This window comes from Flavobacterium sp. RSB2_4_14 (assembly GCF_051547085.1).
Lineage (GTDB): Bacteria > Bacteroidota > Bacteroidia > Flavobacteriales > Flavobacteriaceae > Flavobacterium.
Genome location: NZ_JBPTTL010000001.1, coordinates 115,344 through 346,029, shown reverse-complemented (window position 1 = coordinate 346,029; position 230,686 = coordinate 115,344). Strand labels below are relative to the sequence as shown.

The window sequence follows — 230,686 nt, the reverse complement described above, 5'->3', positions numbered from 1 at the left end:
ATGCTTGTGTCTTATTCAAAAAATTAGAAGCTTAAAATTAGATGAAAATTCTAAAAAATATATTTAAAAATTCCCGTTCAACTGAGGACGGGATTTTTTTTGACGAAATTCAAAAAGTTATCGGATTTAAACCTGGAACCATAATTTATTACCAAAAAGCATTTACGCATCGCTCTACCAATAGAATGGATTTGAAAGGAAATCCAATGAATTATGAACGATTAGAATTTCTAGGTGATGCGATGTTGAGTTCAGTTATTGCGGCCTATTTATACAACGAAGCACCAGCAGGTGATGAAGGTTATTTGACCAAAATGCGGTCTAAAATAGTGAGTCGTGAGCATTTAAACGAATTAGGAAGGGATTTAAATCTCATCCGATTTGTTGAGAGTAAAGTACCTATGAGTCATTTTGGAGAAAATATTCATGGTAACATTTTTGAAGCTTTAGTTGGCGCTATTTTTCTAGACAAAGGATATGATTACTGTCAAAAATTTATTCAAAGAAGTGTCATTGTTCCCTATGTTGATATTGCCAAATTAGAAGGAAAAGTAATCAGTTATAAAAGTTTGCTGATAGAGTGGTGCCAAAAAGAAAAAAAATCCTTTAACTATGATGTTTTTGATGATGATGGGATTGATGGGCAAAAATATTTTGGCGTAAAATTGAGTATAGACAATAAAGTAATTGCCAAAGCCAGAGCCACTTCAAAAAAGAAAGCAGAGGAAAAAGCATCACAACGTGCCTATTTTGTGTTTCAAGAAAAAATTAACAATAAACTATAAATATTCCTAAAACTATAACGTTTTCGTTCACAAAATAACGTTAACACACTATCGGTTTAGTAAAAATATAGGACAGATATAGTATATTTACAACTTATTTTAGAGTGAAATGATTGTTCATAAAATGAGTTTGGATGAAATGGAAAAAGCTATTTATCAATTAGTAGCCATCCATACTTCCTTGGAAGATTATCGATTAGCCTATTTCATTAATCAAAATCTGCCTATAAATTTGAAAAAGTGTCATAGCAATATTCAAATTAGGAGCAAAGAAGGAGAAGCCCAATTGTCACGATTTGAATATGAAGATGAAAAGAAAAATGTTTTATGGAATTTAGTTCAAAATAAAAGTAGTATAACAAACCTACCAGAAAGTAATAGTCAAGATTTATTTGCCAATAGCAACAGTAAATTTTCCTCAAAAATTTATTTGCTGCCCGAATTTAAAAAAGTCGATTACTTTTTGAAAATAGAAAATGAGGAAGACGATGTAGATATTACAACAATAACCAACCTCATTAATAAAATTGAAAGAGTAAGTATCGTTTATAACATAGAATTACAAACAATAAAATCAAAAAATAATTTAATTTTTTAAGTATAATGCCAACAAGAAAAAAAACTAAAATTGTAGCCACACTTGGTCCTGCTTGCAGTTCCAAAGAGGTTATAAAAAAGATGATAGATGCTGGAGTAAATGTGTTTCGTATTAATTTTTCACATGCTGATTACGCTGATGTAAAAGAGCGAATAGACATTATCAGAGAATTAAATGAAGAATTTGGATACACCACAGCTATTTTAGGAGATTTACAAGGTCCAAAATTGCGTGTTGGAGTGATGAAAGAAGATGTAGTCGTAAATCCAGGCGATTTGATAACTTTTCAAACTGCCGAAGATGTTCCTGGAACAGCCGAAAGAGTTTACATGAACTACAAAGAATTTCCAAGAGATGTAAATCCGGGAGAAAAAATATTACTCGACGACGGAAAATTGATGTTTGAAGCATTGGAAACTAACAGAACCACAGAAGTGTTGTGTAAAGTAATTCAAGGCGGACCATTAAAGTCAAAAAAAGGGGTAAACCTGCCGAATACTAAGGTTTCTCTACCTGCTTTAACTAAAAAAGATATTAAAGATGCGCTATTTGCTATTGAGCAAAAAGTGGATTGGATTGCCCTTTCATTTGTTAGAACACCAGCAGATTTAGAAGAATTACAAGATTTGATTGCAAAACATTCCGAATATAAAATTCCGATTGTAGCTAAAATTGAAAAGCCAGAAGCGGTAGAAAACATAGATAAAATTGTAGCGTTCTGCGACGGTTTAATGGTTGCTCGTGGCGATCTTGGAGTGGAAATTCCAGCACATGAAGTGCCATTAATTCAAAAGAAATTAATCCACAGAGCCAAAACAGCTCGTATCCCAGTTATTGTGGCCACACAAATGATGGAAACCATGATTACTAGTTTAACACCAACTCGTGCTGAGGTGAATGACGTAGCCAATTCTGTGATGGATGGTGCTGATGCTGTAATGCTTTCGGGTGAAACATCGGTTGGAAATTATCCAGTGGAAGTTATCCAAAAAATGACCCAAATTATTGAAGCGGTTGAAGACTCTCCACTAATTAATGTGCCACAAAATCCACCTCACGTTAGAACAAAACGTTACATCACAAAATCTATTTGTTATCACGCAGCTACTATGGCAAATGATATCAAAGCCAAAGCCATTTCTACATTAACAAACAGTGGCTATACTGCTTTTCAAATTTCGGCGTGGCGACCAAAAGCACATATTTTAGTATATACTTCCAACAAGAAAATTCTAACGCAATTGAGTTTGCTTTGGGGTGTAAATACATTTTTTTATGATAAATTTGTCAGTACAGACGATACGGTTGATGATATCAATCAAATCGCCAAAACAAAAGGATATGTAAAAAAAGGAGATATGTTAATCAATCTAGCTGCAATGCCTGTGGCTGATAAAGGAATGGTAAACACCTTGAGAATATCTGAAATAGAATAGTTTTTTATTTTTTAAAATTAAATAATATGAATTCAAACAATCCATTTTTTAAAACAAAATCGTTTAAAGAAAATAACGAGGTAACACACAATGCTACTGTCATTGATTACAATGATACTATGACTGTTTCGGGAACTATAAACAAGAGTTTCCTAATGTTGATTTTGTTAGTTGCCAGCGCAGCCATTACTTGGATTATGACTACTAATGGACAAAATCCAATGGCTCTAACTATTGGTGGTGCTATTGTTGGATTTGTACTCGTTCTTATTGCCACTTTCAAACCTCAATATTCTACTTTTTTAGCGCCAGGTTATGCTATTTTTGAAGGATTATTTATTGGTGGTATTTCAGCTATTTTTGAAGTGATGTATCCAGGAATTGTGATACAAGCCGTGAGTTGCACTTTTGTGACTTTTATGGTTTGCTTCGGACTTTATAAATACGAAATAGTAAAAGTTAACGAAAAATTTCGATCGGTAGTTATTGCTGCTACATTAGCTATTGCTACTTATTATTTAATTTCTTGGTTATTGACTTTATTTACAAGCTTTCAACCAGTGCATTATGGAAATTCCTTAATGAGCATTGGAATTAGCGTTATTGTGATTGTGGTTGCAGCACTAAATTTATTTCTAGATTTTGACCAAATAGAAAAAGGAGTTGCCCAAAAAATGCCAAAATACATGGAATGGTATGGTGCAATGGGATTAATGATAACCCTAGTTTGGTTATACATCGAATTCCTAAGATTACTTTCTAAAATTTCGAGTAGAGATTAATTTTTAGATAAATAGTTAGTAATAAAAAAAGCGTTTCAAAATTTTTGAAACGCTTTTTATTTTTATCAGTAAAAATACTTATGCTGCAATTTTTTCAAAAGCTATAAAGTTTGTCAATTTCCCTTTTTTGTCAAAAACAGGGTAACCTTTAATGTGGCATTTATACAACGAACCGTCTTTACAATAATTAAAAATAGTTTGACTGAATGGTTTTTGTTCTTTAACCGCAATGCTTATTGCTTTTGACACCTTCGGATCAGTAAGTTTTCCTTGGAACATTTTTGGGGAATTACCAATAACTTCAATTGGTTTATAACCGTTCATGGCTATAATATTTTGAGAAGCAAAAACAATTTTCAATTTAGTGTCAGTAACTACAATAACATTTTCATCTAACAGTTCGTTTTGAAAATTCCAATTTTCATTCCATTTATTGACTTTTGAAATTTTTGTAAGACTTGCAACATCGGGAAGTGAAATTCTATATTTATCAAAAGCAGATAGAAAAAATTCCCAACTAATTAAAGGATACTGTTTGATAGACATTGTTTTGTGATATTTGTCAACAGCTATTTCATATTCTTTAAATTCAAGCATTTTATGATTTTTTTGACAAAAATACTTTTTTTGTTTAAAATTTAGCAATCAATATGAAGTTTAACTTTTGTTGAACTATAATTAAAACTCAAACTTCAACTGCACTACAACCGTCTTTTTGATTTCGGTATTCAAATTATTTAAAGAAATCCCAAGCAACCGAACCGATTCTTTCATGCGTTCTTGATACAAGAGTTCTTTTGCCGTTTCCAAGAGCAATCCTCTATCGGAAATGAAGTAAGGCAAGGTTTTGCTTCGTGTTTGTGTTGTAAAATCGCTGTATTTTATTTTTAAGGTTACGGTTTTTCCTGAAATATTATATTTTTTTAAACGCTTTTCTAGTTCGTTGGCAATTCGCTCAAGTTTTTCAAGCATAAAAATTTCTGAAGTCAAATTTTTATTAAAAGTATGTTCAGCTGCGACTGATTTTGTAATTCTATTGGGTTTGACTTCGCTGTTGTGAATGCCACGCACAATGTTGTAGAAATGCAAACCGCTTTTGCTAAAATGTTCTTCAAGAAATTCCCTCGATTTTGATTTTAAATCTTTTCCGGTAAAAATTCCTAGATGATACATTCTGTCTCGTGTGACTTTCCCAATGCCATAGAATTTTTTGATGTCTAAGTTTTCTAAAAACGACTCCACTTCTTCTGGATTAACTGTTTTTTGTCCATTGGGTTTGTTATAATCACTGGCAATTTTGGCCACAAATTTATTCACCGAAATTCCAGCGGAAGCTGTAAGCCCAACCTCTTCAAATATCCGTTTTCTAATTTCTTGTGCAATGAGTGAAGCACTAGGATTTCCTTTTTTATTTTGGGTAACATCAAGATAAGCTTCATCAAGAGACAACGGTTCTACCAAATCAGTGTAGTCATTGAAAATTTTTCTAATCTGTTTGGAAATTTCTTTGTAGCGTTCAAATCGAGGTCGTACAAATAGCAAATCAGGACAATTTTTTTTGGCTTGAATACCACTCATCGCACTTCTCACACCAAATTTTCTCGCTTCATAACTAGCAGCAGAAACTACACCACGAATTTCGCTTCCGCCAACAGCCAATGGCTTTCCCTTCAATTCAGGATTGTCCATTTGCTCTACTGAAGCGTAGAAAGCATCCATGTCAACGTGAATAATTTTTCGCAAAGAAATCGGTTCAGCCATATCACAAATTTATAGTATCTTTCGATAAAATTTGTGTCTAATGATAGAAATAGAACGAAAGTTTTTAGTCCTTTCCAATGCTTTTATAGACGAAGCATTTGAAAAAAAAAGAATTGTTCAGGGATATATTAGTACGGTTCCAGAACGGACTGTTCGTGTTCGCATTAAAGCTGACAAAGGCTATATCACCATCAAAGGAGAAAGTACTAACAACGGAACGACACGATTGGAATGGGAAAGAGAAATAAGCTTAGCCGATGCTGAGGCGTTACTTTCAATTTGCGAAAGCGGAACAATTGATAAAATTCGCCACGAAGTGAAAGTGGGAAATCATATTTACGAAGTGGATGTTTTTTCAGGAGAAAATGAAGGATTGATTATGGCTGAAATAGAATTACAATCGGAAAACGAAGCTTTTGAAAAACCACATTGGCTAGGTAAAGAAGTAACCAACGATGAACGATTTTACAATGCTTATTTGAGTAAAAATCCTTTTAAAACTTGGAAAGATTAATTAACGATTTCTAATTTCACTATAACAACTCCAGAATTTTTGTTGGAAGTAATATCCATAAAAGCTCTTCTGCTTAAATCGATTTCTCGAACTTTTGAAAATGGTCCGCGATCTGTAATTTCAACAATTACAGATTTGCCGTTTGCTTCGTTAGTTACTCTTACTTTCGTTCCAAAAGGTAATTTTTTATGAGCTGCAGTGTATTTATTATTGTCAAATCTTTTTCCGCTAGCGGTTCTTTTCCCATTGAATTTATTGTGATAGTAGGAAGCGTGAGCATTTTTTTTGATTTGTTTTACAACACCATTTTGAAATAATAGTTCAAGCGAATCTTGTTCTGTTAATGGAAATTCAGGAGCAAGAGAGTCTTTTTTAATAATAGTAAAAGTTGCATTCTCTTTTGATTCTACAACCTTCGGCTTTTCTGTTTTTTTTTCTTGAGCTTTATCTTTTTGTTGCCCATAGGCAAATGAAAAACAGGAAGACAAGATCGTAATTACAGTGGCTAAAAAGAGAATTGTTATTTTATTATTCATTTTGAATTTTTTAAAACATAAACAGATTTGCAAAAATCATACCTAGATAAAAAAAGCCCTTTTCAGGACTTAAATTTTATTTTTTTAACCACAAACTCCAAGGAATCCTGCTCAAGATTAAGAGTAAACCAATACCATAAAAAACAGCAATTGATTTAAATTTAGCCGTATTGGTTTCTGCTTTTTTATGTTTGGACCAACCAATGGTTATTAAAATTATAGCAATTATATTGGTTAAAGGATGTTCTAGTGAAGTAAGTCTTAAGGCCGCATCTTTCATTAATCCAAATGCCTCAGAACCTAATGGAGAAACAAAATAAAGAATCAATCCTACTACTAATTGAATGTGCGTAGCTATTAATCCAAATAGAGCAATTTTTCTGTCTTTGGCGGTGAATTCTCTTTTTGATGTCATTCCCATAAAGGAATTTGCAACAGCAAAAACCAATAATAATAATGCTAAATAAGCCCAACCTGAATGGAATTTTTGGATAAAATGATACATTGTTTTCTTTTTATAAAAACAAATATAACGAAAAACTCATAAAAAAACGGCAAACCGAGTTGCCGTTTTAACATTTATTTAGTACTTAAATAATATTCCAGCAGCTTGTTTGTGGAACTGTCATGGGGATTTATTTTTTTTGAATTTATTTCATCCAATATCGAATTGGCTAATTGTTTTCCCAATTCAACACCCCATTGATCATAACTAAAAATGTTCCAAATGACACCTTGTACAAAAATTTTGTGTTCGTATAAAGCGACTAATGAACCAAGTGTTTTTGGGGTTAATTTTTGAATTAAAAAAGTGTTTGTGGGTTTGTTCCCTTCAAAAACTTTAAAAGGCAATAAGAAAGCAGCTTTTTCAGACGAAACGCCTTGTTTGTCAAATTCGGCTTGAACTTGCGCTGCTGTTTTACCATTTAGCAAAGCTTCCGTTTGTGCAAAAAAGTTGGACATCAATTTGTCATGATGATCATGGTTGCCATATAAAGGTTGAACAAAACCAATAAAATCGGTAGGAATTAATTTTGTTCCTTGATGAATTAGTTGAAAAAAAGCATGTTGTGAGTTGGTTCCAGGTTCACCCCAAATAATAGTTCCCGTTTGATAATTTACAGGTTTTCCATCACGACTAATGCTTTTTCCGTTGCTCTCCATGATGCCTTGTTGCAAGTAAGGCGCGAGTTTTTGTAAATATTGGGTGTAAGGAATTAACGCTTCGCTTTCGGCACCAAAAAAGTTATTGTACCAAATGCTTAATAATGCTAAAACAACAGGGATATTTTGGTCAAAAGATTCATTTTTGAAATGTTCATCCATTTCGTTTGCGCCTTTCAATAAATCATCAAAATTTTCGAAACCAACGGCTAAACAAATAGATAAACCAACGGCACTCCAAAGTGAAAAACGTCCACCAACCCAATCCCACATCGGGAAAATATTGTCTGGATTGATGCCAAATTCGGTTACTTTTTGAATGTTAGTAGAAACGGCTACGAAATGTTTTGCAACATCATTTTGCGAAGCAGATTTTAAAAACCATTCACGAATTGTTTCAGCGTTTGAAAGTGTTTCTTGTGTGGTGAAAGTTTTTGAAGCAATCACAAAAAGTGTCGTTTCAGGATGTATTTTTTTTATTACTTCGTTTACATGATCACCATCAACATTGGAAACAAAATGAACATTTAAATGATTTTTATAGAATTGTAACCCTTCGACAACCATAGCTGGGCCAAGGTCTGAACCACCAATTCCGATATTGACAACATCAGTAAAAGGTTTTCCTTTATATCCTTTTCTTATTCCTGAAATAACTTCGTTGGAGAAGTTTTTCATTTTGTTTTTTACTTCAAAAATTTCAGGGATTACGTTTTTTCCATCTACCAAAACCGTAGCGTTTTCTGGAGCACGCAAAGCCGTGTGAAGCACTGCTCTATTTTCGGTTTGATTGATGTTTTCGCCATCGAAATAACTGGCTATAGCTTGTTTTAAATTTAACTCTTTTGCTAAATCTTGAAGCAAACCAAACGTTTCTTGATTGATACAATTTTTAGAATAATCAATTAAGAAATCTTGCCATTGAATAGAAAATTTTTCAGCTCTTGAAGTATCATTGGCAAACATTTCTTTGGTGGAAACAGTTGCCATTTGAGTGTAATGTTGTTTTAATTTTTTCCAAGCTTCTGTGCTTGTCGGATTTACAGTTGCTAACGCCATGCTTTTGAATTTGAAAAGCAAATTTACAACTATTGATGGGAAAAAGTAAAAGAATAATTTACGCTAACGTTGTAGTGAGAAAATATTTTTTTAAAAGTTAGTTTTTGAACTTCAAGGAAGCCGTGCTGTCTAATACTTTTTTAAGTGGGGTAATTTCTGCTAGGAATTTTTGCTTGTATTTGGAATCCATAGGAGTTGATGTTGGTAATTTTAAACGTAACGCATCTACTTGTACACCATTTTTCCAAAAACGATAACAAACGTGTGGACCAGTTGCCAAACCTGTACTTCCTACTTTGCCGATAACTTGTCCTTGTGTCACTCTTTGTCCACGGCGAACTAATATTTTGGACATGTGAAGGTATTGCGTTGCATACATTCTGTCGTGTTTTACTTTTACAAAATTTCCATTTCCTGTGGTATAACCTGCTTGTTCCACAACGCCTGCAGCAGTAGTCATAATGGGCGTTCCTGTTGGCGCTGCATAATCGGTACCATTATGCGCTTTCCATCTTTTTTGTACTGGGTGAAATCGGTTTTTGGTATATCGCGAAGTGATGTTTATAAATTTCAAAGGAGCTTTTAGGAAAAAGTTTTTAAGCGTTTTTCCTTCTTCGTCATAGTATTGCTGTTTGCCAGAACTTCCGTCTGGAGTGAAAGGGAAAGCGTAAATATTTTTCCCTTTATATTCAAAAAAAGCGGCTTTCAAACTATCAACGCCATCGTAAATAGTATCATTGATGTAGCGTTCGGTAAAGGTTAATCCAAACTTATCTCCTTTTTGTAGTTTAAAAAAGTCAATAGACCAAGCATATATTTTCGCGATTTTTGAAGCTAAAGCTGGATCGACTTTCTCGTTCGCCAATGTTTCGGAAAGTGAACCATTCAAAGCGCCAGCAATGGTTCGTGTTTTATATTTTAAAGGGCGTGTTTTTTTATTGGCTACAATTGAGTCTCTAAAATCAATGACGTAATAATTTAGTTTATCAGGTTGATATACAAAAACTTGAATTTTGTTGGTTTTGTCTTTGCTACGAAGAATGGTATAGGGTTTCCCTTTGCGAATGGTTCTTACATCAAAAGTGTCTTTTACTTTGGCAACAATGTCGTAAACTTCCTTTCCGTTTAGATTTTGCTTTTCTATCAAACTACCAAAAGTATCTCCAGATTTTATGGTATCATTGACCACATTAAAATCATGTAGATTGAATCCAAATTCCACCAATTTTGGTTTCGGTTTTGGAACTATTATTTCTATTTCTTCGGTTTTATTACAAGAGAATAAGACGAAAGTAAGAAGAAAAAATAAGGAAATTTTTTGGCGGATTTTTGACATTGTTCAACGCTATAATCCTTCTCCCCAATTTTTTAACTCTTCTTCACTCCACAAATCTGGGAAAAATATCCTTCTTTGGTATTTTGGATGCATGTATTTTTTCCAATCGCTTCCGCCAGTTGCTTCACCAGAACCTTGTCCGCTTTCAATGTATTTTTTGGCAGCATTTAAATGTCCCATTACCCAAGTAATATTTACAGTGTAATCATAATGACGCATAGCATTGACTAAAGCTTCATTTTTTTGATCTTCAAGAGGTAATTGCTTGAATTTTTGCCAAATGTTTATGGTGTTATATTCCTCCATGTAACGGAGAAATTCTTCTTTATACTTTTTTTCAAAATTTATTAAAAGCGCGCTTTTTTCTCCAGTATTATAATCTTTTCCCGCAGCTTGCCAATATAAATGTTCAAAAGCATGAGAATAAGGAGTGTTTCTGTCGATTGATGCTCTAAATCGATAATCGATAAGGTTGATTAAATCGGTAGATGAAAATTCAATAAGTCTGTATTGTGCACTTTGAAATCCACTTGCTGGCGTCAAAGTATTTCTAAACTTCATGTACTGCGCTACTTCCATTCCGTCGCCCATGATGTCAAATGAAGTAGTCAACATATCAAAATAACGACTAATTCTTCTCAATTTTTCAGTAAAGAAATCAGTTTTTGGATTTTCTGTATGACACAATTGGTCAATTTCCCAAAGTATCATTTTAAACAATAATTCATTGACTTGATGGTACATAATAAAAACCATTTCGTCTGGCAGAACGGTTCTTTGTGTTTGAAGATTCAGTAAAGCATCTGTTTGTATATAATCCCAGTATGTAATTGGTTTTGACCAAAGCAATCCTTCAAGATGGGTTTCTGTTTTTTGATTGATAGCTTCAAATTTTTGTTCTAAAGCATCTAGTGTTGTGTTGTAGTTTGTTGTGTTGACGTTCATTATTATTATTTTTTAACCATAAATGGATTTTTTAATCCTTTGAAATTTTCTAAGTCAGCTTTTATAGAACCGACCACTAAGTCAGCTTTTATTCGAAGCGGAATTTTATTTTCATCATCTGAAATCCATACCATTAGACTTTCCTGTTCTTTAAAAACTCTACCAGATTGAACAAGCGGTCTAAAAATCATGGTTGGAGCAGTACCAAATTTAGTTTTTATATTCTCTCTACCTATAAATTTTAACTTAAACTTAAAAACTTCATCATCAAAAAACATATCAACTACTATTGACTCTCCAACGTTTAATTTATCAATATTGGGATGATTTCTCAAGTAGTAAAAAGCTGAAATGATATCCTGAACATTTTCTGTAACAGAAAAAGTGTTTTCGGTTTTGCTTTTATAATTTTTCACCAAGACTTTATTCGTAGCTTGATTAAAAAATCCTTCTTGGTCTTTTGTATAACCACCTTCGTCAATTTTTCTAACAAATTGATAAGGCTTGTTTGTTACTTTGTCAAAATAACTTTCATAATTATCATCTACTTTAAAAAAGAAACGGGACATTCCCACAGTGTATCCTTTTCCAATAGCGTGATATACTTTTTTATTATTTTTTACGGCATCTTGAATTTCGAGTGTTGCATAGCCCGCATTTATAAAACCATAATGAATTCTGAATTTAAACCATTCACCAGAGTCATAGGCTTCTGGTTTTTGATAATCAAAACTCACCGTCATAAAAAGCAATAGGAGGAAGAAATATTTTTTCACAGTATTATTTGTTTTTTATGAGCATGTGCAATATTCGTTCCAAATGTATTAAAACAAAAAAACTCAGTCAAATTAAAGACCGAGTTTTTATGCTATTAACCAACCAAAAAACTATAAATTATGAAAATTTATCCAAAAAGTTGAGGAAACCACTCCTCGTTTTTGAGAGGACAAATATAATTCATGCTGTTGCATTATTACAAGCAAAAAATCGACTTTAACACAAATTTAATAAACATAAGGTCTTTTAGTGGTCTTTTTTTAAATTATTAGCAACAAATAATAAAATTTACAAAGTTCCTCTCAAAGCTTGTTCACGTTCAATAGACTCAAATAAGGCTTTAAAATTCCCTGCGCCAAATCCTTTTGCACCCATTCTTTGAATGATTTCAAAAAACAAGGTTGGTCTGTCTTCCACAGGTTTTGTAAAAATTTGTAGTAAATACCCATCTTCATCTGCATCAACTAAAATGGAAAGTCTTTGCAATTCTTTGATGTCTTCTTTCATCATGTCTTTATGTACTCCTAAACGCGCTGGGATTTCATCATAATAGGCTTGTGGTGGTGGTGGAAGAAACTCTACACCACGAGCTTTCAATCCAGAAACAGTTTTGATAATATCATCTGTTGCAACCGCTAAATGTTGTACACCTGAACCTTCATAAAAATCAAGGTATTCTTCAATTTGTGACTTTTTATTTCCTTTGGCAGGTTCGTTTATCGGGAATTTAATTCTTCCGTTTCCATTACTCATTACTTTACTCATCAATGCTGAATATTCAGTATGAATTTGAGTGTCATCAAAAGACAAAAAGTTTTCAAATCCCATAACATCTTCATACCATTTTACCCATTGGTTCATTTCGCCCCAACCTACATTTCCTACCATATGATCTACATATTTTAGTCCAAGCGGTTCTGGGTTATATTCCGATTTCCATTCCACAAATCCTGGTAAAAAGATGCCGTTATAATTTTTTCGTTCTACAAATATGTGCACGGTTTCACCATAAGTATATATTCCAGAACGAACTACTTCACCGTGTTCGTCTTTTTCAACTGTTGGTTCCATAAAAGGTTTTGCACCACGTTTTGTGGTTTCTTCAAATGCGGAAGTTGCATCTTCTACCCAAAGAGCAATCACTTTTACACCATCACCATGTTTTTTTAAATGTTCATTGATAGGCGAACTACTATTTAAAGGAGTTGTAAGCACTAAACGGATTTTGTCTTGTTTTAAAACATAACTCACAGAATCTCTTGAGCCAGTTTCTAAACCTCTATAGGCATGGGATTGAAAACCAAATGCGGTTTTGTAAAAATGGGCTGATTGTTTTGCATTTCCAACATAAAATTCTACATAATCTGTTCCTAAAAGTGGCAAGAAATCTTGTGCGCCACTAAATATTTTTTCTAGTCCGTATTCAACGGATTTTACTTCTTTACTCATTTTTTTAGTATTAAAATAAAAGTATTAAGAATTAAGACAAAGCTTTTTCAAAAATAACTTTTAATGATTTTATTAATTTTAATTTTTACTCCAACCAAGATTGGAAATATTTGTCGTCAGCTATTTTCATAGCGTCTTCTGTAACCATAAGAGGTTTGAAAGTATCTACCATTACTGCCAATTCTAATGTTTCTTTTTTACCAATACTTCTCTCTGCCGCACCTGGATGTGGACCATGAGGAATTCCTGCTGGATGCAATGAAATATTTCCTGGCGCTACATCATTTCGGCTCATAAAATCACCATCAACATAATACAACACTTCATCAGCATCAATATTACTATGATTATAAGGCGCTGGTATTGCTAATGGATGGTAATCATAAAGACGTGGTACAAAAGAACAAACTACAAAAGCAGTTGTTTCAAATGTTTGGTGAACTGGAGGCGGTAAGTGAATTCTACCTGTTAACGGTTCAAAATCATGGATAGAAAAGGCATAAGGATAGTTGTAACCATCATAACCAATCACATCAAAAGGGTGAGTGGCATAAACCATTTCGAAAATTTCGTCTTTCTTTTTTAATTTGATAATGAATTCTCCTTTTTCATTGTTAGTTTCTAATTCATAAGGACGACGTATATCTCTTTCACAAAATGGGGAATGCTCTAGTAATTGCCCGAACCAATTGCGATATTGTTTTGGAGTATAAATTGGCGCATGTGATTCTACTATGAACAAACGATTGTCCTCAGTATCAAAATCAATTTTGTATATAATTCCACGAGGAATAATGAGATAATCACCATATTTGAAATCAAGATTGCCATAGATTGTTCTTAATTTACCCGAACCTTTATGAATGAATATCATTTCATCAGAGTCGGTATTTTTATAAAAATAATCTGTGGTAGATTTTCTTGGTGCTGCAAGTACGATATGTAAATCGGAATTGGTTAAAACTATTTTTCTACTTTCTAAGAAATCGTCTTGTGGTGCTACATCAAATCCTTTTAATTTATATGATTGAATGTTATTTGTTTTAGCAATTTTTGGTGCTACGCTATATTGAGAACGTATTTCTTTTACTTGCGTTGGACGGTGTTCGTGATACGAATTAGTTGACATTCCGTCAAAACCAACTGTACCAAAAAGTTGTTCATAGTACAAATCTCCGTTTGGTTTTCGGAATTGTGTATGACGTTTTGGGGGAATATTTCCAAGTTTATGATAAAAAGGCATAAAATTTTTGAATTAAGATTTTTGAATTAAGATTTTTAATTTCAACAAACAAAAATACCTTCACTCAGGATTTCTCTTGATGAGGAATTTTAAATGAATTAATAAGTCATCCCATTTTTTCACCTAACAAATATCGGTAAAATATAAATTCTGTAAATGATTATTATTAAATTTTTAATAAACAAAAAGGCATTAAAAAATTGATTTTGCAATTCTTTAATGCCTTTTTTGTATTTTATTATTGTTTTCTATCTCGCTTTTTTGAAGCTGTAGGCATAAATCAATGCGTGTAATGCTGCAAACATTAAAGAAAAATAGAACAAGAATGAATCTTCAATATTTGGATCTGCATGGTGAACGAAGGCAATTACAATTAACGCTATGACCATTCCTTGTCCAGAACCAGCAACAGTTTTGTAACTTTTTAAACTGAAATTTCCTTTGTTTAATACACTATTTTTCATTCCATAAAACAAATACAAATCAAAACCAATCATCATCCACACAATTAGACGAATCCAAGTGTCTAATGGTAAAAACACCATCATAAATAAACAAACCAAAACACCTGCAATAGGCACGAAAGGAACAAATGGAGTCCTGAATGCTCTAGGCGCTTCGGGCATTTTCTTTCTCATTATTAATACTCCAATACAAACTAAGATAAATGCAAACAAAGTTCCAATACTAGTCATTTCACCAACTACTCTTGCAGGAACAAACGCAGCGAATAGACTTACTATAATCATAAATAGTAAATTATTTTTTGCTGGTGTTCTGAATTTTTTATGAACTTCAGAAAATACTTTTGGCATTAATCCGTCTTTACTCATAGAGAAAAACACTCTGCTTTGTCCCATCAACATCACTAAAATTACCGAAGCATAACCACCTAATATTGCTAGTAATATGGCGGTATTTAGCCAAGGATATGCTGGCGTAATCATTCCGTCTGGACCAGCAGTTCCCATTGCTTCCACAGCAATTGCAACTGGTGCAATACCATCTTTCCCTGCAAATGCTTGATAATTCACAACACCTGTCATAACGTGTGCAAATAGAATATAAAGAATAGTACAAATAGCTAATGATAAAAGTATTCCTATTGGCATATCTCTTTTTGGATTTTTTGCTTCTTGTGCTGCCGTTGACACAGCATCAAAACCTATGTAAGCGAAAAACACTATTGCCGCAGCTCTAATGATTCCTGAGAATCCAAATTCCCCAAAAGTACCTGTGTTTTCTGGAATGTATGGAGTGTAATTTTCGGGTCTGATGTATTGCCATCCAACAGCAATGAAAACAAGAACTACGGTAACTTTTAATAAAACAATTATTGCATTTATAAAGGCAGATTCTCTAGTTCCACGAATCAATATCAATGACATTACCATTACAATAAATACGGCTGGCATATTGATTATACCTCCTTCAAAAGGAGAAAGCATGTAAGCATCATCAATATGAATTCCATAACCACCTAAAAACTTCCCTAAATATCTCGACCAACTAATGGAAACTGTTGCTGCTCCAACTGCATATTCTAACACCAAATCCCAACCAATAATCCAAGCAATAAATTCACCCATCGTGGCAAAGGAATAGGTATATGCACTTCCTGCCACTGGAATCATCGATGAAAATTCAGCATAGCATAATCCGGCAAAAATACAACCGAATGCAGCAACCAAAAAAGAAATTGTAATTGCTGGACCAGCATTCATTGATGCCGCCAAGCCTGTTATTGAAAATAATCCTGCACCAATAATGGCTCCAATTCCCAAGGCTACTAATCCAGGCGCTGTTAGTGTTTTTTTTAGCCCTTTTTCAGATTCAGATGCTTCATTTAAAAGTTGAGTTAGCGGTTTTCTTTTCCAAATAGACATAAATGATAAGTTTAATTAATAGTTTTCAAATATAGTTTTTTATGTTTCACGAAGCACAAATATATAGTATTTGCATTTCAATATATAAGTTAAAATAAAAATCCAACACTAATAAAAGTAAAACCTTTACTAAGTTCAGGCGACCAAGTATATTTTACCTCAATAGGGCCAATTATTGACTCTAAAGCATAGCCAATGGCGTAACCAGTGTATTTTGGTTGAGAAAGCCAATTTCCGCTTACAAATAAATCATCTTCAACATTGGCGTAATTAGCGGCAAAATTGATGTGGTTCTTTTTATAAAATTCATAATCCAATGTAAAGCATGATTTAATGTAACTATCTGCAGAGATACTTAGAAAATCATAACCGTAAAAATATTTGAAATTATTAATAGTATTATAACCATAACCACCAAGAACAAAATCAAAAAAGTGAACACTGTCTTTTCCAATGGCAAATCCAGCTTCTTCATCAATTTTTAAGGTAACTTTATTAAAAAAGGTTTTTACAAATGCAATTTCCCCTTTTGCAATTGAAAAACGATTAAACTCATTTGTATAATCTGTTGAATACAAAAACGATTGAAAGTCACCGGTGAAAAACCACCCTTTTTTTGGAAATAATTTATTGTCATAAGAGTCGTATTTTAAATATCCAAAAATGCTGGTATAGGTGCTATTTTCAAATGTGGGATTTACCTCCCCAAGATTTTCAGAATTAATTTTCAGATTTTTTAATTCCAATCCTGCTCCAATTAAAAATTTTTGAATAAAAACAGTTTGTAAATAGGCTTGATTGGTAAAGTCGGCGTAATTAATGTTTAAGGTGTTTAAACCAAGTTGGTCCAAAATTTCACCGTTATTAAAATCAGTTGAGACATTTTTGTTAAATTGATTGTATCTTGATTTTAAACCGAAACTCCAATAAAACCCGTTGTCAATATAGTAGTCAAAATTATATCTAATGTTATCACCAAGTCCAACATCTAAAGAAATCACATCATTTTTGAAAAGCGAATTTTTTCTTGTCAGGTTTACTAATAGTGCACTTTTATAAAGTCCATCATAATGCAATCCAAATTTTAAATACGTTTTAATGGAATTTTCACCTAAGTTTAATTTTAATTCATCGCCACCTTGATAACTCTCAAGTGTATAATTTATTCTGCTGAAATTTTGGGTTGCGTTGATGTTATTTATCCCAGTTTTTAAATCGTCGTAACTTATTTTTTTGCTGCTTTTAATCCCCAATTTACCCATCACATAAGCTCTGGTATAATTGTCTAATCGGTTTAAACTTATGCTTTTTATTAACAAGGTGTCTTTTTGAACTTTTAGATTATTAGGTTGGTAATCTTTTATAGCGTCTCCTAATTTTTTTAGTTTTTCAAAATTTAATCTTGCACCTTCTTCCCCTTTTTTTATAATCTCTCTTCCTTGATTAAAGGATATTACACCAAAATCCGCTACATCCGGTTTGATATAAATGTCGGTAATTTTGATTTTCTCTTCCATTTTTTTAATCATGTCCAAATTGGTAATTTGAACCAAAATCCGAGTAGCGTCTTTAAGCGCAGTTCTATCTTTTAAATTATCTTGAACATCCACGCCAATAATAATATCAGCACCCATTTTTCGTAATTCTTCAACCGGATAATTATTGATAACACCACCATCTACCAATAGTTTGCCATCAATTTCAACAGGGGAAAATAAAGATGGAAAGGCAGAACTGGCTAGCATGGCTTGTGCTAAATAGCCACTATTCAGAATAACCTCTTCTCCTTTTTCTATATCGGTAGCAATACAGACAAACGGAATAGGAAGTTTGTTGAAATCTCGAACATGTCTTACCTTGTGTGTGAGTTTTGACAGCAAACTATAATTATACATTCCTTTGGAAAGTGCTATAGGAATGCCAATTTTGAATTTATGGAACGGCAACGAAACGGCGTACATTTCATTATTCTTTTTTTCATAAAAACTTTTGGAAGAACGAGGAATATAATCTTGTAATAACTCGTCAAAATCAGTATTGTAAAATATAGAATCTATTTGTGTAGCGCTATAACCAGAAGCATATAAACCACCAACAACTGCGCCCATACTGGTTCCGCCAATAAAATCTATTTTTACGCCAGCTTCTTCAAGAACTTTTAAAACACCAATATGCGCAAATCCTTTTGCACCGCCACCACTCAATACTAATCCAATTTTTGGTCTGGTTTTTTTAATAGTGTCCTGTGCAGTCGCAACCTGAAGAAAAAGAAGACTAATAAAAACAAGTAATGTTTTTTTCATAAAAGGTGTTACGATTTACTTATTGCGTAAAATTCGGAAATTTTTTTGGCTTTTGATGCACCTACAACCTCAGATATTTCATTTTCAGTGGCATTTGCAATTCTTTTAACACTTTTAAAATGTTTAATAAGCGTTAACATTGTTTTTTCGCCTATGCCAGGAATGGTTTCAATGCTGGTTTGTAATGCCGATTTGCTTCTTTTATCGCGATGATGTGTAATACCAAAACGGTGCGCTTCATTTCGAAGATGCTGAATAATTTTGAGTGTTTCGCTCTTTTTGTCCAAATACAAGGGCACGGAATCGCCCGGATAAAATAGCTCTTCTAGTCTTTTGGCAATACCAATAATGGCAATTTTTCCTCGCAACCCTAAATCGTCTAAACTTTTTAAAGCCGAAGATAATTGTCCTTTTCCGCCATCAATAATGATGAGCTGAGGCAAGGATTGATTTTCGTCGAGCATGCGTTTGTATCTTCGGTACACTACTTCTTCCATAGAAGCGAAATCATTTGGTCCTTCCACGGTTTTAATATTGAAATGACGGTAATCCTTTTTGCTTGGTTTGCCATCTCTAAACACTACACAAGCCGAAACGGGATTCGTTCCTTGAATGTTTGAATTATCAAAACATTCTATATGTCGTGGCTCAACTGAAAGTCGTAAATCTTTCTGCATTTGTGCCATAATTCGGTTTGTGTGGCGTTCTGGATCAACAATTTGGATTTGTTTCAATTGTTCCAAACGCTGGTATTTGGCATTGCGTTGCGATAGTTCTAAGATTTGTTTTTTGTCGCCGAGTTGTGGCACAGTGACTTTTATTTTATCGCCAAAATCCAAATCGAAAGGTAAAATTATTTCTTTTGAAGTTAAATGGAAACGCTCTCTTAATTCCACAACGGCCAATTCTAGCAAGGCTGAATCGGTTTCATCCAATTTTTTTTTCAGTTCCAAAGTATAAGAACGAATAATAGCACCATGTGAGATTTGCAAAAAATTGACATATGCCATCGTTTCATCGGAAATGATTGAAAAGACATCAACATTGGATATTTTTGGATTTAAAATCGTGGAGCGCGATTGATAATTCTCTAAGACTTCTATTTTTTCTTTTATTTTTTGGGCAGCTTCAAAATGCATTTCGGCAGCCAAATCCTGCATCATTTTTTTGAAATCGCGCAAACTGTCTTTGAAATTGCCTTTCAGAATTTCACGAATAGCATCGACTTGTTTTTGATAATTTTCTAAAGATTCATAACCTTCACACGGACCTTTGCAATTGCCGATATGGTATTCTAAACATACTTTGTATTTACCTGTTTTAATATTGCTCTCGCTTAAATCATAGTTGCAAGTGCGCAATGGATATAATGCTGCGATTAAATCCAAAATGGTATTTACTGTTTTGAAATTGGTATAGGGTCCAAAATATTCCGAGCCGTCTTTGATCATTCTTCGCGTTGGAAAAATGCGTGAAAAGGGTTCTTTTTTGATGCAAATCCATGGGTAGGTTTTGTCATCTTTCAGCATTACATTATAGCGCGGTTGCAATTTTTTGATGAGGTTGTTCTCGAGCAATAAAGCATCGGCTTCTGATGAAACTACTATGTGTTGTATGGTAACAATTTTTTTGACCAATACGTTTGTTTTGGCGTTATCGTGTAATTTATTAAAATAGGAAGAAACCCTTTTTTTTAGATTCTTGGCTTTGCCTACGTATAAAATTTTCCCTTCTTTATCATAATATTGATAGACACCCGGATTGCTGGGTAAAGATTGTATTTGAAGTTCAAGAGACGGATTGTTCATGAAAACAAAGTTAATTGAAATCTATAGAAATACAAGGGTTGAAAAGGCTAACATTTATCATGTTTTCAAATTAATAAATGTTTTAGTTTTGACAAAAATTGAAGCATGAAGTACTGGAAAAAACTCTCTCAAGATGAACGTAAAGAACGAATAGAAAAAGCATTACACGATAATGTAAATTTTTCAAAAGACATTTCGTTAGGCTATCCTGCCTCAAAACTTGATAGTAAAGTTTTCAATGATGATGCGCCTTTTTTGAAAGATGCACCTATATTACAAACTTATGTTGCTAACCCTAATAATATAGGATGTCATACATATGGTTCTTCTGAAAAAGCTTTTGATGGTACGCATGAAATTGAACGAGAAGTGTTGAACGTTTTGGCGGTAGACGTTTTCAAGGCCGAACCCAATTCGTTTGATGGGTATATTTCTCCTGGCGGAACAGAAGCAAACATTCAGGCCATTTGGATGTTTCGTAATTATTTCATTAATAATTTTGATGCTCAAAGTACTGAAATTGCCATTTTAGCCTCGGAAGACACTCATTATTCTATCCCAAAAGCGGCTAACTTAATGCAACTCGATTGGTTAAAAATTCCAGTAGCATTTAAGAGCAGAATTATAGATAAAAATCAATTGGAAACGATTGTTCAAAAGGCGCAACAAGCTGGGAAAAAATATTTTATTGTGGTTTCAAATTTGGCTACAACAATGTTTGGATCTGTTGATAATCCAGAAGATTATATAGAAGTATTGGAAAAATATAATTTGGTATATAAACTTCATATCGATGGTGCTTATGGCGGATTTGTATATCCATTCAGTAACCAACAATCCAAAATCAATTTTAGTAATCCAAAAATTAGTTCCATTACTATTGATGCCCACAAAATGCTTCAAGCGCCATATGGAACTGGAGTTTTCATTTGCCGAAAAGGATACATAGAAAGTGTGTTGACCAAAGAAGCAGAATATGTGGAAGGAATGGATTTAACGCTTTGTGGCAGTAGAAGTGGAGCCAATGCTGTGGCGGTTTGGATGATTTTATTTACCTATGGACCAAATGGTTGGTTTGAAAAAGTGAGTATTTTGCAAATGCGCACTGAATTTTTATGTAAAGAATTGGACAAGTTAAAAATCGAGTATTTTCGCGAACCGTATATGAATATTGTAACTATTAAAGCAGTATTTATTCCAGAAAAGATAGCTGTGAAATATGATTTAATTCCTCAACAACATAGTGCAGAGAATAAATGGTATAAAATTGTGATAATGGATCATGTAGAAGTAGAACATTTAACTACTTTTATAGAAGATTTGAAAGCTAGCGTTTATGCTTAAAAAAGAGTTACGAAAAAAGTATAAAGACCTTCGTCAGTCATTGACAGAGGAACAAATTGAAGATAAAAGTTTGGCAATAGCCAATAGAATATTGCAATTAGCTATTTGGGACAAAACTTATTTTCATTTATTTCTAACTATTGAAGAACAAAAAGAAGTTGATACCGAATTTATTCTTCAAATTTTAGCTGGAAAAGACAAAGAAATTGTAGTTTCTAAATGTAATTTTGATACTTTAGAAATGACCCATTATTTGTTGACAGACAACACCAAATTCCAAAAAAACGAATACAATATTTTTGAACCTGTTGATGGTTTGGAAGTGCCAACATCAAAAATTGATGTAGTTTTTGTACCACTGTTGGCCTATGATAAAAAAGGGAATAGAGTAGGTTATGGTAAGGGTTTTTATGATATTTTCCTTTCGAAATGTAGAGAAGATGTAATTAAAATAGGAGTTTCTTTCTTTGAACCCGAAAATGCTATTGTTGATGTTTCCGAAAGTGATATTCGTTTGGATTATTGTGTTACACCAACAACAATTAATACGTTCCGAGAGATGTTTTCTTAGCGAAAGCTTTATGGTTAAATACAATTAGAATTCCGACACCAGTTGAAATAGCCATGTCGGCAATATTGAAAATAGCATTAAAAAACTTGAAAGGTTGTCCACCCCAAATTGGCAACCAACTAGGAAGCGTTCCTTCCCAAATAGGGAAATATAGCATATCTACTACTTTACCATGAAACCAAGATCCATATGGATTTTCAGAGAACATGGTTGATAAATGGCCATAGCTATCGTCAAAGATAACGCCATAAAAAACAGAGTCAATGATATTGCCTAAAGCGCCAGCAAAAATTAAAGAAATGGCAACCATTAAATAATTAGAACTGTGTTTTGTACTAGCATCATACAACCAATATCCAATTCCAAAAACGGCTAAAATTCTAAAAGTGGTTAAAAATAATTTGCCATATTCACCTGGAATTTTAGTTCCCCAAGCCATTCCTTCGTTTTCAATAAAATATATCTTGAACCATTCAAAAACATGAACAGTTTCTCCTAATACAAAATTAGTTTTGATGTAAATTTTCGAAAATTGATCTACTAAAAGTATAATAGTTATAATTAAAACGGAATTTCGTAAAGACATTTTTAGAATTTTAATGCGGCAAAAATAGTAATATTATTATTCATAAAACACAATATTTTTCAGTTAAAAATCTCATTTAGCACATTTTACTAATCATAACTAAAATAATTATTAATTTTACTATCCGAAGCAACCAATTTTGTTTTTTTGAATCTCATGAAAACAATACTAACTAAATCATTTTTATGAAAAAAATTTATTTACTATCCGTTTTTGTTCTTTCTATTTTCGCAATATCATGTGATAATGATGATAATTCTGAACAAGCAAAATTTGCCGTTCCTACTATAAAATCTTTGGCAAATATTAGAAGTAGCGTTTCTGTTGGCTCGGCTAGGCAAACCCATTCTGATGGGAAAATTTATGTTACTGAAAACTATCTTTTCTATATTGCCCAAGAGGAAGGTGTTCATATTTTTAATAATTTAAATCCAGCAGCACCAGTGAATATTGCTTTTATGAATTTAGAAGGTGTACATGATATTTCGGTAAAAGGGAACTATCTTTTTGCAGATAATTTTGTGGATTTATTGGTTTTTGATATTTCAGATATCCAAAATATTACGTTGGTACGAACGGTCGAAAATGCTATTGCTTTTAGCCCAACTTATCCTGAAGATGCAGAATATTATGATTACATTGTTTGGCCTAGTGAAGGCGAAATAATCACAGGTTTTACTGTTGAAAATAGAGCGCGACCACAAGGAGAAGAATTAGTTATGGCCAATGATGCTTTGGCAGGATTTGAAAGTTCAAGCAGTAATTCAATAGGAACTGGAGGTTCTTATGCTAGTTTTCAAATTAATGACAATGCGCTTTACACCATTGATGCCTTTAAACTGAATGTATTCAATATAGCAAATCCAGTAACTACTTTTTTTGATAAAGAAGTTTACATGACGCAATGGTTTGGTGGTGGTGTTTTTGAAACCTTATTTATACAGAAAGACATTTTATTTGTTGGTTCAACCACAGGAATGTATACTGTAAATGCTACGGATGAATTTAATCCTTATTTTGTTTCTGGTTTTGCTCATGCCACAGCTTGTGATCCTGTAGTTGTCTTTGGAAATACTGCTTATATAACAGTAAGAGGTGGTTCCACTTGTGGTGCAATTGAGGATCAAATTAATGTTATTGATGTCACAGATATTTCTAATCCCACATTACTTTCAACCTATCTACTCAATCAACCTTATGGTTTAGGAATTAAAAATAACGTATTATATGTAGGTTGTGGAACTAATGGCTTGAAAATTTTTAATGCTGCGAATAGCGCTAATCTTACTCTTCAAAATAGCTATCCAGTAAATGTTAAAGATATTATTCCGTTAGATAGCCATTTGATTGTAGTTGGTAATAATAAAATAACACAATACACCTATGGTCCTAATTTTACTCTGATACCTATGAGTGAAATTAATTTATAACAAAAAAAATTCCCGAGTTATCGGGAATTTTTTTGTTATGAATGTACATTATCTCTGCAAATTTTTTGCTTCGATACTCATTGTTGCATGAGGAACAATTTTCAATCGTTCTTTTGAAATTAACTTTCCAGTTACTTTACAAACTCCATAAGTTTTGTTCTCCACACGGAAAAGTGCATTTTTTAAATCGCGAATAAATTTCTCTTGACGAATGGCCAATTGAGAGTTTGCTTCTTTAGACATCGTTTCGCTTCCTTCTTCAAATGCTTTGAACGTAGGTGATGTGTCATCAGTCCCATTGTTTAAGTCATTCATATAGGCGCTTTTGATCAATTCTAAATCGGCCTTAGCTTTGTCTATTTTGTTTACAATAATTTCTTTGAACTCTGCTAAATCAGCATCTGAGTATCTCAATTTTTCTTCTACCATAATCTTTCTTAATTATTTAGAAATTAATATTCGTGTTTTTATCTCATCAAACTCTATTTCAGAACCATTTGTTACTTCATTTTCTAAAACTAATGTTTCGGTTAATGTTTCTGATTTTATGTAATTTTCGTTTTCTTGTATCGCTTTCGCGAGTATTTCATTGTATTGTATGTGAACTTTAATTTTATCGGTTACTTCAAATCCACTGTCTTTTCTAAGGTTTTGAATTCTGTTGACCAACTCTCTTGCAATTCCTTCATTTTTCAATTCGGGTGTTAAAGTAATATCTAATGCAACAGTTATGCCATTTGCATTGGCTACTAACCAACCCGGAATATCTTGTGAAGAAATCTCCACATCTTCTAGTGATAAAATTATACTTTTTCCTGAAATAACAAGCGATAGCTCACCTTTGGTGTCTAATTCGTTGATTTGTTCCGGAGTAAAATTTTGTATTTCTTTGGAAATCAATCCCATATCTTTTCCAAAACGTGGTCCAAGCGCTTTAAAATTCGGTTTAATTTGCTTCACTAAAACACCCGATGCATCGTCCAAAAGTTCGATTTCTTTGACGTTTACTTCGGCTTTTATTAGGTCGGAAACAGCCTCAATTTCAGCTCTTTGATTCTCGTCAAGTATTGGTATCATTACTTTTTGCAATGGTTGACGCACTTTTATCATTTCCTTTTTTCGGAGTGATAAAACGAGTGATGAAATGGTCTGTGCTTTCATCATTTTGCTCTCCAACGATTTATCAACAAAGTTTTCAACTGAATTTGGAAATTTTGCCAAATGTACAGACTCAAATTTCTCCGAATGTGTTGCCTGCGTTAAATCTCTGTAAAGATTGTCCATAAAGAATGGCGCAATTGGTGCAGACAATTTTGCCACATTCAATAAACAGGTGTAAAGTGTTTGATAAGCCGCAATTTTATCGGTTCCATATTCGCCTTTCCAGAAACGTCTTCGGCACAAACGAACATACCAATTACTCAAATTCTCCTGAACAAAATCAGAAATTGCTCTAGCAGCTTTTGTTGGTTCGTAATCAGCGTAAGCTTCGTCAACTGTTTTTATCAAAGTGTGTAATTCTGATAAAATCCAACGATCAATTTCTGGTCTTTCGTTTAGTGGAATTTCGGTTTCAGCATAATTAAAATTATCTATATTGGCATATAAACTAAAGAAGGAATAGGTATTGTATAAAGTTCCGAAGAATTTTCTACGCACTTCGGCAACTCCTTCAATATCAAATTTCAAATTATCCCAAGGATTAGCATTGGATATCATGTACCAACGCGTTGCATCTGGACCATATTCAGCCAAAGTGGTAAATGGATCAACGGCGTTTCCTAAACGTTTCGACATTTTTTGTCCGTTTTTGTCTAGAACTAATCCGTTTGAAACTACATTTTTATACGCAATTTTGTCAAAAACTAAAGTTCCGATGGCATGTAACGTATAAAACCAACCACGAGTTTGATCCACACCTTCGGCAATAAAATCGGCAGGAAATGCTTTGTTTTCGTCAATTAAAGCTGCGTTTTCAAATGGATAATGCCATTGAGCATAAGGCATTGCACCAGAATCAAACCAAACGTCAATTAAGTCACTTTCGCGCTTCATCAATTTTCCTGATGGCGAAACCAAAACGATATTGTCCACTACATTTTTATGTAAATCAACCAAATCATAATTTTCCTCACTCATATTCCCAACCTCAAAACCTTTGAATGGATTTGCTGATTGGAAACCAGCTTCAATAGATTTTTCAATTTCAGTATACAATTCTTCTACTGAACCTATTAGCATTTCTTCCGTTCCATCTTCGGTTCTCCAAATTGGCAATGGAATTCCCCAATATCTTGAACGTGACAAGTTCCAATCGTTGGCATTTTTTAACCAATTTCCGAAACGACCTTCACCTGTTGCTTTTGGCTTCCAGTTGATGGTTTCGTTCAAATCGAACATTCTGTCTTTGATTTCAGTTACTTTAATGAACCAAGAATCTAACGGATAATATAAAATGGGTTTGTCTGTTCTCCAACAATGAGGATAACTGTGCACGTATTTCTCGACTTTGAAAGCCTTGTTTTCTTCTTTTAATTGAATAGCAATCTCCACATCGGCTGAGCGTTCTGGAGCTTCACCATCGTTGTAATATTCATTCTTAACGTATTTTCCAGAATAATTTCCTAAACCTTGAATGAATTTACCCTGTAAATCAACCAAAGGAACAGGATTTTCGTTTTCATCAAGAACCAACATTGGTGGAACTTCTGGCGTTGCTTCTTTGGCAACTTTTGCATCATCTGCTCCAAAAGTTGGCGCTGTGTGAACAATTCCAGTTCCGTCTTCAGTTGTAACAAAATCACCCGAAATCACTCTAAAAGCATTTTCAGGATTTTGGTATGGCAAAGCCAATTTCATCAATTGTTCGTAACGAATTCCAACTAAATCAGCACCTTTACATTCAGCTAGAATTTGGTATGGAATATTTTTATCGCCTTCTTTGAAATTTTCAAAATCAGAAGGTTCTGATGAAGCAAAAAATCCTTTTCCGAATTGTTTTCCGACAAGGTTTTTAGCCAAAATGACTTTAGTTGGACGATATGTGTATTGATTGAAAGTTTCCACCAAAACATAATCGATTTTTGGACCAACCGTTAAAGCAGTGTTTGAAGGTAAAGTCCAAGGAGTTGTGGTCCAAGCCAAGAAAAAAGCCCCATCTAAATCTTCCCCAAAAGGGAAGACTTCCAAAGATTGCTCAGAAAGGGGTTTTATTTTAAACTGGGCTACAACAGTTGTATCCGTAACATCTCTATAACTTCCTGGTTGATTCACTTCGTGGGAAGATAATCCGGTTCCAGCTTTTGGAGAATAGGGTTGAATGGTGTACCCTTTGTATAATAAGTCTTTGTTGTAAATTTGTTTTAGTAACCACCAAACGCTTTCCATGTATTTGGATTTGTAGGTCACATACGGATTTTCCATATCTACCCAATATCCCATTTTTTCGGTCAAATCGTTCCATACGTCAGTATAACGCATGACTGTTTTTTTACACGCTTCGTTGTATTCTTCGATGGAAATGGTTTTCCCGATATCTTCTTTGGTAATTCCTAATTCTTTTTCAGTTCCCAATTCTACTGGCAAACCATGTGTATCCCAACCTGCTTTACGTTTTACTTGAAAACCTTTTTGAGTTTTATAACGACAAAAAATATCTTTAATCGCGCGCGCCATTACGTGATGAATTCCAGGTAAACCGTTAGCACTTGGTGGACCTTCAAAAAACACATAAGGAGTGGCACCTTCGCGTGAAGTGACGCTTTGCTCAAAGACGTTATTTTTTTTCCAAAAATCAAGAACTTCCGATGCCACAGTAGGCAAGTCAAGTCCTTTGTATTCAGTAAACTTAGTACTCATTTTTGTCGTTTTCTTAAATCAGTTTGCGAAAGTAAGGAATTTTGATAAAAGAGAATAGAAAATAGAGAAAAGAGAATAGACTTTTGCCAAAAATTAAGAAAGACTTATGATTTTTTGATTTTTTATGCAAAAACTTCTTTTAAAACCTCCAAAGATTTTGGTTTTCTGAATCCGGCAAGATGTATGGTGTAATAGTCAAGTAGTATTTTGAGTAATATTTGGCGTTCGACTCCAGCAAATACTTTTTGGTCGCTATCAAATTTTAAATTGATAAGTTTTTTAAACAGATGTGTTTCGTGTTCAGTAAGGCAACTTGTTCCTATAAATGGAATGAAATAACCTTCTTTCATATCAAAATAGTTATAGTTTATTTCAGAAATATCAGGGTAAAAACCAAGGAATTTGGTCACTTCTAGCATTAGAATTAAGTGGAAATTAGAAGTTTCTTCATGGTTATCGAGCCATAACAAAGCAGATTCTAAGAAAAGGAATAAGTTTTCGTTTTTTTCTTCTTCTTGAATGCTATGATGCAAAATTTCGGACAGAAAGATAACGATAGTGCTTTTAATAATATCGGTGTTTAAAGAATGATATGCCGAAGCTAATTTTATTTCTTTGAAATGTTCGAGTGTGCCTTTATTCTTGTGATTGGCTTCAATTTCAAGAATGGTTAAAGGTTGGAAATAGGCAATTTTTTGGTTGGATTTACGACTAGAAAAAGCACTTTGTACAAAATAACTTTTCAAACCATCGCTTAACGTAAAGCACTTTACTATCAAGCTTTTTTCCTGATATTTGAGTGATGAAATAACGATGGCTTTGGTTTTTATCAGCATCTTACAAAGTATGATTTACGAATTATTAAGTACGAAGATTATCGAACAATCATTACTTTTTTGACGGCGGTTTCAGAGGCATCTTCGGCGGCAATAAAAATCATATAAACACCTGAAGCTACTTTGTGTTTTCCAAAAGCGGTAGTATCCCATTCAATGGTTCCGCCTTCTGATGTGGTTTCGTAAACTAAGTTCCCTTCGATGTCTGTAATTTTTACATTGGCTTTTGAAATTAATCCAGCGATTTTTACTGTTCCCACAAATTCTGGACGAACAGGATTAGGATAAACATATACGTTTTGTAAATTCTCTGCAGGTTTTGTAGATGTGCCTTGAAAGGAAACCATTCCTTTATCGGTAGCAAAGAAAACTTCGCCTGTAGTAGCATTTATATGAACGTCGTTGACTACATTGCTTGGAAGAGGAGAGTTGTCTTTGGTGAAATGATATATTGTTTCTTGCCCATCTGATGAAAAAAGGAAAACGCCAGAGTCGGCAGTGGCAATCCATTTTTGATTAGAACCATTTACCGCAATATCAGTAATGAACTGTTCGTATAAAAGTTCTTGTGCTAATCCATTTTCCAGAATAATAATAGGATTGGCTTTCATTTGATCTGTACCATTATAACTTCCTGTGCTTGGCAATACTCTCAAACCTTTGTTAGTTCCTATCCAAACTTGGTTTCGGTTGTCAATAGCAATTGCTCTTACATCTCTTGAAGGAAGATTTCCTAAATCAACACCTTCTGTAATTTTCTTAAAAATATTCGCATTTTCATTGAATGCAATGACACCATCAAGGTAAGTCGCAATCCATTTTGTGCCACTTCTGTCTATCACAATTTTATTTAAATGACTAGAAGCAAAATTGTCTAAAATATTTTCCATATTGAAAGACTGCCACTGACCACTAGTTTTTAATACTTTAAGTTCATTTTTGATATTGGAATTGGTTACCCAAAGATTTCCACTTCTGTCAAATACAGTTCCATTTATTCTTATACCGTTATCGGGTGAGCCAGATAACGACTCTAATCCGCTATTGGTTTGGTTGAAAAGAGTTGTGGGTATGTCATTCACAATTTTTAATAAACCGCTGTCGTAAGAACTGATGTATACTTGAGTTTCGTCATTAGGATTTATGGTTACTTTAGTTAATGATTTGGCGTTTAAAATATCTGAATAGGGAATGTTTAGCCAGCCATTTTCGTTGTATTTACTTATTCCAAAAGTTGTTAAATTGAATTCATAAAAAAGAAATGGGTTATAAAACACATCATAACCACCATAAACTGCCCAAAGATTAGAAGAAGAACCGTCTATGGCAAATATGTAATTTCTTGTTGGACCATCGGGCATAATGAATTCAAAAGAGGTTGGTGAGCTTATAGATGATGACAGAAGGCCGTTTTCATTAGTACCAATAAAAATGGTTTCATTACTGACTGTTGCGCAGGAGAAAGTTACTGGAATTGAAGTTACTTGAGAGCTTTGAATAGTTATTATTTGACTTAAAGATGTATTGTAAATTAAAACCTTATTTAAAGAGGTAACAATTAAATAGTTTGTTGTTGCTCGAATGTCTATACCAGCTTCTCCTAAAGCCCCAATTTGTTCAAAAAAACTTCCGTTGTGTTTATAAATATTATTATTGGCATTCATGCCTACAAGTTGGTTATTGAAATTAACTAATCCGCTCCAAAAACCACTATCGAATACTTGCCATTGTGAAAAATCAATCAAGTTAGGATTGTTTATTGCGGCTTTTTTAATACCATTATATTGCGTCACCGCATAAATGTCATTGTTGAAAATAGTGGTTTGATATACTATTATCTCTTGACCACTTGGGCCTATAAAATAGGTATCGCCAAACTCTAGTGTTGCCAGTTTGTATTGTACAATTCCAAAATCACAGGAAACATAAACAACACCGTTATATTCCATGAAATGGTTTATTTTCTTGATGTTTGATGGGATATTTTTATTAATTATATCAACCACGTTTAACATGGAACCATCAATTTCGTTGATGACGATCATTAAACCATTTTCATAACCCACGATTGTTTTGTTGAAAGTGTCACTGTGGTATAGCGCCGAAATAGTTTGACCAGATAAACCATCAATGGTGTTAATGGTTTGAATTTCACTAGAGGAAATATTTTTGGTAAATAATGCATTCTCTGCAGCGGTATATATTTTACTACTTCCTTCCGAAATGTCTTTGATTTGATTGTATGAAAAATAGCCTTTCCAATTTTGGTTTTCTTGTGCAAAACCAAAATTAAAAATGAATAGTAAGAACCAAATAAACCAATTTTTCATCTGAAAATAATTAGATACAAATATAGTACAAACGTAAAAAATATTGGTTTGGTATTTTGGCATAAAAAAATGCCCTCATTTCTGAAGACATTTTTATTGGTTTAGGTTGGTTGTATTTTAAATTATACTATTCCTTGTGCTAGCATTGCATCGGCTACTTTTACGAAACCAGCTATGTTAGCTCCTTTTACATAATCAGTAAAACCATTTTCATCAGTTCCATATTTCACACATGCAGCATGAATGTTTGCCATAATGTCTTTTAATCGTTGATCTACTTCTTCTGAAGTCCAGCTTAAACGCAAAGAGTTTTGTGACATTTCAAGACCAGAAGTAGCTACTCCACCAGCATTAGACGCTTTTCCTGGAGCGAAAAGTATTTTTGCTTCTAAAAATGCCGTGATTGCTTCTGGAGTGGAAGGCATGTTTGCACCTTCAGCCACACAAATACATCCGTTTGCAATAAGTGTTTTAGCTTCGTCACCATTTAATTCGTTTTGAGTAGCACAAGGCAATGCAATATCACATTTTACTTCCCATGGACGTTTTCCTGCTACAAATTTTGCGTTTGGATATTTGGTCACATAATCTGAAATTCTTCCGTAGTTTACATTTTTGATTTCCATGATGTATGCTAATTTTTCAGCATTGATTCCGTCAGCATCATGAATATATCCTGAAGAGTCAGAAGCTGTAACAACTTTTCCGCCAAGTTCAGTTGCTTTTTGAACAGCATATTGAGCTACGTTTCCAGAACCCGAAACGACAACTGTTTTACCAGTGAAACTATCACCTTTTGTTGCCAACATGTTTTGAGCAAAATATACATCGCCATAACCTGTTGCTTCTGGACGGATTAATGAACCTCCAAATGCAATTCCTTTTCCTGTTAAAACTCCTGTGAATTCATTTCTTAATCTTTTGTATTGACCAAACATGTAACCCACTTCTCTTCCTCCAACACCAATATCACCTGCAGGAACGTCTGTATCAGCTCCAATATGTTTGGATAATTCGGTCATGAATGCTTGACAGAATTTCATAATTTCGATATCTGATTTTCCTTTTGGATCAAAATCAGCACCACCTTTACCACCACCCATTGGTAATGTTGTTAAACTGTTTTTGAATGTTTGCTCAAAAGCTAAGAATTTCAAAATACTTAAATTTACAGAAGGATGAAAACGAATACCACCTTTGTATGGACCAATGGCAGAGTTCATTTGAATTCTGTAGCCACGGTTTACTTGAGTATTTCCAGCATCGTCAATCCAAGTTACACGGAACATGATAACTCGTTCTGGTTCAACCATTCTTTCCAAAAGCATTTTGTTTTGGTATTTTTTATTTTGTTCAATAAAAGGAATTACTGTTTCAGCAACTTCCATAACTGCTTGCATAAATTCAGGCTCGTTAGCATTTCTTTTAGCAACCAATTCGATAAATTCGTTAATACTTTGTGACATAAATTACACTATTTATTTTTTAAGAAAACGTTTTCGTAAAATCGCACAAATATACATTTTATTAAAAATGTGGGTGTAAATTTTTTAAAATTCTCGAAATTTTTATTTTAATGGCAAAAAAAATTAAAGAAGATTGTATAATATGCTGTCTTTTAAAAGTTTCTTTGCTTTTTTGCCTATTAATTCAACTATTTTTTTATTTTATTTTACAACTGATTGATGTTTTTATATATTTGTCGCTAATTGAACTTATTAGTATGCAAATGCCCAAAATTTTTATCATAACCTTACTTGTATTATTTGGTGTTTCAAATAGTGCAAATGCTCAGTTTGGTTTTTCACATGAAATTGGTGTTATTGTTGGACCTGTTGCTTTTCAATCGGATTATGGAGAACGACACGATTTTTCTACAAATGCTGGAAATACGGGTTATGGTATAGGGATTATACATTATTTAAATTTTTCCTATAAAGCAGATTGTAATTGTTACACTCCCGAAACGTATTTTAATGATCACTTTAAGTTGAGAAGTGAATTGTCATACAACAAAACAGAGTTACAACATTTTGGTAAATGGGTTGATGATAGTAGAACTTCTTTGTTTGCTGATCAATTAAGAGCGATGAGAGGAAGTACTGCGGTTACAAACATAGGGATGCAACTAGAATTTTTTCCACTAAGTATTAGAGATTTTACGGCAACGCTAGGTTCATGGGCACCTTTTATAAGCTTAGGTGGACAATTTAGTTTTTACGATCCTGAAGCGTATTCGTTACTTGGACCAATGAATTCACCTATTTCAACTCCAATTAAATATTACAATGCTACTACTAATCAAGGAGGAACTGTTTGGTCTATTGTTGGAAGTGTTGGAACCCGTTATAAATTAACTGAGCTTTCTGATTTAATGATTGATTTGCGTTTTCAATATTATTTTTCAAATTGGGTAGATGGTTTAAATCCTGATCCAACTATTTATACTGAAAATAAAGCCAATGATTGGAATGTATGGTTGAATTTTGGTTATATCTATTATTTGCAGTAGTAACTTGTATTTATTCTTCTACAGCATCTTTGTAGTCAGGATATAAAAATTTGTTATAAGGAAAACGAGTTACGTGAATTTCTCTTACTGTCTCATAAACTTTTTCTCTGAATTCCTCAAAATTTTCTTTGTTAGTTGCAGAAATGAATAGTGCATTTTTTTCGCCTACTTTACTAATCCAAGTTGTTTTTAATTCTGTTAACGTAAAATGTTTGGATGTTTTTTCGGTAATTAAATCATCAGAATCAATAACCAAGTGTTTGTAAGCATCAATTTTATTAAAAACCATTATTACTGGTTTGTTATTACTTTTTATGTCTTGTAAAATCTGATTAACAGAATTAATGTGTTCTTCAAAGTCAGGGTGTGATATATCCACCACATGTAGCAATAAATCGGCTTCGCGAACTTCATCAAGTGTGCTTTTGAAAGATTCAATAAGCTGAGTAGGTAATTTTCTAATAAAACCAACAGTGTCAGATAGTAAAAAAGGTAGATTTTTAATTACCACTTTACGAACGGTCGTGTCCAAAGTTGCAAATAATTTATTTTCTACAAAAACTTCACTTTTACTGATTACATTCATTAAAGTGGATTTCCCAACATTGGTATAACCAACTAAAGCCACCCGAACCATAGCGCCACGATTGCCTCTTTGGACAGACATTTGTTTATCGATGGTTTTTATTTTTTCTTTTAGTAAAGCAATTCTATCTCTAACAATTCTTCTGTCGGTTTCGATTTCAGTTTCACCCGGACCACGAAGTCCAATTCCTCCTTTTTGACGTTCTAAGTGAGTCCACATTCCCGAAAGTCTTGGAAGTAAATATTGGCATTGTGCTAACTCAACTTGAGTTCTAGCATACGAAGTTTCTGCCCTTTGTGCAAAAATATCAAGAATTAAATTGGTTCTATCTAAGATTTTACAATCCAAAATTTTTGAAATATTCTTCTGTTGAGAAGGAGATAATTCATCATCAAAAATTACGGTTGAAATATCTTTTTCTTTGATATAAACACCAATTTCGTCCATTTTACCTGTACCAAGGAATGTTTTTGGATTAGGTCGTTCAAGTTTTTGAGAAAATCTTTTAATAACTTGTCCACCGGCAGTATAGGTTAGGAATTCTAATTCATCCAGATATTCATTTAATTTTTCCTCGCTTTGATTCTGAGTGATTATTCCAACAATTACTGTCCTTTCGAAATTTATGACTTCTTTTTCTAACATTTCATTTTATTAAGCAACAAAAATACGGATTTGTTAATTAAGTAGAATAATATTTTTTTTACATATAATATTTTTAAAATTTAATTTTTGAAACAAAAAAATGTTAATGCTTTCTTAATTCAGAATTTTTACTAAATTTGGAATTCAAAATCCTAAAAAATACAATCAAAACAATTAAAATTTTCATTACATGAAAAAAATTACACTATTATTGTTATTCATTTTCTTTTCAATAACTGGTTATTCTCAGTTAACAGAAGGATTTGAAAACACAACAGGACCAGATGCTTTGCCATCTACCAATTGGACTCTTGGGTCTGGAAATTGGGCTGTATTTGATAATGCTGTAGGTACAGCACAACGTTGGGGTAATGCTCCTGTTGCAACTCCTTCAAACGCCTATCAAGGTGATAATGCAGCGTACATAAATAGGGAAAATTTGGGGACAGAAGGACTGATATCTCAGGACTATTTGGCTACTCCACTTGTTACAATTCCAGCAAATGGACAACTTCGTTTTTTTGCAAGAAGTTTTACAAGTGGTAATCAAGGAACTTTGTACCAAATTAGAGTAGCGCCAGCAACTGCATCTCAGACTAATCCTGCCGCATATACTCTGGTTCAACAATGGGATGAAACCACATTGAATACTACATTTAATGTTTACGAAGAAAAAATTGTTGATTTAACTGCATATGCCACACAGCAGGTTTATGTTTCATTTGTTAGAGTTCATACTCAACTTCCTGGAGGTATTAATGGTGCAGGTGATAGATGGTTAGTTGATAACGTTAACATAGTTCAACGATGTTTAGATCCGACAACTTTAACTTTCTCTGCTGTAACACAAAATGGAGCCACGCTAAATTGGGCTAACCCGAGTGGAGCAACTTCATGGGAAATAGAAGTTATTTTAGCTACAGCAACTCCAACAGGAACAGGGGTTATTTATAACGGAACTTTACCTTATGTGGTTACGGGATTACTTGCTAATACTGCTTATAAATTTTATGTTAGAGCTATTTGTAATACTGGGTATAGTAGCCAATGGTCTGTTGCTTCTGCAACTTTCACAACAGGAACAGCACCACCAGAATGTGGTGGAAACTTTGTAGATGCTGGAGGCACAACAGCCAATTATCCTAATAATTCAAATTCAACAACAACAATTTGTCCAACAGTTCCTGGAGATAAAGTTACCGTAACTTTTACAGCATTTAATACTGAAGCAAGTTTTGATGGATTATATGTTTACAATGGCAATGGAGTTGTTCCAGCCAATTTAATTGCTAGTGCAAACCCTGCAGCAAACGTTCCGGGTGGTTTAGCTGGTTCGTATTGGGGAACTACAATTCCTGGACCATTTTCATCTTCAGCGGCTGATGGCTGTTTAACTTTTGTATTCAGAAGTGATGGTTCTGTTAACAATCCAGGTTGGATTGCTAATATAACTTGTGCGCCACCACCAGTGTGTCAACAACCAACAACATTAGTATCGAGTGCGGTAACTTCTAATTCAGCCACACTGGCTTGGACTAATGTTGGAGTAGCAACTACATGGGAAGTTATTGCTTTACCGTGTACTGCACCAGCACCTAACGAAACTACAACTGGTTTTATAACAACAAGCACAAATCCGTATACATTTACTGGATTGTCATCGGCTACATGTTATAATTTGTACGTAAGAGGAAATTGTAGTTCTACATCTAATGGAGTGAGTTTATGGTCGGGACCAAGATCGGTAACTACACAAGTAGCACCACCAGAGTGTGGAGGAAACTTTGTAGATGCTGGAGGACCAACTGCCAATTATCCTAATAATTCAAATACAACAACAACAATTTGCCCAACAGTTTCTGGAGATAAAGTTACCGTAACTTTTACCTCGTTTAATACAGAAGCTAATTGGGATGGATTATACGTTTATAATGGTAACGGAGTTGTCCCTGCCAATTTAATTGCCAGTGCAAACCCTGCAGCAAACGTTCCGGGTGGTTTAGCTGGTTCGTATTGGGGAACCACAATTCCTGGACCATTTACATCTTCTGCTGCCGATGGATGTTTAACCTTTGTATTTAGAAGTGATGGTTCTGTTAACAACCCGGGTTGGGTTGCAAATGTTACTTGTGCACCACCACCAGTTTGTCAACAACCAACAACATTAGTTTCTAGTGCTGTAACTTCTAATTCAGCCACTTTGGCTTGGACTAATGTTGGAGTGGCAACTACATGGGAAGTTATTGCTTTACCTTGTACTGCACCAGCACCAGATGCTTCTACTACTGGTTTTATAGCGACAAGTACAAATCCATATACATTTACTGGATTGGTACCTGCCACCTGTTATAATTTATACGTTAGAGGTAATTGTAGTTCAACATCTAATGGAGTAAGTTTATGGTCGGGACCAAGAACAATTACAACATTAGTTGCCCCACCAGAGTGTGGAGGAAACTTTGTAGATGCTGGTGGACCAACTGCCAATTATCCTAATAATTCAAATACAACAACAATAATTTGTCCAACTAATCCTGGTGAAATTGTTACAGTAACTTTCACTTCTTTTAACACAGAAGCAAATTGGGATGGATTGTATGTATATGATGGTAACGGAGTTGTTCCTGCAAATCAAATTGCTAGTGCAAACCCTGCAGCAAACGTTCCTGGTGGTTTAGCAGGATCGTATTGGGGGACAACAATTCCTGGACCATTTACATCAACAGCTGCAGATGGGTGTTTAACATTTGTCTTCAGAAGTGACGGTTCAGTAAACAATCCAGGTTGGGTTTCAAATATTACTTGTTCACCAGCACCAACATGTGCACGACCTACATTAGTTACGGCAACAAACGTTACACAAACTTCTGCAATACTAAATTGGACACAACCTCTAAATCCAAATGGAAGCTTAGCAACTGCATGGGAAGTATTGATATTACCAGCAGGTTCACCAGTACCAACAACTAACGGAATCCCTGCAACAAGTCCATATACAGCTTCAGGTTTATCTGCTGGAACTGCTTATGTTTTTTATGTACGAGCAATATGTTCAAGTACCGATTCTAGTGTTTGGTCAGCATTAAATTTTGCAGCATTACCAGTAAATGATGAATGTTCTAATGCTACTTTTGCGATTGTTAATCAAAATCTTAATTGTGTTCAAACAACACCGGGAACTTTATCTGGTGCTACTGCTTCATTACCGACAACCACTTGTCCAGGAGTTGCAAATGATGATGTTTGGTTTACATTTACCGCAACAGCAGTAACTCATGTTATTTCATTCAATAATGTTTCATTACCTGCTCCGACACTGAACTATGCTATATTTTCAGGATCTGATTGTGGCGCATTAACCCAAGTAGGATGTAATTCCGGGGCAAACTTAATACCTGGAACAACCTATTTTATAAGAGTATATTCTGCAACTGCTGTTCCACAATTTACAACGTTTAATTTATGTATCGGAACTCTTCCTTGTACAGAAGCACCAGCATTTTGTACAGGTCAGACTGTGACGTATGCTAATGCAACAAACGTTCCTAGTTTAGGACAGATAGGATGTTTATTTACTTCGCCAAATCCTGCTTTTTTCTTTTTACAAGTAAACCAAGCGGGACCTTTGAGTTATTTAATTTCACAAGTTGACAATAATGGTGTGCCAAGAGATGTTGATTATGTGGCATGGGGACCATTTACAGATTTAAATGCTGCTTGTTCTGGAGTTCCTGCTAATCCACTTCCAGCCGCTAATCCAATTCCAACTCCTACTACAGGATGTCCAGGAACGATTCACGCTTGTAGTTACTCTATTGCTCCTCAAGAAATCATGTGTATTCCGAATGCTCAATTGTGTCAGGTATACGTAATTATGATAACTAATTTCTCAAATCAAGCAGGGACAGTTACTTTTACACAAACCAACACGGGCGGTGGAACTACAGAATGTTTCCCTATTAATACTTTCAATTATCCGCAAACCTATTATTGTCAAAACGGTGGTGCAAATCCAACGCCTGTTTTAGCTCCTGGAGCAGCGGCAGGGACTTATACTTCAACTGCAGGATTAGTAATTGATCCAGTTACAGGGGTTATAGATTTAGCAGCAAGTACACCTGGAGCTTATATTGTGACAAGTACTACTCTAACAAGTACTGCAGGAGTTTGTACTAACATACCTTCAATTATAACTACTAGAACAGTTATCATTACTGGTGCAGCTAATGCTACAATTGCCTATGCTTCACCAACCTATTGTAATAGCTCAACTTCATTTGAAAATCCGACACAAACTGGAACAACAGGAGGAGTTTATACCGCTTCACCAGCGGGATTATTAATTAATCAAGTAACTGGAGGAATTTTGCCTATCGCAAGTACTCCTGGAATTTACACGATTACTTACACCATTCCAGCGTTTGGAGGATGTGCTGCTTTTACAACTACTACACAAGTTGAAATTTTAGCATCACCTGTCATAGTTCAACCAGCGCCCGTTTCTGTTTGTAATTCTTATACACTTCCAGCTTTAACAGTAGGAAATTACTACTCACAATCTGGAGGAGTTGGAACGCCATTGGATATAAATGTGCCAATCACTAGTTCTCAAACAGTTTACATTTATGCTAATAGCAATGGATGTTCCAATGAGAAATCATTTAATGTATCAATAGGTATAGCACCAACACCAACATTGAACGTTACACAAACAACTTGTAGTGTTCAAACAGGAACAATAGAGGTAACTGCTCCACTGGGAACAGGAGGAGGTTTACCATCTAACTTATTTATTTCTGAGGTGACGGATGAGGACGTTGGTTCATTAACCTATATTGAGATTTTCAATGGAACTGGAGCTGCTGTAGATTTAAGCAATTACAAACTAAAAGTTTATAACAATGGTAACTCAACAGCTTCTTGTGATAATCAATTAACTGGAATACTAAACAACAATAGTACATTTGTTGTAGCAGTTGGAAGTGTGACAAATCAAGGTGGAGTTGTTCCAAATCAAGTTTTTGCTTCATGTGGAGGCGTAAATACAGATGATAACATAAGACTTACAACAAGTACTGATGTAGAAATTGATAATTGGGGAAGAACTGATGGCGTTGCTTTCACTCCAAGTAATCAACCTGGATATACTTACAGAAGAAATAATACAGCAACAGTTCCGAGTTTAACTTGGAATACATCAGATTGGACAGCTATTGATCCACAAGATTATACTAATGTTGGTAGTTATACTCCACTTGTAACAGGTTATCAGTATAGTTTAGATAATGGAACTTATCAGTCAGGCACTATTTTCAATAATGTGCTTCCTGGTGATCATACCGTTACTGTTCTTGATTTAGCTAGTGGATGTCTATCTGTACCAGTAACTGTTACCATAAATCCAGTTCCTGTTACACCAACAGTTTTAACGTTTAGTTACACAACACCAGTTTGTAAAAATGCAACTACTAATCCTACACCAATTACAGTTTCAGGATTTACTCCAAATGGGGTTTATTCCTCAACAACAGGATTATCAATAGATGCTTCTACGGGTTTAATTAATCTTGCAAATTCTACACCTGGAACATATACTGTAACATACACTGTAGCGCCTATTCCATCAATATGTTTAGTTGGAGGAAGTTCTACTGCTGAAATCACAATTAATCCTGTGATTACGCCAGTAACAACTTTTAGTTATTCTTCTCCCATATGCTCATTTTATGCCGATAATTTGGCACAACCTATTTTAAGTACAGGATTTACTTTAGGAGGAGTGTTTTCATCAACAGCAGGATTGTCTATCAATCCTGATACAGGTGTAATTACTGTTTCAGGAAGTAGTCCGGGGAATTATACTATAACTTATTTTATTGCGGCTAATCCATCACTTTGTCAATTAGAAGCCACTAGTACAGCTCAGGTTACCATTACTGCTCCATTTGAAATTAGTGTAGAATCAGGTTGTCAGAGTGTTAATTATGTATTAACTGCTTTACCAGTAGCTAACTCATTCAATCCAGAAACCGTAACTTATTCATGGCAAAATGCTAATGGACTTATTATTGGAAATACGCAAAGTATTACTGTAACTGAAACTGGTAGCTATTTTGTATCCATTACAAGTGATGGTTGTTCTAGCAATTCTTTACCAGTATCAGTAGATTCAGTTGCTTGTGTAATACAAAAAGGAATTTCTGTAAATAACGATGGTAAAAATGACACTTTTGACTTAACAGGATTTAATGTCAAGAACTTAAGTATCTTCAATAGATATGGAGAAAAGGTTTATAGTTATAAAAATTATACGAACCAATGGGGAGGACAATCTGATAAAGGAGATGAACTTCCGGATGGAACTTATTATTACGTCATTAATCGCGATAATGGTGAGACCAAGACAGGTTGGATATACATCAATAGAGCACAATAATAAATTTCATTCCAATTAAAATTAAATAAAAATGAAGAATATATATATCATTGCCATATTAGCTTTATCGTTGTTTACTGAGGTACAAGCACAGCAAGATCCACACTACACACAGTATATGTATAATATGAGTGTTATAAATCCGGCGTATGCTGGTTCCAAAGAAGGTCTTTCGGGTGGAGTTTTATACAGAAAACAATGGGTTGAGATAGAAGATGCACCTACCACAGGAACTTTTTTCCTTCACAGTCCAGTAGGTAAAAACGTTGGATTAGGACTTTCTGTTATTTCTGATAAGATTGGACCTGTAGAGGAGAATAATTTTTATGGAGACTTCTCTTATACATTAAATTTAGGAGGCGAACACCGATTAGCTTTTGGTTTGAAAGCAGGATTAACGATGCACAAAATCGACTTCAACACCATTTATCCAACATTACCAGATTTGGGCGATGATGTTTTTGGTCAAGGTAATCCAAACGAAACATTCTTTAATTTAGGAACAGGATTGTTTTATTATACTAACAAGTATTACATCGCTTTTTCTATGCCAAATATGCTAAAATCAAATTATTTAGATTTTGATGGCAGACAATACGGAACAGAAGAGTTGCATTATTTTTTAACAGGAGGTTATGTATTTGATTTAAATCCAAACTTAAAATTCAAGCCATTTGCTATGGTTAAATCTTCTGTAAATGCACCACTTTCCCTTGATGTATCAACTAATTTTATGATTTATGATAAGTTAGAATTAGGAGCAACCTATAGATTAGAGGATTCTTTTGGAGCCATGGTGAATTTTGCTGTCACTCCAAGTTTGAGAATAGGATATGCCTATGATCATATCGTTTCCGATTTAAATGTGGTGACGCCTGCTTCACATGAGGTAATGCTTTTATTTGATATCAATTTCTCGAAAAAAGTATCCCAGTCACCTAGATATTTCTAACCCATAAAGCAATCTAAAAAATGAAAAATCTATATATAACATTAAGTTTTGTAGCCCTAACCATTACAGTTTCGGCACAAAATGCATCCACCAAAACAGCCGATAAATTGTACAACAGACTCGAGTATGTTGATGCAGCAAAAGAATACTTAAAACTTGTTGAAAACGATAAGGCAGATGGTTATGTTTACAAACAATTAGCCGATACGTACTACAACATGTTCAATACTACTGAAGCGGTTAAATGGTATGCCAAAGCTACAGAAACTCCTCAAGATGCAGAAACCTATTATCGTTATGCACAAATGTTGAAAGGTAATGGCAAATATGAAGAGGCAAACAAGCAAATGCAAAAATTTGCTTCAGCAGCACCAAATGATGACCGAGCCAAAGCTTTTAAAGCAAATCCTAATTACATTCCGAGTTTATTGGACAAAGCTAAAATGTATAATGTAAATTCATTAGACGTTAGTGGTGATAAATCAGATTTTGGAGCCGTTCTTTATGATAACAGTTTATATTTTACAAGCGCTAGAAACACTGCTAGAAAAAGCTATGGTTGGACAGACGAGCCTTTTTTAGACATTTACAAAGCCGATTATAATGCTGATGGGACAATTACAAATGTTGTTGGAGTTAGTGCATTAAATTCAAAATATCATGACGGTTCTTTAACGATGAGTGCTGATGGCAATACGGTTTACTTTTCTAGTGAAAGTTTTAGAGAAAGCTCCTTTAAAAAGGATAAAGCCAACAATTTGAAATTAGGAAGAAATAGTCTTTTCAAAGCGACAAAGAATGGAGATTCATGGGGAGATATTACTTCTTTGCCATTTAATAGTAAAGAATTTTCAACGAGTAATCCAAGTTTGAGCAGAGATGGAAAAACATTATATTTTTCTTCAGACAGACCAGGAAGTATAGGTGGAATAGATATCTGGAAAGTTGCTGTGAATGCTGATGGAACTTATGGTGAGCCACAAAATTTAGGTAACAAAGTAAATACAGAAGGTAACGAGAGTTTTCCATTTATTGCAGATGATAATAAAACCTTATTCTTTGCTTCAAGCGGAAGACCTGGTTTAGGTGGTTTGGATGTTTTTCAAATTGATTTGACTAGTGGTGAAGCTAGTAATTTAGGGAAACCTGTGAATTCTGAAAAAGATGATTTCGCATTCACATTCAATGAAAGTAAAAAAGTTGGATTTGTTTCTAGTAATCGAAATGGGAATGATGATATCTATGGTGCTATCCCAGTTTGTGGCGTAGATGTTTTAACGGTTGTTACCGATGCCAAAACGGGTGCGATTTTGTCTAATGCAAGTGTATCAATTCTTGATGACAAGAGAAATGTAATTGCTACAGAAATGTCGAATGCAAAAGGAGAAGTAAAATACAGAGTAGAATGTGACAAACCATACGTGGTTCAAGCGTCAAAAGATGGTTATGAAGGTAATACTTTTGCCGTTGCAAAAAGCAAAGGGCCAACTGCGAAAGTGGATGCCGCTTTACAACCAATAGATGTTATCGTTACTGAAAACGAAATTGTGTTGAAACCGATCTATTTTGAATACGATAAGAGCAATATTACTCAAGAAGGTGCTTTTGAGTTAGACAAATTAGTTCAAGTGATGAAAAGCAACGACAAAATGGTTGTTATGGCTAAATCTCATACAGACAATAGAGGAAGTGATAAATACAACCTAAGATTATCAGACAGAAGAGCGAAATCAACCGTGCAATACATTATTTCTAAAGGAATTGATGCTAGCAGAATTTCTGGAAAAGGAATGGGTGAGTTAGAGCCAAAAGTAGATTGTGGCAAAGATTGTTCAGAAGAACAACATGCCCAAAACAGACGTTCTGAATTCCTGATAGTGAAATAAAATTGTAAAACTTATAGTAAAAGCCCCGAACCATTGGTTTGGGGCTTTTTTTTTAATTTTCAGAGGTATTTTTTTTTACACTGTTATTTTTTCCCTCCACACCGCATTTTTTTGGTACGATGAGGTTTTTTTTGGTTTGTACTTCTCTTTTTAAAGTTGTAACCCGATAACTCGTATTTGCAACCTGAGGATTATTATTTAAATGGTTAGAAACTATGCTGGTTTAGACGTTATTTTGTTAGATTTGTTTTGAAGTTCATTGTGGGCACGGATTGCAAATCCGTGTTATCGGGGTTAACATCTGGAGAAATCTCGAAGAATCCAAATATTAGTGTTTCTAGTGATGCTCCAGAATATATTGCAGCCCATACTATTGCTCAAAAAGCAGAGGATAAAGTAAATGTAAATACAAGAATTATAAATGTAGGTAATACAGACTCCTTTATTGAGAAAGATGGGACAAATACCACTCAAACCTATAATAGTACTCCTGATGGAGGATATTTTATTACTAAAACACGTAAATAATACCAAATGAAAAATTTAATTTATTTCATATTTATATTACTTTTTGGATGTGCTTCAAAACAAAGTTCAAAATGTATAGAAAATCTAAAATTTAAAGATGAGTTTTTTAAAAATATTTCTATAGTTGAAAACTTAACCTATGGCACAGGGGATGGAAATCTTAGAGAATCTTTAAATTTTTTATCTAAATATGTCCCTGTATCCTATGGAAAGCTTCTAAATTATAAGTTTGGTTATGATTCCGAAACTTTTAAATGGGACAAAACTACATGGTTAAAATGGTATGAAGAAAATAAATGTAGCAATATCCAGTTCAAATAAGTATAATGTTCCAAAGTTTGTGATGAACAAAAATCAACCATTTAATCAATTGTGAGTCAATTCAACAAAAATTTAAGTATTCATAACAAACAGTTTGTCTTGTCCTAAAATAGGTTTACACTTTTGTGTAAACCTATTTTAGGACAAGACAGTATGCAAAATATTTTTAACTTTATCGAAATTTGTAATTGATTAGCTTAAAGTCTAGAGACTTTGCAGCGTTGCAAAAGGAACACTTTCAGTAGCAGAAGTAAAATCAATAAAAAAACCACTCCTTTAGAGAGTGGTTTTTAAACTATTTTGAATAAACGTTATTCTTTAATAAATCGTTTAGTAGTTGTAGCTGTTCCGTCTGTTACTTCAATTAAGTAAGCGCCAGTTTTTAATGCACCTACAAAAACAGCATTGTTTTCAATTTTTCCTTTTCCTAATTCTTGTCCCATCATGTTGAATATTCTATAGTTTGATGTCATTTCAAGGTTTGAAATGTTTAAGAAATCACCTTTAACAGGGTTTGGGTATAGATTGAAAGATATAGTGGTATTGTTTTCTTCTATTCTTGCTGTAGCAGTAATATTTACCGTATAATCTTCAACTTCACCATAAGAGAAAGTCTCACAGGAAGTTGGTGAAGCATTATATTTCATAGAAACTCGCATTCTTGTTTGTCCAATTAATGCTGTTGTAGGAACGGTAAAACTTCCTGAAATAGGTGTTGCCGTAGTTCTGTTTCTATTGAATACTTGTTCTCCAGTGTCAAGAAAATCACCATCTTGATTGTAATCAATCCAAACTCTGTATGCTTCGCTATAAGTTGTTGCAGTCCATCCAGGTGTAATGATAATAGAATTGCTAGTGTTACGAACTAAATTTGTAGTTAATGAAGTGAAATTTCCATAACCTCCATTATTTCCAGATAAGTTATTTATCGTTCCTAATTGTACTCTGTTTATAAACTCATCGGCAGTACTGTTCCCTTTTGATACGCAATAAGTAACTGATGGAATGGCTAAGGTTGTAACAGTAACAGTATTACTATTTAAAGAGACATTACCCGCAGCATCTTTTGCTGTCACATAAAATGTATAAGCAGTTGCAGCGGTTAAACCAGTAACTGCAAAAGTTGTGGTAGCTGTTGAACCTATTAACGTTGTGCCTCTAAACACATCATACCCTGTTACACCTACATTGTCTGTAGCGCCAGACCAAGATAAGTTGGTTGTGGTTGTAGTGGTACCCGATGCACTTAATGTTGGCGCAGTTGGCGCTGTTGTATCAAGAACTGGAGTTAAAGTTGTTACACTTACAATATTACTATCTAAAGATACATTTCCAGCGGCATCTTTGGCTCTTACAGTAAATGAATACGTAGTTGAAGCAACTAATCCTGTTACTGCAAAGTTTGTTGAAGCAGTTGTTCCTAGCAATGTTGTTCCTCTATACACATCATAAGCGGTTACTGCAACATTATCTGTAGCTCCAGACCATGATAAATTGGTAGAAGTTTGTGTAGTTCCAGAAGCCGTTAAAGTGGGAGCTGTTGGGGCTATTGTATCAGTTGAACCTGCTGTAATAGTGAAGTTAGTATTAGAAACATCAAAGAAAATGTGATTGGTTCCTTTTACCATTATTCTGTTAGTTGTTCCAGGTGTGTTTGGAATAGTTACAGCTTCAGTTCCATCATTTGGTGTAGCTGCTAATAAAGTTGACCAAGTTGTTCCTCCATTAGTAGATAATAATATATCAACATTCGCACAGTTTACACCGTTTGCTGTTGTTCCTGCTACTGACCATGTTATTGTTTGAGCACTTCCTCCTGCATAAGACACAGCAGTGTTTGGAGAGTTTACTGTAAATGGACCAGCAGTAGCATTAACGGTTACAATCATATCATCACTATTGTTTGCTGGACCACCAGCTCTATTGTCACGAACAGTCAAACGGAAGTTTAGTGTTCTTGCAACCGAAGGTAATGCTTCTACTGTTAGTTCACTTCCAGCCGTTGTGGTTGCTCCAGTTAAAACAGAAGACATTCTAGGGAAATATCTCGTTGGTGAAGTCGTAGGATTGTAGGATCTAAAGTTTACCCCAGTGGTTTTTGTAGCACTTGGCGCTGTGGTTGTAGTTTGTGAGTCAAATTGTTCCCAAGAATAAGTCAACGCATCACCATTAGCATCGGTGCCAGCACCAGTTAACATAAAAGGAGTACTTTTAGGTACGGTATAATCTAAACCTGCACTTGCTGTAGGGATAGCATTTCCAGTTGCGATATTTACCGAACATGTTTTGCCTTTGATATTATTAGTAACTTGTTGAATACTGATAGCGTGAAAATAAGCATCGGAATGTGGCTGAACATCGGCAGAAGTTATTCCTGCATATCCCATAATCGTTGAACCTGAACCTGGTTCCATATGAACTCCTGTTCCTTCGTTACTAATCGTAAAAGTGTGATTAGCACCCATTTGGTGTCCAATTTCGTGAGCAACATAATCGATGTCAAAGTTATCTCCCATCGGAATACCATCTGCAGGAGAAGTGATGCCACTTCCTTTTGATCCGTTTACACAGATACAACCAATACATCCCGCGTTTCCACCACCACCAGTAGCGCCAAATAAATGACCAATATCATAATTTGCTTCACCAATAACGGAGGTTAAAGTAGATTGTAATTGTGCATTCCATTGAGACATACTTGATGCAGCAGCATAAGGATCAGTGGATGCATTTGTATAAATTACTAAATCCGTATTGGCTATAATAAGTAATCGAGCACCAAAATCCATTTCAAAAACACCATTACATCTTGTAATAGAATTGTTAATCGCGGCTAATGCTAGTGCTTTTGTACCTCCAAAATAAGTTGTGTATTCTCCAGTACAAGACATGGCTAAACGAAAAGTTCTCAATACTGCATCATCAGCATTTGGTCTTAATAAAGCAGCATCAGTTACTTTTGGTGCCACTTCGTTTATAACAGCACATTCAAAACGTGATAATGATGGCGCTTTATCTGATTTTCTATAAACAGTGTAAGTTGTTAAATCTCTAGAAATTGGCTCGATAAAAACTGTAGTTCTATCAGCATTAATAGTCATTGATTTGAAACCTAACGGCGTAACACTAAAATAAGATACTGCCGTTGGATTATCAATTCCAACACCTATATATGATTTAATTTCTGGATAGCGAGCTGCTAATGCGGGATCGAAAACAGAGTTTTCAAAAACTTTAAAATTTTCCAACTGACCATTTTGATTTGGAATTGCAAGAATTGTGCTTGAGTTTTTTAAGTCAGCTGTTCTTTTTGGGGCATTTGCTAAAACAGTTTTTACCTGTTCAAGATTTAAAGTAAATAGATTTTTTTCTGGCAAAATCATTCTACTTTCGAGTGGAATCATGTCACTTTTTTTTGTGGTTGAATTCCATGGAGAACTTTTAGTTTGTGAAAAAGTTACACTACTGATTATCAGCAAAGCGAACGAGAGTAATTTGTACTTCATAAGTCAATTAATTTGGTTAATTTAGGTTATAAAATTATAAATATTTTTTAGAAAAAAGCAAAACAACGCTTAATTCTATTACTATAATGCTAAATAATATTAGAAAAAGATAAATTATACTTAATAAATAAGATAAAACCTTATAATAATCATAAAACAGTATTTTTGTTTTGCAGGATAATCAAGAAAAAAGCTATTTTTAAAAAAAATTAAAGATGAACTTAAGTTATTGGGAACTTAAAAATTGGTTTACTAATGTAGATTTCACCATCGTTGGTAGCGGAATTGTTGGTTTGCATTGTGCTTTGGCTTTACGAGAAAAATATCCTAACAGTAAAGTTTTAGTTCTAGAAAAAGGAATATTGCCTCAAGGAGCTAGTACCAAAAATGCCGGTTTTGCTTGTTTTGGAAGCATGTCTGAAATTTTAGATGATTTGAAATCACACAGTGAAGAAGAGGTCATTCAACTAATTCAAAAAAGATGGCAAGGTTTACAATTGCTTCGCAAAAATCTCGGCGATACAACAATCGATTTCAAACCTTATGGTGGTTATGAACTGTTTTTAAAAGAAGACGAAAGCAGTTATCATGAATGTTTGCAAAAATTTTCTTTTATTAATGAAATACTGAAACCCATTTTCAGAAATGATGTTTTTATAAAAGAGGTTGATCGATTTGATTTCAAAGGCATTCAAGACTATTTGATTTTTAATCCTTACGAAGCTCAAATCGATACTGGAAAAATGATGCATGCTTTATTGCAAAAAGCAATAACCAATACTATTATGATTTTAAATCAAACTGAGGTTAAAGCTTTTCATGATAAAAAATCTAGCGTAGAAATTACTCTCGGGGATTTTAGTTTCAATTCAAAAAAACTATTATTTGCTACCAATGGTTTTGCGTCAAAACTAACAAATAATCAAGTAAAACCGGCCAGAGCTCAAGTCTTGATTACTGAACCAATTTCAAATCTTGACATCAAAGGAACATTTCATTTGGATAAAGGGTATTATTATTTTAGAAACATTGATGATAGAATTCTAATAGGTGGAGGAAGAAATCTAGACTTCGAAGGTGAAACTACTACCGAATTAGGTCAAACAGAATTAATTCAAAATCGTTTGGAGGAATTGTTAAAAGAAGTAATTTTACCAAACACCGATTTCAAAATCTCCCATAGATGGAGTGGCATAATGGGATTGGGGTCAAGTAAAAATCCAATTGTAGAGCAACTTTCCGAAAATGTATATTGTGGCGTGAGACTAGGTGGAATGGGAGTTGCTATAGGAAGTTTAATAGGTCAAGAATTAGCCGATTTAGTAAAATAAGATATGATAAAAAAAATTTCTCGTTGGATTTGGAAAGTGATGCTTTGGTTTTTTGGACTTTCTATTTTGTCAGTCATTATTTTTAAATGGGTTCCAGTTCCGTTTACACCTTTGATGGTAACCAGAATTATAGAATTTAAATTAGACAATCAAGATGCAATTTATAGTCATGATTGGGTTCCGTTAGAAGAGATATCGCCCAATCTTCAAAAAGCCGTTATTGCCAGCGAAGATGGTAATTTTTTAAAACATAGTGGCTTTGATTTTGAAGCCATGCAAAAAGCTTTTAAGAACAATAAAAAAGGGAAAAAACTAAAAGGCGGAAGCACCATCTCACAACAAACGGCTAAAAATGTTTTCTTGTGGCAAGGAAGAAGTTATGTTCGCAAAGGATTGGAAGCTTATTTCACAGTCTTGATTGAACTTATTTGGGGTAAAGAACGCATCATGGAAGTGTACTTGAATAGCATTGAAATGGGAAATGGCGTTTATGGCGCACAAGAAGCTGCCAGACATTGGTATCGTACCGATGCAAAAAATTTAACTAAGCGTGAAGCTGCTGGCATTGCCGCTATTCTTCCTAATCCAAGAAAATATAAAGCCACAAATTCTAGTTCCTACATCGAACGAAGAAAAGATAGAATTATGCGCGTCATGCGACATGTTGGAAAAATAGAATATTAAAAAAAGCCGTCTCAAAAAATTGAGACGGCTTTAAAATTATCGAGTGTTTCTTTAATAAAATAAAGGTTTGTATTGTTGCCAATGTTTGAAAATTAAAATCGAGTTAAATACCACAATTACTAGTGCTATTGACAATCCTGGGATATCTAAAAACAAATGGAAAAGCAAAATATTAATGGATATTGGTGCTAACAATATCAAGGCGAAAGCAATCCATTTTTTAAACAAAAGCATGGCTCCAATAATAACTTCTAAAACTCCCACAACCGGAAATATATAACCTGTTGCGCCAAGCGAATTCATAAATTGTCCTGCAGGAGTATTTAAATCGGGTGCATCCATCGGGATGAAGTGCAAAAACTTGTTTGCCCCAAAAACTACAAGCATTAAACCTAATAATATTCTAACTATTTTAGTAAACATTGAATTCATAAGCGAAGATTTTGAATTAGTAATATGGTAAAAATAGAATTAAATATTTACATAAAAAATACTTTATTGCCTAAAATTTTACACTAATTATAAACATTCACTAAATATAGATAGAAAACAACAATTTTAAATCATGAAGTTAATTCCTAAAACAATATTTCTACCAATGTTTGGAATTCCATCCGTTTTCAATCGGGAAAGATGCGAAACATAGGTTTTATCCAATACATTATTAGCATTTAAGTTGAGATTAAATATAGTTTTATTAATATTAATTTTTCCGCCAAAACCCAGATTAATCAATGTATAATCATTTGTTTTTGTTTCAAATTCACTAATGTTATTTTGAGCAAAAGTGCTTTCTACATTCAAAGTCGCAAAACCTTCCGATAACCAATTTTTAATTTCAAATTCAGTTCTAAGTGTATTATTCCACTTATTAGCTGGAATTAATGGCAAATAATCTCCATTATCTTTTTCGCCTACCACAGTTTCAAAACTACTTGTGAAATGTAACCAATCCAAAGGATGTGGATGGAAGTGAATTCCTGTTTCGCCACCATATAATTTAGCATTAGATTGAACATAGTCATAAACATCATTGCCATCAATGACAGCACCGTTAGGCGAAATATAGATGTAATTGTTAATATGATTATAAAAACCATTTACAAATAACTCAAAATGAGTGCTTCTATACTCCAAATTTAAATCCGTTTGAAAATTTTGTTCATTTGTCAGTTCTGAGTTTCCAATTTCATAACGATTACTACCTTCGTGAACACCATTCGAAGTTAATTCGGCTAAATTTGGGGCACGAAAACCTGAGGCAAAATTCAATCTCATGGTGAAATTTGAAGTCAAATTAGTTTTATAACCCAGAGAAGCGTTGAAACTATTGAAAGATTTGTTTATTGCTTCAAAATAACCTTCTTCTCCTTCAACACCATGGGTTTCAGTAGCCACATTTCTAGTGTCAAAACGAATTCCAGCTTGTAGCACGTTGTTTTTCCACTCATAATTTGAAGTTGTAAAAATTCCAAAATCATTGGTAATCGCATCAGGAATTAATAATTCTTCACCCGAATTAGTGTTAGTTTGATACATGCCTTGTGTTCCGATAATGGTTTCAATCTTTCCCGTTTTTGGTAAATAATATTTCACATCATAATTAAAAGTTCTCAATTTCATGTGCAAAACAGCCACATCACTATCTTCAAATTCGCTTCGATCATTAAAAATATAACCCAAATCAGCATCTAATTTTGAGTTTTTGAAAAATAAAGTATTGTGTAAACTCAAAATATGATTATTTACACCTTGACTTGGGTATTGAGTATTTTTACTCGTTGATTGTTCGGCTATACCATTTTCGGGAATACCTAAATCTAGTTTGTTGAAATTATATCTCAAAACACTCGAAAAGCTGGAGTTGTTATAGCCGACTCCAGCTTTGAAATCGGTTTCATTGTAACGTGTGTTGGTCACTCTGTCTCCATCAGCAATTTGGTAATCGGAATGTGTGTTGTAACTACCACGCGCTAAAAATTTCCATTGGTCAGTAGAAGTTTTCACACCAATTGAAGTATTACTACCCAAAGTATTTGAGAACAAACGCTGACTAAAATCAGTTTTAAATTCATTGATTTTAGCAAATTTTTCAGGATTAAAATATAAAACACCACCAAGTGCATCTGAACCATAGAGCAAAGAAGCTGGACCTTTGATGACTTCCACACTTTCTACACCAGCATCATTTAGACCCAAACCGTGTTCTTCACCAAACTGTTGATTTTCCAAACGAACGCCTTGAGAATAAACCAAAACGCGGTTGCCGCTTAAACCTCTAATAACAGGTTTTCCAATAGAAGTTCCTGTAGAAATTTGAGAAACTCCCGGAATGGTTGCTAGTCCTTCAATTAATGTAGCAGTTCCTTTTTGTTGTAATGATTTTAGGGTTTCGTGTTCAACCTTCATTACATTTTGTGATTGTAATTTATTGAAAACAGTAGAAACAATTACTTCATCCATGTGAATAATGCTTTCATCTAATGCAATGTCTAAAACAATTGCTGAATCCGAAAGAGCTGTTGTGACGGTTTGAGTTGTATAACCAACCAATGAAAAAACGATTTTAAAATTGCCTTTAGGTAAATTAGTTAAAACATATTTTCCGTTTTCATCAGAAATGGTTTCTTTGTGAATTTCTTGAATAGAGACAATTACATTGGGTAAAATTTTATTGTTTTTGTCTAGAATGGTTCCGCTAATTTTATTTTGTGCCGTAGCAAATAATGAAAACCCTATGAATAGAGTAATGTATAATGATTTCATGAATGTATGTTTTATTGATAAATATTAATTTGACCAAATCTATTTTGGTCTTCAAAATGACTATTTAAACAATAAAACTGGGTGGTGCTCGAAGTGAAAAGAGTGAACCTTTAAATTTTTGAGTAATTTCTTTGGAGTAGAAAAAAGTATAGGAAGTTGGAACTTCCTTTATTCTAAATTCAAAAGATTTTACAGGAGATGAAGTATAACTACTAAAAGCAAATTCACATACAAAACATTTTTCAAGTCCATCGTGACCATGATTAACTTCTGTTTTGTGATTGTGATAAACATGATGACATTTTTTCTCGGAAAATTTTTTTGCCAAATGCTCCAAAGAGTGAAAAGATTGATAGAATATTGCGAACAATATCATCAAACCCATCAAAGCATTGCCTGTAAGTAATTTTCTCTTCATCGACGCAAATGTAGTTATGAAAAAAAGAAATTCCGTTTGATTTTAACAAATTTTAGGATTTGTAAAATCAAACGGAAATCTATATTTATAATTTTCAAAAAAGCGAAAAATCTATTATACTAATTTATTTGCTACTAAATACTCGGCAATTTGAATCGTATTGGTCGCAGCTCCTTTTCTTAAATTATCGGCAACAATCCACATGTTTAATGTGTTTTCTTGACTTTCGTCACGACGAATTCTACCTACAAACACATCGTCTTTTCCTTGCGCAAATAATGGCATCGGATAAGTAAACGTGTCAGTATTGTCTTGAACAACAACGCCATCGGTGTGGTGTAAAATATTCCTAACTTCGTTAACATCGAAATCATGACTGAACTCTACGTTAATGGCTTCGCTATGTCCGCCAACAATTGGCACACGAACCGCAGTAGCAGTAACTTTGATGTTGTTGTCGCCCATTATTTTTTTGGTCTCGCGAACCAATTTCATCTCTTCTTTGGTATAACCGTTTTCTTCAAAACTGTCACATTGTGGAATAGCATTGCGGTGAATAGGATATTTATAAGCCATTTCGCCTTTTATTCCCGCGTATTCATTTTCCAATTGTTGTACTGCTTTTACTCCAGTTCCAGTAATGGATTGGTAGGTAGAAACAATCACACGTTTGATATTGTATTTTTTGTGTAACGGTGCTAAAACCAAAACCATTTGAATAGTAGAACAGTTTGGGTTCGCGATAATTTTATCGTCTTTGGTTAGTTCACCAGCATTGATTTCGGGAACAATTAATTTTTTTGTTGAATCCATTCTCCAAGCCGATGAATTGTCGATTACGGTTGTGCCTGCTGCAGCGAATTTTGGCGCCCATTCTAATGAAGTTTCTCCACCAGCCGAAAATAAAGCAATATCTGCTTTCATGTCAACGGCAGTTTGCATGCCAACTACTTTATATGATTTTCCTTTAAATTCAATTTCTTTACCAACAGATTTCTCAGAAGCAACAGGAATTAATTCCGTCACCGGAAAATTTCTTTCTGCTAAAACTTGAAGCATAACTTCACCAACCATACCGGTTACACCAACAACAGCAACTTTCATATTCTTTTATTTTGAGATTATTTTTTGAAAGTGCAAAAATAGACAGAAAATCAATAAAATAACAACTTTGTAAAAAAGAAAAACCGTCTCAATTAAGAAACGGTTTAGTTAAGAATATATAATGTAGCGGTATTATTTTTTTAATAAATCTCTAATTTGTGTAAGCAATTCTTCTTGTGATGGTCCAGCAGGAGCAGCAGGAGCAGCAGGTTCTTCTTTTTTCTTCATGCTGTTTATTGCTTTTACCATAATGAAAATAACAAAGGCAATAACTAGAAAACTTATCACGGCTGCAAGGAATTTTCCATATAGAATTCCTCCATCTGTTTTTAAATCGGCTAAATTTTCAACTTGTGCCGCTTTCAAGGCTGGATTTAATAATGCTGGAGTAATAACATCTGATACTAATGAATTTACAATAGCGCCAAATGCTGCTCCAATAATAACTCCAACAGCTAAATCCATTGCGTTACCTTTTGCAATAAAATCTTTAAATTCTGAAATCATTCCCATATTTGTTTTGTTTTATTGGTTAATTGAAATCTAAATTAATTAAAATTTTAACATTTAAAAAATAAAATGAATTATTCTCTAAAAAACTCTCTTTTCACTCTTTGCGAAATGCTTGTTAAAATTTCATAAGGAATGGTATTCAATTGCTTTGCCATAAAATTTACCGTTGGATTTTCGCCAAAAATAATCACGGTTTGACCTTCTTTACAATCAATATCGGTGACATTAACCATTAACATATCCATACAAATACTGCCTACAATTTTTGCTTGTTTGTTGTTAATAACAACATAGCCAACACCTTGACCCCAACTTCTTCTAATGCCATCTGCATAACCTATAGGAATGGTAGCGATTTTAGTTTCCTTTTCGGCTATGAATCGTCGTCCATAACCTACGCTTTCACCAGCATCAATAGTTCTGATTTGGGAAATAATAGATTTTAAAGTGCCTACATTTTCCAATTGTTTTTGCTCTTCTTCATCGTTGGAAATTCCATATAAACCAATACCTAAACGAACCATATCATATTGAGCTTCGGGATAATTGGTAATTCCAGAGGTGTTCAAAATATGACGAATCGGTTTGATATTCAACTCTTTTTGCAATTTAGAAGATAATTTTTCAAACAAGGCTATTTGTGAATTGGCAAAAACAGCGTGTTTGAAATCGTCACTCGTTGCCATGTGCGACAAAATACTTTTGATTTGCACGGTTTCATTTCCTTTTAGAATTTGAATGAGTTCTTCTAAATTTTCTTCTTCAAAACCTAAACGGTGCATTCCAGTATCTATTTTGACATGAATAGGAAAGTGTTTCAGTTTTTTGAGTTCAGCAATTTTTAAAAATGCTTTTAATCCTTTAATCGAATAAATTTCGGGTTCTAAATGATGCTGTATTATCGCAGAAAAACTCGCAGTTTCCGGATTTAAAACCATTATTGGCACATTTATCCCAGCATTTTTCAACGAAATTCCTTCATCGGCAAAAGCCACACCAAGATAATCTACTTTATGATGTTCCAATAATTTTGCTATTTCAAATCCGCCATTTCCATAGCCAAATGCTTTGACCATAACCATCATTTTGGTTTTTGGTTCCAGTTTTGATTTAAAAAAATTATAATTATGACTTATAGCGTTGAGATTAATTTCCAAAACGGTTTCATGCGTTTTTTCTACCAGCATCGAAACAATTTCTTCAAAATGAAAATCTCTCGCACCTTTGATAAGTATGGTCTCGTTTTCGAAGTTTAAACTGTCAAAAGCATTAGTAAATTCGGCTACATTTTTAAAAGTAATTCCATTGATAAATTTATTTTTATACTGTGAAATCGTTTCACCAATGCCAATTACTCTGTTGATTTTGTTAGAAATAATTAATTGTGAAACCTGAGAATATAGCTCTTCATTATTCAAACCGCTTTGAAAAATATCCGATAAAATGATAGTTTTCTTTTTGTGCTGCTTTTGATTCTCCAAAAAGTCCAAAGCTATTTTCAACGATTGAAAATCGGAACTATAACTGTCATCGATTAATGTGCAATTGTAAATTCCATTTTTTACTTTCAAACGCATTTCTACTGGATACAATTGCGCCATTCGGGTTTGTATCACTTTTTGATTATAACCAAAATAAAGCATCACCATCATACAATGAATAGCATTTTCAACCGAAGCTTGGTCTTGAAAAGGAATGGTTATAGGAAAAGTATCTTCTTTGTAAGTAACTTGTAATATAGTGAGTTCATCACTATTTTTTTTAGTAATAAAAACATCGGCACTTTTATCGTCAGAGCACCAAGAGAAGGTTTTTATTTTGGGGTTTAAAAAAGCACTTATGGTTTTGTTTTTATTCAAAATCAAAACATTTACCGAGCTGAAAAGTTTTAGTTTTTCTTTTATTTTTTCGGCAACGCTAGGAAATCCTTCATCGTGCGCCGAGCCAATGTTGGATAAAATTCCAATAGTGGGTTGAATAATTTTTTGAAGTTTTTCCATTTCGTTTATGGTGGAAATTCCGGCTTCAAATATTCCTAAGTTGTGTTTTTCTTTGATTCCCAAAATAGAAAGTGGCACACCAACTTGTGAATTGTAACTTTTTGGACTTCGAATAATGTTATAATCGGGACTTAATAAAAAATTCAACCATTCTTTAATGATGGTTTTTCCGTTGCTTCCTGTAATTCCAATGATAGGAAAATCAAATAAACTTCTGTAATAAGCCGCAAATTTTTGTAATGCTTCAAGCGTATTTTCAACTACCAAAAAATTTGCTTTTCCTGCGACATCTTCTGGAATTCTAGTCACTACAAAATGCTGAACACCTTTGTCTATAAGTTCTTCAATATATTGATGACCATCGTGATTGGGTCCAGAAAGTGCAAAAAACAAAGTACTTTCATCATTTTGCAAAGATCGGCTATCAATAGAAATAGTATCAATAACGGCTACATCATTTTTACCAATCCAATTGGCTTTAATGATGGGAATAATATTTCGGATAGTTAGTGTCAATTGCTTTTGAATTATTACTGCGTCAGTTCGCTGCGCTCGGGTCTTCTTTAGACAAATGTTCAGGATCTTTTACTTCCATATTTTCTCGCATCGCTTTGTAATATGCAGCACGGCTCAAAGGTTCATATTCTTCGGTTTCGCCTAATAAAACCAATTTATCACTATCTGTTTTTCTAAAACTATAATGAGCCAAGTTTCCTGTTCGAGTGCATACAGCGTGAACTTTAGTAACATATTCGGCAGTTGCCATCAAAGCTGGCATTGGCCCAAAAGGATTTCCTTTAAAATCCATATCCAATCCGGCTACAATCACTCGAATACCTGAATTAGCTAAATCATTACAAACCGATATAATTTCGTCATCAAAAAACTGCGCTTCGTCAATACCCACAACATCACAACCTTGCGCTAAAATCCTAATATTGGCAGCCGCAGGAACTGGAGTGGAACGGATTTCATTTGAATCATGAGAAACAACCATTTCATCATGATAACGAGTATCGATGGCAGGTTTAAAAATTTCCACTTTTTGTTTGGCAAATTGAGCTCTTTTCAATCGGCGAATTAGTTCTTCGGTTTTACCCGAAAACATCGATCCGCAGATGACTTCAATCCAACCAAATTGTTCTTTATGATTTACGGTATTTTCGAGAAACATTTTGTAATTTTCTTGCGCTAAAAATGAATAGTTTTTATTACTTTGTAACGATAACAAACCGACATAAAATTTTTCTATTTTTACGTCGTTTCAAATGTAGAAAATTTTTAATTAAGGTTACTTCTTCCTTAGGTTAAATAAAAGGCAAGAAGGAAATTTAGTAAAGAGAAGCACAGTATTTCAAATAATTTCAAAACTCATGAAAAAAAGATTAGAATCTGAATTAATCAGTATTGCACACCGAATTTTAAAATTAAAAAATAAATCGGAGGTTGATCAACTGTATAAAGAAACTCAAAAATTATACGAAACACTGTCAGTTTTAAAGTTTTATCAAGACAATTTCGAATCGGTTAAAGGAGATGTTTCTTTACCTGTTTTAGAAGAAAAAATAGAACAACAGCAAGAAGCGGAATCTATTCCAGAACCTTTTGCTGAAGTTAAAGAAGAAGTTTCTGAGCCAATTGTAGTGGAAGAAACAGAGTCAGAAACAGAAGAAAACACAATTGTTCCTGAAGAAATAGTAGAAACGCCCGAAACTGCTGTTGAAGAAGATGAAACTTTGGATGAAGAAACGGTTGAAGAGCCAGTATTCAAACCTATTTTTGAATTGGAAGTAGAAGAAGAAATAGAAGAAGAATCGGAAGAAGAAATAGAACCAGCAGACACGAGCAATAGCGAACTGGCGAAGCAAACAGCTTCGGAAGTGAAACCAGAAACTAAACAAGTTTCTTTGGATGAATTATTGGGCGAAAACTATGTTGACCCAATTTTTGTAAAACCAAGTGAAGTTTCTTTGTTTTCTGATGATTCCAGCTCAAGTGAGCAATCAAATCAGGCAGAAGTAGAACCTGAAAAGAAACAAACCACTTTTAATAATACTTTTTCAAAATCAATAGAAATTGGATTGAATGATAGAATTGCATTTGTCAATAATTTATTTGGCGAAAGCAATGAAGATTTTAACCGTGTGATTTCTCAATTAAATACTTTTGACACATTTGAAGAAGCCAAAAACTTTATTAATGAAATGGTAATTCCTGATTATAACTATTGGGTTGGAAAAGAGGAATATTTGGAACGTTTCATGGAAATTGTGGAGAAAAAATTCAATTAAATGTCCAAACTCTACATAGTTCCTACGCCAATTGGAAATTTGGAAGACATGACTTTCAGAGCTATAAAAGTTTTGAAAGAAGCCGATTTGATTTTGGCTGAAGACACGCGAACCAGCGGAAAATTACTCAAACATTTTGAAATTTCCACGCACATGCATAGTCATCACATGCATAACGAACACAAAACTGTGGAAAATTTAATCAAACGATTACAAGCTGGTGAAACCATTGCGCTTATTTCTGATGCAGGAACGCCAGCCATTTCTGATCCAGGATTTTTGTTAACGCGTGCTTGTGTCGAAAATAATATAGAAGTCGATTGTTTACCTGGCGCAACGGCTTTTGTCCCAGCGTTAGTGAATAGTGGTTTGCCTAATGACCGATTTATTTTTGAAGGTTTCTTACCCGAAAAGAAAGGAAGACAAACCCGATTTTTGCAATTGGCCGAAGAAACACGAACTATGATTTTTTATGTTTCGCCACACAAATTAGTAAAAACATTAGCGGAGTTTGTGCAATATTTTGGAGCTGACAGACCAGTTTCCGTTTCCAGAGAATTATCCAAACTACACGAAGAAACCATTCGCGGAACAGCAGAAGAAGTGTTGAAACATTTTGAAGTGAAGGCACCAAAAGGGGAAATTGTTGTGGTTGTTGGAGGAAAAATAAACCCTAAAGAAAATAAAAAACAAGCAGAATAATATAATATAAAATGAGCATAATTTCTTTTTTAGAAAAATTACAACAAACTCCAAATTCCATTGCATTTCCTGAAACCATTGCCGTGATTGAGGAAAATTATGATTTTACTCCTACAAGTTTTACTAATGGAACACAGCATAATGCTGAAGGAGAAAATTCAGGTTCTTGCAAATTATTTGCTTTTGCAAAATTGCAAAACTTATCACAAGCAGAAACGCTAGCTTGTTTTGGAGCTTTTTATTTTGAAGAAGTTTTAGGTAATCCTGAAGGGACAAATCACCAAAACATCCGTAATTTTATAAAAACGGGTTGGGATGGAATTCAATTTGAAGGAGAAGCTTTGACTTTGAAAGGGTAATAATTACTTCTTAAAGAACTTCCAAATCTGTAAACGCAAACTGTTTTCCACTAAACAAACCTTTATCCGATAATTTCAAATCAGGAATTACTAGTAACGCCATGAATGACAAAGTCATAAACGGTGCTTTTAACGAGCTTCCGAGTTCTTTTGCCATAGCGTCAATTTCTTGATACAATTTCCCAGTTTCCCAACCATCTTTATCACTCATAATTCCGGCAACTGGTAATGCTAATGATTTTTTGATGTCGCCATTCACGGCACAAATTCCACCAGTATTTTCAATAATTAAATTAACGGCTTTTAAAATTTCTTCATCAGAAGTACCAACAACTACTATGTTATGGCAATCATGTGCAACAGAACTAGCAATCGCACCTTTTTTCAAACCAAAGTTTTTGATAAATGCTACAGCAGGTTGAGTATTTGAATAACGATTAACAACAGCCATTTTCAATATATCATTTTCCACATCGGAAACTAAATTACCATCAACAATTTTTGGCGTACAATGAATTTCATTTGTAATCAATTGTCCTTCCAAAGCTTCAATTACTCGAATGGTTTTTGCCGAACCTTCTACTTTAAAATCAGGTAAAAATTTAGCCGAAGTATTGAAATTGTTAGGTTTTTCGAAGTCGATATGTTGTACAAATGATTTCCCGTTTTCGGCAACCAATTCGCCATTGATAAACGTTTGCTTCACTTTGAAGTTTGTCAAATCTTCCACCACAATAAAATCAGCATTATCATTTTCTTTAAGTAAACCAACATCCATTTTATAATGTTTCACTGGATTGACACAAGCTACTTGTAACACTTTGAAAATGTCAAAACCTTTTGCAATTGCTCGTGTGCAAAGTTGGTTAATATGACCAACAATCAAATCATCGGGATGTTTATCATCAGAACAAAACATCATGTTTTCAAAGTTTTCCGGTAGCAAATCAATCAGTGCCTCAAAATTTTTAGCTGCACTTCCTTCACGAATGAGTACTTTCATGCCGAGAGATAATTTCTCAGCTGCTTCATCATAGGTAAAACATTCATGATCAGTTGAAATTCCGGCCGAAATATATTTTTTCACTTGTTCGCCACGCAATCCTGGTGCATGACCATCTATAGGTTTGCCAAAATGTTTTGCCCAAGCTATTTTCTTCAACACTTCTTCATCGTCAAACAAAACACCTGGATAATTCATCATTTCGGATAAATAATAAATATCAGGTAATGCCATTAATTCCTTGATTTGTTCTGAATCTATTATTGCACCAGCCGTTTCAAAAAAAGTAGCAGGAACGCACGATGGCGCACCAAAGTGAAACTTCAACGGTACTTTTTTTCCGTTGTCAATCATGTAATACACACCGGCTACGCCTAAAACATTTGCAATTTCGTGTGGATCAGAAATCGTTGCAACTGTTCCGTGAAGCACAGCAATCTTAGCAAATTCAGATGGAACTAACATCGAACTTTCTATGTGAATGTGGGAATCGATAAATCCCGGAAGAATATAATTTTTGAGATTGTGATTTACCTCTTTTATGGAAACAATTTTTCCTTTAGCCACAGTAATTTCACCCGAATATATTCTTTTGTTTTCGATATCGACAATTTGACCTTGAATTTGCATTTTATAAGTTTAATTATTCAAAAGTAACGAATATTGTTTCATTAGCTATCATTGATATTTCTTTTAGGAAATAAAGTAATATTGATTTTTTTTGAATGTTTTTTATATACAATATAATCTTTAAAGGTCATATCTTTAAAAATTCTTTTCAAGAAAAAAGCTGTCAAAATTTCACTTATTCTGTTCCAGCAGCCAACAATGATTAAAAATAAATATCCCATTTTAAAGTAGTTTAAATTAACTTCTATATTTATAAAACGAAAAACTTTAAAAGTTTTACATTTTTTTTATTTCAAATTAACTTTTCAAAAGTAAATGTTACTGATTTTAAAAAATAGGACAATAAAATATAGAGTTAACTAGATTATTTCCAGAAGTTTAATCTTTTTCAAAACAATAATATTTCGCCAAAACAACGGTTTTATTGACTTTATAGTAGGACAGTTTAAACAAAATATTTTTCAGGTATTTTGTTAAGTGTTGATTTTATTATTGTTTCAAGAGGAAAATAAAATAATTAATTTGCTAAAAGTCAACATTAGTATAATAACAACACTATAATAGTAAATTATTTTTCTTACTTTTATAACTTTAATTTCGTAATTCGTACTTTAAAATGCGTTGGACACTTAAACCAAAACCTTCTCCCGAAAAAGTAAAACATTTAGCAAACGAACTCAAAGTTGATGAGTTGATTGCTACTCTTTTGGTGCAACGTGGTATTGAAACGTTTGACGAGGCACGACAATTTTTTCGTCCAAGTTTAGATGATTTGCATGATCCGTATTTGATGAAAGATATGGATAAAGCTGTTTCTCGAATTGAAACCGCCATTGAAAATGGAGAGAATATTTTGGTTTTTGGCGATTATGATGTTGATGGAACAACGGCTGTATCATTGATGTCGAGTTATTTAAAAAGTTTTTATCCCAATGTTGCCACTTATATTCCAGACCGTTACGATGAAGGTTATGGGATTTCCTATAAAGGAATTGACTTTGCCGAAGACAATGAATTCACACTTATAATTGCACTAGATTGTGGTATTAAATCGGTTGATCATATTGCTTACGCCAATGACAGAAATATTGATTTTATCATTTGTGATCACCATCGTCCAGGAGATATGTTGCCCGAAGCGGTTGCAGTACTCGATCCAAAACGCGAGGATTGCAGTTATCCTTATGATGAACTTTGCGGTTGTGGTGTTGGTTTCAAATTGGTACAAGCCTTGGCACAAAATAGAAATCAAACCATTGAAGATTTAATTCCTTATTTGGATTTGGTTGCTACCGCAATTGCGGCAGATATTGTTCCGATTACGGGTGAAAATCGTGTATTGGCAAAATTTGGTTTGGAAGTTATCAATTCTAATCCGCGTCCAGGAATTAAAGCATTAATTCAGAATTTGAAGAAAAAAGTTTTAACAATCACCGATGTTGTTTTCATCATTGCACCACGAATTAACGCTGCAGGAAGAATAAAACACGGTAACGAAGCGGTTGCTTTACTCACCGAATATGATTTAGACCAAGCCGAAATATTTGCTTCAGAAATTGAACAATACAATTCGGATAGAAAGGATTTAGACAAACAAATTACAGTTGAAGCACTTTCGCAAATTGAAGAGAATAACGAAAAACAAAAATTTACAACTGTTGTTTATCAAGAGAATTGGCACAAAGGTGTAATTGGTATTGTAGCTTCTAGATTAACAGAAACCTATTATCGACCAACGATTGTCTTTACCAAAAGTGGCGATAAATTGGCTGCTTCGGCACGTTCGGTAAAAGATTTTGATGTTTATAATGCATTGGAAGCTTGTGCTGAACATCTCGAGCAATTTGGCGGACATATGTATGCAGCAGGAATGACGTTGAAAGAAGAAAATTACTTCGCCTTCAAAGAAGCTTTTGAAAACGAAGTCGAAAAAACCATTCATCCTGATTTATTAACACCCGAAATCTCTGTTGATGCTGAAATTGAGTTATCCGATATTAACGAAAGATTAATTAGAATTTTAAACCAGTTTGAACCTTTTGGACCACAAAATATGACTCCAGTTTTTCTAACTAAAAAAGTGAAAGACACAGGTTATGCCAAAGCGATTGGTCAAAATGAAGAACACTTGAAACTCTTCGTAAAACAAAATGGAAGCGAAGGTTTTGGCGCTATTGGTTTTGGACTTGGCGATAAATTAGAATTAGTTAAAAATCAAAATCCCTTTGATGCTGTTTATTGTATAGATGAAAATGAATTCAACGGAAATGTAACTGTGCAGTTAAGGTTGAAGGATATGAGAAGTTAATTATTATAGTCTTCATTAAACTCAGAAATCATTAAATCTGGCATTGACTTTGAATATTTTATGGTAACGCTATCTCCTTCTTTAAAAATAAACTTCTCATCATAACCATCGATTTCTTCATAAATTTTCCCATCAACAATATACCTTATATGAATTGAATTACCTTTATAACTATGCTTTCCCGTAATTATTCCTTTTGTAATTTTGTAATTCGATTTTATAAATTCTATATTTTTTAACCTCTCTTTTCTTAAACTTGTTGCAAGAAAATAAATGACAGTTAAGATTACTGAAATTGCTAAAATAGAACAAACCTTTTGTATAAATGATTTAGAAAACATTTTCATACTCCTTCAACTCAAAACTTTCCCCATCAAAAACGCCATAAGTAAAATACCCAATCCAGTCACCAAGGTTCACATATTTTGAGTTTTCGCCAATAGGAATAATCATCGGCAAATGGCGGTGACCAAAAACTAGGTAGTCATAATGTTTGCTTTCCAATTTTCGTTTGGAATATTGAACTAGCCATTCGTTTTCTTCGCCAAGGAATTTTACATCAGCATCGCCCGAAATCAATTTGTTTTTCACCGAAAGATAGTGTCCAAGTTTCACTCCTAAATCAGGATGCAACCAGCGAAATAACCATTTTGAAAACGGATTGGTGAAGACTTTTTTCATGCGTTTGTAACCTTTGTCGCCTGGACCTTTTCCATCGCCATGACCAATCAAAAAGGTTTTATTATTAAAAGTATATTCCTGATTATCGCGATATATGGGAATATTTAGTTCTTTTTCAAAATAATTGTTCATCCACAAATCGTGGTTGCCTACAAAAAAATAAATAGGAATTCCGCTGTCACGAATTTCGGCTAGTTTGCCTAAAACTCTGATGAAACCTTTGGGAACAACGGTTTTGTATTCAAACCAAAAATCAAATAAATCGCCTAACAAGAAAATGCACTCGGCATCTTGCTTTACTTCATCGAGCCAAGCCACAAATTTTTGTTCGCGTGGAAAACTCGCCTCAGCAGTTGGCGCACCAAAATGCTGGTCGGAAGCAAAGTATATTTTTTTGTTGGGTGAAATTGTCATCAAAAGTAATTGTTATTCATTATCTGAAGCATACCATTCGGCAAACGAAGTTTCGGTTTCTTGCAATTTTAAAGAGTGTAATTGAATATCAGCAGGCAAGCGATTTTTTATTTTTTGGGCAAAATCAACTACCATTTTTTCACTTGTAGGTTGGTAATCTACTAAAATAACGTGATGACCACGATTTTTTAATTCGTTAGCCAATTCAATATGTGGTGTATTTTGATTGAAAACCGTGGCATGATCAAACAAATCAACAATTTCTTCTCTTACAATTTTTTTTAAATCAGAAAAGTCAATGACCATTCCAAACTTGACATTTGTATTATCGGTTATTGGTTTTCCAATTACGGTTACTGAAAGTTTATAACTATGTCCGTGAACGTTTTTGCATTTACCATCATAGCCATAAAGCGCATGTCCGGTTTCGAAAGAAAATTGTTTTGTAATTCTGATGTTACTCATGGAGGAAGTTTTATGCTGCAAATTTAGTAAAATAAAACTACTGGTCGTTTTGTCTTTTTTTGGCACGATAATATAGCAACCAAGCTAGTCCAGCTAAGACTGCGAAGGGTAAAATATAGCCAATCCAAACGCCAATTACATAACCGCTATCTGGAGCTTGTTTTATTTTTTCATCAATATTTACTTGTTGAATAAGCGAAATAAGTGTCATCATTTTTACTTTTTAAATTCGTTTAAAGCAGTTGAAGTAAAATCAGAAAGGACTAATTTACCCGAAATAGCGGCACGTTCATATAAAAGTTCATCCCAATTTTCGGTTCCTTCCCAAAACACTTTTTTCATTTCTGTTAATGCTTCGGGATTATACGCTGCTAATTTTTTGGCAAAAGTCAAAGTCTCCTCATTCAAATCGGCTAAACTATCAAAAATATCAGCATACAATCCTTTTTCTACAGCCCAATCAGCCGATTGCCATGTGTTAGGTTGCAAAGTCAATTGTGTCATGGCTGTTTTCCCGATTTTTCTGGAAACGGCAGGTTCAATAACAAAAGGACCAATACCAATGGCTATTTCAGAAAGTTTGATACTTGCTTCAGTATAGGCAAAAGCAAAATCGCAAGCTGATGCTAATCCAACACCGCCGCCAACAGCTTTCCCTTGAATTTTTCCAATGATTAATTTGGAACAAGTACGCATGGCATTAATGACATCAGCAAAGCCAGAAAAGAATTTTTTACCCGTTTCAAAATCGGTGATGGAGAGCAATTCATCAAAAGAAGCACCTGCACAAAAAGTTTTGCCTTCGCTTTGCAAAATGATAATATTGACAGTACTATTTGAGCTCAGGGCATTTAATTCTGCTGTGAGTTTTTGCAAAAGTTCGCTAGGAAAAGAATTACTGGCAGGATGACCAAAGGTAATCGTAGCGATGTTGTTTTCGATTTGTATTTCTAGAAATCCATTTGAATTTTCGGCAGACATAATATGATATTTGATGTAAATTTATAACAAATCTTAAAAAGTTGGTTTTTGAATTGCTTTTTGTTTTTATAAAATGATATATTTGCTCACAGAATTTTTGGGGATGTAGCTCAGCTGGTTAGAGTGCTTGCCTGGCAGGCAAGAAGTCGTGGGTTCGAGTCCCATCTTCTCCACAAAAAAGCCAAAATCAATTTGATTTTGGCTTTTTTTGAATTCAATCGTTTCAAGAATCCAAGAACTTGGGGATTAGTAAGTCCATAACTTTCGTTTAAATACTGAAAATAAAAAATTCAAAAAAACTTTAATTAAGCCCTAAAACTCCAATTTATTAAAAATGTTGCTAGCAGTTGTACAAACGCTTTATTATTAACATACTTCCATAATATGATGTACACAAACAAATTATGAAATTTGCGTATTGAATTATATTTTCCAAGTTGGTCGATTTTCCAGACTCTTCGTCTTTGAGTTGCCACATTGTCAAGTAATACATATTTCTGCCTTTCTTTTTGAGTATGAAATTGTCTGATATTTTATAAAGTAAAAGGTATAAAATTCCATAAATTGGATACAACAAATTTTGCCTTTCTAGACAATCAAAACTGTTATCAAACTGTAATAATAATCCAATAAGTAATAAAACTATTGAAATTATTAGAGCCCTTTTGTACATTCTTGGAAGTCTAAAAATTCTCAATGTATGTGGTAAAGCAAATCCCATTATCATTACAATCCCAAAAATAAAAACTCCACAAATCCAATATAAATTTTTAATTATTTCCAAAATATTGTCTTTTTTTTAACGTTGTTTTTCGGTATAGTTTTTAACTTTATTATTGGTTTATAATGTTTTTATTTTCCGCTCTTTAATTCTACGGCTACTTTTTCTAATTCCATATACCAATCTTCACCAAACTTTCTAATCAATGCTTCTTTGACAAATTTATAAACAGGAACTTCTAGTTCTTTTCCCAAAGAACATGCTGGATTACAAATATCCCAACGGTCATAATTGACAGCCGAAAATTCTGAAAATTCTTTTACTCGAATTGGGTATAAATGACACGAAACTGGTTTTTTCCAGTTAATTATTCCCTGATTATAGGCTTGTTCAATGCCGCAAAGCGCTGTTTTTCCATCAAAAATGACGTAAGCACAATCTTTATTGTCGATTAATGGTGTTTCTAAATCTTGATCCGTACCTACAACCCAAGTTCCCAATCGCTCGATGGCTTCAATGCCTTCTTTTCTTAAAAAAGGTTTTACTTTAGGATAGATTTCTTCTAAAATTTTGGTTTCTTCTTTGCTCAAAGGCGCGCCAGCATCGCCATCAACGCAACATGCACCGTGACAAGCCGATAGGTTGCACACAAAATCTTTTTCGAGGATATCTTCTGAAACTATGGTTTTTCCTAATTGAAACATGTTACTTTTTTAATGACGACAAAAGTACAAATCAAAATTGGCTTGTGAGTAGTATTAAAAACCTAATTTTGCAAAAAAACAAAGGGTATGAATTTAGACATTAGAGAAATTGCAACAACAACAATGGTGCTTTTTGCCGTGATTGACATTGTGGGAAGCATTCCTGTAATTATTGATTTGAGGTCTAAGTTTGGCCATATTCAATCGGGAAAAGCTAGTTTGGTTTCTGCTGGAATTATGATTGCTTTTCTTTTTGTGGGAGAAGAAATCCTCAAATTAATTGGAATAGATGCCAATTCGTTTGCAGTGGCAGGTTCGTTTGTGTTATTCTTTTTAGCATTAGAAATGATACTCGGTATCCGATTGTATAGAGATGAAAAAGCGACTTCGGCTTCAATTGTTCCCATTGCTTTTCCACTTATTGCTGGTGCAGGAACGATGACTACATTACTTTCACTACGAGCAGAATTTCAATCTATTAATATTATTGTAGCTATACTTTTGAATATTATTTTGGTGTATTTGGTTTTAAAATCATCTTCCAAAATTGAAAAAATGTTAGGAGAAAATGGCTTAAGCGTCATCAGGAAAGTATTTGGGGTTGTACTTTTAGCCATTGCTGTTAAATTATTTGCTGCTAATGTTAAAGGACTATTTGCATAACTCTAAAAATTAGTATTTTTGCATTATAAATTTATTTTATGAAAATTTTTACCAACATACTTATTTTTCTTGCTGTTGCACTTATAATAGTAAATGTTTTTCTAATTGACTTCAACAAACCATTAGAAGGAAACAGTATGATTGCTCTCATTGGGATTGTGGCTTCATTTTGTGCCATTTTAATTCTTTTGATTTTTAGAATGTCAAAAAAAATCGAAGAAAAATTAAGAAACTAATTCCATGTTTGACGTTTTAATAATTGGCGGTGGTGTTTCGGGTATGTCATGCGCTTTGATTTTAGGGTCAGGTTTAAGTAAGCCTTTCGCTGCTGACAAAAAAATCGGAATTATTACACATCAAAAAGCTTCCTCGCTACAAGATGCATTGTTCAATAACGCCTACGGAATTCCGGCAGGGAAATTAGGTTCAGCCCTTTTAACAGAAAGCATTAACCAACTTCAAGAATTATATCCTCAAGTAGTCCAAATTCCTAATGAAAAAGTAATGAGAATTGAAGGTGTGGCTGGAAATTTTACTGTTATTACCAATAAAAATTCTTATCCAACGCAACTAGTTGTTATCAGTATAGGTGCAGGAAATCCTTTTACTATAGATGGTTTGGAAGAGTTTGTAATGCCACATCAAAAAGTAATTGTAGAAAAAAATAGAATTCAATTAAAAAACATTGACCATAAAGTTACTGATGGCATTTATGTTACGGGAACTTTGGCTGGTTGGCGAAGTCAATTAGCTATTGCAGCCGGAAGTGGTGCAGCTGTAGCTACTGATATTCTTACGCTTTGGAACAATGGAATTCATGTTCAAGTACATGATAGTGTAAAGAAGTAAGATTTATTTCAATATAGCTTTCAACATCGCATCATCTTTCAACAGAATTTGATAATATTGGTTTTCACCAAAAAGTTGTCGGGCAAATTCAGCTGTAATGAATTTTTTTACCAAAGCTTTATTATTTGACAAAGTCATGTCCAGGCCAGAGTCTTTCAAGTAACTTTCGAATTTAAAAACATAAAGATTATCGTGTTGTATTTTAGATAGTAAATCTGGCTGTTTTAATCCTTTAAAATTATTTCGGTTTTTATCTAATTGTTCGAAAACAAAATGACTCACCAAACCAGAATTTAAAATATAAGCCAAACTTTCCTCTCCTTTTTTTACTTCTAATGGTACAAAAACATCAGGAACGATTCCGCCACCACCATAAACAATTCGTCCTTTTTTGGTTTTAAACTTTAACGAATCGGCTATTTTCATTTTGTCTTTACTATACAATTCTCCACTTTCAAAACGAGTTTCAAAATCATGACTGTATTTTTCTCCTTCACCTTTCACATAAGGTTTTTGGATAGAGCGACCACTTGGTGTGTAATATCTAGAAGTAGTCAATCTTACCGCTGAACCATCATCAAAATCCATTTCGCGTTGCACTAATCCTTTCCCAAAAGAACGTCTTCCCACAATAGTTCCTCTATCGTTATCTTGAATGGCACCAGCCAAAATTTCGCTAGCCGATGCGGAGTTTTCATCAATCAAAACATATACTCTTCCCGTTTCAAAAATGCCTTCTTCGGTGGCAAATGTTTTTGTAATGTTTCCTTTTCTGTTTTTGGTGAAGACAATTAACTCTTTATTTTTCAATAATTCGTCGGCAACTTCTACTGCTTTTTCCAAATAACCGCCACCATTATCGCGCAAATCAATGACCAAAGTAGTCATGCCTTGTTTTTTCAATTCTTCCAAACCTAACCGGAATTCATCATAGGTATTTTCGGAAAAACGATTGATTTTAATATAGCCTGAGGTTTTGTTCAACATCAAATAAGCATCTACACTTTTTATTGGAACTACTTCGCGAACAACAGGAATTTTCAATTTTTTATTAGAACTTTTTCTATAAATGGTAAGCAAAACATTGGAACCTTCTTCTCCTTTTAATTTGCTGAATAAACTATCTGTTGGTAATTTTCGTCCAAAAAGTTTGGATTTATCTGCATATAAAATTCTGTCGCCCGATTTAATTCCCGCTTTGGCTGCTGGACCATTTTCTAGAGGTTTTACAACAGTTACAGTGTCATTGTACATAAAAAAATTAACACCAATTCCCACGAAATCACCTCTCATAATTTCGGCTTCTGATGATTGTTCACTTGGCGGAATGTAAACAGAATGAGGATCGAGATTGGCCAAAATACTGTTCACTGTTAAATCTACAATAGAATCAGAATTGACATCGTCTACATATTCGTCATTAATAAAATCAATGAGTCGCTCTAGTTTTATTTTACGCGCATTTTGTTTGGAAATTTTTCTTTCTGGAAAATTCAACATACCACCAATGATTATTCCTAGCGCAACGCACGAGAAAAGTAATATAGGTAAGTAGTTGTTTTTTGATTTCATTATTCTAAATTTTCAATTTGATGTACTTCAACACCTGCTTTTTGAAGAAATTCTAAACCAGAAGTGTCTCGATAGCCATGTTGAAACACCACACGTTTTATCCCTGATTGATGTATCAACTTACTGCATTCTTTGCATGGTGACAGCGTAATATATAAAGTAGCATTTTCACAGGTTTGTGTTGAACGAGCTACTTTGGAAATAGCATTTGCCTCAGCATGAAGTACATACCATTGTGTTAGTCCTTCTTCATCTTCACAGCAATTTTCAAAACCCGAAGGTGTTCCATTATATCCATCAGAAATAATCATTCGGTCACGAACAATAATGGCACCAACTTGTTTGCGTTTGCAATAGGATAATTTACTCCATTCGGCAGCAATTCTTAAGTAAGCGGTATCGTATTTTTTTTGTTTTATTTCTTTCATTACAAAAATCAAAAAAGGGTTGCATTAAGTCATTTTTCCTTAAGATAATAACCTGAATAAGGATAGCAAATATACCGAAAGGTTTGGCTTCAAATAAGAATTATTTATACCAAATTTCATTTTGAACAATAATTGGTATAATTACTCCGACAGTGAAAGCAGATACAATTAATATCCAATCTCGTTTAGAATATTTGAATAAATTTTGAACGACATAAGCCAAAAGTAACGCACCAATTACCACAATAATTTGTGCTACTTCAATACCAAGCGCAAATTCAAAAAGTGGTAATAATTTATCAGTTGGTTTTCCTGAAAGGATGCTGTTAAAATAATTAGAAAAGCCTAAACCGTGAATAATTCCAAAGAAAATGGTAACAAACCCAACAAAGGTGATGTTCTCCTTTTTACTGCTTTTCCCAGCCATAATGATGTTGTATAAAGCTGTAATCAGTATGGTTATGGGTATTAAAAGCTCAACAATGTCAGGCTTTATAGAAACGATATTAAAAACGGAAAGAAACAAAGCTAACGTGTGTCCTAAAGTAAAAAAGGAGACTAAAATTAGGATATTCTTCCATGATTTAAATTCATAAGGAACAGTTAGAGCCAAAAGAAATAAGATGTGGTCGTATGCAAAAATACTGAGCACATGTTTTAATCCAATAGTGAAATATATCCAAAAATCTGACATGGTGATTTGGTGGTTTTGGAACGTAAACTTACAATTTATTTTAATTGACCATCATAATTTATTCCTAAAATCGATGTAAAACATTTTTACAAATCGTTTTCTAAAAAAAGGAAATTGCCTTACCTTTGTAGTATTAAAAACCAATAGTATTATGTCAATAGCAGATTTATTTGATAGTGAATTTAAAAGCAGAATGAAAGGACGTTTTTCAGCAGTAGCACGGGTATTGTATGCCGATGGTGCTTTTGATGAAGACGAGAAAATGTTTTTGGACAAGTTAGCTTTAAAATTAGATATTTCGAAACAGGAATATGATGAAATTTTAGAAAACCCTTTAAAATATGAGTTAAATCCACCTTATCTATATATAGAAAGATTGGAGAGTTTGTACCATATTGCAAAAGTGGTTCACCATGACCATCACTTGGGTGATAAACAAGAAAGATTGTTAAGAAAATTTGCAATAGCACTTGGTTTTAGTACAAGTAACGTGGAATATATTGTCAAAAAAGCGCTTGTTCTAGTAGATAAAAAAGTAGACTTAGACACTTTCATTTTTGAAATGCAAAATATGAACAGATAAAAAAAATTCCCGATTTAATCGGGAATTTTTTTTAACTATATTTAGCCATAAACTCTTCTGCTTTTGCTACCATATTATAACTTCCGCAGAAAAAGGGAACGCGTTGATGCAGTTCTGTAGGTTGAATTTCCATAATTCTACCAAATCCGTCAGTTGCTTTTCCACCAGCTTGTTCGGCAATAAACGCCATCGGATTGCATTCATATAACAAACGGAGTTTCCCATTGGGAGATTTTGAACTTGTTGGATAAATATAAATACCGCCTTTAATCATGTTGCGGTGAATATCCGAAACCAAACTTCCAATATATCTTGAAGTGTAAGGTCTGTCACCTTCTTCCAACTGGCAATATTTTAAATAATCTTTTACACCTTGCGGGAAATGAACATAATTTCCTTCATTGATGGAGTAAATAGTTCCGTCTTTGGAAAACTTCATGTTAGGATGCGATAAATAAAATGTCCCAATGGCTGGATTTAATGTGAAACCATTCACGCCGTGACCTGTAGTGTAAACTAACATTGTTGAAGTTCCATAAATCACATAACCTGCAGCTACTTGCTGTGTTCCTGGTTGAAGAAAATCTTCACTAGTAACAGGTGTTCCAATGGGTGTTCTTCTTCTGAAAACTGAAAAAATGGTTCCTACAGAAACATTGACATCAATGTTTGAAGAACCATCCAAAGGATCCATCAAAACCACATATTTATTGCTATGTGAATTATCTGAACCAGAAACGGTAATAAAATCATCGTTCTCTTCTGAAGCGATACCACAAACAATTTCGCGGTTGATTAATGTTTGAATAAACACCTCATTAGCATAAACATCTAATTTTTGTTGATCTTCTCCTTGAATATTTTGTTCGCCAGCAGCGCCAACAATATCAACCAATCCAGCTTTATTTACTTTGTAGTTTACGACCTTGGCCGCTAATCGAATTGAGTTGATAATTCGAGATAATTCTCCCGAGGAATATTGAAAAGCATTTTGATTTTCAATGATAAATTCTCCTAAGGTTTTGTTGCGTTCTTCCATTACGAAATCGTTGTAGTTGTGGCTGCAAATATCGTTATTTTTGTCAAAGAAAAAATCTATTTCAACAAGAAATTATTAATTGTATTTTTGCACCAAATTTTTCCAAAATGATTATCAGAAAAGGCGAAAAAAAAGACATGAAAGCGGTGCTTGAACTCATTCAAGAATTAGCCACTTTCGAGAAAGAACCTGATGCAGTTGTTGTAACAGTTTCTGATTTGGAACGAGATGGCTTTGGAGACAATCCATTGTTTTATACTTTTGTTGCAGAGCTTGATGGAGAAGTCGTTGGGATAGCTTTATATTATTATCGCTATTCGACTTGGAAAGGAAGAACCATTCATTTGGAAGATTTAATTGTGAAAGAAAAAATGCGTGGATCAGGTTTGGGATTTGCATTATATTCAGAAATTATTGCTCAAGGCAAAAGAGATAATGTTCGACGAATAGAATGGAATGTTCTCGATTGGAACACACCAGCTATTGATTTTTATATAAAATCAGGTGCAAAAGTGTTAGACGATTGGCGTGTAGCACAAATGGATGAAAACGGAATTAATGAATTTTTAAATAAATTGTAATGAGAATATTCAAATTTGGTGGCGCTTCAGTAAAAGATGCCGATAGCATAAAAAATGTATATAGTGTTTTGGAAAATGTGGGACATGAAGACACACTTTTAGTAATTTCCGCTATGGGAAAAACCACGAATGCTTTGGAGATAGTGATTAAAAATTACTTTGATAAATCGCCTGAATTGCATTCTTCATTACAAGATGTAAAAAAGTACCACTATCAAATTTTACTTGACCTTTTTGATGATGAAGAGCATGATGTCTATTTTGCCGTGAATAGTCATTTTGCTGATTTAGAGTATTTTTTACGCAGTAATAAATCACCAAATTATAATTTTGTGTACGATCAAATTGTGAGTTACGGAGAAATTATTTCTACTACAATTGTAAGTCATTATTTCAATCATGTAGGTATGAAAAACAATTGGATTGATGTTAGAAATTTCATTAAAACCGATAACAATTATCGTGATGCAAGTGTTGATTGGGAAAGAACTCAACAGTTTATTTCAAAAGGAGTAAAGAAAAAAGCGCTCAATATTACGCAAGGATTTTTAGGTTCTGATGATAATAATTTCACCACTACATTAGGTCGTGAAGGTTCCGATTACACCGCAGCAATTTTTGCTTATTGTTTGAATGCTGAAAGTGTAACTATTTGGAAAGATGTTCCTGGCGTTATGAATGCAGATCCAAGATATTTTGAAAATGCCTTGTTGTTAAATCAAATTTCCTATCGTGAAGCAATTGAGTTGGCATTTTATGGCGCCACTGTTATTCACCCAAAAACATTGCAACCACTACAAAAGAAAGAAATTCCATTGTTTGTAAAATCGTTTATCAATCCTTTATTACCAGGAACAAGTGTTTCTAAAGGGAAAGATTTAGAACCTCAAACACCATGTTTCATCATAAAAAGAGACCAATTATTACTCTCGTTGTCGTCAATCGATTTTTCATTTATCATGGAAGAAAACATTAGCGAGATTTTTGCTTTGTTTCACCTATTTAAGATGAAAGTGAGTTTAATTCAAAATTCAGCCATTAGTTTTTCGGTGTGTATTGAAGATAAATTTGGCAATTTCAATGAGTTGAAAACTATTTTGTCCAAAAAATTCAAAGTATCTTACAACGAAAATGTATCTTTATACACTATCAGACATTTCACTGCAGCAGCAGCTGAAATTGTAGAAAAAGATAAAACAGTTTTGTTAAAACAAATTTCTAGAGAAACAATGCAAGTGGTCACAAAGGAGTAAATTAGTCTTGCATTTAATAATGTAATTATACACAAAACAGCTTTTTTACGTTTTTTATTATGTATGCTAAAAAAATTGCTGATATTGTTTGTATTCTTTGCTTTTTCTAAGCTTTCGGCTCAGGAAATCAAATCGCTTTATCAAACAAAAAAAGTGGCTGTTTCGACTGATACTATTGCCATTGAAAAAGTAAGTATCAGCCCAAGTTTTTTTAAGTTATTGACTTCCAATGGAAAAGAAATCGACACTCTTTATTATAAAATGGATTTCAAAACTGGAAAACTCTTTTTCAAAAATGGGTTTACTGCAAACGATAGCATCACCATTCGGTATTTTAAATTTCCCGAACATTTAACCAAAACCTACAGTATTTACGACCAAGATAAAGTGGTTCCAAACGAAGCTGGAAATCTTTATAAAGTCAATCGTTCTGTAAAAAAGTTTGTTCCGTTTGACGGATTGAATACTTCGGGAAGTATTTCTCGTGGCGTAACTATTGGTAACAATCAAAACGCGACGGTCAACTCTAATCTCGATTTGCAAATTACAGGTAGAATATCCGATAAAGTTTCGCTTCGCGCTTCTATTCAAGACAGTAATATTCCGCTACAAGACGGAGGTTATTCCCAAAAACTAGATGAGTTTGACGAAATTTTCATTGAACTTTTTACCGATAATTGGACTATTCGTGCTGGTGATTTATTTCTGGAAAATAGACAGTCACGATTTCTGAATTTTAATAAAAAAGTACAAGGACTTTCCACGCATTTTACTTTGGGTGGCGAAGAAAACAAGACGGACATTTTTGCTTCTGCAGCTTTGGTTCGCGGACAATATGCTAAAAGTTCGTTTACAGGACAAGAAGGAAATCAAGGACCTTATAAATTGCGTGGTAACAATGGCGAGTTATATGTTTTAGTAATTTCGGGTTCAGAAAGAGTTTTTGTCAACGGAATTTTGAAAAACCGTGGCGATAATAATGACTATATAATTGATTACAACGCTGGAGAAATAACGTTTACCTCACTTTTTCCCATTACTTCCGAAATGAGAATCGTAATTGAATATCAATATTCCGAGAGAAATTATACGCGTTTTGTTACTTATGGCGGAGCAAATCATGAAGCAAAAACATGGAGTTTGGGCGGTTATTTGTATTCTGAAAATGATGTTAAAAACCAACCATTACAACAAAATTTAACAACAGAACAAGTCGAGATTCTTAAAAATGCTGGAGATGATACTAATTTAATGATTTCACCATCGGCTTATTTGGATACTTATTCAGATAACAAGATATTGTATAAAAAAGTAACGGTAAATAGTGTGGAGGTTTTTGAATATTCCAACAATCCCAACGATGTTCTGTATAACGTTACGTTTTCCTTGGTAGGAACAAATCTTGGTAATTATATTTTATTGAATTCATCAGCAATTGGTAAAATTTACCAATATGTAGAACCTCTAAACGGTATTCCACAAGGAAGTTATGAACCCATTACGAGATTGGTTGCGCCAACAAAAATCCAAATAGCTACTGTTTTAGGGAAATACAATCCGAGTGAAAAGACATTTGTTGATTTTGAACTTGGTGTTAGCAATAATGATTTGAATTTATTTTCATCCATTGATGATAACAATAATAAAGGTGTTGCTGGGAAATTAAATTTCAAACAAAGATTATATTCTAAAAAATGGCAAGTAGATGCCTTTGGAAATTATCAATTTGTGCAAGAAGATTTTAAAACCATAGAGCGATTATTTAATATAGAATTCAATCGCGATTGGAATTTAACCACTTTTGAAGGCAATCAAAGTTTGCTTGTTTCGGGATTGGATTTCATTTTGCCCGAAAAAGGGAAGTTGAGGTATCAGTTTGAAAAGTTAGATTTTTCCAAAAGTTTTTCAGGAAATCGTCACCTTATTAATGGGTTGTTTGTACTAAAAAATTGGAATATTCTACAAAATTCTAGTGTGTTGAATAGTGATGGTAGCTATTCGAAAACCAAATTTTTAAGAAATGACAGTCAAGTGAAGTATCATTTTAAGAAAAATTGGGTTGGCAGTAGTTTTCGGATGGAAGATAACAATGAGCAATTAGTAGCAACGGGTCAATTATCTGCTTTAAGTCAAAAATTTTCAGAATTTGGCGCATTTGTGGGTCGTGGCGACAGCACCAAAGTTTTTGTAGAATTAGGATATCTTCATCGCGTTAATGATAGTTTACAAAACGGCTTATTACAAAAAGTAAATACCTCACAATCCTATTATTTGAAATCCAAGCTACTACAAACTAAAAAAAGTGACTTAACCCTTTTTGTCAATTATAGAAATTTGAAATATGAAGACAATACTCGTCAAGACGAACCATCATTAAATTCCCGATTATTGTATAATGACCAATATTTCAATCAATTCATGCAAGTTACAACGGCTTATGAAAACACCTCTGGAAGTATTGCTCAACAAGAATTTACCTATTTAGAAGTAGAACCCGGACAAGGAATTTATACTTGGAATGATTATAACGGTAATGGAATTCAGGAATTAGAAGAGTTTGAAGTGGCACCATTTATTGACCAAGCAAAATATGTTCGGGTCTATTTACCTAATCAGATTTTTATTAAAACACACCAAAACAAATTTTCACAATCTTTGACTTTAAATCCAACAAAATGGCAAAATGAGAATGGGTTTAAAAAGGTTTTGTCTCATTTCTATAACCAAACATCCTATTTAGTAGAAAGAAAAACAGAGCAAAATGGTGATAATTTTTATTTTAATCCGTTCACGGCTTCCGAAGAAAATTTATTGGGATTAAATTCCAGTTTCCGAAATAGTTTGTTTTATAATCGTGGAAAACAAAACCATTCAGTAACCTATACTTTTATTCAAAATCGATTAAAAAGTTTACTCTCTGTTGGTTATCAAGAAAGTAAAAATGCCTCACACCAATTACAATATCTTCATTTACTCCAAAAAACATGGCTCTTTTCATTGGCTTCAAAATCGATAGAAACAAGTTTCGTTTCAGAGAATTATTCGACACGAAACTTCACTATTTTGGGTTATCAGTTCAATCCAAAAATCTCTTATTTGTTTAATAAAAATGCGAGTTGGGATGTTTTTTATGAATACCAAAACAAAGAAAACCAAATTGGAGATTTCGAAAAACTGTTGCAAAGCAGATTTGGAACATCATTTTCTTATGCCAATCAAAATAAAATTACGATGAACGGAGAATTTTCGTTCTATCAAAATAAATTTCAAGGCGATGCATTATCTCCGGTAGCTTTTCAAATGCTGGAAGGATTGCAACCCGGAAAAAACATGACGTGGCGACTACTTTTACAAAAGAATTTGACGCAGTTTTTAGATATTAACCTCAATTATCAAGGAAGAAAATCGGAGACGAGTCAAACGGTTCATACTGGAAATGTGCAACTTCGCGCTTATTTTTAAGACACAATTTAGTAATGAATTGTATTTTTGTTTACTTTTAATCACCTAATTTCTAAAACAAAATAGTATGAAAAAATTATTTTTAGTATCGTTTCTTTCAGTTTTCGTCTGGTATTCGAATGCTCAAGAGAAAAAAACAGAAAAACCAAAAACCACCACAGAAAAATCTTCTCAAACCAAAAAAACAACCAAATCTAGTGTTCCTTTGAAAAAGGATGGAACTCCGGACAAAAGATATACTTCTTCTAAAAGTCAAAATGTTCCATTAAAAAAAGACGGAACTCCAGACAAACGATATACTGCTTCGAAAGAAAAAACAAAAAAAGAAAAGCCATCTAACGAAAAAGCACCCAAAAAGAAAGATAAAGCAACCGGAAAATATAAAGGAAAAACAGTTTACACTGGTCCAAAAGGTGGTGAATATTATATCAATTCTAACGGAAATAAGACCTATATTTCTGATTAAAACGGAACAAAACTATGATTTTATTAAAAGTGATTTTTTCGAAAAGAAAAATCACTTTTTTTTATGCTTTGGAAGCAAATTGAAGGCAACAATAAATGTTAAAATTTCACAGAAAGAAAATTCTTAACTTCCTTTGTTTTAGGGCTTTTTTTGATTTTCATTTTTCATAAAATACTGAAAAGCAAATAGTTATATTTTTTGCAAAACCCTACTTAAAAGGCGTGTTTTGTTAAAAACTAGACCCGATTGTGAATAAGTTTGACTTTCTTTTTACGTTTCATTTGACAATCTTTGTAACATACAGATTTACACAAAATAAACCCAAATAGTAAAAAAAAATCAAAATGGCTACTATCGAACCAATTTTAAAAGAAAACAAAGATCGCTTTGTAATTTTTCCAATCAAGCACCAAGACATTTGGGAATGGTATAAAAAAATGGAAGCTAGTTTTTGGACAGCCGAAGAAATTGACCTGCATCAAGATTTATCCGATTGGAACAACAAGTTAAATGACGATGAAAAATATTTTGTCAAACATATTTTAGCTTTTTTTGCTGCTTCAGATGGAATTGTAAACGAAAATTTGGCCGAAAATTTTGTTAATGAAGTGCAATATCCAGAAGCCAAATTCTTCTATGGCTTTCAAATCATGATGGAAAACATTCATAGCGAAACCTATTCGCTATTGATAGATACTTATGTTAAAGACGATGCAGAGAAAAACCAACTTTTTCACGCTATCGATGTATTTCCTGCTGTGAAGAAAAAAGCGGATTGGGCTTTAAAATGGATATCATCTGATTCCTTTGCGGAAAGATTAATTGCTTTTGCAGCTGTTGAAGGAATCTTTTTCTCAGGTGCATTTTGTTCTATCTATTGGTTGAAAAAACGTGGTTTGATGCCAGGATTAACATTTTCCAATGAGTTGATTTCTCGTGACGAAGGTGTTCACTGTGATTTTGCTGTGCATTTACACAACCATCACTTGGTCCACAAAGTGTCCAAAGCTAGAATTACCGAAATCATCACTGATGCTTTAAATATTGAAAGAGAATTTATTACCGAATCACTTCCAGTGAGTTTGATAGGAATGAACGCAACTTTGATGACACAGTATTTAGAATTTGTTGCCGATAGATTATTGGTGGAATTAGGTTGCAAACGAGTGTATAACTCTAGTAATCCATTTGATTTTATGGACATGATTTCGTTGCAAGGAAAAACAAATTTCTTCGAAAAACGTGTAGCCGAATACCAAAAAGCAGGTGTAATGAACACCGACTCAGAAGCAAGTAAAATTAGTTTCGACGCTGATTTTTAATCTGAACTCGTTTCAGATTCTTTTATAAATAAAACAAAACAATTACAAATAACCCGAAATAGAGAAGGGATTTTCTATTTCACAAAAAAAGAAAAATTATGTACGTAGTAAAGAGAGACGGCCACAAAGAGCCAGTAATGTTCGACAAAATCACAGATAGAATTAAAAAACTATGTTATGGTTTAAACGATTTGGTAGATGCCGTGAAGGTGGCAATGAGAGTAATTGAAGGATTATATGATGGTGTTACTACTTCAGAATTAGATAATCTTGCTGCAGAAACTGCTGCTTCTATGACCATTGCGCATCCGGATTATGCTCAGTTAGCCGCGAGAATTGCCATTTCTAACTTACATAAAAACACCAACAAATCATTCTCGGAAACTATGAATGAAATGTTTCATTATGTAAATCCAAGAACAAATCAAGCAGCGCCTTTACTTTCCGAAGAAGTACATAAAGTAATTCAAGAAAATGCTGAATTTTTAAATTCACACATTATATACAACCGTGATTTCAACTATGATTACTTTGGTTTCAAAACTTTGGAGCGTTCGTATTTGTTGAAACTAAACGGAAAAATTGTAGAACGTCCACAACACATGTTGATGCGTGTTGCTGTTGGAATTCACTTAAACGATTTGGATGCTGTAATAGAAACTTATGACTTAATGTCGAAAAAATTCTTTACACATGCTACGCCAACATTATTCAATGCTGGAACACCAAAACCACAAATGTCATCTTGTTTCTTATTATCAATGAAAGACGATAGCATTGATGGAATTTATGACACGTTGAAATCAACTGCAAAAATTTCGCAATCTGCTGGTGGAATTGGATTGTCAATTCACAATGTTCGTGCAACCGGTTCTTATATTCGTGGTACAAACGGAACGTCAAACGGAATTGTTCCGATGTTGCGTGTGTTCAATGACACAGCACGTTATGTAGATCAAGGTGGCGGAAAACGCAAAGGAAGTTTTGCTATTTATTTAGAAACTTGGCATGCGGATATCTTCGAATTTTTGGATTTGAAAAAGAACACCGGAAAAGAAGAAATGCGTGCGCGTGATTTGTTTTTTGCAATGTGGACTTCCGATTTATTCATGAAACGCGTTCAAGAAGATACCATTTGGACTTTGATGTGTCCAAATGAATGTCCAGGATTATATGATGTTTATGGAGATGAATTTGAAGCATTATATACTTCCTATGAAGCACAAGGAAAAGGAAGAAAAACGATTAAAGCCCGTGAACTTTGGGAGAAAATTTTAGAATCTCAAATTGAAACAGGAACACCATACATGTTGTATAAAGATGCAGCGAACAGAAAATCTAACCAAAAGAATTTAGGAACTATTCGTTCGTCAAACTTGTGTACAGAAATCATGGAGTACACTTCGGAAGATGAAATTGCAGTATGTAATTTAGCTTCCATTTCGTTGCCAATGTTTGTGGATAAAGGACAATTTAACCACGAATTATTATTCAATGTTACAAAACGCGTAACGAGAAACTTAAACAAAGTAATCGACAGAAATTACTATCCAGTAAAAGAAGCCGAAAACTCAAATATGCGTCATCGTCCTGTTGGATTAGGCGTTCAAGGTTTGGCAGATGCATTTATTTTGTTGCGCATGCCTTTTACCAGTGATGAAGCAAAAAAATTAAACCAAGAAATATTCGAAACCTTATACTTTGCTGCGCTAACCGCTTCTATGGAAATGGCCAAAGAAGAAGGACCATATTCAAGTTTTAAAGGTTCGCCAATTTCAGAAGGATTATTCCAACACAACCTTTGGAACATCAAGGATGAAGAATTATCAGGAAGATGGGATTGGGCAGCTTTGAGAAAAGAAGTGGTAAAACACGGTGTGAGAAACTCATTATTAGTGGCGCCAATGCCAACAGCTTCTACTTCACAAATTCTTGGAAACAACGAAGCTTTTGAACCATATACATCTAATATTTACACACGTCGTGTATTGTCTGGAGAGTTTATTGTGGTAAACAAACATTTGCTAGAAGACTTGGTAAATCGCGGTTTGTGGACAGAAACTTTGAAACAAGAATTGATGCGAAATAACGGTTCGGTTCAAGCATTGAATATTCCAGATGATTTGAAAGAATTGTACAAAACGGTTTGGGAAATGTCTATGAAAGATATCATTGATATGTCACGACACAGAGGTTATTTTATTGATCAATCACAGTCGTTGAACTTGTTTATGCAAGATGCTAATTATGCAAAACTGACGTCAATGCATTTCTACGCTTGGCAAAGTGGCTTGAAAACAGGAATGTATTATTTGAGAACCAAAGCGGCAGTTGACGCTATCAAGTTTACCTTGAACAACGATAAAAAAGCAGAACCAATTGCAGACAAACCTCAAGCAGTAGCCGTTGAAGTTGTTGCACCAGTAGAAAATGGAGAAATGACTGCTGAAGATTTTGCTGCTATGGTCGAACAAGCAAGAAATGCTGCAGGAAATGGTGGTGACGATTGTGAGATGTGTGGAAGTTAATTTTAGAATAAATTAAAGAACGAAGAAAAACAGCTATCAACTTGATGGCTGTTTTTGTTTTACTTTTGTCAAAGTATGGAAAATAAATATAAAATTCCTAAATATGTTTTAGCATCAAAGAACAGTAGAGTAATTAATTTCATAATTGATATACTTTGTTTCAAGTTATTGTTAAATTTATTTTTTATAGTAATTGATAATATAACTGGGCGATATTTATTATCATCTTGGTATAATTCTCTTGATGGTTATGAGTTATATCTTTTTAGTTCGGCTGTTATGTTCTTTTACTATTTTATAACGGAGAAGTTTTTTTCTCGTTCATTTTCTAAATTTATAACCAATACATTAGTGGTAAAAGAAGATGGGACAAAACCCAATACAATTGATATATTAGCTAGAAGTGTTTTGCGCATTATTCCTTTTGAGTATTTAACTTTTTTGAGAGGAAGAAAACCTGGTATTCATGATGAATATTCTAATACCTTTGTGGTTCAAAAAAATAAATTTTTGCAAAGCATCAAAGAATATGATGAATTACAAAAACTAAAAAATTAATCATGTCAAAAGAAAAAGGAGTTTACACCGGAATTATTGAAAAAGACAAAGACGGCAACTATTTCTGTGGAGAATATTTGTTGGATTATAAATATACCGAAGCCAGTTTCAAGCTCGGTGACGAAATCAATATCAAATCTGTGATTGCTAATCCTAGTGATAAAAGTTATAATCAGTATCCAAAGAAGTCGCGAAATTTCTTTTTAGCCAATCAAAAAGAATAGTGAAAATGCAGGCAAACAATCGAAAGCAATTTCAAGTTTCATCAGAAATTTTTGCTTCACATGGACAACGTTTTACTAATTTATTGGTGGATACCATCATGCAACTTATCTTATTTTTTATTGTGTTGGTTTTCATGTCCGCCAATGCGCAAGCTAACGGAGACAAAGCATTTATTGCTAATTTAGAGAAAAACACCATTTTGCAATACACCATTACCATGGTCATATCCTTGTTTTATTACAATGTCTTTGAAATAGCTTCAGCAAGAACGGTAGGTAAATATATTACCCAAACCATTGTTGTCGATGAAAATGGCGAAAAGCCTAATTCAGAGACAATTTTAGTCCGTTCCTTGTGTCGTTTAATCCCTTTTAATGCGTTTTCCTTTTTAGGAATTTCTGGAAGAGGTTGGCATGATACCATTTCAAAAACCTATGTCGTAAATAAAAAATTATTAGCAGAAAAGAAACGTTTGTTCGATGTTTTAGAACAAAATCAAAATGAAGCAGAACATGATTGAACTCATCAGAACCACTTCGGATAATGAAGACTTTGAAAAACTAGTCATTTTGCTCGATGCTTATTTAAGAGTACTTGATGGTGACGATCACGCTTTTTATGCGCAGTTTAATAAAAGTAGCTTATTGAAGAATGCTATGGTGTGTTATGAAAATGGCATTCCTGTTGGCATTGGTGCTTACAAAGAATTTGAACCCAACGTAGCCGAAATCAAACGCATGTTTACTTTGCCAGAATACAGAGGAAAAGGAATCGCCAAAGCCATCCTCACCAAATTAGAAAACTGGGCAAAAGAAGAAAACTATACTACTTCAATCCTTGAAACGGGTTATTTGCAAGATGATGCCATTGGATTGTATCAAAAATTGGGTTATTCCATCATTGAAAACTTCGGGCAATATATTGGAGTTGCTAATAGTATTTGCATGAAAAAAAATTTAAAATAAATGTATCTTTGGTTTAGCAACCATAAACTATAAACCACAAACCGTTATGACCTGGGAACAACTTTTATCTTTAAAACGCCAAGGCGACACTAGTAAAAGATTACGCATTGAGCAAGACGACACACGTCTCGGATTTGAAGTGGATTATGATCGCATTATTTTTTCGTCAGCATTCCGGAGTTTACAAGATAAAACGCAAGTGATTCCACTTTCCAAAACTGATTTTGTACACACTCGTTTGACGCATAGTTTGGAAGTTTCCGTAGTTGGTCGTTCTATTGGTCGATTAGTGGGTAAAAAAATCATTGAAAAATATCCACATCTTTCAGCAGTTCATGGTTATCACATGAATGATTTTGGTGCGATTGTGGCAGCAGCATCTTTAGCTCACGATATTGGAAATCCACCTTTTGGACATTCTGGTGAGAAAGCCATTGGCGAATATTTCTCCATTGGAAATGGGCAACAATACAAAGATAAATTGACACCCAAACAATGGCAGGATTTAATCGATTTTGAAGGCAATGCTAATGGGTTTTCGGTTTTGACAAGTTCAAGACCAGGAATTGAAGGCAGTTTACGATTGTCCTATGCAACTCTTGGGGCATTTACTAAATATCCTAAAGAAAGTTTACCCAAAAAACCAACGAAAAATATTGCCGATAAAAAATATGGTTTCTTCCAATCGGATAAGGATTTTTTCAAAGAAGTAGCCGAAGAGCTTGGAATGATTTCTAATAAAACCGGAGATGATATTGGTTATGAACGTCATCCTTTGGCTTTTTTAGTAGAAGCAGCCGATGATATTTGCTATACTATTATTGATTTTGAAGATGGTATCAATCTCGGATTAGTTTCCGAAGATTTTGCTTTAGAATATTTAATCAAATTAGTCAAAGACACTATTGATACAGCTAAATACCAAACTTTAACAACCAAAGAAGATAGAATTAGTTATTTGCGAGCTTTAGCCATTGGCAATTTAATCAATGATGCTGTGAAGGTTTTTATCGAAAATGAAGAATCTATTTTACAAGGCAAATTCCATTTTGCTTTGACAGATAAAAGCAAGTACAAAGCTCAAATGGATGATATTATTAAACTGAGCGTGAAGAACATTTATCAAAGCAGAGAAGTTATTGAAAAAGAACTTTCGGGTTATCAAATCATCAATAATTTGCTAGATAAATTTATAACCGCTTATAATAATAATTATGAAGGCAAAGCCACGAATTACGACAAATTATTATTGAAAATCCTGCCCGAAAAACATCATTTGGAAAAAGAAAAACTATATGATAGACTTCTTCATATTTGTCATTTTGTTTCTATGCTAACCGATGGAAAAGCGGTGCAGTTGAATAAAATTGTGACTGCTTAAAGTAAATCTAACAGAAGAATTTTTAGCGCATCAACATCAATGTTGCACAATTGTTGAAGTTCATCAACAGTGCCATGTTCAATAAATTTATCGGGAATGCCACAAAGGAAGATTTCATTAACATAATCATTTTTGGCTGCGAATTCTAAAACAGCACTTCCAAATCCACCCGTTATTACGCCATCTTCAACAGTAATAATAGAGGCAAACTTATTGCAAATTTTATGTAATACTTTTTCATCCAAAGGCTTTACAAATCCAAAATCATAGTGCGCGATTTTATCCGAATCGTCTACTTCTTGGATAGCCAATGATACATTGTGAGCCATTGTTCCTGTTGATAAAATGGCTATTTTTTTCCCTTTTTTAAGTTTGTGTGCTTTCCCAATTTCAATTTTTTGAAAATTTGTTGGCGTTTTCCAATCTGCATTTTTGCCTCGACCACGAGGATAACGAATTGCAATAGGATGTTTTAAACCTAAAGACGCGGTGTATAAAATGTTCTGTAAATCGATTTCATCTTTTGGCGCATAGAGTATCATTTTTGGAATACAACGTAAATAAGCAATGTCAAAAACACCATGATGTGTTGCGCCATCTTCACCAACTAAACCTGCTCTGTCCAAACAAAAAATCACAGGTAAGTTTTGCAAAGCCACATCGTGTATCACTTGATCATAAGCACGTTGCAAGAATGTGGAGTAAATGTTACAGAAAACCACCATGCCTTGTGTTGCCATTCCGGCGGCAAGCGTTACAGCATGTTGTTCAGCAATACCAACGTCAAAAGCTCTTTCTGGAAAGGATTCCATCATAAATTTCATCGAACTTCCGCTTGGCATGGCAGGTGTAATTCCTATGATTTTAGGATTATTTTTTGCCAATTCTACTAAAGTTAGTCCAAAAACATCTTGATACTTTGGTGGTAAATTTTCCTCTGATTTTTTATGGATTTCTCCAGTTGTGGCATCAAACTTTCCTGGCGCATGATATTTTACTTGGTCTTCCTCGGCTTGTAGTAAACCTTTTCCTTTGGTAGTGATGATGTGTAAAAACTTCGGGCCTTTTACTTTTTTTAGTCGTTCCAATTCTTTGATTAATGTAGGCAAATCATGCCCGTCAATTGGTCCTGAATAATCGAAATTCAAGGACTTAATCATGTTGTTCTGCTTTGGGTTTTTACCTTCTTTAACTGCTGTCAAATAATTTTTCAACGCACCAACGCTTGGGTCAATACCAATAGCATTATCATTCAGTATCACTAGCAAATTCGAATCAGTAACTCCAGCGTGATTTAGGCCTTCAAATGCCATTCCACTAGCGATAGATGCATCACCAATAACCGCAATATGATGTTTGTTTTCTCCTTTTAATTGAGAAGCAATTGCCATTCCCAAAGCAGCCGAAATAGAAGTGGAAGAATGCCCAACACCAAAAGTATCATACACACTTTCGCTTCTCTTCGGGAAACCCGAAATACCGCCAAGCTGTCGATTGGTGTCAAATTTTGTTCTTCGTTCGGTTAAAATTTTATGTCCATACGCTTGATGACCAACATCCCAAACCAACAAATCATTGGGTGTGTCAAAAACATAATGCAACGCAATAGTTAATTCCACTACACCTAAACTTGCTCCAAGATGACCTTCTTTTACCGACACGATGTCAATAATAAAATCGCGTAATTCCTTTGCCAATTCAGGTAATTGGGAAACGTCTAATTTTCGTAAATCAGTTGGGTTGTTGATTGATTTTAGAAGTGTACTTTTCATTTCACAAAAATAGAATAATTTAGTCAGTAAATGATTTTAAGAATTTGGTATTAAACCTAAACTTCTCAAAGTCTTATTATTGAATTTATTTTTTATAAATTTGATTAAAATTTTAAAGTCATGAATGTAGAAACGCAACGCAAAAATATCGTTCACAGAATATTAGCTATTCAAAATGAACAATTGTTAAGTCAAATAGAAGCTTTACTTGATAACGACGTTTATACTTATACTACTTCTGGAAAACCACTTTCTACAGCGGCATACAAAAACCACTTAACAGAAATAATGAATGTTTCTGAAGCTGGTGAAATAGGATACACTACTGAAGAAGCTAGGAAAAAAATTAATAGAAAATGAAGCCAGTTATTTGGTCTCCTAATGCAATTGCATCTATTCAAGAAATCTACGATTATATTTATACACAAAGCCCTCAAAACGCCAATCTGGTTATAGATACATTATTCGATTTAGGCGATAAACTTAATATCTTTCCACAAAAAAATCCAATAGAGCCATTATTTGATTCTGAAGAAATTCGATTTTTTCCGAAATGGAATTTTAAAATAGTATACAAAATTGAGCAAAATAGAATTTACATACTTGACATTTTTTCAACATTACAAAATCCTTCAAACTTCAAATTATAATTTTTTTTTAAAATTAATAGCATTAGCTTACTAACAATTAGTAATCATTTGTGCCAAATAATAAACATGGAAAACCCTTTCACCGACGAATATTTTATGAAAAAAGCTTTGCAAGAAGCCGAAATGGCTTTTGATAAAGGTGAAATTCCTGTTGGAGCTGTTATTGTAATAGACAACAAAGTTATTGCTCGAAGTCATAATCTTACTGAAATGCTTAACGATGTAACAGCTCATGCAGAGATGCAAGCCATAACTTCCGCAGCGAATTTCATTGGCGGAAAATATTTAAAAGGTTGCGCACTCTATGTCACACTCGAACCATGTCAAATGTGTGCTGGCGCTTTATACTGGAGTCAAATTTCAAAAATAGTTTTTGGTGCTTCAGATGAGAAACGAGGCTTTGAAACATTAGGTACAAAATTGCATCCAAAGACTGAAGTGGTTAAAGGCATATTTGCACAAGAAGCATCTGATTTAATGGTGCGCTTTTTTGCTTTAAAAAGAGGATAATTAATTTTAGCACAATAATTTGTGATAACTTACGTTGTTTAATAAACAAAACTATTTCAACTATGGAAAAAATCAAATCATCAATAATTATAGGTGTTGCTATAATTATTACTGCATGGATTTTGGGTAATTCATTTCAAAACAGAAACGAAAATTTAGACTCAATTTCAGTAATTGGATTAGGAACAAAAGATTTTGTATCTGATGAAATTCTATGGTCAGGAAGTTTCACCACTAGTAGCATGGATATTAAAACGGCCTACAACAAAATCGTTTCGGACCAAAAAATTGTTTCTAATTTCTTTATAAACAAAGGTTTCAAACCCAATGAATTCAGTTTTGGAGCCGTTAATTTTCAAAAAAAGTTTAGAGAAGTGCGAAGTGAAAATAGCGATAATCAAACCCGTTACGAACAAGTCTTTGACGGTTATGAAGCCACACAAACCATTTCGTTTTCTGCTAAGAAAAACCCAAGTTTGATGAAGCGCATAGAAGATGTTTCCAGTAAAACATCAGAATTAGTGAATTCGGGGATTGAATTATCTTCCAATTCGATACAATATACGTTTTCTGGCTTGCCAAGTTTAAAACAAAGTTTGATAGAAAATGCAACAAAAGATGCAAACGAAAGAGCTTCAAAAATAGTTAAAACAGCAGATGGTAGCATCGGAAAATTAAAAAGAGCTAGCATGGGTGTTTTCCAAATAACTGGACAAGGTTCTACAGAAGAAGATAGTTATGGCGGAATAAATGACACGTATAGCAAAAATAAAACAGCTCGAATTACGGTTCGATTAGAATACGAGTTAGATTAATTATCCTTGTAAATTATTCCTTTCTTTCACAACAACCCATAAAAAAACCGTCTCGTTATAAACGAGACGGTCTTTAATTTATTCCTTAATCTCATTCCCTTGGTTGTCAAAGAAATGATATTCAAGATACGTGTAAGCGTCACGAGGTATGATTTTCACCCACTTTTTATGCTCAAAAAACCATTTTGAACGTAATGATGGAAAACCTTTTTTAAGGTATGCTGCCACAAAAGGATGCACGTTAAGCACAACTTTATTGTGGTCTTTGATAATTTTTTCAAGAGAAAAGGCAATCTTATCAATGATTTGAATTGGAGCATCTACATCACCACTCAAATTATTTGGATTTTCTTCCCTTGTTTCAATATTTACTTCTGGTCTTACTCTTTGTCTTGTAATTTGAACTAATCCAAATTTACTAGGCGGTAAGATTTTATGTTTTGCTTTATCATCACTCATTTCCTCTCTCAAGAAATTGAATAACGTTTGACGATTGTCTGGATTTTGTAAATCGATAAAATCGACAACAATAATACCACCCATATCTCGAAGACGCAATTGTCTAGCGATTTCGGCAGCAGCAATCATATTAACTTCCATTGCAGTGTCTTCTTGGTTGTTGGCTTTGTTAGAACGATTTCCGCTGTTCACGTCAATAACGTGTAAAGCTTCGGTGTGTTCTATAATCAAATAAGCGCCTTTGCTCATTGATACTGTTCTGCCAAAAGAAGTCTTTATTTGTCGTTCAATATGATATTTTTCAAACAATGGCGTGTCTTTGGATTGATAAAACTTGACAATTTTTTGTTTCTCAGGAGCTATTTCGGCTAAATAGTCCTTTGTTTCTTGGTACAACTCTTCATCATCAATTTGAATACTAGTGAAAGTATCATTGAAAACATCTCTTAAAATGGACGATGCTTTATTAAGCTCTCCCAAAATTTTGGATGGATGATGAGCAGTTGGTAATTTTTTACTCATTGCAAACCACCTAGCGAGTAGGTTTTGCAAATCTTTTTCTAATTCGGCTATGTTTTTGCCTTCTGCTACTGTTCTCACAATAACACCAAAACCCCTTGGTTTGATTGATTGCATTAGTTTTTTTAGTCGGTCTTTTTCTTCTTTAGATTCTATTTTTTGAGAAATAGAAACTCTATCCGAAAAAGGAACCAAAACTACAAATCGTCCAGCGAATGAAAGCTCTGCGCTTATTCTTGGACCTTTGGTAGAAATAGGTTCTTTGACCACTTGTACTAATACCGATTGATTGGCACTCAGAATATCTGATATTGAACCATCTTTATCAATCTCTTTTTCAAACTGGAAGTTTTTTAGGGAGAAATCTTTTAATTTACCTGCGCTTACAAGTTTTATGAATTTCACATAAGAAGCTAAGTTAGGACCTAAATCATGATAATGTAAAAAGGCATCTTTTTCGTAGCCAACATTTACAAAAGCAGCATTTAAGCCAGCAACTGGTTTTCTGATTTTGGCAATAAAAATATCGCCGACCTGAAAGTTGCTTGTCTCTTCTTGTTTGTGTAATTCAATTAGTTTTCCATCTTTTAATAAGGCAAAATCTACAGCATCGTCACCACTACGGATGATTAATTCTTTATTCATGTTGTAAATTTTTATCTGTATTTTGTGTTTGTAGTTTACAGTTTGTAGTTTATAGTTAAGAACCATAAAACCCTAAACCCTAAACCCTAAAACTTTTAGTACAGATGGATTAAACATTTTAAACAGGTATTGTTTACCCGGCGAAACCTTTCGGTTTCAATTTCAATGAACGATTTTTTAAAAACAAGAAAAAGTAGTTAGGAACTACTTTTTCTTTTTGTGACGGTTAGCTCTCGCTCTTTTTTTACGCTTGTGAGTCGCTACCTTATGTCTCTTTCTTTTTTTACCACTTGGCATAGGTTGGTGTTTTTTGATATTAATAAATAAGTTTATACTGCTACTTCAGTATTAGTTTTTATCGCTTCTACAAATACTTTAGCAGGTTTAAATGCTGGAATATTGTGTGCAGGGATTTTGATTGTTGTATTTTTAGAAATGTTTCTTCCTGTTTTTTCAGCTCTTGTTTTGATAATAAAGCTACCAAAACCTCTTAAATAAACATTGTCTCCTGATTCTAAAGAAGTTTTTACTTCTTCCATAAATGCTTCAACTGTTGCTTGAACATCTCCTTTTTCAAGACCTAATTTTTCTGAAATCTTTGCTACGATATCTGCTTTCGTCATTTTCTTTCGTATTTAATATTATGAGTAATTTTTTGAGGTTGCAAATATATGAATTAAAAAAACAATATTTCAAGCATAATCTATTAAAATTTAATCACATAAAGAATTATTTTTACCAACCTAATTTTAACTATGAAATTCTCTAAAACATTAATTCAATGGTATTTACAAAATAAACGTGATTTACCATGGCGAAATAACACAAATCCCTACACTATTTGGCTTTCAGAAATAATGCTTCAGCAAACAAGAGTAGCACAAGGATTGCCCTATTTTCTTCGATTTACCGATGCATTTCCTACAGTTTTTGATTTGGCAAATGCCAGCGAAGAAGAAGTGTTAAAACTGTGGCAAGGTTTGGGTTATTATTCTCGTGCTCGAAATTTGCATAAAACAGCAAAGCAAATTGCGTACGAACTGAATGGTGAATTTCCTAAAACTTATAAAGATTTATTACATTTAAAAGGTGTTGGTGAATATACAGCCGCAGCGATTGCCTCATTTTCTTATAATGAAGATGTGCCTGTTGTGGACGGAAATGTTTTTAGAGTTTTGTCACGCTATTTTGATATTGAAACCGATATTGCTTCTGCTGGTGCTAAAAAAGAATTTTCACAACTGGCTCATGAATTATTGCCCAAAGGAAAAGCGAATGAGTTCAATCAAGCGATTATGGAGTTTGGTGCTTTGCAGTGTGTTCCCAAAAATCCCGATTGTCAAAATTGTATTTTCAATGATAGTTGCCTCGCTTTACAAAAGAAAAAAGTAGCTCAACTTCCTGTGAAATCAAAAAAATTGAAAGTTAGACACAGATTCTTTAATTATTTAGTTTTTTCTGATGAAGAAAGTGATACTCTAATTCATAAACGAACGCAAAAAGGAATTTGGCACAATTTATATGAGTTTCCATTATTAGAAACTGAGACTAATGAAACCGAAGATGACATTCTTGTTTTAATTCAAAATCAAAAATTTATAAGGAACACCATTCAAACCATTCAACTTTACAATCCTGAAATTATTGTTCACAAACTTTCGCACCAACATTTGAATATCAATTTTTGGAAAATTAAAGTTGATGGTAAAATTGAGAACGGAATTGATTGGGAATCAGTAAAAAAAATGCCTTTCCCGATTGTTATTTTTAATTTTATTTCCAATCAATAGTTTTAGATTTCAAAAAAAGTAGTAAATTTGAGGGAAACAAATACATAAAAAATGAACGGTACATTAAATAAAGTCATGTTAATTGGACATCTTGGAGACGAGGTGAAAATGCATTACTTTGAAGGAGGAAATTGCATTGGTCGTTTCCCTTTAGCTACCAATGAAGTCTACATAAATAAGCAAACTAACGAAAAAATTACTTCTACGGAATGGCATAATTTAGTAGTGCGAAATAAAGCTGCTGAAATATGTGAAAAGTATTTGTCAAAAGGAGATAAAATATTTGTAGAAGGTAGAATTAAATCGCGTCAATGGCAAGCAGAAGATGGAACTACAAAGTATACAACGGAAATTCAAGTTACCGAGTTTACCTTTTTGACCACTAAAAAAGAAGTTGAAGGCGTAAAACCTGCTCAAAATTTGGAACCTAAAAACACCAATTTTGAAACTCCAAACCCGTCAAATCCAGAAAACGATTTACCCTTTTAATATTGTTTAACTAACCCTTTCCGCATTGGACTCTGAGCCCAGTTTAAATTTATTTGCTAACATTGATACACACTTGCTTTTTGGAAGTATAGGAATTATTTTTCTGTTGTTTTGTTCTGCTATGGTTTCTGCCGCAGAAATCGCTCTTTTTTCACTTACTCAAAAAGATTTAAAAGTATTATATGCGGAAGACTCTTCAAAAGCCAATTTAATATCCGATTTACTCTCACGTCCAAAAAAATTATTAGCCACAATATTAGTTGCCAATAATTTCAGTCATATTGGGGTTGTCATTATTTTTTCATTTGTTGGAAACACCATTTTCGAAGCCATTGCATCACCATTACTAAAATTTGTGGTGGAAGTTATCCTGATAACGTTTCTTATTTTATTGTTTGGTGAAGTATTACCCAAAGTGTATGCTAGTAGAAATAATATAAAATTCGCAAAATTTATTGCCAATCCACTTGCCATTCTTGATAAGTTACTTTCGCCTATCAGTTTGCCAATGCGAGCTGTGACTGTTTTTTTACACGAAAAATTAGCAAAACAAAAATCAAATATCTCTGTTGACCAGTTATCACAAGCATTAGAGCTTACTTCATCAGATGATACTTCATCAGATGAACAGAAAATTCTGGAAGGCATTGTGTCATTTGGAAACACAGATACTAAGCAAGTGATGAGTCCTAGGATTGATATTTTTGCAATAGAAATAGAAGAAACTTTTGCCGAAATTTATGCTAAAATTATTGACAAAGGATATTCTAGAATTCCTGTTTACAGGGAAAGTATCGATCATATCGAAGGCGTTTTATTCGTCAAAGATTTAATTCCTCACATTCACAAAAAGGAGTTTGACTGGAATAAATTAATGCGTGAGCCGTTTTTCGTTCCCGAAAATAAAAAGTTGGATGACTTATTAAAAGATTTCCAAAGGTTAAAAAGTCATTTGGCGATTGTAGTTGATGAATATGGAGGAACATCTGGTTTGGTTTCACTTGAAGATGTAATCGAAGAAATTGTTGGTGATATTTCAGACGAGTTTGATGATGAAAATTTGAATTATTCTCAAATTGACGATAGAAACTTTTTGTTTGAAGGCAAAATAAATTTAAAAGATTTCTACCGAATTGTAGATGTTGACGAAGAAGCTTTTGAAAATCGAAAGGGAGAAGCCGAAACTTTGGCTGGATTTATTTTGGAAATTTTAGGTAACTTTCCCAAAAAAGGACAAAAAATTCATTTTTCAAATGTATATTTCACCATCGAATCGGTGGATAAAAAAAGAATAAAACAACTCAAAGTAACTTTAGAATAATAAATAATGGTAAAAAAAATAATTGGTGTTTTGTCTATTCTTCTGCTACTGTTATTTGTGGTTAGTTGTAAAGATGATGTTTTGCCAAAACCAGCAAGCCAACTGCGATTGGATTATCCCGAAGCACGTTATGCGTATTTCAGTAATCATTGTCCGTTTGAATTTGAAATGAATGAAGATGCCGTGATAAAAGAAGATAAAAACTGTGGTTTTTCAATTCATTATCCTAAAATGAAAGCGACTATTTATCTCACGTATAAAACAGTAAACAACGACATCAGTTCTTTATTGAGAGATGCACAAAATTTGACGTACAAACTGCATACCCAAAAAGCGGATGAAATTATGGAACAACCCTTTATAAACCCTGATAAAAAAGTGTATGGAATGTTGTATAATGTTACGGGAAACGCGGCTACAAACTCATTGTTTTATGCCACAGATAGCATCAAACATTTTGTAACGGGTTCGGTATATTTTTATGCAAAGCCCAATTTTGATTCCATTTTACCAGCCGAAAGTTATGTGAAAAATGACATGCAACGGTTAATGGAAACTTTAAAGTGGAAATAAAACTATTCAAATTGAGCTAAAATTTTCCGGTATAAAATAGATACTAATGAAAAATGCCCCAAAAAGTGAAATACTCTTTGGGGCATTTTTATAAAAATAGAGATTACAGAGCTCTTTTATCTCGTAACCAATACTTAGTTCTTTTGACTAAGTAAAACATCACTGGAACCATAACCAAAGTCAGTACGGTGGCATAAGTCAGACCAAATATAATAGTCCAAGCTAAAGGCGACCAGAATATTACGTTATCACCACCCATATATAAGTGTGGATTTAAATCGGTTATTAATCCAAAGAAGTCAAAGTTCAATCCGATAGCTAGTGGAATTAATCCCAAAACTGCTGTTAAAGCGGTTAACAATACTGGTCGTAAACGTGATTTTCCACTTTCGATAATTACTTCTTTTATTTCAAGTAGTGTCAAATCATCATGACTTTCAACATCTTTTTCGGCTACTTTTTTATCCAAAAGTAAGACGAAGAAATCCATTAATACAATTCCGTTTTTCACCACAATTCCGGCTAAGGAAATAATTCCCATCATCGTCATTAAGATTACAAAATCCATATTAGCAATGACGTAGCCATAAAACACACCACTGAAACTTAGTAAAACCGTAAACAAAATCACAATTGTTTTTGAAACCGAGTTAAACTGCAATACAATAATAATGGTAATTCCAGCCATGGCAAGGAACAAAGCATACATCAAGAAACTTTGGTTTTTTCCTTGCTCTTCTTGAACACCCGAGAAAGAATAGGAAATTCCTTTTGGCAACTGATACGATTTTAATTCTGTTCCTATTTGTTTGGTAATTTCGTCACCGTTATAACCAGTCAATACATTGGAATAAATTGTCATTATTCGTTTGTAGTTCTTTCTTTTAATTTGGTTATACGTTTTACTTTTCTCCGTTGATGAAACTGCCGAAATAGGCACTTGCATCATTTGACCATTCGTCTGATTTCTGAAAGTTAACGCTTGATTGAAAAGAACATTTTCATTTTTACGTTGGTCTTCTTGCATACGAACAACAATATTGTAATCGTCGTCACCTTCTTTAAAAGTAGATATTTCTTGACCATAAACAGAACGACGTAAGTTATAACCCAATTGTCCTGTTGAAACACCCAAACTTCCTGCATTTACTCGATCCACTTTCACTTCCAATTCTGGGCTTTCTTTATTGACATCTACATTTAATTTTTCGATACCAGGAATTTTTTTAGAGTCGATAAAAGCAATCATTTTGTCTGCTTCTTTTAGCATTACATCATAATCAGCACCAGCAGCACCAGTCAATTGAATACTTACAGGATAACCCGCTGGTGGACCATTGGCGTCTTTTTCGACCGTTACTGTTGCTCCGGCAATTCCTTTTACTCGAGCTCTAATTTCATCTAAAACATCAGAAGTATTGACTCCTTTTCTAAATTTAAATTCGGAGAAATTTACTGTTACTTTTCCTTTAAAAGGAGTTTCATTGGCCGAACCAGCATCCACATTTGGATTCCCTGCACCAACACCCACTTGGGAAATGATACTTTCAGCCAAATAGTTTTCATCCGTTTTAGGATCAATGTATTTTTTCATAATTCCGATGACTTGTTTTTCAACGAATAATGTGGCTTTATTTGTTTTCTCAATATCGGTTCCTTGAGGATATTCTATATAAGTAATAACTTGTTTGGGAATATTTTCGGGGAAGAACAATACTTTTCTTGGGAAAAGACCCAATAAGAAAATGGATAAAAACAGCATTGCTATTATTCCGCCAAGCGCAATCCAAGAGTTTCTTCCAGATAATAGTTTGTTCAAAAAACCTTTGTATTTTTCTTCTAATCTTGGAAAGAAACTGTGTTGGAAATCTTGCGTCCATTGATACATTTTCCATTTGTAAAACCACATCAATCCTAGTGAAATTAAAGCAAAGTGCCCAATTCCTCTAGCAAATTTGGAGTCGTTTACATTTCCAATAATCACGAACAGAATACCAATAACTCCCAAAATAATAGTATACTGTTTAGCAGATTTATTAGTAACATTTTTATCTTCAATATCCATCGAACCACCAGTCATAGCGGCATTTACAACCATCGCTACAAATAGTGACGCTGTCAAAGTTACGGTCAGTGTTATTGGGAAATAAATCATGAATTTACCCATTGTTCCTGGCCAAAGTGCAAATGGCAAGAACGCCATCAAAGTTGTTGCTGTTGATGAAATTACTGGCCAAGCAATTTCGCCAATACCTACTTTTGAAGCTTGGACTCTTGGCATTCCTTTTTTCATATTGGCAAAAACGTTATCAACTACCACAATTCCGTCGTCAACTAATAAACCCAATCCCATTACCAATCCGAATAGCACCATCGTGTTTAATGTCAACCCGAAAGCCGCTAAAATTGTAAAGGCAATCATCATCGAAAGAGGAATGGCTGCTCCAACGAATAAGGAGTTTCTTAATCCCATGGTAAACATCAATACAATCATTACTAACACAATTCCAAAAATGATGTGATTTGATAATTCATCCACTTGGTGTTCTACACGAGAAGATTGGTCGTTGGTCAATTCAACGGTTAAATCTTTTGGCAAATAATCTTGATGAGCCAATTCGAGTTTTTCTTTGACTTGTTCAATTGCCGAAATCATGTTTTGACCCGAACGTTTTTTCACGTTAAGCATCACCACTTCTTTGCCTTTTTCACGAGCATACGTAGTTTTTTCTTTTTCTTTGAATGAAACTACAGCTACATCTTTTAGATAAACGGTTCCGCCATTGTGTTTCACAACAATATTTTCTAACTCTTTTGGGTCTTTAATTTCTCCGATAATTCTAATATTGTTTCTAGAACCTTGTGAAATTAAATTTCCGCCCGAAAGTGTCATGTTTTCATACTTAACCGCATTTTGAATATCGTCAAAGGATACTTGTGCCGCAGTCATTTTGAACATATCAACCGCAATTTCCACTTCTTTGTCGTCAACGCCAAGAATATCCACTTTCTTTACTTCGGGAATTTCTTCAATATCGTCTTGTAATTTCTCGCCATACTTTTTCAGCTGTTGTGTCGTGTAATTACCTTTTAAATTGATATTTAAAATAGGCACTTCTTCTGAAATGTTTAACTCAAAAACACTCGGTTCCACTTTACTACCGTTATCCAAATTTGGCCAATCGGTGTCGGCTTTTACAATATCAACCTTATCTTTGATTTTGGTTTTGGCATCTTCTATTGAAACTTTATCACTAAACTCGGCGATAATCATTCCATAATCTTGGAATGAACTTGCCGTTACTTTTTCAACACCACTAATGTTTTTGATTTCTTTTTCGAGTGGTTTGATGATTAATTTCTCCACATCTTCTGCAGAATTTCCTGGAAAAATAGAAGAGATATATACTTTGTTTTCAATGATTTCTGGGAAATCCTCACGTGGCATGGTTACATAAGCAGTCAAACCAGTAACTACAATGAGCAAAGTGAAAATGTAAACCGTTACTCGGTTTTCAATTGCCCAACTTGATATTCCAAATTCTTTATTTTTGTGTGACATATTTTTTAGTTTAAAGTTGTTTAATTTAGTTTAAAGGTTTAGTACGACTGTCTTTTTTAAACAATCTTAAACCTTAAACAATCTTAAACTATTTTTAAAAGTTTAGTTTCATTCCTTCTGAAATATTGTTCACACCTTCGGTTACAATAATATCATTTTCGGTTAATCCGCTCAAAATTTCAGTAACATTATCAGATGATTTTCCAACTTCAACTACTACTTTTTTTGCAGTACCTGTTTTGCCATTGCTTCCTTCAACAGTGTAAATAAATTTATTTCCTTCGCCATCTTCTTGCACGATATTTGTTGGCACTACAATAGCGGTTTTATTGGTGTAATCAATTATTTTTAGTTTAGCCACTTGATTTGGGCGCAACATATTATCAGGATTTGGAATACTTACTTCTATGCCAAAACTTCTATTATTTGGATTGATAAAATTACCCACTTGTCTTACTTTACCAACATATGTTTTTCCTAGCGATGTTAAAAAAACATCTACTTCGGTGCCTACTTTTAGTTTTCCAATATAAGTTTCAGGGACAGAAGTTGAGACAAACATATTTCCAAGATTTACAATACGCATTAATCCTTGTGCACTTGGGCCAACGACTTGTCCTTTTTCAACAAAAACCTCATCAATAGTTCCCGAAAAAGGTGCGCGAATTACGGTTTTTGCCAGTTGCGCTTTGATTTGAGCTACGCCTTTTTGTGCAGAAACCATTTGTGTTTGTGCTTGTAAATATTGTATTTCGGAACCAATTTTTTTGTCCCAAAGATTTTTTTGTCTTTCGTAAGTTGTTTTTGCTAAAGCATATTGATTTTCGGCATTGGCTAATTGTTGACTCATTCCTGCATCGTCCACTCTTCCTAAAATTTGTCCTTTTGTAACCCGTTGTCCTGCAGTAACAGTCAATGAAGTTAAAAGTCCACTGTATTCTGGTTGTACTAATATATTTTCTTTAGTATCAACACTTCCTTGGATTTCTAGATAGTGATTAAACAAAGTGTCTTTTACAGTGGCAACATCCACCAAAGCTTCTTCTTTTTTTACGTCCAATGTGGCTAGCGCTTCTTCAATTTTGGTAATGTCAGCTTGAAGTATTGCTTTTCTTTCTTGTAAAGCTTTTACATTCTTGGAACTTATTAATTGGTCAATATTATTTGAATTTTCTTTGTTTGCACAAGAAAGGATTGACAGAGATAAAATGGCGATTACTATTATTTTTTTACTCATGACTTTTATATTGTTTTTTTGGAATTGTTTCACCAGTTCGCTGGCATTCGTGTAGTGATTTTTCGATTTCATTTTGATGATGGATTAGTTTTTATTTACTATTTTTTCTAACGCTGCTTTTTTGTTGATAATATCAACCATGGATTGAAGATAGGCTTGTTGTTTTGAATATAATTGTTGTTGGGCTTCTGTAAAATCAAAACTTGAAGAAAGTCCTTCTCTAAATTTTATTTGTTGTTTGTTTTCTATTCGTTCCGCCAAGCTCAAGTTGTTTTTTGATGTGGCATACTGTTCTATGCTATATTCATACTCGCTTTTTGCTTTTTCGTATTGCAATTTCAATTTTTGTTCTGTTTCTGTTAGTTGTGTTTTAGCTTGGTCCAAAGCTATTTTTGCTTGTTGTGTTCTAGAACTTCTTGCCAAACTGCTAAATATTGGAATATTTAAACCAATTCCCATATTGGAATAATTAAACCAATTTTGATTGTTTTCAAAAAAAGAAAACTCATCTCTAAACGCATTATAGCCATAATTAAAATTAGCTGATAAAGTTGGTAGTGCTTTACTTCTTTCTAGTTTATATTCAAGTTGTCTTTGTTCTTGAAAGTTAAGAGCCATTTGATAATTGATGTTTTCAGCAGGAACAAATTCATTTTTAGAAAATGCTAAGTCTAAATTTGAGGTAGAAAGATTGTCTAGTTTATCTGTCAATTTTAATTCGGCATCAATATTTATTCCTAGGTTTATTTTCAACATTTTATATGCTAGTTCCAACAATCTTTTGTTATAATTCAAAGTACTGTTTATAGAGGTAAGTGTGATTTGAAGTTGCTCTACATTTTCTTCTTCTATTAATCCGTTTTTGAAAGTTTCCCTTGTATCAAACAATGTTTTTTCTAATGTTGCCTTGTTTTTTTCAAGAATAGCAATGCTTTCTTCCGCCAACAAAACGTTTCCGTAGGAATTAATTACCATTTCCTTGATTTCGCTATCGGTATTTAATTTGGCATTTTGATAGTATTTCAAATACGTTTTAGAGGCTTGTAGTGCAACAATATAAGAACCATCAAATATCAATTGGCTCAAAGTTGCACTTGCCACCATATTGTGTTTTGTCCCAAAAGCCACTGTGGCATATTCTCCTGGTGTTCCACCAAAAAATTCTGCGGGAATAACTGATTTTTGTAAAACAAAATTATTTTGATAGTTGACACCAGCATTAATTTGAGGCAAACCCATTGCAGTTGTTTCCCATTTTTTTTCTTTTGAGGCTTCGATATCTCTTCCTGCGTTTATGGCAGCGTAATTGTTTTTTAAAGCGTGATCAATAGCTTGTTGTAAACTAAATGAATAGCTTTGCGGTTTTTCCTGTGCTTGTAAAACGCTTACAATCAATAGAAAGGTTAGTGCTATTTTGTTTTTCATATCCATGATTATTAATTATTTTTTTTAATTATTTGTTCTAAAATTGCCACTCCTTTTTCAGTAGCAATACCTCGTAAATGATACTCTAGATAAGTTTCCTGTACGTCTTTTGTGCTAAATTGGATGGGATTAAAAAGTTCAGCATCTTTAATACTCGTCATGCCAGCAAAATAAAAACGACCAATTAATTCTAGATTAATGTCATTTCTGAATAATCCTTGTTCAATTCCTTTCTTTAAATTATCAATGACACAATCATCCATTTTTTCAAATTGGCGTGTCATTAATGTTTTGTGAATTTGTGGATAATATTTCTGCAGTTGATAGATAGGTGATGTGCTTTCGTTTTTTAAGTTTTTCATCACAAAATCTTTGATAATATAAAGTTCTTCTATGGGATTTTTATCCAAAGTCATTATATCATCAATTCCACACGAAATAGTTTCGAATAAATGCAAGGTTACAGCTTCTACCAAATCATTTTTATTTTCAAAATGATGGTAAATTGTCTTTTTAGAAATTCCCATTTCCGAAGCAATATCATCCATGGTAACACTTTTGAAACCCAGTGTTAGGTACATTTCTGTTGCTTTCTCTATGATTTTATTTTCCATTGTCATTATAAATCTGGTGCAAAGATACCTTGGAAACTTTTAACACAAAAATAGTTTCCAAAGTTTTTACATTTTTTTAACATTCTCTTCATATGTAAAAAACTACTAATTGAATTACTTTAGCAAAAATTTTTTTATGCACACAATATCTCATTATCAAGAATTAGTTTCAGCACATTTCAAAGCCTTATCTTTTGATAAAGAACCAAAGAATTTGTATGAACCAATCCAATATATATTGTCATTGGGCGGAAAAAGATTGCGTCCAGTTTTGACTTTAATGGCAACGGAGGTTTTCGATGCTGATTGCAAAAAAGCGTTGTCAGCTGCCACTGCCGTTGAGGTTTTTCATAATTTTTCTTTGATACACGATGATATTATGGATGATGCGCCACTGCGAAGAGGAAATGAAACGGTGCATGAAAAGTGGAACATCAACACCGGAATTCTTTCGGGTGATGCCATGCTTATTTTGGCGTATCAGTTTTTTGAGAATTATGAACCAAAAGTTTTTCGTGAATTAGCTAAATTATTTAGTAAAACGGCTTTAGAAGTTTGTGAAGGACAACAATATGATGTCGATTTTGAAACGCGTGATGATGTTACCATTGCAGAATATTTGAAAATGATTGAATATAAAACGGCAGTTTTAGTTGGTGCAGCCATGAAAATGGGTGCAATTGTTGCTGAAACTTCCGAAGAACATGCCAATTTAATTTATGATTTTGGTTTAAATCTTGGTTTGGCATTTCAATTACAGGACGATTATTTAGATGCTTTTGGAAATCCAGAAACCTTTGGGAAACAAGTTGGCGGTGATATTATAGAAAACAAGAAAACCTATTTATACCTCAAAGCACTAGAATTTGCATCTGCCGACAAAAAAGAACAATTACTCCATCTGTTTTCCATTCAACCGAACGACAATAGAGATAAAATAGCTTCGGTAAAAGAAATCTTTAATCAAACTGGAGCTTCAAAAGCAACACAAACGGCTATTGCAGAATTTACTTCAAAAGCATTCGCAAAGTTGGAAAAAATGCAAATAGGTGACGATAAAAAAGAGATTCTGAAAGCTTTTGGAGAGAATTTAATGAATAGAAACGTTTAGATTGTTGATAGAAGATTGAGAAATGATGTTTTCAGAAGGGTATAAAATCAAAACCAACTACATAATTTCACATCAAAAATCAAAAATCGTTAATCTTAAATCTTAAATCAACTTGTTTATAGCGCCAATAAATACTGACCTTTTACTTTCCGAAGCGGAGAAAGAAAACTTGTATTCCAAACTCATTGAACAACTCAATAAGGATTTTAATTTTGCCAACGAACCTATAGATTTTCCACAAAGTACTTCGCCACACGAACTGAAAGTGCAACTTCACGAAAAAATCTATCGCTTAATTCAATATAAATTTGCTGAATATTTAAACCTGCTTTACATTATTGATGTTCCAGAGGAAACTGTGAAACAACTAGATGGTTCTGATTTGGTAGAACTATCAGAACAAGTTGCTTTTTTGATTTTAAAAAGGGAATGGATGAAGGTTTGGTTTCGCAATAAATATTAGAGTTTTTGGATTAAAAAGTTTAACGCTCCAATTCCTAAAGCACTTTTAAAATCAGATGAACCACTTGGATTAAACGAGTCAACTTTTTGACCATTAAAATAATTCAATGTTTTAGTATTACTCATATAATATTGATTTCCCAAAATAAAATAATTATCATTAAAGGTTGTGTTTTGATTGTAAATACTCAAATAATTGGGGTTTAAAAACGCCTTATTTTGAAAAATATTTAGGTTTCCCAAAGCAGATTTGAAACTTGCATTATTTTTCGTCGATAAAAAAAGATGTGTGGCAGTATTATTCTGCGCAGTTGTTGTAAAACCAATCAGCAAAAAAACCAAATAAAATAATTTTTTCATAGATTAAAAATAAGCTCTAACAAAAGGCATAAATGCTTGTCCATACAAATCAATATCTTGATCAAAGAGCAAATTATATCGGAAACCTATAGTCACATTATTAGTGCGATATCCTGCTCCAACATACAATCCGGTGTACCAAAAATTATCTTTATAATCTTCACCAAAATCTTGATAGGTATTACTAACATTAACTTCTTCAAGCTCTAAAGAAAGCTGTATTTGTGGAAGCGGGTTGAATAATCCAATTAAACTTCCTCCAAAAACATTAGATTTATAGAAGTTTTCTTGATCTATATAACTGTATTGTAAAGCTGTTCCAAAAGCAAATTTCTCGTTGAAGTTATATACAGCACTAGGCGCAACAGTAATGTTGGTATAATCACTTCCAAGTGCTAAACCAAAACCACCTCCAAATTGCACATGATTCCAAAAATCACTTTTAGGTTTTGGTGAAGGGTTAACTTGTGATAAAACTAAGGACGGAGTTGTACTAAAAACAAGTACTAAAAAAACCTTTGTTAAAGTTTTGAAAGTAATCTTTCTCATAGAAATATATATATTTAATTAGCGTTATAAATGTATTAAAAACATTGATAGATAATTACAAATATCATACTTTTGCACTTAATTTTATAATACAAAGATCATTTACTCATACAGCTATGGACAGGTTTTCCTTTTTAAATGCAGCACATACCGAATTTTTCGCCGATTTATACGAACAATACCTTCAAAATCCTGATAGTGTAGAACCAAGTTGGAGAGCCTTTTTTCAAGGATTTGATTTTGGTATGACCACTTATAATGAAGAAAACGCTGTATTGGAATTAGCCAATTATGCTGCGAATGTTCCTCAAAACGGACAAGTTTCAGATAAATTACAAAAAGAGTTCAACGTTTTGAAATTAATTGATGCCTATAGAACACGTGGACATCTTTTTACCGAAACTAATCCTGTTCGCGACCGAAGATCGTATGCTCCAACTTTGGATATTGAAAACTTCGGATTGACCACTGCCGATTTGGACACCGTTTTTGATGCTGCCAAAATATTAGGACACAAGCCAGCTACGCTTAAAGAAATACTCAATCATCTGAAAAATGTGTATTGCCAACACATTGGAATAGAATATATGTACATGCGAAACCCTGAAATTATTCAGTGGATTCAAGAGAAATTAAATATCAATGATAATCTTCCGAACTTCGATAACGACCAAAAGAAACATATCTTAGGAAAATTAAACGAAGCGGTTTCTTTTGAAAACTTTTTGCATACCAAATATGTTGGTCAAAAACGTTTTTCTCTTGAAGGTGGTGAAAGTATCATTCCAGCGCTTGATGCTTTGATTGAAACTGCTGCCGAGAAAGGTGTAGAACATTTCGTTATGGGAATGGCACACAGAGGAAGGCTGAATATATTAGCCAATATTTTTGGCAAATCTACACAAGATATTTTCTCCGAATTTGACGGAAAAGATTACGATAAAGAATATTTTGACGGCGATGTGAAATACCATTTAGGTTTAACTTCTGAAAGAAAAACAAAATCGGGTAAAAAAATCAACATTAATTTAGCACCAAATCCATCGCATTTGGAAACGGTTGGTGCCGTTATTGAAGGAATTACTCGTGCCAAACAAGACAAATATTTCCCAGACGATTTTTCTAAAGTATTGCCTATTGCCGTTCATGGTGATGCGGCTGTTGCCGGACAAGGAATTGTTTATGAAATTGTGCAAATGGCGCAACTCGATGGGTATAAAACGGGTGGAACTATTCATATTGTTATCAATAACCAAGTTGGTTTTACCACCAATTATCTAGATGCGCGTTCCTCAACGTATTGTACTGATGTGGCCAAAGTGACTTTGTCGCCTGTACTTCATGTCAATTCAGACGATGCGGAAGCTGTAGTTCACGCGATGCTTTTTGCATTAGATTTCAGAATGCAGTTTGGACGCGATGTGTTTATCGATTTATTAGGGTACAGAAAATATGGTCATAACGAAGGAGATGAACCACGTTTTACACAACCCGTTTTATATAAAATAATTGCTCGTCATAAAAATCCGAGAGATATTTATGCCGAAAAGTTAATGATATCTGGTATTATTGATGCTACTTATGTTAACAAATTAGAAAACGATTACAAAGAAAAATTAGATGAAAATCTTCAAGCTTCACGTAAAAAAGATTTAACGATAATTAAGCCTTTTTTACAAGATGAATGGCAAGGATTTGTTCAGGTTTCTGAGGATGAAATGTTGAAAAAAGTAGATACTACTTTCGATAAAAAGAAACTCGATGCTATTTTAGAAGCCGTTTCCACTTTACCAACAGATAAAAAGTTTATTAGTAAAATTTCTAAAATTGTAACCGATAGAAAAACCATGTATGACAATGATGTCGTTGATTGGGGAACAGCAGAAACACTTGCTTATGGCTCGTTGTTGACAGAAGGTTATGATGTTCGTGTTTCAGGACAAGACGTAGAAAGAGGAACATTTTCGCACCGACATGCCGTAGTAAAAGTAGAAGACAGTGAAGAGGAAGTAATTCTTTTGAATACACTAAAAGATAAAAAAGGGAAGTTCAATATTTTCAATTCTCTGCTTTCAGAATATGGTGTTTTAGGATTTGATTATGGTTATGCTTTAGCTAATCCAAATGCATTAACAATTTGGGAAGCGCAGTTTGGTGACTTCTCAAATGGTGCACAAATCATGATTGACCAGTACATTTCGTGTGGAGAAGACAAATGGAACAATCAAAATGGAATTGTGATGTTGTTACCTCACGGTTATGAAGGTCAAGGCGCAGAACATTCTTCGGCACGCATGGAACGATATTTACAACTTTGTGCTCGTCACAATATGTTTATTGCCGATTGTACCACGCCAGCGAATTTCTTTCACTTGTTACGTCGTCAAATGAAAACTAAGTATCGCAAACCGTTGGTTGTGTTTACACCAAAAAGCTTGTTACGCCACCCGTTGTGTGTTTCTACTCGAGAAGAATTGTATAAAGGCAGTTTCCAAGAAGTAATAGATGATACATCTATCGACAAGAAAAAAGTTAATACGGTTGTTTTCTGTACCGGAAAATTCTATTATGATATTCTAGCCGAAAGACAAAATTTGGAGAGAAATGATGTAGCTTTGGTTCGCATTGAGCAATTATTTCCATTACCAGTGGAACAATTGAAGGCCGTGATTGCTAGTTATCCAAACGCTGATGATTTCGTTTGGGCACAGGAAGAACCAAAAAACATGGGAGCATACAGTTATATGTTGATGAATTTCAACTTAGTGCCATGGCGATTAGCTTCGCTTAAAGCGTATGCAGCTCCAGCAGCAGGAAGCCATACAAGAGATAGAAGAAGACATGCTGATGCCATTAGAATGGTTTTTGATAAAAATTTATTTAGATAATAATAAACAACACTATAAAATTACAAACGATGATTTTAGAAATGAAAGTCCCATCACCGGGAGAATCGATAAAGGAAGTAGAAATTGCCACTTGGTTAGTAAAAGACGGCGATTATGTAGAAAAAGACCAAGCGATTGCTGAGGTTGACTCTGATAAAGCCACGTTGGAATTGCCAGCTGAAGCCAGCGGAATTATTACACTAAAAGCATCAGAAGGCGATGCCGTTGCTGTTGGCGCTGTTGTATGTTTGATTGATACTGATGGAGCAAAACCAAGCGGAACTCCAGTTACTGAAGCAAAAGCAGAAGCGCCAAAAGCGGAAGAGAAGAAAGTAGAAGCACCAAAAGCAGCGCCAGTTACCGCTACAACGTATGCAACACAAGCGCCATCACCAGCTGCTAGAAAAATATTAGACGAAAAAAACATCCAACCTACTGATATCGTGGGAACAGGAAAAGGTGGAAGAATAACTAAAGATGATGCAGTAAACGCTGTGCCATCAATGGGAACACCAACAGGTGGAACTCGTGGTTCTGAAAGAACAAAATTATCCATGTTGCGTCGTAAAGTAGCCGAAAGATTAGTGTCTGCAAAAAACGAAACAGCGATGTTAACTACGTTCAACGAAGTTGACATGACGGCAATTTATGCTTTGAGAGAAGAATATAAAGAAGTTTTCAAAGTTAAACATGGTTTAGGCTTAGGATTTATGTCATTTTTTACAAAAGCAGTAACAAGAGCATTGCAATTATATCCAGATGTGAACTCTATGATTGACGGTCAAGAAAAAATTTCTTTTGATTTTTGTGATATTTCAGTAGCCGTTTCTGGACCAAAAGGATTAATGGTTCCTGTAATGAGAAGTGCGGAAACATTATCTTTCCGTGGTGTTGAAGCCGAAATCAAAAGACTAGCTATTCGTGCTCGTGATGGACAAATCACCGTAGACGAAATGACAGGTGGAACGTTTACTATTTCTAATGGAGGTGTTTTCGGAAGTATGTTATCTACACCAATTATCAATCCGCCACAATCAGGAATTTTAGGTATGCACAATGTAGTAGATAGAGCTATTGTGAAAAACGGACAAATCGTGATTGCGCCAGTAATGTTTGTAGCACTTTCCTATGATCATAGAATTATTGATGGTCGTGAGTCGGTTGGTTTCCTTGTTGCAGTAAAAGAAGCTTTGGAAAACCCAGTAGAAATATTAATGGGAGGAAATGCAAAGAAAGCTTTGGAATTATAACCTTCAAAAAATATATTTTTAAGAGGCTATCTGAAAAGATAGCCTCTTGCTTTTTAAAGCTTTTATTAAAGATGCTTTTTAAAATATAATAAAATTACGTACATTTATTAAGTCCTTTTTAATAGAAGTTTTCAAGCCTAATTTCAATCAAATCAAAATTTTTTTTTCATTTTGTGCTATTTAAATTTAAAAGGTTAAAAGGAATATTCTATAAGAAGTAGTAATAAAAACCATTACAATGAGAGCATTTTTCACTACAATTTTACTCTATTGTTCAGTAATTTTATCTGCTCAAATAAATTATGAAATCAATACAAGGCTTTTATTGGCTGATAATGGTATTTCTAATACTTCTATTGATGCTGTTTTTTATAATAACAACTCACATGTTGAAATTGATAGCATCCAACAAAAATCTTTAAATTATAAAAGTTGGTACAAGTTTTCTTTATTTGAGTTAGGTTATGGAGGTTCTTCGATGAAATTGGACTCAATGAATAACAAAATTTTATATGGTGGATATACAAAAACTTCTGTTGGAAGTTTCGAAATAGGTTTTAATAGTCTAAATGGATTAGGATTCGGAACTAAAATAGGTGAATTTTTTAATATTCAAAATGACATAGGAATTAATTCATATTTTCCTCTTTATACCTATTATCCTATTTATATATCTAAAAAAACAAAGCCAGGGAGAGAAGGTAAATTCAATAAAATACCTTCTATGATAAATCTATATGCTGGCGGATCTTTATGGTGCAGTACTTCGGATACATTCCGTTATTATAAAGATATTATCTTAGCTAGTAAATACTGCCATATCGGTCTCGATTATATGTTTTATAATTACACCATTGATGCTGGTTTTTTGGGTAATGGAAATTTTTCATTAGATGCTGGAATGATTTTCTATGAAAGTAAGGATACAAACCTCAAAAATGTCTTCTATGTTGGTTTAATATGGGCATTTGGAGGTTGGGTAATTAAACCATTATAACTATAAAAAAAGTAAAAAAAACTTTTTAAAAAAAGGAATACTTATATGCTTAGTTATTATCATGGTTCCTAATGTCATAATTGGTTTTCTAAGCGGGATTTTTCGTTTATTTGTCTTTCATTTTTAAGCTATGAAGCAAAACAAAAAACAAGCAGCAATAGGATTTATTTTTATCACCATGCTTATTGATATTACCGGTTGGGGAATTATTATTCCGGTAATACCAAAATTAATTGCTGAATTAATTCATGGAGATATCAGTGATGCAGCAAAGTATGGTGGTTGGATAACTTTTGCGTATGCTATAACCCAGTTTGTTTGTGCGCCATTGATTGGAAATTTAAGTGATAAATTTGGAAGACGACCTATCATTTTGATTTCCCTTTTTGCTTTTGCCTTGGATTATTTATTATTGGCTTTTTCTCCAACGATTGTTTGGCTTTTCGTGGGAAGAATTATAGCAGGAATTACAGGTGCCAGTATAACTACAGCTTCAGCCTATATTGCCGATGTGAGTACTCCTGAAAACAGAGCCAAAAACTTTGGAATGATTGGTGCGGCTTTTGGTTTAGGATTTATCATTGGACCAGTTATAGGTGGATTGTTAGGGCAATATGGTTCGCGAGTTCCTTTTTATGCAGCTGCCATTTTATGTATGCTCAATTTTTTGTATGGCTATTTTATTTTACCTGAATCGTTATCCAAAGAAAACCGTCGTGCTTTTGAATGGAAACGGGCCAATCCTATTTCGGCTTTAATTAATTTGAAAAAATACCCTTCATTAATCGGATTAATCATTGCCATTTTTCTGTTGTATGTAGGTTCACATGCCGTACATAGTAATTGGAGTTTTTATACGATGTATCGTTTCCATTGGGATGAAAAAATGGTGGGAATTTCACTTGGTGTCGTTGGTCTTTTAGTTGGGATAGTACAAGGTGGATTAATTCGATGGACAAGTCCAAGATTGGGGAATGAAAAGAGTATTTACATTGGGTTGTCTCTCTATACAGTAGGAATGTTACTTTTTGCTTTTGCTACGGAGAGTTGGATGATGTTTGTGTTTTTAATTCCCTATTGTCTTGGAGGAATTGCTGGGCCAGCATTGCAAGCTACTGTTTCCTCAAAAGTTCCAGCAAATGAACAAGGAGAAATTCAAGGAACCTTAGCCAGTTTGATGAGTGCTTCAGCTATAGTTGGACCTGTTATGATGACCAATACTTTTTATTTTTTCACTCACAAAGAAGCACCATTTCAGTTACCTGGAGCACCATTTATTTTGGGAAGTTTTTTGATGTTATTGAGTACTGTTTTGGCTTATTTTTCGTTGAAAAAGCACTTTATTTCAAATACAAACAGTGATTAAAATAATCAATAATCGCTTTCCCTTCCAATAAAATATCGGCGCCAATAATACCATGAACAGGTTTGGCTTTGTATTGTTGTAGCGCTTCGTTGACATGTGTCATATCAAAAATAATCAAATGAAAATCAGCAGTTTTCCAACGACCAATTTTCAACGAGTTGTTTTTCGCTAATTGGGTTGCCATTCCTGTAGCGCCAGCACCAGAAGCTTTGGTTTTTGACTTTCCTGCAATCAAATTAAAGTAGTCAACACTTTCAAAACCTACACAACTATTGGAAGCACCAGTATCAAGAATAAAATTTCCAGTAATACCATTGATACTTGCTTTAATGAGCAAATGTTGCGTTTTTGAAACTTTAAATTTTAGTTTTTTGTAATTGGATTTTTTGAGAATATCATGTAGATTTTTCATAGTTGTAGCACAAAGTATCACAAAGGTTTTGCACAAAGATACACTAAGTTTTCTTTGGGTGACTTTGTGCTTTCTTAGTGAAACTTCGTGTAATAGTTCTTAAAATCGTAATTTTGCAAAGTTTAACTCGAAACCTTAAACTCGAAACCTTAAACTCGAAACCCGCAACTCAAAATGATTTTAACCGATACACATACCCATTTAAATTCCGAAGAATTTGAAAATGACAGAATCGAAATGATTCAGCGTGCTATTGATGCTGGTGTTTCTCGTTTTTTTGTTCCTTCCATCGATTCAAGTTATACCCAAAAAATGTATGATTTGGAAACTCAATTCCCAGAGAATATTTTTTTAATGATGGGTTTACATCCTACTTACGTTAAGGAAAATTATTTGGAAGAATTGGTACATGTGGAAACAGAATTATCCAAAAGAAAGTTTTATGCTGTTGGGGAAATTGGGATAGATTTGTTTTGGGATAAGTCTTTTTTAAAGCAACAACAACACGCTTTTCAACATCAAATTCAATTGGCAAAAAAATATAAATTAGCCATTAATATCCACTGTCGTGACGCTTTTGACGAAGTTTTTGAAGTATTAGAAGGTGAAAAAGCAACCGATTTATTTGGCATTTTTCATTGTTTCACTGGAGATTTCCAACAAGCTCAAAGAGCAATTTCACTTGGAATGAAATTAGGAATAGGTGGCGTTGCTACTTTCAAGAACGGAAAGATTGATCAGTTTCTTCACGAAATAGATTTAGAACATATTGTACTTGAAACCGACTCTCCTTATCTGGCTCCAGTTCCATATCGAGGTAAACGCAATGAAAGTAGTTATACGAAGCTTGTTGCTGAAAAATTGGCCACAATATACCAACTTCCCATTGAGGAAATTGCTCGAATTACCACCGAAAATTCTAAAGCTATTTTTGGAATTTAATACTGAAATCCTCAAAAAATTGAGTTTTTTTTTGTTCATTTGTTCATCAAAAATTGAGAAATCACATGCAAAGATTTGATTCTATTCGTCCGTTTTATGACGCTGAAGTAAATGAAGCTATACAATCAGCGGTGAATCATCCGATGATGAAAGCATTAATGGGTTTTACTTTCCCCGATGTGGATGAAGAAGTTTGGAAAAACCAACTAAAAAAAACACATTCTATACGTGATTTTCAGTGTAATTTCATTTACCAATCGGTTCAAAAGGTATTAGAAAAAAGCTCAGAAGGATTAACAACTTCGGGTTTTGAAAAACTAGAACCTAATACTTCCTATCTTTTTATTTCCAATCATAGAGATATAATTTTAGATACATCGCTTTTGAATGTGGCTTTGTTTGACCATGGTTTGGTGATGACAGCTTCGGCTATTGGGGATAATTTAGTAAAAAAATCGTTTCTGAAAACCTTGTCAAAACTCAATAGAAACTTCTTAGTACAACGTGGTTTGTCACCAAGAGAATTATTGGAAAGTTCAAAATTGTTGTCTGAATACATAGGGCAATTATTATTGCGTGAAAACCGTTCGGTATGGATTGCACAGCGAGAAGGAAGAACAAAAGACGGAAATGATGCTACACATTCGGGCGTTTTAAAAATGCTGGCTATGGGTTCTGACGAGTCAAAAATGCTTGACTATTTCAAGAAAATTAAAATTGTGCCCGTTTCCATTTCCTATGAATATGACCCAACCGATGCGTTGAAAATGCCTCAACTTATTGCGGAAGCCAAAAATGAAATTTATATCAAAGAAAAGAATGAAGATTTTGTCACACTTTTAAGTGGAATCATTGGTCAAAAGAAACGTATTCATATTCATGTTGGCGATGTGTTGGACAAAGAATTGGACGTTATTGCTCAAGAATATGACAATAACAACAAGCAAATTCAGGCTTTGGCACAAGCTATTGATGATTCTATTTTACAGAGTTATAAATTGTGGCCAACCAATTATATTGCCTACGATTTACTACATAAAACCGACAAGTATAAAGCGAATTATATTGAAAACGAAAAGTCACTTTTTGAACGAAGATTGGAGATGAAAATTGATGAAAACAATCCTCAAATGGTGGAAAGTTTCTTAGCTATGTATGCTAATCCTGTCGTGAATAAATCAAAATACGAGAATGCAATCTAAACCAAACATCCTTTTGATTTATACTGGTGGAACCATCGGTATGATGAAAGATTTTGAAACGGGTGCTTTGAAGGCATTCAACTTTAAAAAGTTGTTGCAAAAAATTCCTGAACTGCAACAATTGGATTGTGATATTGAAACTATTTCCTTTGAAAAGCCTATTGATTCTTCAAATATTAGTCCTGATAAATGGATTACAATCGCCACAATCATTGAAGACAATTATGTTAAATTTGATGGATTTGTAGTGCTTCACGGTTCAGATACGATGTCGTATTCTGCATCAGCTTTGAGTTTTTTGTTGGAAAATTTGAATAAGCCAGTGATTTTTACGGGATCACAATTACCAATAGGCGATTTACGTACGGATGCCAAAGAGAACTTGATTACAGCTATCCAAATTGCTTCCTTACATCAAAAAGGGAAACCTGCGGTTCAAGAAGTTTGTCTTTATTTTGAATACAAATTATATCGTGGTAATCGAACCACAAAAATAAATGCGGAACATTTTAACGCATTTTCATCACCTAATTTTCCTCCTTTGGCAGAATCGGGAGTACATTTGAAAATCAATTCCAATATTGTTTTACAAAAAAAAGGGCATAAAAAATTAGTGGTACACAAACAGCTGAATGACGATGTTGTTGTGGTCAAAATGTTTCCAGGAATTAACGAATTGGTTTTGTCTTCTATTATTGCAATTCCTAATTTGAAAGGAATCATTTTAGAAACCTATGGCTCTGGAAATGCGCCAAATGAAGATTGGTTTATCAACACCTTGAAAAAAGCGATAAAAAGCGGATTGCATATCATCAACGTAACCCAATGTTCAGGTGGAAGTGTAAACATGGGTCAATATGAAACGAGCACACAGTTGAAGAAAATTGGAATTATTTCTGGGAAAGATATCACGACTGAAGCAGCGATTACCAAGTTAATGTATTTGTTGGGTCAAAACGTGGCACCTTCAGTTTTCAAAACTATTTTTGAAACATCCTTGCGTGGAGAAATGCAATAACAAATTGTGTTACTAGCTTTTTTTACTGAAAAAATTTGTTGTTCTTTGCATCACAATTAGAGAGGTGTCCGAGTGGTTGAAGGAGCAAGCCTGGAAAGTTTGTATATGGGTAACTGTATCGTGGGTTCGAATCCCATCCTCTCTGCTTTTTTCTTCATAGAAATAGTTTTATGCGAATCTATCTTTTCATCTTAACTTTTTTTACCTCCTTGAGCGTATTGGCCCAGAAAGATGAGATAGATTTTGATGCCATAGATTCCTTGTACCGCGAAGACCAATTTTACATCAATTTCACTTATAATAGTCTTAAAAAAACACCAGACGGTTTTAGTCAAAATAAATTTTCTACTGGACTTGCTTTTGGGTTTCTTAGAGACATGCCTATAAACAAGGATAGAACTATTGCTATTGCTGCCGGATTGGGTTATACATTTTCGGCATACAATCAAAATTTAGTGATAAATACGGTTGATGGAAATAATTTTTATTCAATTATAGGTACTGATGTTGTCTATTCTAAAGACAAACTGACATTGCATTTTGTGGATTTGCCTATTGAATTCAGATGGCGTACTTCTACACCAGAGAGTCATAAATTTTGGAGAATATATACAGGAATTAAACTGAGTTATTTATTTTATGATACTTATAAATTTGAATCCACTACTGCCAATATAAAAAGTTCGGGGAATACTGATTTGAATGCATTTCATTATGGTGCTTATGCTTCAGTAGGATGGAATACTTGGAATATTTACATGTATTATGGTTTTAATCCGTTGTTTAAATCTTCAGCAAAAATTGATGATAAATCCATTGAAATGAGTACGCTGAATATTGGGTTGATGTTTTATATTCTATAACCAAAAATAGAATAATCCCAATTGAGGTAACGTACCACAAACAAAACCAATCAACAATTCTTTGTTAGTATGCGCTTTCATTACTAGTCTTGATGAAGCTACAAGACCATTCACAATTACAAAAAATGCTACTAAGTGAATAGTATTCACTTCATTTATAATACTCAAACCGATTATAAAAACGGTCAATGCACTAATGCCAATCATGTGAATACTAGCTTTTATTTTGGCAAATAACAATAAAAAGGCAATAGCAGCACTCACAATTCCTCCCAAGAAAAAGGTAAATAATAAAGGAAATTTATCTATAGTTATACTTTTTGTTATTAAAACAGAAAGCAGTAGAATATGAAGCAACAAAGGAATTTTGCGATGTGAAATTTCCGAAAGCATTATGGTATCAATTTTCCCTAAAGTTCTTAGCAAGTAAAAAAAAGCCATCGGTAAAAGGAACGTTATGATGAAAATTTGCAAAAACAGCAATATATATTGTGGTAGCGTTAAATAGCTATTGTCCAACAAAACATAAAAAAACGTTCCTAAAAGTGGGATGAAAATAGGATGGAAGACATAGGAAAAAAAGGGAAGGTATTTTTTCAAAGTAAAAGGTATAATTAAATTTTCTTCCGCATTCTTGCCACAGGAATATCTAGTAATTCTCTGTATTTTGCAATAGTTCTTCGGGCAATTGGGTATCCTTTTTCACCCAGAATTTCGGCTAATTGATCGTCAGGCAGAGGTTTGCTTTTATCTTCTTCCTCGATAATAGTTTTCAATATTTTTTTGATTTCCAAGGTAGAAACATCTTCGCCTTGGTCGTTTTTCATTGATTCTGAAAAGAATTCTTTTATCAATTTAGTGCCATAAGGAGTATCAACATATTTGCTATTGGCTACACGAGAAACCGTTGAAATATCTAAACCTACCATATCGGCAATGTCTTTTAGAATCATAGGTTTCAACTTAGTTTCTTCGCCATCAAGGAAGTACTCTTGCTGAAAATGCATTATAGCATTCATAGTTACAAAAAGGGTTTCTTGACGCTGACGAATAGCATCGATAAACCATTTGGCCGAATCTAGTTTTTGTTTGATAAACTGCACAGCATCTTTTTGGGAATGCGATTTATCTCGCGACTCTTTATAGGTCTGCAGCATTTCCTGATAATCTTTGGAAACGTGTAAGGTTGGTGCATTTCTACCATTTAAAGTCAATTCTAATTCACCATCTACAATTCTAATAGCAAAATCAGGAACAATTTGTTCCACAACTCGACTGCTGCTATCAAAAGAACCACCAGGTTTTGGGTTTAATTTCTCGATTTCTTCAATCGCTTTTTTCAATCGCTCTTGAGTAATCTCGTATTTTTGAAGTAGTTTTTCGTAATGTTTTTTTGTGAAAGCGTCAAATTGATTTTCAATGATGTCAATGGCCAATTCAACATATTCTGTTGGCGTTTTGTGCTTCAACTGCAATAGTAAACACTCTTGCAAATCTCTTGCACCAACACCAGAAGGTTCTAATTCGTGAACGATGTGCAATATTTTTTCAACGGTTTTCTCATCGGTATAAATCCCTTGAGTAAACGCCATATCATCCACAATATCTTGCATGTTTCTTCGTAAATACCCATCATCATCTATACTTCCCACCAAAAATTCGGCAATACTGCGTTGTTCTTCGGTGAGGATAAAAGTATTCAATTGGTTGATCAAATCTTGATGAAAACCAACAGATTCTGCAAGTGGTGACTCACGGTCATCATCGTCATCACTGTAATTATTGGCTTGTAGTTTGTAATCAGGCGTTTCGTCGTTGCTTAAATATTCGTCTATGTTGATTTCGGTTTCAATGTTTTCACTTCCTTCGTAATCATCATAGTCGTCATTGTTATCAAACTCGTCTTTTTCATATAGTTCTTCCTCTTCTTTGCCACTTTCCAATGCCGGATTTTCAATCATTTCCTCTTTGAGTCGTTGTTCAAATGCTTGCGTAGGCAATTGAATTAACTTCATCAACTGAATTTGCTGAGGAGATAATTTTTGTGATAATTTAAGATTTAGAAATTGCTTTAACATAATACAAGTTTGCCACAAAGGCGCTAAGACACAAATTTATTTTAATTTTTTTCTTTTTAAAAAGAACTTTTGATGCTGATTATTTAGAATTTATAAATCTCTTTATTCCATTTTTAATCAAAGGAACATTAAAATTAATAAGAAATCCTAACGAACCATTTGTCAATTTTAAATGACTTATAATTTGAGCTTGCCAAACTGGATTTGATTGTTCAACAGCTTTTATTTCAATTATTACATAATCTTCTACAAGCAAATCTAATCGAAGTCCTTCTTCAAATTCAATCCCATCATAAACAATTGGAATTTCAACTTGTCGTTTAACATCTAATCCTGCTTTTTTAATTTCATGAGCCAAACAAACTTCGTAAACTCTTTCTAGTAAACCTGGTCCGATTTCTTTGTGAACTTTATAAGCAGCATTAACAATGATTCTGCCAATTTCTTCTGTTCTGTCTGAAAGCATTTTTATTTATTTGATTTTAAGGAGTAATTTTTTTTAATAAATCATTAAACAAACTTCGCGACTTTGTGTCTTCGTGGCAAAACTAAAATTCTGCATTCATTGGTGTTCTTGGAAAAGGAATTACGTCTCTAATGTTAGTCATTCCAGTTACAAAAAGTACCAGCCTTTCAAATCCTAATCCAAAACCTGAGTGCACTGCTGAACCAAATCGGCGTGTGTCTAAATACCACCACAATTCTTCTTCATCAATGCCGAGTGCTTTCATTTTTTCTACCAAAACATCATAACGTTCTTCTCTTTGTGAACCACCAACGATTTCGCCAATGGCTGGAAATAAAATATCCATAGCGCGAACGGTTTCTCTTCCAGGTTCAGTATTGTCATTCAAACGCATATAGAAAGCTTTAATTTTTGCCGGATAATCATATAAAATCACGGGACATTTAAAATGCTTTTCTACCAAGAAACGTTCGTGTTCACTTTGTAAATCTGCACCCCATTCTTCGATTACATATTGGAATTTTTTCTTTTTATTTGGCGTAGATTCTTTTAAAATTTCAATCGCTTCGGTATAAGAAACGCGTTTGAAATTGTTTTCTAAAACAAAGTTTAACTTTTCTAATAAAGCCATTTCACTGCGTTCCGCTTGTGGTTTTTGCTTTTCTTCGTCTAATAATCTTCCTTCTAAGAATTTCAAATCATCGGCACATTTATCAACAGTATATTTAATCACATATTTGATAAAATCTTCCGCCAAATCCATGTTGTCGTTCAAATCATTGAAAGCCACTTCGGGTTCAATCATCCAAAATTCTGCCAAGTGACGTGATGTATTCGAGTTTTCGGCTCTAAATGTTGGTCCAAAAGTATAAATCTGACCCAAAGCCATAGCGAAAGTTTCTCCTTCTAATTGTCCCGAAACCGTAAGGTTGGTTTCTTTTCCGAAGAAGTCTTCTTTGTAATTTACTTTTCCATCTTCAGTTCTTGGTGTATTGTCAAAAGGTAAAGCGGTTACTTTGAACATTTCGCCTGCACCTTCAGCATCTGAACCAGTGATAATTGGAGTGTTTACATAGAAAAATCCTTTTTCTTGAAAATAAGAATGAACCGCAAATGACAATACCGAACGCACTCTCATAATGGCGCCAAAAGCATTGGTGCGAACTCTTAAATGCGCATTTTCTCTAAGGAATTCTAAGGAATGTTTCTTAGGTTGCATTGGGAATTTCTCCGCATCACAGTCACCTAAAATTTCTAATTTAGAAACTTGTATTTCATATTTTTGACCTGCACCTTTACTTTCCACTAGATTTCCTGTTAAGGCAATAGCGGTTCCTGTATTAATTCTTTTTAAAGTTACTTCGGATGTGTTTTCAAAATCGACAACACATTGCAAATTATGAATGGTTGAACCATCGTTTAAGGCAATAAATTGATTATTTCTAAAAGTTCTTACCCAACCTTTTACGGTTACTTCATAGTTTGATTTGGTACTGTTCAGTAAGTCTTTAACTTTTACGTGTTTCATTTTGTTATTTTTTTTCTAATGCAAATATAATTTAAATCGAGATTATTTCTCGTTTTCTTCGTCTTCGTATTTATTGTCTAGAATATCAATTTTAGGCTCATGAAATTCCTGTTCATTTGCCAATGACTTATTTAGTGTTAACACCAAACAAGGTAATAACATCAAATTAGATAACATTCCAAACATGAGTGTTACCGCAATCAATCCACCCAAAGCTACTGTTCCTCCAAAACTTGACAGTAAAAAAACCGAAAACCCCGAAAACAAAACTACTGAAGTATAAAACATACTTACGCCAGCTTCTTTTAAAGTAGCAAAAACCGATTTTTTAATTTTCCAATTGTGATTTTTCAACTCTTGCCTATATTGTGCCAAGAAGTGAATCGTATCATCTACCGAAAGTCCAAAAGCAATACTAAAAACCAAAATCGTGGAGGGTTTTAATGGAATTCCAAAATAACCCATCAAACCTGCCGTTATCATTAATGGCAATAAATTTGGAATTAGCGAAACAACCACCATTTTGAAGGAGCGAAACATGAAAACCATCAACATCGAAATTAAGAAAATGGCAAAAAGTAATGACGAAACCAGATTGTCTAAAAGGTATTTTGTTCCTTTCTCAAAAACTAGTGCTTTCCCCGTTAAAGTAACTTTATAACGATCAGGAGGAAATATAACATTGATTTTTTTCAAAAGCTTGTTTTCAACAATCTCCATATTTCCAGTGCCAATGTCTTTCATGAAAGTTGTTATTCTAGCGACACTTCCATCTTTGCTGACATAGCTTTTCATGATGTCTTTTTGAGTGTTTTTTGTAGAATTTTTGGCGTAATTCAAGATAAAAGCTTGTTCTTGAGACGTTGGCAAATCATAATATTCAGGGTTGCCATTATAAAAGGCTTGTTTGGAATATTTAACCAAATTAACTATCGAAATAGGTTTTGAAAGCTCTGGAATTTCTTCAATGGTTTTTTGAAGTTCATCCATTTTTTTCAAAGTCGATAATTTCATAACCCCTTTTTTTCTTTTGGTGTCAATAGTTATTTCTAAAGGCATCACACCATCAAATTCTTTTTCAAAGAAAACAATATCCCTAAAAAAATCGGTATTTTTCGGCATGTCTTCAGTTAAACTGCCTGAGGTTTTTATTTGTAATGCGCCAAAAATACTCACGAAGAAAAGCAAAATAGCAACTGCGTAAACGTATCGTCGGTTGTATTTTACAGTTCTTTCAATCCATTCCATGAATTTTAGGGTATAATTTCTATTCAAATGTTCCAAATGTTTGGCTTTTGGAACAGGCTGATAACTGTAGTAAATAGGAATTATGATTAAGCATAAAACGAATAGTGCAACTATATTCACGGCAGCAACCAAACCAAATTCTTTCAACAATTCACTATTGGTAATCATAAAAGTGGCAAAACCAGCTGCAGTAGTCAAGTTGGTCATCAAAGTAGCGGTTCCAACTCGAGTGATAACTCTTTGTAATGCTTTGGCTTTATTACCATGATTGGAATATTCCTGTTGGTACTTATTGGTCAAGAAAATACAATTTGGAATACCAATTACAATCACCAATGATGGAATTAAACCCGTTAAAATAGTAATTTCATATCCAAAAAGGCCAATGAAACCAAACGTCCACATTACCCCAATAATTACAATTAAAACCGAAATTAATGTAGCTCGATGCGACCTAAAGAAGAAAAAGAAAATGAAGGAAGTGATAAAAAGTGCCGCGCCAATAAACAAACTGATTTCGCCTAAAATACTTTTAGCATTCAAGGTTCGGATGTAGGGCATGCCCGAAACTCTTAAATCGATATCTGTTGCTTTTTCAAAAGCTTCGACTTTTGGAATAAAATAATTTATTATGAATTCTTTACGTTGTGGTGTATTGACAATTTTTTTATCTAGATAAATGGCCGAGCGTATTGTTTTATCTTTTTTGTTAAAAAGCAACCCTTCATAAAAAGGAGTTTTTGTAAAAAGTTCTGTTTGAGTTTGCTTTAAATATTGGGCATCACCCACTTTTTTTGGATCGAAAAATGGCTTTAATTCAAAGGTTTCTAAACTATCATTTTTTTGTAATTTTTTGATATCATCTACTGAAACAACCAAATCAACTTCGGGTTGTTTTTTCAAGTCTTCCATCAATTTTGTCCATGCTGCAAAAACCTTTGGAGTAAATAATTGTTGGTTTTTTGAACCAATTACAATTAGATTTCCTTCTTCTCCAAATTCTTTTAAAAAAGCATTGTATTCTTTATTTATCTCATGGTCATCGGGCAATAAATTTGCTTCAGAGTAGGTAAAATGAATGTATTTCCATTGTGTTGCTAGAAGAATAGTAATAATTCCAATAAAAACAAGAATTGTTTTTCTATTTCTAAGTACTACTCGGGCAATATATTCCCAAAAACCTAGCGTTAATTTATTTTTCATAGATAATTTTAAACGGTTGCAAAGGTAATCAAATGGTAAAATAAAGTTTCTATTTTTAGTAAACTTTTGCTTAATATATAAGCAAATAGCAGTTGAAATTTAAATAATTGTTAATGCCTAAAAAAAATTAAAAAAAATAGGAACCTTTTTAGCATCTTTGTGAGGAATAGCATTTACCAACTGCATGAGAAATTTAAAAAACACTTTATTTTATTTACTAGTTACAGGTGGATTTGGTTACCTGATGTATTGGATACTCGTTCAAGGAAAATTTCTTGAAGTGGGAAGAACAATTGTTTCGCCTACTTCTACAGACAGCCAATGGATTCAGTTTTTAAGTTCGCTTTTTCACAATCTTCAACATCCACTTGCGCTGTTGTTGCTGCAAATAATTACCATAATTCTTGTTGCCCGAATTTTTGGCTGGATTTTTAGGAAAATCGGTCAACCTACAGTAATCGGGGAAATTATTGCTGGGATTGTTCTTGGCCCATCGCTTTTTGGACTTTATTTTCCCGATATGAAAGAAGCTTTATTTCCTGTAGCTTCATTGGGAAATCTTCAAGTATTGAGTCAAGTAGGTTTAATTCTGTTTATGTTCGTCATAGGCATGGAATTAGATTTAAAGGTTCTTAAAAATAAAGCAAACGAAGCTGTTGTTATCAGTCACGCTAGTATTGTAATTCCATTTGCTTTGGGAGTTGGATTATCTTATTTTATATATCATCAATTTGCACCAGAAGGTGTTGAGTTTTTGTCTTTTAGTTTATTCATGGGAATCGCAATGAGTATCACCGCTTTTCCAGTTTTAGCCAGAATTGTTCAGGAACGTGGCATTCACAAAACTAGATTAGGAACTATTGTAATTACGTGTGCTGCGGCAGATGATATCACGGCTTGGTGTTTATTGGCTGCAGTAATAGCGATTGTAAAAGCGGGAAGTTTTGTAAGTTCAATATACATTATTGGATTAGCATTCTCTTATGTTTTATTGATGCTTTTGGTTGTGAAACCATTCCTAAAACGAGTTGGAGATTTATATGCCAAAAAAGACAGTGTTAAGAAATCAGTAGTCGCAATTTTCTTTTTAACACTTATTATTTCTTCCTATTTGACGGAAATTATTGGAATCCATGCGTTGTTTGGAGCTTTTGTAGCAGGAGCAATAATGCCAGATATCACTAAATTTAGAAATATTTTTATCGAAAAAGTCGAAGATATTTCAATTATTTTATTGTTGCCTTTGTTCTTTGTTTTTACGGGTTTGAGAACTGAAATAGGATTGATAAACGAACCCTATTTGTGGAAGGTAACAGGTGTTATTATTTTGGTGGCAGTGGTAGGAAAGTTTTTTGGAAGTGCGTTGGCAGCCAAATTTGTAGGTCAAAATTGGCGTGATAGTCTTACTATTGGTGCTCTTATGAATACAAGAGGTTTAATGGAATTGGTGGTTCTAAATATAGGTTATGAACTTGGAGTGCTTTCGCCAAAAATATTTACCATGATGGTAATTATGGCATTAGTGACCACGTTTATGACTGGTCCAGCATTGGATTTAATTAATTTTATATTCAAAACAAAAGACGTTATTATTCCATCGGAAATTAAAAGAAATTCTAAATTTAAAATTTTAATCTCGTTTGGAAATAATGAAAAAGGCAAGTCCTTATTGAGATTAGCGAATAGTTTAGTCCGAAACCAAAAAGAACACTCCAATGTAACAGCAATGCACTTAACCATGAGTGACGATATGCATGCTTATAATTTGGAAGAATATGAAGAATCTACATTTGAACCTATTGTAAAAGAGTCGGTTAAACTAAATCAAGAAATCACCACTATTTTTAAAGCAACGGGTGATATTGAAACGGATATTGCTGACATTGCCAATGAAGGTCAATACGATTTGGTTTTAGTGGGTGTGGGAAAATCTATTTATGAAGGAACTTTACTGGGGAAAGTTCTTGGTTTTACCTCACGAATTATAAATCCAGACAGATTATTAGATAAATTCACTGGGAAAGAAGGACTTTTTGAAAACTCTCCATTTGATGACAGAACTCGATTGATTATCTCTAAAACAAAAAAACCATTGGGAATATTAATCGATAAAGATTTACAAAAAATCAATAATGTTTTTATTGGAATATATAGTATTGGTGACGTTTTTCTTATTGATTATGCACAAAAATTAATATACAATAACGATTCTCATGTGACCATTTTGGATAATAACGAGCACACCAAAAACAATTTTATTATTCAAAATTCGTTAGTAGCACTCGAAGAAAAGCACACCGATAATTTTGATGTTTTTCAACCCAATCAAATTAATAAACCATTTTTATTGCAGCAAGACTTAGCGGTTTTCAGTTTAGAAACTTGGAAAAAACTAATTGAAGATGAAGTTTCTTGGTTGGCCGATATTCCTTCGGTTTTGATTGTGAAACCATAAATATTTATAAATACAAAATCAAAAAACCGTCTTGACATATTAAATTGGCAAGACGGTTTTTTTGGTATTTAGTGTAAAAACTACACTTTCATAATCTCTGCTTCTTTAGTCGCTAAATGCTCATCTACTTTTTTAATAAACGCATCGGTAAGTTTTTGAACATCGTCTTCGGCACTTTTACAAATATCTTCTGAAGCACCTTCTTTTTCTAATTTTTTGATTTCGGTATTAGCATCTTTTCGAGCATTTCTGATACCTATTTTGGCATCTTCGGCTTCGGCTTTGGCTTGCTTTACTAAATCTCGTCTTCTTTCTTCAGTTAAAGCGGGCACATTGATAATGATATTTTCACCATTATTCATGGGGTTAAAGCCTAGATTGGCAATCATAATCGCTTTTTCAATCGTATGCAACATGCTTTTTTCATACGGTTGAATGGTAATAGTTCTTGCATCGGGAACATTCACATTCGAAACTTGCGAAAGAGGTGTTTGAGAACCATAATAGTCAACAAAAACACTTCCCAACATTTGTGGTGATGCTTTTCCGGCACGAATGTTTAAAAATTCTTTTTCTAAATGAGCAATCGAACCAATCATTGATTCTTCTGTGCTGTCTAAAATAAAATCGATTTCTTCCATTGTTTAATTTTTTGTGGTTTGTAGATTATGGTTTGTAGTTAACATTAAACAACAAACTATAAACTCTAAACTAAATTTTAACTACAGTTCCAATATTTTCGCCGTTACAAATTTTCAATAAATTTCCTTTAGTATTCATGTCAAAAACAACTATTGGCAATGCATTTTCTTGACTTAATGTGAAAGCCGTAGAGTCCATTACATTCAATCCTTTTTTGATAACATCATCAAAAGTGATGCTATCAAATTTTACTGCATTCGCATTTTTTTCAGGATCCGAATCATAAATTCCATCCACGCGTGTTCCTTTTAAAATAACATCAGCGTGAACTTCTACGCCACGAAGTACGGCAGCAGTATCGGTTGTGAAATAAGGATTGCCAGTTCCAGCACCAAAAATTACTATTCTTCCTTTTTCAAGGTGACGTACCGCTCTTCTTTTGATATAAGGTTCAGCAATAGCTTCAATTTTTAAAGCCGTTTGCAATCGGGTTAACATTCCTTTGTCTTCTAGCGCACCTTGCAATGCCATTCCGTTGATAACTGTGGCTAGCATTCCCATATAATCTCCTTGCACTCTGTCCATTCCATTGCTCGCTCCAGCAATTCCTCTAAAAATATTTCCACCACCAATAACAATAGCAATTTCAACGCCTTTGTCGTGAATGGCTTTGATTTCATCTGCATATTCGGCCAAGCGTTTTGGGTCAATTCCATATTGTCTTTCGCCCATCAAAGCTTCGCCACTTAGTTTTAGAAGAATTCTTTTGTATTTCATCTTGTGTTGTATTGTTCAATTTAGTGATGCAAATATAAACATATTATGGTTTTATGTTATAGCATAAAAAAAGAATATTAAGTAACATTTATTACCTTTTATAGCTTTTTGGTTTTGTAGCTTTGCCCAATAAAAATAGATGTTATGCTAACCATTATCAAAGAAAGTTTATCCAAAAGCCATTCATATTCTGAATACAGAACTATAGTTTCATCCTTATTAAAAGAAGGGAAATCATCAGGAAACGAACAATCCGAAGCATTGACACATTATTCGGAATTGAATGAAGTGAGAATGAATCGCTTAGATAAAACCATTTCAGTAAGTGAAGTAAATCAGAAAAAGTTACAAAACCTAAAAAGAGATTACGTTTGGTTAGTGATTTCTGAAGGTTGGTGTGGTGATGCTGCACAAATTCTGCCTGTGTTTCATAAAATGGCTGACCTTTCAGAAAAAATTGAATTAAGAATTGTTTTCAGGGATGAAAACGAAGCATTAATGAATTTGTTTTTAACCAATGGAACAAAGTCCATTCCTAAATTAATTATTTTAGACAAAAACACCTTAGAAGTTTTAGCCGATTTTGGACCAAGACCAAAAGGAGCGATTCAATTGATTTCGGATTATAAAGCACAGCATGGTGTGGTCGATGAAATTGCCAAATCGGAATTACAAATGTGGTATTTTCACGACAAAGGACTTTCTGTGCAAAAAGAGATTTTGGATTTAATGAAGTAAAATTTAGATTTTTACTTTTCTAACTAGTTTGATGATTTTTGGAGAACGACTTCCGTGAAAAGCTCTTAAAACTTCAATTCTATTGGCGTTAATCCTATAAATAATTAGATAGGAACCGAGAATAATATTCCGATAAATTTTTGTTTTAGTTTCAAGGTGGCGACATTCGGGATTGACTAAATAATTCGTCTCTAAGTCACGCACAATTAATTTGAGGTCTTCATAAAATATAAGTGCTAATCTTATTCCAAATGTTGCTTCACCGTATTCATAGATATCTTGAATATCTTTTAAATAAAAAGTAGAAAGGACTACTTCTTTCTTTGCAATCTCCATTCGTTGAATCTTTTTTCAAATTCTTTTTCTGACAAAAATTCACTTTCTTCAGCTTCTTTTATTAAAGCAACAAACTCATCTTGTGACATTGGTTTGCCTGGAGTTGCCAAATTTTTAGATTTTTTATTAGACGTTTTCATGAGTAACGAATTTGAAAGAATAGTAAAAGTATGAATTAATTGAATTCAAAAAATAAATTACAACAAAGATTTTTCAAATGCTTCTGGCGAAATAGCATTTTCAACGGAGTATTCTCCGATTCTTGTTCGTCGCAAAACCGATAAATAAGCACCAGAATGTAAGGCGTAGCCAAAGTCAAAAGCAAGCGAACGTATATAAGTTCCTTTGCTGCAAACGACTCTAAAATCAACCTCGGGCAACGCTATTCTTGTAATTTCAAATTCATGAATAGTAGTTTTTCTAGAAGCAATTTCCACTTCCAAACCAGCACGTGCGTGTTCGTATAAACGAATACCTTCTTTTTTTATGGCTGAAAAAACAGGCGGTTTTTGGTCAATTTCACCAAGAAACTGTTTTGTGGTTTCTAGAATTAAAGCCGAAGTGATGTGTTCTGTTGGAAAAGTTTCAGTGACTTCGGTTTCCAAATCATAAGAAGGAGTTGTGCCACCGATAGTAAAAGTTCCGGTATATTCTTTGGCTTGAGCTTGTATTTCAGTAATTCTTTTGGTGAATTTACCAGTACAAACAATTAATAAGCCTGTTGCCAATGGATCTAAAGTACCAGCATGACCAATTTTGAATTTTTTAGGAAGATCGTATTTGCGTTTTAAAATATACTTCAATTTATTCACCGCTTGAAATGAAGTCCAAGTAAGCGGTTTATCAATCAGCAGAATCTGACCTTCTAAAATAGCTTCGGCAGTCATTAAATAACAGTTAATTTCATGACAAAGAAATGGATAATCAAGATAGCTAAACCAGCAATTATTCTATAATATCCAAACATTTTAAATCCATGTTTTGATAAGTAACCAATGAAAGATTTTATGGCCAACATGGCCACAATAAAACCAACGATGTTTCCAATTATCAACAAATTAATTTGGTCATCAGAAAGTACAAATCCGTCTTTGTAGTAATCATAACATTTTTTAACAGTTGCACCAAGCATTGTTGGGACAGCAAGAAAAAAGGAGAATTCCGCTGCAGTAGTTCTTGATAGTTTTTGGGACATTCCTCCAATAATGCTTGCACCACTTCGAGAAACTCCAGGAATCATAGCTAAACATTGAAATAAACCAATTTTGAAAGCCGTAAAATATGTTATTTGTTCGGTTGATTGCGTCTCTTCTTTATTGGTAAACCAATCATCAACTTTCAGTAAAATGAAACCGCCAAGCACTAATGAAACTGCAACTGTAATTGGATTTTCTAACAAGGCATCAATTTTTTTGCTAAAAAGCAATCCGAAAATCACAGCAGGAATAAAAGCCACCAAAAGTTTAAAGTAAAAATCAAAGGTTTGGAAAAACCGTTTGAAATATAAAACAACTACCGAAAGTATAGCGCCAAGTTGAATGACAACCGTAAATAATTTAGTGAAATCTTCTTGTGCAATCCCAAAAAATGACGAGGCAATAATCATATGTCCTGTTGAAGAAATGGGTAAGAACTCAGTAATTCCTTCAATAATGGCAAGTATAATTGCCTGAAAATAATCCATCGTTAAGATTTAGATTTTTTAAAAATCGAATAAATTGTAATTCCGAAACCAATCAAAACAACGGTTGGCGCCAAACGAATTCTTCTAAAGCTAAAAACATCTTCGCTAAAAACTTTTGGGTCATCACTGCCGCCACCACTCATCAGAATAAATCCTAAGGCAATGACTGCAAGTCCAATTAATAATATTTTGTAATTTACTTTATCAAAAAGGAAATCAGGTTTTTGCTCGTTGTTTTTCATAATGTCTATAATCTATTTTCTTTTCTCTAATACAAATCATCAGTTCTCAAATTCAAAAAGCGTTGTGTGGCGAAATAAGTGCTCAACCATGTAATCAAAACACTTAAAACCATTACGCCCAAAAGTACAATGCCGATAGCTAATTTATTTTCCAAAATGCCCAAATTAGGGAAATTGGTTTCAATATAAATAACTACGCCAATTAAAGCTACAATTGCTAAAGACGCACCTATCAAGCCGAGAATAATACTGGTTTTGATAAATGGTTTTCTAATAAACGATTTGGTAGCACCGACCATTTGCATGGTTTTGATGATAAATCTATTAGCGAAAATGGCAAGTCGCAACGAACTATTAATGAGTAATACAGATACAAAAGCGAATAAACCACTTATGATTAAAATCCACATACTAATGTTTTTGATATTGTCATTTACTAAAGTTACCAATTGCTTATCATATACAATATCGGCAATCATAGGGTTTTTATTTAAGCGATTTTGAATTTTAGCAATCTCAACATTGGTTACATAATCGGCTTTCAAATGAATATCAAAAGAATTTTGAAGTGGATTTATCCCTAAGAATTGCATAAAATCTTCTCCAATTACTTTTTTATGCTCCTGAGCTGCTTTTTCTTTAGAAACATATTCAAAACTCTTGGCAAATTTTGCGGTTTTTAATTCACTAGTAAATGCTTTAATCACAGTGTCATTGGCTTCATTTTTCAAAAAAACTGTCATTACAATTTCTTCTTTAAAATTATCCGATAATCGCTTGGAATTGATGACGAAAAGCCCCAATATTCCCAATAAAAACAACACTAAAAAGATACTCAACACTACCGAAAAATAGGAGGTAATTACTCTTCGTTTTTGAAACTTTTCATATGATGATGACATAAACAATGATTTAAGGTGTAAAAATAATAAAGAAAATTGTTTTTATCCTTTATAACGTACAAAGTTTTAACTTTATTATAATAAACGTAAATTTGCCCCTTAAATTATATATCGCACTATACCTGACAGGTTTTTTAAAACCTGTCAGGTATAGAAAAAATAGCTACGAAGAATGAAATATTTCCACGAAAAAGTTGAAGCCAAATGGCAAAAATACTGGGCAGAAAATCAAACATTTGCTGCTAGCAATAACTCTGACAAACCAAAATATTACGTACTTGACATGTTTCCTTATCCTTCAGGAGCAGGATTGCATGTTGGACATCCACTAGGTTACATTGCTTCTGATATTGTGGCGCGATTTAAACGTCATAAAGGGTTTAATGTGTTGCATCCACAAGGTTATGATTCTTTTGGTTTACCTGCTGAACAGTATGCTATTCAAACAGGACAACATCCAGAAAAAACTACTCGTGAAAACATTGCTCGCTATCGTGAGCAATTAGATAAAATTGGTTTTTCATTCGATTGGAGTAGAGAAGTACGCACTTCTAATGCTGATTATTACAAATGGACACAATGGATTTTTATCCAATTATATAATTCTTGGTATTGCAAATCAGCGAATAGAGCTTTTGATATTTCCGAATTAGTGGAGATTTTCCGAACAGAAGGAAATACTAATGTTGATATGGTCTGCGATGATGGTGTTGAACTTTTTACTGCTGCCGAATGGAATGCCTTTTCGGAAGAAAAGAAACAACAACTTTTACTTCAATACAGATTAACCTATTTGGCAGAAACTGAAGTAAATTGGTGTCCGGCATTGGGCACTGTTTTAGCCAATGACGAAATTGTAAATGGAGTTTCTGAACGTGGCGGTCATCCTGTTATTCGTAAAAAAATGACGCAATGGTCCATGCGAATTTCTGCTTATGCTGAAAGATTATTGCAAGGATTAGAAACTATCGATTGGAGTGAGTCAATAAAAGAATCGCAACGCAACTGGATTGGAAAATCAGTTGGTGCAATGGTGAAGTTTAAATTGGTCAACTCTCATGAAGAAATTCGTGGTTCAGAAAAATATATTGAAGTTTTTACAACTCGTCCAGATACTATTTTTGGGGTAACTTTTATGACTTTAGCTCCAGAACATGAATTGGTGGCTCAAATTACTACAGCAAAACAAAAAGCAGCTGTTGAAGCCTATGTAGAAGCCACCGCCAAACGTTCCGAACGAGAAAGAATGGCAGATGTCAAAACCATTTCAGGTGTTTTCACTGGTGCTTATGCTGAACATCCTTTTACGGCAGCATTAATTCCAGTTTGGATTGGCGATTATGTATTAGCTGGTTACGGAACTGGAGCTGTGATGGCGGTTCCATGTGGTGACGAGAGAGATTATGCTTTTGCCAATTTCTTCAAAGGGGAAAACGGAATGCCCGAAATAAAGAACATCTTCAATCAAGATATTTCTGAAGTAGCGTATGCTAGCAAAGAAGGCTTTCAATTGGTAAAATCCGATTTCTTAAACGGATTGGGTTATAAAGAAGCCACCAAAAAAGTCATTGAAGCTCTAGAAAACATTAAACAAGGTAAAGGCAAAACCAATTACCGTTTGCGCGATGCAGTTTTCTCTCGTCAACGCTATTGGGGAGAACCATTTCCAGTGTATTATGTGAATGGTTTACCGCAGATGATTGATGTGAAACATTTACCAATTGTATTGCCAGAAGTGGAAAAATATCTCCCAACCGAAGACGGACAACCGCCATTGGGCAATGCTACGGATTGGGCTTGGGACACTGTGAATAATAAAGTTGTAAGCAATGATTTGATTGATAACAAGACCATTTTTCCTTTAGAATTAAATACTATGCCAGGTTGGGCAGGAAGTTCATGGTATTGGATGCGTTATATGGATGCTCACAATGAGAACGAATTTGCCTCAGCAGATGCCTTGAAATATTGGGAAAACGTAGATTTATATATTGGCGGAAGCGAACATGCCACCGGACATTTATTGTACTCTCGATTTTGGAATAAATTCCTAAAAGACAAAGGTTATGCGCCAACCGAAGAACCATTCAAAAAATTGATTAATCAAGGAATGATTTTGGGTGAAAGCGCTTTTGTATATGTTTTACAAACTAAATTAGGTGATGAAAATGCTCCGGATCAAGTTTTACTAAATCTTGATACATATAAGAACTTTATTAATGGGGGTTCAATAGATATTTTACCTAATAATTTATTTCAATTTTTAGATGAAAGATTATCTTTATTTGAAAGTTCAAATAAAAGATTAGAAGGTTTAGAAAGAAATTTTGTCTGTTTTAAATCTGCAATTGATGTGAGTTATGTCAATTTGAAAAATGAAATTAATTTAACTAGTCTTTCAAAAGATGAAAGATATAAACTATTGTTAAATGCATCATACTTTAATGGAAATGAAGTTATTGATACTGATGAAATAATAGTTATTCGAGAAGTTGAAAAAATGTCAAAATCAAAGTATAACGTAGTTAATCCAGATGAAATATGTAATGATTATGGCGCAGATACTTTACGTTTGTACGAAATGTTTTTGGGTCCATTGGAACAAGCCAAACCATGGAATACTGCTGGTATCACCGGAGTTTCAGGTTTCTTAAAAAAACTGTGGCGTTTGTATTTTGATGAAAATACTGGTTTGAATGTTACTAACGACGAACCAACACCAGAGATGTACAAATCATTACACAAAACCATCAAAAAAGTAACCGAAGATATTGAGAATTTCTCGTTCAATACGTCGGTGTCACAGTTTATGATTTGCGTCAACGAATTGGCAACTCTAAAATGCAATCACCGAAAAATATTGGAACCATTAGCCATAACCATTTCGCCTTATGCACCACATATTGCGGAGGAATTATGGTCGCAATTAGGACATTCTGGATCTATTGCTACTGTTGATTTTCCAATCGTAAACGAGAAATACTTAGTAGAATCTGAAAAAGAATATCCCGTTTCGTTCAACGGAAAGATGCGTTTCACGATAAAATTATCTTTGGATTTATCGGTAGCGCAAATACAAGAAATTGTAATGGCAGATGAAAGAACCATCAAACAACTAGAAGGAAGAACGCCTAATAAAGTCATCATCGTTCCCGGAAAAGTGATTAACTTGGTTGGTTAGCAAAAATGCTCACATAGTATATTTTCATGTTAATAAACATCTTTAGAATTTTGTTTCTAAAGGTGTTTTCTTTTTTGATTAACATATCATTTTTTTAATAGAAACTAAATTTATTATTTATACCATATAAAAAATAGGGTATAAATAATATTATGATAATAATTATAAAATTTAACCCCAATAATTTTATAGTATCAAATAAAATTACAACTTTTGATTGCTTAAAGTGTGTAATTATGAAAATTGGTGTTCCAAAAGAAATTAAAAACAATGAAAGCCGCGTTGGAATGACTCCTGCAGGTGTATTTGAGCTAACAAAAAACAATCATATTGTTTTTGTTCAATCTACTGCTGGTGATGGAAGTGGTTTTTTTGATGAAGATTATCGAAACGTTGGTGCAATAATCGTAAAATCAATCGAAGAAGTTTATAGTTTGAGCGAGATGATTATTAAAGTTAAAGAACCTATCGCCGAAGAATATCCTTTAATAAAACCGAATCATATTTTGTTTACCTATTTTCACTTTGCCTCTAGCGAAGAATTGACTTTTGCCATGCTAAGAAGTAATGCAGTTTGTATTGCCTATGAAACAGTTGAAGACTCCGATGGAAGTTTACCGCTGCTAACACCAATGTCTGAAGTGGCAGGACGAATGGCGATTCAGCAAGGAGCAAAATATTTAGAAAAACCAATTAAAGGTCGTGGTGTTTTGCTTGGTGGTGTTCCAGGTGTTCCGCCGGGAAGAGTTTTGATTCTTGGTGCAGGAGTTGTTGGTGTTCAAGCTGCGAAAATGGCTGCAGGTTTGGGCGCTCACGTTACTATTTTGGACACTAATATGAAACGGCTTCGTTATGTGAATGATGTTATGCCATCACATGTTGTAACCGAGTTTTCTAGTGAATATAATATTAGACGACATATTAAAGATCACGATTTAATTATTGGTGGTGTTTTGATAAAAGGTTCTAAAGCTCCAAAATTAATTACCAAAGAAATGCTTAAAGAAATGCGTCCAGGAACAGTTATCGTAGATGTAGCTGTTGACCAAGGCGGTTGTTTTGAAACTACAGTTCCAACTACCCATGAAAATCCTACTTATATTATTGATGATGTAATTCATTATTGTGTAGCCAATATGCCTGGAGCCGTTCCTTATACTTCCACAATGGCGCTGACCAATGTTACCTTGCCTTATGTGCTTTTGTTAGCTAATTTGGGCTGGGAAAAAGCATGCGAAAAAGAAGCATCCCTTGCCAAAGGGTTAAATATCGTTCATGGTAAATGTGTTTATAAAGAAATCATAGATGCGTTTGACTGGAAAGAAAATCATAGAGTGAACGAGTCCACAATAGTCTAAGCCATTTTTTTGAAACAATATTCAAAATCCCTAATTGGAAACTGTTCGGGATTTTTTTGTAGTTATAATTTAGGAGTAATAAAACCTAACTTCGAAAGACAAGATGCTGAAATTTAATAGCGGTTTTGTAACCTTTCTATTTTTTTACGTATAACTAGAAAAAATAATTATGAAAAAATTTGAAGTACACACGATTGTTGAAAAAGCAGGTTTTAGTAGTATGAAAGAAAAACTAACCGAAAGGGTAGAATTATTTCTAAATGAAAAAGCCAATGCGGGTTATGAAATTATTAGCGTCAATTTTACATATTATGAAGCTGCCGAATTATTGGCTTTTATAACAATTTGTAGATAAGTGACAGCTTGTCATTTATATAAAAGGGTAGAAAAATTGGCGTACATTTTGATAATAAATTAGAAACTAAAAATTAAGAAATCATGTTTGGATACTATATTTTAATAGGGTTAATTGCTTTAGTAAGTTGGCTAGTAAGTTCAAAACTAAAGAGCAAATTTGAAGAATACTCAAAAGTTCATTTACGAAATGGTCTTTCAGGTGCCGAAATTGCCCAACAAATGCTTAATGACCATGGCATTTATGATGTAAAAGTCATTTCCACGCCAGGACAATTAACAGACCATTATAATCCGTTGGACAAAACCGTCAACTTGAGCGAATCTGTTTACAACCAAAGAAATGCTTCAGCAGCAGCAGTTGCTGCTCACGAATGTGGTCATGCTGTGCAACACGCCACGGCATATAACATGTTACAATTACGTTCGCAATTAGTTCCTTTAGTGAATATTTCATCAACACTTTCCCAATGGTTAATTTTTGGTGGATTGATTTTGGGTGCAGCCGCAGGTTTAGGTTTGGGATTTTACATCGCAGTAATCGGATTAATTCTTATGGCGGTTGCAACTGCCTTTAGTTTCATCACGTTGCCAGTTGAATATGACGCGAGTAACAGAGCTTTGGCTTGGCTTAAAAATAAAAATATGTTGAGCCAACAAGAATATGCTGGTGCCGAAGATGCCTTGAAATGGGCAGCACGAACCTATGTGGTTGCAGCAATTGGTGCTTTAGCATCATTACTATATTGGGCTTTACAAGTTTTTGGAAGTAGAGATTAAGGTTGATAAAATCAATATAGTAAACCCTGTCAGAGTTCTAAACTCTGATAGGGTTAATTTTTATAGTTGTATTTGTCTCTCAATTTGTTGTTCCAAAGAAATATAAGTTTCCGTTCTTGAAACGCCATCAATGGGCTGGATTTTTTTATTCAAGAGTTGCATCAAATGTTCGTTATCACGACAAATAATTTTGATAAGAATACTCCAATTTCCTGTGGTGTAATGACATTCCAACACTTCAGGAATTTTTTTCAATTCTCGTACCGCATCAGCATTACTAGAAGCTTTATCCAAATAAATGCCAATAAACGCCATGGTTTTATAGCCCAAAACCTTGTTGTCAACAATCAATTTAGAAGCAGCAATCACGCCAGCATCTTCTAGTTTTCTAAGTCTTTGATGAATAGCTGCTCCTGATATTCCTATTTTGTTGGCAATTTGAAGTATAGGTTTTCGGGCATCTTCCATCAAGTCGCGGAGGATTTCTTTATCGATGCCATCAATTTCTATTTGTAGTTGATTTATTTTCATATTCAATTAATTTTAAAGTAAAAGTAACGATTTGGTTTCTATTTATAAACAAAAAACCAAAATCGGTTATGATTTTGGTTTTTTGTATGCTATTTTAATTGTTTTTAATTCCCCAACAACTTATCAGGATTATAACCCACATAAGGCATTTCGGTTTCTTTGAAAATCACACCAAATTCTTCGAGCTCTTTTAATATGGGTTCATACACTTCTTTACGAATGGGTAATTGCACACCTGGCGTTTTTATTTTCCCGTTTAATATTTGAATAGCAGCCATGGCTATAGGTAAACCTACCGTTTTTGCCATAGCTGTATAAGTTTGGTCATCGCCAATACAAACCATTTTTGAATCGATTTGTTTTCTTTCACCGTTGATTTCATATCCAAATTTGTGGTACATCACAATCATGTCTTTGTCTTCGGGTTGTAATTTCCAACAGTCATTTAAGATGTGTTCCAAAATTTGTGCTGGGGTTGCATTTTTTAGTCCCACTATTTTATTAGGATTGAATAAGTCGAGTTCCAATAATTTGTCCCACATGATGTCGTCTTGCTCAATGCCCAATTGAATTCGGGTTTTGATTTCCACAGAGTCCGTTGGAGAATAAGGTAAAAACGAATTGATATAATCGCGGTAACTCATGGTTTCTGAGTTTTCCATTGGATAGGTATCATCTGTCATGCCCAATTGCACAAACATATTCCATGCTTTTGAAAAACCAACTCTGCGAATGGTTCCACGATACAAAGTTAGGATGTCATCTAATCCGTAAACACTTCGGTATTTTAACGAATCGCGATTGCTATAACCTTCAAATTTTCCGTAACCTTCAACTTCTAAAAACTCTGTTCTGCGGAATAATTTGTGATAGGGAATGTATTTGTATTTTCCTTCTTGGATAAACTTGGCTGCGCCACCTTGACCTGCCAAAACCACATTTCGTGGTGCCCAAGTGAATTTATAATTCCAAAGATTGTTGTCACTTTCTGGAGCTACTAATCCACCACAAAACGATTCGAATAAAATCATTTTACCGCCTTTGGCTTTAATTTCATCAATCACTTTCATGGCACTCATATGGTCAATTCCTGGGTCAAGACCAATTTCGTTCATAAAAACCAAACCACTTGCTTTAACTTCAGCATCCAAACTTTGCATAGCTTCTGAAACATAGGAAGCCGTAACCATATTTTTTTTGAAAGTTACACAGTCTTTTGCAACCTCAATATGCATGTGTGCTGGCAACATCGAAATCACAATATCCGCTTTTTGTATTTCACTTTGGCGTTGTTCAACGTTGTTAATATCTAAAGCAATCGGAGTTGCATTAGGATGATTATTGATTTTGCGTTGGGCTAATTCTAAAGACAAGTCGCCGATAGTCAAGTGAAGATTTTCTTGAACCGATTTGTTTAAAAGGTATTGTATGAGTGACGATGCTGAACGACCAGCACCAATGATTAAAATATTTCTCATTCGATATTTTGTTGTTGGTAGCAAATGTATGAATTTGATTGTAACAAAAAAGCTCATCTTTTCAGAGGAGCTTTTGTTTTTGATTTATTCTAAACCTTCAATTTCTTCAAGTTCTTTTTTGGCTTCTTCTTTAGTTTCGATTTTTTGCAGTTCAAATTTTTGATCTACTTCGACTTTATCTTTTATAAAAAGTGTTTTTCCAAGAACAAAAACTGAACACAATGCACATATAAAAAGTAACGATTTTGGGAATCTTTTCTGCTCGTATTCGGATTTTTTCAAAAGCAATAATGAAAATAGTAAAGCCGTTCCTATAGGTAAAAAAGCTAAAGTATCCATTGGTAAAGCGGAAAAAACAATGGCTAAAACAGTAAAAATAATAGCTAATAGTAAAATTACTTTTCTCATGATTATTAGTTTAAATTCCAGTTGCCGAGGTTAATGTTAATTGACCTGTTCCAACAGGAATGCTGAATTTCAGCAATGCAGGAATTTTTTTAGCATCAGCAGTAAACCAAATTAGATTTTTGTCTTTTCCTCTCAAAGCATCTGTTTTGGCTCCAATAGATATTTTGTAACATTCTTTTTTACCTAAATTTCCAGCTGATACAGTTTCTTTTCCCATATATTTTAAAGTAACTGGAATTTGTTTTTCATCAAAAACGATAGTCAAAGATACTGTTTGTCCTTCTTTGAATTTAGAAAAATCCATGGTTCTTACTTTATAAAAAAGCGATATCACATCTTGAGTGGAACTGCCTATGGCGACTGTTTTTTGTGTTTCGGGTTTGTTTTTTCTTTTAGTTGTACTGTTTACAGTATTTCCCTTGAAAACATATTTTTCTTTTTTTGTATAACCACCTTCATCAATACTTCTTTTGTACAAACTTGGTTTTAAGTTAGTTGGATTGACATAAGACTCATAAATATCCCTTATTTTGAAAAAGGAATCCCATTTACTGTAGGTTGACAACTCGCAATTCAAATGTAAATACGAATTTTTTGCAGTTGAAACAGTCTCAGTACTCATAGTAACTTGCGCCAATTGTGTCATTAAACCACTCATATTATAAGAACCAGCAAAAACTAATTTTTCCCCAGATTTGATGGTTTGACTTTTAACAGTGGTCACCGAAGTTATAAAGAAAAATAAAAATAGTATATAAAGAATTCTTTTCATGGTAGTAAATTAAAGATGCAAATATAAATTTTTAAAAACTTTTCAAATAGTAAAAGAAACATGAAATTTCTTTATTGGTATTTAAATAACGAATAAATTTGGGCTTTAGTATTGAATTCAATAAAAATGGAAAGAAAAATAATCAGCGTTGCTTCATTGATGGGAATGGTCGCAATAATTTTGGGTGCATTTGGTGCTCATGCATTAAAAAAACTGTTGTCAGTTGAAGAGCTTGTAACTTTTGAAACTGGAGTTAAATACCAAATGTATCATGCCCTTTTTTTATTGTTTTTAGGGTTCAACTCAATTCTTGATGTAAAAACAAAAAATATTGTCTTTAGGTTGGTGATTTTTGGAGTAATTTTCTTCTCAGGTTCTATTTATTTGTTGGCAACCAAAACCATAACAGGCATTAATTTTAAACCTATTGGAATTATTACACCCATTGGCGGTGCTTTATTAATTGCGGCTTGGGGAGTTTTGTTTTGGAATATTTTAAAAAAGAAAGGATAATATTTTGAGAAAAAAATAGTTTCTAAAATATAATTTTTACCTTTGTCACCTGTTTAATAAAACTACACAAACTAATTTCTATGGAGAACTACGCTCAAATTACGAAATCGATTTCGTTAGAAAAATACGGAATTAAAAATGTTCAAGAAATCATCCACAATCCTTCATTCGAGCAATTATATAATGATGAATTAAATCCGAATTTGGAAGGCTTTGAAAAAGGGCAACTTACCGAACTTGGAGCAGTCAATGTCATGACGGGAGTTTTTACGGGTAGATCTCCAAAAGACAAGTACATAGTTAAAGATAGCATTACTGAAAATACCATTTGGTGGAATTCAGAAAAAGCGGTTAATGACAATAAGCCAATTACACAAAATACTTGGAATGCACTAAAAAACACAACAGTTGAGCAACTTTCGGGGAAAAAGTTATACGTTGTTGATGCTTTTTGTGGTGCTAATGAAAATACTAGATTGAAAGTGCGTTTCATCATGGAAGTAGCATGGCAAGCACATTTTGTAACCAATATGTTTATTCGTCCTACTGCAGAAGAGTTGGAAAATTTTGGAGAACCTGATTTTATTGTAATGAATGGTTCTAAAACTTCTTTCAAAGACTATGCTGCTCACGGATTAAATTCAGAAGTATATGTTGCGTTTAATTTAACGGAGAAAGTTCAAATTATAGGCGGTACATGGTATGGTGGTGAAATGAAAAAAGGAATGTTTGCCATGATGAATTACTATTTACCATTACAAGGAATTGCATCTATGCATTGTTCTGCTAATAAAGGCGCTGATGGTGATGTGGCAGTTTTCTTTGGACTATCAGGAACAGGAAAAACCACTTTATCAACCGATCCAAAGCGCGAGTTAATTGGTGACGATGAACACGGCTGGGATGACGAAGGTGTTTTTAATTTTGAAGGCGGATGTTATGCCAAAACAATTGACTTAAGTGCTGAAAATGAACCAGACATTTTTGGAGCAATTAAAAAAGACGCTTTATTAGAAAACGTAACCGTTGACTCTAAAGGTAAGATTGATTTCAAAGACGGTTCAGTAACACAAAACACTCGTGTATCCTATCCAATTAATCATATTCATAACATTGTAAAACCAGTTTCGAAAGCTGGTCATGCTACCAAAGTAATTTTCCTAACAGCAGATGCTTTTGGAGTAATGCCACCTGTTTCAAAATTAACTCCTGAGCAAACTAAATATTATTTTCTTTCAGGATTTACAGCAAAATTAGCCGGAACAGAACGTGGAGTAACGGAACCAACACCAACTTTTTCTGCGTGTTTTGGAAAAGCATTTTTATCATTACATCCAACAAAATATGGAGAGGAATTGGTAAAAAAAATGGAACAACACCGCGCAACTGCCTATATGGTTAACACGGGCTGGAACGGAACAGGAAAACGTATTTCTATTAAAGATACGAGAGCAATTATTGATGCTATTCTTGATGGTTCTATTGAAAAAGCAGCAACTAAATTAATACCAGTTTTCAATTTTGAAGTGCCAGTAGCTCTACATGATGTAAATCCTGCTATTTTAGACCCAAGAGATACTTATGCTGATGTTGCTGAATGGAATACAAAAGCTAACGATTTGGCTTCACGTTTTATTGCTAATTTTGTACAATACACAGATAATGAACAAGGGCAAAGCTTAATAAAAGCTGGTCCACAATTATAATACATAAACCTAACCAACCGAAAAAAGCCATTCAAGAATTTGAATGGCTTTTTTATTAATATAAATAAAATTTTTATTTTCCTTTGTTAGCTTCAGCTACATATTTTTCCAAAGCCATTGTCATTGAAGGTGTCTCTGGAGTTGGCGCTAAAATATCTATACGCAAACCGTGTTCTAATGCTTCTTTTTGAGTAGTACTACCAAAAACTGCAATTCGGGTATTGTTTTGTTGAAAATCAGGGAAGTTTTTAAATAACGATTTAATTCCTGTTGGGCTAAAAAATGCTAAAACATCATAATAAACGTCTGCTAAATCAGACAAATCACTCATGACAGTTTTGTAAAAAGTAGCTTGTGTCCAGTCAACTTTCAAATTATTCAGGGTTTGAGGCACGTCATAATTTAATTGGTCTGATGCAGGCAACAAGAATTTTTCTTCTTTGTATTTTTTTATCAAAGGTGATAAATCAACAAAGTCTTTTTGACCAACATATATTTTACGTTTTCTGTAAACGACATACTTCTGTAAATAAAAAGCAATAGCTTCTGATTGACAAAAATATTTTAAATCTTCGGGAACTTTATAACGCATTTCTTCAGCAACTCTAAAAAAATGATCTACAGAATTTCTGCTCGTCAAAATAATCGCTGTAAAATTATTGAGGTCAATTTTTTGAGCTCTTATATCTTTTGCGTTTACTCCTTCTACATGTATAAATGAGCGGAAGTCAACTTTTACCTTATGCTTTTGTTGCAATTCAAAGTAAGGTGAATTTTCTACTTTTGGCTCTGGTTGTGACACCAAAATTGTTTTCACTTTCAAATTTGACATTTTAATGCGCTAAATTTTTTGTAATCAAATAATATATAAAATAGTACGGTGCTATTTCAAGTGCGCAAAGATACAAAATAAAATAAAACACTTTGCCTATAAATAAGTTTTGATAAATCTTCAATGAAATCATATAAGAAAACAAATTTATTATCAAAACCATAACAATTATGCAATAAAACAAAAGATTTGGTGAATTATTGTTATAAAACAAATAAATATTTATAGGCAAAAGCAGTATACCAATAAAAGTTCGGTAGCTAACTTTCTGTAAATTGAATTGTTCTGCAAATTCTTCAATGTTAAATACGGCAGCAACAATTTTTTCGATTAAAAATTTAGAAAGCACAAAAATTCCAAAAAAAGTAAAAATACGCAGGAAAATTATACCGTCGGTTTTAGAAACATAACCCAATTTATCAAGCAATAATTGTATAAAAAATGAAAATGAAATAAGTTGAACAATAAATAAAAGTATCGTAAAACCACTCATCAAGTGCGATGGATCTTTGTATATTTTGATGTATTTGTCTGAGACTAAAACTCTAAGAAAGTCTTTAAATCTTGTTTCAAAAGTACTCTTTGCAATAGCAATCAATGCAAATGAAAAGATGAAAAGATAGGTTGCCCAATCTTTAGATTCTAAAATTCTTGGCTGAAAAACAGTTTCTAACATAATTCCGCCAAAATTACTAATTTTTTATTTCTTAAATTATTATAAAATTATTAAGATAGTACTTTAATAAAAAGATTATTTTTGAACCAAATTTTGATAGTATTTTTTCTATGATAGATGGTTTAGTTATTATTCCAACATATAATGAAATTGAAAACATTGAAAGCATTATTCGCGCTGTGTTTTCATTAGAGAAACCGTTTCATGTTTTGATAGTTGATGACAATTCACCCGACAAAACAGCTGAAAAAGTAGTAGCATTACAAAATGAATTTCAGGGGAATTTGTTTTTGGTTAATAGAGCCAAAAAAGCGGGTTTGGGATTGGCTTACGTTCATGGTTTCAATTGGGCTTTAGAACACCAATATGATTACATTTTTGAAATGGATGCTGATTTTTCACACAACCCTAAAGATTTACCATTGTTATATGAATCTTGTAAAAATGATGGAGCAGATTTAGCCATAGGTTCACGTTATGTAAATGGTGTTAATGTTGTAAATTGGCCTCTGAGCAGGGTTTTATTATCCTATTTCGCTTCAGTTTATGTGAGATTGATAACAGGAATGAAAATAATGGATACCACAGCTGGATTTATTTGTTATCGTAGAGAAGTATTAGAAAAAATTGACTTAAATAAAATAAAATTCATTGGTTATGCTTTTCAAATTGAAATGAAATATAGAGCATTTGCAAAAAATTATATCATTAAAGAAGTTCCAGTAATCTTTACTGACAGAACAAAAGGACAATCAAAAATGAGTGGTTCAATAATTAAGGAAGCCATATTTGGGGTCATTTCCTTGAGATTTAGAAAGTTTATAAACAGATTATAACAATAAAAATGAATACGGTTTTAATTAAGAATGCCAAAATTGTAAATGAAGGGAAAATTTTTGAAGGCGATGTTTTGATTGAAAACGAATATATCGTTGAAATTGCTGAAAGCATAAGTCCAAAATTAGCCAACTGTAAAATTATTGATGCCGAAGGAAGTTATTTAATTCCTGGTGCTATTGATGATCAAGTTCATTTTCGTGAGCCAGGATTGACACACAAAGGAGATATTGCTTCAGAGAGTCGAGCCGCAGTTGCTGGCGGAATTACTTCTTATATAGAACAACCTAATACGGTTCCGAATGCGGTAACACAAGAAATTTTAGAAGAAAAATATAAAATAGCTGCAAAAAATTCCTATGCTAATTATTCCTTTATGATGGGCGGAACGAACGATAATTTGGAGGAATTATTAAAAACAAATCCAAAAAATGTAGCGGGAATCAAATTGTTTTTAGGTTCGTCAACTGGTGATATGCTTGTTGATAGTTCCGAAGCTCTCGAAAAAATATTTTCAAACACCAAACTTTTGATAGCTGTTCATAGCGAAGATGAAAATACGGTCAAAGCTAATTTAGAAAGATTTAAATTGCAATTTGGGGAAGATATACCAGTTAAATATCATCCAGAAATTAGAAGTGTAGAAGCGTGCTATAAATCAACTGTAAAAATTATAGAATTAGCGAAAAGAACTGGAGCTAGACTCCACGTTTTCCATATTTCAACAGCTAAGGAGTTAGATTTGTTTACTAATAAAATTCCTTTGGAAGAAAAACAAATCACAGCCGAAGTTTGTATACATCACCTTTGGTTTTCAGACGAAGATTATGCCACAAAAGGAAATCTTATCAAATGGAATCCAGCAATAAAATCGGCTGATGATAGAAAAGCACTTTGGGAAGCTTTGTTAGATGACAGAATTGATGTTATTGCTACTGACCATGCTCCACACACTTTAGAAGAAAAAAACCAAACCTATTTGAAAGCACCTTCTGGTGGACCATTAGTGCAACATGCTGTGGTTGCTATGTTTGAAGCCTATCATCAAGGAAAAATATCTATTGAAAAAATAGTTGAAAAAATGTGCCACAATCCGGCTACCATTTTTAAAATTGAAAAACGAGGATTTATCAAAGAAGGTTTTTATGCTGATTTGGTTATTGTTAATCCAGGTTTACCTTGGAATGTGAAGAGAGAAAATATTTTAGCAAAATGTGGTTGGTCACCTTTTGAAGGATATAACTTTAAATCGAGAATAACGCATACTTTTGTTAACGGAGAATTAGTCTATCAGAATTTTAAAGTAAAGGAAGTTCCCGTTGGAAAACGTTTACTTTTTAATAGATAAAATGAAAATAATGAGAAAAATATTGATTTTGCTTTGTTTGCTGTTTTCGCTACTTAGTTGCGACAACAATGCCATTAAAAAACCAAAAAAACTCATTGAAAAGGATAAAATGATTTCTATTTTATATGATTTGTCATTAGTAGAAGCCATAAAAAATCAAAATATAAATGGAGGTTTCAGTTCTAAATCGGCTAATGAATATATTTATAAAAAATATAAAATAGATAGCATTCAATTAGTTGAAAGCAATAAATATTATGCTTCTGATGTAGATGAATATAAAAAAATGTTTGAAGTTGTAAAGGCCAGACTTAATAATGAAACTTTGAAAATTGACGCTAAGCTGAAACAAAGTGGGCAAACTGTTCCGCAGAACCCATCACCGCAACCCATTTCTGATACACCACAAGTGCAATAGTTATTTTTTTTCTAAATTAACAATATCCTCAACCACTTTTTCAATAGGTTGAAATTCAAAATTCAAAGTATTTTTTATTTTCTCGTTACTATACCAATCGATAGTGTGAATAGATTGAGCAGCAAATTTTGATAGGTTTCTTTTTGTGCCCAAAAAAGTGGCAATAAACCAATCTAATCTCCATGCAATTGCTGTAATCCAAGGTTTAACGTAAAATTTTGGAGGTTTGCTTCCAGTTTTTCTTGCAATTATTTTTATGATTTTTTCATAAGTAAAATGTTCGGCAACAAGCGTAAATCGTTCTCCCGAAATAGCACTTTCCATTAGTTGTGTCATGGCGATTACAACATCAGTAACGCTTACATGTCCTGTTTGTCCTTTGGTATAAAACGAAAGGCCATTTTTAACTTTTCCAAAAATTACACCACTTCCTGTATCCCAAATAGTTGAACCTAAAATAATACCAGGATTTACAATTACCACTCCTAATCCTTCTTGGAATCCACGCCAAACTTCCATTTCAGCGCCATATTTTGAAATGGCATAATCACTGTGGTATATTTCAGGATTCCATTCTGTGTCTTCAGTGATGATATTTTCATTTTGTGTCAAATCGCCCAAAGCCGCAATTGAACTCACATAACACAGTTTTTTTACTTTTTTATCAATACAAAAATTAACAATATTGGCTGTGCCTTCAATATTCACTTTTCGCAAAAGGATTTCTTCCTTTGGATCAAAAGAGATGTGTGCCGCACAATGATAAACGGTAGTTATATTTTCGAAGGCAATTTCTAATGAAGGAATGTCTAAAATATCGGCTTTAACCCAATCTATTTTTTGGAACAAAACCTCTTTTTGGTGCAATTTGAAAAGCGATTTTGTTTTTTCGGTTGTCGATAAGTTTCTATATGTGGCGCGAACATTTTCGCCTTTTTCAGTTAAATGTAAAAGCAAATGTGCACCAACTAATCCTGTTCCGCCTGTAACTAATATCATGTTGTAAAGATAGGATTTTACTACTAAGGCGCAAGTGCACAACGTTTATTTGAAAAACAAAAATTTGTTTTTGTCATTGAAATTGTCATTTACCCTGAATTGTTATCTTTGCGCAAATTGATTTTTAAGATGAGGAATTTAGTAGCAGAATTACAATGGCGTGGATTGGTTCACGATATAATGCCTGGAACCGAAGAACAACTTTCAAAGGAAATGACTACCACATATATTGGCTTTGATCCAACAAGCGATTCATTGCATATTGGAAGTTTGGTGCCCATTATTTTGTTGGTTCATTTAGAGCGATTTGGACACAAACCCATTGCTTTAGTTGGCGGTGCAACAGGAATGATTGGTGATCCTTCTGGAAAATCGGATGAAAGAAATTTATTGGACGAAGCTACTTTAGAAAAAAATGTAGCTGGAATCAAAGCAGTTTTGTCTCGCTTTTTGGATTTTAATTCTGCTGCTGAAAATGCCCCACTTTTGGTAAATAACTACGATTGGATGAAAGATTTTTCATTTATCAATTTTGCACGTGATGTGGGGAAACGTATTACCGTAAACTATATGATGGCAAAAGATTCGGTGAAGAAAAGATTGAGCGCCGAAGGTGAAGGAATGAGTTTTACTGAGTTTACTTATCAATTAATTCAAGGGTACGATTTTCATCATTTATATAAAACGCATCATTGTCTTTTGCAAATGGGCGGAAGCGACCAATGGGGAAATATTACGACGGGAACAGAATTAGTCCGTAGAATGAACGGTGAAGGCGCAAAAGCATATGCCATGACTTGCCCATTAATAACAAAAGCCGATGGTTCTAAATTTGGTAAATCTGAAGGCGGAAACGTTTGGTTAACTGCTGATAAAACCTCGGTGTATAAATTCTACCAGTTTTGGTTAAATACTACAGATGTTGATGCAGAAAAATACATCAAGATTTTCACTTTCTTGGATAAAGAAACCATTGACGCCTTGATTACAGAACATCATGTGGCACCACATTTAAGAGTTTTGCAAAAACGATTGGCTGAAGAAGTAACTGTTTTTGTTCATGGAAGAGAAGAGTTAGAAAAAGCAATTTTTGCATCTGGTGCCTTTTTTAGTCCAACCATGGATGACTTGAAAAAATTAGACACCAAGACTTTCCTTGAAGTTTTTGAAGGTGTTCCACATGCAGAAGTTGCCATGGCTGATATTGAAAACGGATTAGACATGATTGCAGCACTTTCGGCTAAGACTGGTTTTTTGGCTTCTAATAGTGATGCACGACGTGAGTTGCAACAAAACTCCATTTCGCTCAATAAAGAAAAAGTAGCCATGGATTATGTGATTACTTCAAAAGACTTGATTAACAATCAGTTTTTGATGTTGCAAAAAGGGAAGAAGAATTATTATTTGATTAAGGTTAAATAACCATCAGGTTACAACCTCGAATATCAGAATTGTCAAAACGGCCCAATACTTCGAAAGAATTGTTGGGTTGTTTTTTACCTAAATCTTGAGTTGCAATAAACGAACAGGAATTGATATTGGCTAAATCAATGACATTTATGCCACCAGTTTTTCCAAAATCAATATAAGTTAAAGCATCTTCTGTATCACGAATTAAAACTTGCATCCAAGACGGACATTCAAAAATTCCGTTTCCTAATGAATACGCTTGTGATAACAATTCTGTCATGCCATATTCTGAATGAATGCTGGATACGCCAAAACCTTTGCATAATACTTCGTGCAATTCTTCACGGATGATTTCTTTGCGCTTGCCTTTCATTCCGCCAGTTTCCATGATGATGGTGTTTTTTAGTTGGAAGTTTTGTTTTTCAATTAAATCAAGCAAGGCATAAGTAACGCCAATCAAAATTGCATTTTGACCCGAATTATCTAGTTCAATTAGTTTTGAAATTAGTTCGTCATAATTGTGTAGATAAAAGCCGCTGTTTTCATTATTTGACAATTCTATTAAATCCTTTACCATATAAATTAAGGAAGAGCCACTTCGCTCCAAATAGGATGGAAGCAAAGCCAATACAGTATAGTCTTCAATATTTCCATAGAACTCGGAAAAGGCATTTCGATAACTTTGTTCGTATAATGAAATATCCGTTACCAGATGTTTACTCGTAATCATACCTGTTGTTCCACTACTAGTAAACGTTTCTTGAACAATATCGGTACTTGAAAATACATTATGGCTTTTAAAAAACTGGATAGGCAGAAATGGAATTTGGTGCAATGACTTTACGGATTGTTTATCTACTTTTAAAAAATCACAAAACTCTTTATATACCATGTTATTTTCATATTGAAAACGAAAAACTTTTAAAGCCATTTTTTCAAATTGCTTTTGAGATGAAATAGTGAATATGTCTTGAGGGTTTATCAAGGAATAATTTTTGGCAAAAGTAATGAAAATAAAAAAAGCCCTAATCTCGTTTTTTAGAACGAGATAGAGCTTTTTGATAAAGAGAAAAAATCAATTATTTGATAACTAATTTTCTTGAAGCGGTTTTTCCTTCTTCGGTAATATTAACTATATAAACTCCACTATGTAAAGTACTAACATTAATAGCATTATTAGAAGTTGAAGTGTTTAAAACAAGTTTTCCTAAAACATCATAAACAGCAACTATTTTCTCTGCATTAGCATCAGTATCTATGAATAAAGTTCCATTAGTTACTGGGTTAGGATACACTCTTAAACCAGTAATTTCGTTTGATGAAGTTCCCAATGTAAAGTTTGGAGTTGCATCAATTCTTAATTCGTCTACTATCATTGTTGGAGTTGTAGTCGCACCATCTTGTCTAAACATAAATCCACCTACATTCGTTAAAGGAGTTGTTGGAGTGACACTTATAGTTGGGGCTGCACTACCACCTATAGTTGGGTTAACAAACAGTGATAAAGTATTTCCAGTAAAATCATAACTCAACACTACGTATTGAATATCATTAGCATTGTATAAAGCAGTACCCCAATCTGTTGGAGCAGCAGCTGTTCCTAAACCATATTGATATTGATTCGCGTTTTTTCTAATCCAAACTCTTGCATTTGTCGTAGCACCTGATGCGTCAGTAAATAATGCAAAGTAAGTATTTGCCAAATCTGTAGTAACATTTGATAAATCACTTGCGGTTACAATAAATGAAGCATAAACATAACCGGTATTAGTACTTGTAAATAGAGATCTAGACTCACCACCTGTTCCAACAAAAGTAATTGAATTGCCAGAAGATGTTATACCAGTGTATGATAAACTTCCTGAAGCAATAGTGATGTTATCTCCAGTATTAACAAGTGACCATTTTTGTTCAGCATTTAATGAACCACCAACCGTGTATGGGAATGATTCTTGGTAAGGCAATGGATTTACTGGTTTACACTCAGGAGAAGTAACGTTTGATTGGTATGGGCATGAACCGCTAACAATATTCACAGTTAAGTTTGTGCCTTCGGTAACACCTGTTATAATGATGTTTCCTGCAGCAACTGTATTTGGATTATCTCCAGTTCCACTAACTGTTCCTGAAGAAGGCGAAATTACATAACTTCCAGAACCACCACCGGTGTATGGTATTGTTGCAGTGTATGTGTCCAATCCTAGAGTTGAAGCATCACATGAAGCAGTTGCAATTCCTAAGGACAATGTACATGAAGGGTTAAAGTTAGTTAAGCTAACATCGTCAATTCTTATTTGAGCAGCTAAATTTGGTTGAGTAAATCTTAAACTTAAAGTAGCTGAGGAAGGAATTAATCCACCACCTATTGTAACTAAATTCCAACTTGTGTTGGTGTTAGTTGTATAAGTTAATGCAGTCCATGTTGTTCCATTGGTACTATATTCTACAATCAAACCAGCATTTGCAACAGCATTTGCCAAGTAACCAAATTTCAATTGTAGGTTGGCCGAACTGTAAGCAGATGTATTTAAACCATCAATTTGAAAAGTTTCAGCAGTAGTTGTGTTAGATAAAAAAACATTAACACTTCCAGATGCTCCAACATAACCTGTTGAAACAGTTGTGGTTCTCATGTCACCAGTCCCACTATAAACAATAGGTGTAGTGTTTTGAAATCCAGTGTAAGCTGTGATAAGTGGGTTTCCAGTTGCTGTGGTTCCCATGTTTTCAGAATAAAACGTTTGTCCAAAAGACAATGTAGAAAACACCAAAAGTAATAAAGAGTAAATTTTTTTCATTTTTTTAAATTTAATTAGCTTACAAATATAATGACAATATTTGTTAGGATAAAAAAAGAATGTAAAAAAATGATTAATTAAAAATTAAATAAATAGTTGTTTAACTATCTAACAATTAGTTTTCTAGTGGCAGTAGTTTCACCTTCCGTAATTTTAATGATATAAATTCCTGGTGGAATAGCATTAATGTTTAATTCTCGGGATGTGATAGTAGTTTGTAGCACTTTTTTACCAAGCACATCAAAAATTAGTATTTCTTTTTCTAAAGATGTTTTTGAAGTGATGTAAATTTTGCCATTAGTAGCAGGATTTGGATAAAACCCAAGCGTTTCTCCTTGTTGTTTAACATCTTGTGAAAAGGACACAAAAGAAAACAAAAGGAAAAGCAAAGTGAAATAAAAGTAATTTTTTTTCATGACTTCAATTTGGTTGTTACAAATATATAAATTATTTTCAAATAGTGTACCAAAAAAAAATATCCCGAGCTTTTCGGGATATTTTAACATTTAGGATAAGATTTATTATAAGCCTATTGACCAACCTGTAGACCAAGATGGAGCACCAACTCCATTTCCAGCACCTGTTGCTGTTGTACTTTCTGTATAAATAGCAGATACATCTGCAGTACCTCCAGCTGTAGTTTTTCCTTTTGATTTTGTTGGAACATCTGAAATGAAATTAACGTTTGTTGCTTTTAAATCCGTTCCAACACTAGCAATTGTTTCATCATGTTCAACATCAAATCCTGTTTTCCAAGAACTCAAAACAACATTTGAAAATTGTCCTTTAGTTCCTCTTCTTAATTTCATTCCTTGGTTTTCAGTGTAGATAGTTGCATCTGCTGAACCTCCAGCACCAATTAATGTTATGTTTGTTATGGTAGGAAATGATATTGGTGTATTTGCAAAACCTAATTCAAAGTTATCCGCTTCAATCCCTCTATTTCCTTTTCCAAATGATAATTTTCCATACCAATTTGTATTGTTACCATTCCATCCTTCTGTCCAGTCAAACTGATCATCTTCATTTCCAAATGAAATTAAATTTGAAGTATTAACAGAACCTCCAAAGAATTCAAATCCATCATCAGCACCATGATAACATTCTACATATTCAAATATAGTTCCTGAACCAACTCCAAATAAAGAAACACCATTAAACTCCTTTTCGCTATTAAAAGCAGCTCCAGCATACTCAATTCTTAAATATCTGATTGAACCTGAATTGTCATTAGAAATTGTTCCACCATAAGTTAAATCAGCAACTTCAGATTGTGCTGTACTTGCACCACCAGTTACACGATTAATAGGTGCTTTTCCACAAACTACTAATCCACCCCAATCACCAGCGTTTTTTGTAGTTAATCCACTTGTCATTACTACTGGATTTGAAGATGTTCCGTTAACAAATAGTTTTCCGCCTTGAGCAACAGCAATGTATGATGAAGTTCCACCAACACCTTCAATAACTGTTCCTGCAGGTATGATTAATGAAGCGCCGTCGTTAACTTGTAATCTGCCAGTCAGTTTGTAAACGGTTCCTGCATTAAGCACTACTTCGCCATCGTTAATTTGTCCCTGAAAATTGTTAGCATCAACCACAAAAGTTGAACTATTGTTGTCTTCTTCACCTGTTGTACAAGAGGTAAAAAGGATTGTTGCAAAAGCAAAAATTCCAATAAATTTTAACATTAAATTTTTCATGTTGTTTTAGTATTTTTAATAGTTATTTGTTGATGCAAAGATGGTGTATGTACTTTTTTTTAAGGTTAAGAGAATGTAATACTTAGTTTAAAAAAAAGAGAATTTAATATTAATTTTAGGTCTTTTTCGTTACGTTTTCTTTACATAAAAAAAGTCTCATTGTTTAATTGAGACTTTTTGGGGTTATCAAAATTAAAATTGATAATTAATGTTTAGATTGAATGTTAATCCTTTTTTATAAGAAAGAACATTTACATCTCCTGTGCTGTTTTCTTGAACTCTATCAATCGTTGGGTCAAGTAGGTTTCTAACAACCAATCCTAATCCTAAGTTTTTATTGAGTTTAGATTTTGCAACAAAATCTAATGTTCCAATTGCTTTATCCACAAGATTACCTCTTCCATTGGTTCCAATGGCATAAACTCTATCTGAGAAATAAGTATAAGCCACTGTTGTTGTTAAGTTACTTACTTTATTGTTCCATTCGTTAAAGAAAGATAAATCAGCATTTAACAATAAATCAGAAGCTCCAGTAAATTTACTTTCAGTATCGGTAAAGACAACATTATAGTCTGTTTCTGCAATTACTTTTGAGGTACTCAAATCTTGATTACTATATAAATAAGAAGCATTTAATCCAGCAGAAAGTTTTTTTGAATTGGTTTCATCAAAATCGAAAAGTAATTTACGATATTCCAATTCTGCTCCTGCTGCATAACCAAAATCACCAGTGTTTATAAATGAAATGTCATTGGTTGACGATGCTATGGTTACTTCGTTCATTGGGTTTTGAATGTATTTTCCAAAAGCTGTTACCGAAATTAATTCTTCACTTTTTGGAAATAATTCCCATTTCAAATCAAAGTTGTAATCATCTGATGCATATAAGTCAGGATTACCTACTTTTACCTCAGTCACATCTTCATATACAAACAAAGCTCTTTCTTTAAATTGTGGTAAAGTATAGGTTTTACTGAATGCGAAACGAAGGTTTTGCTTATCGTTTAGTTCATATTTTAATGTTAAACTAGGTAAAAAAGCTATTTTTTCCAATTCATCATAACCTCCAGATGGATCTAATTGAGTATTCCATTTTACTTTTTGATAAATATATTCTCCACGCAATCCAAGTACTGCGGTTAACTTACTGAAATTATATTCCGTGTTTGCAAAACCACCATTGATGATTAAGTCACCAGTATAGGTTTGTGGATCTAAAGCATTACTAACTTGAGAATTTCCTCTAAAAGTTGAAATACTGAAATAACCATTATCCAAATTTTGTTGGTTGTAAAATAAGTCTAAATTGTTTGGATCAACTATTGTGTTAGTATAACCTTGATTGGCTTTGAAGTTAAATTGAGTAGCTTCAAAATCTCTGGTTTTAAATCTTCCGTTGTAACCAAAAGTAACTTTTCCTTTAAATTCACCTTCACCCGTTTTGTTGAATTTGTAATCAACAGAAGCATTTCCAGCAATTTCATCTTCTGCTAATTTTTGAAAATATCTGTGGTTATCTGGTGCAGAAATACTTGACAGCACATAGCCTGTTGGTTCATTTCTGAAAATATTTTGGTTTCTATCAGGCATATCACCTTCAATAGTACTATAGGATATTCCCCAGTTTAGTTTGGTTCTGTCTGTTAATTTGTGGTCACCCAATAATTGGTTAATCCACAAAGTGTTTTTCTCATATTTATTTCTTCGGACTAATCCGTTACCGTCGTTTGCAATATCAACAATAAAGCCTTCAAATTCCTCTTTTGAAAGTGATGAGGTATTTATAAACAAGGAATTAAAATTAATTTTATTACTGTTGTTTATTTTATAACCAACATTAATCATGGCGGTTGTATTCGTGTTATAACTAATAGAAGTGTAGTTTGAAAAATCTTTATTGATAACTCCATTTTCATTTACGCCACCTTTAGCACTTCCGTCTGCTTTGGCAAAGTATTCATTACCTGTTGAAACGGTTCCAAATAAATTTAATTTTCCAGTAGATCCCATATCAAAAGATTTTCCGCCAGATATTCCTATTGAACCTGCAAATGGGTTGTTTCCTTCCAATTGTAAGGTGTTATAGTTGTATTCGGTCAATGCATTATTCGGAATAGATTTAGTGCTAAAACCAAAACTGTTGTATCCTTTTTGTAAAGTAAAATCATCTGCAGCAGTAGCATTTGTATTTACTTTTGAACCCACATCAATTTTAAAAAATCCGTTTCCTTTATACTCTTTAGAAATAATATCAACATTTCCTCCAGCAAAATCGCCAAATAGTTTAGAGCTATATACTTTATCAATTGAAATATACTCTACAATATCAGTAGAGAATATTTCTAAATTAATGTTTTTCTTTTCAGGATCATTCGATGGAATTGGCAAACCGTTCATAGTTGTAGAATTGTATCTATCGCCTAATCCTCTCACAAAAATATTTCCCGAACCTTCTTGCTTTGTAATTCCTGTTGTTTTTGTAACAGCAGTTGCTACATCACTAACTCCTTTTCTTGATAATTCTTGGGCACCAATATTTTGTTTGATATCTACTGCATTTTTTTGGTCCAATAATAATGCAGATTCTTTTTGTCTAGAAACTGTGTTTTGGATAACTACATCTTTCAGTTGATAGCTTCCAGAACCTAATGCCTTATTAATAGTAACTGTTTCTCCTGCTTTTATGTTTACTTTTTCTTCTACGTTTTCATAACCTACAAAACTGAAAACCAAAACATAACTTCCTGGCTCAACACTTAAAGCATATTTCCCTTTTTCATTTGTTGCTGTTCCTGTTTTTGTGCCTTTAATTTGCACATTTGCAAAAGGTAAAGGTTCGTTGTTAAAATCTTTATCGGTTAATGTTCCAGTAATAGTACCTTTGTTTTGAGCAAAGCCTAAAACACTTACAAATAATAAAGTTATTATAAATTTAAATTTCATTTTTAGTTTTTTATAAATTTTTGTGCAAAGGAACTGCGACAGTGTAAAGAGCATGTTACTTCAATATTATCATTTTGTTCTTTGAGTATTACCAAATTGTTAAGACATTAAATTATGGTTAACTACCGTTTTATTTTTTATAATCATTTTGTATTATCTTTACATTTACATCCACAAAACAATTGTGTCCGTTATGAAAAAAAAAGACATTAAAATTTTATTGGTAGATGATGAGCAAGATATCCTAGAGATTGTGGGATATAATCTTTCCCAAGAAGGATATCAAATTGTAACCGCTACTAATGGTAAGGAAGCAATAGTCAAAGCCAAAAAAGAATTGCCACAGCTCATCATTATGGATGTGATGATGCCCGAAATGGATGGCATGGAAGCTTGTGAAGCTATTCGTAAGTTGCCTGAATTGAGTAATGTTCTTATAACATTTTTAACCGCAAGAAGCGAAGATTATTCTCAAGTAGCTGGTTTTGATGCTGGTGCTGATGATTATATTACAAAACCCATAAAACCCAAATTATTAGTCAGTAAAGTAAAAGCATTACTTCGCCGATTGAAAAGTGATGAACACGCGTCAGAAACACTAAATGTTGGCGGAATTGAAGTCAATAGAGAAGAATACAAAATTATCAAAGAAGGTGTTGAAATTGTTCTTCCTCGCAAAGAATTCGAATTGTTTTATTTATTGGCATCAAAGCCAGGAAAGGTTTTTAAACGAGAAGAAATCCTTGATAAAGTATGGGGAAATGAAGTAATCGTTGGTGGAAGAACCATTGATGTTCACATTAGAAAACTGCGTGAAAAAATAGGAGAAGATTTATTCAAAACCATCAAAGGCGTTGGCTATAAATTAGAAGTGTAAATGGGATTAAAATTCAAAAAGACATATACTTTTGCGTTAATTTCAACTTTATACATTACCGTTTTTTCTACAGGTTTTCTCTCCATTTTGTTGTGGATTTTCCACGAATTTTCCCTACCTATTATCTTTCTTTTTGCTATTTCTATTGCTACTTTTTCTTTTTTTGTCATTCAATATCGTGTTGAAAGATTTATCTACAGAAGAGTCAAAAAAATATATGATGATGTATCTCTTTTAGAATCTACTTCCTTTAGAAATCAACCTATTACTACGGATATGGCAACATTAACCAAACAAGTTAAAAAGTTTGCTACCGATAAAAAACTAGAAATAGAAACCCTTAAAGTTCGTGAAGAATACCGAAGAGAGTTTCTTGGAAATGTCTCTCATGAACTTAAAACGCCACTATTTACCGTGCAAGGATATCTTGCAACGTTGCTTGATGGTGCGATGAATGATAAAAATATTCGCAAAAAATATTTGGAACGCGCCGAAAAAGGTGTGGAAAGATTAGTATATATCGTTGAAGATTTAGATATGATTTCCAAGCTTGAAATGGGCGATGTAAATCTTGAAATGTCACTATTCAATATTGTTGAATTGGTTCAAAATGTATTTGATTTATTGGAGATGAAAGCTGATAAGAAAAACATCATTTTGATGTTCGACAGAAAATATAGTAAGCCAATTAAGGTTTTTGCCGATAAAGAAAAAATCCAACAAGTATTGATAAATCTGGTGATGAATTCTATAAAATACGGCAAAGAAAACGGCACGACCGAAGTAAGCATTGAAGATTTGGTTAACGATAAATTAATTGTTCGTATTAAAGATAATGGTGAAGGAATAGAAAAGCATAATATTCCAAGACTTTTTGAGCGTTTTTTTAGAGTAGATAAAAGTGGTGCAAGAAGCGAAGGCGGTTCAGGATTGGGACTTTCCATCGTGAAACACATTATTGAAGCACACGGCGAAAAAATTTATGTTGAAAGTGAATTTGGAAAAGGTTCAGAATTCTCATTCACTCTTGAAAAGGATAAATAATTGTTTCCAATTAATAGGTTTATTCAGTTTAGGTAATCCTTTGTATAATTGAATTTCCATTAGGTTTTCAATTCTAAAGTCATCTTGTTTTGCAAATGGAGCAATACCATTTCTCTTGTATCTTTTAGCCAAATATTCTTGTTCAAATTGTCCTGGTGTTGGAATAAAAAATGCTTTTTTCTCCAATTTAGCCAAATCCATAACTGTAGTATATCCTGAACGACACAATACTAATTCACTTTCGTTAAAAGCAATTTCAATTTCTTTTGAAGTCATAAAATTGTAATAGGTAATATTCTTAATGACTTCTTTCTTTTGTTCGGATTCTAATTTTCCTTTGATGAAAATTACATCACTAGGGTAATTTTGAAGTTTGTCAATTAGTTTTTCTTCCAACATGGTGCGTTGTGGTTCTGGTCCAGAAAGGATAACCATCAATTGGTATTTTATTGGCAACTCTTTTTTCTCCAATCGACTTAATGGACCAATATATTTTAGCGTTAAAGAACTATTTTCTAAATGGCCTAATTTACCAGTTAGATTTGGGCTTTCTTGAAAGTCTGGAATCCAACATTCGGTAAATTTTTTAATAAAATGTTGGTGTAATTTGCTCGAAATCCAAGTTGTTTTTCCAGACAAAACGTTGAGTTGATGGGTAATGAAAACACTTGGAATTTTTTTACTGCGAACCCCCAAACGATTATCAGAAATAATGCCTTTTAAATCATATGTTGCCACCAGATTTTTAACTAATTTCTTTTCTTCAAAAATAGCTTGAATCATCTTTGGACTATTTTTAATCAGTTTCCATTTAAAATCGGCACCGTCTTTTGCATATTCAATTTCATAAGAAGGTAATTCAACCGATTGTAAATGGGGAAATTCTTTTTGAAGTAATTGCAATGCAACACCATCCGAAGCAATTATGGGTGTAAAACCGTGTAGTTCTAGCTCACGGATAATGGGAATGCATCTAGTAGCGTGACCTAAACCCCAATTTAATGGCGCAACAAGGATATTATTTGACATTATCTACTGGAATTAATTTTTCAAAATACTCATAAATTGTTCAGCTAATTTGTCTTCATATTCAAAATGGTGTTCTTCATCAGAAAAAGAGTTATTCGGATTGTGTGTATGAAGTTTCCATTTTTTATTGTTGTACTCCAAAGCAGTAAGGTTTTCTATCCAATCACCTGAATTTAAATAAGTTGTTTTTCCTTTTTCGGTTTCCACCAAAGTAATTTTAGGTTCGTGGATATGCCCGCAAATTACATAATCATACTGGTTTTCTATAGCCAATTCAGTGCAAACATTTTCAAAATTAGTAATAAATTTAATGGCAGATTTTACGTTGTCTTTAATTTTTTTGGATAAAGAATAAGGTTCTTTATTGAATTTGGTTAAAAACCAATTTAAGACACGATTGATTACAATTAACAAATCATAACCCCAACCGCCAAGTTTTGCCAACCATTTTGCATGATTTATTGAAGCGTCAAATACATCGCCATGAAAAAACCAAGCTTTTTTTCCGTCTAAATCTAACACCAGTTTGTTGAGTAAACTTAAATTTCCTAGATGTAAATCAGTAAATTTTCTAAGAAATTCATCGTGATTTCCCGTCAGATAATAAACCTTTGTTCCTTTTGAACTAAGCGATATAATTTTCTTAATTACCTTCAAATGTGAAGCTGGAAAGTAAGATTTTCTGAATTGCCAAATATCAATTATATCACCATTTAGTATCAATATTTTGGGTTTGACAGATGATAAATAGTTAAATAATTCCTTAGCATGACAGCCATAAGTTCCTAGGTGAACATCTGAAATTACAACAACTTCTATTTTTCTTTTTTTCAAAATAAATAAGTTTGTCAAAGAAATGATTTTCCAGTGACAATTAGGTTACTTAAACATTATCAAAACTTTATTTAAACTGAACTTAATTTCCTTAATTTTACCACCCGAGACCGAAAGTCAAATTGTACGAAGTAAAAAATTTAAATTTGTGGGCAGTAAGAATAAATTAAAGCGATTTAAGGAAAACGAAACTTTTGAAAACGTTTTCCAACCAACAAGAGAAGAAGTTGTAGGTGGTGAATTTCCTTTGAAAGGAAAATGGAACTCCCATTTTTTCAAAAATAATAATCCCATTATTATCGAATTAGGTTGCGGTAAAGGCGAATATTCTGTTGGTTTAGCAGCACGTTATCCCGATAAAAATTTTGTTGGAATAGATATAAAAGGTGCTCGTTTTTGGCGTGGTGCAAAAACAGCCGTCGAAAGTGGGATGCACAATGTGGCCTTTGTCCGAACTCAAATAGAGCTGATTAATTTTATTTTTGATGAAAATGAAGTGGATGAAATTTGGATTACATTTCCTGATCCGCAAATCAAATACAAACGTACTAAACACCGAATGACCAACTCAGAATTCCTGCAGTTGTATAAAAAAATATTGAAACCTGATGGTGTAGTTAATCTAAAAACAGATAGCGAGTTTATGCACGGTTATACTTTAGGATTGCTTCATGGTGAAGGACACGAAGTGTTGTATGCCAATCATAATGTTTATAAAAATGAAGGTGCACCAAGCGAGGTTACTCAAATTCAAACATTTTACGAAAATCAATATTTGGAAACTAACAAAGCAATTACTTATATTCGTTTCAAAATCAAATAGATGACTTTACTTCTTCCTTTTGTATTGGGTTTTTGCATTTCATTTCTGGCAGCTTTTCTCCCAGGATTGATTAATATGACTGCGGCAAAAATTAGCTTACAAGAAGGAAAAAGTGGTGCTTTAAGTTTTGCTTTTGGCGCAGCAAGCATTGTTTTATTTCAAACATTATTAGCGGTACTTTTTGCGCGTTTTATCAGCAATCATTTAGAAATTGTAGCAACTTTGCAAGAAATTGCTATTTTTATTTTTTCAGGATTGAGCATTTATTTTTTTTGGATTGCCAAAAAACCTAAGAAGATAAAAACCGACATCAAAGTAAAAGGCAAGTCCAATCGGTTCTTTTTTGGGATGTTGTTAGCATCAATTAACTTATTGCCAATACCTTTTTATGTTTTTACAAGCATTAGTTTGGCAGCATCAGGGTATTTTAGTTTTGACAAAATTCCTATCGCTACATTTGTCGCAGGTGTTGTAAGTGGCTCTTTTTTTATATTTTACCTTTATATAGTCGCTTTCAAAAAGATTGAAAAGAAAACCGAATTTTTATTCCATAATTTCAACACTATAATTGGCTCGGTTACTGCTTTAATAGCGGTTATTACACTCTTCAAACTAATTAATGGTTAGCCATGGAAGATAATTTCTTTGAAAGAGTTTATTGTATTGTTCGACAAATTCCCGAAGGCAAAGTAACATCTTATGGTGCTATTGCCAAAGCCTTGGGAACTGCACGTTCTGCACGAATGGTGGGTTGGGCAATGAATGCTTCACACAATATTGAAGATGTCCCGGCACACAGAGTAGTGAATAGAATTGGAATGCTGTCAGGAAAACACCATTTCGGCGGAACCAATTTAATGCAACAATTATTGGAAAACGAAGGTATAGTGGTAGTTGATAACCAAATTGTAGATTTTGAAAAACATTTTTGGCTACCAAAAATAATTGAGCTATAGCTGTTTTGGAAAAACTATAAAACAATAAACATTTTCAATTCTTTACCGATTGTTTCAATACATTTCGTATTATCTTTGCAATCTAAAATTAGTATAAATAAATACAACAAAATAACGGTAACCTATTAGCGGTTAGTGATAAACAATAAAGATGAAATTAGACAGAAAAGAAATTCTTTCAGCATTAGAAACAATTACGGTTGCAGGTGAAGGGAAAAATATGGTTGAAAGTGGTGCAGTTAAAAATGTATTAACTTTTGGCAATGAAGTGGTAGTGGAATTAGTAATTGCTACTCCAGCCATGCATATTAAAAAACGTGCTGAAGACGATATCAAAAAACTTATTCATGAAAAATTTTCACCTGATGTAGTGGTAAAAGTGAACATCAAAGTTGAAACTCCGGAGAAAGCAAATGAAATCAAAGGCAAAGCCATTCCAGGAATTAGTAATATTATTGCTGTGGCTTCTGGAAAAGGTGGCGTTGGTAAGTCAACTGTGACAGCAAACTTAGCGGTAACATTGGCAAAAATGGGTTTCAAAGTGGGTATTTTAGATGCAGATATTTATGGACCATCTATGCCAATTATGTTTGATGTAGAAAACGAAAAACCAATTTCTATAGAAGTTGACGGCAAGTCTAAAATGAAACCCGTTGAAAGTTATGAAATCAAAATTCTTTCCATCGGATTTTTTACAGCACCAAGTCAAGCAGTAATTTGGCGTGGACCAATGGCTTCCAAAGCTTTGAATCAAATGATTTTTGACGCTGCTTGGGGTGAATTAGATTTTATGTTAATCGATTTACCACCAGGAACAGGAGATATTCATTTGTCTATTATGCAATCCTTACCCATTACTGGAGCTGTTGTAGTAAGTACACCACAAGCTGTGGCTTTAGCAGATGCTAAAAAAGGAGTTTCGATGTTTTTGTCCGACGCTATCAATGTCCCTGTTTTAGGAATTATAGAAAACATGGCGTATTTCACTCCAGAAGAATTACCAAATAACAAATATTACATCTTTGGAAAAGAAGGCGCAAAAAATTTGGCTGACGATTTACAAGTTCCGTTTTTAGGCGAAGTTCCATTGGTGCAAAGCATTCGAGAAGCGGGAGATTATGGTCGTCCAGCAGCGTTGCAAACGGCTTCTGTAATTGAAAAAGTTTTTGAAGAAATTACAAGAAATGTAGTGGAAGAAACGGTAAAAAGAAATGCAACACTTGCGCCAACTGAAGCAATCAAAATTACAACTATGGCTGGATGTTCAGCCGTTAAAGGGAAATAATCATGACACACGAAGAATTGACCTTAAATATTGAAAAAGCACTAAACGAAATCAGACCATTTTTGAATTCTGATGGTGGTGATATTAGTTTGGTTTCCATTGAAGATGAAAAACATGTTAAAGTGCGTCTTCAAGGAGCTTGTACTTCATGCAGTTTGAGCATAAGTACTATGAAGGCAGGAGTTGAAACAACCATCAAGAAATACGCTCCACAAATAGAAACCGTAGAAAACATCGCCTAGTTTTACTGTTTGAGAACTTTTTTAAACTCTTAAACCTAAAATTTTAAACTTTTTTGAATGATTGAAACAGATATACTAATAATCGGTGCTGGACCAACTGGACTTTTTACTGTTTTTGAAGCTGGATTATTAAAATTAAAATGCCATATTATTGACGCTTTGCCTCAACCTGGAGGACAATTAGCTGAATTGTATCCCAAAAAACCTATTTATGATATTCCTGGTTATCCAGAAGTTTTAGCAGGCGATTTGGTGACCAATTTAATGGAGCAAATCAAACAATTTCAACCTGGTTTTACGCTCGCTGAAACTGCAGAAAAAATTGATAAATTGGATGATGGAACGTTTATAGTAACTACAAATAAAGGAACAAAACATCATGCGAAAGCCATAGCTATTGCTGGCGGTTTAGGAACATTTGAACCTAGAAAACCAGAAATAGAAAGAATTAGTTTTTATGAAGAAAAAGGAGTGGAGTATTTTGTAAAAGACCCAGAACTTTTTAGAGATAAAAAAATTGTCTTAGCTGGTGGTGGAGATTCGGCCTTGGACTGGAGTATTTTTTTAGCTGATGTAGCTTCGGAAGTTACTTTAATTCATAGAAGAAACGAATTTCGTGGCGCATTGGATTCTGTAGAAAAATTACAAGAATATAAAAAGTTAGGATTAGTAAATTTAGTTACACCTGCCGAAGTTATTTCGCTTCATGGTGAAGACCATTTGAATGCGATTACTATCAACAAAGACGGAGTTCAAGAAACAATCGAAACCGATTATTTTATTCCGCTTTTTGGATTAACACCTAAGTTAGGCGCTATTGCCAATTGGGGTTTAGAAATTGAAAAAAATGCTATCAAAGTAAACAATGCTTTAGATTATCAAACAAATATTCCTGGAATTTATGCTATTGGTGATGTGAATATTTACCCAGGAAAATTGAAACTAATTCTTTGTGGTTTCCATGAAGCTACTTTGATGTGTCAAAGTGTATATCAAAGACTGAATCCAGGTAAGAAATACGTTTTAAAATATACAACTGTTTCAGGTGTTGATGGTTTTGACGGAACACGAAAAGAGGCAGAGAAAGCGGTTGTTAAATCGATTGATTAATTTTTTTTATTTGGTTTATGCAAAATATAGAAAATAAACTATTTAATTCTGAAAACGATATACTGATAGGTAGACTTAATGCTGCCTGTAAACTTATTTATAAAAAATATAATTCTAATCAATATCAAAAAGTTGATAGAAGAGTATTTGAAAGTTATAAATTTGAATCGAAAAAATAAATGCCACAAGATATAACTCTAAAAATTACGGATCGCGAAGGTGTTACTCATGAAGTACAAGCGCCAACAGATATGAACATGAATATCATGGAAGTTGTCCGAATGTATGAACTTGCACCCGAAGGAACAATAGGAATTTGCGGTGGCATGGCCATGTGTGCTTCTTGTCAATGTTATGTTTTGAATGACGTTTCACTTCCGGAAAAAAACTCCGATGAAGAAGCGATGCTTTGGGAAGCTTTCAATGTAAAAGAAAACAGCCGATTGGGTTGTCAAATCAACATTACAGCAGACATCGACGGATTGGAAATCGAATTGGCTCCAGAATCTTAATCAGTTATTCCAAGTTTTTCTTTTGCTTTTGGCAAAATTCTTTCTACAAACTTTGTATAAGCAACAGTTGAAGGATGCAAACCATCATTGGCAACCAAATTTGTTTGAACCAATCCTAACCTTGTGATGTCTGTAATAGTGATGAATGTAATGTTGTTTGAAACACAAAAACTTTCAGCAAAAGCATTGTATGCATCTATTTGTGTTGAAATTGTAGCGTTTCCATTTCCAAAAGGCGTATAGGCATAATCGGGTATAGAAACCACAATTACATTTTCTTTTCTACCTTTTGCTTTTTGAGTTGCAATCGAAACTAATTCTGGAAATTCTTGTTCATATACAGTAAAAGGTTGGTTTTGATACTGATTATTTACTCCTATTAAAAGAGTGACCAAATCATAATCATTTGTTGGATTTTGACTGGCAATTGCCGTTTTCAAATTAGATGTTGTCCAACCAGTTTGTGCTATAATTTTAGTTTGAAAGGAATCCTCTTCATTAAGATATTTTGTAATACTGTCTTGCAATTGAACTGGGAATCGACAGGTTTCACAAACGCTTTGTCCTATAGTATAACTATCTCCAAGCGCTAAATATTTATAATTTCTTGGACTTGAATCTAAAGTATCGTTGTTATCATTACTACAGCTAATTAGAAGTAATATAGTTATAAGAGAAAATATTTTAAAAATACTTTTCATAGGGTTAAGCTAACTCTAGTTTAGCTTCTATTTTTTCTTTAATGGCATCCCAAAGGCCAATTCTTTTTTCCAACGCTAACTTCGAAACTTCTTCAACATCGCGCCATTTTTGGGAGTCGTTTTCACAAAGTTCAGTAATCATTTTCATGGCCATTGGTCCGTGTTCATCAGCATCCAATTCAATGTGTCTTTCGAAGTAATAAATTAGTTTTGATAAATCGGTTTCCGGAAAATTGGACTGAAAGTTTCTTAAGATTTCGGTGAACATATTTGGTATCAAATCTTCTCTTCCAAACGTGAAACAAGCCGCAATTTTATGTGTTTTTCCTTCTTCGATTACCCTAAAAGTGAAGTCTAGGAAATCCTTAATATTTGAATGTAAATTACTTTGTTTAATGGCAATAAAAACATTTTTGGTGTCAATTACATTTTGAAGAAAAGCATCAAGTTTAGCGGTTTTTGCACCACAACTTTCCATAGCTTCAACATACATTTCAAAATGGCTAAGTCTTTTTCCGTCCATTGTCAAATCACTTTCTTCTGCTAAAACAATTTCATTAATTAAATACCTAGTTTCAGGATTTGTTGAAGCAAACCATGGTGTTGTGGTACATGTCAATTTACTTTGTAAAGCTTTTAACAACGACATGAAATCCCAAACCGCATAAACATGATTTTCTAAAAAATGATGCAAATCGTCAATGGTTTTCACTTTTTCATATAGAGAATGTTGTAAAAGAGTATCTTTTTGCGGTTGAATTTTTTCGTTGATTGAAGAAATAGTCATGATTTCAGTTTAATTTGAGAGCTTTGTTATAGATGTTTTTACCACTATACAAACTTAAAAATGCTTCCCCAAATGGAGAAGCATTTTATATCAATTTTATTTATTGTTTAATGTTTTTATTTGAATGCTGGAATTCCTGTTATATCAGCACCAGTAATTAACAAGTGAATATCATGTGTTCCTTCATAGGTCAATACTGATTCTAAATTCATCATGTGTCTCATGATGGAATATTCACCAGTAATTCCCATTCCTCCGAGTATTTGACGTGCTTCGCGAGCAATTTCAACAGCCATCATTACGTTGTTGCGTTTAGCCATCGAAATTTGAGCAGTAGTAGCTTTGCCTTCGTTTCTCAAAACTCCCAATCTCCATGTCAATAATTGTGCTTTGGTGATTTCAGTAATCATTTCGGCCAATTTCTTTTGTTGTAATTGTGTTCCAGCAATTGGTTTGTCAAACTGAATTCTTTCTTTTGCATAACGCAAAGCGGTGTCGTAACAATCCATTGCAGCACCAATTGCACCCCAAGCAATGCCATAACGAGCAGAGTCTAAACACATCATTGGCGCACCAAGTCCAGATTTTCCTGGCAATAGATTTTCTTTTGGCACTTTAACATTATTGAAGACTAATTCTCCAGTTGCCGATGCACGAAGTGACCATTTATTGTGTGTTTCTGGTGTTGTAAAACCTTCCATGCCACGTTCCACAATCAATCCATGAATTCTTCCTTCTTCATTTTTTGCCCAAACAACAGCAATATCTGCAAATGGCGCATTTGAAATCCACATTTTGGCACCATTCAATAGATAATGGTCGCCCATATCTTTAAAATTCGTAGTCATGCCACTTGGATTTGAACCATGATCAGGTTCTGTTAATCCAAAACAACCCATGAATTCTCCTGTGGCTAATTTTGGTAAATATTTTAGACGCTGTTCTTCGGTTCCAAATTTCCAAATGGGATACATTACTAATGACGATTGAACCGATGAGGTAGAACGCACACCAGAATCGCCTCTTTCAATTTCTTGCATGATTAAACCATACGAAATTTGATCTAATCCTGCGCCACCATATTCTTCAGGAATATAAGGTCCAAAACCGCCAATTTCGCCCAAACCTTTTATGATTTGTTTCGGAAATTCTGCGCGTTGAGCGTAATCTTCTATAATAGGAGAGACTTCTTTTTTTACCCAAGCTCTTGCCGAGTCGCGAACGAGTTTGTGTTCCTCAGTTAATAAGTCATCTAGCAAATAATAGTCTGGCGATTGAAATAAATCTGGTTTCATAATGAATTTTTAAGTAACGAAATCGTTTGCAAATTTAGGTAAACTATAATAAGAAACAAGTGAACAAATGTTATTTATTACTTTCAATAGGTTTTTTGAAATCTTCGTTTTTGTTCAATAGAAATTCCGTTGTCTCGAGTAAATTTTGATTTTCTAAAATGGACTTTGATGTTGCGTCAACCTCGCAATAAGAAATGAATAAGTTGACTTCTTCAGCTTTAATTTTTAGTTCTTCAATGAAGAAAACGTTGTCAAAGTTTGAGTTGATATACTCTTTAAAGCCTATTTTAGGAGCGGTATTTGATGTTTTTTCTTCGTCTTTATTTTTAAGTAATTTTGAAATATCTTTTCCTATTCTAACAAAATCAACCCCATTTTCGATTTCACCTGTTTGAACATTTGGTACTTTTAAAGTGTTTTGTTGTTTGATTAATTTGGCTTGATCCATATCGGCTTGACTGACTTTTATTTTCATGCTTTCCGCTTTGACAACATTTACATCTTCAAGTTCAATAGGTTTTTTTTCTAACTTCACTATGAGATTTTTTTGGTCAAATTGTTGCTTAGTCAAGACTATTTTTTGGTCAATATATTCTTTCGAAATGATAAATAATTCATCACCAATTTTAGCCATAATACTAAAACTTCCATCACTTGCTGATTTGGTAATTTTTTTCGAATTAATATTGACAATATCAATAGCGGAAAGAGCCATTTCCTCTGAAACTATCTTGCCATGAACGAGTTTTGGCTTTTGTGAAAAACCAAGAGAACTGCAAAAGAAAAGTAATAAACAGAAAACAAGTTGTTTTATCATGACCTAAGGATTAATTAGAATACTTAAAGTTACAAAAATTTTAATCCTTTTATTGAAAAAAACTGTTAATTCTAATTTTCAGAAGACATGTAGGTTTTGATTTTACATTTTCAGATAAAAATCTTTAGTCAATTCAATATAATCATCGGTATATTCATGTCGGCTAATCTCGATAACCAATTCGTCAGCTTCTAAAACAGACAATTCATAACGTTTAAAAGCCAGTAAACTTCTAACAATAGGTGTGGTGTTTGACCCTTTTACACGAGTAACTTTCACTGGGAAAAGTTCCACTTCGGCACATAAATCAATAAATCGTTCTTCTTCTTTAAATGGAATAATTACTGAGAATATTCCATTTTCTGAAAGTAATAAATCCGTGGCTTCAATTAATTCTTCAAAAGGCATTGCTTCTTCGAAACGCGCTAAATCTCTTTGAGAATTATTTGTTTTGTAATCTTCGGAATAAAATGGCGGATTGGAAACAATTAAATCGTACACGTCTTCGGGTTCTTCAACAAATTCATCCAGTCCAGCATGAAAACAAAATAATCTGTCAGACCAAGGTGAATTTTCAAAGTTTTCCACACACTGTTCATAGGCATTTTCATCAATTTCAATCGCATCAATTTGTTCTGCGTTTGACCGTTGAGCAATCATCAAGGATAAAATTCCAGTTCCAGTACCAATATCCAAAACCGAAAATGGATTATTGTCAACTGGACACCAAGCGCCAAGCAAAACACTATCAGTACCAATTTTCATGGCACATTGGTCTTGTTTGACTGAGAATTGCTTGAATTGGAACAAATGATTTTTTATTGAAGATTAACGATTTTTGATTTCAGAATTTTCAAAACTGAACACTGAATACTTTTTTAAAGGTACATTTCAACAAGACCTTCTGGTAAATCCATGATAACTTTTTTGTTTTCACGATCAATTTTTACCAAAAATTTGTCAATCATTGGGACTAAAATTTCGACATTGCCGTTTAAAACTTCAAAAAGAGGTTGAGCAGAGGTGTCGTTTATGGATTGTATAATTCCAAAAACCCCCAGTCGTTTGTCTTCTATTTCAAATCCGATAACTTCATGAAAGTAGAATTTATTACCAGTGAGTTTTGGTAATAGTTGCAAAGGAAGGTAAATGGGACAACCTATTATTTTATCGGCTTCTTCTTCGTTGTCTACATCTTCAAAGTGAACCCGAAGAAAATCATTTTTGTGTAATGAACTAGTTAAAATAAAATATGGAACCAGATTATTGTTGAATTCAACAAATACTGATTCCATATTTTCATATAATTCGGGTTCGTCTGTGTCTAAATAAACTAAGACTTCACCTTTGAAACTAAATTTTTTAGCGATTTTGCCAAGATAGAAACATTCTTCTTTACGCATTATCGCAATAAATTAAGCTTCTGTTTCTTCGCTAGTTTCTTCAGCAGCAGGAGTTTCTTCTGGAGCTACTTCAGCAACAGTCTCTTCAAGAGCAACCTCTGGAGTTTCCTCAACGGCAACTTCAGCAACTACTTCTGGAGTTTCTTCAGCAGCAACTTCAGGAGTTTCCTCAACAGCAACTTCTTCCTCTACTTTTGCAGCTTCAACAGCAGCAGCTGCACGTTTGTCATTAGCTTCTTTTTCAGCTTTCAATGCTTTCGCTTTTGCAACTTCTTGTGCTTTTGATAAACCTTCTTTCTTAGTGTCAACTTTTCCAGCTTTTTCTTCTAACCATTTCGCTAATTTTGCATCAGCTTGTTCTTGTGTTAAAGCACCTTTGCGAACGCCACCATCAAGGTGATGTTTCAACAAAGCACCTTTGTAAGAAAGAATTGCTTTAGCAGTATCTGTTGGTTGTGCACCATTGTGTAACCATTGAACCGCTTGGTCTAGGTTTAAATCAATAGTAGCAGGATTGGTGTTTGGATTGTAAGTCCCTAATTTTTCAAGGTATTTACCATCTCTTTTTGAACGAGCATCAGCTGCTACGATCCAGTAAAAAGGTTTTTGTTTTTTACCGTGTCTTTGTAATCTAATTTTTACTGACATAATCTTTTTGATTAATTTGAGGTACTCGACCTCGGTTATTTAAGGGCGCAAAGATAGTTTTTTTTCGGAAACAAACTAATTGAATTTTATATTTTTATTCGTAACCTATTGTTTATTCAAATTTTAAGGATTTTTTTTTAATTTAATTAGCATTTTTATATTAAAAAGTTATTTTTGTACTGTAATAAATTCATAAAATGAAAAGATTTTTGCCCCTTCTTTTAGTTGTTCTTGCAATTTCGTCTTGTCAAGAGGATGTTAAATTCAATACTCCAGGATTTCAAGGTTTGAAAGACGATGTTTTTTGGAGAGCTAATGATACTAGAGCTTATGTTTCTTCCACGGGACAACTCAGAGTTGAAGCTTTGACAGAATACGAACAAATTACACTAAGTACTTCAAGCACTAACTTGGGAACTTATGTTTTAGGTACCACTAATTTAAATAATGCTGCGACGTATTCTTCCAATTTCAATGAAGTAGAACTAGAATATGCTACAGTAGCTGTTCCTGGACCAGTTTCTAGCATAAGTTTAGTTTCAGGCGGAACGGGTTACAGCAGTGGAACTTCAGTGGCTACAACTGGTGGAGCAGGTAGTGGATTAACGGTTAATATCGTAGCTAATGCGTCAGGAGTTGTTACATCTGTAAACATTTCTTCTCGTGGGAATGCATACATGGCAGGAGATTTAATCACAGTAGCTGGTGGCAATTTGAATTGTAGATTTAGAATTGTAAATGTTCAAAATAGTAACGGCGAAATACAAATTACGGAATACGACAATGTGAATATGACCGTTTCTGGAAAGTTCAAGTTCAATGCAGCTAATGCAAATAACAGTCCTTTTGGTGGTCCTCTTTTGAATTTTCAATACGGAGAATTCTATAAAATTCCTATATACCCATCGATGTAACTTTTGCTTTACTAATAAATACAAACCATCTTCGGATGGTTTTTTTGTTAATTTAATAATAAAGTCCAAATTAATAGCAGTTTACATTTTAATTGAACTACCTTTGTATTTGAATTTTAAAAATAAAATATGAACATTTTTGTTGGGAGTCTTCCGTTTAGTATAGACGAAGCAGATTTAAGAGAATCCTTCGGGGTTTATGGTACGGTTAATTCCGTAAAAGTTATTACTGATAAATTTACTGGAAGAAGTAAAGGATTCGGTTTTGTGGAAATGGAAAATGACACAGAAGCTGAAAAAGCAATTCAAGAATTAAATGGTGCAACTGTTGATGGTCGTACTATTGTAGTTAACAAATCAGAACCAAAACCGGAAGGTGAAAGAAGAACTTTCAACAACAACCGTTCAGGCGGTTCAGGTGGTGGTTATAACGGTGGTGGAAATTCACGTGGTGGCGGAAGCTACAGCGGTGGAAACAGCGGTGGTGGAAATAGAGGAAGATACTAGTTACATTCTAATATAGATATTTTAAAAGTCAACTCAAACGAGTTGACTTTTTTGTTTTTTTGTTGATAACTAAAATTGATTACTACACTTTGAAAATGTATTTTTGAGGAGTTAGAATTTCTTCAATTTTCCTTCCATGTATTTAATTTTTGATACCGAAACTACCGGATTACCAAAGCGTTGGGGCGCACCTATTTCAGATACTGACAATTGGCCAAGATGTATTCAAATTGCCTGGCAGTTGCACGATGACATGGGAAATCTTCTTGAACATCAAGATTATTTGGTGAAACCAAAAGGTTTCAATATCCCTTATGATGCCGAAAGAATTCATGGAATTTCTACAGAATTAGCAGAAGAAAAAGGAATAGATTTACAAGAGATTTTAGAAAAATTTAATCTCGCTTTATCCAAAGCGAAATTCATTGTTGGACAAAATGTAGGTTTTGATATCAACATTATGGGATGTGAATTTTACCGAATGGGAATTCAATCACCAATGTCACAAATGCCAGTTTTGGATACTTGTACAGAAGTTACTGCTTCACTTTTAAAATTGCCTGGTGGTCGTGGTGGCAAATATAAATTACCCACTTTAACGGAGTTACATAATTATCTTTTTAATGTTCCATTTGATGAAGCACACAATGCCACTGCCGATGTGGAAGCAACTACACGTTGTTTTCTTGAACTTATTAGAAGAGAAATTTTCACCAAAGAAGAACTCGAAGTTTCTCCTGATTATTTTAGAGAATTTACAGAAAATAATCCTAGTGAAATTTCACTTGTTGGGCTAAAACACATTAATCTCAAACAAGCTTCTGATGAAATCCGGAAACAATTTCAAAACAAAGAAAAAATTGTTGAGACTAGTAATTTTGACAAAATTGTTCACCACAATTTAGCTGAAGTTGACTTTGTGCATTTGCACAATCACACACAGTTTTCGGTTTTACAATCGACTATTAGTGTGGCCGATTTGGTTAAAGCAGCAGTGCAAAATAAAATGCCAGCAGTTGCTATGACTGATCATGCCAATTTGATGGGCGCTTTCCATTTCGTTCGCGATATTTTATATCATAACAAAACGGCTGAAACAAAAAATAAGCAAGCTATTGAGAACGGTGAAATACCTACAGAGACTATTGTAAAACCAATAGTAGGATGTGAATTTTATGTTTGTGATGATTTAAATGACAAGAAGCGAAAAGACAATGGTTACCAAATTGTTTTCTTAGCCAAAACTAAAAAAGGGTATCATAATTTGGCAAAACTTTCTTCTATTGCTTACACAGAAGGATTTTACTATGTGCCCAGAATTGATAGAAACGTTATCCAACAGTACAAGGAAGATATTATAGTTTTATCAGGAAATCTTTATGGAGAAATTCCAAACAAAGTATTAAATCTTGGTGAAAACCAAGCCGAAGAAGCTCTTATTTGGTGGAAACAAGAATTTGGCGAAGATTTTTACATCGAATTAATGCGTCACAATCAGGAAGATGAAAACCGGGTGAATACTACTTTAATTGATTTAGCGAAAAAACATCAAGTGAAAATGGTTGCTACCAACAATGTTTTCTATATCAATAAAGAAGATGCTAATGCTCACGATATCCTCTTATGTGTAAAAGATGGTGAAAAACAATCCACACCAATAGGCAGAGGCAGAGGTTATCGATATGGATTTGCCAATCAAGAATACTATTTCAAATCGGGTGACGAGATGAAACAACTATTTTACGATTTGCCCGAAGCCATTTCCAACACTCAAGAAGTGGTAAATAAAATTGAAATTTACGATTTGTCACGAGAAGTATTGTTGCCTAAATTTGATATACCTTCTGAATTTTTTGTTCAAGAAGATGAAAAAGATAAAGGCAAACGAGGTGAAAATGGGTATTTAAAGCACCTAACCTATGAAGGAGCAAAAAGGAGATATACTACAATCACACCTGAAATTCAAGAACGGATAGATTTTGAATTATTAACGATTGAAAATTCAGGGTATCCAGGCTACTTCTTAATTGTACAGGACTTTATTGCAGAAGCACGGAAAATGGGTGTTTCTGTTGGTCCAGGTCGTGGTTCTGCTGCGGGTTCAGTAGTGGCGTATTGTCTCGGAATAACTAATATTGATCCACTTTTGTACAATTTACTTTTTGAACGTTTTCTGAATCCAGATAGGGTTTCACTTCCCGATATTGACATCGATTTTGATGACGAAGGGAGAAGCAAAGTAATGGATTATGTAATAAAAAAATATGGTTCCAAACAAGTAGCTCAAATCATTACTTACGGAACAATGGCAACCAAATCGAGTATTCGTGACACGGCAAGAGTTATGGATTTGCCACTTTTTGAAGCTGACAAAGTTGCTAAATTAATCCCTGGCTTAATGCCATCAAAATGGAATTTATCAAGACTTTTATCAGAGGATGAAGCCTTAATTAAAAAAACACTGCGACCAGAAGATTTCGAAAGAGTTAAAGAATTGATCTCGCTTTCAAAAGAAAACACCTTGTGCTCAGAGACAATAAATCAAGCAAAATTTCTGGAAGGAAATTTAAGAAACACCGGAATTCATGCTTGTGGTGTTATCATTACACCTAGTGATATTACTAATTTTGTTCCAGTAGCAACTGCTAAGGATTCTGAATTATATGTTACCCAATTTGATAACTCGGTAGTAGAAAGTGCTGGATTATTGAAGATGGATTTCTTGGGTTTGAAAACGTTAACGTTAATAAAAGACACGGTTAAACTCGTGAAATATAGAACAGGAAAAGAACTTAATCCTGATGAATTTCCAATTGATGATGTCAAGACCTATGAACTTTTTCAAAGAGGTGAAACGGTTGGAATTTTTCAATATGAAAGTCCTGGAATGCAAAAGTATATGAAGGAATTAAAGCCAACTGTTTTTGGGGATTTAATTGCCATGAATGCATTATATCGTCCTGGTCCAATTGCTTATATCCCTAGTTTTATTAAAAGGAAAAATGGCGAAGAACCCATAACATATGATATTGAAGCTTGTGAAGAACTGTTAAAAGAAACCTATGGGATTACAGTTTATCAAGAACAAGTAATGCTTTTATCCCAAAAATTAGCTGATTTTTCAAAAGGAGATGCCGATGTTTTGCGTAAAGCAATGGGGAAAAAACAGAAAGATGTTTTGGATAAAATGAAACCAAAATTCATTTCACAAGCAGAAGCTAAAGGACATACTGCCGATAAATTAGAAAAAATTTGGAAAGATTGGGAAGCCTTTGCTGAATATGCATTTAACAAATCGCACTCCACCTGTTATGCTTGGATTGCTTATCAAACGGCCTATTTAAAAGCCAATTATCCTGCGGAATATATGGCGGCAGTTTTGTCTAATAACATGAACGATATCAAGCAAGTTTCCTTCTTTATGGAAGAATGTAAACGAATGGGTTTGACTGTTCTTGGACCAGATGTGAACGAGTCGTTTTATAAATTTACGGTTAATGATAATTATGCAGTTCGTTTCGGAATGGGCGCTGTAAAAGGAGTTGGAGCAAATGCAGTTGATACCATTGTTCAAAACAGGAAAGACGCAACATACAAATCAATATTTGATTTAGCCAAAAAAATTGACCTTCGTGCGGCCAACAAAAAAGCATTTGAAAGTATAGCTTATGCAGGCGGATTTGATTGTTTTCTAAATACGCATCGAGCTCAATATTTTCATGTAGAAGGAGAAGGAATAACGTTTTTGGAGAAAGCCATTCGTTATGGATCCAAATTCCAGGAGAATGAAAACTCATCTCAAGTAAGTTTATTTGGTGAAAGTAGTGATGTTCAAATCGCTGAACCTATTGTGCCACCTTGCGAAGAATGGAGTACGATGGAAAAATTAGCCAAAGAGAAAGAAGTTGTCGGAATTTACATTTCAGGACATCCACTAGATGATTATAAATTTGAAATGAAATACTTCTGTAATAGTAAATTGGAGAATTTAAAAAATTTAGGTAATTATATTGGAAAGAACTTAACTTTTGCAGGAATTATATCCAATGTGCAATATAGAACTGGAAAATCAGGGAAAGATTGGGCGAGTTTTACGCTTGAGGGTTATGATGAGAGTCATGATTTTAGGATATTCAACGAAGAATATTTAAAATTTCGTCATTTCTTGGTTAATAACCAATTTATCTTTTTTAAAGTCCTTGTAAAAGATGGTTGGATTAACAGAGATACGGGAAATAAATCTGAACCACAAATTTCTTTTCAAGACGCAAAATTATTAGCCGATGTCTTGCCACAGTTTGCAAAAAAATTGAACATACAATTAGACATTAAAGATTTACACCAAAATTTCATCCAACAATTAAATGAGATTTTCACTGCCAACAAAGGAGATAATACCGTTACTTTTGAAGTAATAGAAGTTGAAAAAGTTAAAAAAGCACTAGAAATTGTGCCCAAAATAATAGTTGATGAAGAAGTAAATTTTGAAACAGAAAGTGAAGTAGCACTTGAAATGGAAATTTCTACCGAAGAGGAAGAAAATCAATTGATAACAAGGATTTCTATGCCAAGCAGAAAATTAAAAATTAAAATTTCCAATGAATTATTAACAGAATTAGAGAAAAGAAACATTAAATTCAGCTTGAATTAAGTATCAATTCTGATAATGAATTGATAGTCAAAACTGATTTTTTAAATGGAATAACCAAAATAAAATGTCTAATTTTGTCAACAAATAATTAAGTAATTTAAAAATAAAAAAATATGGCTTTAGCAATTACCGATGCTACTTTTGACGAAGTAGTTTTAAAATCAGATAAACCAGTAGTAGTAGATTTTTGGGCAGCTTGGTGTGGTCCGTGTAGAATGGTTGGTCCAGTTATCGACGAAGTAGCAACAGAATATGACGGGAAAGCTGTTGTTGGAAAAGTTGATGTAGATGCAAACCAAGAATTTGCTGCAAAATATGGTGTTCGTAACATTCCAACAGTATTGATTTTCCAAAATGGAGAAGTGGTTGGTCGTCAAGTAGGTGTTGCTCCAAAAAAGACTTACACTGATGCAATTGATGCATTATTGTAATCTTTAAATAAACTTCATTAAAAGGTTTGGCGAAAGTCAAACCTTTTTTTTTAATCTGAATATATTTCAGATTCTTTCAATATATTTGGAGTATGAACATCGAATCACAAATAGAAAAAATATCGAGTTTTCAACACCTTGAATTGCTTGCCAATCAAGTAGTGGAAGGTTTTATCTCTGGGATGCATAAAAGTCCGTTTCATGGATTTTCGGCTGAATTTGCCGAACATAAAACGTATAATGTTGGCGAAAGCACCAAGCATATAGATTGGAAATTATATGCCAAAACAGATAGATTGTACACTAAAAAATATGAAGAAGAAACCAACCTACGTTGTCATTTAATTATCGATAATTCTTCCTCTATGCATTATCCTAAGTTAAAAAAAGACGAACCTTTTTATCATAATAAAATTGGATTTTCGGTTTTAGCTTCTGCTGTATTGATGAATTTATTAAAAAAACAGCGCGATGCCGTTGGCTTGAGCGTGTATTCTGACACTTATGAATATTATGCTCCAGAAAAAGGAAGCGATCGTCATCATCGAATGATTTTGAACAAATTGGAAAATCTATTAGAAAAACCCAAAGAAACTAAAAGCACAGATACCGTTACTTTTTTGCACCAAATAGCAGAGAAAATTCACCGTCGTTCCATGATTGTTTTGTTTACAGATATGTTTCAAACCTCCAATAGCGAAGCTCTTTTTAATGCATTGCAACACCTAAAACACAATAAACATAAAGTAGTTGTTTTTCATGTTATCGATAAAAAAACCGAAATCAATTTCAATTTTGATAATTCGCCGCGAAAATTTATTGATTTAGAAACCGGTGACGAGATTAATATTTTTGCCGATACCATTAAAGAAGCCTATGAGGAAAAAGTAAACGATTATTTCAAATCGCTTGCGATGACTTGTGCACAAAATAAAATTAAGTACGTTCCTGTGGCTGTTGAAGAAAGTTTTGAAAAGATTTTGACTACATATTTAGTTGAAAAACAAATGTTTGGTTAAAACATAAAAATTAGCATTGATTTTTTTTATAAAAAAAGTTGCAAAAATCAAAAACGGTTGTATATTTGCAACCGCAATTAAGCGAGGGTTTGGTAGTTCAGTTGGTTAGAATACATGCCTGTCACGCATGGGGTCGCGGGTTCGAGTCCCGTCCAGACCGCTAAAATTGGGAAAAGGTTTTCAGAGATGAAAACCTTTTTTGCCCAAAATAAGTATCTAAGATTAGTTGTGTTGTTTCGCTACGACTTTGTAACTCGTAGCACGGTTTAGTAGTTAGACCAATGAAAAGCTTTCTCGTTTTACAACGAGATGGCTTTTTTGCTTTATACACTTTTGTTTTTTGTAATCTCTTGAAAATTTGTATATTGCTTTACTTTTAGTAGAAAAAATCAACCAAACAAATTATCACAATGAAACAACTATTACTTTTAGTCACTCTAGCTTTTATTATTTTACCAAATATTTCTTATTCTCAATCCACATGTGGCGGTACATTTACCGATCCTGGAGGACCAAATGCTAATTATTCTAACAATGCTAATGTTACAACGACTATATGTCCATCAAATGCTGGAGAAGTAGTTACTGTCACTTTTGCCTCATTTGCTTTAGAAACTAATTTAGATTTATTGAAGGTGTATAATGGGTCAAGTTCAACTGCACCATTAATAGCAACCTTAACAGGAACTGTAATACCACAAGCAATTACTTCTACTGATGTAACAGGTTGTTTAACTTTTGTGTTTACTTCAGATTCAACTGTTACTGATTCGGGATGGAATTCTAACGTAAGTTGTGGTCCATTTGTAAATCCTAATTGTACTCCTCCAACTTCATTATTAGTGACAGATATTACACTTAATTCTGCAACTTTATCTTGGAATCAAACAACACAATCATCTATTTACATAGTACCTGCTGGATTTCCAGCGCCAACAAATATAACTAGTGGAACACCTGCTTCAAGTTCATATGAAATTACAGGTTTGAACTGTGGAACTCAATATGATGTTTATATTAGAAATGAATGTAGTTTAGCTAGTTCCAGTAATTGGGTTCAAACTACTTTTGCAACTACATACTGTGCACCACAACCAGGACAGCCAATAAGTTTATCACAGTGTTCAGATATCGGTCAAGCCTGTTTTGATTTAACACAAAATAATATATATATATTAGCGAATTTAAATCCTACAGATTATACGATTTCGTATCATGAAACTCAAACGGATGCCAATATTGGAACAAATGCGTTGCCGTCAACTTATTGTAATCTTGCTAATCCGCAAGTTATTTATGCTCGATTGGTCAATAATATTAACCAAGAGTTTCAGATTTTCCCTTTTGAAATAATTGCAGAAACTGTTTCAAATTCTATTGCACAGCTTGCCAATATGGAAGAATGTGATGTTGACGGGAATGGTGTAATCACTTTTAATTTCACAACGAATGCAGCTCAAATCAACACGAACAATACACTAACGTATTATTCTAGTTTAGTTGATGCTCAGAATGAGACAAATCCTTCCTTTACGCCTTCAAGTGTTGTAGTTAATGTTCAACCAAATCCAGTTCTGTTTTACATCAGAGAAACGGTACCGAACGATTGTGATAATATTTATAGTTTTCAGGTTAGAGCGTATGCAAACTGTAATATTGCCTCGACTTGTTCGGGAGCAAATTCGTTGTGTAATTCTCTTGGAGTTCCTTTTCAAAATACTATCAATGCTGGCTCAACAGGACAAGCGGGTTGTTTGGGGACAACTCCTAATCAAACTTGGTTTTATTTGCCTATAAGTGGTGCAGGAAATATAAATTTACAAATAACACAAACGTCTGTAAATGCCGGACTTTCTGATGTAGATTATGTAGTATATGGTCCATTTTCTTCCTTATCGAACGCCTGTAGTCAAGTATCACCTAACACTATTGTTAGTTGTAGTTATTCTGCTGCTGCAGTTGAATATCCTGTAATTCCCAATACGCAACCTGGACAATATTATTTATTGATGGTTACTAATTTTAGTAATCAATCAGGTTTGATTACAATTACAGAACTTTCAAATTCTATTGGCGCTATTGATTGTTCGGGTTTACGATTGAATGCTTTTTTAGACACAAATAACAATGGGACAAAAGAAGCTGGAGAACCAAACTTTCCTTTAGGTCAATTTACTTATGAAGTGAATAATAATGGTAATGTTCATAACATTATTTCGCCTACTGGAGTTTATAATATATATGATACCAATGCTTCTAATTCTTATGATTTAAGCTATGTTATTGATGCAAATTATGCTACTTCTTATGGTATTACTACTTCATCATATAGTAACGTACAAGTAGTTATTGGTGCGGGTATGCAAATATACAATTTCCCGATTACCGTTACTCAACCATACAACGATTTGGCAGTGTATATTGTTCCTGTTAATGCTCCAAGACCAGCATTTACCTATCAAAATAAAATTATATATACCAATTTTGGTAATCAAACAATAGCTTCGGGAACGGTGACTTTTACTAAAGATGCCGCGGTAACTATTACTGCCAACTCTCAAATAGGAACAACAACAACGGCCAACGGATTTACGTATAATTTCACCAATTTATTGCCTTTTGAAACTAGAGAGATGATTGTGACCATGCAAGTGCCAAATATGCCAACTGTTGCACTCGGAAATTTATTGACTAATAGCGCTTCAATAGAACCAATATCGGGTGATGTTGTACCGGTAAACAATACTTCATCTTGTTCTCAAATTATAATTGGTTCTTATGATCCAAATGATAAAATGGAGTCGCATGGCGAAAAGATATTGCATTCTTCTTTTACTTCAAATGATTATTTGTATTATACCATTCGTTTCGAAAATACAGGCACAGCCAGCGCTATCAATGTAAGAATTAATGATGTTTTAGATTCAAAATTGGATCCGAATTCAGTGAGAATGGTGAGTTCTAGTCATGCCTATGTGATGGACAGAGTGGATAATACTATTAATTGGAAATTTGATAATATACAATTACCGCCTTCTGTTACAGAAACTTCTATTGGGAAAGGATATGTCATGTTTAGAGTGAAACCAAAAACGGGTTACGCTGTGGGTGATATTATCCCAAATACCTCATCAATTTATTTTGATTTTAATCCAGCAATTATAACAAATACTTTCAATACTGAGTTTGTTCAACAGCTAGGTATAAATGATTTTGAAAATGGTGATTTTGTTTTTTATCCAAATCCTGTATCTGATAATATCACTATTTCGGTGAAAAATAATGGTTTGATTACCACTATTGCGGTTTATGATGTTCTTGGAAAACTGATAGTTTCTGAAAAATCAACGGGTGCTTTATCAACTCAAATGTTGGATTTGTCCTCGGTTTCAAAAGGAGTTTATCTTCTTGAGGTTATTTCGGATAGCAATTTGAAAGTGGTTAAGAAATTTGTAAAAAAATAAATTTTTAGAATTTACAATGGTAAAGCTTTCATCCTGAAACTTCGGGAATGGGAGCTTTTCTTTTTTGATTAAAGAACAGATGTAGTAAATATAATTTCTTATTTTTGAAAACAATAATTAAACGAATTCTTTGATGAAAAAGGTTTTTCATAGTGTTGCCTTTATGTTATTGTTACTTTTATCAATTTTTGGTTTCGGACAAGAAAAAGTTTCAAATGATCCAGATTTTCTATTAAAAGAAACATTGTACAAAAAGTATAAGAAAGAAATACAAGCATATGATAAAAAAGAGTTTGAAGATTTGTTTTTTGAATATTTCCAAAAGCATAATGATAAGAATTTGACATTGACCAAAGAAGAATATTATACTTATACTATCAAAATAGCTGCTTATTCCGAGAGATTAGGACTTTTGTATAAAGAACAAAAAGAAGATTCACAGCGAACTAAACAAGTATGGTTTGATAAACGATATTCAGATTATTTAGTATTTAAAAAGCAATAATTTTGAAAAAACTTTTAACCCTATTTGTTGTTTTACTTTTACAATCTTGTCAATACTTTGAGAAGAAAGTTCCTTCTGAACAAGAATTGTTAGAGAAAGGGATGAAGGAAATCAATTGGAAAGAAGTAGATGAATATCCATCGGTGGTGGATTGTGAAAAGCTGACAGATAAAGAACTACAGAAACAATGTTTTTTTGATTTTTTAACAACAACTATTCAAGAGAAGTTGGCTGTAGATACACTCTCTAACATGTTTCCTCAACTGGATACAATTGAAGTGAAAGTTACTGTTTTCCCTAATGCTATGCTGCAATTTGAACCTCAATTTCCAAAGGATTCTGTGGCGTATGATACTATAAAGATTGATAGTATTCTTCATGCTCGATTGGTGGATTTTCCTAAAGTGAATCCTGCTATTAAACGAGGTATTCCTGTAAAAACTCAGTTTGTGTTGCCTGTTATTATTAAGCAGGAGTAGTTACTTCTTAAACGTTCTCCCTTTCCAAGAAAAACTTCCAAATAAAGAGTAAATCCCAACCAAACTACTGTAGAAAGGGTAAAGCAAACTCGAAGCCAAAGGCAACAACCATTTTCCTTTCAGCAAGTACTTGTTGGCTTTATAAAGCAAGGCGTAATCAACGCTATATTTAACTAAAAATAAGACGAGAAGTATTTTCCAATTATAACAACTACAAACCACAAACCATAAACCAACAACCAAACTCAGGTTCATAAACAATACTGCTACAGCCAAGAATTTGGCATAATTGCTTTTGTAACTACCCGTTTTACTTGCCCAACGAACACGTTGCATGAAGAGTTGGAACAAATCGTTTTCGGGTTTTGTTTTTACAATGGTTTCGGTATTTTTTATATAATGCACTTTTTCTGTTCCAAAGTCTGGAGATTGCACTGCTTTTTGTAATAGGAAAACATCGTCGCCACTTGCCATTTTGTTGTTTCCATTGAAACCATCAAGTTGGCGGAATAGTTTTTTGGTATAGGCAAAATTAGCGCCATTGCACATAAAAGGTTTTCCAATGCCAAAACTGCCAATGGTTGTTCCTTGCAAACTCAGCAAGTCGAGTTGTTGAAACTGATGGAACCAGTTGTTTTTGGTTTTATACACAACTGCTCCAACGATCATTTCAACTTCATTATTTTGGATGTAATTATCAATGGTTAGCAACCAGTTTTTATTGACTGTGCAATCGGCATCGGTGGTGATAATCCAGTCGTGTTTAGCAATGGGCATGGCTCTGCCGATAGCATCTTTTTTGGGAGAATTGGACAAGCGAAGATTTTCCAAAAGCGTTGTATCAAGGTATTCATGTTCCAATCGCCAACGAATGCAAACTCGCTCTGAACTATCCGTAGAGAAATCATCAACCAATATGACTTCGATTAATTTATAAGGATAATTAAGTTTTGAAAAGGATTGTAAAAGTTTGGGTAAATTTTTTTCTTCGTTTCGAAAAGGAATGATGATGGTGAATGCTGTTTTTGGAGAAACATTAGTTCTCTTAAACGATTTTACTTTATCATAACCCAAAATTAATTGGATAATGAAAACGCTATAGATTACTAAAATCAAGCAAAGAGTAATTGTAATTAGTTCCATTTTGGTTTAAATTTTAAGACAAAATAACTTCCGATAACAACTGGCAATACAACGTTCAAAAACCACATTAGTGTAGAAATGAAAACTACAATCCATTCATTAACATCTAATTTTCCGAAGAAAAAAACAGCGACACTTCCTTTTACGGCAAAGTCCAAAAACTGAAAACTCGGTAAAGACGAAGCCAAAAAATAAACCGTTGCAATGGTTGCCATCATCGTTAGATAGGGTAAATCTACATCAAAAGCCAGAAATAAAAAATAGTATTGATGCGAAAAAACCAAGTAGCGCGCTAGAGCAAGTATATTATTTTTGGCGTGAATTTCTTTCGGGATTTCATTTAATTTTATAAAAAGCTTTTCAATGGAATAGCCTTTTATTTTTATCGATTTAGTAAAAAAAGAAATAGCCCAAATAATTAGAAAAGCTACTATTAAAGTAATGGCATAGTTTTCATATCCAAGAAGAAACAAGCCAATAGTCCCAAAAACAATGGTCAATAGCATTTGAATTCCGTTGCAAATTAGATTTAAGAAAATGATTTTTTTGGTTTTCTTTTTGTCAAAATACAATGCTTTTCCGGCGTATTCACCTAAACCGTTTGGTGTAAAAATTCCAGCGGTTAATGCACCAAGCACTTGTTTTGTAGACTCGCCAATGGTTATTGGTTTTATAAAACGAACTAGATTTTGCCACTTCAGAATTTCCAAATACCGATTGGCAACACTAAAGGAAAGCAGAAATAGAATTCCCCAAAAATTAGCTTTTTCTTTTACTAAAACTGTGAACTTTTTCCAATCCAATTGGTCGTTATGGGCTAATTGATCATAGATAAAATAAAATGCACCAGATACAATCAAAAGTTTGACCAGAAAAACGACGAATTGCTTAGCTTTGTGAGGAATTGAAATCATTGTTGCAAAGAAACAAAACTTTGAACTTGAAACTCGAAACCTGAAACAAAAAACTTTTGGCAAACGAACGCATCATATTAGGAATTGACCCAGGTACAACCATTATGGGTTTTGGATTAATTAAAGTAGTCAACAAAAAAATGGAATTTATTCAGTTGAACGAATTGCAACTATCCAAATATGACAATCATTACCAACGATTAAAACTCATTTTCGAAAGAACCATCGAACTCATTGATACCCATCATCCAGATGAAATTGCGATTGAAGCACCGTTTTTCGGAAAGAATGTGCAATCGATGTTGAAACTCGGAAGAGCGCAAGGAGTTGCAATGGCAGCTGGACTTTCACGAGACATTCCAATTACTGAATATGAACCTAAGAAAATAAAAATGGCAATTACCGGAAACGGAAATGCCAGTAAAGAGCAAGTTGCCAAAATGCTACAACAACTTCTTGGTTTAAAAACATTACCAAAAAATCTCGATTCTACTGATGGTTTGGCAGCTGCGGTATGTCATTTTTTCAATTCAGGGAAAACCGTTGGAGAAAAAAGTTATACGGGTTGGGATGCTTTTGTGAAGCAAAATGAAGAAAGAGTAAAGAAGTAATGTCAGGCATCTATATTCATATTCCTTTTTGCAAACAAGCTTGTCATTATTGTGACTTTCATTTTTCGACTTCAATGAAAAAGAAAGACGAAATGGTTTTGGCTTTAGCCAAAGAAATTGGTTTGCGAAAAGACGAGTTCCAAGATGAAGTTGTTGAGACAATTTATTTTGGTGGTGGAACGCCTTCGATATTGCAGATTGCTGATATTAGATTTTTGATTGATGAAGTATATCGAAATTATAAAGTCATCGAAAATCCCGAAATTACCATTGAAGCCAATCCTGATGATTTAACAGAGGAACGAATTATCGAATTATCACTCGAGTGGCAAAGCCCGAACAGAGCGAAGCTAAATAACCGAATTAACAGATTAAGCATAGGAATTCAATCATTTTTTGAAGATGATTTGAAGATGATGAATCGTGCTCATAATGTGGATGAAGCCAAAAAATGCCTAGAAATTGCAACGAAGTATTTTGATAATATTTCTATTGATTTGATATATGGTATGCCCAATATGAGTAATGAGAAATGGTTGCAAAACATTGAAACTGCTTTGTCCTTTAATGTGCCACACATTTCGAGTTATGCTTTGACAGTGGAACCCAAAACGGCTTTGCATTCTTATATTAAAAAAGGAATTATTCCTCAACTTGACGATGACAAAGCGCAAAAACACTTTCATTTATTAGTCGAAAAATTGGAAGAAAATGGCTTTATCCATTATGAATTGTCCAATTTTGGGAAAGAGAATTATTTTTCTAAAAACAATTCGAGTTATTGGTTGGGTAAAAAATACATTGGCATTGGTCCATCGGCACACAGTTATGATGGAATTTCAAGAAGTTGGAATGTGTCAAATAATTCTATTTATTTGAAATCAATTCTGGAAAATCAATTGCCTTCAGAAAGCGAAACGTTATCAAAAACGGATCGATATAATGAGTATGTAATGACAGGTTTGCGAACGATTTGGGGCATTTCTCTGGAAAGAATTGAAAACGAATTTGGGAAAATCTATTTTGATTATTTGAACCAACAAGCGGAGAAATATATCGAAGATCATTTGCTTTTTGTAGATGACAACATTTTACGAACTACCAAAAGTGGTAAGTTTTTGAGTGATGGAATTGCTTCCGACTTATTTTTATTAAATTTGGAATGAAATTGGAACGCTGACAAAACGGATGCAAGCAATGCTGATAAAATCTGTTAAACTCCGCGTTAGAATATCCTTAAACTCCGCGTTCAATTATGCTAGCAATAATCAACAATAAATATCAGATAGACTTATCAAAACCTCTTGATATTTCCATTCCATTATCCAACACAGATGAAAATCCAATTGCGTGGTATTTAGAAAGACCAGTAATTGAACCGGTGAAATTTGGTGATTGGGTTGGAAAAGTTTCTGAAGGAAGTTCAACCAATTTTAACAATATTTTTTTTAATCCACATGGTCATGGAACTCATACAGAATGTTTGGGTCATATTACTCGAGATTTTTACAGCATCAATCAATGTTTGAAGCAGTTTTTCTTTACTGCCGAATTGATTTCAATTGAAACTGAGAATATAAATGGAGATTTAATTATCACAAAAGAACAAATCGAAACAGTTTTAAACGGTAAAACTCCTGAAGCAATCATTATCCGAACAGTACCAAATTTAGAAAGTAAAAAACATAAAAACTATTCCAAAACTAATCCTCCATATCTTTCAGAAGAAGCGGCAATTTTTATTCGCGAAATAGGAATTCAACATTTATTAATTGATTTGCCAAGCGTGGATAGGGAAGAAGACGAAGGAAAATTATTGGCACATAAAGCTTTTTGGAATGTAAAAGATGTCAATAATCTTAATGTCGATGCGCGTTTGGATTGTACGATTACAGAAATGATTTATGTTTCAGATGAAATTCTAGATGGAAGTTATATGCTGAATTTACAAATCGCTTCTTTCGAAAATGATGCTTCGCCAAGTAAACCAATATTGTATAAAATATGATTATGGTTTCAACAGATAAATCAAAACTTGATGTATCATTCATTCAAAACTTTTTGAAAGATGTATATTGGGCTGCAGGAAGAACGATAGAAGAAGTACAAACCACGATTGATGCTTCATTTTGCTTTGGAATATATTTGGATAACAAACAAATTGGTTTTGCTCGAGTTATAACTGATTATGTTGTTTTTGCTTATTTGATGGATGTTTTTATTGATAAAAATCATCGTGGCAAAGGTTATTCATCTATTTTGATTGAAGCTATGATGAATGAACCTCAATTACAACAAGTAAAAATTTGGAGATTGGCAACTTCTGATGCTCATTTTTTATATGAAAAATTTGGATTCACACTTTTGGCATATCCAGAGAAAATGATGGAAAAAGTAATTAAACAATGAACATTCAACAGCTATATGAATTTTGCCTTTCTAAAAAAGGAGTTACGGAACATTTTCCTTTTGATAAAGATACTTTAGTGTTTAAAGTTGGTGGGAAAATGTTTTGTTTGGCTTCATTGAAAGACTGGGAAAGTGGCAACCCAACGATTAATGTTAAGTGCGATCCAGCATATGCACTAGAACTTCGTGATAAATATGAAAGCGTCACTCCAGGTTTTCATTCCAATAAAAAACATTGGAATACAGTTTTTGTCAACAAAGAAATTGAGGATAAAAAAATGTTACACTTCATCAATCATTCCTATGAATTGGTTGTGGCTGGTTTACCAAAAAAGCTGCGAGATGCTATAAATGAATTAAAAAATTAGATTTTATTAAGTGAAATTATAAAATTCAAAAACCGATTGATAAAAATTCAGTCGGTTTTTTTTATTGTGTTTGTGTAACATAAGATACTTTCTATATCTAGTAGGTGTTGTAATTTTATACTGTTAAAATCAAATATCATGACAACAACAGTAGTTATAGGAGGAAGTTTTGCTGGAATGACAGCAGCACTCGAGATCAAAAGAAAAGGGAAAAATGAACATAAAGTAATATTGATTGATAAATCACCTTTGTTTTTATTCATTCCGTCATTAATTTGGGTTCCATTTGGAAGAAGAGATATAAAAGATATTTCCTTTAAAAAAGAAGAAATTCTAACCAAAAAAGGAGTTGATTTTGTTCATGCCGAAGCCTTGTCTGTTGACACAGAAACACAGATTGTAAAAACAGACAAAGGAGATTATAAATACGATAACTTAGTCGTGGCAACTGGGCCAAAAGTAAACTTTAATGTTGCGCCAGGAGTTGCAGAATATTCACATTATGTTGGAACTCCAAACGGTGCAATGAAATTGAGAAGCGCATTAGAAGAATTCAAGAAAAATCCTGGACCAATTGTTATTGGAGCAACCCAAAATGCAGGTTGTATGGGTGCAGCTTATGAATTTTTATTTAATGTTGAAAAATGGCTTCGTGAACAAAAAATTCGTAAAAAAGTAGATTTATATTGGATAACTCCAGAAGATTATTTGGGACATTTCGGAATTGACGGAATGCCAATGGGAGAAACAATGCTCAAAACATTTATGAAAATGTTTAATATTCATTACAGAACACAAGTAGGTGTAAAAGAAGTAACTGCTGATAGTGTTATTCTTTCAACAGGTGAAGTTCTTAAAAGCAGTTTAACGCAATTAATGCCACCATTTATCGGAGTTGATTTTGTGCAAAATTCACCATCATTAACACCAACAGCCAATGGTTATATTCCAGTAGAAGACAGTTACCAACACAAACAACTTAAAAACGTTTTTGCAGCAGGAATTGCTGTTCAGGTTGATTTGCCTTTTACTTGCAAAAATATTCCGTTTGCAGCACCAAAAACAGGCTATCCATCAGATGAAACAGGTAAAATTGTAGCCGAAAATATTATTAGAATTGCCAAAGGAAGAACCGATTTAAAACGAAAAGCTTGGGGTGAAATTCCTGGATTGTGTATCATGGATGCCGGAAAAAAAGAAGTGCTTATTTTCTCTAATCATCTATTCAAACCAAGAACTTTTGCGATAATGATTCCAAATGTGATTTATGATTTTAACAAAGTGCTTTTAGAAAAGTACTTCATATGGAAAAGTAAAAAAGGATACGCTTTCTTGCCTTAAGTTTTGATAAAACCCTGTCAAAGTTTCAAACTCTGACAAGGTTTATTTTTACATTGACTTCTTCTGCTTTTCTAAAAATCCATCGGCTTGAAGTTTCAGCAATTCGATGGCGCCTTTTTTCTTGTAGTTGTATAATTCCTTATCATCTCTGATGTCAGCATAGACTTTATCATAAATTGCTGCATCAGTTTTCTTTTGTAATTCGCTTTGATAACGGTTTTGTTCGATTACATTTTTAACACCCATTTCTTTATCTTCTTGTTTCAAATCATATTCACCTTTTGGCGATAATAATTTGGCGATAATTGGCGAAGTTTCTATGGCTAAAAACAATAGCATAATAAATAATGATGGTAACCAAGGCAGTTTGTTTAAGGCATTTATCCGAGCCATTAAACCATCAAAACTGTCAATGATAGGTTGAGTTTCGGTTACTTTTTTGTCTAAATCTGCTTGAAGTGTTTTGGCTCTTGCTTCTTTCTCAGCAATGATTTTTGAGTTGGTAATTTTCAACGAATCCAATTGTTTCGCAGCTAAATCATGAGCAAATCTTTTCTCTTTATAAATTGGTCCTTTCCCCAATTTTTTGGTTCCTGCACTTCCTTCGGCTTCGGTGATATAAGAATTGTATAGCGATGAAACTTCTTTTTCTTTAGTAGAAATAGATGATTTCAAACTGTCGATTTCCGCTTTGTTTTTATCGACATCAGTTTTGAAATAATTGGCAACTTGATTTTTATTGGCAATAGCCAATTCGTTTTTTTCTTTTAGTAAAACTGTATTGATTTCTTTTTCAAAAATTTTGATTTCTAATGGTTTTGAAATTACAATTGCAATAATAATTGCCAATACAATTCGAGGCGAAGCTTGGATAAATTCGTCTAAAAAACTATCTCTTTTTTTGATGGTAGAAACTATAAATCTATCGAGATTGAAAATTAAAAATCCCCAAATTAGTCCAAAGAAAACAGCCGTATATATGTTGTCAAAAACCGTAAAAAGCGCATAACTACTAGCAATAAATGCCATAACTGCGGTGAAGAATACTGTGGCTCCAATGCCAGCATATTTGTTTTGTTCGCCGTTGGAACAAGAGTTCACAATGTCACTATCGACACCAGAACATAGGAGGAAAAAACGTTTTAACATGATTGATTGATTTTTTGATTTGATGATTAATACAAATATAACGCCAAAAGTTATAGCTTATTGTAACGTGTTGATATTTAACAAAAAAACCCGCTTGATTAGAGCGAATTTATTTAACGTCTATCTCTGAAATAAGCACTCCACTTTCATAGTATTTTAATTTTATTAATTTTCCTGATTCGTTATACATTTTCCATTCATCAAAATAAAACCAATGTGCTTCTTTAGCATTGGTTTCTAATTTAGTGTTTCCTTCGAGGCCAATTTTCCCATTTTCATGGAAAAAAGTAACATGACAAATCACAGCTCTATACTTTTCTATTTTGTATAATTTTTTATTCTTAAAAGTTTTCCAAGTTTTTACTTCTTCTCCTTTTTTGTATTTTTCTACGTGTTTGTATATGTCATTGTTTGTAGTGTCAATTAAAACCCATTTTCCTTCTTTTTTTCCATTAATTGTTCTGTTGGTTTTGCAACTGCTAAGGAAGAAAAAAATAAAAAGAGATGATAAAAGGATAAGTCGTTGTAAATTCATTTTGAGCTATTGATAAAAAAAATCCGTTTATTTTAAACGGATTTTTTAAAGGTTTATTACATTTTTATTTACTCAACTCCACAAAATATTTATAAAACAAAGGAATAGTTTCGATACCTTTTAGGTAATTAAAAATTCCGAAATGTTCGTTTGGTGAGTGAATAGCATCGCTGTCTAAGCCAAATCCCATCAGAATTGTTTTTGATTTTAATTCTTTTTCAAACAACGCTACAATAGGAATACTTCCACCAGAACGAACAGGAATAGCAGGAACACCAAAGGTTTCGGTATACGCTTTATTTGCTGCTTTGTAGCCAATGCTGTCGATTGGTGTTACATAACCTTGTCCACCATGATGTGGCGTTACTTTCACTTTTACCGATTTTGGCGCAATACTTTCAAAATGATTTTTGAATAATTCAGTGATTTCTTCCCAATCTTGATTTGGCACCAATCGCATTGAAATTTTAGCAAAAGCTTTACTTGCAATCACAGTTTTTGCACCTTCGCCAGTATAACCGCCCCAAATTCCATTTACATCCAATGTTGGACGAATGGAGTTCCTTTCGTTGGTTACATAACCCGTTTCTCCATAAATATCGGCAATGTCTAATGCTTTTTTATAATTGTCTAAATTGAAAGGTGCTTTGGCCATTTCTGCTCTTTCGGCAGCAGTCAATTCTTCTACTTTATCATAAAATCCTGGAATGGTAATGTGATTATTTTCATCATGAAGCGATGCAATCATTTTGGTCAACACATTGATAGGATTGGCAACGGCACCACCATATAATCCTGAGTGTAAATCACGATTTGGACCTGTAACTTCTACTTCTACATAACTTAAACCACGTAAACCTGTTGTAATTGATGGTTGTTGATTTGAAATCATTCCGGTGTCAGAAATTAAGATAACGTCACAAGATAATTTCTCTTGATTGCGTTCTACAAACCAACTCAAACTTTTGGAACCAACTTCTTCTTCACCTTCAATCATGAATTTCACATTACAAGGTAAACAATTGTTAGCAATCATATATTCAAATGCTTTGACATGCATGTACATTTGTCCTTTGTCATCGCAGGAACCACGAGCAAAAATGGCACCTTCAGGATGAATTTCGGTAACTTTTATAACAGGTTCAAATGGTGGTGAAGTCCAAAGTTCCATTGGATCTGGCGGTTGCACATCATAATGTCCGTAAACCAAAACGGTTGGTAAATTAGCATCGATGATATGTTCTCCAAAAACGATAGGATAACCTGGTGTTTCACAAATTTCTACGTGTTTGCAACCTGCTTTTTCCAAGCTAGATTTTACAGCATTAGCAGTGTCAATTACATCTTGAGCATAAGCGCTATCGGCACTTACGGAAGGGATTTTAAGAAGTTCAATTAACTCATTAATAAAGCGTTCTTTATTTTGTTGAACGTAATTTTTTATATTGTCCATGGATAAATTTTTGATATGTATCAAAAGTACAAAAATCAGTTGTTATTTTTTTAAATATTTTCCTTTGAAAGTTTGAAGTTATGATTATATTTGCAATCACAATTTTTGCGGGTATGGTGAAATTGGTAGACATGCCAGACTTAGGATCTGGTGCCGCAAGGCGTGTAGGTTCGAGTCCTATTACCCGCACAGAATAGCTCTAACGAAAGTTAGGGCTTTTTTATTACCTTTTATGCTCTTCCAAAAACTATTCTATTTCACTTGTAGAAAACCTATTTGAGTTAGTTTTTATTTTTATTTTATCCATTATTTTATAGAGAAACTTCCACTTAAGTTTTTTATCTAGTAAAAATTGCTGTTTATCGTTTATATTGTAGATTTAATTTACATTATACTACTTTTGATTTGTTGCAATCTACTTAAAAATCATTTTAATGAAAAACAAGTCACTTGGGATATTAATATTATCATTATTAGGTTACTTTTTAATAGTATTATCAATCTTTTTCTTGTACCAAGGAATTAATTCAACACGTGAAGAAGTTACAGAAACTAAAAAAGAACTAGAAAAAGCTAAAAAGAAAATCGAAAAGCTAAGTAATGAATTAGTTGAAAAAAAAGCCTCACCAACAAAAGCGTTAAGTACTGTTTTTCCCAAGTCTGATCAGTTTGCTGCGATGTTAGGCAACAATGTTCCGTTAATTGAAATCACAGATTTAGATTTATCCAATAATAATAGAAAAAGTAAAAAATCAGGTAAGTTATTGACTTATCAATTTCGATTTTACATATTCAACGTTGGGAAGAATTCGCTGAAAGATGTAATTGTTTCTGTTAAAGATATTTACAATGATCCCAGAAAAATTGAAATGAAAAGCCGAACTATCGGTAATGTAGAGGATGAAAGCGTAGCTGTTAATAATTTAGAAATTGGGACATTTGAAAATTTTAATATTAATACCTTAAACTTAAAATCACGACGATTGGTTTATGCCAGCACAATGACTACAGCCTATGGTGAAGATGGCTATATTTTTAATGTAATTGTAGAATGGAAATGTGGATTTTATCAATTTCAGGTCAAGATTAATAAAGTTAATGGCAAGCTCAATTATTTTTATGAGTATTTTGATATTAATGGAAAGTCAATTGATTTCGACAAATTAAAAAATGGCATACTGAAATAAAGTATCCTTTTATAATGACCTGATATTTTTTGGTTGATAATGTGTTTAAATATTATGGTTATCACCTGTAAAACCTTTTTAAAATTGCGATATTTTTACAACACTATCAATTAATTACAGTATTTATTCTACTGAAAGAGAAACCTTATGATAATAGCGTTTTTAGCGTTTTTTGGATTTGTATTACTAGCATTATCAGTTTACCTTCTTTATAAAAATGAGAATAGTGCTGTGCCAGCTTCGAAGTTAAAAGAATTAGACGAAGCAATAAAACAAATTGAAGTACTTCATGCCGAAATTGTGGAAAGAGATAAAGTGGTTGAAGTTGCCGAGCAAAATATCAGAAAATTAAAATCGGCACCAATAGGTTTAACAACAGGGCAAAATTTACCAATTATTGAAATTGTCAATAATGATTTAAGCGAAGACACTGCCATGGATGAAGGTGATAAAAAAGTCCATAGATTAATGTATCATCATCAAATTCGATTTTCGTTGTTAAATGCTGGTAAAAGCTCTTTAAAAGATGTTATTTTTTCCATAAAAGATGATTACAATAGTAATAAAGAAAAGAATAAAAAATCGAAAGCAAAGGTAAGTGTTGACTATCTGGGTAAAAAAGTAGATAACGAAGAAATAGGTGCTTATCAAAATATTGAGGTAAATGTTCTGAATTTAAAATCAAAAAAATTGCTTTACACCAGTAATTTACCTGGTAGTTTTGGTATTGGAAATTATCAATATCACATTATTGTTGAATGGAGTCAGGGTTTCTACCAAATGTTTTTAAAAATAGAAGAACTTGACGGGAAATTAAAATACCATTATTCGTTTTATGATGTTCATGGGCATGCTATAGATTTCTCTAATTTAGAAAAGAGTATTACAGATTAAAAAAAATGCCTCTCGTTGGAGAAGCATTTCTAACTTATTTTCCGGTCGCAATCCAGTTATTAATTTTCTTTTCTAATAATGCCAACGGCATAACTCCTGATTCTAAAACTTTTTGGTGAAAAATTTTGATGTCAAATTTGTTTCCCATTTTGTCTTGCGCTTTTTGACGCAACTCCACTATTTTTAACTGACCAATTTTGTATGATAATGCTTGTCCTGGCCATGCCATGTAACGCTCAATTTCAGCAATAATACTTGACTCGCTTTCAGCTTCATTTTCTAATGAATATTTAATAGCCTGTTCGCGTGTCCAACCTTTTGAATGTATTCCAGTATCCACAACCAATCGAATAGCACGATGAATTTCATTGCCCAACATTCCAAAATACTGATAAGGATCAGTATATAATCCTAAATCTTTCCCTAAACTTTCGGTATATAATGCCCAACCTTCACCATAAGCGCCAAACCAATTGTATTTTCTAAAATTGGGTAAAGCGGCATTTTCTTGTTGCAACGAAATTTGGAAATGATGACCAGGAATAGCTTCATGCAAAAACAAATCTTCATCACCATAATAATTATATTGTGTAACATCAGGAATAGGAACGTAGAAAGTTCCTGGTCTTGTGCCGTCTGCTGATCCTTGAACATATTCTGCACTAGCAGTTTTTTCCCTAAATGCTTCCGTTCTTTTTATAATGAAAGGAGTTTTTGGTTGTAATGAAAAAAACTTGTCCACATTAGGTTTTATAATTTCGTGAATTTTTTCAAAATTAGCTAGGACTTCTTCTGGTTTTTTAAAAGGCATTAACTCTTTTTTATTTCTTACATGATCAAAAAATTCAGTTATAGATCCTTTAAAACCTACTTGGTCTTTTACCTTTTCCATCTCAGCTCTAATTCGAGCAACTTCTTTCAATCCTAATTGGTGAATTTCATCCGGAGTTTTGCCGGTTGTAGTTTGTTGTTTTACATATATTTTATATAAATCATTTCCTCCTTTTATACTTCCGATGCCACTTGTTGTTCTGCTTGCAGGAAGATATTCGGTCTTCATAAAGCTTATAAATTTCTGAAATTGTGGAATGAGTTTTTCTTCAATGGCTGTTGCATATTGTTTTGAAAATGTATTTTTTCGTTCCGCAGTAAAATCAGCGGGGAATTTTTTACAGCTAGAATAAAACAAATTATCTTCTACTTTTGGAGTAATTATTTCTTCAAATTGTGGAATAATTTTTATGGTCAATGCTTTTGGTAAAACCACTTTTTCTTTTATTCCTTTTTTCATATACACCATAGCTGAATCAATCCAAATTGCATATAAGTCAATTCTTTTCAAGAAATTTTGATAGTCTTTCTCTGTTTTAAAAGGTTGCGCACTTTCAGCACTTGCAAACTGACCCATCGTTAAATGTGTTCCATCAAACTGGTGAATAGGCATTAAGTTTGTATTTTGCTCTAATAATGAAATCCCAATTTCAGATTCCCATTTTATGATGTCATAACTGATCTTTTCTTCAACGCTAAGTTGTGTGGTATCAATACTTTTTAAATCGGTTATATATTTTTCAAAAAAGGTTTTTCTCTTTTCTCGGTAGGAGTCAGTCATCTCAAAAACTAGTTGGTCGTTGTATTTTTCTTGACCGTTTAGCGTAGCTTCCAATGGGCTTAATTCATTTTTACCATCAAAATAAGAATCGGTGAGTGCTTTGAAATCTTGTGCTTTTTTTTCTGATTTACAGTTAATGAAAAGCAATGATAAAAAAATCATCATTGAAAATGGGATTACTTTTTTCATATATAAATTTGTTTTAGAGTTGTAAAGCTATACTATTTTTTGAACTATTAAATATAAATTGATAATTATCCATGATATACTCTCGATGCCATAATCTTTCCTTCTTTGATTTCTAATACTTCGGCCACGAGCATTTCATCTTCATTTGCTACTGTTCGAATGTATTCCATAAAAACCCTATCAGCATTGGATGTTAACGAGGTTACTTTATAATGTAATGTTGGCAAACGATCAAAAGCATCTTGCCACCACGAACGCAAAGCGTCTTTCCCAATTACTAAACCATTAGTTTCGGGATGACGAATTTTTAATTTGGGACTAAAATGTTTTGCTTCATCATCGTATAATGACAACAATTTTTCAAGATTATGAGCATTGAACGCTTCAAACCAAAGATGAGCAATTGATAAATTTTTTTCTGTTGACATAGTTTTTTAAATAAAAAATCCTCGCGTTCAAACAAACTTGAGGATTTAATGATTGTAAATATATTGTTTTTTATACGTTTTTCAAATTGATGATTTCTTGCTCGGTTAAGAAACGCCAATTACCACGTGGTAAATTCTTTTTGGTTAAACCAGCAAAAGCAACGCGGTCAATTTTTATAACATCATATTTAAAACTTTCAAATATTGAACGAACAACTTTCACGTTTGGAGTTCTTAATTTCAAGCCAATTTCAGTCTTAGGTTCACCTTCAACATAGGATATTTCATCTACATAAAGCTTGTGTCCATCTAATGTTACACCATTTGAAATTTTTTCTAAATCTTCAAATTTCAAATTTTTATCTAATGAAACTTGATAGATTTTTGCAGATTTTTGATTAGGTAAACTGAATTTTCTAACCATATCAGTATCGTTAGTAAACAACAATAAACCAGTTGTGTTTTTATCCATTCTGCCAATAGGCTGGATGTTTGCTTTGGTGGCACCACGAACTAATTCCAACACATTTCTATGATCAGCATCGTCTTCATTTGAAGTGGTGAAGTTTTTAGGTTTGTTCAAAACGATGTATTCTTTGCGCTCTGGTGTTAAAACGGAACCATCAAAATTTACCACATCACCAGGTTTCACTTTGTATCCCATTTCAGTAATTACCACATTATTCACTTTCACATTTCCTGATTGGATGTAGATATCAGCATCACGACGAGAACAAACACCCGAGTTTGAAATGTATTTATTCAAACGAATATCGTCTGATTTTAATGGTTTTGAAACATTATTTTGTGCTGCCTTTGGTGTTCTTGATACACGACCAGGCGTTGCAGATTTCTTTTTATCTGTTGCAGACTCTGTAGTTGGTTTCACTTTTTTTGGCCCTTGTGCTCTTTTTGCCATAGCAGGTTTTGGCTTATTAGAACTTGGTCGCGAACTATTTGGTCGTGAACTACTTCTTTTATTGTTGCCTTCCTTGTTATTCATAAATTCTGTATTTACTTCGTCATTTCAGCCATTTTGGCCCTGAATGTGCAAAGATACGTTTTTTAGAAGCTATTTCCAGCTATCGTAAACATTCACGATAAAAATCGGGAGATATCTCCCGAAACATCGGGACTATCTGGCTAAAGATTGTAGCGTTAAAACTTATTTTATGATGACAGTTTCTATAACTTTTTTTCCGTGTAGCAATACACTCGGGTCAATAAGTACAATGCAAAATACACCCGAAACGACAAGAAATTTTAGGATATTGTGTAGTTTTAAGTAATCAAGTTTGGAATTAGATTTCCACAACATTTGTAAAAAGAAAATTAGAATAATCAAACTAATGTAGAAATAAATGTCCATATAACCTACTTCAAAAATTTCAACCAAAAAATAGATTGGGATAATTGTAGAAACCGTTAGAAAAGTGATTATTTTTTTTGAAATATTTTCGCCATACAACACTGAAATGGTTTGGTAATTATTGGCAATATCTCCTTTTATATTTTCTAAATCTTTTATCATTTCTCTAATCAAAAGCAATAAAAAGAGGAAAGTGGCATGAGCAAAAATTTGAGGATACAAGTTTTTGTAATACAATAAGATGGCAAAAAAAGGCAAAACTGCTAGAAACGAAGCGGTCAAATTTCCAACAACCACTATTTTCTTTAGTTTATGAGAGTAAAACCAAATCAAAAAGATATAAACCGAAAAAAACAATACGGCTCTAAAGGAGACAAAAAAAGCTAACAGAAAAACAATAAAGTTAATGCTAAAATAGACTTGAAGCTTCGTTTGTTGTCGCACCAATCGGTCCAATTGTGATTTGTTAGGACGATTAATAAGGTCTTTTTTGCTATCGTAAAAATTATTGATGATATAGCCGGATGCAATAGTTAAACTGGAGGCAATGACAATAATAAAAAGATTGAAATCTAACAGTACATCAAGCGCTCTTTTCTCGGGAGCCAAAATAAAAATAGCAGAAAGATACTGAGCCAGTGCAATTATAGGAATATTGTACCCACGAATAACTGAAAACATACTGAAGATTTTCAGTAGTAACAGTTTGGTTTTTCGGCTTGCCATTTTAGGAAATTAAAATTGGTAAACCACTTCTAATTCATAGTCTTTCAAGGATTTTTTTGCTTTCTCTAAATCTTCAGTGAAACCTAGAATATAACCGCCACCACCAGAACCGCAAAGTTTTAAGTAGTAATCGTTGGTATCAATTCCATGTTGCCAAATTCCATGAAATTGCTCGGGAATCATAGGTTTGAAATTATTCAAAACCACTTTAGATAATTGTTTAGTATTGACAAATAAGGATTTCATGTCGCCACCTAAAAAACTTTCCACACAAGCATCAGTATATTTTATAAACTGCGATTTTAGCATGTTTCGGAAACCTTCTTCTTTAAGTTTTTCCATAAAAATGTTTACCATTGGTGCAGTTTCACCCACAATACCTGAGTCTAATAAAAACACAGCACCTTTTCCAGTGGCACTTTGAGATGGAATTCCGGTTGCTTCAATATTATCTTTTGAATTGATAAGGATTGGAATGCTCAAATAACTATTTAATGGGTCAAGACCCGAACTTTTTCCGTGGAAAAAAGATTCCATTTGAGAAAAAATAGTTTTTAATTGCAATAGTTTTTCACGAGTTAAATTTTCTAAAACTGTGATTTTATCATTGGCGTATTTATCATAAATAGCAGCAACCAAAGCGCCGCTACTACCAACACCATAACCTTGAGGAATACTCGAGTCAAAGTACATACCACGTTCCACATCAGTTTTTAAAACTTCCATATTGAAAGTTACTAATTCGGGTTGGTCGTTTTGTAATTTTTCTAAATAAGTAACAAATCGTTTCAGACTTGCATTGGATTCGATGGCGGCTGAAGAAGGATTTTCATTCACTTTCAAAGCGCCGTTGTAAAAATTGTAGGGAATTGATAAACCTTTAGAATCTTTGATAATTCCGTATTCTCCAAAGAGAAGAATTTTTGAGTAAAATAATGGTCCTTTCATAGATTTTTAATTGCTCCTGTTCCAATAGTGTCACAAATATAGTTACCATTTTGACAATAGCCAACTAATTCGTCCTTAATAAATTGCAATACTGTTTCTCTAACGTTTTCGGGATACAAAACATGTACGTTTGCTCCTGCATCCAATGTAAAGCAAACAGGAATTTTCGTTTCGCTTCTGAATTTCCATATTCTATTGATGATTTCCAATGTATTTGGTTTCATTAGTATAAAATACGGAAGTGATGTCATCATCATAGCATGCAAAGTCAGCGCTTCACTTTCAACAATCGTTATAAACTCTTCCAGATTACCAGTTTCTAAAACAGATTTTATTTTGGATAAGTTTTCGTGTGCTTGCGCAAATCGTTGTGTTGCAAATGGATGATTGTGCATTAAATCATGACCAATAGTACTCGAAACTTGTTTTTCGCCTTTGTCAACTAATAGTATGGTGTCTTGATAATTTTTAAAATTATCATGGAGTTGTAAAGGGAATTCAACTCCAAATAAGTCTGAACTTCCGTTAATTTCTGCATGTTTTCCCCAAACCACAACACTTCCCTTAACACTTCTACACGCACTTCCAGAACCTAATCGTGCTAGGAATGATGCTTTTTGAAAAAAGAATTCTTCAGTCATTTCTGGATTTAGTAGTTTTTCTAAACTCATAATATTCATGGCCAACGCCGCCATTCCTGATGCAGAAGAAGCAATTCCAGAACTATGCGGAAAAGTGTTTTCAGTATCAATAGTGAAATGAAATTCTGTAAGATAGGGACAGTATTTTTCTATTCGCTCAAAAAACTTTTGAATTTTGGGCTTGAAATCTTCTTTTGGTTTACCTTCAAATAGCAAATCAAATGAAAATTTCTCCTTTGTGGCGCCAATTGTAATAGTGCTGTTTTTTTTGGTAAAGGAAAGTTTGGTAATCGTTTTACAGTTATTCAATGTAAAACTAATCGAAGGATTTGCAGGAATTTGATTTTTCTTTTTGCCCCAATATTTTACTAAAGCAATATTACTTGGTGCACTCCATTCAAAATTTTCATTGTCTATGGTGTTAGAAAAATTGGTGAAGACAAAATCCTTTTCGGAAATCATAAGTTTGAAATTTTAAGCAAAGATACTTTTTTTATAAAAAGATTGATAGTTTGTTTAGTATATTTGAATAATATTTAAACATTATAAAAATGCAAAAGATTTTAAGGATAGCCGTCGTTGTTTTTACCTGTGTAGTCATTGGGTATTTATCGGGAATGGTTACTCGAGACAGTATTACCACATGGTATCCAACATTGATAAAACCAGTTTTTAATCCACCTAATTGGATTTTTGGACCAGTTTGGACCATATTATATATCATGATGGGTGTTGCTGGAGGAATGATTTGGAATCGTATCGATACGGATGAGGAAAATGTAAAAAAGGCATTTAAAATTTTTGTTTTCCAGTTAGCTTTAAATGCACTTTGGTCTTATCTATTCTTTGGTTTGCACAATCCATTATTGGCTTTAATCGAAATTATTTTGCTTTGGCTATTGATTTTTGAAACTTATAATCAGTTTAAGAAAATTGATAAAGTGGCCGGAATGTTATTACTTCCTTATTTGGCTTGGGTAAGTTTTGCTACAGTTTTAAATGGAAGTATTTGGTGGTTGAATAGATAGTTAAGAAGTAAGAGATTGGGCCACAATAAATCCACTCGTCCAAGCATTCTGAAAATTAAAACCACCTGTAATAGCATCAATATTTACAATTTCGCCAGCAAAGAAAAGATTTTGATGTAACTTACTTTCCATCGTCTTAAAGTTGATTTCCTTTAAATCAATGCCACCTGCCGTTACAAATTCTTCTTTAAAAGTACTTTTACCATTCACTTGAAATTGTCCATTGGTGAGTTGGTTGCTCAAATCGCTCAGTTGTTTTTTAGTCAAATCTGCCCACTTCACATCCTCCGAAATTCCCGCAGCTAAAACCAAACTTTCCCACAAGCGATTTGGAAATTCAAATGGCGATTTTTTACTCACGGCTTTCTTAGCATGTTCTTGTTTGAGTTCTTTTAAGGTGTCAATGGCTTCTTCAAAAGTGACATCGTTTAACCAATTAACTTCCAAAATAAATTGGTAATTTTTCTCAAAAAGTTCCCGTGCACCCCAAGCCGAAAGTCTCAAAATTCCTGGTCCACTCATTCCCCAATGGGTAATTAATAGAGGTCCAACGGCTTCTAGTTTTGTGCCTTTTACTTTCACTTTGGCGAAAGCCGAAAGTCCCATCAAATCCTTAATTCGAGTATCTTTAATGTTAAAAGTAAATAGGGAAGGAACAGGCGAAACAATAGTATGCCCTATATTTTGAAGTATTTCCCAAATTTTAGGATTGCTACCTGTAGTCATAATTAGTTTTTGACACGAGTACGTTTCATGATTAGTTTCCACTTTCCAATAGGCTGATGCTTTAAAAAGGGATTGCACACTTTGTCCTGTCAAAACTTCTATTTTCAATTTTTTAACAGCAGTCAAAAAGCAGTCAATTATTGTTTGGGAACTATCGGTCGTTGGAAACATTCTGCCGTCTTCTTCTATTTTCAATTCCACACCATGTTTCTCAAACCATTCAATAGTATCGCCAGAACAAAATTGATGAAATGGACCGCGCAATTCTTTTTCGCCACGAGGATAAAACTTCACTAAATCATTGGGCACAAAACAAGCATGAGTCACATTACATCTTCCGCCACCAGAAATTCTAACTTTTTCTAAAACATTTTGTCCACGTTCTAGAATAGCTACTTTCAGTTTTGGATTTTTCTCTACAATATTTATTGCCGTAAAAAAACCTGCCGCACCGCCACCAACGATTATAATATCAAAGTTTGAGTTCATATCCTATCTGGAAAATCAGTAATTATCCCGTCAACGTTAAACGATTTCACAAAGATAATGTCTTCAAGCTCATTAACGGTCCATGTGAAAATTTTAAAATGATTGTTTTTCATTTTTTGACAATTTTCAGAGGTCAATAAATGATAATAGGGATGAATGGAATAGGCTTGAATGAATTTTGCGAAAGCTATGGCGAGTTCTAAATCAGTTTCGGTTAAAACACCAATCCGAATTTCATCATCATGAAACCGAATTTCCTGCAAAGCATTCCAATCGAAACTAGAAATCAAGATTTTGACTTTTGAAAAAATATTTGAATCTATTAAATCTAAAACGCTTTTTACAGCTTCAAACTCTTTGATTTCAACATTAATTTCACACTGATTATTGACCAACTGAAATACATCTTGTAGCGTGGGAATGCCAAATAATTGAAGTTCACTTGCAGAAAAACTGGAAACCAGACCAAAGCCAGAAGTTGTTCTATCTATTGTCTTATCGTGAATGACTACTGGAATATTGTCTTTACTTAAAAAAACGTCTAGTTCAATCATGTCGACACTGAGTTGTAAAGCTTTTTCGAAAGAAGCCAAAGTATTTTCGGCTACATATCCTTTTGCTCCTCGGTGTCCAATTTTTATCATTTATTTAATAAGGCATTTGTACGGCGAATAGCTTCTTCATCTTTATAATCCAACCACGCTTGGCCTTTTCTTTTTCGCATCCAATTATCATAATACCGAATGATAGCAACATTTGCAAATCCTTTCATTAAATTACTTGGTCTGCCAGCTAACGAACGTAAAGTCAATGAAAAACCGGGTGTTAGATATTTCATGTAATGCCACCAACCTTCAGGCATATATAGCATTTCACCATGCTTTAAGTTGGTAATATAAGGTTTAACATGTTTTAAAGCAGGGAATTTTTCAAAATCAGGATTTTCAAAGTCTATATCTTCATGGCATAACCAAGAATAGGGAAGACGATACATGTATTTGGTTTCTTTTGGGTCAATTAAAATACATTGTTTTTCGCCTTGAAAATGAAAGTGAAAAAGATTAGGGAAATCAATATCATAATGTATAAAAACTTTTGCGCCTTCACCTCCAAAAAACACTAATGGCAAACTTTTTAATAATCTCGGGCCTAAATCGGGCCATTTCATATCCGCTTTCATGGCCGGAACATCTTTCAATAGATTGTATAAAAAAATACGCAAATCTGTTGGACCTTTTTCAAGTATGTCAATGTACTCAGACATTGTCATCGTAAAATCGGGTTCATTTACTTTTTTAGTATAGTCGGTTTTTCTACTATCATATAACGGAACGGTTTTATCGCCAGCAACTTCTCTAAGAAAATCAAAATTCCATTTCGTAAAAGCAGGCCAATCCTCTATTTGATTAGTAATAACAACAGGTTTTTGAGGTTTATAATAATTTTTTATAAATTCCTCTTTGGTCAGTTTTTCAACGCGCTCAATTTCTATATATTCAAAAGACATAATTTATGTATGTGATTTTTCGTTTTTTCTAAAAGCATTAATTTCTTTCAAGTAACAAAATGCTATAATTTGTATCAATAATTACTTTATCATTTTCAACAATTGCTGTTTTTCCAGAATAAGCATCTTTGACTTGACTTCCATTGGCAAAAATTGTACCTACATTTATTTCTTTTTTTCCTTTTGGTAAATCTAAACCTATCACTACTTCGTCTCTGTAATTATTTTTGGCAAATTTACGTGAAAAAACATAAGGAACAGCACTAATTTCTTTGTGAATTCCAGCACCTATAGCAGGATGATTGTGTCTAAACTGTCCTAATTTTTGCCAATGTAATAATGTTTCTTGTGTTTTTGGATTTGACTTTATGTCTTCCCAATTCATGTTGGAACGTAGCGTGGCATCGCCATTTGTGCCATCAATAACAAGTGAACGATCACTTTCATCTCCATAATAAATTTGAGAAATTCCTGGAGCAAGTAATAATTTTGTTCCGGCTTCAATTCCTTTTTTTCGTTTTCCGTCAAAAGGAGAACCATCATCGTGTGATGAGATGTAATTTAAAACACTAAATCCTTTGAGTTCATTGTGGAGCTTTTTCGAATAATTTGAAAAAATGGTTTCATAGTCTTTTTGAGCATCCCATTTGAATTCAAAATTAATCATGTTGTTAAAACCATTTTCAAAATAATTTACCTTTTTATCAGGAAAATTAAAATCTTGACCAGTGCTAATGCCATAATTATAAACTTCCGCAATGGTATAAAAAGGATTGTCGTCTAGAACTTTTGAAGGATTATTTTTTTTCCATGTAGCAAAAGCAGAGTCACATTGAGTTTTAAAATCGCCCCAAACATCTTCATCAATATGTTTTACTGTATCAGCTCTATAACCATCAATTCCAAATTCAACAATATAATCAGTCAACCATTTGATGATATAATATTTGGGTGCTCTTGGATAACCTGTTCTTTTGAAAAATTCTTCTAGCGAAGCCATTTCTTTATCGTAACGACCTTCTTTTTTCCATTTTTCTGTTAGAAATGTTGGCAATGCAACATTTTCATTACTTTCTGTAATAATATCGGGAAGGTTTTTTACTAAAGTACAAGCAGTAGTATTTTCGTAGTTTTTATAATCACATTGCGGACCAGTTCTTACCCAGTCATTTGGCCAAACAGGATCAATATCGGTAACTGGACCAGTATGATTGATAACACCATCGAGCATAATTCGAATGCCTTTTGCGTGTGCTTTGGTTACTAAATTAGCTAAGTCTTCTTTTGTTCCAAAATTGGGATCCAATGCTGTCCAATCTTTTGTCCAATAGCCATGAAAACCATAGGTTAATCCAGTTCCTTCATCCACTCCATCATGAATTTGTTCTACAATTGGAGTAAGCCAAATAACATTTACACCGAGTTTTTCAAAATAACCATCATCAATTTTTGAAATGATGCCTTTGATATTTCCACCTTCAAAACCACGCAGTTTAGCTGGAGTTTTAGTTCGGTTTAAATAGGTTTGTTTGGTTTCATTACCATCTTTAAATCGATCGGTCATCAAAAAGTATAAGTTCGCACCTTCCCAAACAAAAGGAGTTTTAGCATTTTTTGGTGTCTCTTTCATTTTATTAGTGGAACAGCTTGAACAAAGTAAAGTTAAAAATAATGTTGTTAAAAGAATTCTATTTTTCATTTTGATATTCTATTTTAAGTTCTTGTGTAGTTCCTTTTTTCCAATCAATTGAAATTTGAAGTGGTTCTTGAAAAGTTTTATAAATCATTTCCTGTCCGTTTATAAAAATTCTTTTGGCTTTGATTTTGTGAATGTAAAAGGTAACCGTTTTATCGCTTGCTTGGTAGTTTTTTCCGATTTTAGCATTTAATTTTAACGTTAAAACATTGTTTTTAATATTGCTATTGAAGTTTAAAATTTCAAACGCTCCTTTTTCAAAATTATTTGGAGTTGTACCATCATCATTATAAACTTTTCCATTTGAACTCAAAACCGTTTCATCAAAATAGAAATGCAAGTCAAAATTGTTTAACGAATATTTTAATGTGTTTTGAATGGTTTTTATCATGGGAATAAAACTTCCTCCGCGAACAAAAACTGGAATGTGATTTTCTTCTACAGCAACTGTTGAGGTTGTTCCTGCAAAATGTTTTTCGTTAGTATAAAAATCAAACCAATTGCTGCTTTTTGGGAAATACACTTCGGTTGAAGTTACACCTGCTTTGGTTATTGGTTTAATTAAAAAATCATTTCCCCAAAGGTAACTCTCTTTTTCATTTAATAATTTTTCATTGCTTGGTTCTTCAAAAAATAAAGGTCGCATCAAAGGCGTTCCTTTTTGATTATTCTCGAAAGCTAAAGTGTAATTATAAGGCAACATTTGGTATCGAAGTTCAACTTGTTTTTTGGCTTTTTCTTTGGTGACAATATCTTTATATGCTACTTCCGAAGCTACATCTTCTTGCGCATGCGGACGGAAAATAGGGTTAAAAACACCATATTGTAGCCAACGCAAGTATAATTCATTATCAAAATAATCTCCTGCAAATCCACCTAAATCGGAATGCATGTATGCCATTCCTTGCATACCCATTTGCATAGCAATTTCCATTTGCGATTGCAATCCGCCCCAACTTCTGCTCACATCGCCACTCCAAGGAATCATTCCAAAACGTTGTGAACCCGAATATCCAGAGCGCATTAATATAAAAGGTCTTTGATTTGGAAAATCTTTTTTATATCCATCAGCCACCAATTTTGCCCAATTATGTCCATAAACATTATGCACTTCATCCGCTTTTCCGCCAGCAGTAATTACTTTTGAAGGGAAAACTTCTGGCTCGCCTAAATCGCCCCACATTCCGCCAACACTTTTATGGATTAATCGTTTGTAAATATCCCAAAACCAAACTTTTCCTTCGGGTTTAAAAATATCTACCACACTTGTATTTCCGAAATAAAAATCCCAAGTAGCAGGTTTTCCTGATTTATCCGTAACTAATACTTTTTTGTCAACAGCTTCTTGCCATTTGGATGAACTTGTAAGTATAAAAGGTTCGGTTATTAAAATCGTTTTGACACCTTTTGCATTTAAATCGGCTATCATTTTATCTGGATTTGGGAAGTTATCTTTGTCCCAATCGAGATTCCCCATGGTGCCTTTTATGGTTTTACCAAACCAATATAAATCCAAGATAATAGCATCAACAGGTATTTGACTTTCTTCAAATTTACGAATAGTATTTTCGACTTCTTCTTGTGAATGATATCCAAAACGGCTTGAGAAATTTCCAAAAGTCCAACGCGCAGGCAAAGGTTGTTTTCCTGTTAAGTCAGTATAATTTGAAATCAATTCATTCCATGTATCACCAATAATTACTTGATAAGTTTTTCTGCCAGATATGGTTTCGTAGGCAAGCGTGTTGTCTTTTTTACTGTCTAAATCCAAATAGCCAATTGCCGCATTATCAAAATGAATCGCATACAATTTGGAAGACATCACTATCGGAATACAAAAATTCATTAGTTCGGCTTTGGTTTCATAACCATAATGGGCACGATTGTATAATTTCAAACGATTGCCACGACGGTTCATTCCTAAAGCTCTTGCGCCACCACCATAAAGTATTTCAGAATTATCCAAATTGAATTGTAATATTTCGGTGCTGTCTTTTTTTATGAAACCATTTTTTTCTGATAATAGTACTTTTCCTTTGGTAGAATAGGTTATTTTGAAAGGAGATTTATTGATAACAACGGTAATATCTTTTGTATTGAGTAGCAACGAATTTTCTGCTTTTTTGAATTCTCCTTTTCTTTTCTCTGGAGTTTTTATAACGGCATGGGAATTAGGACTGAAAGTTTCTCCATTTGGGATAAAAGAAGTTTCAATGATTTTATCTGAATATGGTTTTATCAAATAAAAACCATCGGAAGTTTTAATTTCTAAAACATTATTCTTCCAAGAATGAGAAAGGTATTTCCTGTTTGCATTTTGTGCAAAAGCAATGGAACTGACAAGTAAAAAGATAATTATTTTTTTCATTTTGTTATTTTAACTCTAATACTAAAACTGATTTTCCATCAATAGAAATATCCTTTTTTAAATCTAAAGAAGCATTGGTAAAAATGTCTTTTCCTGTTTTATATTGGTTAGTATTTTCCTGAAATCTATTGGTTTTGAAAGTCTGTCTTTCGTTACTATTGTTAACAATAATCATTACGCTTTCGTTATCGCTGTGTCTGAAATAAACGTAAACGTTATTTTCTGGGACATAATGCGTTGTTTTCCCTGAATGAATTACCGCTTTGTTTTTTCTCCAATTCAATAATTTGGATGTAAAATCAAAGTATTGGTTTTGTGTTTCTGTTCTTCCAGATTGGCTGAATGCATTGTTTTTATCACCATTCCATCCGCCTGGAAAATCTAGACGAATATCGGCATCGCCTTTGTCTTTATTGCCCGCCATTCCAATTTCGGAACCATAATAAACCTGTGGAATTCCACGAATGGTAGCAATTATAGTCATTGCTATTTGATATTTTTTAAAATCGGGATACAAATGGTTGAAACGTTGCGTGTCGTGATTTTCTATAAAAGTCAATAAATTATTTGGATTTGGGTACAGAAAATCGTTGGTAAAGTTTTCATAAACTTTTACTATTCCTTTATCCCAAGCCGCTTTATCTTCGTTAAAAACAGTTCCAAAAGCATCGTGCAACGTAAAGTCCATTACGCTAGGTAAATAGGAGTTAAAACTTTGTATCGCACCTATTTTACTGTCTTTTTGCCAATAGGCCATTTGTGCTTGGTCGTGCATCCAAACTTCGCCTACAATGTTGAAATAAGGATATTCATCGGTGATGGCTTTTGTCCATTTTGAGATTCCTTCTTTATCATTATAGGAATAAGTGTCTACACGAAAGCCGTCTAAATCGGCATATTCAATCCACCATATAGCATTTTGAATGAGATAATTTAAAACCAAAGGATTGGATTGATTTAAATCAGGCATTGATTTTACAAACCAACCGTCCATACATAATTCAGCATCACGTTTAGAAGCATTAGTATCAAATTGAGTGGTCATTCTATAATTTGAATTAGTAAATTCTGGGAATTGATGCACCCAATCTTTAGTAGGTAAATCTTTATACATCCAATGTTGCCAACCCCAATGATTAGTAACATAGTCCATGATATTTTTCATGCCTTTTTTGTGTAATTCTTGGCTCAATTTTAGATAATCTTCATTGGTTCCATATCTTGGATCAATTTTATAAACATCGGATTGACCATAACCATGATAAGAATAATTTTCATCATTGTCTTCACAAAGTGGTGTGCTCCAAACAGCAGTTACACCAAGCTCATTTAAATAGGGAATGTTTTTAATAATTCCTTCAATATCGCCGCCATGTCTTCCACCAGGCAAATTACGATTGGCTTTTTCAGTGGTTTCTGTGGAACTATCATTGTTTGGATTTCCATTAGCAAAACGATCTGGCATCAATAAATACATCACATCTTTACTAGAATAACTTTCGCGAAAGCGTGAATTTTCTTTTCTAGGTTTCAGAGAATAGTTTTTAGTAAATGATTTTTTTCCATTTTTGAAGGTAAAAACAAAATCTTGAGCCAAAATATTTTTGGTATCGATCGTTACAAAAATGTAATTTGGATTTTCAGTTTTTTGAATGTCTTTTATGATTATTCCATTTGAAACGGTAACTTCATTTTGACCTATATTTTTTCCGTAGAACATTATTTGAACATCAGTAAGGTTCATTTCAGCATACCAAAATGGCGGTTCAACTTTGTCTATTTGGGCAAAAGTTGAAAAGGAAAATAAAAAGAAAATTATTTTAGTTAATCTCGCAAAGGCGCAAAGGCGCAAATATTTTTCAGTAAAGTCCATTAGCTACTCGTTTTATTCCGTTTTTAATTAATGCTTCATTAAAATTTATTAATAAACCCAATCTCAAATCAGTTATTTTAATATAGGTTAATAATTGTTTTAAATGAACATTTGAGATTTGTTCTACTGATTTTATTTCGATAATAACTTTATCTTCAACTATTAAATCAGAACGAAATCCAATATCTAAGTTTATACCATCCCAAATTATAGGAATTGGTTTTGTCTTTCAATTTTTAATCCTTTTTTAGTTAATTCGTAAAATAAAATAGCTTCATAAACACTCTCTAATAATCCTGGTCCAAGCCTTGTATGTATTTTGTAGCTTACATCAACTATTATTTTAGAAAGTTCATTTTCTGTCATAACTTATAAAGTATATTAAAAACAAAGTCGCAGAGGTTTTACTTTGCGACTTTGTGTCTTTGCGAGAAATTAAACTGTAACCAAACTATTTGGTTCAACCAAAATTTCCTTTCCGTTAACAACAACTGAAATGGCAGTTTGTCCTTCTATAGAGAAACTCGTATCATTTTTATGAACAGAAACTTTTAAAATTTGGTTTCTAAAATTAATTTTAAAAGAATAGCCATTCCATTCTTTTGGAATTCTTGGTTCAAAATGTAAAGTGTTATTTTTTACTCGCATTCCTCCAAAACCTTCTACAATACTCATCCAAGTTCCTGCCATAGAAGTAATGTGTAAACCTTCTTCTACTTCTTTATTGTAATCATCTAAATCAAGTCGGGAAGTTCTTAAATAAAAAGTATATGCCATATCCATTTTATTCAAAACGGCAGCTTGAATAGAGTGAACACATGGTGAAAGCGAACTTTCATGAACTGTAAATGGTTCGTAAAAATTGAAATGTTTTTCTAATTGTTCTTTGGTAAAATGATCTTCAAAGAAATAGAATCCTTGTAAAGTATCCGCTTGTTTAATATAAGGAGAACGAAGAATTCTATCCCAAGACCATTTTTGATTTATTGGACGTTGCGATTTATCAAGATTGGCAACAGTAATCAGTTCTTTATCAAGGAAACCATCTTGTTGCAGGTAAACACCATGTTCTTCCGAAAAGGGAAAATACATGTTATCTGCCACTTTTTTCATTTCAGAAATTTCAGCTTGAGACAGTTTCACCTTGTTTAATATTCTCGTATAGTCGGAATTATATTCTTTTTCAACTTTTTCAATTTGTTCAACAGTGTAATCGATACACCATTTGGCAATATAATTAGTATAAAAATTATTATTTACATTGTTTTCATATTCATTCGGACCGGTTACACCAAGAATTACATATTGATTTTTATTGGTAGAAAAAGTCGCTCTCTGATGCCAAAAACGTGCAATTCCTATTAAAACTTCCAATCCTTTTTCAGGAATATAACTATAATCACCAGTGAATCGGTAGTAATTAAAAATGGCAAAAGCGATAGCACCATTTCTGTGAATTTCTTCAAAAGTAATTTCCCACTCGTTATGACATTCTTCGCCATTCATAGTAACCATTGGATACAAGGCAGCACCGTTTTTAAATCCTAATTTTTCAGCATTTTCTATAGCTTTACCCAATTGATTATAGCGATAGGCCAATAAGTTTCGGGCAACTTGTTGATCTTTGGTTGCCATGTAAAACGGAATACAATACGCTTCAGTATCCCAATAGGTTGAACCGCCATATTTTTCACCTGTAAATCCTTTTGGGCCAATATTTAAACGAGAGTCTTTACCTAAATAAGTTTGATTTAATTGGAAAATATTAAAACGAATTCCTTGTTGTGCTTTTACATCGCCATCAATAGTAATGTCGCTCATTTCCCAAATCTTTCCCCATGCTGTTTTTTGATCTTCCACTAATTGATTATAACCTACAACCAGAGCTATTTCGATTGTGTTTTTTGCAGCTGCAACTGTATTCACATGGTTTAATGAAACCGTATAACCACCAAATTTTTGGATGGAAGCTGTTTGTCCTTTTGCTGTAGAAACCTCATAAGAAAAGACTATTTTGTCTACCGTTTTTTCAGAAATTATAGGGTTACTGTTTTGCACAATTCCATTAAGCAAAATTGTGTTTTGCATAAAAGTAGTGGCTTCAAAATGCGTTTTAAAAGTTCTTGCCGTAACAAAAGCTTGGTTAGCATTATGTTCTACACTTATAGGTTCCCAAAATTTTTCTTCCCAATTTGCATCTTCGTTGTGAACTCCAGCGTCAAGATAGGGTTTAAAAATTATTTTGGCATCAGCATTTGTAGGTGTTATTTCATAATGGATAGCACCAACTTCATCTAAATCTAAAGAAAGAAAACGACAAACTTTAACGTCAATTTCTGTTCCATTTTGGAGTGTAGCATTGAAGGAACGATAATAAATACCTTCTTTCATGTTCAATTCACGACGAAAGTTGGATACCGATTTGCATGTTGCCAAATCTAAGTTTTCACCATTAATTTCAATATTGATGCCAATCCAATTGGGCGCATTTAAAACTTTAGCAAAATACTCAGGATATCCATTTTTCCACCAACCCACTTTTGTTTTATCGGGATAATATATTCCGGCAATATAGCTTCCTTGGAAAGTGTCTCCAGAGTAAAACTCTTCAAAATTGGCACGTTGTCCCATGGCACCATTGCCAATACTAAATAAACTTTCGGAGGATTTTACTTTATCTGCATCAAATCCTTCTTCGATAATCGACCAATTATTTGGTTGTATATAATCTTGGTTCATTATGTTCTTGTTTAAAAAAGTTTCAGGTTTCAAGTTTCAAATTAATCTAAATTTAATTTTGGAACTTGAAACATAAATTAATGTAAAAGTGTTTCTATAAAAGAAACATCCATAAAGGTAAAATCTTTAAAAATGTATTTAGCTTCGTATAGAATTTTTTTGTCACCAATTCCAACACTAATCATATTAGCAGTATTAGCAGCTTGAATTCCTGCAACAGAGTCTTCAAAAACAATTGAATTTTCGTTGGAAGTATGTAACATTTTTGCAGCTCTTAAAAAAACTTCGGGATCAGGTTTTGCATTAGAAACATCATTTCCATCTACAACAGCATCAAAAAGGTTTACTATTCCTGTTTTCTCTAAAATAGGTTTTGCATTTTTACTGGCTGAACCTAAGGCAATAAGTTGTTCTTTTCCCTTAATATATTCTAAAATAGGCATTACTCCAGGAAGAATTTCGCTTTGATCCATGTCAACGAGATAAGAAAGGTAATCTTCGTTTTTTTGAATAAGCCATTTGTCTTTATCTTCTTGAGTAGCTTTTATATTACCCAATTCTAAAATTATGTCAAGAGAACGTACTCTACTAACTCCTTTTAATTGTTCGTTGTGTTCCGGAGTAAATTCTATTCCTAATTGATTAGCTATTTTTTGCCAAGCCAAAAAGTGATATTTGGCAGTGTCAACGATAACGCCATCAAGATCGAATATGAATGCTTTTTTTTGTGTCATTAAAATAATTATTTTATACTAAATCGGATGCTTTTTCTTTTACAGAGAAAACAGCTAAACCTGCTAATACCAGTGAAATACCTGCAATTGTTGTAATAACAATTGGTGGAAAATTGTAACTCGCAATGATACTTCCTAAAATTCCCGAAACTATTTGAGGAATTGTAATGGTCGCATTAAATAATCCCATGTAAACTCCCATCTTATTGGCAGGAAGTGAGCTGGACAACATGGCATAAGGCAATGCTAAAATTGAAGCCCAAGCAATTCCAACACCAATCATCGAGAATAAAAGAATGGTTTTGTCATGAATAAAGTACATAGAAATAAGCCCTAATCCTCCTAAGAATAATGAAAAGCTATAGGTTTTTTTTCTGCCAATTGCTTTTGCAATAGAAGGAATCATCAATGCAAAAACAGCGGCAATGGCACTATAAAATCCAAACATTACTCCAGTCCAATTTCCTGCTTCATTAAATCCAAGTGATGTGGCATCAAGCGCTTCTGCACCCCAAACTTGGTTTGCAATGGCTCTAGTGGTGTAAACCCACATTAAAAATAAGGCAAACCAAGAAAAGAATTGAACAACACCCAATTGCCAAAATATTTTTGGAGCAGCTACAATTAATTCAAAGAAATTTGTTTTTTCTTTAACTTCTGGAGCATTGAGATCTATTTTATTGTACTCGGCATGTTCTTTTGGAGCATACTCTTTAGTTCTGAAAACGGTCCACAACACACTTAATAAAAGTATTGCACCGCCAATGTAAAACGACCAAACTACAGAGTCAGCCACTTTTTCGCCTTCGGCTGGAACATTAGCTACATTTAATTTCGTTAAAATATAAGGTAGCAGAGAACCGAAAACGGCACCAAAATTTATCAAAGCGCTTTGAAGCGAATAGCCCAAGTTTTTTTGTTCGTCATTCACCATGTCGCCTACTAAAGCTCTAAAAGGTTGCATGGTTACATTAAAGGAAGTGTCCATTAATAATAACGCAGAAGCACCAAAAACAAGAGGCGGAATTAAATGGGTAAAGCTTCCTGCGTTGGGCATAAAAAACATAGCCAAAGCTGAAACTATTGCACCAAAAAAGATAAATGGAATGCGACGACCTAATCTAGTCCAAGTTTTATCACTAGAAAGACCTATAATGGGTTGAACAATTAAACCTGCAAGAGGTGCTGCTAACCAAAAAAGGCCAATACTATGAACATCGGCACCATAGGCTTCGAGAATTCTACTAGTGTTACCATTTTGTAGTGAATAACCAATTTGTACACCAAGAAATCCGAAACTAAGATTCCAGATTTGCCAAAAACTTAATTTGGGTTTTTTCATTATCGTAAATTTTTAAAAACATTACGATAAGCGCTGTGCTTATCAAAACTTTATTTTTGTTTTCGAAGTAAAAGTACAAGCTTTGATAATTGATGTAAATATAATAAAGAATTTAAATTGTGACGGTTTCCAATTAAAAAAAATCAGAGAACAGGTAACGAAAACGTTTTTTGTTGATAAAAAAAGTTCTATTTGGTTGACTCTCTTTCTACAAGTTCCGTTTCGATAACCTCAGTTGTGTATTGTTCTTCCTCTTCTTCTTGCTCGTTTTCTAGTCTTTCGATGAGCATTTTTGCCGCTTTGCCACCCATTTTAAAACCGTTTTGACCCACAGTAGTAATGCTTGGCGTGGAGTATTTTGAGATAATTCCGTCAGTAAAGCCAATAATAGATAGGTTTTCAGGAACTTCAACGCCGTATTTATGCGCTATTTTTATAGCAGTAACGGCAAATATTTCGTTGACCGCAAAAATGGCATCTAATTCGTTGTTTAAAATTAAATTTTCAATAGAGGATTCGAAATGTTCAGTATCTTCAATTTTTAAAATAATATTTTCATCCACTCTAATGTCATTGTTTTTTAATGCTTTTATGTATCCTTCAGTACGAAGTTTACCAACACTTACATAATCGACAGTAGTTATTAAGGCTATTTTTTTAAATCCTTTGTTAATTAGAAATTGGGTTGCATTGAAAGCGGCTAAAGTATCGTCAATAATCACTTTGTCGCATAAAATATCATTGGTAACTCTATCAAACATAACAACTGGCATTCCTTGATTTATGACTTCCACAATATGGTGAAAATCTTTTTTTTGCTGAGTTTCTTTGGACAATGATAAGATGAAACCATCAATGCTTCCATTGGCCAACATTTCCATATTGATAACTTCTTTGTCAAACGATTCGTCTGATAAACAAACGATAACATTATATCCATTTTCATTGGCTACATTTTCGACACCACTGATTACAGTTGCAAAAAAATGATGAATAATTTCAGGAATGATAATACAAATTGTTTTTGTTTTCCTGTTTTTTAAACTCAACGCAATGTTGTTTGGTTTGTAGTTATAAAGTTTGGCAAATGCTTGTACTTTTTGACGAGTATCTTCGCTAATTTCTAAACTGTTTTTTAAAGATTTTGAGACAGTTGAAATTGAAACGTCTAGTTCTTTTGCAATTTCTTTTAGAGTAACTTTTCTTTTCATTGTGGTTATTTGTAAATACGGATTTCTGAATAAAGATATATTTTATTTTTTATTTTCTTAGTTTTATACCTAAAATAATGAAATAACCAAAAAGTTTTCAACACGCAAACGTTTTCGGAGCGATTTTAACAAGCGTTTATTTTACAATCGGCTTATTTTAACTAATTTTAACTAATTTTAACATTCGAAGTAGAAATACAAGCACAAAAACAAATTTTTAACCTAAACAAAATGTATGAAAACAATTTATAAAAAGTTGTTATTTTTATTGCTAGCACTACCATTCAGCGTTCTTGCACAAAGCACATTGACTGGTGTTGTTCTTGATTCAAAATCAAATCAACCCTTACCAGGAGTGAATGTAGTAGTTCAAGGTGCTAATAGTAGCACATCAACAGATTTCGATGGAAAATTTAAATTAGGCGGTCTTAAAAACGGAGACAAAGTGGTCTTCTCTTTTATTGGTTACGAGTCCACTACTGTAAGTTTTTCAGGCCAAAAAGAAGTAAATATTACGCTTACCGAAGCAGCTAATCAATTACAAGAGGTTGTAGTTCAAGTTGGGTATGGAACAGCGAAGAAAAAAGATGCAACTGGAGCTGTAGCGGTTTTAGGCGCTAAAGATTTTAACAAAGGATCTGTTGTTACAGCAGAAAATTTATTAAATGGTCGTGTCGCTGGTTTAACTGTTAATACTAGTGGCGCTCCTGGTTCTGGTTCAGAAATTAGAATTAGAGGTGGTGCATCATTGTTTGCAAAGAACGACCCTTTAATAGTTATCGATGGGTTACCTATTGAGAATAATACTGGTACTGGAGCAACATCAATATTGTCTTCGATAAACCCAAGTACAATTGAATCGTTTTCTGTTCTAAAAGATGCGTCTGCAACAGCTATTTATGGTTCTCGAGCTTCCAATGGTGTAATTTTAATTACTACCAAAAAAGGAAGTAAAAAATTATCAGTAGATTATAATTTTCAATACGGTTCAGGAAAATTAGTCAATACACTTGACGTTTTTAACGCAAATGAATTTAGAGATCTTGTTGCGCAAGTTAGTCCAGGCGATGTTTCTCTATTGGGAACTGCAAACACCAATTGGCAAGAAGCTATCTACAGAAGAACTGATTTTGTAGATAATAATTTAACTGTGAAAGGTAATTTATTTAATGCAATTCCAGCGCGAATCACCATTGGTAATACCTACCAAGAAGGATTAAGATTAACCAATTCATTTAATAGAAATACCGTTTCTGTTGCTTTAAATCCAAGTCTTTTCAAGGATCATTTAAAATTTAAAGTGAATGCCAACTATTCAAATGAACAGAATCAGTTTACAGATGCAGTTGAGGGCAATGCAATTAGATTTGACCCTACACAACCTATATATGATGATACATCTATATATGGTGGTTTCTTTGAGTATTACAATACAGCAAATGGTGAAATATTACCACAAACAACCAGAAATCCTGTTGCTCAATTATTACAAACTGATGATAGTGGTATTAACAACAGATTTTATGGAAATTTCGAGTTAGATTATAAATTTCATTTTTTACCTGAGCTTAGAGGGGTTGTAAATCTTGGATTTGATGAGGCGAACGGTGAAAGATCTAGACAGGTTAGTAGATTTGCTGCTTCATCAGGATCTAATAATAATATTCCTTATGGTACAAATGAATACTCAGAAAGTTTAAGAAGAAACAAGTTGCTAGATGCTTATTTTGTTTATAATAAAACGTTTGGTAAAACAGTTTTTGATGCAACTTTAGGGTATTCATATCAAAAATTTGAAGCTAATAGATTTGAGACAGGAAACGTAAATGATCCCAATTTACCTGGTGGACCAACTGGATTTCCAAGATATACATATGATACAGATGTTGTATTAGTTGGATTTTTTGCTAGAGCTAACATAAACTATAATGATAAATATTTATTAACATTATCTTACAGGAGAGATGGATCATCTCGTTTTTCAGAAGACAATAGATTTGGTAATTTTCCAGCCGCTGCTTTTGCATGGAAAGTTAGAAATGATTTTTTCAACGAAAGTAAAACCATTTCAGACTTAAAGCTAAGAGTTGGATGGGGTATAACTGGACAACAAGATATTCCAGCTGCCAATGATTATCTTCAAAAAATTAATATTGGAAGCGGTTCTTCTCAATATTCTTTCGGACCTTCATTAACACCAATTGCAATTCCTGCAAGATTAAGTCCTGATTTGAAATGGGAAGAAACATCTACTTATAATTTTGGTTTTGACTATGGATTATTTAATAGAATTAATGGTTCTATTGATGTTTTTTATAAAGAGTCAAAAGATTTATTAGTAGATGCAGCTGTTTCTGATGGATCAAATTTTGCAAATAGAGCATGGCAAAATGTTGGTAGCTTCACCACTAAAGGTATTGAGTTTACCATTAATGCAGATGTTGTAAAAAACGATAATTTTAATTGGAATTTAAACTTTAATATTACTTCATTCGAAAGAGAAATTGATCAATTAATTTATGATGCTGATATATTAGTTGGAGATAATGTTGTTGGAACTGGAACTCAAGCTCAAATATTAACAGAAGGCTTTTCTCCTTATTCCTTTTATTTGTTTAAACAACTATATGATAGTACAGGTCAAGCAATACAAGGTGCTTACGCCGACTTAAATGGAGATGGTATAATTAATTCAGACGATAAGTATGTTTATAAAAATCCAGACCCAGATGCTACATTTGGTTTGGCTTCAACAATGAACTACAAAAATTTTGATTTTTATTTTAACTTGAGAGCAAGTATTGGTAACGATATATTCAATGCTTTTGCAGCCAAAAATACTGCCTACGATCAGTTAAGTGCTGGTAATGACTTGACAAATATTTCTACATCAGTATTAAACAATAATTTTACTGTAAGAGATGATGTTGTTTTGTCAGATCTATACGTAGAGAATGCTTCATACTTAAGAATGGATAATATAACTTTGGGATACACATTTCCAAAATGGTTAGAAGGAAAAGCTTCTTTAAGACTTTTCACCGGAGTACAAAATGCTTTTGTTATAACTGAGTATTCAGGAATTGATCCTGAAATTACCAATAATGGAGTAGACAATAATATTTATCCTAGACAACGTCAAATATTGTTTGGGGCTAATGTGAAATTTTAAAAAAAAATGATTATGAAAAAAATTAAATTTATTTACATCTTTATTGCTTTTGCAGGATTACAATCTTGTGTAAACGATATGGATGTGGTTTCAGAAGATCCGAGGGTTCTTTCGGATGAAGTCCTATATTCCACCGCTGCTGGCTACAAGCAGTCTCTAGCGGGGATTTATGGTAACCTTTCCTTAACTGGAACAGGTGATGCAGGTTCATCATTTCTCCAAGGAATTGATGCAGGAACAAGCCAGTTTGGCCGATGTTTGTGGTATTTGCAAAACTTAACTACTGATGAGGTAGTGTGGAGTTATGAAGGAGATGCAGGTACAGCAGAATTAAATCGCAATACTTGGAATTCTAACAATCCTATTTTACTAGGAATGTATAGTAGAACTATGGTGCAAGTTGCATTTGCTAATGAGTTTTTAAGACAATCTACACCTGCTAAACTAAGTGGAAGAGGAATCACAAATCCTACAGATGTTGCTAATATTGAAACATATCGAAATGAAGTTAGAGCGTTAAGAGCTTATGCCTATTACAATTTAATGGATTTATTTGGTAAAGCACCATTTGTAACTGAAAACGATCCTTTAAATTTTCAAGGACCTCAATATGACAGAGCACAATTATTCACTTTTATTGAAAGTGAATTAACTGCTGTTATACCTAATTTAAAGCCTGCGAGAACTAATGAATATGGTAGACTTGACCAAGCTTTTGCTAAAATGGTTCTAGCAAAAATATATTTAAATGCAGAAGTTTATATAGGTCAAAACCGATATGCTGATTGTATGACACAATGTTCAGAGATTATTTCAAGTGGTTACACTTTAAATCCTGATTATTTAAATAATTTTAAAGCTGATAATGAAACTTCTTCTGAGATGATTTTTACATTGCAATCAGATGGTGTTGGTACTCAAAATTATGGACCAACAACTGTAATGTGCAATGGACAAGTTGGTTCACTAGAAGGTGGTGGTTCAGCAACCGGTGTTGGCGGTTGGGGTGGCGCTCTACGTTTAAGAAAGCAATTTGTGCAAAAGTTTGACGGAGTAGACTATGATTTTGATACTCGAAAAACTACTTCAGGTGGTGGTCCTCGATCATTAGAAATTGCCGATATAGCTAATAGAAACCAAGGTTATATTTTGAAAAAATATTCTAATATTTCTTCAACAGGAATAGCTGGACCAAGTTCAACTTTTGTTAATACAGATTTTCCTTTATTTAGACTTGCAGATGTGTACTTAATGTATGTTGAAGCTCAAATGAGAAAAGATGGAGCAACAAATGGAAGTGCAACTGCTAATGCAACTGCTACATCCTTAGGATATTTAAATGAATTACGTGATAGAGCAAATGGATATGATTTTCCAGATTTTAGCACTAGTCAAGTAAATTTACAATTCTTGATAGACGAAAGAGCAAGAGAACTTCACTGGGAAGGACATAGAAGACAAGATCTTATAAGATTTGGTCTTTACACAGGTGGAGTTTACAATTGGGCTTGGAAAGGTAATGGACAAAACGGTATAGCACTTCCTAGCTTCCGTAAAGTATTCCCAATCCCTGCTCAATCTATTGCAGCAAATCCGAATTTAATTCAAAACGAAGGTTACTAATTTTAAAACAACAAAAATGAAAAATAGATATAAAATAGTATTAGCATTAATTGCATTTATTGGAATCACATCTTGTGCAAGCGAAGATAATTTCAAACTAACTGAGCCAGTTGGAGAATTTACGATAACAACCCCACTAAATGGAGATGCTATTGTTTTAAATGAAACAACTCCAACAAATCCGGGTATTGCCTTAACATGGACACCTATGGATTATACAACGCCTACAGAAATTACATATACGGTTCAATTAGCTCCTAACGGTTCAGATTTTACTGATGCGCAGGATTTAGTTACAACAACGAATACTAATGCTTCAATTCAATCTGCGCAATTAAACTTGGCTGCATTAACTGCAGGCGCTACTCCTTTTGTACAAAGTCCAGTTGATATTAGGGTTAAAGCTACTACTGGAACATCAGGAAGCCAACCAGTTTATTCAGACACAATTACCTATTTAGTAACAACCTATGGATGTTTAGGTCAATATGCTGTTGGAGCAGGAATTCCTGCTGCTGGATGGAATTGGGATTCACCATTAAGTTTAATTTGTGATGATGGAGTTTTAACTGCTAGAACTAATTTAATTAATGATACTTTTAGATTCTTTACAACCAGTGGTGATTGGAATTCAGGAAGAAATTATCCATATTATACAGACTTGGGTTATAAAATCAGTTCAACTTTAGTAAACGCAGCAGATGGAGATCAAAACTTTAGATTTACTGGAACACCAGGAACTTATCGTATTAAAATTGACGAAAACATTAAAACTGTTACAATTGCTAAAAGTACAGTTACAAGTGGTTTTGAACCAACATCTACATGGTTAGTAGGAGCAGCAACTCCTGGTGGTTGGTCTTGGTCAGGAGATAACGAAACTGAATTACCATTAATTACAGATGGTATTTATGAAGTACCATTAACTCTTAACAATAATGAAACTTTCAGAGTATTTTTAGGAAATAACGGTGGTGATAGTTGGGGTGAAGGTAGTAGAAATTACCCATGGTATGTTAGTAATGGTTACACAATAGATTCAGAATTAGTAAATGCTAATGATGGAGATAGTAATTTTAGATATACAGGTCCAACTGCAATGAGAATTTTTAAAATCAACTCTGTTACAAAAGTGATATCTGTAGATTAATAAATTAAATATCTTAATATTAACAATAATGGACTGAGAATATTTCTCAGTCCATTTTATATCAATAGCTATGAAAAAAAATATTTTTATAACATTATTCATATTGTTATTTTCCTGTTTATCATTTGCACAAGTAACAACTTCTCCATCTCCAGTTCTTGCAGATCAGTCTGCTGTTATTACTTTCAATAAAGCGGGTACAGGTTTATCTGCCTACAATGGAATAATTTATGCGTATATTGGTGTAACTGTCAATGGGGTGAGATTTCAAAACATCAAAGGAAGTCCTTTGTTTAATAGTCCGTTGCATCCGCAAATGACGCAAGTAGGAACTTCTTCAAATTACACACTAACAATTTCACCTGATTTATATACTTATTTTGGGGTTTCAACAAATAACTCAATAACAGAACTTTGTATAGTTTTCAGATCAGCAGATGCTACTTTACAAACTTCACCTGATATTTTTGTTCCTGTTGGAGCATTTCAATATACACTAACAGCACCTGCTTTAAATAGTTTTAACTTTTTAGCTACTGGAGGAAATTTGTTAATAACAGCCAACAATACTAATGGTTCTGCAACTTATAGTTTAATTGCAAATGGTTCTACAATTAATACGCAAACAACAGCAAATTACTCTTTTAATCATACTGGTATTACAACTAATCAAGTCTATAGTTTACAAATTGCACAAGGCAATACAACATTTACAGCAAAATTTAATGTTATAATTACTCCTCCAACAGTTACCCAAGCAGTTCCTGCAGGTATGGTAGATGGTATAAATTATAATACATCTGACCCAACAAAAGCAACTCTTGTACTTAATGCACCTTTTAAAGACTTTATTTATGTAGCGGGCAGTTTTAATAACTGGCAACCTACTGCTGCATACGCTATGAAAAAAAGCGGAACAAAGTTTTGGTTAGAACTCACAGGATTAACACCAGGACAAGTATACACATATCAGTACTGGGTTTGTGATCAAACAAGCCGCCCTGCAAATTCACCAGCTTTAGTTAAAACAGCAGATCCTTTTTCAACTTTGGTCTTATCGCCATTTGATGATCCAGAAATAGCTTCACTAGGTGTTTATCCTAATTTACCACCATATCCTGCTGGCCAAGAAAGAGAAGTTACTGTATTGCAAACAGGACCAACAGCTTGGTGGAATTACAATTGGAGTAGTGCTACAACAAACTTCGTAAAACCTAAGAAAAAAGATTTGGTTTTTTATGAGGTGTTAGTTCGTGATTTTGACGCCAACAGAACCTATCAAGATTTAATTAATAAAATAGACTATTTCAAAAACCTAAAAATTAATGCTATTAAAATAATGCCAGTAATGGAATTTGAGGGTAATCTGAGTTGGGGTTATAACACTGTATTTCATTTGGCACCAGACAAAAGATATGGACCTGCAAATAAATTGAAAGAATTTATTGATTTGTGCCACCAAAATGGTATTGCGGTAATACTTGACATTGCCTTAAATCATGTTTTTGGTCGTTCACCTTTAGAAAGAATGTGGATGCTTGATACTGATGGTGATGGATGGGCAAATACAAATGCAAATGGTGAACGTACAACTAATGAAAATCCATATATTAATTTAACTCCCAAACATTCTTATAATGTAGGAAGCGATTTAAATCATTTTCTAGCCTCTGGTCCTGGAGTAAATATGACTAAAACGTATGTTACACGTGCAATTCAAACTTGGATTCAAGACTATAAAGTAGATGGTTTCCGTTGGGATCTTACAAAAGGTTTTACCAATAGTTGTTCATCATCAGATGAGGGTTGTACCAATAGCTACATTTCAGAAAGAGTTAGTAAACTTAAAGAATATGCTGATATACAGTGGTCCTTTGACCCGAATTTTTTAATTGTTTTTGAACATTTAGGAACTGGTGGTTCAGCACAAGAAGAAGTAGATTGGGCTAATTATTTACGTTCTGGTGATACAAAAGGAATTATGCAGTGGCGAAAAATGACAGATCCATATGCTAATTTATTAAAAGGAAATTTTGCTGATTTATCACCAGTAACTGATCCTTCTGATAGAATGATAGGCTATGCAGAAAGTCATGACGAAGAACGTGTGGTGTATAAAGCATTAAACGAAGCTGGACAAACACAAGGTAATTTAGCTAAAGTTCTCCAAAGACTTCCTGCTATGGGTGCTGTTCATCTGCTTGTTCCAGGTCCTAAAATGATTTGGCATTTTGGAGATTTAGGTTGGGATAAATCATTATGGACATGTAATAATGGGAGCGTTTCTTTTTCTGCACCGGATTGTAAGTTAGATACTAAACCACAACCGCAGTGGGCTGAAAATTGGCTTAGTGATCCTGCAAGAAGTACCGTTTACAATAGTTGGGCAAAAATGATAGATTTAAAGAAAACAGAACCTGTTTTTGAAAATGGTCAATTCAGTTGGAATCTAAGTGCAACAGGTAGTCCTAGACTTGATATATGGACTTCTACTTCGCCAACAACCACTTTAAGTTATGTTTTTGTGAGAACCAATTTTTCCGACAATACTTTAAATACGTCTGGTTTTTTCCCTTTTACTGGAACTTGGTATAACTTAATGGATAATACTAGTATCAATGTGACTTCAACCACTCAAAATATATCGATAGAACCAGGAGGTTTTAGAGTGTATGGAAATAATGCTCCAACATTGAGTTCGTCGGAGTTTGACTCCATCAGTAATTTGAATTTATATCCAAACCCGACTTCGGGTAGCTTTAGCATTAATAGTTTAGTTTCTAAAGTGGAAATATATTCAGTCACAGGACAGTTGGTGAAAACTTTTGATAGTATTTCATCTGAAAATTATCAATTTGATGTTAATGATTTAAGAAGTGGTGTTTATTTAGTTAAAACTTTAGACACTAATAATAATTCAAAAACCATGAAATTATTAAAACAATAAATCTAGATTAGTTATTTTTATTTTTAAAAAGCCACGTTTTTATAATGTGGCTTTTTGTATTTTTATCAAAAAAAAAGCAGCATTGATTTTTTAGAAGTATGAACGAACATTCTCAATCAATAATTACCAAGACATTAAAAATCATAGGAATCACCATCGTTTCCATTCTTTTTTTAATGTTTATTCTTCCTATTCTTTTTCCGGAAAAAATTTCAAATGAAATAAAATCATTTGCAAACACTAAGTTAACTGGCGAACTTGATTTTAAAAAAGTAAATCTATCTTTTTTCAATCATTTTCCATCACTAACCCTTACACTTACTGATTTTTCTTTAAAAGGGTCATCGCCCTATAAAAAAGAAACTCTGGTGTCAGCAAAAGAAGTAGCTTTTGGTATTAATATAAAATCATTACTATTTGATAAGAAAATTAATATTGATAAAATTTTCGTTTCCGATGCTTTAATTAATGTAAAAGTCAATGAAAAAGGAGAAGCTAATTATAATGTTTACCTGTCGGAAGCTAATGTCAAAGAAAAGGATACTACCTCTAACACCGCATTACGTCTTGAAAAAATCACGATAGAAAATACCCGTTTGGTTTATGATGATAAATCAACCAAGATACTTATTGATGCTAAAGGGTTTAATTACGTTGGGAAAGGTGACTTGAATTTGGCAGTTTTTGAAATATATACCGAAGCAGAAATCGATTCTTTTAGTTTGAACTATGATGGTCAACAATATTTGAAAAACAAAAAAGTAAATGCCGACTTAATTACGAATATAAACACAAATTCATTAGCGTTTGTTTTTCAGCAAAACAACTTAAAAATCAATAAACTTCCCGTTCAATTCAATGGTAAATTTGATTTTTTAAGCAATGGTTACGATATGGATTTTAATATAAAGTCTACTGATAGTAAACTCAATGATTTTTTCACGGCATTACCACCAAGTTACATTACTTGGCTTGAGAAAACAAAAGTCGAAGGAAAAACAGATTTATCCCTTACTTTAAAAGGTAAATACATCGAATCTGAAAATCAAAAACCCGATTTGGCTTTCAACATGAAAATTAGAAACGGTTTGATAAATTATAGCGATGCGCCATTTCCTGTTTCCAATATTTTTTTAAATTTTGACACCAAGTTGCCTTCTTTAGATACTGAAAAACTTTTAGTGAACATTGATTCAGTATTCTTCAATGTCAATAAAGATTTTGTAAAAGGAATTATCAAAACCGAAGGCTTGTCAACACCAAAAATAGATGCTCGTATTAATTCAAAAATTGATTTGGCCGAAATGGATAAAGCATTCGGTTTACAAAATATGGATTTGAGAGGCGTTTTGAATATGGATATAAAATCAAAAGGAATCTATGATAAAAAAAATGGTAAAATCCCAGTTACTGATGGTTCGATTTCCTTTAAAAACGGCTATGTAAAAACAGATTATTATCCAAATCCTATTCAAAGCATTACTGTTTTAGCCAATGTCATTGACAAAAAAGGCACACTTGAAGATTTGAATATTACTATAGCACCAGCGTCTTTTGAATTTGAAGGAAAACCTATTTATGTTAATGCCAAACTTAAAAATTTTGAAAATATTAATTATGATATAAAAGCAAAAGGTGAACTTGATATTGCTAAAATATATAAAGTATTTTCTCAAAAAGGATTAGAATTAGAAGGATATATTAATGCCGATGTTGCCTTTAAAGGATCTCAAAATGATGCTATGAATGGAAGATATAATAAACTTCAAAATAGCGGAATATTGAAATTGAGAAATATCAAAACCACTTCTGAGTATTTGCCACAACCATTTATTATCAAAGAAGGAACTTTTGTTTTCAACCAAGATAAAATGAATTTTAATGACTTTTTGGCTTCTTATGGTCAATCCGATTTTAAAATGAATGGGTATTTACAGAATGTAATTGATTTTGTTTTGACTAATAATGCAATTTTAAAAGGAAACTTTACACTTCATTCTGATTACATCAATGTGGATGAATTTATGTATGCTTCTTCTGCTAAAACTCCAGAAACGCCCGTTTCAGTTGATGTAAAAGAGACAAAAGTAAATGTAGAACCAGCAACAGGAGTTGTAGTTATCCCGTCTAATTTTGATTTGCAATTTAATGCCACAGCCAATAAAATCAATTTTGATGGATTAGCTATTGACAATTTAAAGGGAAACATGAAAATCAAACAAGGAAAATTAGAGCTTAGAAAATCGGGATTTGATTTGATAGGCAGTAATGTTCTCATGGATTTGGTTTATGGAAGTCAATCTACCGAGAAAGCATTTTTTGATTTTAAAGTGGATGCCAAAGAGTTTGATATAAAACGTGCTTATAACGAAATAAAAATGTTTAGAGAAATGGCTTCTGCTGCCGAAAGTGCTGAAGGAATCGTTTCGTTAGATTATAAAGTAGCCGGTATTCTTGATGGTAATATGTCGCCCATTTATCCTTCATTAACTGGTGGCGGAACACTATCAGTGAAAAATGTAAAAATGAAAGGCTTTAAAATGTTTGGGACAGTCAGTAAAAAAACGGGTAAAGATGCCATGGCAAATCCTGATGTATCAAAAGTTGATATCAATACCAAAATTAAAAACAATATTATCACTATTGAACGATTTAAATTCAAAGTGGCAGGTTTTCGCCCAAGAATTGAAGGGCAAAGCAGTTTTGATGGCAAACTAAATATCAAAATGCGTTTGGGATTACCACCATTTGGTCTTATTGGAATTCCTCTTAAAATAACCGGAACGCAAGATAATCCAATAGTTAAAATGGGTAAAGAAACACAAGATTTAGAAGAAACAGAATACGAAGGTGATGTGCCACAACCATTATCTACTGAACCTAAACCGCAATAATTTACATTTGTATTTTGAAAATAAAATCGAAAGCGATACCTTATCTTTGTTGCAAATAAACTTTTACTATTGTCTATGAATAATGCAGTTGCTGGATTTTCTAAATTATCCAAAGAAGAAAAAATTAATTGGATTGCCAATGAATATTTCGCTAATCCATCTAAAGCTATAACTACTATAAAACAATATTGGAATAGCGATTCTAAATTGCAACAATTGCACGATGAGTTTATAGAAAACACGATTACCAATTTCTATTTACCGATGGGAATTGCGCCCAATTTTCTAATCAACGGAAAGTATTATTCTGTTCCAATGGTGATTGAGGAAAGTTCGGTTGTGGCTGCAGCAGCTAAGTCAGCAAAGTATTGGAGTACACGTGGAGGATTTAAAGCAACGGTTTTGAATACTGAAAAAATTGGCCAAGTTCATTTTATTTTCAAAGGCGAAACAACTAAACTTCAATCGTTTTTTAATGCTGCAAAGGGAAACATTATCGCTTCTACTGAAAGCATTACCAAAAACATGCAAAAACGTGGTGGAGGAATTCTTTCTTTAGAACTTAGAGATAAAACAAATGAATTAGAAAATTATTACCAACTGCATGCAACATTTGAAACCAAAGACAGCATGGGTGCTAATTTTATCAACTCGTGTTTGGAACAATTAGCCAAATCTTTAAAAGAAGAAGCGCAAAATTATCCTGATTTTACTGAAGCCGAAAAAGACATTACTATCGTGATGAGTATATTGTCTAACTATGTTCCTAATTGTATCGTTCGCGCCGAAGTTTCCTGTTCTGTTGAAGACTTAGCCGAAAAGAAAATTGAAAATCCACAAGAGTTTGCCGAGAAATTTGTCCAAGCTGTTCGCATTGCAGAGATTGAACCTTATAGAGCAGTAACACACAACAAAGGAATTATGAATGGAGTTGACTCGGTAGTGCTAGCTTCAGGAAATGATTTCCGTGCGGTAGAAGCTGGCGTTCATGCTTATGCTTCTCGAAATGGAAAGTATTCCAGTTTATCACATGCCAAAATTGAAAGTGGAATATTTACTTTTTGGATGGAAATTCCTTTGGCTTTGGGAACTGTTGGTGGTTTGACTTCTTTACATCCATTAGTTAAAATGGCGTTAGAAATATTAGGAAAACCTTCTGCTCAAGAGTTGATGCAAGTGGTTGCGGTTACAGGATTGGCACAAAATTTTGCTGCCTTACGTTCGTTAACCACAACTGGAATCCAAGAAGGACACATGAAAATGCATTTAAATAATATTTTAAATCAATATCAAGCCACTTCAGAAGAACGAAAAGCCATTGCCAAATATTTTGAAAACAATACTGTTTCTCATGCATCTGTAGTAGAATTGATTGAAAATTTAAGAAAATAATCTTTTGACACAAACTTTTTATAGCAACGGAAAACTCCTTATAACTGGAGAATATGTAGTGCTTAACGGCGCAAAAGCTTTTGCATTGCCTACAAAGTTTGGACAAAAATTAATTGTTGATGAATCTGACGGAGCATTAATTGGCTGGACAAGTTTTGATTATGATGGCAGTATATGGTTTGAAGATAGCATTTCATTTTCATCCATTACAAAAAAAGAGCGTTTTGATGATGGTAATCCTATGAAAAATACCTTAATCGAAATTCTGCACGAGGCATATCTGATGAATCCTGATTTTATAACAAATGCAAAAGGTTATTCGATTAAAACAGAATTGACTTTTCCGAAATTTTGGGGTTTAGGAACATCTTCTACCTTAATTAATAATATTGCTCAATGGATAGAAGTTGATGCTTTTGAGCTACTGAAAAGAAGTTTTGGAGGTAGTGGCTATGATATTGCTTGCGCTCAAAACAATACCGCTATTCTATACCAATTAGTAGACGAAAAACCCACTATAGAAATTGTAGATTTTAATCCCGATTTTGCTGATAAAATCTTTTTTGTTTATCTAAATAAAAAGCAAAGTAGCAAATCTGCTATTGTTTCTTACTTCAACTATATTGGCGATGTCCAAAAAACTATTCCTACCATAAATAAAATTACTAAAACTATAGTCGAAACTTCTCAACTCAAAGAATTTGCTTTAGCACTACAAGAACATGAAATAGTCCTCAGTTCTATATTAAAGCTATTAACGGTTAAAGAATCGCTATTTGAAGACTTTGATGGCGTTATCAAAAGTCTTGGTGCTTGGGGTGGAGATTTTGTCATGGCTGTTGCTAAAGAAAACCCAACAGTATATTTTAAAGAAAAAGGGTTTGAGGTTGTCATTCCGTATCATGAAATGATTTTATAAAAAAAGCCTGAAGCTATGCTTCAGGCTTTTTTGATTAGATTGATTTACTACTAATAAAAATCAGCTCTGTTATCTTGGATATCTGCATCATCTTTCAATGCTTGCATAAATCTACTAGCATTTCCAAC

The 230,686-nt window shown here is 33.4% G+C and carries 204 protein-coding genes, 4 tRNA genes and 1 pseudogene (2 of these 209 only partly in view); 103 read left to right on the top strand and 106 right to left on the bottom strand.

Features of this window, described 5'->3' with window-relative positions:
• The 5 genes from fabF to ACSVH2_RS01540 form a co-directional block, all read left to right on the top strand.
• Positions 1-35: the 3' portion of a beta-ketoacyl-ACP synthase II gene (gene fabF / locus ACSVH2_RS01560; protein WP_438091405.1), read on the top strand. Its footprint begins 1,219 nt before the window's first position; only the last 35 of its 1,254 coding nucleotides appear in the window; its start codon lies off the left edge, out of view; its stop codon occupies positions 33-35.
• A 6-nt stretch (positions 36-41) separates the two neighbouring features.
• Complete coding sequence (gene rnc / locus ACSVH2_RS01555) at positions 42-785, top strand: ribonuclease III (RefSeq protein ID WP_438091404.1); 744 nt, start codon at positions 42-44, stop codon at positions 783-785.
• Positions 786-894: 109 nt separating this feature from the next.
• Entirely contained in the window at positions 895-1,383 is a 489-nt protein-coding gene (locus ACSVH2_RS01550) for an IPExxxVDY family protein (protein ID WP_438091403.1), read from the top strand.
• Between the two features lie 5 nt (positions 1,384-1,388).
• The gene (gene pyk, locus ACSVH2_RS01545; protein WP_438091402.1) at positions 1,389-2,819 is read left to right on the top strand and encodes a pyruvate kinase; all 1,431 of its coding nucleotides are present in this window, start codon (positions 1,389-1,391) and stop codon (positions 2,817-2,819) included.
• A 26-nt stretch (positions 2,820-2,845) separates the two neighbouring features.
• A complete protein-coding gene (locus ACSVH2_RS01540) occupies positions 2,846-3,601 on the top strand; it encodes a Bax inhibitor-1/YccA family protein (RefSeq protein WP_438091401.1) in 756 nt (251 codons plus the stop codon).
• Positions 3,602-3,679: 78 nt separating this feature from the next.
• Here the strand turns inward: ACSVH2_RS01540 and ACSVH2_RS01535 are convergent, their stop codons facing one another.
• Together ACSVH2_RS01535 and dinB are read right to left on the bottom strand one after the other, a co-directional pair.
• Entirely contained in the window at positions 3,680-4,198 is a 519-nt protein-coding gene (locus ACSVH2_RS01535) for a PAS domain-containing protein (RefSeq protein ID WP_438091400.1), read from the bottom strand.
• An 81-nt stretch (positions 4,199-4,279) separates the two neighbouring features.
• Positions 4,280-5,362, bottom strand: coding sequence for a DNA polymerase IV (gene dinB / locus ACSVH2_RS01530; protein WP_438091399.1), 1,083 nt, complete (start codon positions 5,360-5,362; stop codon positions 4,280-4,282).
• Positions 5,363-5,402: 40 nt separating this feature from the next.
• On the opposite strand from dinB, the gene ACSVH2_RS01525 reads away from it, so the two are divergent.
• Complete coding sequence (locus ACSVH2_RS01525; RefSeq protein WP_438091398.1) at positions 5,403-5,876, top strand: CYTH domain-containing protein; 474 nt, start codon at positions 5,403-5,405, stop codon at positions 5,874-5,876.
• Here the strand turns inward: ACSVH2_RS01525 and ACSVH2_RS01520 are convergent.
• The 11 genes from ACSVH2_RS01520 to uvrC form a co-directional block, all read right to left on the bottom strand.
• Positions 5,873-6,412 (bottom strand): septal ring lytic transglycosylase RlpA family protein, encoded by a 540-nt coding sequence (locus tag ACSVH2_RS01520; RefSeq protein WP_438091397.1) that lies wholly within the window; start codon positions 6,410-6,412, stop codon positions 5,873-5,875. The two genes, ACSVH2_RS01525 and ACSVH2_RS01520, sit on opposite strands and share 4 nt — an antisense overlap.
• A gap of 76 nt (positions 6,413-6,488) precedes the next feature.
• A complete protein-coding gene (locus ACSVH2_RS01515; protein WP_438091396.1) occupies positions 6,489-6,917 on the bottom strand; it encodes a hypothetical protein in 429 nt (142 codons plus the stop codon).
• Positions 6,918-6,991: 74 nt separating this feature from the next.
• Positions 6,992-8,635, bottom strand: a complete 1,644-nt coding sequence (gene pgi / locus ACSVH2_RS01510; protein WP_438091395.1) for a glucose-6-phosphate isomerase — start codon at positions 8,633-8,635, stop codon at positions 6,992-6,994.
• A 97-nt stretch (positions 8,636-8,732) separates the two neighbouring features.
• Positions 8,733-9,971 carry a peptidoglycan DD-metalloendopeptidase family protein gene (locus ACSVH2_RS01505; protein WP_438091394.1) on the bottom strand — a complete coding sequence of 413 codons (1,239 nt, stop codon included), beginning with the start codon at positions 9,969-9,971 and terminating at the stop codon, positions 8,733-8,735.
• Positions 9,972-9,980: 9 nt separating this feature from the next.
• On the bottom strand, positions 9,981-10,916 hold the full coding sequence (locus tag ACSVH2_RS01500; protein ID WP_438091393.1) for a tryptophan 2,3-dioxygenase family protein: 936 nt from the start codon (positions 10,914-10,916) through the stop codon (positions 9,981-9,983).
• A gap of 5 nt (positions 10,917-10,921) precedes the next feature.
• Entirely contained in the window at positions 10,922-11,659 is a 738-nt protein-coding gene (locus tag ACSVH2_RS01495) for a DUF3108 domain-containing protein (protein WP_438092246.1), read from the bottom strand.
• A gap of 322 nt (positions 11,660-11,981) precedes the next feature.
• Positions 11,982-13,142: a 4-hydroxyphenylpyruvate dioxygenase gene (gene hppD / locus ACSVH2_RS01490; protein ID WP_438091392.1), complete on the bottom strand. Its 1,161-nt coding sequence runs from the start codon at positions 13,140-13,142 to the stop codon at positions 11,982-11,984.
• An 85-nt stretch (positions 13,143-13,227) separates the two neighbouring features.
• The gene (locus ACSVH2_RS01485; RefSeq protein ID WP_438091391.1) at positions 13,228-14,385 is read right to left on the bottom strand and encodes a homogentisate 1,2-dioxygenase; all 1,158 of its coding nucleotides are present in this window, start codon (positions 14,383-14,385) and stop codon (positions 13,228-13,230) included.
• Between the two features lie 248 nt (positions 14,386-14,633).
• Complete coding sequence (locus tag ACSVH2_RS01480) at positions 14,634-16,271, bottom strand: amino acid permease (protein WP_438091390.1); 1,638 nt, start codon at positions 16,269-16,271, stop codon at positions 14,634-14,636.
• An 89-nt stretch (positions 16,272-16,360) separates the two neighbouring features.
• Positions 16,361-18,574, bottom strand: coding sequence for a patatin-like phospholipase family protein (locus ACSVH2_RS01475; protein ID WP_438091389.1), 2,214 nt, complete (start codon positions 18,572-18,574; stop codon positions 16,361-16,363).
• 8 nt (positions 18,575-18,582) lie between these two features.
• Entirely contained in the window at positions 18,583-20,382 is a 1,800-nt protein-coding gene (gene uvrC / locus ACSVH2_RS01470; RefSeq protein ID WP_438091388.1) for an excinuclease ABC subunit UvrC, read from the bottom strand.
• Positions 20,383-20,487: 105 nt separating this feature from the next.
• Here uvrC and ACSVH2_RS01465 point away from each other — a divergent pair, with 105 nt between their 5' ends.
• Both ACSVH2_RS01465 and ACSVH2_RS01460 read left to right on the top strand, forming a co-directional pair.
• The gene (locus ACSVH2_RS01465; RefSeq protein WP_438091387.1) at positions 20,488-21,726 is read left to right on the top strand and encodes an aminotransferase class I/II-fold pyridoxal phosphate-dependent enzyme; all 1,239 of its coding nucleotides are present in this window, start codon (positions 20,488-20,490) and stop codon (positions 21,724-21,726) included.
• The gene (locus tag ACSVH2_RS01460; protein WP_438091386.1) at positions 21,719-22,297 is read left to right on the top strand and encodes a 5-formyltetrahydrofolate cyclo-ligase; all 579 of its coding nucleotides are present in this window, start codon (positions 21,719-21,721) and stop codon (positions 22,295-22,297) included. Before ACSVH2_RS01465 ends, ACSVH2_RS01460 begins: the two co-directional genes overlap by 8 nt.
• Here ACSVH2_RS01460 and ACSVH2_RS01455 read toward each other — a convergent pair.
• Positions 22,269-22,883, bottom strand: a complete 615-nt coding sequence (locus ACSVH2_RS01455) for a lipoprotein signal peptidase (protein ID WP_438091385.1) — start codon at positions 22,881-22,883, stop codon at positions 22,269-22,271. The two genes, ACSVH2_RS01460 and ACSVH2_RS01455, sit on opposite strands and share 29 nt — an antisense overlap.
• 185 nt (positions 22,884-23,068) lie before the next feature.
• Here ACSVH2_RS01455 and ACSVH2_RS01450 point away from each other — a divergent pair, with 185 nt between their 5' ends.
• On the top strand, positions 23,069-24,313 hold the full coding sequence (locus tag ACSVH2_RS01450; protein WP_438091384.1) for an LVIVD repeat-containing protein: 1,245 nt from the start codon (positions 23,069-23,071) through the stop codon (positions 24,311-24,313).
• 48 nt (positions 24,314-24,361) lie between these two features.
• Here ACSVH2_RS01450 and ACSVH2_RS01445 read toward each other — a convergent pair whose 3' ends face one another.
• The 5 genes from ACSVH2_RS01445 to gdhA all read right to left on the bottom strand — a co-directional run bounded on the left by ACSVH2_RS01445 (position 24,362) and on the right by gdhA (position 32,803).
• On the bottom strand, positions 24,362-24,742 hold the full coding sequence (locus ACSVH2_RS01445) for a TraR/DksA family transcriptional regulator (protein ID WP_438091383.1): 381 nt from the start codon (positions 24,740-24,742) through the stop codon (positions 24,362-24,364).
• Between the two features lie 12 nt (positions 24,743-24,754).
• Positions 24,755-28,171, bottom strand: coding sequence for an isoleucine--tRNA ligase (gene ileS / locus ACSVH2_RS01440; protein WP_438091382.1), 3,417 nt, complete (start codon positions 28,169-28,171; stop codon positions 24,755-24,757).
• A gap of 122 nt (positions 28,172-28,293) precedes the next feature.
• On the bottom strand, positions 28,294-29,007 hold the full coding sequence (recO, locus tag ACSVH2_RS01435) for a DNA repair protein RecO (RefSeq protein ID WP_438091381.1): 714 nt from the start codon (positions 29,005-29,007) through the stop codon (positions 28,294-28,296).
• Positions 29,008-29,045: 38 nt separating this feature from the next.
• The gene (locus ACSVH2_RS01430) at positions 29,046-31,337 is read right to left on the bottom strand and encodes a two-component regulator propeller domain-containing protein (protein WP_438091380.1); all 2,292 of its coding nucleotides are present in this window, start codon (positions 31,335-31,337) and stop codon (positions 29,046-29,048) included.
• A gap of 122 nt (positions 31,338-31,459) precedes the next feature.
• Positions 31,460-32,803, bottom strand: a complete 1,344-nt coding sequence (gene gdhA / locus ACSVH2_RS01425; protein ID WP_438091379.1) for an NADP-specific glutamate dehydrogenase — start codon at positions 32,801-32,803, stop codon at positions 31,460-31,462.
• A 263-nt stretch (positions 32,804-33,066) separates the two neighbouring features.
• On the opposite strand from gdhA, the gene ACSVH2_RS01420 reads away from it, so the two are divergent.
• Positions 33,067-33,849 (top strand): THC0290_0291 family protein, encoded by a 783-nt coding sequence (locus ACSVH2_RS01420; RefSeq protein WP_438091378.1) that lies wholly within the window; start codon positions 33,067-33,069, stop codon positions 33,847-33,849.
• A gap of 10 nt (positions 33,850-33,859) precedes the next feature.
• On the opposite strand, the gene hflX is transcribed toward ACSVH2_RS01420, so the two are convergent.
• On the bottom strand, positions 33,860-35,080 hold the full coding sequence (gene hflX, locus ACSVH2_RS01415; RefSeq protein WP_438091377.1) for a GTPase HflX: 1,221 nt from the start codon (positions 35,078-35,080) through the stop codon (positions 33,860-33,862).
• A gap of 190 nt (positions 35,081-35,270) precedes the next feature.
• On the opposite strand from hflX, the gene ACSVH2_RS01410 reads away from it, so the two are divergent.
• The 5 genes from ACSVH2_RS01410 to ACSVH2_RS01390 all read left to right on the top strand — a co-directional run bounded on the left by ACSVH2_RS01410 (position 35,271) and on the right by ACSVH2_RS01390 (position 45,203).
• Positions 35,271-41,516: a fibronectin type III domain-containing protein gene (locus tag ACSVH2_RS01410; RefSeq protein WP_438091376.1), complete on the top strand. Its 6,246-nt coding sequence runs from the start codon at positions 35,271-35,273 to the stop codon at positions 41,514-41,516.
• A 31-nt stretch (positions 41,517-41,547) separates the two neighbouring features.
• On the top strand, positions 41,548-42,468 hold the full coding sequence (locus ACSVH2_RS01405; RefSeq protein ID WP_438091375.1) for a PorP/SprF family type IX secretion system membrane protein: 921 nt from the start codon (positions 41,548-41,550) through the stop codon (positions 42,466-42,468).
• 20 nt (positions 42,469-42,488) lie between these two features.
• Positions 42,489-44,354: an OmpA family protein gene (locus ACSVH2_RS01400; protein ID WP_438091374.1), complete on the top strand. Its 1,866-nt coding sequence runs from the start codon at positions 42,489-42,491 to the stop codon at positions 44,352-44,354.
• Between the two features lie 282 nt (positions 44,355-44,636).
• The gene (locus ACSVH2_RS01395) at positions 44,637-44,882 is read left to right on the top strand and encodes a hypothetical protein (RefSeq protein ID WP_438091373.1); all 246 of its coding nucleotides are present in this window, start codon (positions 44,637-44,639) and stop codon (positions 44,880-44,882) included.
• 6 nt (positions 44,883-44,888) lie between these two features.
• Positions 44,889-45,203: a hypothetical protein gene (locus ACSVH2_RS01390; protein WP_438091372.1), complete on the top strand. Its 315-nt coding sequence runs from the start codon at positions 44,889-44,891 to the stop codon at positions 45,201-45,203.
• 311 nt (positions 45,204-45,514) lie between these two features.
• On the opposite strand, the gene ACSVH2_RS01385 is transcribed toward ACSVH2_RS01390, so the two are convergent.
• Positions 45,515-48,607 carry a reprolysin-like metallopeptidase gene (locus tag ACSVH2_RS01385; RefSeq protein WP_438091371.1) on the bottom strand — a complete coding sequence of 1,031 codons (3,093 nt, stop codon included), beginning with the start codon at positions 48,605-48,607 and terminating at the stop codon, positions 45,515-45,517.
• A 317-nt stretch (positions 48,608-48,924) separates the two neighbouring features.
• On the opposite strand from ACSVH2_RS01385, the gene ACSVH2_RS01380 reads away from it, so the two are divergent.
• Both ACSVH2_RS01380 and mtgA read left to right on the top strand, forming a co-directional pair.
• A complete protein-coding gene (locus tag ACSVH2_RS01380; RefSeq protein ID WP_438091370.1) occupies positions 48,925-50,040 on the top strand; it encodes an NAD(P)/FAD-dependent oxidoreductase in 1,116 nt (371 codons plus the stop codon).
• Positions 50,041-50,043: 3 nt separating this feature from the next.
• Complete coding sequence (gene mtgA / locus ACSVH2_RS01375) at positions 50,044-50,724, top strand: monofunctional biosynthetic peptidoglycan transglycosylase (protein WP_438091369.1); 681 nt, start codon at positions 50,044-50,046, stop codon at positions 50,722-50,724.
• A 51-nt stretch (positions 50,725-50,775) separates the two neighbouring features.
• Here mtgA and ACSVH2_RS01370 read toward each other — a convergent pair whose 3' ends face one another.
• The 7 genes from ACSVH2_RS01370 to ACSVH2_RS01340 all read right to left on the bottom strand — a co-directional run bounded on the left by ACSVH2_RS01370 (position 50,776) and on the right by ACSVH2_RS01340 (position 58,699).
• Positions 50,776-51,156, bottom strand: coding sequence for a DoxX protein (locus ACSVH2_RS01370; protein ID WP_438091368.1), 381 nt, complete (start codon positions 51,154-51,156; stop codon positions 50,776-50,778).
• A 126-nt stretch (positions 51,157-51,282) separates the two neighbouring features.
• Positions 51,283-53,490 (bottom strand): TonB-dependent receptor, encoded by a 2,208-nt coding sequence (locus tag ACSVH2_RS01365; RefSeq protein ID WP_438091367.1) that lies wholly within the window; start codon positions 53,488-53,490, stop codon positions 51,283-51,285.
• Between the two features lie 64 nt (positions 53,491-53,554).
• On the bottom strand, positions 53,555-53,908 hold the full coding sequence (locus ACSVH2_RS01360) for a hypothetical protein (protein WP_438091366.1): 354 nt from the start codon (positions 53,906-53,908) through the stop codon (positions 53,555-53,557).
• Between the two features lie 114 nt (positions 53,909-54,022).
• The gene (locus tag ACSVH2_RS01355; protein WP_438091365.1) at positions 54,023-55,012 is read right to left on the bottom strand and encodes an aspartate-semialdehyde dehydrogenase; all 990 of its coding nucleotides are present in this window, start codon (positions 55,010-55,012) and stop codon (positions 54,023-54,025) included.
• Positions 55,013-55,144: 132 nt separating this feature from the next.
• Positions 55,145-55,525 carry a large conductance mechanosensitive channel protein MscL gene (gene mscL / locus ACSVH2_RS01350; RefSeq protein WP_438091364.1) on the bottom strand — a complete coding sequence of 127 codons (381 nt, stop codon included), beginning with the start codon at positions 55,523-55,525 and terminating at the stop codon, positions 55,145-55,147.
• Between the two features lie 71 nt (positions 55,526-55,596).
• A complete protein-coding gene (locus ACSVH2_RS01345; RefSeq protein WP_438091363.1) occupies positions 55,597-58,041 on the bottom strand; it encodes a bifunctional UDP-N-acetylmuramoyl-tripeptide:D-alanyl-D-alanine ligase/alanine racemase in 2,445 nt (814 codons plus the stop codon).
• Between the two features lie 22 nt (positions 58,042-58,063).
• Positions 58,064-58,699, bottom strand: coding sequence for a thymidine kinase (locus ACSVH2_RS01340; RefSeq protein WP_438091362.1), 636 nt, complete (start codon positions 58,697-58,699; stop codon positions 58,064-58,066).
• Positions 58,700-58,898: 199 nt separating this feature from the next.
• Between ACSVH2_RS01340 and ACSVH2_RS01335 the strand changes: the two genes are divergently transcribed.
• Genes ACSVH2_RS01335 through ACSVH2_RS01325 form a run of 3 tightly spaced genes read left to right on the top strand, consistent with a single transcriptional unit; the run spans position 58,899 to position 60,877 of the window.
• Complete coding sequence (locus ACSVH2_RS01335) at positions 58,899-59,816, top strand: hypothetical protein (protein ID WP_438091361.1); 918 nt, start codon at positions 58,899-58,901, stop codon at positions 59,814-59,816.
• A complete protein-coding gene (gene rsmI, locus ACSVH2_RS01330; protein WP_438091360.1) occupies positions 59,817-60,518 on the top strand; it encodes a 16S rRNA (cytidine(1402)-2'-O)-methyltransferase in 702 nt (233 codons plus the stop codon).
• Between the two features lie 11 nt (positions 60,519-60,529).
• On the top strand, positions 60,530-60,877 hold the full coding sequence (locus ACSVH2_RS01325) for a HopJ type III effector protein (RefSeq protein WP_438091359.1): 348 nt from the start codon (positions 60,530-60,532) through the stop codon (positions 60,875-60,877).
• Between the two features lie 10 nt (positions 60,878-60,887).
• Here ACSVH2_RS01325 and ade read toward each other — a convergent pair whose 3' ends face one another.
• Positions 60,888-62,510, bottom strand: a complete 1,623-nt coding sequence (ade, locus tag ACSVH2_RS01320) for an adenine deaminase (RefSeq protein ID WP_438091358.1) — start codon at positions 62,508-62,510, stop codon at positions 60,888-60,890.
• 616 nt (positions 62,511-63,126) lie between these two features.
• On the opposite strand from ade, the gene recJ reads away from it, so the two are divergent.
• Positions 63,127-64,818, top strand: a complete 1,692-nt coding sequence (recJ, locus tag ACSVH2_RS01315; protein WP_438091357.1) for a single-stranded-DNA-specific exonuclease RecJ — start codon at positions 63,127-63,129, stop codon at positions 64,816-64,818.
• On the opposite strand, the gene ACSVH2_RS01310 is transcribed toward recJ, so the two are convergent.
• From ACSVH2_RS01310 to ACSVH2_RS01290, 5 genes are read right to left on the bottom strand one after another with little or no spacing between them, the layout of a single operon-like run.
• The gene (locus tag ACSVH2_RS01310) at positions 64,815-65,159 is read right to left on the bottom strand and encodes a hypothetical protein (protein ID WP_438091356.1); all 345 of its coding nucleotides are present in this window, start codon (positions 65,157-65,159) and stop codon (positions 64,815-64,817) included. The two genes, recJ and ACSVH2_RS01310, sit on opposite strands and share 4 nt — an antisense overlap.
• A complete protein-coding gene (locus ACSVH2_RS01305; RefSeq protein ID WP_438091355.1) occupies positions 65,149-65,913 on the bottom strand; it encodes a UDP-2,3-diacylglucosamine diphosphatase in 765 nt (254 codons plus the stop codon). Before ACSVH2_RS01305 ends, ACSVH2_RS01310 begins: the two co-directional genes overlap by 11 nt.
• Positions 65,914-65,925: 12 nt before the next feature.
• Positions 65,926-66,378: a 6-pyruvoyl trahydropterin synthase family protein gene (locus tag ACSVH2_RS01300; RefSeq protein WP_438091354.1), complete on the bottom strand. Its 453-nt coding sequence runs from the start codon at positions 66,376-66,378 to the stop codon at positions 65,926-65,928.
• Between the two features lie 37 nt (positions 66,379-66,415).
• On the bottom strand, positions 66,416-66,592 hold the full coding sequence (locus tag ACSVH2_RS01295; protein ID WP_438091353.1) for a hypothetical protein: 177 nt from the start codon (positions 66,590-66,592) through the stop codon (positions 66,416-66,418).
• Positions 66,593-66,594: 2 nt separating this feature from the next.
• The gene (locus ACSVH2_RS01290) at positions 66,595-67,359 is read right to left on the bottom strand and encodes an enoyl-CoA hydratase/isomerase family protein (RefSeq protein ID WP_438091352.1); all 765 of its coding nucleotides are present in this window, start codon (positions 67,357-67,359) and stop codon (positions 66,595-66,597) included.
• Between the two features lie 99 nt (positions 67,360-67,458).
• Here ACSVH2_RS01290 and ACSVH2_RS01285 point away from each other — a divergent pair.
• Positions 67,459-67,532: transfer RNA gene (locus tag ACSVH2_RS01285), tRNA-Ala, on the top strand.
• Between the two features lie 679 nt (positions 67,533-68,211).
• Here the strand turns inward: ACSVH2_RS01285 and ACSVH2_RS01280 are convergent.
• The gene (locus ACSVH2_RS01280) at positions 68,212-68,784 is read right to left on the bottom strand and encodes a DUF3109 family protein (protein ID WP_438091351.1); all 573 of its coding nucleotides are present in this window, start codon (positions 68,782-68,784) and stop codon (positions 68,212-68,214) included.
• Positions 68,785-68,871: 87 nt separating this feature from the next.
• On the opposite strand from ACSVH2_RS01280, the gene ACSVH2_RS01275 reads away from it, so the two are divergent.
• From ACSVH2_RS01275 to ACSVH2_RS01265, 3 genes are read left to right on the top strand one after another with little or no spacing between them, the layout of a single operon-like run.
• Positions 68,872-69,447 carry a MarC family protein gene (locus ACSVH2_RS01275; RefSeq protein ID WP_438091350.1) on the top strand — a complete coding sequence of 192 codons (576 nt, stop codon included), beginning with the start codon at positions 68,872-68,874 and terminating at the stop codon, positions 69,445-69,447.
• 38 nt (positions 69,448-69,485) lie between these two features.
• Entirely contained in the window at positions 69,486-69,683 is a 198-nt protein-coding gene (locus ACSVH2_RS01270) for a hypothetical protein (protein WP_438091349.1), read from the top strand.
• Between the two features lie 4 nt (positions 69,684-69,687).
• Positions 69,688-70,296 carry an FAD-dependent oxidoreductase gene (locus ACSVH2_RS01265; RefSeq protein WP_438091348.1) on the top strand — a complete coding sequence of 203 codons (609 nt, stop codon included), beginning with the start codon at positions 69,688-69,690 and terminating at the stop codon, positions 70,294-70,296.
• A 3-nt stretch (positions 70,297-70,299) separates the two neighbouring features.
• Here ACSVH2_RS01265 and ACSVH2_RS01260 read toward each other — a convergent pair whose 3' ends face one another.
• The 3 genes from ACSVH2_RS01260 to ACSVH2_RS01250 all read right to left on the bottom strand — a co-directional run bounded on the left by ACSVH2_RS01260 (position 70,300) and on the right by ACSVH2_RS01250 (position 72,990).
• Positions 70,300-71,868: a S41 family peptidase gene (locus ACSVH2_RS01260; protein ID WP_438091347.1), complete on the bottom strand. Its 1,569-nt coding sequence runs from the start codon at positions 71,866-71,868 to the stop codon at positions 70,300-70,302.
• Positions 71,868-72,296 carry a deoxycytidylate deaminase gene (locus tag ACSVH2_RS01255; protein WP_438091346.1) on the bottom strand — a complete coding sequence of 143 codons (429 nt, stop codon included), beginning with the start codon at positions 72,294-72,296 and terminating at the stop codon, positions 71,868-71,870. The genes ACSVH2_RS01260 and ACSVH2_RS01255 overlap by 1 nt, the downstream gene beginning before the upstream one ends.
• 100 nt (positions 72,297-72,396) lie before the next feature.
• Positions 72,397-72,990, bottom strand: coding sequence for a HupE/UreJ family protein (locus tag ACSVH2_RS01250; RefSeq protein WP_438091345.1), 594 nt, complete (start codon positions 72,988-72,990; stop codon positions 72,397-72,399).
• A gap of 151 nt (positions 72,991-73,141) precedes the next feature.
• Here ACSVH2_RS01250 and ACSVH2_RS01245 point away from each other — a divergent pair, with 151 nt between their 5' ends.
• Positions 73,142-73,573 (top strand): TerB family tellurite resistance protein, encoded by a 432-nt coding sequence (locus ACSVH2_RS01245; RefSeq protein WP_438091344.1) that lies wholly within the window; start codon positions 73,142-73,144, stop codon positions 73,571-73,573.
• 31 nt (positions 73,574-73,604) lie between these two features.
• Here the strand turns inward: ACSVH2_RS01245 and fbp are convergent, their stop codons facing one another.
• The gene (gene fbp, locus ACSVH2_RS01240; RefSeq protein WP_438091343.1) at positions 73,605-74,612 is read right to left on the bottom strand and encodes a class 1 fructose-bisphosphatase; all 1,008 of its coding nucleotides are present in this window, start codon (positions 74,610-74,612) and stop codon (positions 73,605-73,607) included.
• Positions 74,613-74,719: 107 nt separating this feature from the next.
• Between fbp and ACSVH2_RS01235 the strand changes: the two genes are divergently transcribed.
• From ACSVH2_RS01235 to ACSVH2_RS01185, 11 genes are all read left to right on the top strand, one after another.
• Positions 74,720-75,193, top strand: coding sequence for an N-acetyltransferase family protein (locus tag ACSVH2_RS01235; RefSeq protein ID WP_438091342.1), 474 nt, complete (start codon positions 74,720-74,722; stop codon positions 75,191-75,193).
• Positions 75,193-76,446, top strand: coding sequence for an aspartate kinase (locus ACSVH2_RS01230; protein WP_438091341.1), 1,254 nt, complete (start codon positions 75,193-75,195; stop codon positions 76,444-76,446). The genes ACSVH2_RS01235 and ACSVH2_RS01230 overlap by 1 nt, the downstream gene beginning before the upstream one ends.
• Before the next feature lie 63 nt (positions 76,447-76,509).
• Positions 76,510-79,908 (top strand): hypothetical protein, encoded by a 3,399-nt coding sequence (locus ACSVH2_RS01225; RefSeq protein WP_438091340.1) that lies wholly within the window; start codon positions 76,510-76,512, stop codon positions 79,906-79,908.
• 67 nt (positions 79,909-79,975) lie between these two features.
• The gene (locus ACSVH2_RS01220; protein ID WP_438091339.1) at positions 79,976-80,374 is read left to right on the top strand and encodes a hypothetical protein; all 399 of its coding nucleotides are present in this window, start codon (positions 79,976-79,978) and stop codon (positions 80,372-80,374) included.
• Between the two features lie 344 nt (positions 80,375-80,718).
• Complete coding sequence (locus tag ACSVH2_RS01215) at positions 80,719-81,696, top strand: ribonucleotide-diphosphate reductase subunit beta (RefSeq protein ID WP_438091338.1); 978 nt, start codon at positions 80,719-80,721, stop codon at positions 81,694-81,696.
• 98 nt (positions 81,697-81,794) lie between these two features.
• A complete protein-coding gene (locus ACSVH2_RS01210) occupies positions 81,795-84,224 on the top strand; it encodes a ribonucleoside-diphosphate reductase subunit alpha (protein WP_438091337.1) in 2,430 nt (809 codons plus the stop codon).
• Between the two features lie 75 nt (positions 84,225-84,299).
• Complete coding sequence (locus tag ACSVH2_RS01205) at positions 84,300-84,782, top strand: RDD family protein (RefSeq protein ID WP_438091336.1); 483 nt, start codon at positions 84,300-84,302, stop codon at positions 84,780-84,782.
• A gap of 2 nt (positions 84,783-84,784) precedes the next feature.
• A complete protein-coding gene (locus ACSVH2_RS01200) occupies positions 84,785-85,006 on the top strand; it encodes a hypothetical protein (RefSeq protein ID WP_438091335.1) in 222 nt (73 codons plus the stop codon).
• A 5-nt stretch (positions 85,007-85,011) separates the two neighbouring features.
• On the top strand, positions 85,012-85,527 hold the full coding sequence (locus tag ACSVH2_RS01195) for an RDD family protein (protein ID WP_438091334.1): 516 nt from the start codon (positions 85,012-85,014) through the stop codon (positions 85,525-85,527).
• Positions 85,520-85,972: a GNAT family N-acetyltransferase gene (locus ACSVH2_RS01190; RefSeq protein WP_438091333.1), complete on the top strand. Its 453-nt coding sequence runs from the start codon at positions 85,520-85,522 to the stop codon at positions 85,970-85,972. Before ACSVH2_RS01195 ends, ACSVH2_RS01190 begins: the two co-directional genes overlap by 8 nt.
• A 46-nt stretch (positions 85,973-86,018) precedes the next feature.
• Positions 86,019-87,353: a deoxyguanosinetriphosphate triphosphohydrolase gene (locus ACSVH2_RS01185; RefSeq protein ID WP_438091332.1), complete on the top strand. Its 1,335-nt coding sequence runs from the start codon at positions 86,019-86,021 to the stop codon at positions 87,351-87,353.
• Here the strand turns inward: ACSVH2_RS01185 and ACSVH2_RS01180 are convergent.
• Positions 87,350-89,125, bottom strand: a complete 1,776-nt coding sequence (locus tag ACSVH2_RS01180) for a 1-deoxy-D-xylulose-5-phosphate synthase (RefSeq protein WP_438091331.1) — start codon at positions 89,123-89,125, stop codon at positions 87,350-87,352. The two genes, ACSVH2_RS01185 and ACSVH2_RS01180, sit on opposite strands and share 4 nt — an antisense overlap.
• Positions 89,126-89,245: 120 nt before the next feature.
• On the opposite strand from ACSVH2_RS01180, the gene ACSVH2_RS01175 reads away from it, so the two are divergent.
• From ACSVH2_RS01175 to ACSVH2_RS01160, 4 genes are all read left to right on the top strand, one after another.
• Positions 89,246-89,485 carry a hypothetical protein gene (locus ACSVH2_RS01175; protein WP_438091330.1) on the top strand — a complete coding sequence of 80 codons (240 nt, stop codon included), beginning with the start codon at positions 89,246-89,248 and terminating at the stop codon, positions 89,483-89,485.
• Complete coding sequence (locus ACSVH2_RS01170) at positions 89,482-89,775, top strand: type II toxin-antitoxin system RelE/ParE family toxin (protein ID WP_438091329.1); 294 nt, start codon at positions 89,482-89,484, stop codon at positions 89,773-89,775. Before ACSVH2_RS01175 ends, ACSVH2_RS01170 begins: the two co-directional genes overlap by 4 nt.
• A gap of 66 nt (positions 89,776-89,841) precedes the next feature.
• The gene (locus ACSVH2_RS01165; protein WP_438091328.1) at positions 89,842-90,285 is read left to right on the top strand and encodes a nucleoside deaminase; all 444 of its coding nucleotides are present in this window, start codon (positions 89,842-89,844) and stop codon (positions 90,283-90,285) included.
• Between the two features lie 62 nt (positions 90,286-90,347).
• Complete coding sequence (locus ACSVH2_RS01160) at positions 90,348-91,100, top strand: SIMPL domain-containing protein (RefSeq protein WP_438091327.1); 753 nt, start codon at positions 90,348-90,350, stop codon at positions 91,098-91,100.
• Between the two features lie 78 nt (positions 91,101-91,178).
• Here the strand turns inward: ACSVH2_RS01160 and ACSVH2_RS01155 are convergent, their stop codons facing one another.
• Positions 91,179-92,723: an Rne/Rng family ribonuclease gene (locus ACSVH2_RS01155; protein ID WP_438091326.1), complete on the bottom strand. Its 1,545-nt coding sequence runs from the start codon at positions 92,721-92,723 to the stop codon at positions 91,179-91,181.
• Positions 92,724-93,052: 329 nt separating this feature from the next.
• Positions 93,053-93,346 carry an HU family DNA-binding protein gene (locus tag ACSVH2_RS01150; RefSeq protein WP_438091325.1) on the bottom strand — a complete coding sequence of 98 codons (294 nt, stop codon included), beginning with the start codon at positions 93,344-93,346 and terminating at the stop codon, positions 93,053-93,055.
• 132 nt (positions 93,347-93,478) lie between these two features.
• Between ACSVH2_RS01150 and mutY the strand changes: the two genes are divergently transcribed.
• From mutY to gldD, 4 genes are read left to right on the top strand one after another with little or no spacing between them, the layout of a single operon-like run.
• Positions 93,479-94,513: an A/G-specific adenine glycosylase gene (gene mutY / locus ACSVH2_RS01145; RefSeq protein WP_438091324.1), complete on the top strand. Its 1,035-nt coding sequence runs from the start codon at positions 93,479-93,481 to the stop codon at positions 94,511-94,513.
• A 51-nt stretch (positions 94,514-94,564) separates the two neighbouring features.
• Positions 94,565-95,002, top strand: coding sequence for a single-stranded DNA-binding protein (locus ACSVH2_RS01140; RefSeq protein WP_438091323.1), 438 nt, complete (start codon positions 94,565-94,567; stop codon positions 95,000-95,002).
• A gap of 25 nt (positions 95,003-95,027) precedes the next feature.
• Entirely contained in the window at positions 95,028-96,323 is a 1,296-nt protein-coding gene (locus ACSVH2_RS01135; RefSeq protein WP_438091322.1) for a gliding motility-associated protein GldE, read from the top strand.
• Between the two features lie 6 nt (positions 96,324-96,329).
• The gene (gldD, locus tag ACSVH2_RS01130) at positions 96,330-96,896 is read left to right on the top strand and encodes a gliding motility lipoprotein GldD (protein ID WP_438091321.1); all 567 of its coding nucleotides are present in this window, start codon (positions 96,330-96,332) and stop codon (positions 96,894-96,896) included.
• 103 nt (positions 96,897-96,999) lie between these two features.
• Here the strand turns inward: gldD and ACSVH2_RS01125 are convergent, their stop codons facing one another.
• The 4 genes from ACSVH2_RS01125 to ACSVH2_RS01110 form a co-directional block, all read right to left on the bottom strand.
• A complete protein-coding gene (locus ACSVH2_RS01125; protein ID WP_438091320.1) occupies positions 97,000-100,458 on the bottom strand; it encodes an efflux RND transporter permease subunit in 3,459 nt (1,152 codons plus the stop codon).
• 94 nt (positions 100,459-100,552) lie between these two features.
• Complete coding sequence (locus ACSVH2_RS01120; RefSeq protein ID WP_438091319.1) at positions 100,553-101,695, bottom strand: efflux RND transporter periplasmic adaptor subunit; 1,143 nt, start codon at positions 101,693-101,695, stop codon at positions 100,553-100,555.
• 84 nt (positions 101,696-101,779) lie between these two features.
• Entirely contained in the window at positions 101,780-103,120 is a 1,341-nt protein-coding gene (locus ACSVH2_RS01115; protein WP_438091318.1) for a TolC family protein, read from the bottom strand.
• A gap of 11 nt (positions 103,121-103,131) precedes the next feature.
• On the bottom strand, positions 103,132-103,734 hold the full coding sequence (locus ACSVH2_RS01110; RefSeq protein WP_438091317.1) for a TetR/AcrR family transcriptional regulator: 603 nt from the start codon (positions 103,732-103,734) through the stop codon (positions 103,132-103,134).
• 136 nt (positions 103,735-103,870) lie between these two features.
• Between ACSVH2_RS01110 and ACSVH2_RS01105 the strand changes: the two genes are divergently transcribed.
• Both ACSVH2_RS01105 and ACSVH2_RS01100 read left to right on the top strand, forming a co-directional pair.
• Positions 103,871-104,845 (top strand): polyprenyl synthetase family protein, encoded by a 975-nt coding sequence (locus ACSVH2_RS01105; RefSeq protein WP_438091316.1) that lies wholly within the window; start codon positions 103,871-103,873, stop codon positions 104,843-104,845.
• 112 nt (positions 104,846-104,957) lie between these two features.
• Complete coding sequence (locus ACSVH2_RS01100; RefSeq protein WP_438091315.1) at positions 104,958-105,308, top strand: hypothetical protein; 351 nt, start codon at positions 104,958-104,960, stop codon at positions 105,306-105,308.
• Here the strand turns inward: ACSVH2_RS01100 and ACSVH2_RS01095 are convergent.
• Both ACSVH2_RS01095 and ACSVH2_RS01090 read right to left on the bottom strand, forming a co-directional pair.
• A complete protein-coding gene (locus tag ACSVH2_RS01095) occupies positions 105,305-105,667 on the bottom strand; it encodes a hypothetical protein (RefSeq protein ID WP_438091314.1) in 363 nt (120 codons plus the stop codon). The genes ACSVH2_RS01100 and ACSVH2_RS01095 overlap by 4 nt on opposite strands.
• A gap of 3 nt (positions 105,668-105,670) precedes the next feature.
• Positions 105,671-106,216: a hypothetical protein gene (locus ACSVH2_RS01090; RefSeq protein WP_438091313.1), complete on the bottom strand. Its 546-nt coding sequence runs from the start codon at positions 106,214-106,216 to the stop codon at positions 105,671-105,673.
• 116 nt (positions 106,217-106,332) lie between these two features.
• On the opposite strand from ACSVH2_RS01090, the gene ACSVH2_RS01085 reads away from it, so the two are divergent.
• The 4 genes from ACSVH2_RS01085 to ACSVH2_RS01070 all read left to right on the top strand — a co-directional run bounded on the left by ACSVH2_RS01085 (position 106,333) and on the right by ACSVH2_RS01070 (position 112,717).
• Positions 106,333-109,104, top strand: coding sequence for a 2-oxoglutarate dehydrogenase E1 component (locus ACSVH2_RS01085; protein ID WP_438091312.1), 2,772 nt, complete (start codon positions 106,333-106,335; stop codon positions 109,102-109,104).
• 29 nt (positions 109,105-109,133) lie between these two features.
• Positions 109,134-110,354 (top strand): 2-oxoglutarate dehydrogenase complex dihydrolipoyllysine-residue succinyltransferase, encoded by a 1,221-nt coding sequence (gene odhB, locus ACSVH2_RS01080; RefSeq protein WP_438091311.1) that lies wholly within the window; start codon positions 109,134-109,136, stop codon positions 110,352-110,354.
• A 238-nt stretch (positions 110,355-110,592) separates the two neighbouring features.
• Positions 110,593-111,351 (top strand): hypothetical protein, encoded by a 759-nt coding sequence (locus tag ACSVH2_RS01075; RefSeq protein WP_438091310.1) that lies wholly within the window; start codon positions 110,593-110,595, stop codon positions 111,349-111,351.
• Between the two features lie 130 nt (positions 111,352-111,481).
• Complete coding sequence (locus ACSVH2_RS01070) at positions 111,482-112,717, top strand: TCR/Tet family MFS transporter (RefSeq protein ID WP_438091309.1); 1,236 nt, start codon at positions 111,482-111,484, stop codon at positions 112,715-112,717.
• Here ACSVH2_RS01070 and ACSVH2_RS01065 read toward each other — a convergent pair.
• On the bottom strand, positions 112,692-113,129 hold the full coding sequence (locus tag ACSVH2_RS01065; protein ID WP_438091308.1) for a retropepsin-like aspartic protease: 438 nt from the start codon (positions 113,127-113,129) through the stop codon (positions 112,692-112,694). The genes ACSVH2_RS01070 and ACSVH2_RS01065 overlap by 26 nt on opposite strands.
• Positions 113,130-113,303: 174 nt before the next feature.
• Between ACSVH2_RS01065 and ACSVH2_RS01060 the strand changes: the two genes are divergently transcribed.
• The 5 genes from ACSVH2_RS01060 (at position 113,304) to ACSVH2_RS01040 (ending at position 117,154) form a co-directional block, all read left to right on the top strand.
• A complete protein-coding gene (locus ACSVH2_RS01060) occupies positions 113,304-114,071 on the top strand; it encodes a TatD family hydrolase (protein WP_438091307.1) in 768 nt (255 codons plus the stop codon).
• 65 nt (positions 114,072-114,136) lie between these two features.
• Complete coding sequence (locus ACSVH2_RS01055) at positions 114,137-115,273, top strand: 1-acyl-sn-glycerol-3-phosphate acyltransferase (RefSeq protein ID WP_438091306.1); 1,137 nt, start codon at positions 114,137-114,139, stop codon at positions 115,271-115,273.
• Positions 115,263-116,291 carry an asparaginase gene (locus tag ACSVH2_RS01050; protein WP_438091305.1) on the top strand — a complete coding sequence of 343 codons (1,029 nt, stop codon included), beginning with the start codon at positions 115,263-115,265 and terminating at the stop codon, positions 116,289-116,291. The genes ACSVH2_RS01055 and ACSVH2_RS01050 overlap by 11 nt, the downstream gene beginning before the upstream one ends.
• A 58-nt stretch (positions 116,292-116,349) precedes the next feature.
• A tRNA-Ser gene (locus ACSVH2_RS01045) sits at positions 116,350-116,436 on the top strand.
• 64 nt (positions 116,437-116,500) lie between these two features.
• A complete protein-coding gene (locus tag ACSVH2_RS01040; protein ID WP_438091304.1) occupies positions 116,501-117,154 on the top strand; it encodes a porin family protein in 654 nt (217 codons plus the stop codon).
• On the opposite strand, the gene ACSVH2_RS01035 is transcribed toward ACSVH2_RS01040, so the two are convergent.
• The 5 genes from ACSVH2_RS01035 to ACSVH2_RS01015 form a co-directional block, all read right to left on the bottom strand.
• On the bottom strand, positions 117,149-117,595 hold the full coding sequence (locus tag ACSVH2_RS01035) for a hypothetical protein (RefSeq protein WP_438091303.1): 447 nt from the start codon (positions 117,593-117,595) through the stop codon (positions 117,149-117,151). The two genes, ACSVH2_RS01040 and ACSVH2_RS01035, sit on opposite strands and share 6 nt — an antisense overlap.
• 173 nt (positions 117,596-117,768) lie before the next feature.
• The gene (rpoN, locus tag ACSVH2_RS01030) at positions 117,769-119,232 is read right to left on the bottom strand and encodes an RNA polymerase factor sigma-54 (RefSeq protein WP_438091302.1); all 1,464 of its coding nucleotides are present in this window, start codon (positions 119,230-119,232) and stop codon (positions 117,769-117,771) included.
• A 79-nt stretch (positions 119,233-119,311) separates the two neighbouring features.
• On the bottom strand, positions 119,312-119,698 hold the full coding sequence (locus ACSVH2_RS01025; RefSeq protein ID WP_438091301.1) for a GxxExxY protein: 387 nt from the start codon (positions 119,696-119,698) through the stop codon (positions 119,312-119,314).
• Positions 119,699-119,780: 82 nt separating this feature from the next.
• Positions 119,781-121,226, bottom strand: coding sequence for an asparagine--tRNA ligase (gene asnS / locus ACSVH2_RS01020; protein ID WP_438091300.1), 1,446 nt, complete (start codon positions 121,224-121,226; stop codon positions 119,781-119,783).
• A gap of 42 nt (positions 121,227-121,268) precedes the next feature.
• Positions 121,269-123,677 (bottom strand): efflux RND transporter permease subunit, encoded by a 2,409-nt coding sequence (locus tag ACSVH2_RS01015; protein ID WP_438091299.1) that lies wholly within the window; start codon positions 123,675-123,677, stop codon positions 121,269-121,271.
• Positions 123,678-123,861: 184 nt separating this feature from the next.
• Between ACSVH2_RS01015 and ACSVH2_RS01010 the strand changes: the two genes are divergently transcribed.
• On the top strand, positions 123,862-126,132 hold the full coding sequence (locus ACSVH2_RS01010; protein ID WP_438091298.1) for a cation:proton antiporter domain-containing protein: 2,271 nt from the start codon (positions 123,862-123,864) through the stop codon (positions 126,130-126,132).
• Positions 126,133-126,212: 80 nt separating this feature from the next.
• Here the strand turns inward: ACSVH2_RS01010 and frr are convergent, their stop codons facing one another.
• Positions 126,213-126,773, bottom strand: a complete 561-nt coding sequence (gene frr, locus ACSVH2_RS01005; protein ID WP_438091297.1) for a ribosome recycling factor — start codon at positions 126,771-126,773, stop codon at positions 126,213-126,215.
• Positions 126,774-126,843: 70 nt separating this feature from the next.
• On the bottom strand, positions 126,844-127,551 hold the full coding sequence (pyrH, locus tag ACSVH2_RS01000) for a UMP kinase (RefSeq protein WP_438091296.1): 708 nt from the start codon (positions 127,549-127,551) through the stop codon (positions 126,844-126,846).
• A gap of 144 nt (positions 127,552-127,695) precedes the next feature.
• Here pyrH and ACSVH2_RS00995 point away from each other — a divergent pair, with 144 nt between their 5' ends.
• Positions 127,696-128,289 carry a thioredoxin family protein gene (locus ACSVH2_RS00995; RefSeq protein ID WP_438091295.1) on the top strand — a complete coding sequence of 198 codons (594 nt, stop codon included), beginning with the start codon at positions 127,696-127,698 and terminating at the stop codon, positions 128,287-128,289.
• Positions 128,290-128,292: 3 nt separating this feature from the next.
• Here the strand turns inward: ACSVH2_RS00995 and ACSVH2_RS00990 are convergent, their stop codons facing one another.
• From ACSVH2_RS00990 to ACSVH2_RS00965, 6 genes are read right to left on the bottom strand one after another with little or no spacing between them, the layout of a single operon-like run.
• Positions 128,293-128,625, bottom strand: a complete 333-nt coding sequence (locus tag ACSVH2_RS00990; protein WP_438091294.1) for a type II toxin-antitoxin system RelE/ParE family toxin — start codon at positions 128,623-128,625, stop codon at positions 128,293-128,295.
• Complete coding sequence (locus tag ACSVH2_RS00985; RefSeq protein WP_438091293.1) at positions 128,601-128,765, bottom strand: hypothetical protein; 165 nt, start codon at positions 128,763-128,765, stop codon at positions 128,601-128,603. The genes ACSVH2_RS00990 and ACSVH2_RS00985 overlap by 25 nt, the downstream gene beginning before the upstream one ends.
• 57 nt (positions 128,766-128,822) lie before the next feature.
• On the bottom strand, positions 128,823-129,512 hold the full coding sequence (gene truB, locus ACSVH2_RS00980) for a tRNA pseudouridine(55) synthase TruB (protein ID WP_438091292.1): 690 nt from the start codon (positions 129,510-129,512) through the stop codon (positions 128,823-128,825).
• Positions 129,512-130,309: an undecaprenyl-diphosphate phosphatase gene (locus tag ACSVH2_RS00975; protein ID WP_438091291.1), complete on the bottom strand. Its 798-nt coding sequence runs from the start codon at positions 130,307-130,309 to the stop codon at positions 129,512-129,514. Before ACSVH2_RS00975 ends, truB begins: the two co-directional genes overlap by 1 nt.
• Positions 130,310-130,311: 2 nt before the next feature.
• Positions 130,312-130,551, bottom strand: coding sequence for a DUF3098 domain-containing protein (locus ACSVH2_RS00970; RefSeq protein ID WP_438091290.1), 240 nt, complete (start codon positions 130,549-130,551; stop codon positions 130,312-130,314).
• A gap of 26 nt (positions 130,552-130,577) precedes the next feature.
• Complete coding sequence (locus tag ACSVH2_RS00965; RefSeq protein ID WP_438091289.1) at positions 130,578-131,453, bottom strand: cell division protein FtsX; 876 nt, start codon at positions 131,451-131,453, stop codon at positions 130,578-130,580.
• Between the two features lie 172 nt (positions 131,454-131,625).
• Here ACSVH2_RS00965 and ACSVH2_RS00960 point away from each other — a divergent pair, with 172 nt between their 5' ends.
• The 4 genes from ACSVH2_RS00960 (at position 131,626) to ACSVH2_RS00945 (ending at position 137,126) form a co-directional block, all read left to right on the top strand.
• Positions 131,626-134,634, top strand: coding sequence for a leucine--tRNA ligase (locus ACSVH2_RS00960; protein ID WP_438091288.1), 3,009 nt, complete (start codon positions 131,626-131,628; stop codon positions 134,632-134,634).
• 236 nt (positions 134,635-134,870) lie between these two features.
• A complete protein-coding gene (gene ald, locus ACSVH2_RS00955; protein WP_438091287.1) occupies positions 134,871-135,992 on the top strand; it encodes an alanine dehydrogenase in 1,122 nt (373 codons plus the stop codon).
• A gap of 169 nt (positions 135,993-136,161) precedes the next feature.
• On the top strand, positions 136,162-136,347 hold the full coding sequence (locus ACSVH2_RS00950) for a hypothetical protein (protein ID WP_438091286.1): 186 nt from the start codon (positions 136,162-136,164) through the stop codon (positions 136,345-136,347).
• A gap of 83 nt (positions 136,348-136,430) precedes the next feature.
• Complete coding sequence (locus ACSVH2_RS00945) at positions 136,431-137,126, top strand: zinc metallopeptidase (RefSeq protein WP_438091285.1); 696 nt, start codon at positions 136,431-136,433, stop codon at positions 137,124-137,126.
• Between the two features lie 60 nt (positions 137,127-137,186).
• Here the strand turns inward: ACSVH2_RS00945 and ACSVH2_RS00940 are convergent, their stop codons facing one another.
• The 4 genes from ACSVH2_RS00940 to ACSVH2_RS00925 form a co-directional block, all read right to left on the bottom strand.
• Positions 137,187-137,657, bottom strand: coding sequence for an Lrp/AsnC family transcriptional regulator (locus ACSVH2_RS00940; RefSeq protein WP_438091284.1), 471 nt, complete (start codon positions 137,655-137,657; stop codon positions 137,187-137,189).
• A 104-nt stretch (positions 137,658-137,761) separates the two neighbouring features.
• The gene (locus ACSVH2_RS00935) at positions 137,762-139,135 is read right to left on the bottom strand and encodes a saccharopine dehydrogenase family protein (RefSeq protein ID WP_438091283.1); all 1,374 of its coding nucleotides are present in this window, start codon (positions 139,133-139,135) and stop codon (positions 137,762-137,764) included.
• A gap of 84 nt (positions 139,136-139,219) precedes the next feature.
• Complete coding sequence (locus ACSVH2_RS00930) at positions 139,220-139,543, bottom strand: hypothetical protein (RefSeq protein ID WP_438091282.1); 324 nt, start codon at positions 139,541-139,543, stop codon at positions 139,220-139,222.
• A gap of 10 nt (positions 139,544-139,553) precedes the next feature.
• Positions 139,554-140,315 (bottom strand): DUF3108 domain-containing protein, encoded by a 762-nt coding sequence (locus ACSVH2_RS00925; protein WP_438091281.1) that lies wholly within the window; start codon positions 140,313-140,315, stop codon positions 139,554-139,556.
• A 126-nt stretch (positions 140,316-140,441) separates the two neighbouring features.
• Here ACSVH2_RS00925 and ACSVH2_RS00920 point away from each other — a divergent pair, with 126 nt between their 5' ends.
• Both ACSVH2_RS00920 and pckA read left to right on the top strand, forming a co-directional pair.
• A complete protein-coding gene (locus tag ACSVH2_RS00920) occupies positions 140,442-140,828 on the top strand; it encodes a DUF423 domain-containing protein (RefSeq protein WP_438091280.1) in 387 nt (128 codons plus the stop codon).
• A gap of 80 nt (positions 140,829-140,908) precedes the next feature.
• On the top strand, positions 140,909-142,534 hold the full coding sequence (gene pckA, locus ACSVH2_RS00915; protein WP_438091279.1) for a phosphoenolpyruvate carboxykinase (ATP): 1,626 nt from the start codon (positions 140,909-140,911) through the stop codon (positions 142,532-142,534).
• Between the two features lie 73 nt (positions 142,535-142,607).
• Here pckA and ACSVH2_RS00910 read toward each other — a convergent pair whose 3' ends face one another.
• Both ACSVH2_RS00910 and ACSVH2_RS00905 read right to left on the bottom strand, forming a co-directional pair.
• Positions 142,608-143,357, bottom strand: a complete 750-nt coding sequence (locus tag ACSVH2_RS00910; RefSeq protein ID WP_438092245.1) for a uroporphyrinogen-III synthase — start codon at positions 143,355-143,357, stop codon at positions 142,608-142,610.
• A gap of 10 nt (positions 143,358-143,367) precedes the next feature.
• A complete protein-coding gene (locus ACSVH2_RS00905) occupies positions 143,368-144,042 on the bottom strand; it encodes a DUF4271 domain-containing protein (protein WP_438091278.1) in 675 nt (224 codons plus the stop codon).
• 110 nt (positions 144,043-144,152) lie between these two features.
• Here ACSVH2_RS00905 and ACSVH2_RS00900 point away from each other — a divergent pair, with 110 nt between their 5' ends.
• From ACSVH2_RS00900 to ACSVH2_RS00890, 3 genes are read left to right on the top strand one after another with little or no spacing between them, the layout of a single operon-like run.
• Positions 144,153-144,878, top strand: a complete 726-nt coding sequence (locus tag ACSVH2_RS00900; protein ID WP_438091277.1) for a polyprenol monophosphomannose synthase — start codon at positions 144,153-144,155, stop codon at positions 144,876-144,878.
• 8 nt (positions 144,879-144,886) lie between these two features.
• Positions 144,887-146,227 carry a dihydroorotase gene (locus ACSVH2_RS00895; RefSeq protein ID WP_438091276.1) on the top strand — a complete coding sequence of 447 codons (1,341 nt, stop codon included), beginning with the start codon at positions 144,887-144,889 and terminating at the stop codon, positions 146,225-146,227.
• Between the two features lie 10 nt (positions 146,228-146,237).
• Positions 146,238-146,645, top strand: coding sequence for a DUF4296 domain-containing protein (locus ACSVH2_RS00890; protein ID WP_438091275.1), 408 nt, complete (start codon positions 146,238-146,240; stop codon positions 146,643-146,645).
• On the opposite strand, the gene ACSVH2_RS00885 is transcribed toward ACSVH2_RS00890, so the two are convergent.
• Positions 146,646-147,644, bottom strand: coding sequence for an NAD-dependent epimerase/dehydratase family protein (locus ACSVH2_RS00885; protein ID WP_438091274.1), 999 nt, complete (start codon positions 147,642-147,644; stop codon positions 146,646-146,648).
• Positions 147,645-147,773: 129 nt separating this feature from the next.
• Between ACSVH2_RS00885 and tyrS the strand changes: the two genes are divergently transcribed.
• The gene (gene tyrS, locus ACSVH2_RS00880; RefSeq protein ID WP_438091273.1) at positions 147,774-149,066 is read left to right on the top strand and encodes a tyrosine--tRNA ligase; all 1,293 of its coding nucleotides are present in this window, start codon (positions 147,774-147,776) and stop codon (positions 149,064-149,066) included.
• Here tyrS and ACSVH2_RS00875 read toward each other — a convergent pair.
• The 5 genes from ACSVH2_RS00875 to ACSVH2_RS00855 all read right to left on the bottom strand — a co-directional run bounded on the left by ACSVH2_RS00875 (position 149,059) and on the right by ACSVH2_RS00855 (position 156,498).
• Positions 149,059-150,039: an acyl transferase gene (locus ACSVH2_RS00875; RefSeq protein WP_438091272.1), complete on the bottom strand. Its 981-nt coding sequence runs from the start codon at positions 150,037-150,039 to the stop codon at positions 149,059-149,061. The two genes, tyrS and ACSVH2_RS00875, sit on opposite strands and share 8 nt — an antisense overlap.
• Positions 150,040-150,133: 94 nt before the next feature.
• A complete protein-coding gene (locus ACSVH2_RS00870; protein WP_438091271.1) occupies positions 150,134-151,852 on the bottom strand; it encodes a T9SS type A sorting domain-containing protein in 1,719 nt (572 codons plus the stop codon).
• Positions 151,853-151,956: 104 nt separating this feature from the next.
• On the bottom strand, positions 151,957-152,268 hold the full coding sequence (locus tag ACSVH2_RS00865) for a T9SS type A sorting domain-containing protein (RefSeq protein ID WP_438091270.1): 312 nt from the start codon (positions 152,266-152,268) through the stop codon (positions 151,957-151,959).
• Positions 152,269-152,373: 105 nt separating this feature from the next.
• Complete coding sequence (locus ACSVH2_RS00860; protein WP_438091269.1) at positions 152,374-153,555, bottom strand: hypothetical protein; 1,182 nt, start codon at positions 153,553-153,555, stop codon at positions 152,374-152,376.
• A 192-nt stretch (positions 153,556-153,747) separates the two neighbouring features.
• Positions 153,748-156,498: a TonB-dependent receptor domain-containing protein gene (locus tag ACSVH2_RS00855; protein ID WP_438091268.1), complete on the bottom strand. Its 2,751-nt coding sequence runs from the start codon at positions 156,496-156,498 to the stop codon at positions 153,748-153,750.
• Positions 156,499-156,691: 193 nt separating this feature from the next.
• On the opposite strand from ACSVH2_RS00855, the gene ACSVH2_RS00850 reads away from it, so the two are divergent.
• Positions 156,692-157,375: a response regulator transcription factor gene (locus tag ACSVH2_RS00850; RefSeq protein ID WP_438091267.1), complete on the top strand. Its 684-nt coding sequence runs from the start codon at positions 156,692-156,694 to the stop codon at positions 157,373-157,375.
• On the top strand, positions 157,376-158,419 hold the full coding sequence (locus tag ACSVH2_RS00845) for a sensor histidine kinase (protein ID WP_438091266.1): 1,044 nt from the start codon (positions 157,376-157,378) through the stop codon (positions 158,417-158,419).
• Here the strand turns inward: ACSVH2_RS00845 and ACSVH2_RS00840 are convergent.
• Positions 158,393-159,448 (bottom strand): glycosyltransferase, encoded by a 1,056-nt coding sequence (locus tag ACSVH2_RS00840; protein ID WP_438091265.1) that lies wholly within the window; start codon positions 159,446-159,448, stop codon positions 158,393-158,395. The genes ACSVH2_RS00845 and ACSVH2_RS00840 overlap by 27 nt on opposite strands.
• Positions 159,449-159,460: 12 nt before the next feature.
• Positions 159,461-160,282 carry a UDP-2,3-diacylglucosamine diphosphatase gene (locus ACSVH2_RS00835; RefSeq protein WP_438091264.1) on the bottom strand — a complete coding sequence of 274 codons (822 nt, stop codon included), beginning with the start codon at positions 160,280-160,282 and terminating at the stop codon, positions 159,461-159,463.
• A gap of 148 nt (positions 160,283-160,430) precedes the next feature.
• Between ACSVH2_RS00835 and trmB the strand changes: the two genes are divergently transcribed.
• The 7 genes from trmB to ACSVH2_RS00800 all read left to right on the top strand — a co-directional run bounded on the left by trmB (position 160,431) and on the right by ACSVH2_RS00800 (position 165,210).
• Positions 160,431-161,105 carry a tRNA (guanosine(46)-N7)-methyltransferase TrmB gene (trmB, locus tag ACSVH2_RS00830; protein ID WP_438091263.1) on the top strand — a complete coding sequence of 225 codons (675 nt, stop codon included), beginning with the start codon at positions 160,431-160,433 and terminating at the stop codon, positions 161,103-161,105.
• Positions 161,106-161,732: a lysine transporter LysE gene (locus ACSVH2_RS00825; protein ID WP_438091262.1), complete on the top strand. Its 627-nt coding sequence runs from the start codon at positions 161,106-161,108 to the stop codon at positions 161,730-161,732.
• Between the two features lie 2 nt (positions 161,733-161,734).
• Positions 161,735-162,061, top strand: a complete 327-nt coding sequence (locus ACSVH2_RS00820) for an MGMT family protein (RefSeq protein WP_438091261.1) — start codon at positions 161,735-161,737, stop codon at positions 162,059-162,061.
• Between the two features lie 151 nt (positions 162,062-162,212).
• Positions 162,213-163,346 carry a P-loop NTPase gene (locus ACSVH2_RS00815; protein WP_438091260.1) on the top strand — a complete coding sequence of 378 codons (1,134 nt, stop codon included), beginning with the start codon at positions 162,213-162,215 and terminating at the stop codon, positions 163,344-163,346.
• Positions 163,347-163,348: 2 nt separating this feature from the next.
• Complete coding sequence (locus ACSVH2_RS00810; protein WP_438091259.1) at positions 163,349-163,588, top strand: NifU family protein; 240 nt, start codon at positions 163,349-163,351, stop codon at positions 163,586-163,588.
• A gap of 57 nt (positions 163,589-163,645) precedes the next feature.
• Positions 163,646-164,698 (top strand): NAD(P)/FAD-dependent oxidoreductase, encoded by a 1,053-nt coding sequence (locus ACSVH2_RS00805; protein WP_438091258.1) that lies wholly within the window; start codon positions 163,646-163,648, stop codon positions 164,696-164,698.
• A 179-nt stretch (positions 164,699-164,877) separates the two neighbouring features.
• A complete protein-coding gene (locus tag ACSVH2_RS00800; protein WP_438091257.1) occupies positions 164,878-165,210 on the top strand; it encodes a ferredoxin in 333 nt (110 codons plus the stop codon).
• Here the strand turns inward: ACSVH2_RS00800 and ACSVH2_RS00795 are convergent.
• The 7 genes from ACSVH2_RS00795 to ACSVH2_RS00765 all read right to left on the bottom strand — a co-directional run bounded on the left by ACSVH2_RS00795 (position 165,207) and on the right by ACSVH2_RS00765 (position 170,861).
• The gene (locus ACSVH2_RS00795; RefSeq protein WP_438091256.1) at positions 165,207-165,911 is read right to left on the bottom strand and encodes a GDSL-type esterase/lipase family protein; all 705 of its coding nucleotides are present in this window, start codon (positions 165,909-165,911) and stop codon (positions 165,207-165,209) included. The genes ACSVH2_RS00800 and ACSVH2_RS00795 overlap by 4 nt on opposite strands.
• A 4-nt stretch (positions 165,912-165,915) precedes the next feature.
• Positions 165,916-166,698 carry a DUF3050 domain-containing protein gene (locus ACSVH2_RS00790; protein ID WP_438091255.1) on the bottom strand — a complete coding sequence of 261 codons (783 nt, stop codon included), beginning with the start codon at positions 166,696-166,698 and terminating at the stop codon, positions 165,916-165,918.
• A gap of 116 nt (positions 166,699-166,814) precedes the next feature.
• Complete coding sequence (locus ACSVH2_RS00785) at positions 166,815-167,993, bottom strand: acyl-CoA dehydrogenase family protein (protein WP_438091254.1); 1,179 nt, start codon at positions 167,991-167,993, stop codon at positions 166,815-166,817.
• Between the two features lie 70 nt (positions 167,994-168,063).
• Complete coding sequence (locus ACSVH2_RS00780; protein WP_438091253.1) at positions 168,064-168,810, bottom strand: hypothetical protein; 747 nt, start codon at positions 168,808-168,810, stop codon at positions 168,064-168,066.
• A 102-nt stretch (positions 168,811-168,912) separates the two neighbouring features.
• On the bottom strand, positions 168,913-169,575 hold the full coding sequence (locus ACSVH2_RS00775) for a tRNA1(Val) (adenine(37)-N6)-methyltransferase (RefSeq protein ID WP_438091252.1): 663 nt from the start codon (positions 169,573-169,575) through the stop codon (positions 168,913-168,915).
• A gap of 113 nt (positions 169,576-169,688) precedes the next feature.
• Positions 169,689-170,213, bottom strand: coding sequence for a ribosome maturation factor RimM (gene rimM, locus ACSVH2_RS00770; protein ID WP_438091251.1), 525 nt, complete (start codon positions 170,211-170,213; stop codon positions 169,689-169,691).
• Positions 170,214-170,225: 12 nt separating this feature from the next.
• Positions 170,226-170,861: a 30S ribosomal protein S16 gene (locus ACSVH2_RS00765; protein WP_438091250.1), complete on the bottom strand. Its 636-nt coding sequence runs from the start codon at positions 170,859-170,861 to the stop codon at positions 170,226-170,228.
• Between the two features lie 197 nt (positions 170,862-171,058).
• Here ACSVH2_RS00765 and ACSVH2_RS00760 point away from each other — a divergent pair, with 197 nt between their 5' ends.
• The 9 genes from ACSVH2_RS00760 (at position 171,059) to ACSVH2_RS00720 (ending at position 182,831) form a co-directional block, all read left to right on the top strand.
• The gene (locus ACSVH2_RS00760; RefSeq protein WP_438091249.1) at positions 171,059-171,775 is read left to right on the top strand and encodes a DUF6252 family protein; all 717 of its coding nucleotides are present in this window, start codon (positions 171,059-171,061) and stop codon (positions 171,773-171,775) included.
• A gap of 129 nt (positions 171,776-171,904) precedes the next feature.
• Positions 171,905-172,282 (top strand): RNA recognition motif domain-containing protein, encoded by a 378-nt coding sequence (locus tag ACSVH2_RS00755; RefSeq protein WP_438091248.1) that lies wholly within the window; start codon positions 171,905-171,907, stop codon positions 172,280-172,282.
• 136 nt (positions 172,283-172,418) lie between these two features.
• Positions 172,419-176,933, top strand: a complete 4,515-nt coding sequence (gene dnaE / locus ACSVH2_RS00750; protein WP_438091247.1) for a DNA polymerase III subunit alpha — start codon at positions 172,419-172,421, stop codon at positions 176,931-176,933.
• 113 nt (positions 176,934-177,046) lie between these two features.
• Entirely contained in the window at positions 177,047-177,364 is a 318-nt protein-coding gene (gene trxA / locus ACSVH2_RS00745) for a thioredoxin (protein ID WP_236457661.1), read from the top strand.
• Positions 177,365-177,456: 92 nt separating this feature from the next.
• Positions 177,457-178,383 (top strand): DUF58 domain-containing protein, encoded by a 927-nt coding sequence (locus ACSVH2_RS00740; protein WP_438091246.1) that lies wholly within the window; start codon positions 177,457-177,459, stop codon positions 178,381-178,383.
• 86 nt (positions 178,384-178,469) lie between these two features.
• A tRNA-Asp gene (locus ACSVH2_RS00735) sits at positions 178,470-178,543 on the top strand.
• Positions 178,544-178,793: 250 nt separating this feature from the next.
• Positions 178,794-181,847, top strand: a complete 3,054-nt coding sequence (locus tag ACSVH2_RS00730; protein ID WP_438091245.1) for a DUF7619 domain-containing protein — start codon at positions 178,794-178,796, stop codon at positions 181,845-181,847.
• A gap of 133 nt (positions 181,848-181,980) precedes the next feature.
• A complete protein-coding gene (locus tag ACSVH2_RS00725; RefSeq protein WP_438091244.1) occupies positions 181,981-182,352 on the top strand; it encodes a hypothetical protein in 372 nt (123 codons plus the stop codon).
• Positions 182,353-182,354: 2 nt separating this feature from the next.
• Entirely contained in the window at positions 182,355-182,831 is a 477-nt protein-coding gene (locus tag ACSVH2_RS00720) for a hypothetical protein (RefSeq protein WP_438091243.1), read from the top strand.
• Here ACSVH2_RS00720 and ACSVH2_RS00715 read toward each other — a convergent pair whose 3' ends face one another.
• Together ACSVH2_RS00715 and ACSVH2_RS00710 are read right to left on the bottom strand one after the other, a co-directional pair.
• Positions 182,832-183,974, bottom strand: coding sequence for a glycosyltransferase family 2 protein (locus ACSVH2_RS00715; RefSeq protein WP_438091242.1), 1,143 nt, complete (start codon positions 183,972-183,974; stop codon positions 182,832-182,834).
• Complete coding sequence (locus ACSVH2_RS00710; protein ID WP_438091241.1) at positions 183,965-184,888, bottom strand: hypothetical protein; 924 nt, start codon at positions 184,886-184,888, stop codon at positions 183,965-183,967. Before ACSVH2_RS00710 ends, ACSVH2_RS00715 begins: the two co-directional genes overlap by 10 nt.
• A 56-nt stretch (positions 184,889-184,944) precedes the next feature.
• Here ACSVH2_RS00710 and ruvC point away from each other — a divergent pair, with 56 nt between their 5' ends.
• The 6 genes from ruvC to ACSVH2_RS00680 all read left to right on the top strand — a co-directional run bounded on the left by ruvC (position 184,945) and on the right by ACSVH2_RS00680 (position 189,617).
• The gene (gene ruvC, locus ACSVH2_RS00705) at positions 184,945-185,499 is read left to right on the top strand and encodes a crossover junction endodeoxyribonuclease RuvC (RefSeq protein WP_438091240.1); all 555 of its coding nucleotides are present in this window, start codon (positions 184,945-184,947) and stop codon (positions 185,497-185,499) included.
• On the top strand, positions 185,499-186,665 hold the full coding sequence (gene hemW / locus ACSVH2_RS00700) for a radical SAM family heme chaperone HemW (protein ID WP_438091239.1): 1,167 nt from the start codon (positions 185,499-185,501) through the stop codon (positions 186,663-186,665). Before ruvC ends, hemW begins: the two co-directional genes overlap by 1 nt.
• Positions 186,666-186,754: 89 nt before the next feature.
• Complete coding sequence (locus tag ACSVH2_RS00695; protein ID WP_438091238.1) at positions 186,755-187,507, top strand: cyclase family protein; 753 nt, start codon at positions 186,755-186,757, stop codon at positions 187,505-187,507.
• On the top strand, positions 187,504-187,908 hold the full coding sequence (locus ACSVH2_RS00690; protein WP_438091237.1) for a GNAT family N-acetyltransferase: 405 nt from the start codon (positions 187,504-187,506) through the stop codon (positions 187,906-187,908). Before ACSVH2_RS00695 ends, ACSVH2_RS00690 begins: the two co-directional genes overlap by 4 nt.
• Positions 187,905-188,276 (top strand): MmcQ/YjbR family DNA-binding protein, encoded by a 372-nt coding sequence (locus ACSVH2_RS00685; RefSeq protein WP_438091236.1) that lies wholly within the window; start codon positions 187,905-187,907, stop codon positions 188,274-188,276. Before ACSVH2_RS00690 ends, ACSVH2_RS00685 begins: the two co-directional genes overlap by 4 nt.
• 138 nt (positions 188,277-188,414) lie before the next feature.
• Entirely contained in the window at positions 188,415-189,617 is a 1,203-nt protein-coding gene (locus ACSVH2_RS00680; protein ID WP_438091235.1) for an NAD(P)/FAD-dependent oxidoreductase, read from the top strand.
• Between the two features lie 48 nt (positions 189,618-189,665).
• On the opposite strand, the gene ACSVH2_RS00675 is transcribed toward ACSVH2_RS00680, so the two are convergent.
• The 3 genes from ACSVH2_RS00675 to ACSVH2_RS00665 all read right to left on the bottom strand — a co-directional run bounded on the left by ACSVH2_RS00675 (position 189,666) and on the right by ACSVH2_RS00665 (position 192,754).
• Entirely contained in the window at positions 189,666-190,766 is a 1,101-nt protein-coding gene (locus tag ACSVH2_RS00675; protein WP_438091234.1) for a DUF4407 domain-containing protein, read from the bottom strand.
• 109 nt (positions 190,767-190,875) lie between these two features.
• Positions 190,876-191,301, bottom strand: coding sequence for a hypothetical protein (locus tag ACSVH2_RS00670; protein ID WP_438091233.1), 426 nt, complete (start codon positions 191,299-191,301; stop codon positions 190,876-190,878).
• Positions 191,302-191,365: 64 nt separating this feature from the next.
• The gene (locus ACSVH2_RS00665) at positions 191,366-192,754 is read right to left on the bottom strand and encodes a dipeptidase (protein ID WP_438091232.1); all 1,389 of its coding nucleotides are present in this window, start codon (positions 192,752-192,754) and stop codon (positions 191,366-191,368) included.
• A gap of 107 nt (positions 192,755-192,861) precedes the next feature.
• On the opposite strand from ACSVH2_RS00665, the gene ACSVH2_RS00660 reads away from it, so the two are divergent.
• From ACSVH2_RS00660 to ACSVH2_RS00650, 3 genes are all read left to right on the top strand, one after another.
• Positions 192,862-192,943, top strand: a tRNA-Leu gene (locus ACSVH2_RS00660).
• A gap of 245 nt (positions 192,944-193,188) precedes the next feature.
• Complete coding sequence (locus tag ACSVH2_RS00655) at positions 193,189-193,941, top strand: hypothetical protein (protein WP_438091231.1); 753 nt, start codon at positions 193,189-193,191, stop codon at positions 193,939-193,941.
• A 147-nt stretch (positions 193,942-194,088) separates the two neighbouring features.
• On the top strand, positions 194,089-194,835 hold the full coding sequence (locus ACSVH2_RS00650) for a hypothetical protein (protein WP_438091230.1): 747 nt from the start codon (positions 194,089-194,091) through the stop codon (positions 194,833-194,835).
• 34 nt (positions 194,836-194,869) lie between these two features.
• Here the strand turns inward: ACSVH2_RS00650 and ACSVH2_RS00645 are convergent, their stop codons facing one another.
• The 6 genes from ACSVH2_RS00645 to ACSVH2_RS00620 form a co-directional block, all read right to left on the bottom strand.
• Complete coding sequence (locus tag ACSVH2_RS00645) at positions 194,870-196,636, bottom strand: DUF885 domain-containing protein (RefSeq protein WP_438091229.1); 1,767 nt, start codon at positions 196,634-196,636, stop codon at positions 194,870-194,872.
• Positions 196,637-196,701: 65 nt separating this feature from the next.
• Positions 196,702-197,064, bottom strand: a complete 363-nt coding sequence (locus ACSVH2_RS00640) for a nuclear transport factor 2 family protein (RefSeq protein ID WP_438091228.1) — start codon at positions 197,062-197,064, stop codon at positions 196,702-196,704.
• Between the two features lie 70 nt (positions 197,065-197,134).
• The gene (locus ACSVH2_RS00635) at positions 197,135-198,067 is read right to left on the bottom strand and encodes a pseudouridine synthase (protein ID WP_438091227.1); all 933 of its coding nucleotides are present in this window, start codon (positions 198,065-198,067) and stop codon (positions 197,135-197,137) included.
• A gap of 162 nt (positions 198,068-198,229) precedes the next feature.
• Entirely contained in the window at positions 198,230-199,159 is a 930-nt protein-coding gene (locus tag ACSVH2_RS00630) for a geranylgeranylglycerol-phosphate geranylgeranyltransferase (protein WP_438091226.1), read from the bottom strand.
• 9 nt (positions 199,160-199,168) lie between these two features.
• Positions 199,169-200,107, bottom strand: a complete 939-nt coding sequence (locus ACSVH2_RS00625) for a mevalonate kinase family protein (protein ID WP_438091225.1) — start codon at positions 200,105-200,107, stop codon at positions 199,169-199,171.
• Positions 200,104-201,210 (bottom strand): diphosphomevalonate/mevalonate 3,5-bisphosphate decarboxylase family protein, encoded by a 1,107-nt coding sequence (locus tag ACSVH2_RS00620; RefSeq protein ID WP_438091224.1) that lies wholly within the window; start codon positions 201,208-201,210, stop codon positions 200,104-200,106. Before ACSVH2_RS00620 ends, ACSVH2_RS00625 begins: the two co-directional genes overlap by 4 nt.
• Before the next feature lie 89 nt (positions 201,211-201,299).
• Between ACSVH2_RS00620 and ACSVH2_RS00615 the strand changes: the two genes are divergently transcribed.
• The gene (locus tag ACSVH2_RS00615; protein WP_438091223.1) at positions 201,300-201,776 is read left to right on the top strand and encodes a TspO/MBR family protein; all 477 of its coding nucleotides are present in this window, start codon (positions 201,300-201,302) and stop codon (positions 201,774-201,776) included.
• Here ACSVH2_RS00615 and ACSVH2_RS00610 read toward each other — a convergent pair whose 3' ends face one another.
• The 11 genes and pseudogenes from ACSVH2_RS00610 to ACSVH2_RS00560 all read right to left on the bottom strand — a co-directional run bounded on the left by ACSVH2_RS00610 (position 201,777) and on the right by ACSVH2_RS00560 (position 216,461).
• Positions 201,777-202,991 (bottom strand): NAD(P)/FAD-dependent oxidoreductase, encoded by a 1,215-nt coding sequence (locus tag ACSVH2_RS00610; RefSeq protein WP_438091222.1) that lies wholly within the window; start codon positions 202,989-202,991, stop codon positions 201,777-201,779. It lies immediately after the preceding gene.
• Positions 202,988-203,635, bottom strand: coding sequence for a glycerophosphodiester phosphodiesterase (locus ACSVH2_RS00605; protein WP_438091221.1), 648 nt, complete (start codon positions 203,633-203,635; stop codon positions 202,988-202,990). Before ACSVH2_RS00605 ends, ACSVH2_RS00610 begins: the two co-directional genes overlap by 4 nt.
• Entirely contained in the window at positions 203,632-204,498 is an 867-nt protein-coding gene (locus ACSVH2_RS00600) for a cupin-like domain-containing protein (RefSeq protein ID WP_438091220.1), read from the bottom strand. The genes ACSVH2_RS00605 and ACSVH2_RS00600 overlap by 4 nt, the downstream gene beginning before the upstream one ends.
• Before the next feature lie 37 nt (positions 204,499-204,535).
• Positions 204,536-206,197, bottom strand: a complete 1,662-nt coding sequence (locus ACSVH2_RS00595) for an alpha-amylase family glycosyl hydrolase (protein ID WP_438091219.1) — start codon at positions 206,195-206,197, stop codon at positions 204,536-204,538.
• Positions 206,187-208,562 carry a TIM-barrel domain-containing protein gene (locus ACSVH2_RS00590; protein ID WP_438091218.1) on the bottom strand — a complete coding sequence of 792 codons (2,376 nt, stop codon included), beginning with the start codon at positions 208,560-208,562 and terminating at the stop codon, positions 206,187-206,189. Before ACSVH2_RS00590 ends, ACSVH2_RS00595 begins: the two co-directional genes overlap by 11 nt.
• A 4-nt stretch (positions 208,563-208,566) precedes the next feature.
• Positions 208,567-210,435 (bottom strand): glycoside hydrolase family 13 protein, encoded by a 1,869-nt coding sequence (locus ACSVH2_RS00585; protein WP_438091217.1) that lies wholly within the window; start codon positions 210,433-210,435, stop codon positions 208,567-208,569.
• A pseudogene (locus tag ACSVH2_RS00580) lies at positions 210,422-210,801 on the bottom strand (GxxExxY protein). Before ACSVH2_RS00580 ends, ACSVH2_RS00585 begins: the two are co-directional and overlap by 14 nt.
• 69 nt (positions 210,802-210,870) lie before the next feature.
• On the bottom strand, positions 210,871-213,174 hold the full coding sequence (locus tag ACSVH2_RS00575) for a glycoside hydrolase family 65 protein (protein ID WP_438091216.1): 2,304 nt from the start codon (positions 213,172-213,174) through the stop codon (positions 210,871-210,873).
• 77 nt (positions 213,175-213,251) lie between these two features.
• Complete coding sequence (pgmB, locus tag ACSVH2_RS00570) at positions 213,252-213,908, bottom strand: beta-phosphoglucomutase (RefSeq protein WP_438091215.1); 657 nt, start codon at positions 213,906-213,908, stop codon at positions 213,252-213,254.
• Between the two features lie 13 nt (positions 213,909-213,921).
• On the bottom strand, positions 213,922-215,250 hold the full coding sequence (locus ACSVH2_RS00565; protein ID WP_438091214.1) for an MFS transporter: 1,329 nt from the start codon (positions 215,248-215,250) through the stop codon (positions 213,922-213,924).
• Between the two features lie 188 nt (positions 215,251-215,438).
• Entirely contained in the window at positions 215,439-216,461 is a 1,023-nt protein-coding gene (locus tag ACSVH2_RS00560) for a LacI family DNA-binding transcriptional regulator (RefSeq protein ID WP_438091213.1), read from the bottom strand.
• A 235-nt stretch (positions 216,462-216,696) separates the two neighbouring features.
• Here ACSVH2_RS00560 and ACSVH2_RS00555 point away from each other — a divergent pair, with 235 nt between their 5' ends.
• The 7 genes from ACSVH2_RS00555 (at position 216,697) to ACSVH2_RS00525 (ending at position 230,558) form a co-directional block, all read left to right on the top strand.
• Positions 216,697-219,633 carry a SusC/RagA family TonB-linked outer membrane protein gene (locus tag ACSVH2_RS00555; protein WP_438091212.1) on the top strand — a complete coding sequence of 979 codons (2,937 nt, stop codon included), beginning with the start codon at positions 216,697-216,699 and terminating at the stop codon, positions 219,631-219,633.
• Between the two features lie 12 nt (positions 219,634-219,645).
• Complete coding sequence (locus ACSVH2_RS00550; RefSeq protein ID WP_438091211.1) at positions 219,646-221,256, top strand: RagB/SusD family nutrient uptake outer membrane protein; 1,611 nt, start codon at positions 219,646-219,648, stop codon at positions 221,254-221,256.
• Positions 221,257-221,272: 16 nt separating this feature from the next.
• A complete protein-coding gene (locus ACSVH2_RS00545) occupies positions 221,273-222,406 on the top strand; it encodes a SusE domain-containing protein (protein ID WP_438091210.1) in 1,134 nt (377 codons plus the stop codon).
• Between the two features lie 70 nt (positions 222,407-222,476).
• On the top strand, positions 222,477-225,353 hold the full coding sequence (locus ACSVH2_RS00540) for an alpha-amylase family glycosyl hydrolase (protein WP_438091209.1): 2,877 nt from the start codon (positions 222,477-222,479) through the stop codon (positions 225,351-225,353).
• Positions 225,354-225,451: 98 nt separating this feature from the next.
• Positions 225,452-228,247, top strand: coding sequence for an AsmA family protein (locus tag ACSVH2_RS00535; RefSeq protein WP_438091208.1), 2,796 nt, complete (start codon positions 225,452-225,454; stop codon positions 228,245-228,247).
• A 75-nt stretch (positions 228,248-228,322) separates the two neighbouring features.
• Complete coding sequence (locus tag ACSVH2_RS00530) at positions 228,323-229,639, top strand: hydroxymethylglutaryl-CoA reductase, degradative (RefSeq protein WP_438091207.1); 1,317 nt, start codon at positions 228,323-228,325, stop codon at positions 229,637-229,639.
• A 4-nt stretch (positions 229,640-229,643) separates the two neighbouring features.
• Positions 229,644-230,558: a GYDIA family GHMP kinase gene (locus tag ACSVH2_RS00525; protein WP_438091206.1), complete on the top strand. Its 915-nt coding sequence runs from the start codon at positions 229,644-229,646 to the stop codon at positions 230,556-230,558.
• A gap of 50 nt (positions 230,559-230,608) precedes the next feature.
• Here ACSVH2_RS00525 and ACSVH2_RS00520 read toward each other — a convergent pair whose 3' ends face one another.
• On the bottom strand, positions 230,609-230,686 hold the 3' portion of the coding sequence (locus ACSVH2_RS00520; RefSeq protein ID WP_438091205.1) for a peptidylprolyl isomerase. Its footprint extends 2,022 nt past the window's final position; only the last 78 of its 2,100 coding nucleotides appear in the window; its start codon lies beyond the right edge, outside the window — the gene reads right to left on this strand; its stop codon occupies positions 230,609-230,611.

Excerpts from the sequence above, each read along its gene's own strand:
- rnc (WP_438091404.1), top strand. The coding sequence starts at position 42 with ATGAAAATTCTAAAAAATATATTTAAAAATTCCCGTTCAACTGAGGAC.
- ACSVH2_RS01550 (WP_438091403.1), top strand. The coding sequence starts at position 895 with ATGATTGTTCATAAAATGAGTTTGGATGAAATGGAAAAAGCTATTTAT.
- pyk (WP_438091402.1), top strand. The coding sequence starts at position 1,389 with ATGCCAACAAGAAAAAAAACTAAAATTGTAGCCACACTTGGTCCTGCT.
- ACSVH2_RS01540 (WP_438091401.1), top strand. The coding sequence starts at position 2,846 with ATGAATTCAAACAATCCATTTTTTAAAACAAAATCGTTTAAAGAAAAT.
- ACSVH2_RS01535 (WP_438091400.1), bottom strand. The coding sequence starts at position 4,198 with ATGCTTGAATTTAAAGAATATGAAATAGCTGTTGACAAATATCACAAA.
- dinB (WP_438091399.1), bottom strand. The coding sequence starts at position 5,362 with ATGGCTGAACCGATTTCTTTGCGAAAAATTATTCACGTTGACATGGAT.
- ACSVH2_RS01525 (WP_438091398.1), top strand. The coding sequence starts at position 5,403 with ATGATAGAAATAGAACGAAAGTTTTTAGTCCTTTCCAATGCTTTTATA.
- ACSVH2_RS01520 (WP_438091397.1), bottom strand. The coding sequence starts at position 6,412 with ATGAATAATAAAATAACAATTCTCTTTTTAGCCACTGTAATTACGATC.
- ACSVH2_RS01515 (WP_438091396.1), bottom strand. The coding sequence starts at position 6,917 with ATGTATCATTTTATCCAAAAATTCCATTCAGGTTGGGCTTATTTAGCA.
- pgi (WP_438091395.1), bottom strand. The coding sequence starts at position 8,635 with ATGGCGTTAGCAACTGTAAATCCGACAAGCACAGAAGCTTGGAAAAAA.
- ACSVH2_RS01505 (WP_438091394.1), bottom strand. The coding sequence starts at position 9,971 with ATGTCAAAAATCCGCCAAAAAATTTCCTTATTTTTTCTTCTTACTTTC.
- ACSVH2_RS01500 (WP_438091393.1), bottom strand. The coding sequence starts at position 10,916 with ATGAACGTCAACACAACAAACTACAACACAACACTAGATGCTTTAGAA.
- ACSVH2_RS01495 (WP_438092246.1), bottom strand. The coding sequence starts at position 11,659 with ATGACGGTGAGTTTTGATTATCAAAAACCAGAAGCCTATGACTCTGGT.
- hppD (WP_438091392.1), bottom strand. The coding sequence starts at position 13,142 with ATGAGTAAAGAAGTAAAATCCGTTGAATACGGACTAGAAAAAATATTT.
- ACSVH2_RS01485 (WP_438091391.1), bottom strand. The coding sequence starts at position 14,385 with ATGCCTTTTTATCATAAACTTGGAAATATTCCCCCAAAACGTCATACA.
- ACSVH2_RS01480 (WP_438091390.1), bottom strand. The coding sequence starts at position 16,271 with ATGTCTATTTGGAAAAGAAAACCGCTAACTCAACTTTTAAATGAAGCA.
- ACSVH2_RS01475 (WP_438091389.1), bottom strand. The coding sequence starts at position 18,574 with ATGAAAAAAACATTACTTGTTTTTATTAGTCTTCTTTTTCTTCAGGTT.
- uvrC (WP_438091388.1), bottom strand. The coding sequence starts at position 20,382 with ATGAACAATCCGTCTCTTGAACTTCAAATACAATCTTTACCCAGCAAT.
- ACSVH2_RS01465 (WP_438091387.1), top strand. The coding sequence starts at position 20,488 with ATGAAGTACTGGAAAAAACTCTCTCAAGATGAACGTAAAGAACGAATA.
- ACSVH2_RS01460 (WP_438091386.1), top strand. The coding sequence starts at position 21,719 with ATGCTTAAAAAAGAGTTACGAAAAAAGTATAAAGACCTTCGTCAGTCA.
- ACSVH2_RS01455 (WP_438091385.1), bottom strand. The coding sequence starts at position 22,883 with ATGTCTTTACGAAATTCCGTTTTAATTATAACTATTATACTTTTAGTA.
- ACSVH2_RS01450 (WP_438091384.1), top strand. The coding sequence starts at position 23,069 with ATGAAAAAAATTTATTTACTATCCGTTTTTGTTCTTTCTATTTTCGCA.
- ACSVH2_RS01445 (WP_438091383.1), bottom strand. The coding sequence starts at position 24,742 with ATGGTAGAAGAAAAATTGAGATACTCAGATGCTGATTTAGCAGAGTTC.
- ileS (WP_438091382.1), bottom strand. The coding sequence starts at position 28,171 with ATGAGTACTAAGTTTACTGAATACAAAGGACTTGACTTGCCTACTGTG.
- recO (WP_438091381.1), bottom strand. The coding sequence starts at position 29,007 with ATGCTGATAAAAACCAAAGCCATCGTTATTTCATCACTCAAATATCAG.
- ACSVH2_RS01430 (WP_438091380.1), bottom strand. The coding sequence starts at position 31,337 with ATGAAAAATTGGTTTATTTGGTTCTTACTATTCATTTTTAATTTTGGT.
- gdhA (WP_438091379.1), bottom strand. The coding sequence starts at position 32,803 with ATGTCACAAAGTATTAACGAATTTATCGAATTGGTTGCTAAAAGAAAT.
- ACSVH2_RS01420 (WP_438091378.1), top strand. The coding sequence starts at position 33,067 with ATGCCCAAAATTTTTATCATAACCTTACTTGTATTATTTGGTGTTTCA.
- hflX (WP_438091377.1), bottom strand. The coding sequence starts at position 35,080 with ATGTTAGAAAAAGAAGTCATAAATTTCGAAAGGACAGTAATTGTTGGA.
- ACSVH2_RS01410 (WP_438091376.1), top strand. The coding sequence starts at position 35,271 with ATGAAAAAAATTACACTATTATTGTTATTCATTTTCTTTTCAATAACT.
- ACSVH2_RS01405 (WP_438091375.1), top strand. The coding sequence starts at position 41,548 with ATGAAGAATATATATATCATTGCCATATTAGCTTTATCGTTGTTTACT.
- ACSVH2_RS01400 (WP_438091374.1), top strand. The coding sequence starts at position 42,489 with ATGAAAAATCTATATATAACATTAAGTTTTGTAGCCCTAACCATTACA.
- ACSVH2_RS01390 (WP_438091372.1), top strand. The coding sequence starts at position 44,889 with ATGAAAAATTTAATTTATTTCATATTTATATTACTTTTTGGATGTGCT.
- ACSVH2_RS01385 (WP_438091371.1), bottom strand. The coding sequence starts at position 48,607 with ATGATTCCACTCGAAAGTAGAATGATTTTGCCAGAAAAAAATCTATTT.
- ACSVH2_RS01380 (WP_438091370.1), top strand. The coding sequence starts at position 48,925 with ATGAACTTAAGTTATTGGGAACTTAAAAATTGGTTTACTAATGTAGAT.
- mtgA (WP_438091369.1), top strand. The coding sequence starts at position 50,044 with ATGATAAAAAAAATTTCTCGTTGGATTTGGAAAGTGATGCTTTGGTTT.
- ACSVH2_RS01370 (WP_438091368.1), bottom strand. The coding sequence starts at position 51,156 with ATGAATTCAATGTTTACTAAAATAGTTAGAATATTATTAGGTTTAATG.
- ACSVH2_RS01365 (WP_438091367.1), bottom strand. The coding sequence starts at position 53,490 with ATGAAATCATTATACATTACTCTATTCATAGGGTTTTCATTATTTGCT.
- ACSVH2_RS01360 (WP_438091366.1), bottom strand. The coding sequence starts at position 53,908 with ATGAAGAGAAAATTACTTACAGGCAATGCTTTGATGGGTTTGATGATA.
- ACSVH2_RS01355 (WP_438091365.1), bottom strand. The coding sequence starts at position 55,012 with ATGAAAGTTGCTGTTGTTGGTGTAACCGGTATGGTTGGTGAAGTTATG.
- mscL (WP_438091364.1), bottom strand. The coding sequence starts at position 55,525 with ATGGGAATGATTTCAGAATTTAAAGATTTTATTGCAAAAGGTAACGCA.
- ACSVH2_RS01340 (WP_438091362.1), bottom strand. The coding sequence starts at position 58,699 with ATGTTTCTCGAAAATACCGTAAATCATAAAGAACAATTTGGTTGGATT.
- ACSVH2_RS01335 (WP_438091361.1), top strand. The coding sequence starts at position 58,899 with ATGAAAAAAAGATTAGAATCTGAATTAATCAGTATTGCACACCGAATT.
- rsmI (WP_438091360.1), top strand. The coding sequence starts at position 59,817 with ATGTCCAAACTCTACATAGTTCCTACGCCAATTGGAAATTTGGAAGAC.
- ACSVH2_RS01325 (WP_438091359.1), top strand. The coding sequence starts at position 60,530 with ATGAGCATAATTTCTTTTTTAGAAAAATTACAACAAACTCCAAATTCC.
- ade (WP_438091358.1), bottom strand. The coding sequence starts at position 62,510 with ATGCAAATTCAAGGTCAAATTGTCGATATCGAAAACAAAAGAATATAT.
- recJ (WP_438091357.1), top strand. The coding sequence starts at position 63,127 with ATGCGTTGGACACTTAAACCAAAACCTTCTCCCGAAAAAGTAAAACAT.
- ACSVH2_RS01310 (WP_438091356.1), bottom strand. The coding sequence starts at position 65,159 with ATGTTTTCTAAATCATTTATACAAAAGGTTTGTTCTATTTTAGCAATT.
- ACSVH2_RS01305 (WP_438091355.1), bottom strand. The coding sequence starts at position 65,913 with ATGACAATTTCACCCAACAAAAAAATATACTTTGCTTCCGACCAGCAT.
- ACSVH2_RS01300 (WP_438091354.1), bottom strand. The coding sequence starts at position 66,378 with ATGAGTAACATCAGAATTACAAAACAATTTTCTTTCGAAACCGGACAT.
- ACSVH2_RS01295 (WP_438091353.1), bottom strand. The coding sequence starts at position 66,592 with ATGATGACACTTATTTCGCTTATTCAACAAGTAAATATTGATGAAAAA.
- ACSVH2_RS01290 (WP_438091352.1), bottom strand. The coding sequence starts at position 67,359 with ATGTCTGCCGAAAATTCAAATGGATTTCTAGAAATACAAATCGAAAAC.
- ACSVH2_RS01280 (WP_438091351.1), bottom strand. The coding sequence starts at position 68,784 with ATGTTTCAATTAGGAAAAACCATAGTTTCAGAAGATATCCTCGAAAAA.
- ACSVH2_RS01275 (WP_438091350.1), top strand. The coding sequence starts at position 68,872 with ATGAATTTAGACATTAGAGAAATTGCAACAACAACAATGGTGCTTTTT.
- ACSVH2_RS01270 (WP_438091349.1), top strand. The coding sequence starts at position 69,486 with ATGAAAATTTTTACCAACATACTTATTTTTCTTGCTGTTGCACTTATA.
- ACSVH2_RS01265 (WP_438091348.1), top strand. The coding sequence starts at position 69,688 with ATGTTTGACGTTTTAATAATTGGCGGTGGTGTTTCGGGTATGTCATGC.
- ACSVH2_RS01260 (WP_438091347.1), bottom strand. The coding sequence starts at position 71,868 with ATGAAATCAAAAAACAACTACTTACCTATATTACTTTTCTCGTGCGTT.
- ACSVH2_RS01255 (WP_438091346.1), bottom strand. The coding sequence starts at position 72,296 with ATGAAAGAAATAAAACAAAAAAAATACGATACCGCTTACTTAAGAATT.
- ACSVH2_RS01250 (WP_438091345.1), bottom strand. The coding sequence starts at position 72,990 with ATGTCAGATTTTTGGATATATTTCACTATTGGATTAAAACATGTGCTC.
- ACSVH2_RS01245 (WP_438091344.1), top strand. The coding sequence starts at position 73,142 with ATGTCAATAGCAGATTTATTTGATAGTGAATTTAAAAGCAGAATGAAA.
- fbp (WP_438091343.1), bottom strand. The coding sequence starts at position 74,612 with ATGGAAGAACGCAACAAAACCTTAGGAGAATTTATCATTGAAAATCAA.
- ACSVH2_RS01235 (WP_438091342.1), top strand. The coding sequence starts at position 74,720 with ATGATTATCAGAAAAGGCGAAAAAAAAGACATGAAAGCGGTGCTTGAA.
- ACSVH2_RS01230 (WP_438091341.1), top strand. The coding sequence starts at position 75,193 with ATGAGAATATTCAAATTTGGTGGCGCTTCAGTAAAAGATGCCGATAGC.
- ACSVH2_RS01225 (WP_438091340.1), top strand. The coding sequence starts at position 76,510 with ATGCTAAAAAAATTGCTGATATTGTTTGTATTCTTTGCTTTTTCTAAG.
- ACSVH2_RS01220 (WP_438091339.1), top strand. The coding sequence starts at position 79,976 with ATGAAAAAATTATTTTTAGTATCGTTTCTTTCAGTTTTCGTCTGGTAT.
- ACSVH2_RS01215 (WP_438091338.1), top strand. The coding sequence starts at position 80,719 with ATGGCTACTATCGAACCAATTTTAAAAGAAAACAAAGATCGCTTTGTA.
- ACSVH2_RS01210 (WP_438091337.1), top strand. The coding sequence starts at position 81,795 with ATGTACGTAGTAAAGAGAGACGGCCACAAAGAGCCAGTAATGTTCGAC.
- ACSVH2_RS01205 (WP_438091336.1), top strand. The coding sequence starts at position 84,300 with ATGGAAAATAAATATAAAATTCCTAAATATGTTTTAGCATCAAAGAAC.
- ACSVH2_RS01200 (WP_438091335.1), top strand. The coding sequence starts at position 84,785 with ATGTCAAAAGAAAAAGGAGTTTACACCGGAATTATTGAAAAAGACAAA.
- ACSVH2_RS01195 (WP_438091334.1), top strand. The coding sequence starts at position 85,012 with ATGCAGGCAAACAATCGAAAGCAATTTCAAGTTTCATCAGAAATTTTT.
- ACSVH2_RS01190 (WP_438091333.1), top strand. The coding sequence starts at position 85,520 with ATGATTGAACTCATCAGAACCACTTCGGATAATGAAGACTTTGAAAAA.
- ACSVH2_RS01185 (WP_438091332.1), top strand. The coding sequence starts at position 86,019 with ATGACCTGGGAACAACTTTTATCTTTAAAACGCCAAGGCGACACTAGT.
- ACSVH2_RS01180 (WP_438091331.1), bottom strand. The coding sequence starts at position 89,125 with ATGAAAAGTACACTTCTAAAATCAATCAACAACCCAACTGATTTACGA.
- ACSVH2_RS01175 (WP_438091330.1), top strand. The coding sequence starts at position 89,246 with ATGAATGTAGAAACGCAACGCAAAAATATCGTTCACAGAATATTAGCT.
- ACSVH2_RS01170 (WP_438091329.1), top strand. The coding sequence starts at position 89,482 with ATGAAGCCAGTTATTTGGTCTCCTAATGCAATTGCATCTATTCAAGAA.
- ACSVH2_RS01165 (WP_438091328.1), top strand. The coding sequence starts at position 89,842 with ATGGAAAACCCTTTCACCGACGAATATTTTATGAAAAAAGCTTTGCAA.
- ACSVH2_RS01160 (WP_438091327.1), top strand. The coding sequence starts at position 90,348 with ATGGAAAAAATCAAATCATCAATAATTATAGGTGTTGCTATAATTATT.
- ACSVH2_RS01155 (WP_438091326.1), bottom strand. The coding sequence starts at position 92,723 with ATGAATAAAGAATTAATCATCCGTAGTGGTGACGATGCTGTAGATTTT.
- ACSVH2_RS01150 (WP_438091325.1), bottom strand. The coding sequence starts at position 93,346 with ATGACGAAAGCAGATATCGTAGCAAAGATTTCAGAAAAATTAGGTCTT.
- mutY (WP_438091324.1), top strand. The coding sequence starts at position 93,479 with ATGAAATTCTCTAAAACATTAATTCAATGGTATTTACAAAATAAACGT.
- ACSVH2_RS01140 (WP_438091323.1), top strand. The coding sequence starts at position 94,565 with ATGAACGGTACATTAAATAAAGTCATGTTAATTGGACATCTTGGAGAC.
- gldD (WP_438091321.1), top strand. The coding sequence starts at position 96,330 with ATGGTAAAAAAAATAATTGGTGTTTTGTCTATTCTTCTGCTACTGTTA.
- ACSVH2_RS01125 (WP_438091320.1), bottom strand. The coding sequence starts at position 100,458 with ATGTCACACAAAAATAAAGAATTTGGAATATCAAGTTGGGCAATTGAA.
- ACSVH2_RS01120 (WP_438091319.1), bottom strand. The coding sequence starts at position 101,695 with ATGAGTAAAAAAATAATAGTAATCGCCATTTTATCTCTGTCAATCCTT.
- ACSVH2_RS01115 (WP_438091318.1), bottom strand. The coding sequence starts at position 103,120 with ATGAAAAACAAAATAGCACTAACCTTTCTATTGATTGTAAGCGTTTTA.
- ACSVH2_RS01110 (WP_438091317.1), bottom strand. The coding sequence starts at position 103,734 with ATGGAAAATAAAATCATAGAGAAAGCAACAGAAATGTACCTAACACTG.
- ACSVH2_RS01105 (WP_438091316.1), top strand. The coding sequence starts at position 103,871 with ATGCACACAATATCTCATTATCAAGAATTAGTTTCAGCACATTTCAAA.
- ACSVH2_RS01095 (WP_438091314.1), bottom strand. The coding sequence starts at position 105,667 with ATGAAAAAATTATTTTATTTGGTTTTTTTGCTGATTGGTTTTACAACA.
- ACSVH2_RS01090 (WP_438091313.1), bottom strand. The coding sequence starts at position 106,216 with ATGAGAAAGATTACTTTCAAAACTTTAACAAAGGTTTTTTTAGTACTT.
- ACSVH2_RS01085 (WP_438091312.1), top strand. The coding sequence starts at position 106,333 with ATGGACAGGTTTTCCTTTTTAAATGCAGCACATACCGAATTTTTCGCC.
- odhB (WP_438091311.1), top strand. The coding sequence starts at position 109,134 with ATGATTTTAGAAATGAAAGTCCCATCACCGGGAGAATCGATAAAGGAA.
- ACSVH2_RS01075 (WP_438091310.1), top strand. The coding sequence starts at position 110,593 with ATGAGAGCATTTTTCACTACAATTTTACTCTATTGTTCAGTAATTTTA.
- ACSVH2_RS01070 (WP_438091309.1), top strand. The coding sequence starts at position 111,482 with ATGAAGCAAAACAAAAAACAAGCAGCAATAGGATTTATTTTTATCACC.
- ACSVH2_RS01065 (WP_438091308.1), bottom strand. The coding sequence starts at position 113,129 with ATGAAAAATCTACATGATATTCTCAAAAAATCCAATTACAAAAAACTA.
- ACSVH2_RS01060 (WP_438091307.1), top strand. The coding sequence starts at position 113,304 with ATGATTTTAACCGATACACATACCCATTTAAATTCCGAAGAATTTGAA.
- ACSVH2_RS01055 (WP_438091306.1), top strand. The coding sequence starts at position 114,137 with ATGCAAAGATTTGATTCTATTCGTCCGTTTTATGACGCTGAAGTAAAT.
- ACSVH2_RS01050 (WP_438091305.1), top strand. The coding sequence starts at position 115,263 with ATGCAATCTAAACCAAACATCCTTTTGATTTATACTGGTGGAACCATC.
- ACSVH2_RS01035 (WP_438091303.1), bottom strand. The coding sequence starts at position 117,595 with ATGGCTTTTTTTTACTTGCTAAGAACTTTAGGGAAAATTGATACCATA.
- rpoN (WP_438091302.1), bottom strand. The coding sequence starts at position 119,232 with ATGTTAAAGCAATTTCTAAATCTTAAATTATCACAAAAATTATCTCCT.
- ACSVH2_RS01025 (WP_438091301.1), bottom strand. The coding sequence starts at position 119,698 with ATGCTTTCAGACAGAACAGAAGAAATTGGCAGAATCATTGTTAATGCT.
- asnS (WP_438091300.1), bottom strand. The coding sequence starts at position 121,226 with ATGAAACACGTAAAAGTTAAAGACTTACTGAACAGTACCAAATCAAAC.
- ACSVH2_RS01015 (WP_438091299.1), bottom strand. The coding sequence starts at position 123,677 with ATGAAAAATAAATTAACGCTAGGTTTTTGGGAATATATTGCCCGAGTA.
- ACSVH2_RS01010 (WP_438091298.1), top strand. The coding sequence starts at position 123,862 with ATGAGAAATTTAAAAAACACTTTATTTTATTTACTAGTTACAGGTGGA.
- frr (WP_438091297.1), bottom strand. The coding sequence starts at position 126,773 with ATGGAAGAAATCGATTTTATTTTAGACAGCACAGAAGAATCAATGATT.
- pyrH (WP_438091296.1), bottom strand. The coding sequence starts at position 127,551 with ATGAAATACAAAAGAATTCTTCTAAAACTAAGTGGCGAAGCTTTGATG.
- ACSVH2_RS00995 (WP_438091295.1), top strand. The coding sequence starts at position 127,696 with ATGCTAACCATTATCAAAGAAAGTTTATCCAAAAGCCATTCATATTCT.
- ACSVH2_RS00990 (WP_438091294.1), bottom strand. The coding sequence starts at position 128,625 with ATGGAGATTGCAAAGAAAGAAGTAGTCCTTTCTACTTTTTATTTAAAA.
- ACSVH2_RS00985 (WP_438091293.1), bottom strand. The coding sequence starts at position 128,765 with ATGAAAACGTCTAATAAAAAATCTAAAAATTTGGCAACTCCAGGCAAA.
- truB (WP_438091292.1), bottom strand. The coding sequence starts at position 129,512 with ATGACTGCCGAAGCTATTTTAGAAGGTCAGATTCTGCTGATTGATAAA.
- ACSVH2_RS00975 (WP_438091291.1), bottom strand. The coding sequence starts at position 130,309 with ATGGATTATTTTCAGGCAATTATACTTGCCATTATTGAAGGAATTACT.
- ACSVH2_RS00970 (WP_438091290.1), bottom strand. The coding sequence starts at position 130,551 with ATGAAAAACAACGAGCAAAAACCTGATTTCCTTTTTGATAAAGTAAAT.
- ACSVH2_RS00965 (WP_438091289.1), bottom strand. The coding sequence starts at position 131,453 with ATGTCATCATCATATGAAAAGTTTCAAAAACGAAGAGTAATTACCTCC.
- ACSVH2_RS00960 (WP_438091288.1), top strand. The coding sequence starts at position 131,626 with ATGAAATATTTCCACGAAAAAGTTGAAGCCAAATGGCAAAAATACTGG.
- ald (WP_438091287.1), top strand. The coding sequence starts at position 134,871 with ATGAAAATTGGTGTTCCAAAAGAAATTAAAAACAATGAAAGCCGCGTT.
- ACSVH2_RS00950 (WP_438091286.1), top strand. The coding sequence starts at position 136,162 with ATGAAAAAATTTGAAGTACACACGATTGTTGAAAAAGCAGGTTTTAGT.
- ACSVH2_RS00945 (WP_438091285.1), top strand. The coding sequence starts at position 136,431 with ATGTTTGGATACTATATTTTAATAGGGTTAATTGCTTTAGTAAGTTGG.
- ACSVH2_RS00940 (WP_438091284.1), bottom strand. The coding sequence starts at position 137,657 with ATGAAAATAAATCAACTACAAATAGAAATTGATGGCATCGATAAAGAA.
- ACSVH2_RS00935 (WP_438091283.1), bottom strand. The coding sequence starts at position 139,135 with ATGAGAAATATTTTAATCATTGGTGCTGGTCGTTCAGCATCGTCACTC.
- ACSVH2_RS00930 (WP_438091282.1), bottom strand. The coding sequence starts at position 139,543 with ATGAGAAAAGTAATTTTACTATTAGCTATTATTTTTACTGTTTTAGCC.
- ACSVH2_RS00925 (WP_438091281.1), bottom strand. The coding sequence starts at position 140,315 with ATGAAAAGAATTCTTTATATACTATTTTTATTTTTCTTTATAACTTCG.
- ACSVH2_RS00920 (WP_438091280.1), top strand. The coding sequence starts at position 140,442 with ATGGAAAGAAAAATAATCAGCGTTGCTTCATTGATGGGAATGGTCGCA.
- pckA (WP_438091279.1), top strand. The coding sequence starts at position 140,909 with ATGGAGAACTACGCTCAAATTACGAAATCGATTTCGTTAGAAAAATAC.
- ACSVH2_RS00905 (WP_438091278.1), bottom strand. The coding sequence starts at position 144,042 with ATGTTAGAAACTGTTTTTCAGCCAAGAATTTTAGAATCTAAAGATTGG.
- ACSVH2_RS00900 (WP_438091277.1), top strand. The coding sequence starts at position 144,153 with ATGATAGATGGTTTAGTTATTATTCCAACATATAATGAAATTGAAAAC.
- ACSVH2_RS00895 (WP_438091276.1), top strand. The coding sequence starts at position 144,887 with ATGAATACGGTTTTAATTAAGAATGCCAAAATTGTAAATGAAGGGAAA.
- ACSVH2_RS00890 (WP_438091275.1), top strand. The coding sequence starts at position 146,238 with ATGAGAAAAATATTGATTTTGCTTTGTTTGCTGTTTTCGCTACTTAGT.
- ACSVH2_RS00885 (WP_438091274.1), bottom strand. The coding sequence starts at position 147,644 with ATGATATTAGTTACAGGCGGAACAGGATTAGTTGGTGCACATTTGCTT.
- tyrS (WP_438091273.1), top strand. The coding sequence starts at position 147,774 with ATGAGGAATTTAGTAGCAGAATTACAATGGCGTGGATTGGTTCACGAT.
- ACSVH2_RS00870 (WP_438091271.1), bottom strand. The coding sequence starts at position 151,852 with ATGAAAAAAATTTACTCTTTATTACTTTTGGTGTTTTCTACATTGTCT.
- ACSVH2_RS00865 (WP_438091270.1), bottom strand. The coding sequence starts at position 152,268 with ATGAAAAAAAATTACTTTTATTTCACTTTGCTTTTCCTTTTGTTTTCT.
- ACSVH2_RS00860 (WP_438091269.1), bottom strand. The coding sequence starts at position 153,555 with ATGAAAAATTTAATGTTAAAATTTATTGGAATTTTTGCTTTTGCAACA.
- ACSVH2_RS00855 (WP_438091268.1), bottom strand. The coding sequence starts at position 156,498 with ATGAAATTTAAATTTATAATAACTTTATTATTTGTAAGTGTTTTAGGC.
- ACSVH2_RS00850 (WP_438091267.1), top strand. The coding sequence starts at position 156,692 with ATGAAAAAAAAAGACATTAAAATTTTATTGGTAGATGATGAGCAAGAT.
- ACSVH2_RS00845 (WP_438091266.1), top strand. The coding sequence starts at position 157,376 with ATGGGATTAAAATTCAAAAAGACATATACTTTTGCGTTAATTTCAACT.
- ACSVH2_RS00840 (WP_438091265.1), bottom strand. The coding sequence starts at position 159,448 with ATGTCAAATAATATCCTTGTTGCGCCATTAAATTGGGGTTTAGGTCAC.
- ACSVH2_RS00825 (WP_438091262.1), top strand. The coding sequence starts at position 161,106 with ATGACTTTACTTCTTCCTTTTGTATTGGGTTTTTGCATTTCATTTCTG.
- ACSVH2_RS00820 (WP_438091261.1), top strand. The coding sequence starts at position 161,735 with ATGGAAGATAATTTCTTTGAAAGAGTTTATTGTATTGTTCGACAAATT.
- ACSVH2_RS00815 (WP_438091260.1), top strand. The coding sequence starts at position 162,213 with ATGAAATTAGACAGAAAAGAAATTCTTTCAGCATTAGAAACAATTACG.
- ACSVH2_RS00810 (WP_438091259.1), top strand. The coding sequence starts at position 163,349 with ATGACACACGAAGAATTGACCTTAAATATTGAAAAAGCACTAAACGAA.
- ACSVH2_RS00805 (WP_438091258.1), top strand. The coding sequence starts at position 163,646 with ATGATTGAAACAGATATACTAATAATCGGTGCTGGACCAACTGGACTT.
- ACSVH2_RS00800 (WP_438091257.1), top strand. The coding sequence starts at position 164,878 with ATGCCACAAGATATAACTCTAAAAATTACGGATCGCGAAGGTGTTACT.
- ACSVH2_RS00795 (WP_438091256.1), bottom strand. The coding sequence starts at position 165,911 with ATGAAAAGTATTTTTAAAATATTTTCTCTTATAACTATATTACTTCTA.
- ACSVH2_RS00790 (WP_438091255.1), bottom strand. The coding sequence starts at position 166,698 with ATGACTATTTCTTCAATCAACGAAAAAATTCAACCGCAAAAAGATACT.
- ACSVH2_RS00785 (WP_438091254.1), bottom strand. The coding sequence starts at position 167,993 with ATGAAACCAGATTTATTTCAATCGCCAGACTATTATTTGCTAGATGAC.
- ACSVH2_RS00780 (WP_438091253.1), bottom strand. The coding sequence starts at position 168,810 with ATGATAAAACAACTTGTTTTCTGTTTATTACTTTTCTTTTGCAGTTCT.
- ACSVH2_RS00775 (WP_438091252.1), bottom strand. The coding sequence starts at position 169,575 with ATGAAAATTGGTACTGATAGTGTTTTGCTTGGCGCTTGGTGTCCAGTT.
- rimM (WP_438091251.1), bottom strand. The coding sequence starts at position 170,213 with ATGCGTAAAGAAGAATGTTTCTATCTTGGCAAAATCGCTAAAAAATTT.
- ACSVH2_RS00765 (WP_438091250.1), bottom strand. The coding sequence starts at position 170,861 with ATGTCAGTAAAAATTAGATTACAAAGACACGGTAAAAAACAAAAACCT.
- ACSVH2_RS00760 (WP_438091249.1), top strand. The coding sequence starts at position 171,059 with ATGAAAAGATTTTTGCCCCTTCTTTTAGTTGTTCTTGCAATTTCGTCT.
- ACSVH2_RS00755 (WP_438091248.1), top strand. The coding sequence starts at position 171,905 with ATGAACATTTTTGTTGGGAGTCTTCCGTTTAGTATAGACGAAGCAGAT.
- dnaE (WP_438091247.1), top strand. The coding sequence starts at position 172,419 with ATGTATTTAATTTTTGATACCGAAACTACCGGATTACCAAAGCGTTGG.
- trxA (WP_236457661.1), top strand. The coding sequence starts at position 177,047 with ATGGCTTTAGCAATTACCGATGCTACTTTTGACGAAGTAGTTTTAAAA.
- ACSVH2_RS00740 (WP_438091246.1), top strand. The coding sequence starts at position 177,457 with ATGAACATCGAATCACAAATAGAAAAAATATCGAGTTTTCAACACCTT.
- ACSVH2_RS00730 (WP_438091245.1), top strand. The coding sequence starts at position 178,794 with ATGAAACAACTATTACTTTTAGTCACTCTAGCTTTTATTATTTTACCA.
- ACSVH2_RS00725 (WP_438091244.1), top strand. The coding sequence starts at position 181,981 with ATGAAAAAGGTTTTTCATAGTGTTGCCTTTATGTTATTGTTACTTTTA.
- ACSVH2_RS00715 (WP_438091242.1), bottom strand. The coding sequence starts at position 183,974 with ATGGAACTAATTACAATTACTCTTTGCTTGATTTTAGTAATCTATAGC.
- ACSVH2_RS00710 (WP_438091241.1), bottom strand. The coding sequence starts at position 184,888 with ATGATTTCAATTCCTCACAAAGCTAAGCAATTCGTCGTTTTTCTGGTC.
- hemW (WP_438091239.1), top strand. The coding sequence starts at position 185,499 with ATGTCAGGCATCTATATTCATATTCCTTTTTGCAAACAAGCTTGTCAT.
- ACSVH2_RS00695 (WP_438091238.1), top strand. The coding sequence starts at position 186,755 with ATGCTAGCAATAATCAACAATAAATATCAGATAGACTTATCAAAACCT.
- ACSVH2_RS00690 (WP_438091237.1), top strand. The coding sequence starts at position 187,504 with ATGATTATGGTTTCAACAGATAAATCAAAACTTGATGTATCATTCATT.
- ACSVH2_RS00685 (WP_438091236.1), top strand. The coding sequence starts at position 187,905 with ATGAACATTCAACAGCTATATGAATTTTGCCTTTCTAAAAAAGGAGTT.
- ACSVH2_RS00680 (WP_438091235.1), top strand. The coding sequence starts at position 188,415 with ATGACAACAACAGTAGTTATAGGAGGAAGTTTTGCTGGAATGACAGCA.
- ACSVH2_RS00675 (WP_438091234.1), bottom strand. The coding sequence starts at position 190,766 with ATGTTAAAACGTTTTTTCCTCCTATGTTCTGGTGTCGATAGTGACATT.
- ACSVH2_RS00670 (WP_438091233.1), bottom strand. The coding sequence starts at position 191,301 with ATGAATTTACAACGACTTATCCTTTTATCATCTCTTTTTATTTTTTTC.
- ACSVH2_RS00665 (WP_438091232.1), bottom strand. The coding sequence starts at position 192,754 with ATGGACAATATAAAAAATTACGTTCAACAAAATAAAGAACGCTTTATT.
- ACSVH2_RS00655 (WP_438091231.1), top strand. The coding sequence starts at position 193,189 with ATGAAAAACAAGTCACTTGGGATATTAATATTATCATTATTAGGTTAC.
- ACSVH2_RS00650 (WP_438091230.1), top strand. The coding sequence starts at position 194,089 with ATGATAATAGCGTTTTTAGCGTTTTTTGGATTTGTATTACTAGCATTA.
- ACSVH2_RS00645 (WP_438091229.1), bottom strand. The coding sequence starts at position 196,636 with ATGAAAAAAGTAATCCCATTTTCAATGATGATTTTTTTATCATTGCTT.
- ACSVH2_RS00640 (WP_438091228.1), bottom strand. The coding sequence starts at position 197,064 with ATGTCAACAGAAAAAAATTTATCAATTGCTCATCTTTGGTTTGAAGCG.
- ACSVH2_RS00635 (WP_438091227.1), bottom strand. The coding sequence starts at position 198,067 with ATGAATAACAAGGAAGGCAACAATAAAAGAAGTAGTTCACGACCAAAT.
- ACSVH2_RS00630 (WP_438091226.1), bottom strand. The coding sequence starts at position 199,159 with ATGGCAAGCCGAAAAACCAAACTGTTACTACTGAAAATCTTCAGTATG.
- ACSVH2_RS00625 (WP_438091225.1), bottom strand. The coding sequence starts at position 200,107 with ATGAAAGGACCATTATTTTACTCAAAAATTCTTCTCTTTGGAGAATAC.
- ACSVH2_RS00620 (WP_438091224.1), bottom strand. The coding sequence starts at position 201,210 with ATGATTTCCGAAAAGGATTTTGTCTTCACCAATTTTTCTAACACCATA.
- ACSVH2_RS00615 (WP_438091223.1), top strand. The coding sequence starts at position 201,300 with ATGCAAAAGATTTTAAGGATAGCCGTCGTTGTTTTTACCTGTGTAGTC.
- ACSVH2_RS00610 (WP_438091222.1), bottom strand. The coding sequence starts at position 202,991 with ATGAACTCAAACTTTGATATTATAATCGTTGGTGGCGGTGCGGCAGGT.
- ACSVH2_RS00605 (WP_438091221.1), bottom strand. The coding sequence starts at position 203,635 with ATGATAAAAATTGGACACCGAGGAGCAAAAGGATATGTAGCCGAAAAT.
- ACSVH2_RS00600 (WP_438091220.1), bottom strand. The coding sequence starts at position 204,498 with ATGTCTTTTGAATATATAGAAATTGAGCGCGTTGAAAAACTGACCAAA.
- ACSVH2_RS00595 (WP_438091219.1), bottom strand. The coding sequence starts at position 206,197 with ATGAAAAATAGAATTCTTTTAACAACATTATTTTTAACTTTACTTTGT.
- ACSVH2_RS00590 (WP_438091218.1), bottom strand. The coding sequence starts at position 208,562 with ATGAAAAAAATAATTATCTTTTTACTTGTCAGTTCCATTGCTTTTGCA.
- ACSVH2_RS00585 (WP_438091217.1), bottom strand. The coding sequence starts at position 210,435 with ATGGACTTTACTGAAAAATATTTGCGCCTTTGCGCCTTTGCGAGATTA.
- ACSVH2_RS00575 (WP_438091216.1), bottom strand. The coding sequence starts at position 213,174 with ATGAACCAAGATTATATACAACCAAATAATTGGTCGATTATCGAAGAA.
- pgmB (WP_438091215.1), bottom strand. The coding sequence starts at position 213,908 with ATGACACAAAAAAAAGCATTCATATTCGATCTTGATGGCGTTATCGTT.
- ACSVH2_RS00565 (WP_438091214.1), bottom strand. The coding sequence starts at position 215,250 with ATGAAAAAACCCAAATTAAGTTTTTGGCAAATCTGGAATCTTAGTTTC.
- ACSVH2_RS00560 (WP_438091213.1), bottom strand. The coding sequence starts at position 216,461 with ATGAAAAGAAAAGTTACTCTAAAAGAAATTGCAAAAGAACTAGACGTT.
- ACSVH2_RS00555 (WP_438091212.1), top strand. The coding sequence starts at position 216,697 with ATGAAAACAATTTATAAAAAGTTGTTATTTTTATTGCTAGCACTACCA.
- ACSVH2_RS00550 (WP_438091211.1), top strand. The coding sequence starts at position 219,646 with ATGAAAAAAATTAAATTTATTTACATCTTTATTGCTTTTGCAGGATTA.
- ACSVH2_RS00545 (WP_438091210.1), top strand. The coding sequence starts at position 221,273 with ATGAAAAATAGATATAAAATAGTATTAGCATTAATTGCATTTATTGGA.
- ACSVH2_RS00540 (WP_438091209.1), top strand. The coding sequence starts at position 222,477 with ATGAAAAAAAATATTTTTATAACATTATTCATATTGTTATTTTCCTGT.
- ACSVH2_RS00535 (WP_438091208.1), top strand. The coding sequence starts at position 225,452 with ATGAACGAACATTCTCAATCAATAATTACCAAGACATTAAAAATCATA.
- ACSVH2_RS00530 (WP_438091207.1), top strand. The coding sequence starts at position 228,323 with ATGAATAATGCAGTTGCTGGATTTTCTAAATTATCCAAAGAAGAAAAA.